Annotated in this window: 191 protein-coding genes, 3 tRNA genes, 1 other RNA gene, 2 pseudogenes, 2 CRISPR repeat arrays and 1 riboswitch (1 of these 200 cut by a window edge); of the genes and pseudogenes, 103 read left to right on the top strand and 94 right to left on the bottom strand. The window is 38.2% G+C overall.

What is annotated here, in order from left to right:
* Both bshC and MWU78_RS05220 read left to right on the top strand, forming a co-directional pair.
* On the top strand, nucleotides 1-22 hold the 3' end of the coding sequence (bshC, locus tag MWU78_RS05225; protein WP_246995657.1) for a bacillithiol biosynthesis cysteine-adding enzyme BshC. Its footprint begins 1,580 nt before the window's first position; 22 of the gene's 1,602 nt are visible here — the last part of the coding sequence; the start codon falls outside the window, past its left edge; its stop codon occupies nucleotides 20-22.
* Between the two features lie 79 nt (nucleotides 23-101).
* Nucleotides 102-1,472 carry an aminotransferase class V-fold PLP-dependent enzyme gene (locus MWU78_RS05220; RefSeq protein WP_246996006.1) on the top strand — a complete coding sequence of 457 codons (1,371 nt, stop codon included), beginning with the start codon at nucleotides 102-104 and terminating at the stop codon, nucleotides 1,470-1,472.
* Here MWU78_RS05220 and MWU78_RS05215 read toward each other — a convergent pair.
* Nucleotides 1,469-2,014: a pyridoxamine 5'-phosphate oxidase family protein gene (locus tag MWU78_RS05215; RefSeq protein ID WP_246995655.1), complete on the bottom strand. Its 546-nt coding sequence runs from the start codon at nucleotides 2,012-2,014 to the stop codon at nucleotides 1,469-1,471. The genes MWU78_RS05220 and MWU78_RS05215 overlap by 4 nt on opposite strands.
* 426 nt (nucleotides 2,015-2,440) lie before the next feature.
* Here MWU78_RS05215 and guaA point away from each other — a divergent pair, with 426 nt between their 5' ends.
* The 4 genes from guaA (at nucleotide 2,441) to MWU78_RS05195 (ending at nucleotide 7,206) form a co-directional block, all read left to right on the top strand.
* Nucleotides 2,441-3,973 carry a glutamine-hydrolyzing GMP synthase gene (gene guaA, locus MWU78_RS05210; RefSeq protein ID WP_246995653.1) on the top strand — a complete coding sequence of 511 codons (1,533 nt, stop codon included), beginning with the start codon at nucleotides 2,441-2,443 and terminating at the stop codon, nucleotides 3,971-3,973.
* Nucleotides 3,974-4,112: 139 nt separating this feature from the next.
* Nucleotides 4,113-6,278 carry a LysM peptidoglycan-binding domain-containing protein gene (locus MWU78_RS05205; protein ID WP_246995651.1) on the top strand — a complete coding sequence of 722 codons (2,166 nt, stop codon included), beginning with the start codon at nucleotides 4,113-4,115 and terminating at the stop codon, nucleotides 6,276-6,278.
* 5 nt (nucleotides 6,279-6,283) lie between these two features.
* Nucleotides 6,284-6,676, top strand: a complete 393-nt coding sequence (locus MWU78_RS05200; RefSeq protein WP_246995649.1) for an OsmC family peroxiredoxin — start codon at nucleotides 6,284-6,286, stop codon at nucleotides 6,674-6,676.
* A 20-nt stretch (nucleotides 6,677-6,696) separates the two neighbouring features.
* Entirely contained in the window at nucleotides 6,697-7,206 is a 510-nt protein-coding gene (locus MWU78_RS05195) for a DUF922 domain-containing protein (RefSeq protein WP_246995647.1), read from the top strand.
* 65 nt (nucleotides 7,207-7,271) lie between these two features.
* On the opposite strand, the gene MWU78_RS05190 is transcribed toward MWU78_RS05195, so the two are convergent.
* On the bottom strand, nucleotides 7,272-8,141 hold the full coding sequence (locus MWU78_RS05190) for a TIM barrel protein (protein ID WP_246995645.1): 870 nt from the start codon (nucleotides 8,139-8,141) through the stop codon (nucleotides 7,272-7,274).
* 304 nt (nucleotides 8,142-8,445) lie between these two features.
* Here MWU78_RS05190 and MWU78_RS05185 point away from each other — a divergent pair, with 304 nt between their 5' ends.
* From MWU78_RS05185 to MWU78_RS05160, 6 genes are all read left to right on the top strand, one after another.
* Entirely contained in the window at nucleotides 8,446-8,682 is a 237-nt protein-coding gene (locus tag MWU78_RS05185; RefSeq protein WP_103474224.1) for a DUF3820 family protein, read from the top strand.
* Between the two features lie 60 nt (nucleotides 8,683-8,742).
* The gene (locus MWU78_RS05180) at nucleotides 8,743-10,368 is read left to right on the top strand and encodes a CTP synthase (protein WP_246995643.1); all 1,626 of its coding nucleotides are present in this window, start codon (nucleotides 8,743-8,745) and stop codon (nucleotides 10,366-10,368) included.
* Nucleotides 10,369-10,488: 120 nt separating this feature from the next.
* Nucleotides 10,489-12,345 (top strand): membrane protein insertase YidC, encoded by a 1,857-nt coding sequence (gene yidC, locus MWU78_RS05175; RefSeq protein WP_246995641.1) that lies wholly within the window; start codon nucleotides 10,489-10,491, stop codon nucleotides 12,343-12,345.
* Between the two features lie 810 nt (nucleotides 12,346-13,155).
* Nucleotides 13,156-14,346 carry a tRNA 2-thiouridine(34) synthase MnmA gene (gene mnmA / locus MWU78_RS05170; protein ID WP_246995639.1) on the top strand — a complete coding sequence of 397 codons (1,191 nt, stop codon included), beginning with the start codon at nucleotides 13,156-13,158 and terminating at the stop codon, nucleotides 14,344-14,346.
* A 49-nt stretch (nucleotides 14,347-14,395) separates the two neighbouring features.
* Nucleotides 14,396-15,970: a S8 family serine peptidase gene (locus tag MWU78_RS05165; protein WP_246995638.1), complete on the top strand. Its 1,575-nt coding sequence runs from the start codon at nucleotides 14,396-14,398 to the stop codon at nucleotides 15,968-15,970.
* Nucleotides 15,970-16,911: a nitronate monooxygenase gene (locus MWU78_RS05160; RefSeq protein ID WP_246995636.1), complete on the top strand. Its 942-nt coding sequence runs from the start codon at nucleotides 15,970-15,972 to the stop codon at nucleotides 16,909-16,911. The genes MWU78_RS05165 and MWU78_RS05160 overlap by 1 nt, the downstream gene beginning before the upstream one ends.
* A 118-nt stretch (nucleotides 16,912-17,029) precedes the next feature.
* Here MWU78_RS05160 and MWU78_RS05155 read toward each other — a convergent pair whose 3' ends face one another.
* Both MWU78_RS05155 and MWU78_RS05150 read right to left on the bottom strand, forming a co-directional pair.
* Nucleotides 17,030-18,760 (bottom strand): hypothetical protein, encoded by a 1,731-nt coding sequence (locus tag MWU78_RS05155; RefSeq protein ID WP_246995634.1) that lies wholly within the window; start codon nucleotides 18,758-18,760, stop codon nucleotides 17,030-17,032.
* Nucleotides 18,761-19,073: 313 nt separating this feature from the next.
* Nucleotides 19,074-19,298, bottom strand: a complete 225-nt coding sequence (locus tag MWU78_RS05150; protein ID WP_246995632.1) for a DUF2007 domain-containing protein — start codon at nucleotides 19,296-19,298, stop codon at nucleotides 19,074-19,076.
* Nucleotides 19,299-19,395: 97 nt separating this feature from the next.
* Here MWU78_RS05150 and MWU78_RS05145 point away from each other — a divergent pair, with 97 nt between their 5' ends.
* Nucleotides 19,396-19,776, top strand: coding sequence for a hypothetical protein (locus tag MWU78_RS05145; RefSeq protein WP_246995630.1), 381 nt, complete (start codon nucleotides 19,396-19,398; stop codon nucleotides 19,774-19,776).
* Nucleotides 19,777-19,826: 50 nt separating this feature from the next.
* On the opposite strand, the gene MWU78_RS05140 is transcribed toward MWU78_RS05145, so the two are convergent.
* The 6 genes from MWU78_RS05140 to MWU78_RS05115 all read right to left on the bottom strand — a co-directional run bounded on the left by MWU78_RS05140 (nucleotide 19,827) and on the right by MWU78_RS05115 (nucleotide 26,080).
* A complete protein-coding gene (locus MWU78_RS05140; protein ID WP_246995628.1) occupies nucleotides 19,827-21,161 on the bottom strand; it encodes a DUF58 domain-containing protein in 1,335 nt (444 codons plus the stop codon).
* Nucleotides 21,162-21,243: 82 nt separating this feature from the next.
* A complete protein-coding gene (locus MWU78_RS05135; RefSeq protein WP_246995626.1) occupies nucleotides 21,244-22,248 on the bottom strand; it encodes a MoxR family ATPase in 1,005 nt (334 codons plus the stop codon).
* A gap of 3 nt (nucleotides 22,249-22,251) precedes the next feature.
* Nucleotides 22,252-23,463 carry a DUF4350 domain-containing protein gene (locus MWU78_RS05130; protein WP_246995624.1) on the bottom strand — a complete coding sequence of 404 codons (1,212 nt, stop codon included), beginning with the start codon at nucleotides 23,461-23,463 and terminating at the stop codon, nucleotides 22,252-22,254.
* Entirely contained in the window at nucleotides 23,456-24,184 is a 729-nt protein-coding gene (locus MWU78_RS05125) for a hypothetical protein (protein WP_246995622.1), read from the bottom strand. Before MWU78_RS05125 ends, MWU78_RS05130 begins: the two co-directional genes overlap by 8 nt.
* Complete coding sequence (locus tag MWU78_RS05120; RefSeq protein ID WP_246995620.1) at nucleotides 24,181-25,131, bottom strand: hypothetical protein; 951 nt, start codon at nucleotides 25,129-25,131, stop codon at nucleotides 24,181-24,183. Before MWU78_RS05120 ends, MWU78_RS05125 begins: the two co-directional genes overlap by 4 nt.
* A complete protein-coding gene (locus MWU78_RS05115; RefSeq protein WP_246995618.1) occupies nucleotides 25,100-26,080 on the bottom strand; it encodes a stage II sporulation protein M in 981 nt (326 codons plus the stop codon). Before MWU78_RS05115 ends, MWU78_RS05120 begins: the two co-directional genes overlap by 32 nt.
* 38 nt (nucleotides 26,081-26,118) lie before the next feature.
* Between MWU78_RS05115 and MWU78_RS05110 the strand changes: the two genes are divergently transcribed.
* Together MWU78_RS05110 and MWU78_RS05105 are read left to right on the top strand one after the other, a co-directional pair.
* A complete protein-coding gene (locus tag MWU78_RS05110) occupies nucleotides 26,119-26,844 on the top strand; it encodes an RDD family protein (RefSeq protein ID WP_246995616.1) in 726 nt (241 codons plus the stop codon).
* Between the two features lie 3 nt (nucleotides 26,845-26,847).
* Nucleotides 26,848-27,462, top strand: a complete 615-nt coding sequence (locus tag MWU78_RS05105; protein WP_246995614.1) for a trimeric intracellular cation channel family protein — start codon at nucleotides 26,848-26,850, stop codon at nucleotides 27,460-27,462.
* Nucleotides 27,463-27,562: 100 nt separating this feature from the next.
* Here the strand turns inward: MWU78_RS05105 and MWU78_RS05100 are convergent, their stop codons facing one another.
* Nucleotides 27,563-28,282 carry a peptidylprolyl isomerase gene (locus MWU78_RS05100; RefSeq protein WP_246995612.1) on the bottom strand — a complete coding sequence of 240 codons (720 nt, stop codon included), beginning with the start codon at nucleotides 28,280-28,282 and terminating at the stop codon, nucleotides 27,563-27,565.
* Between the two features lie 91 nt (nucleotides 28,283-28,373).
* Here MWU78_RS05100 and MWU78_RS05095 point away from each other — a divergent pair, with 91 nt between their 5' ends.
* Nucleotides 28,374-29,015, top strand: coding sequence for a CoA pyrophosphatase (locus tag MWU78_RS05095; RefSeq protein ID WP_246995610.1), 642 nt, complete (start codon nucleotides 28,374-28,376; stop codon nucleotides 29,013-29,015).
* 39 nt (nucleotides 29,016-29,054) lie between these two features.
* Nucleotides 29,055-29,858 (top strand): lysophospholipid acyltransferase family protein, encoded by an 804-nt coding sequence (locus MWU78_RS05090; protein WP_246995608.1) that lies wholly within the window; start codon nucleotides 29,055-29,057, stop codon nucleotides 29,856-29,858.
* On the opposite strand, the gene MWU78_RS05085 is transcribed toward MWU78_RS05090, so the two are convergent.
* Both MWU78_RS05085 and MWU78_RS05080 read right to left on the bottom strand, forming a co-directional pair.
* Nucleotides 29,855-30,499: a hypothetical protein gene (locus tag MWU78_RS05085; protein WP_246995606.1), complete on the bottom strand. Its 645-nt coding sequence runs from the start codon at nucleotides 30,497-30,499 to the stop codon at nucleotides 29,855-29,857. The two genes, MWU78_RS05090 and MWU78_RS05085, sit on opposite strands and share 4 nt — an antisense overlap.
* 5 nt (nucleotides 30,500-30,504) lie before the next feature.
* Nucleotides 30,505-30,999, bottom strand: coding sequence for a sigma-70 family RNA polymerase sigma factor (locus MWU78_RS05080; protein ID WP_187584938.1), 495 nt, complete (start codon nucleotides 30,997-30,999; stop codon nucleotides 30,505-30,507).
* A gap of 274 nt (nucleotides 31,000-31,273) precedes the next feature.
* Here MWU78_RS05080 and MWU78_RS05075 point away from each other — a divergent pair, with 274 nt between their 5' ends.
* Nucleotides 31,274-32,566 (top strand): NAD(P)/FAD-dependent oxidoreductase, encoded by a 1,293-nt coding sequence (locus MWU78_RS05075; RefSeq protein WP_246995604.1) that lies wholly within the window; start codon nucleotides 31,274-31,276, stop codon nucleotides 32,564-32,566.
* Between the two features lie 35 nt (nucleotides 32,567-32,601).
* On the opposite strand, the gene xerD is transcribed toward MWU78_RS05075, so the two are convergent.
* Entirely contained in the window at nucleotides 32,602-33,504 is a 903-nt protein-coding gene (gene xerD / locus MWU78_RS05070) for a site-specific tyrosine recombinase XerD (RefSeq protein ID WP_246995602.1), read from the bottom strand.
* A 265-nt stretch (nucleotides 33,505-33,769) separates the two neighbouring features.
* On the opposite strand from xerD, the gene aroQ reads away from it, so the two are divergent.
* On the top strand, nucleotides 33,770-34,195 hold the full coding sequence (aroQ, locus tag MWU78_RS05065; protein ID WP_246995600.1) for a type II 3-dehydroquinate dehydratase: 426 nt from the start codon (nucleotides 33,770-33,772) through the stop codon (nucleotides 34,193-34,195).
* 106 nt (nucleotides 34,196-34,301) lie between these two features.
* Here the strand turns inward: aroQ and MWU78_RS05060 are convergent, their stop codons facing one another.
* The 4 genes from MWU78_RS05060 to MWU78_RS05045 form a co-directional block, all read right to left on the bottom strand.
* Nucleotides 34,302-34,601, bottom strand: a complete 300-nt coding sequence (locus MWU78_RS05060) for a DUF3817 domain-containing protein (RefSeq protein WP_246995598.1) — start codon at nucleotides 34,599-34,601, stop codon at nucleotides 34,302-34,304.
* A gap of 95 nt (nucleotides 34,602-34,696) precedes the next feature.
* The gene (lpdA, locus tag MWU78_RS05055) at nucleotides 34,697-36,088 is read right to left on the bottom strand and encodes a dihydrolipoyl dehydrogenase (protein WP_246995596.1); all 1,392 of its coding nucleotides are present in this window, start codon (nucleotides 36,086-36,088) and stop codon (nucleotides 34,697-34,699) included.
* Nucleotides 36,089-36,253: 165 nt separating this feature from the next.
* Nucleotides 36,254-36,748: a peptide-methionine (R)-S-oxide reductase MsrB gene (gene msrB / locus MWU78_RS05050; RefSeq protein WP_246995594.1), complete on the bottom strand. Its 495-nt coding sequence runs from the start codon at nucleotides 36,746-36,748 to the stop codon at nucleotides 36,254-36,256.
* A 152-nt stretch (nucleotides 36,749-36,900) separates the two neighbouring features.
* On the bottom strand, nucleotides 36,901-37,476 hold the full coding sequence (locus MWU78_RS05045) for a collagen-like protein (protein WP_246995592.1): 576 nt from the start codon (nucleotides 37,474-37,476) through the stop codon (nucleotides 36,901-36,903).
* A gap of 179 nt (nucleotides 37,477-37,655) precedes the next feature.
* On the opposite strand from MWU78_RS05045, the gene glgB reads away from it, so the two are divergent.
* The 4 genes and pseudogenes from glgB to MWU78_RS05025 all read left to right on the top strand — a co-directional run bounded on the left by glgB (nucleotide 37,656) and on the right by MWU78_RS05025 (nucleotide 44,301).
* Nucleotides 37,656-39,551, top strand: a complete 1,896-nt coding sequence (gene glgB, locus MWU78_RS05040) for a 1,4-alpha-glucan branching protein GlgB (RefSeq protein ID WP_246995590.1) — start codon at nucleotides 37,656-37,658, stop codon at nucleotides 39,549-39,551.
* 99 nt (nucleotides 39,552-39,650) lie between these two features.
* The gene (locus tag MWU78_RS05035) at nucleotides 39,651-42,050 is read left to right on the top strand and encodes a glycoside hydrolase family 31 protein (protein ID WP_246995588.1); all 2,400 of its coding nucleotides are present in this window, start codon (nucleotides 39,651-39,653) and stop codon (nucleotides 42,048-42,050) included.
* A gap of 40 nt (nucleotides 42,051-42,090) precedes the next feature.
* Nucleotides 42,091-42,900, top strand: a complete 810-nt coding sequence (locus tag MWU78_RS05030; protein WP_246995586.1) for a M48 family metallopeptidase — start codon at nucleotides 42,091-42,093, stop codon at nucleotides 42,898-42,900.
* Between the two features lie 73 nt (nucleotides 42,901-42,973).
* A pseudogene (locus tag MWU78_RS05025) lies at nucleotides 42,974-44,301 on the top strand (MFS transporter).
* 93 nt (nucleotides 44,302-44,394) lie between these two features.
* On the opposite strand, the gene MWU78_RS05020 reads toward MWU78_RS05025, so the two are convergent.
* Genes MWU78_RS05020 through MWU78_RS05005 form a run of 4 tightly spaced genes read right to left on the bottom strand, consistent with a single transcriptional unit; the run spans nucleotide 44,395 to nucleotide 47,322 of the window.
* A complete protein-coding gene (locus MWU78_RS05020) occupies nucleotides 44,395-45,120 on the bottom strand; it encodes a head GIN domain-containing protein (RefSeq protein ID WP_246995584.1) in 726 nt (241 codons plus the stop codon).
* 16 nt (nucleotides 45,121-45,136) lie between these two features.
* Nucleotides 45,137-46,228, bottom strand: a complete 1,092-nt coding sequence (locus tag MWU78_RS05015) for a hypothetical protein (protein WP_246995582.1) — start codon at nucleotides 46,226-46,228, stop codon at nucleotides 45,137-45,139.
* On the bottom strand, nucleotides 46,209-46,769 hold the full coding sequence (locus MWU78_RS05010; protein ID WP_246995580.1) for a hypothetical protein: 561 nt from the start codon (nucleotides 46,767-46,769) through the stop codon (nucleotides 46,209-46,211). The genes MWU78_RS05015 and MWU78_RS05010 overlap by 20 nt, the downstream gene beginning before the upstream one ends.
* On the bottom strand, nucleotides 46,759-47,322 hold the full coding sequence (locus MWU78_RS05005; protein ID WP_246995578.1) for an RNA polymerase sigma factor: 564 nt from the start codon (nucleotides 47,320-47,322) through the stop codon (nucleotides 46,759-46,761). The genes MWU78_RS05010 and MWU78_RS05005 overlap by 11 nt, the downstream gene beginning before the upstream one ends.
* A 250-nt stretch (nucleotides 47,323-47,572) precedes the next feature.
* Here MWU78_RS05005 and lon point away from each other — a divergent pair, with 250 nt between their 5' ends.
* Nucleotides 47,573-49,990: an endopeptidase La gene (gene lon / locus MWU78_RS05000; RefSeq protein ID WP_246995576.1), complete on the top strand. Its 2,418-nt coding sequence runs from the start codon at nucleotides 47,573-47,575 to the stop codon at nucleotides 49,988-49,990.
* Between the two features lie 214 nt (nucleotides 49,991-50,204).
* The gene (cmk, locus tag MWU78_RS04995; RefSeq protein ID WP_246995574.1) at nucleotides 50,205-50,897 is read left to right on the top strand and encodes a (d)CMP kinase; all 693 of its coding nucleotides are present in this window, start codon (nucleotides 50,205-50,207) and stop codon (nucleotides 50,895-50,897) included.
* Nucleotides 50,898-50,998: 101 nt separating this feature from the next.
* Here the strand turns inward: cmk and MWU78_RS04990 are convergent, their stop codons facing one another.
* The gene (locus MWU78_RS04990) at nucleotides 50,999-51,376 is read right to left on the bottom strand and encodes a LysM peptidoglycan-binding domain-containing protein (protein WP_246995571.1); all 378 of its coding nucleotides are present in this window, start codon (nucleotides 51,374-51,376) and stop codon (nucleotides 50,999-51,001) included.
* A gap of 263 nt (nucleotides 51,377-51,639) precedes the next feature.
* Here MWU78_RS04990 and rpsA point away from each other — a divergent pair, with 263 nt between their 5' ends.
* The 9 genes from rpsA to MWU78_RS04945 all read left to right on the top strand — a co-directional run bounded on the left by rpsA (nucleotide 51,640) and on the right by MWU78_RS04945 (nucleotide 61,193).
* Nucleotides 51,640-53,481, top strand: coding sequence for a 30S ribosomal protein S1 (gene rpsA, locus MWU78_RS04985; protein ID WP_246995569.1), 1,842 nt, complete (start codon nucleotides 51,640-51,642; stop codon nucleotides 53,479-53,481).
* Nucleotides 53,482-53,763: 282 nt separating this feature from the next.
* Nucleotides 53,764-54,303, top strand: coding sequence for a bifunctional pyr operon transcriptional regulator/uracil phosphoribosyltransferase PyrR (gene pyrR / locus MWU78_RS04980; RefSeq protein WP_187584900.1), 540 nt, complete (start codon nucleotides 53,764-53,766; stop codon nucleotides 54,301-54,303).
* Between the two features lie 3 nt (nucleotides 54,304-54,306).
* A complete protein-coding gene (locus tag MWU78_RS04975) occupies nucleotides 54,307-55,233 on the top strand; it encodes an aspartate carbamoyltransferase catalytic subunit (protein ID WP_246995567.1) in 927 nt (308 codons plus the stop codon).
* A 7-nt stretch (nucleotides 55,234-55,240) separates the two neighbouring features.
* The gene (locus MWU78_RS04970) at nucleotides 55,241-55,573 is read left to right on the top strand and encodes a ribonuclease Z (protein WP_246995565.1); all 333 of its coding nucleotides are present in this window, start codon (nucleotides 55,241-55,243) and stop codon (nucleotides 55,571-55,573) included.
* A gap of 155 nt (nucleotides 55,574-55,728) precedes the next feature.
* Nucleotides 55,729-56,634 carry a ribonuclease Z gene (locus tag MWU78_RS04965; protein WP_246995563.1) on the top strand — a complete coding sequence of 302 codons (906 nt, stop codon included), beginning with the start codon at nucleotides 55,729-55,731 and terminating at the stop codon, nucleotides 56,632-56,634.
* 264 nt (nucleotides 56,635-56,898) lie between these two features.
* Nucleotides 56,899-57,546, top strand: coding sequence for a pyridoxamine 5'-phosphate oxidase (pdxH, locus tag MWU78_RS04960; RefSeq protein ID WP_246995561.1), 648 nt, complete (start codon nucleotides 56,899-56,901; stop codon nucleotides 57,544-57,546).
* 182 nt (nucleotides 57,547-57,728) lie between these two features.
* On the top strand, nucleotides 57,729-58,217 hold the full coding sequence (locus MWU78_RS04955; RefSeq protein WP_246995559.1) for a histidine phosphatase family protein: 489 nt from the start codon (nucleotides 57,729-57,731) through the stop codon (nucleotides 58,215-58,217).
* A complete protein-coding gene (ppk1, locus tag MWU78_RS04950; RefSeq protein ID WP_246995556.1) occupies nucleotides 58,214-60,292 on the top strand; it encodes a polyphosphate kinase 1 in 2,079 nt (692 codons plus the stop codon). The genes MWU78_RS04955 and ppk1 overlap by 4 nt, the downstream gene beginning before the upstream one ends.
* 13 nt (nucleotides 60,293-60,305) lie before the next feature.
* Complete coding sequence (locus MWU78_RS04945; protein ID WP_246995554.1) at nucleotides 60,306-61,193, top strand: rod shape-determining protein; 888 nt, start codon at nucleotides 60,306-60,308, stop codon at nucleotides 61,191-61,193.
* A gap of 41 nt (nucleotides 61,194-61,234) precedes the next feature.
* Here MWU78_RS04945 and MWU78_RS04940 read toward each other — a convergent pair whose 3' ends face one another.
* Nucleotides 61,235-61,816 (bottom strand): tRNA-(ms[2]io[6]A)-hydroxylase, encoded by a 582-nt coding sequence (locus tag MWU78_RS04940; protein ID WP_246995551.1) that lies wholly within the window; start codon nucleotides 61,814-61,816, stop codon nucleotides 61,235-61,237.
* A gap of 176 nt (nucleotides 61,817-61,992) precedes the next feature.
* On the opposite strand from MWU78_RS04940, the gene MWU78_RS04935 reads away from it, so the two are divergent.
* A complete protein-coding gene (locus MWU78_RS04935; RefSeq protein ID WP_246995549.1) occupies nucleotides 61,993-62,850 on the top strand; it encodes an EboA domain-containing protein in 858 nt (285 codons plus the stop codon).
* An 85-nt stretch (nucleotides 62,851-62,935) separates the two neighbouring features.
* On the opposite strand, the gene MWU78_RS04930 is transcribed toward MWU78_RS04935, so the two are convergent.
* Both MWU78_RS04930 and MWU78_RS04925 read right to left on the bottom strand, forming a co-directional pair.
* The gene (locus MWU78_RS04930; RefSeq protein WP_246995547.1) at nucleotides 62,936-64,882 is read right to left on the bottom strand and encodes an auracyanin family protein; all 1,947 of its coding nucleotides are present in this window, start codon (nucleotides 64,880-64,882) and stop codon (nucleotides 62,936-62,938) included.
* A 5-nt stretch (nucleotides 64,883-64,887) separates the two neighbouring features.
* Nucleotides 64,888-66,777, bottom strand: a complete 1,890-nt coding sequence (locus MWU78_RS04925; RefSeq protein WP_246995545.1) for a family 16 glycoside hydrolase — start codon at nucleotides 66,775-66,777, stop codon at nucleotides 64,888-64,890.
* A 440-nt stretch (nucleotides 66,778-67,217) separates the two neighbouring features.
* Here MWU78_RS04925 and MWU78_RS04920 point away from each other — a divergent pair, with 440 nt between their 5' ends.
* The 7 genes from MWU78_RS04920 (at nucleotide 67,218) to MWU78_RS04890 (ending at nucleotide 76,743) form a co-directional block, all read left to right on the top strand.
* On the top strand, nucleotides 67,218-70,568 hold the full coding sequence (locus MWU78_RS04920) for a ThuA domain-containing protein (RefSeq protein WP_246995543.1): 3,351 nt from the start codon (nucleotides 67,218-67,220) through the stop codon (nucleotides 70,566-70,568).
* Nucleotides 70,569-70,781: 213 nt separating this feature from the next.
* A complete protein-coding gene (locus MWU78_RS04915) occupies nucleotides 70,782-71,726 on the top strand; it encodes a TatD family hydrolase (protein WP_246995541.1) in 945 nt (314 codons plus the stop codon).
* Nucleotides 71,726-72,628 (top strand): UbiA-like protein EboC, encoded by a 903-nt coding sequence (gene eboC, locus MWU78_RS04910; RefSeq protein WP_246995539.1) that lies wholly within the window; start codon nucleotides 71,726-71,728, stop codon nucleotides 72,626-72,628. The genes MWU78_RS04915 and eboC overlap by 1 nt, the downstream gene beginning before the upstream one ends.
* Nucleotides 72,629-72,639: 11 nt before the next feature.
* Nucleotides 72,640-73,821, top strand: a complete 1,182-nt coding sequence (locus tag MWU78_RS04905) for a 3-dehydroquinate synthase (RefSeq protein WP_246995538.1) — start codon at nucleotides 72,640-72,642, stop codon at nucleotides 73,819-73,821.
* Nucleotides 73,815-75,008 carry a metabolite traffic protein EboE gene (gene eboE, locus MWU78_RS04900; protein WP_246995536.1) on the top strand — a complete coding sequence of 398 codons (1,194 nt, stop codon included), beginning with the start codon at nucleotides 73,815-73,817 and terminating at the stop codon, nucleotides 75,006-75,008. The genes MWU78_RS04905 and eboE overlap by 7 nt, the downstream gene beginning before the upstream one ends.
* Before the next feature lie 3 nt (nucleotides 75,009-75,011).
* The gene (locus tag MWU78_RS04895; protein ID WP_246995533.1) at nucleotides 75,012-76,388 is read left to right on the top strand and encodes a nucleotide pyrophosphatase/phosphodiesterase family protein; all 1,377 of its coding nucleotides are present in this window, start codon (nucleotides 75,012-75,014) and stop codon (nucleotides 76,386-76,388) included.
* Nucleotide 76,389: 1 nt separating this feature from the next.
* Nucleotides 76,390-76,743, top strand: coding sequence for a transmembrane 220 family protein (locus tag MWU78_RS04890; protein WP_246995531.1), 354 nt, complete (start codon nucleotides 76,390-76,392; stop codon nucleotides 76,741-76,743).
* Here MWU78_RS04890 and MWU78_RS04885 read toward each other — a convergent pair.
* A pseudogene (locus MWU78_RS04885) lies at nucleotides 76,740-78,579 on the bottom strand (DNA polymerase III subunit gamma/tau). The gene MWU78_RS04890 and the pseudogene MWU78_RS04885 sit on opposite strands and share 4 nt — an antisense overlap.
* A 133-nt stretch (nucleotides 78,580-78,712) precedes the next feature.
* On the opposite strand from MWU78_RS04885, the gene rnpB reads away from it, so the two are divergent.
* An RNA gene (rnpB, locus tag MWU78_RS04880) (RNase P RNA component class A) lies at nucleotides 78,713-79,029 on the top strand.
* 366 nt (nucleotides 79,030-79,395) lie between these two features.
* Here rnpB and MWU78_RS04875 read toward each other — a convergent pair.
* Genes MWU78_RS04875 through MWU78_RS04865 form a run of 3 tightly spaced genes read right to left on the bottom strand, consistent with a single transcriptional unit; the run spans nucleotide 79,396 to nucleotide 81,408 of the window.
* Nucleotides 79,396-79,944, bottom strand: coding sequence for an RsmD family RNA methyltransferase (locus tag MWU78_RS04875; RefSeq protein ID WP_246995529.1), 549 nt, complete (start codon nucleotides 79,942-79,944; stop codon nucleotides 79,396-79,398).
* Entirely contained in the window at nucleotides 79,944-80,780 is an 837-nt protein-coding gene (locus tag MWU78_RS04870) for a DUF3822 family protein (RefSeq protein WP_246995527.1), read from the bottom strand. Before MWU78_RS04870 ends, MWU78_RS04875 begins: the two co-directional genes overlap by 1 nt.
* Nucleotides 80,758-81,408, bottom strand: a complete 651-nt coding sequence (locus MWU78_RS04865; RefSeq protein ID WP_246995525.1) for a hypothetical protein — start codon at nucleotides 81,406-81,408, stop codon at nucleotides 80,758-80,760. Before MWU78_RS04865 ends, MWU78_RS04870 begins: the two co-directional genes overlap by 23 nt.
* A gap of 101 nt (nucleotides 81,409-81,509) precedes the next feature.
* Between MWU78_RS04865 and MWU78_RS04860 the strand changes: the two genes are divergently transcribed.
* The 10 genes from MWU78_RS04860 to MWU78_RS04790 all read left to right on the top strand — a co-directional run bounded on the left by MWU78_RS04860 (nucleotide 81,510) and on the right by MWU78_RS04790 (nucleotide 95,510).
* Nucleotides 81,510-82,943, top strand: a complete 1,434-nt coding sequence (locus MWU78_RS04860; RefSeq protein WP_246995523.1) for an ATP-binding domain-containing protein — start codon at nucleotides 81,510-81,512, stop codon at nucleotides 82,941-82,943.
* Nucleotides 82,944-82,976: 33 nt separating this feature from the next.
* Nucleotides 82,977-83,540, top strand: a complete 564-nt coding sequence (locus tag MWU78_RS04855) for a DUF4126 domain-containing protein (RefSeq protein WP_246995521.1) — start codon at nucleotides 82,977-82,979, stop codon at nucleotides 83,538-83,540.
* Nucleotides 83,541-83,655: 115 nt separating this feature from the next.
* Nucleotides 83,656-84,384 (top strand): 3-deoxy-manno-octulosonate cytidylyltransferase, encoded by a 729-nt coding sequence (gene kdsB, locus MWU78_RS04850; RefSeq protein ID WP_246995519.1) that lies wholly within the window; start codon nucleotides 83,656-83,658, stop codon nucleotides 84,382-84,384.
* Nucleotides 84,375-85,076 carry an HAD family hydrolase gene (locus MWU78_RS04845; protein WP_246995517.1) on the top strand — a complete coding sequence of 234 codons (702 nt, stop codon included), beginning with the start codon at nucleotides 84,375-84,377 and terminating at the stop codon, nucleotides 85,074-85,076. The genes kdsB and MWU78_RS04845 overlap by 10 nt, the downstream gene beginning before the upstream one ends.
* 4 nt (nucleotides 85,077-85,080) lie before the next feature.
* Entirely contained in the window at nucleotides 85,081-86,211 is a 1,131-nt protein-coding gene (locus MWU78_RS04840; protein ID WP_246995515.1) for an iron-containing alcohol dehydrogenase family protein, read from the top strand.
* A 139-nt stretch (nucleotides 86,212-86,350) separates the two neighbouring features.
* Nucleotides 86,351-86,890: a 1-acyl-sn-glycerol-3-phosphate acyltransferase gene (locus tag MWU78_RS04835; protein WP_246995513.1), complete on the top strand. Its 540-nt coding sequence runs from the start codon at nucleotides 86,351-86,353 to the stop codon at nucleotides 86,888-86,890.
* 389 nt (nucleotides 86,891-87,279) lie between these two features.
* Nucleotides 87,280-90,141 carry a thrombospondin type 3 repeat-containing protein gene (locus MWU78_RS22375; protein ID WP_281503796.1) on the top strand — a complete coding sequence of 954 codons (2,862 nt, stop codon included), beginning with the start codon at nucleotides 87,280-87,282 and terminating at the stop codon, nucleotides 90,139-90,141.
* Between the two features lie 35 nt (nucleotides 90,142-90,176).
* Nucleotides 90,177-91,064 (top strand): type IX secretion system membrane protein PorP/SprF, encoded by an 888-nt coding sequence (locus MWU78_RS04800; protein ID WP_246995511.1) that lies wholly within the window; start codon nucleotides 90,177-90,179, stop codon nucleotides 91,062-91,064.
* Between the two features lie 420 nt (nucleotides 91,065-91,484).
* Nucleotides 91,485-92,579, top strand: a complete 1,095-nt coding sequence (locus MWU78_RS04795) for a hypothetical protein (protein ID WP_246995510.1) — start codon at nucleotides 91,485-91,487, stop codon at nucleotides 92,577-92,579.
* A gap of 498 nt (nucleotides 92,580-93,077) precedes the next feature.
* Nucleotides 93,078-95,510 carry a MopE-related protein gene (locus tag MWU78_RS04790; protein WP_246995508.1) on the top strand — a complete coding sequence of 811 codons (2,433 nt, stop codon included), beginning with the start codon at nucleotides 93,078-93,080 and terminating at the stop codon, nucleotides 95,508-95,510.
* Nucleotides 95,511-95,587: 77 nt separating this feature from the next.
* On the opposite strand, the gene MWU78_RS04785 is transcribed toward MWU78_RS04790, so the two are convergent.
* The 4 genes from MWU78_RS04785 to gcvT form a co-directional block, all read right to left on the bottom strand.
* Nucleotides 95,588-96,298: a YebC/PmpR family DNA-binding transcriptional regulator gene (locus MWU78_RS04785; protein WP_246995506.1), complete on the bottom strand. Its 711-nt coding sequence runs from the start codon at nucleotides 96,296-96,298 to the stop codon at nucleotides 95,588-95,590.
* Between the two features lie 67 nt (nucleotides 96,299-96,365).
* Nucleotides 96,366-96,653, bottom strand: coding sequence for a 4a-hydroxytetrahydrobiopterin dehydratase (locus MWU78_RS04780; RefSeq protein ID WP_246995504.1), 288 nt, complete (start codon nucleotides 96,651-96,653; stop codon nucleotides 96,366-96,368).
* Nucleotides 96,654-96,701: 48 nt separating this feature from the next.
* On the bottom strand, nucleotides 96,702-97,520 hold the full coding sequence (locus MWU78_RS04775; protein WP_246995502.1) for a sugar nucleotide-binding protein: 819 nt from the start codon (nucleotides 97,518-97,520) through the stop codon (nucleotides 96,702-96,704).
* Nucleotides 97,521-97,559: 39 nt separating this feature from the next.
* Entirely contained in the window at nucleotides 97,560-98,645 is a 1,086-nt protein-coding gene (gene gcvT / locus MWU78_RS04770; protein WP_246995500.1) for a glycine cleavage system aminomethyltransferase GcvT, read from the bottom strand.
* A 237-nt stretch (nucleotides 98,646-98,882) separates the two neighbouring features.
* On the opposite strand from gcvT, the gene MWU78_RS04765 reads away from it, so the two are divergent.
* The gene (locus MWU78_RS04765) at nucleotides 98,883-100,496 is read left to right on the top strand and encodes an aminopeptidase P N-terminal domain-containing protein (RefSeq protein ID WP_246995498.1); all 1,614 of its coding nucleotides are present in this window, start codon (nucleotides 98,883-98,885) and stop codon (nucleotides 100,494-100,496) included.
* A gap of 18 nt (nucleotides 100,497-100,514) precedes the next feature.
* On the opposite strand, the gene MWU78_RS04760 is transcribed toward MWU78_RS04765, so the two are convergent.
* Entirely contained in the window at nucleotides 100,515-101,558 is a 1,044-nt protein-coding gene (locus MWU78_RS04760) for a beta-1,6-galactofuranosyltransferase (protein ID WP_246995496.1), read from the bottom strand.
* Nucleotides 101,559-101,695: 137 nt separating this feature from the next.
* Here MWU78_RS04760 and glf point away from each other — a divergent pair, with 137 nt between their 5' ends.
* A complete protein-coding gene (gene glf / locus MWU78_RS04755; RefSeq protein WP_246995494.1) occupies nucleotides 101,696-102,793 on the top strand; it encodes a UDP-galactopyranose mutase in 1,098 nt (365 codons plus the stop codon).
* An 11-nt stretch (nucleotides 102,794-102,804) separates the two neighbouring features.
* On the opposite strand, the gene thrC is transcribed toward glf, so the two are convergent.
* From thrC to thrA, 3 genes are all read right to left on the bottom strand, one after another.
* Nucleotides 102,805-104,100 carry a threonine synthase gene (gene thrC, locus MWU78_RS04750; protein ID WP_246995492.1) on the bottom strand — a complete coding sequence of 432 codons (1,296 nt, stop codon included), beginning with the start codon at nucleotides 104,098-104,100 and terminating at the stop codon, nucleotides 102,805-102,807.
* A 69-nt stretch (nucleotides 104,101-104,169) separates the two neighbouring features.
* Nucleotides 104,170-105,102, bottom strand: coding sequence for a homoserine kinase (locus tag MWU78_RS04745; protein WP_246995490.1), 933 nt, complete (start codon nucleotides 105,100-105,102; stop codon nucleotides 104,170-104,172).
* A 35-nt stretch (nucleotides 105,103-105,137) separates the two neighbouring features.
* Nucleotides 105,138-107,582, bottom strand: coding sequence for a bifunctional aspartate kinase/homoserine dehydrogenase I (thrA, locus tag MWU78_RS04740; protein WP_246995488.1), 2,445 nt, complete (start codon nucleotides 107,580-107,582; stop codon nucleotides 105,138-105,140).
* Between the two features lie 268 nt (nucleotides 107,583-107,850).
* Between thrA and MWU78_RS04735 the strand changes: the two genes are divergently transcribed.
* A complete protein-coding gene (locus MWU78_RS04735) occupies nucleotides 107,851-109,395 on the top strand; it encodes an NAD(P)H-hydrate dehydratase (protein ID WP_246995486.1) in 1,545 nt (514 codons plus the stop codon).
* A 33-nt stretch (nucleotides 109,396-109,428) separates the two neighbouring features.
* Here MWU78_RS04735 and MWU78_RS04730 read toward each other — a convergent pair whose 3' ends face one another.
* Both MWU78_RS04730 and MWU78_RS04725 read right to left on the bottom strand, forming a co-directional pair.
* Nucleotides 109,429-109,839, bottom strand: coding sequence for an STAS/SEC14 domain-containing protein (locus MWU78_RS04730; RefSeq protein WP_246995484.1), 411 nt, complete (start codon nucleotides 109,837-109,839; stop codon nucleotides 109,429-109,431).
* Between the two features lie 204 nt (nucleotides 109,840-110,043).
* Nucleotides 110,044-112,596: an ATP-dependent Clp protease ATP-binding subunit gene (locus MWU78_RS04725; RefSeq protein ID WP_246995482.1), complete on the bottom strand. Its 2,553-nt coding sequence runs from the start codon at nucleotides 112,594-112,596 to the stop codon at nucleotides 110,044-110,046.
* A gap of 257 nt (nucleotides 112,597-112,853) precedes the next feature.
* On the opposite strand from MWU78_RS04725, the gene gyrA reads away from it, so the two are divergent.
* On the top strand, nucleotides 112,854-115,385 hold the full coding sequence (gene gyrA / locus MWU78_RS04720; protein WP_246995480.1) for a DNA gyrase subunit A: 2,532 nt from the start codon (nucleotides 112,854-112,856) through the stop codon (nucleotides 115,383-115,385).
* A 50-nt stretch (nucleotides 115,386-115,435) separates the two neighbouring features.
* Nucleotides 115,436-116,698 (top strand): tetratricopeptide repeat protein, encoded by a 1,263-nt coding sequence (locus tag MWU78_RS04715; RefSeq protein ID WP_246995478.1) that lies wholly within the window; start codon nucleotides 115,436-115,438, stop codon nucleotides 116,696-116,698.
* A 71-nt stretch (nucleotides 116,699-116,769) separates the two neighbouring features.
* Here MWU78_RS04715 and MWU78_RS04710 read toward each other — a convergent pair whose 3' ends face one another.
* Entirely contained in the window at nucleotides 116,770-117,522 is a 753-nt protein-coding gene (locus MWU78_RS04710) for an NlpC/P60 family protein (RefSeq protein WP_246995476.1), read from the bottom strand.
* 22 nt (nucleotides 117,523-117,544) lie between these two features.
* Nucleotides 117,545-118,720: an acetyl-CoA C-acyltransferase gene (locus MWU78_RS04705; RefSeq protein WP_246995474.1), complete on the bottom strand. Its 1,176-nt coding sequence runs from the start codon at nucleotides 118,718-118,720 to the stop codon at nucleotides 117,545-117,547.
* A gap of 237 nt (nucleotides 118,721-118,957) precedes the next feature.
* Here MWU78_RS04705 and MWU78_RS04700 point away from each other — a divergent pair, with 237 nt between their 5' ends.
* The 9 genes from MWU78_RS04700 (at nucleotide 118,958) to MWU78_RS04660 (ending at nucleotide 135,056) form a co-directional block, all read left to right on the top strand.
* The gene (locus tag MWU78_RS04700) at nucleotides 118,958-121,006 is read left to right on the top strand and encodes an HDIG domain-containing metalloprotein (RefSeq protein ID WP_246995472.1); all 2,049 of its coding nucleotides are present in this window, start codon (nucleotides 118,958-118,960) and stop codon (nucleotides 121,004-121,006) included.
* 155 nt (nucleotides 121,007-121,161) lie between these two features.
* A tRNA-Ser gene (locus tag MWU78_RS04695) sits at nucleotides 121,162-121,245 on the top strand.
* Nucleotides 121,246-121,288: 43 nt separating this feature from the next.
* Nucleotides 121,289-121,366: transfer RNA gene (locus MWU78_RS04690), tRNA-Pro, on the top strand.
* Between the two features lie 1,627 nt (nucleotides 121,367-122,993).
* Complete coding sequence (locus MWU78_RS04685; protein ID WP_246995470.1) at nucleotides 122,994-123,827, top strand: class II fructose-bisphosphate aldolase; 834 nt, start codon at nucleotides 122,994-122,996, stop codon at nucleotides 123,825-123,827.
* A gap of 242 nt (nucleotides 123,828-124,069) precedes the next feature.
* Nucleotides 124,070-124,615 (top strand): hypothetical protein, encoded by a 546-nt coding sequence (locus tag MWU78_RS04680; RefSeq protein WP_246995468.1) that lies wholly within the window; start codon nucleotides 124,070-124,072, stop codon nucleotides 124,613-124,615.
* 278 nt (nucleotides 124,616-124,893) lie between these two features.
* Nucleotides 124,894-128,106 carry a SusC/RagA family TonB-linked outer membrane protein gene (locus MWU78_RS04675; protein ID WP_246995466.1) on the top strand — a complete coding sequence of 1,071 codons (3,213 nt, stop codon included), beginning with the start codon at nucleotides 124,894-124,896 and terminating at the stop codon, nucleotides 128,104-128,106.
* 11 nt (nucleotides 128,107-128,117) lie between these two features.
* Nucleotides 128,118-129,692 (top strand): SusD/RagB family nutrient-binding outer membrane lipoprotein, encoded by a 1,575-nt coding sequence (locus MWU78_RS04670; protein WP_246995464.1) that lies wholly within the window; start codon nucleotides 128,118-128,120, stop codon nucleotides 129,690-129,692.
* A 743-nt stretch (nucleotides 129,693-130,435) separates the two neighbouring features.
* Complete coding sequence (locus MWU78_RS04665; RefSeq protein ID WP_246995462.1) at nucleotides 130,436-133,756, top strand: VCBS repeat-containing protein; 3,321 nt, start codon at nucleotides 130,436-130,438, stop codon at nucleotides 133,754-133,756.
* Nucleotides 133,757-134,000: 244 nt separating this feature from the next.
* Nucleotides 134,001-135,056 (top strand): glycoside hydrolase family 31 protein, encoded by a 1,056-nt coding sequence (locus MWU78_RS04660; protein WP_348647061.1) that lies wholly within the window; start codon nucleotides 134,001-134,003, stop codon nucleotides 135,054-135,056.
* A gap of 255 nt (nucleotides 135,057-135,311) precedes the next feature.
* On the opposite strand, the gene MWU78_RS04655 is transcribed toward MWU78_RS04660, so the two are convergent.
* Both MWU78_RS04655 and MWU78_RS04650 read right to left on the bottom strand, forming a co-directional pair.
* Nucleotides 135,312-135,548, bottom strand: a complete 237-nt coding sequence (locus MWU78_RS04655) for a hypothetical protein (protein WP_246995458.1) — start codon at nucleotides 135,546-135,548, stop codon at nucleotides 135,312-135,314.
* Between the two features lie 5 nt (nucleotides 135,549-135,553).
* Nucleotides 135,554-136,150 carry a methyltransferase domain-containing protein gene (locus tag MWU78_RS04650; RefSeq protein WP_246995456.1) on the bottom strand — a complete coding sequence of 199 codons (597 nt, stop codon included), beginning with the start codon at nucleotides 136,148-136,150 and terminating at the stop codon, nucleotides 135,554-135,556.
* A gap of 514 nt (nucleotides 136,151-136,664) precedes the next feature.
* Here MWU78_RS04650 and MWU78_RS04645 point away from each other — a divergent pair.
* From MWU78_RS04645 to MWU78_RS04630, 4 genes are all read left to right on the top strand, one after another.
* Nucleotides 136,665-137,345, top strand: coding sequence for a Crp/Fnr family transcriptional regulator (locus MWU78_RS04645; protein WP_246995454.1), 681 nt, complete (start codon nucleotides 136,665-136,667; stop codon nucleotides 137,343-137,345).
* 295 nt (nucleotides 137,346-137,640) lie between these two features.
* Nucleotides 137,641-138,510 carry a DMT family transporter gene (locus MWU78_RS04640; protein ID WP_281503795.1) on the top strand — a complete coding sequence of 290 codons (870 nt, stop codon included), beginning with the start codon at nucleotides 137,641-137,643 and terminating at the stop codon, nucleotides 138,508-138,510.
* A gap of 142 nt (nucleotides 138,511-138,652) precedes the next feature.
* Nucleotides 138,653-138,764, top strand: a riboswitch (TPP riboswitch).
* A 61-nt stretch (nucleotides 138,765-138,825) separates the two neighbouring features.
* On the top strand, nucleotides 138,826-139,428 hold the full coding sequence (gene pnuC, locus MWU78_RS04635) for a nicotinamide riboside transporter PnuC (RefSeq protein ID WP_246995452.1): 603 nt from the start codon (nucleotides 138,826-138,828) through the stop codon (nucleotides 139,426-139,428).
* Nucleotides 139,397-140,413 (top strand): acyl-CoA dehydrogenase, encoded by a 1,017-nt coding sequence (locus tag MWU78_RS04630; protein ID WP_246995451.1) that lies wholly within the window; start codon nucleotides 139,397-139,399, stop codon nucleotides 140,411-140,413. The genes pnuC and MWU78_RS04630 overlap by 32 nt, the downstream gene beginning before the upstream one ends.
* Nucleotides 140,414-140,505: 92 nt before the next feature.
* Here MWU78_RS04630 and MWU78_RS04625 read toward each other — a convergent pair whose 3' ends face one another.
* The 11 genes from MWU78_RS04625 to MWU78_RS04575 all read right to left on the bottom strand — a co-directional run bounded on the left by MWU78_RS04625 (nucleotide 140,506) and on the right by MWU78_RS04575 (nucleotide 148,346).
* Nucleotides 140,506-140,676 (bottom strand): Lacal_2735 family protein, encoded by a 171-nt coding sequence (locus MWU78_RS04625; protein WP_246995450.1) that lies wholly within the window; start codon nucleotides 140,674-140,676, stop codon nucleotides 140,506-140,508.
* Between the two features lie 5 nt (nucleotides 140,677-140,681).
* Nucleotides 140,682-141,221 (bottom strand): glutathione peroxidase, encoded by a 540-nt coding sequence (locus MWU78_RS04620; protein WP_246995449.1) that lies wholly within the window; start codon nucleotides 141,219-141,221, stop codon nucleotides 140,682-140,684.
* Between the two features lie 3 nt (nucleotides 141,222-141,224).
* A complete protein-coding gene (locus tag MWU78_RS04615; protein ID WP_246995448.1) occupies nucleotides 141,225-141,908 on the bottom strand; it encodes an SDR family oxidoreductase in 684 nt (227 codons plus the stop codon).
* 11 nt (nucleotides 141,909-141,919) lie between these two features.
* Nucleotides 141,920-142,150 carry a hypothetical protein gene (locus tag MWU78_RS04610; RefSeq protein ID WP_246995447.1) on the bottom strand — a complete coding sequence of 77 codons (231 nt, stop codon included), beginning with the start codon at nucleotides 142,148-142,150 and terminating at the stop codon, nucleotides 141,920-141,922.
* A 4-nt stretch (nucleotides 142,151-142,154) separates the two neighbouring features.
* Entirely contained in the window at nucleotides 142,155-142,853 is a 699-nt protein-coding gene (gene folE, locus MWU78_RS04605; protein WP_246995446.1) for a GTP cyclohydrolase I FolE, read from the bottom strand.
* An 83-nt stretch (nucleotides 142,854-142,936) separates the two neighbouring features.
* Nucleotides 142,937-143,158 (bottom strand): TIGR03643 family protein, encoded by a 222-nt coding sequence (locus tag MWU78_RS04600; protein ID WP_348647060.1) that lies wholly within the window; start codon nucleotides 143,156-143,158, stop codon nucleotides 142,937-142,939.
* Nucleotides 143,159-143,175: 17 nt separating this feature from the next.
* On the bottom strand, nucleotides 143,176-143,607 hold the full coding sequence (locus MWU78_RS04595; RefSeq protein WP_246995444.1) for a hypothetical protein: 432 nt from the start codon (nucleotides 143,605-143,607) through the stop codon (nucleotides 143,176-143,178).
* A gap of 112 nt (nucleotides 143,608-143,719) precedes the next feature.
* Nucleotides 143,720-145,144 carry an SDR family oxidoreductase gene (locus MWU78_RS04590; RefSeq protein WP_246995442.1) on the bottom strand — a complete coding sequence of 475 codons (1,425 nt, stop codon included), beginning with the start codon at nucleotides 145,142-145,144 and terminating at the stop codon, nucleotides 143,720-143,722.
* A 42-nt stretch (nucleotides 145,145-145,186) separates the two neighbouring features.
* On the bottom strand, nucleotides 145,187-146,497 hold the full coding sequence (locus MWU78_RS04585; RefSeq protein ID WP_246995440.1) for an AarF/UbiB family protein: 1,311 nt from the start codon (nucleotides 146,495-146,497) through the stop codon (nucleotides 145,187-145,189).
* Nucleotides 146,498-146,506: 9 nt separating this feature from the next.
* Nucleotides 146,507-147,163, bottom strand: coding sequence for a TetR family transcriptional regulator C-terminal domain-containing protein (locus tag MWU78_RS04580; protein WP_246995438.1), 657 nt, complete (start codon nucleotides 147,161-147,163; stop codon nucleotides 146,507-146,509).
* A 283-nt stretch (nucleotides 147,164-147,446) separates the two neighbouring features.
* The gene (locus MWU78_RS04575; protein WP_246995436.1) at nucleotides 147,447-148,346 is read right to left on the bottom strand and encodes a MerR family transcriptional regulator; all 900 of its coding nucleotides are present in this window, start codon (nucleotides 148,344-148,346) and stop codon (nucleotides 147,447-147,449) included.
* Between the two features lie 200 nt (nucleotides 148,347-148,546).
* Between MWU78_RS04575 and MWU78_RS04570 the strand changes: the two genes are divergently transcribed.
* Together MWU78_RS04570 and nhaA are read left to right on the top strand one after the other, a co-directional pair.
* Nucleotides 148,547-150,781 (top strand): FUSC family membrane protein, encoded by a 2,235-nt coding sequence (locus MWU78_RS04570; RefSeq protein WP_246995435.1) that lies wholly within the window; start codon nucleotides 148,547-148,549, stop codon nucleotides 150,779-150,781.
* A 231-nt stretch (nucleotides 150,782-151,012) separates the two neighbouring features.
* Nucleotides 151,013-152,320, top strand: a complete 1,308-nt coding sequence (nhaA, locus tag MWU78_RS04565) for a Na+/H+ antiporter NhaA (protein WP_246995433.1) — start codon at nucleotides 151,013-151,015, stop codon at nucleotides 152,318-152,320.
* A gap of 46 nt (nucleotides 152,321-152,366) precedes the next feature.
* Here nhaA and MWU78_RS04560 read toward each other — a convergent pair whose 3' ends face one another.
* From MWU78_RS04560 to MWU78_RS04550, 3 genes are all read right to left on the bottom strand, one after another.
* Nucleotides 152,367-153,521: a PepSY-associated TM helix domain-containing protein gene (locus tag MWU78_RS04560; RefSeq protein WP_246995431.1), complete on the bottom strand. Its 1,155-nt coding sequence runs from the start codon at nucleotides 153,519-153,521 to the stop codon at nucleotides 152,367-152,369.
* Nucleotides 153,522-153,541: 20 nt separating this feature from the next.
* Nucleotides 153,542-155,920 (bottom strand): TonB-dependent receptor, encoded by a 2,379-nt coding sequence (locus MWU78_RS04555; RefSeq protein WP_246995429.1) that lies wholly within the window; start codon nucleotides 155,918-155,920, stop codon nucleotides 153,542-153,544.
* Nucleotides 155,921-156,245: 325 nt separating this feature from the next.
* Nucleotides 156,246-157,088: a universal stress protein gene (locus MWU78_RS04550; protein ID WP_246995427.1), complete on the bottom strand. Its 843-nt coding sequence runs from the start codon at nucleotides 157,086-157,088 to the stop codon at nucleotides 156,246-156,248.
* Between the two features lie 156 nt (nucleotides 157,089-157,244).
* On the opposite strand from MWU78_RS04550, the gene MWU78_RS04545 reads away from it, so the two are divergent.
* The 4 genes from MWU78_RS04545 to MWU78_RS04530 all read left to right on the top strand — a co-directional run bounded on the left by MWU78_RS04545 (nucleotide 157,245) and on the right by MWU78_RS04530 (nucleotide 161,369).
* Entirely contained in the window at nucleotides 157,245-157,694 is a 450-nt protein-coding gene (locus MWU78_RS04545; RefSeq protein WP_246995425.1) for a hypothetical protein, read from the top strand.
* 215 nt (nucleotides 157,695-157,909) lie between these two features.
* Nucleotides 157,910-158,992: a DUF6544 family protein gene (locus MWU78_RS04540; RefSeq protein WP_246995423.1), complete on the top strand. Its 1,083-nt coding sequence runs from the start codon at nucleotides 157,910-157,912 to the stop codon at nucleotides 158,990-158,992.
* 133 nt (nucleotides 158,993-159,125) lie between these two features.
* On the top strand, nucleotides 159,126-160,154 hold the full coding sequence (locus MWU78_RS04535; RefSeq protein ID WP_246995421.1) for a zinc-dependent alcohol dehydrogenase family protein: 1,029 nt from the start codon (nucleotides 159,126-159,128) through the stop codon (nucleotides 160,152-160,154).
* Nucleotides 160,155-160,379: 225 nt separating this feature from the next.
* Nucleotides 160,380-161,369: a bile acid:sodium symporter family protein gene (locus tag MWU78_RS04530; RefSeq protein WP_246995419.1), complete on the top strand. Its 990-nt coding sequence runs from the start codon at nucleotides 160,380-160,382 to the stop codon at nucleotides 161,367-161,369.
* 59 nt (nucleotides 161,370-161,428) lie between these two features.
* On the opposite strand, the gene MWU78_RS04525 is transcribed toward MWU78_RS04530, so the two are convergent.
* The 7 genes from MWU78_RS04525 to MWU78_RS04495 form a co-directional block, all read right to left on the bottom strand.
* Nucleotides 161,429-162,850, bottom strand: a complete 1,422-nt coding sequence (locus MWU78_RS04525) for a sulfatase (protein ID WP_246995417.1) — start codon at nucleotides 162,848-162,850, stop codon at nucleotides 161,429-161,431.
* 74 nt (nucleotides 162,851-162,924) lie between these two features.
* The gene (locus tag MWU78_RS04520) at nucleotides 162,925-164,007 is read right to left on the bottom strand and encodes a phosphotransferase family protein (protein ID WP_246995414.1); all 1,083 of its coding nucleotides are present in this window, start codon (nucleotides 164,005-164,007) and stop codon (nucleotides 162,925-162,927) included.
* A gap of 48 nt (nucleotides 164,008-164,055) precedes the next feature.
* The gene (locus MWU78_RS04515) at nucleotides 164,056-165,234 is read right to left on the bottom strand and encodes an acyl-CoA dehydrogenase family protein (protein WP_246995412.1); all 1,179 of its coding nucleotides are present in this window, start codon (nucleotides 165,232-165,234) and stop codon (nucleotides 164,056-164,058) included.
* 85 nt (nucleotides 165,235-165,319) lie between these two features.
* Nucleotides 165,320-166,654 (bottom strand): enoyl-CoA hydratase-related protein, encoded by a 1,335-nt coding sequence (locus MWU78_RS04510; RefSeq protein ID WP_246995410.1) that lies wholly within the window; start codon nucleotides 166,652-166,654, stop codon nucleotides 165,320-165,322.
* Between the two features lie 67 nt (nucleotides 166,655-166,721).
* Nucleotides 166,722-167,510 (bottom strand): glucose 1-dehydrogenase, encoded by a 789-nt coding sequence (locus MWU78_RS04505; RefSeq protein WP_246995408.1) that lies wholly within the window; start codon nucleotides 167,508-167,510, stop codon nucleotides 166,722-166,724.
* 84 nt (nucleotides 167,511-167,594) lie between these two features.
* Entirely contained in the window at nucleotides 167,595-168,338 is a 744-nt protein-coding gene (fabG, locus tag MWU78_RS04500) for a 3-oxoacyl-ACP reductase FabG (RefSeq protein ID WP_246995406.1), read from the bottom strand.
* Between the two features lie 373 nt (nucleotides 168,339-168,711).
* Nucleotides 168,712-169,215, bottom strand: a complete 504-nt coding sequence (locus MWU78_RS04495; protein WP_246995404.1) for a porin family protein — start codon at nucleotides 169,213-169,215, stop codon at nucleotides 168,712-168,714.
* Nucleotides 169,216-169,404: 189 nt separating this feature from the next.
* Here MWU78_RS04495 and MWU78_RS04490 point away from each other — a divergent pair, with 189 nt between their 5' ends.
* From MWU78_RS04490 to MWU78_RS04480, 3 genes are all read left to right on the top strand, one after another.
* A complete protein-coding gene (locus tag MWU78_RS04490) occupies nucleotides 169,405-170,976 on the top strand; it encodes a hypothetical protein (RefSeq protein ID WP_246995401.1) in 1,572 nt (523 codons plus the stop codon).
* An 88-nt stretch (nucleotides 170,977-171,064) separates the two neighbouring features.
* Nucleotides 171,065-171,460: a hypothetical protein gene (locus MWU78_RS04485; protein WP_246995399.1), complete on the top strand. Its 396-nt coding sequence runs from the start codon at nucleotides 171,065-171,067 to the stop codon at nucleotides 171,458-171,460.
* A 145-nt stretch (nucleotides 171,461-171,605) separates the two neighbouring features.
* The gene (locus MWU78_RS04480) at nucleotides 171,606-172,097 is read left to right on the top strand and encodes a DNA starvation/stationary phase protection protein (protein ID WP_246995397.1); all 492 of its coding nucleotides are present in this window, start codon (nucleotides 171,606-171,608) and stop codon (nucleotides 172,095-172,097) included.
* Nucleotides 172,098-172,471: 374 nt separating this feature from the next.
* Here the strand turns inward: MWU78_RS04480 and MWU78_RS04475 are convergent, their stop codons facing one another.
* The 12 genes from MWU78_RS04475 to MWU78_RS04420 form a co-directional block, all read right to left on the bottom strand.
* On the bottom strand, nucleotides 172,472-173,503 hold the full coding sequence (locus MWU78_RS04475; RefSeq protein WP_246995395.1) for an AraC family transcriptional regulator: 1,032 nt from the start codon (nucleotides 173,501-173,503) through the stop codon (nucleotides 172,472-172,474).
* A gap of 25 nt (nucleotides 173,504-173,528) precedes the next feature.
* The gene (locus MWU78_RS04470; protein ID WP_246995393.1) at nucleotides 173,529-173,675 is read right to left on the bottom strand and encodes a DUF5670 family protein; all 147 of its coding nucleotides are present in this window, start codon (nucleotides 173,673-173,675) and stop codon (nucleotides 173,529-173,531) included.
* 56 nt (nucleotides 173,676-173,731) lie between these two features.
* The gene (locus MWU78_RS04465) at nucleotides 173,732-173,872 is read right to left on the bottom strand and encodes a hypothetical protein (protein ID WP_246995391.1); all 141 of its coding nucleotides are present in this window, start codon (nucleotides 173,870-173,872) and stop codon (nucleotides 173,732-173,734) included.
* Between the two features lie 267 nt (nucleotides 173,873-174,139).
* Nucleotides 174,140-176,719 carry an ATP-binding protein gene (locus MWU78_RS04460; RefSeq protein ID WP_246995389.1) on the bottom strand — a complete coding sequence of 860 codons (2,580 nt, stop codon included), beginning with the start codon at nucleotides 176,717-176,719 and terminating at the stop codon, nucleotides 174,140-174,142.
* A 12-nt stretch (nucleotides 176,720-176,731) separates the two neighbouring features.
* The gene (locus MWU78_RS04455; RefSeq protein WP_246995387.1) at nucleotides 176,732-177,178 is read right to left on the bottom strand and encodes a response regulator; all 447 of its coding nucleotides are present in this window, start codon (nucleotides 177,176-177,178) and stop codon (nucleotides 176,732-176,734) included.
* A gap of 12 nt (nucleotides 177,179-177,190) precedes the next feature.
* Nucleotides 177,191-177,754, bottom strand: coding sequence for an AraC family transcriptional regulator (locus MWU78_RS04450; protein ID WP_246995385.1), 564 nt, complete (start codon nucleotides 177,752-177,754; stop codon nucleotides 177,191-177,193).
* Nucleotides 177,755-177,984: 230 nt separating this feature from the next.
* Nucleotides 177,985-178,320 (bottom strand): hypothetical protein, encoded by a 336-nt coding sequence (locus tag MWU78_RS04445; protein ID WP_246995383.1) that lies wholly within the window; start codon nucleotides 178,318-178,320, stop codon nucleotides 177,985-177,987.
* 211 nt (nucleotides 178,321-178,531) lie between these two features.
* Nucleotides 178,532-178,723: a hypothetical protein gene (locus tag MWU78_RS04440; RefSeq protein ID WP_246995381.1), complete on the bottom strand. Its 192-nt coding sequence runs from the start codon at nucleotides 178,721-178,723 to the stop codon at nucleotides 178,532-178,534.
* Between the two features lie 77 nt (nucleotides 178,724-178,800).
* On the bottom strand, nucleotides 178,801-178,962 hold the full coding sequence (locus MWU78_RS04435) for a DUF1328 family protein (RefSeq protein ID WP_031443085.1): 162 nt from the start codon (nucleotides 178,960-178,962) through the stop codon (nucleotides 178,801-178,803).
* Between the two features lie 316 nt (nucleotides 178,963-179,278).
* The gene (locus tag MWU78_RS04430) at nucleotides 179,279-180,016 is read right to left on the bottom strand and encodes an SOS response-associated peptidase family protein (RefSeq protein WP_246995379.1); all 738 of its coding nucleotides are present in this window, start codon (nucleotides 180,014-180,016) and stop codon (nucleotides 179,279-179,281) included.
* A 152-nt stretch (nucleotides 180,017-180,168) separates the two neighbouring features.
* Nucleotides 180,169-180,618 (bottom strand): PA2169 family four-helix-bundle protein, encoded by a 450-nt coding sequence (locus MWU78_RS04425; protein ID WP_246995377.1) that lies wholly within the window; start codon nucleotides 180,616-180,618, stop codon nucleotides 180,169-180,171.
* Nucleotides 180,619-180,971: 353 nt separating this feature from the next.
* Nucleotides 180,972-181,844 (bottom strand): mechanosensitive ion channel family protein, encoded by an 873-nt coding sequence (locus MWU78_RS04420; protein WP_246995375.1) that lies wholly within the window; start codon nucleotides 181,842-181,844, stop codon nucleotides 180,972-180,974.
* Nucleotides 181,845-182,329: 485 nt separating this feature from the next.
* Here MWU78_RS04420 and MWU78_RS04415 point away from each other — a divergent pair, with 485 nt between their 5' ends.
* Nucleotides 182,330-183,613 (top strand): DUF2254 domain-containing protein, encoded by a 1,284-nt coding sequence (locus tag MWU78_RS04415; RefSeq protein ID WP_246995373.1) that lies wholly within the window; start codon nucleotides 182,330-182,332, stop codon nucleotides 183,611-183,613.
* 106 nt (nucleotides 183,614-183,719) lie between these two features.
* On the top strand, nucleotides 183,720-185,081 hold the full coding sequence (locus MWU78_RS04410; protein WP_246995371.1) for an NAD-dependent succinate-semialdehyde dehydrogenase: 1,362 nt from the start codon (nucleotides 183,720-183,722) through the stop codon (nucleotides 185,079-185,081).
* Between the two features lie 865 nt (nucleotides 185,082-185,946).
* Here the strand turns inward: MWU78_RS04410 and MWU78_RS04405 are convergent.
* Complete coding sequence (locus MWU78_RS04405) at nucleotides 185,947-186,639, bottom strand: hypothetical protein (protein ID WP_246995369.1); 693 nt, start codon at nucleotides 186,637-186,639, stop codon at nucleotides 185,947-185,949.
* 235 nt (nucleotides 186,640-186,874) lie between these two features.
* Nucleotides 186,875-188,560, bottom strand: a complete 1,686-nt coding sequence (gene rho / locus MWU78_RS04400; RefSeq protein WP_246995367.1) for a transcription termination factor Rho — start codon at nucleotides 188,558-188,560, stop codon at nucleotides 186,875-186,877.
* 196 nt (nucleotides 188,561-188,756) lie between these two features.
* Between rho and MWU78_RS04395 the strand changes: the two genes are divergently transcribed.
* Nucleotides 188,757-189,167, top strand: a complete 411-nt coding sequence (locus MWU78_RS04395; RefSeq protein WP_187587764.1) for a DUF4293 domain-containing protein — start codon at nucleotides 188,757-188,759, stop codon at nucleotides 189,165-189,167.
* Between the two features lie 183 nt (nucleotides 189,168-189,350).
* Here MWU78_RS04395 and MWU78_RS04390 read toward each other — a convergent pair whose 3' ends face one another.
* A complete protein-coding gene (locus tag MWU78_RS04390) occupies nucleotides 189,351-189,848 on the bottom strand; it encodes a metallophosphoesterase family protein (protein ID WP_246995364.1) in 498 nt (165 codons plus the stop codon).
* 187 nt (nucleotides 189,849-190,035) lie between these two features.
* On the opposite strand from MWU78_RS04390, the gene truA reads away from it, so the two are divergent.
* Together truA and MWU78_RS04380 are read left to right on the top strand one after the other, a co-directional pair.
* Nucleotides 190,036-190,788: a tRNA pseudouridine(38-40) synthase TruA gene (gene truA / locus MWU78_RS04385; RefSeq protein ID WP_246995362.1), complete on the top strand. Its 753-nt coding sequence runs from the start codon at nucleotides 190,036-190,038 to the stop codon at nucleotides 190,786-190,788.
* Nucleotides 190,781-192,547: an ABC transporter ATP-binding protein gene (locus MWU78_RS04380; RefSeq protein WP_246995360.1), complete on the top strand. Its 1,767-nt coding sequence runs from the start codon at nucleotides 190,781-190,783 to the stop codon at nucleotides 192,545-192,547. The genes truA and MWU78_RS04380 overlap by 8 nt, the downstream gene beginning before the upstream one ends.
* Nucleotides 192,548-192,569: 22 nt before the next feature.
* Here MWU78_RS04380 and MWU78_RS04375 read toward each other — a convergent pair whose 3' ends face one another.
* Both MWU78_RS04375 and folP read right to left on the bottom strand, forming a co-directional pair.
* Nucleotides 192,570-193,355 (bottom strand): diadenylate cyclase, encoded by a 786-nt coding sequence (locus MWU78_RS04375; protein WP_246995358.1) that lies wholly within the window; start codon nucleotides 193,353-193,355, stop codon nucleotides 192,570-192,572.
* Between the two features lie 110 nt (nucleotides 193,356-193,465).
* Nucleotides 193,466-194,305 carry a dihydropteroate synthase gene (gene folP, locus MWU78_RS04370; protein ID WP_246995356.1) on the bottom strand — a complete coding sequence of 280 codons (840 nt, stop codon included), beginning with the start codon at nucleotides 194,303-194,305 and terminating at the stop codon, nucleotides 193,466-193,468.
* 108 nt (nucleotides 194,306-194,413) lie between these two features.
* Between folP and MWU78_RS04365 the strand changes: the two genes are divergently transcribed.
* From MWU78_RS04365 to MWU78_RS04345, 5 genes are all read left to right on the top strand, one after another.
* Nucleotides 194,414-194,962 (top strand): DUF1599 domain-containing protein, encoded by a 549-nt coding sequence (locus MWU78_RS04365; RefSeq protein ID WP_246995354.1) that lies wholly within the window; start codon nucleotides 194,414-194,416, stop codon nucleotides 194,960-194,962.
* 118 nt (nucleotides 194,963-195,080) lie between these two features.
* Nucleotides 195,081-196,178: a BT_3928 family protein gene (locus MWU78_RS04360; protein WP_246995352.1), complete on the top strand. Its 1,098-nt coding sequence runs from the start codon at nucleotides 195,081-195,083 to the stop codon at nucleotides 196,176-196,178.
* A gap of 78 nt (nucleotides 196,179-196,256) precedes the next feature.
* A complete protein-coding gene (gene tpiA / locus MWU78_RS04355) occupies nucleotides 196,257-197,006 on the top strand; it encodes a triose-phosphate isomerase (protein ID WP_246995350.1) in 750 nt (249 codons plus the stop codon).
* Nucleotides 197,007-197,149: 143 nt separating this feature from the next.
* Nucleotides 197,150-197,986, top strand: a complete 837-nt coding sequence (gene prmA / locus MWU78_RS04350; protein WP_246995348.1) for a 50S ribosomal protein L11 methyltransferase — start codon at nucleotides 197,150-197,152, stop codon at nucleotides 197,984-197,986.
* 21 nt (nucleotides 197,987-198,007) lie between these two features.
* A complete protein-coding gene (locus MWU78_RS04345) occupies nucleotides 198,008-198,283 on the top strand; it encodes an ATP-dependent Clp protease adaptor ClpS (RefSeq protein WP_246995346.1) in 276 nt (91 codons plus the stop codon).
* 175 nt (nucleotides 198,284-198,458) lie between these two features.
* On the opposite strand, the gene MWU78_RS04340 is transcribed toward MWU78_RS04345, so the two are convergent.
* From MWU78_RS04340 to MWU78_RS04325, 4 genes are all read right to left on the bottom strand, one after another.
* Nucleotides 198,459-198,872 (bottom strand): DUF6691 family protein, encoded by a 414-nt coding sequence (locus MWU78_RS04340; RefSeq protein ID WP_246995344.1) that lies wholly within the window; start codon nucleotides 198,870-198,872, stop codon nucleotides 198,459-198,461.
* 136 nt (nucleotides 198,873-199,008) lie between these two features.
* Complete coding sequence (locus MWU78_RS04335) at nucleotides 199,009-199,572, bottom strand: YeeE/YedE thiosulfate transporter family protein (protein ID WP_246995342.1); 564 nt, start codon at nucleotides 199,570-199,572, stop codon at nucleotides 199,009-199,011.
* Between the two features lie 1,056 nt (nucleotides 199,573-200,628).
* The gene (locus MWU78_RS04330; protein WP_246995340.1) at nucleotides 200,629-201,345 is read right to left on the bottom strand and encodes a response regulator transcription factor; all 717 of its coding nucleotides are present in this window, start codon (nucleotides 201,343-201,345) and stop codon (nucleotides 200,629-200,631) included.
* Complete coding sequence (locus MWU78_RS04325) at nucleotides 201,345-202,427, bottom strand: histidine kinase (RefSeq protein ID WP_246995338.1); 1,083 nt, start codon at nucleotides 202,425-202,427, stop codon at nucleotides 201,345-201,347. The genes MWU78_RS04330 and MWU78_RS04325 overlap by 1 nt, the downstream gene beginning before the upstream one ends.
* Nucleotides 202,428-202,736: 309 nt before the next feature.
* Here MWU78_RS04325 and MWU78_RS04320 point away from each other — a divergent pair, with 309 nt between their 5' ends.
* The 6 genes from MWU78_RS04320 to MWU78_RS04295 all read left to right on the top strand — a co-directional run bounded on the left by MWU78_RS04320 (nucleotide 202,737) and on the right by MWU78_RS04295 (nucleotide 212,530).
* A complete protein-coding gene (locus tag MWU78_RS04320; protein WP_246995336.1) occupies nucleotides 202,737-204,614 on the top strand; it encodes a sodium:solute symporter family protein in 1,878 nt (625 codons plus the stop codon).
* 87 nt (nucleotides 204,615-204,701) lie between these two features.
* A complete protein-coding gene (locus MWU78_RS04315; RefSeq protein WP_246995334.1) occupies nucleotides 204,702-205,667 on the top strand; it encodes a glycoside hydrolase family 130 protein in 966 nt (321 codons plus the stop codon).
* Between the two features lie 56 nt (nucleotides 205,668-205,723).
* Nucleotides 205,724-206,797: a carbohydrate-binding family 9-like protein gene (locus tag MWU78_RS04310; protein ID WP_246995332.1), complete on the top strand. Its 1,074-nt coding sequence runs from the start codon at nucleotides 205,724-205,726 to the stop codon at nucleotides 206,795-206,797.
* Nucleotides 206,798-207,357: 560 nt separating this feature from the next.
* Nucleotides 207,358-207,696, top strand: a complete 339-nt coding sequence (locus tag MWU78_RS04305) for a DUF559 domain-containing protein (protein ID WP_246995330.1) — start codon at nucleotides 207,358-207,360, stop codon at nucleotides 207,694-207,696.
* A gap of 331 nt (nucleotides 207,697-208,027) precedes the next feature.
* On the top strand, nucleotides 208,028-210,268 hold the full coding sequence (locus MWU78_RS04300) for a GH92 family glycosyl hydrolase (protein WP_246995328.1): 2,241 nt from the start codon (nucleotides 208,028-208,030) through the stop codon (nucleotides 210,266-210,268).
* Nucleotides 210,269-210,286: 18 nt separating this feature from the next.
* Nucleotides 210,287-212,530: a DUF4838 domain-containing protein gene (locus tag MWU78_RS04295; RefSeq protein ID WP_246995326.1), complete on the top strand. Its 2,244-nt coding sequence runs from the start codon at nucleotides 210,287-210,289 to the stop codon at nucleotides 212,528-212,530.
* Between the two features lie 54 nt (nucleotides 212,531-212,584).
* On the opposite strand, the gene MWU78_RS04290 is transcribed toward MWU78_RS04295, so the two are convergent.
* The 5 genes from MWU78_RS04290 to MWU78_RS04270 all read right to left on the bottom strand — a co-directional run bounded on the left by MWU78_RS04290 (nucleotide 212,585) and on the right by MWU78_RS04270 (nucleotide 216,052).
* Nucleotides 212,585-212,767, bottom strand: a complete 183-nt coding sequence (locus MWU78_RS04290; RefSeq protein ID WP_246995325.1) for a hypothetical protein — start codon at nucleotides 212,765-212,767, stop codon at nucleotides 212,585-212,587.
* A gap of 66 nt (nucleotides 212,768-212,833) precedes the next feature.
* Nucleotides 212,834-213,022 (bottom strand): hypothetical protein, encoded by a 189-nt coding sequence (locus MWU78_RS04285; protein ID WP_246995323.1) that lies wholly within the window; start codon nucleotides 213,020-213,022, stop codon nucleotides 212,834-212,836.
* 9 nt (nucleotides 213,023-213,031) lie between these two features.
* Nucleotides 213,032-213,343: a hypothetical protein gene (locus MWU78_RS04280; protein ID WP_246995321.1), complete on the bottom strand. Its 312-nt coding sequence runs from the start codon at nucleotides 213,341-213,343 to the stop codon at nucleotides 213,032-213,034.
* A 44-nt stretch (nucleotides 213,344-213,387) separates the two neighbouring features.
* A complete protein-coding gene (locus MWU78_RS04275) occupies nucleotides 213,388-214,026 on the bottom strand; it encodes a DUF1080 domain-containing protein (protein WP_246995319.1) in 639 nt (212 codons plus the stop codon).
* Nucleotides 214,027-214,129: 103 nt separating this feature from the next.
* Nucleotides 214,130-216,052, bottom strand: a complete 1,923-nt coding sequence (locus MWU78_RS04270; protein ID WP_246995317.1) for a VCBS repeat-containing protein — start codon at nucleotides 216,050-216,052, stop codon at nucleotides 214,130-214,132.
* A gap of 257 nt (nucleotides 216,053-216,309) precedes the next feature.
* Between MWU78_RS04270 and MWU78_RS04265 the strand changes: the two genes are divergently transcribed.
* Nucleotides 216,310-216,383 (top strand) — tRNA-Pro (locus tag MWU78_RS04265).
* Between the two features lie 226 nt (nucleotides 216,384-216,609).
* Nucleotides 216,610-217,857 carry a site-specific integrase gene (locus tag MWU78_RS04260; RefSeq protein ID WP_246995315.1) on the top strand — a complete coding sequence of 416 codons (1,248 nt, stop codon included), beginning with the start codon at nucleotides 216,610-216,612 and terminating at the stop codon, nucleotides 217,855-217,857.
* 149 nt (nucleotides 217,858-218,006) lie between these two features.
* Nucleotides 218,007-219,570: a CRISPR direct-repeat array (repeat unit 46 nt; unit sequence GTTGTGAATTGCTTTCAGTTCTGTAATTTTATGGATGATTCACAGG).
* A gap of 30 nt (nucleotides 219,571-219,600) precedes the next feature.
* A CRISPR array of direct repeats spans nucleotides 219,601-220,785; the repeat unit is 46 nt; unit sequence GTTGTGAATTGCTTTCAGTTCTGTAATTTTATGGATGATTCACAGG.
* Nucleotides 220,786-220,892: 107 nt separating this feature from the next.
* Here MWU78_RS04260 and cas2 read toward each other — a convergent pair.
* The 3 genes from cas2 to cas9 form a co-directional block, all read right to left on the bottom strand.
* Nucleotides 220,893-221,243: a CRISPR-associated endonuclease Cas2 gene (gene cas2 / locus MWU78_RS04255; RefSeq protein WP_246995314.1), complete on the bottom strand. Its 351-nt coding sequence runs from the start codon at nucleotides 221,241-221,243 to the stop codon at nucleotides 220,893-220,895.
* A 120-nt stretch (nucleotides 221,244-221,363) separates the two neighbouring features.
* Nucleotides 221,364-222,284 carry a type II CRISPR-associated endonuclease Cas1 gene (gene cas1 / locus MWU78_RS04250; RefSeq protein WP_246995312.1) on the bottom strand — a complete coding sequence of 307 codons (921 nt, stop codon included), beginning with the start codon at nucleotides 222,282-222,284 and terminating at the stop codon, nucleotides 221,364-221,366.
* Nucleotides 222,281-226,903 carry a type II CRISPR RNA-guided endonuclease Cas9 gene (cas9, locus tag MWU78_RS04245; RefSeq protein WP_246995309.1) on the bottom strand — a complete coding sequence of 1,541 codons (4,623 nt, stop codon included), beginning with the start codon at nucleotides 226,901-226,903 and terminating at the stop codon, nucleotides 222,281-222,283. Before cas9 ends, cas1 begins: the two co-directional genes overlap by 4 nt.
* A 574-nt stretch (nucleotides 226,904-227,477) precedes the next feature.
* On the opposite strand from cas9, the gene MWU78_RS04240 reads away from it, so the two are divergent.
* The 5 genes from MWU78_RS04240 (at nucleotide 227,478) to MWU78_RS04220 (ending at nucleotide 230,461) form a co-directional block, all read left to right on the top strand.
* Entirely contained in the window at nucleotides 227,478-228,149 is a 672-nt protein-coding gene (locus MWU78_RS04240) for a hypothetical protein (protein WP_246995307.1), read from the top strand.
* A gap of 118 nt (nucleotides 228,150-228,267) precedes the next feature.
* Nucleotides 228,268-228,558 carry a helix-turn-helix domain-containing protein gene (locus MWU78_RS04235; protein ID WP_246995305.1) on the top strand — a complete coding sequence of 97 codons (291 nt, stop codon included), beginning with the start codon at nucleotides 228,268-228,270 and terminating at the stop codon, nucleotides 228,556-228,558.
* Nucleotides 228,559-228,826: 268 nt separating this feature from the next.
* Nucleotides 228,827-229,123 (top strand): mobilization protein MbpA, encoded by a 297-nt coding sequence (mbpA, locus tag MWU78_RS04230; RefSeq protein ID WP_246995303.1) that lies wholly within the window; start codon nucleotides 228,827-228,829, stop codon nucleotides 229,121-229,123.
* A 5-nt stretch (nucleotides 229,124-229,128) separates the two neighbouring features.
* Nucleotides 229,129-229,989, top strand: coding sequence for a relaxase/mobilization nuclease domain-containing protein (locus MWU78_RS04225; protein WP_348647055.1), 861 nt, complete (start codon nucleotides 229,129-229,131; stop codon nucleotides 229,987-229,989).
* Nucleotides 229,990-229,993: 4 nt separating this feature from the next.
* Nucleotides 229,994-230,461 (top strand): DUF6730 family protein, encoded by a 468-nt coding sequence (locus tag MWU78_RS04220; RefSeq protein ID WP_246995299.1) that lies wholly within the window; start codon nucleotides 229,994-229,996, stop codon nucleotides 230,459-230,461.
* Nucleotides 230,462-230,686 lie beyond the last annotated feature (225 nt).

The following is a 230,686-nucleotide window of genomic DNA, read 5'->3' as shown; positions in this document are numbered from 1 at the left end:
TTCCATTGTAAAAATGGATTGAAAACTATACTTTTTTATTGGTTTCCTTGAAAGATCGTAACAATCCAAAAGGTTATATTTGTTAAAAACAGACTATGTCCATGCACAAGGTAGATTTTGAAATGGTGGAAATGACATTGGATGTCATGAAATACGCTATTGGCCGCATCACCCATCCAGCCCCGGAATTGGGCAAACCCAAGAAAGAAGAAGAATTAAAGGCCTTAGTTGGAGAAACGGTTACTCCTGATGGTATAGGAGGGGAAAGGGCGTTTCAATTATTTAAAGATGTGCTTATTAAAGCTACGGTACCTATAGATCATCCCAGACATTTGGCATTTGTGCCCGCTTCACCTACGCGTGCCGCGGTAATGTTTGATCTGGTTACTTCGGCATCAAGTATCCATGGTGCTTATTGGATGGAAGGTGCAGGTGGAATATTTTGCGAGAACGAGGCTATGAAATGGTTGGTTTCCTTAACTGGATTGCCTTCAGGTTCCTTTGGGGTGTTCACAAGCGGGGGTACCGCCGCCAACTTATCCGCCATGGTTACCGCTAGGGAAAATTGGCGCAAAAATCCTAGTAATACCAATAAAAAAGGATTGATTATAACTTCCTCCGGTGCCCACTCATCGGTTAAATCCATGGCCAAGGTCATAGATTGTGATGTACTTTTGGTTGAAACTGAGGAACAAATGACCGCAGAGGCCCTAAATGAAAAAATTGATACCCTTGACACACAACAAAGGGATAGGTTGTTTGCAGTTGTTGGTACTGGAGGTACCACCAATGCAGGGATTATTGATGATTTGGCAGGTATTGCCACAGTGTGCAATACGGAAAACCTTTGGTTTCATGTAGATGCAGCCTATGGTGGCGGTGCCTTGGCCTCCAAAATAGCAAGGCCGTTGTTCCAAGGAATAGAGCAAGCGGATAGTATAACCATTGATCCGCATAAATGGCTTTTTTCGCCCTATGACTGTGGAGCCATAATTTATAAAAATCCTGAATTGGCCAAGGAAGCCCATTCACAGGAAGGTTCTTATTTGGAAATATTCAAGGATGAAGGTGCCCATGGTTTTAATCCTTCTGACTATCAAATACAACTGACTCGCCGGGTTAGGGGCTTGCCGCTTTGGTTTTCATTGGCTATGCATGGTACGGATAAATATTCGTGGGCAGTTGATCAAGGCATTGAATTGGCCAATATGGCAGGGGAGCTTATACGAAAGCATTCCTTGGTGGAATTGGTTAGGGAACCTAGTCTTTCATGTGTGCTTTTTAGAAGAAAAGGATGGTCTCCCCGAGATTACACCCATTGGACCTATAAAAATCACAGGGAAGGATTTGCCTTGGTAACTCCTACAAAGTATAAGCAACAGGGTGTTTACGAAACTGTGGCGCGCTTTTGTTTTATTAATCCGGATACTACGGAGAAGGATATTTCCATGATATTGGATTCCATGGCTTAGGGGACCAAATACTCACTTTCCCACTGAATACCAACTTTGGAAAAACGGACCCTGATATGGTGGGGTTGACTTAATTTTAGATATTCTATTTTAAAGGGTGTAATTTCCACTAAACAGAAATGATTTTCTTCACTTAAATATTCCAAATTCTGGGGATTAATTAAATTACTGCCAGGAGATCTGCTTGTTGTGTATTGCTTTTTTGCGTACGCATCCAATTTACTCCAGTATTTCTCCTTGGTGGCATCATCATCTTTGTAGGTTGCCGTACCTTCAATCTTTAATTGCAACAATTTGCCTGGGTGGTAAAGGAGCAGGCTAACCCTTTTGTTTTCTTTGATATGGGTTATCTTTTTAGAGCGTCTATCAGTATAAAAAGTTAGTTTTAGGTCCTTGGAAACATCTCTTAGGACGACAGTTCGCAAACGGGCAATTTGATCTAATCCCACGGTTGCAAATGTAAAAAAACGAAAGGGATGGTCCTTTTCCGTGGGTCCCTTTTGGAGCTCTTCCCTTATTTCCTGTAAATAAACGGTGGCCATGAATATCGTTTTTTTTTTTGGTTTATTAAAGATAAAAATAAAAGTTGGAGTAGGGTATTTCTTTTCTCAGTTGTTATAGATATAAATTGCTATGAATTTGAAAATAATTTCGAATGAAATTGTGAGTAGTTATAATTAGTTAATTGGTTTAGGTTGGTTTTGATTAGAAAGCCCGGTTGGTTACCGGGCTTTATTTTTGTCCTATTTTGATAAAAACATAGGAATCTAGGTAAATTTTGAAATACAGCAAGTCGAACATAAAGAACTTGAACCAGAAAAATTTAGTTTGGGGCCATCCGAAGGAATCCCTTTATTTTAGGGGATATTAAGCGAATATGTGTAGGTAAATTTACTCTGTTTATAAGTTTTGTAATTAATATACCTCAAAGATCCTTTTACAAAAATTTCAAATTACTATTTTTGCCCATGCAAAATAACGTCCTAATATTAGATTTTGGTTCCCAATATACGCAGCTCATCGCTAGAAGGGTCAGGGAACTTAATATTTTCTGCGAAATAAAACCGTACAACCATTTGCCTGAGGATTTATCGGAATACAAGGCTGTGATCCTTTCGGGTTCACCGTTTTCGGTAAGGGGAGATGATGCCCCGCATCCAGATTTGACCCAGATTAAAGGCAAAATGCCACTATTGGCCGTTTGCTATGGTGCACAATATTTGGCCCACTTTAACGGTGGCAATGTAGCGCCTTCCAATACCCGTGAATACGGGAGGGCTAAATTGACTTTTATTGATCACAGTGAATCTTTTTTCGAAGGAATTTCGGAAGGCAGCCAGGTTTGGATGAGCCATAGTGATACTATAAAGGAATTACCGGCTGGAGCAATAAAATTGGCCAGTACGCACGATGTGGAGAATGCGGCATATAAATTAAAAGATGAAGAGACCTATGCTATTCAATTTCATCCTGAGGTTTATCATACGACTGATGGGAAAAGGTTATTGGAAAACTTTTTGGTACATATAGCTGGTGTGGCGCAGACTTGGACTCCGGATTCTTTTGTGGAAACTACCGTAGCAGAATTAAAGGCTAAGATTGGTGATGAAAAGGTGATACTTGGACTTTCCGGTGGTGTAGACTCAACAGTGGCGGCAGTTTTGCTGCACAAAGCAATTGGGAAGCATTTACACTGTATATTCGTAAATAACGGGCTTCTTCGTAAAAATGAGTTCCAAGCTGTTTTGGACCAATATGAAGGAATGGGGTTAAATGTTAAGGGAGTGGACGCTTCGGCACGTTTTTTGGATAGCTTGGAAGGAGAAAGTGATCCGGAAAAGAAAAGAAAAGCCATTGGAAAGGTTTTTATAGAAGTCTTTGATGATGAATCGCATTTAGTGGAAGATGCAAAATGGCTAGCTCAGGGAACAATATACCCAGATGTTATTGAATCCGTTTCGGCCACAGGAGGTCCGTCTGCAACCATTAAAAGTCATCATAATGTAGGTGGATTACCGGATTATATGAAATTGAAGGTGGTAGAGCCATTGCGAATGTTGTTTAAGGATGAAGTTAGGCGGGTAGGTGCAAGTTTGGGAATCGATAAGGAACTATTGGGCAGGCATCCCTTTCCTGGACCTGGGTTGGCAATTCGTATTTTAGGAGACATAACTCGCGAGAAAGTGGCTATTTTACAAGAGGTAGATGCTATTTTCATCAACGGATTAAAGGAATGGGGACTTTATGACAAAGTCTGGCAAGCGGGAGCAATGCTCTTGCCTGTTAATAGTGTTGGTGTTATGGGAGATGAAAGGACCTATGAAAAATGTGTAGCTTTAAGGGCAGTTGAAAGTACGGACGGGATGACAGCGGATTGGGTGAATTTGCCCTATGAATTTTTGCAGAAAACCTCCAACGACATCATAAATAAGGTTAGAGGTGTAAATAGGGTGGTATATGATATTAGCTCCAAACCACCTGCAACGATTGAATGGGAATAGATTATTAGCATCTGAGACGGAATTTTAAATTTCTAACTGCGCATTATTTTTTAATTTTTAGTATAACATTGTTGTGTTTGTAGTCGTTCTCAATGTTATACTTGACTTATTATAAATAGAACAATTAAAATCTATACTTGTGAAAATATATAGTAAAGTAATTATTACAACGGTTTTTTTATTGTTGTTTAGCTTCAATGCAATAGCGCAAAAATTCACTACCCATTCTGTTAAAGCTGGAGAAACTTTAGAAGGTATCGCTAAACGATACAACGTTTCCGAGCAGGGGATATTAAATTACAATAAGGAGATAAAAAAAGGTCAGGCATTAAGGGTCAACACTATTTTGGTAATTCCCACGGCAAACGGTGCCGTGGTAAAAAAGGATAGTGTAACCGAGGTAACAGCATTGTTGCAAGCACTAAAAGGAAATGAAGACGGTCCTCAAAACCGGCAGCCTATTGGATATATCTCGCACCGAACCAAAAGAAAAGAAACACTGTTCGGTATATCCAAACGGTATAATATTTCAGAAGATGATATTAAGCGCTACAATAAGGAGTTGTACTCTGTGCAATTGAAAAAGGGGATGATTCTTAAGATTCCTAAATATAAAAGAGTTGATCCAGCCGAAAAGGCATTCATTGAAGATAATTATGTAATTTATACCGTACAGCCTAAAGAGACAAGGTGGAGTATAGCCAATAAGTACGGGATTACCATAGATAGTTTATTGGTGCTCAATCCGAAATTATCGAAAATAACAGATTACTTGTCTTCCGGTCAAGAGTTGTTGCTGCCAAAATTATTGGGCAGTACGATTAAAGATCAAGAAACCCAGTTGTACAATTCATATACCGTTCCGCCCAAGCAAACTTTTTATAGTTTGGAGAAAAAGTTTGGATTAACCTCCAGCGAAATAATAGCCTTGAACCCTGAAATTAAGGAAAGGGGTGGACTAAAGGAAGGCATGGTGTTGAGGATACCTGTTCAAAAGGTAGAGACCGGAGAAGTGAATATTGAGAATTACAATTTTTATGAGGTCAAACCAAAACAGACCGAGTTTTCCCTTACCCGTAAATTTGGGGTGACTTATAAAGAATTATTGGATCTTAATCCAGAATTAAAGGACGGACTAAAGGCGGGGATGGTCTTGAAACTACCTAAAGACCAGACAGGTAATTTTGACGTAAAAAACGCACTGATCTTGGATAAGATCAATTTAAAGGACAGTATCAATAAATTAAACAGGCCTAAGCTAATATTTCTTTTGCCCTTTAGGTTGGATAGGTTGGATTTAAATGACAATGTCGCCACAAAAAATGCCATAGAAAATAGAAAAGATGTTAGATATAGTTTGGGTCTATATTCAGGAGCTATGGTTGCCCTGGATTCAATAGCTAAATTAGGAGTCTCGGTTGATGTGAAAACCTACGATACCCAATTGGACTTGAATCGTACAAAGGGAATATTGCAAAGGGAAAATTTGATAGGGGTCTCTGCTATTTTTGGTCCCTTGGAGCCCCAATCTTTAAAAGAGGTGGCCATGCAGGCCGCTGAATATGGAGTTCCGGTTGTTGCTCCCTTGACCGAAAAAAGTGATTTAAGTTTGAACAACGTGTTTTTTGCGCTTCCTTCTGAAAAAGTCATGGAAGACCATATGATGACCTATGTTGAAGGCATACGGACCAAAGAGAATATTGTTATAATTGCTGACCAAAAGAATAAACCTACGGAATCCGCTTTGATGATGAAATTTCCTGGGGCTAAAATTGTGGCCTTGAAGGAAGATCGGACTGTGGACATTGATAAAATTTCGAAGATATTGTCATTGGAGAACGAAAATTGGGTGTTTTTGGAAACCGATCAGGCCAATGTGGTGTATCACGTGGGGTCGTTGCTCAATTCTTTAATAAACAAAGAAATTAGTATACGACTTTTTACAACGGACAAGAACAAGGCTTTTGATAGTGAGGTAGTTTCTTATTCCCACCTTTCTAATTTGAGATTTACATATCCTTCCGCGTCTAGAGAGGCCGAAGCTAATGGTTTCTTAAAAGCATATAGAAATAAATATGGTTCGAATCCTGATGAGTACGCAGTTCGCGGCTTTGATCTTACAATGGACATGCTTCTAAAACTCGCTTATAAAAACGATTTGGTTATTGCCTCCAAACTTATTGGGGAAACTGAATATATTGGTAACAAGTTCAATTATATCAAGGACATCTCTTCCGGATATTATAATAGAGCCTCCTATATATTGGGTTATGAAAATATGAGGATGATGGAGCTTGAGGATTAATGCTGATGACGTCGAAAGTAACCTATAGCGGTGGACATAAGACAAGATTTGAAAATATTAGATCAGGTAATACTTTAATTACCGATGCCCCATTGGATAACGATCGTTTAGGGCAGTTATTTGCGCACACAGATATTGCTTTTAGCGGTTTGACCAGCTTTTTTTTCTCCGTTATAGGAATGAAGGCGAGAAGTCTGGAATTGGGTCTAGAAAATTCTACGGCTGAAGTATCAAATTATATAAAAAACGAACTCAGGCGGATTTCTAAAATCCACCTTAAATTTTGTTCAGAAGTTAATTACTTGGATAAACATATTAAAATTTGGGATAGCACTGAAGATGCATACTCCATGCATTGTACGCTGCATCCGGATATCTCAATGAATATCTCTTTCTAGTGGAAACTTTAAAAACAATAATGCTCATTGTTGTATGTCTAGCACTCAATTTGGGTTTTGGTCAAGAGGATGAGGTAATTGAATGGCACCCTGGGAAAAAGTTGACCTGGGCCGATTTCAAGGGCAATCCATCGAATATTTCCAATGCAGCTGCGATTACGGCAAGTGGAATAACCTACAGTTTTTCTGCCCAGGGAACTGCTGATAAAATGGAGCTGGATTTCAGGGTGAGCTGTCATTTTTATCCAAACAAATCCTGGTATAAATATAAACTGGCCAACCCTATCGTTTTAGGTCACGAACAATTGCATTTTGATATCACTGAAGTTTATGCCCGTAAAATGCGTCAGGAACTGGCCAAGGCCAAATTTACTAAAAATGCAAAATCAGAGGTAAAGGAGATATATAGAAATATTCTCAGGGAATTAAACGATTTTCAAAATAAATACGATTCGGAAACCAATTTTTCAAGGGATACGGTTCAACAATTAATTTGGAATAAAAAAATCAGGAAGGCTTTAAACAACTAAAAGGAGACCTTTTATGAAGTCTCCTTTTGGATTGATATATTTTAAGGACTTGGTTTTGAATTCTACTATACGTCACAAATAGTAACCCCTTCTTTTAGAGCTGCTATTTTATCCTTCCAAGTGGGTATAAATTCCTGTGCCACATGCCCTTTAAAACCAGTGGCCAAAATAGCCTTCATGATGGCTGGGTAATACAGTTCCTGAGTTTCGTTAATTTCATTTCTTCCTGGGTTTCCACCGGTGTGATAATGTCCAAAAAACTCGTTGTAATCCTGAATGTTTCTAATAATATCACCCTCCATAATCTGCATATGGTAGATATCATAAAGTAGTTTAAAATTGTTTGACCCCAACTTTTTACATAATTCCACACCCCATTCCGTGTGATCGCACATATAATCATCGTGGTCCACCTTGGAATTCAATAACTCCATTTGTATCACTACTCCGTGTTTTTCGGCAAGTGGCATAATCTGCTTTAATCCGTCTACACAGTTTTGCAGACCAACCGCATCATCCATTCCCCTGCGGTTGCCACTAAAGCAGATAAGATTGGTGTACCCTGCTTTGGCAACCTTGGGAATCATTTCTGTATAATTTTTAATCAGAGTTTCATGATATTTGTGGTCGTTCCAGCCTTCAGTAAGGCTAATTTCAGCTCCATTGCACATAGAGGAATTAATATTGTATTTTTTCAGTAACGGCCAGTCTTTGGGACCAATAAGGTCAACACTTTTTACCCCCAAGTCATTTAACGACTTAAGAAAATCTTCTAGTGGAATGCTGCCGTAACACCAATAACAGACGCTATGGTTAATGTTGTTTTTTAGTTTGGTTTCTTTTTCTTTATTTGATTCCATTGCATTTCCATTTTTGCAAGCCAGCAAGCCAACAGATGCGGCCGCTGAGGTTCCTATAAATGTTCTTCTTTTCATCGGTTTAATTGTATATGTTGAAACTTCTATGTTCATTTCTGCTACACATTAGGTCTTGTGTTAACAAGGTAGTGTAGGATAAATCAAAAACCTAGTTACATAAAATACCACTAAAACCGCATTTTATGATTTAATCGATTTTAAATGTAAATAATACGTGTATAAAGATAGGTGATTTGTATTAAAAGTAAGGAATTTAGAAATAGAATGTTCTAAATGCACTAGGTTTAAATTTAAGGGAAGATTTCGGAAAAACATTTTGGAAGCCATTCTGAAGGTGGTATATTTGGATAGATTCTTGAGTATGAACGTAGTTCCGGATAAAAGGCAATTAATAGAATTGGCACATTATAGAATGCCATTTGGGAAGTTTAAGGGAAGGTATTTGGTGGAACTTCCCGAACCATACCTGATTTGGTTTCAACAAAGCGGATTTCCAGAGGGAAAACTAGGAAATTTGTTAAGATCGATGTTGGAAATTAAAATTAACGGATTGGAGGGACTGATTAGAAAGATTCAAAAAGATTTTCCCCAATATTAGCCGTTAATTGTTATAGCAATTCGTATTTTTGCTCGCGTTACGAATTCAACCTAACGCTTCATGTCACAGACTAAATATATTTTTGTAACCGGTGGGGTTACTTCATCCCTAGGAAAGGGGATTATAGCAGCCTCTCTTGCCAAATTATTACAGGCTCGAGGTTATAGAACTACTATCCAAAAATTAGACCCTTATATCAATGTTGATCCGGGAACTTTAAACCCCTATGAACACGGTGAGTGTTATGTTACCGATGATGGTGCTGAGACCGATTTGGATTTGGGACATTACGAGCGCTTCTTAAATGTGAGGACTTCTCAGGCAAATAACGTTACTACCGGAAGAATTTACCAAAGCGTAATAGAAAAGGAAAGAAGAGGAGAGTTTTTGGGGAAAACAGTTCAAGTAGTACCCCATATTACCAATGAAATTAAGGAACGTATCCAATTACTGGGTAAAAGCGGGGATTACGATATTGTAATTACCGAAATTGGTGGTACGGTAGGTGATATTGAGTCATTACCATATATAGAAGCGGTGCGCCAATTGCTATGGGAGTTGGGTGATAATAATGGAATTGTAATTCATTTAACCTTGGTACCCTATCTTTCAGCTGCGGGCGAATTAAAGACGAAACCGACTCAACATTCTGTAAAAACCTTAATGGAAAGTGGAATAAAAGCGGATATTTTGGTCTGTAGGACCGAACACGAAATTCCCGATGATTTAAAGGATAAACTTGCACTTTTTTGCAATGTAAAGAGGGAAGCCGTTATACAATCCATAGATGCATCAACCATTTACGATGTGCCTATTTTAATGCAAGAAGAAGGTTTGGATACCGTAACGCTAAAAAAATTGGCCCTGCCGGACGACATTGTTCCCGATCTTACTAAATGGAATCAATTTTTGCAATGGCACAAGAATCCAAAAAATGAAGTAACTGTAGGACTTATTGGGAAGTATGTGGAATTGCAGGATTCCTATAAATCCATTTTGGAATCTTTTATCCATGCAGGTTCTGTGAACCATGTGAAAGTAAAAGTGAAATCTATTCATTCAGAACATCTTACGGCCAAGAACATGGAAAAGAAGATGCAAGGTTTGGATGGTATTCTTGTAGCACCCGGGTTTGGGGAGAGAGGTATAGAAGGAAAGATTACGGCGGTACAATTCGCCCGTGAAAATGGTATTCCATTTTTAGGCATATGTTTGGGGATGCAAATGGCTGTAATAGAGTATTCTAGAAATGTACTTGGTTTAAAGAAGGCCAGTTCCACAGAGATGGACGAAAACACCCCGCATCCTGTGATCAGTATTATGGAGGAACAGAAAAACATCATAAATAAGGGGGGGACAATGCGATTAGGTGCATGGGCCTGTGATTTAAAAAAGGGTAGTTTGGTGCAAAAAATCTATCATGGGGCTTCCGAAATTTCAGAGCGCCACCGTCACCGTTATGAGTTTAACAACAGCTATAAAAAACAATTGGAAGAAGCTGGTCTACTAGCTTCTGGAGTAAATAAGGAAACTGGATTGGTGGAAATAGTAGAGATTCCTGCACACCCTTGGTTTATTGGGGTGCAATATCATCCTGAATATAAGAGCACGGTAGACAATCCGCATCCTTTATTTGTAGGATTTGTAAAAGCGGCTTTAAAACACCAAAAGGAAGGAAAGCAATAAACTAGTGCCAGTTTGACATGAATAGCCTAATTGGGCATATATTTGCAAGCTGATTTAATCTGTTGGGAACGAAGATATTAATTGAATCCCTGCCGAGAATATTTTTAAATTAAACTTTAGATGGAGGAAAAGAAATTGGATATTAATACCATAATCGGCTTTGTACTGATTTTTGGGATTCTTATTTTTATGTTTTGGCAGAACCAGCCAACACCAGAAGAGCTGGAAGAACAGAAGGCTAAACAAGAACAGGTAGAGGCTGCAGAAATGCAAAAGGCCAACGAGGCCAAGCAAGAAGTTACTCAACCCAAGACTATTGATGTGCAAGATTCAACGGCTGTAGCAAGTTATAAAAGTGCTATTGGCGCATTTGGCTATACAGCTCCTACAGAAGGGACCACAGTTTTGGAAAATGATGTGGTTTATTTGGAAATAAGCAACAAAGGAGGCCAGATTGTAGAGGCAAGAATGAAAGGGTATGTCACCTATGATTCCGTTCCAGTTTATTTAATTAAAGATGGCAATGCCAATTTTGCACTTAATTTTAGTACTTCGGACAATCGGGTACTGAATACCAACGATTTATATTTTGAGCCTACACTTTCCAAATCTGGAGAAAATAAAGTGCTTTCCATGAAGGCCAAAGTGGCTTCCGATAAATTCTTGGAGTATAGATACGAAATGAAACCGGACGAATATCTTATTGGTTTTACCGTGCGTTCCCAAGGTTTAAATGGGGTGCTAAATAGTTCCAAGCCCATTGATTTGGATTGGAAATTAAAGACCATTAGACACTCCAAAAGTATCCAGTATGAAAATAGATATACAAGGGTTACTTATAATCATGATGATGACAAAATAAGTAAGCTTTCAGAGGGCAGTGAAGATGAGGAGACGGAAATGGATGTGAAATGGATATCCTTCAGGCAGCATTTTTTTAGTTCTATTCTTACTTATGCCGATAAATTTGAAACCGCAAAACTCAACTCAATTAACTTGGTGGAGGAGGAAAGCCATACCCAACAATTTACCAAGGAATTTGCATCAGAAGTGCCTTTGAAATTAGAAGGTGGGGAGTTGGCCTATAATTTTAATTGGTACTACGGACCAACAGATGTTAAGGTTTTGGCGCAATACAAGGAATTGGGACTGGAAGATTCCATTCCTTTTGGATGGGGGATTTTTGGATGGATAAATAGGTATATTTTTACCCCTGTATATACCTTCCTAAGTTCTTTTTTACCTTACGGTATTGCTATTGTAGTCATGACCATTTTAGTGAGGCTAATAATGTCTCCGGCCACTTATAAGTCCTATTTGTCACAGGCCAAAATGAAGGTGTTGAAACCTGAAATTACTGAGCTTAATGAGAAGTTTAAGGATAATGCTATGAAAAAGCAGCAGGAAACTATGAAATTGTACAACAAGGCTGGGGTAAGCCCTATGAGTGGTTGTGTACCTGCATTACTGCAGATGCCAATTTTCTATGCCCTGTTTATGTTTTTCCCAACTTCCTTTGCATTGAGACAAAAGCCTTTCTTATGGGCAGATGACCTTTCTTCCTATGATGCCATAGCTCAATTGCCATTCACTATTCCGTTTTACGGGGATCATGTTAGTTTGTTTCCCATATTGGCCTCTGTTGCCATCTTCTTTTATATGATGATGACAACTGGTCAAAATATGCAAACGCAGCCAGGAATGCCCAATATGAAATTTATTATGTACCTGTCTCCTTTAATGATGTTGGTTTTCTTTAATAACTATGCCAGTGGACTTAGTTTATACTATTTTGTATCTAACTTGATTACCATTTTTATTATGCTGGCCATTAAGAATTTTATCTTGGACGAAGACAAGATCCATGCTCAGATTCAAGAAAATAAGAAGAAGCCTAAAAAAGAAAACAAGTTTCAAAAGAAGATGAGGGAGATGATGGAACAGGCAGAGGAACAAAAGAAAATAGGTAAGAAATAAGTCATAGTTTACCTTCTGGATAATTAAAGTGCTTGAATTTTTTCAAGCACTTTTTTTTATGGAGTTCCTTGATTCTTTATTAGTTTTTCAACAAAAATTACATTGCTCTTTTAATAAATTGCCATGGTAAGGTTAAGTGGTGTTTAAACCTTTTTTTCAACAAAAACATAAGTATGAATAATCATTAATATGAAATAGTTGCGCCACCAAAAGGGGCTATTGTCTATGAGCTACCCGGAGATGCCGACGAAATTAATTTGGATGGAATCCATACGCATGAAGTCAATGATGCCGCGAATTAACCTTTCCAAGATGGTTATGAAATTATTGATATCCTTGAAGTGGAAGATTTAAGTATTGGAGGATAATGTGTAAAACAAAAAAACCCGACCATTTAGTCGGGGTTTTTAGCATTGATTTGGTATAGTTTGGTAAGTTTTGGGTCCTCAAATATTGTTATTTTTCAGACTGTATAAAACTAATAGTTGTAAAGGAGCCTTTTTAGTATGCTAAAGTGGCTCCTTTTGTTGTTTAGTGATTTGTATGCATTACCTTATTCCCGTTTTAAGGATGAGGGCTTTTCTATTTATCAGCTAAAAACTCTTGAATAATTAGATCTATTTTTTTATCCTTATCCAAAAATAGGACGATTAATATTGGTTGCAATTAGTGGGGTCTTCCCTTAGTTGTGATTGAGCCATATTTATAAAGCAACCAAATCGCAATTTTGTATTTTTGCATACTAATTGTAAGTCATTATTGGTGAAAGACGACCAAGGGGATACAATAAATAAAAGAAGATTTAAACGTATGAAAAAGGTGGTAGTCGGACTTTCCGGTGGTGTGGATTCCAGTGTAACGGCATATCTCTTAAAGGAACAGGGATATGAGGTTATAGGCCTATTTATGAAAAACTGGCATGACGATTCCGTGACCATTTCCAAGGAATGTCCATGGCTGGAGGATAGCAATGACGCATTGATTGTTGCTGAGAAGTTAGGAATACCTTTTCAGACAGTGGACCTAAGTGCCCAGTATAAGGAACGCATCGTGGACTATATGTTCAGGGAATATGAAAAAGGTAGGACTCCCAATCCCGATGTGCTCTGTAATCGAGAAATTAAGTTCGATGTGTTTATGAAAATAGCCATGCAGCTGGGAGCGGACTACGTGGCCACAGGTCATTACTGTAGAAAGGGGATTATTAAGAATGAAGATGGGTCAGAAACTTATCACTTGCTAGCGGGAGCCGATGGTAATAAGGACCAATCTTATTTTTTATGTCAACTTTCGCAGGAACAGCTTTCCAAAACCTTATTCCCTATTGGGGAATTATTAAAGCCTGAGGTACGTAAAATAGCCGCAGCAAATGATTTGATCACTGCGGATAAAAAGGACTCCCAAGGTCTTTGTTTTATCGGAAAAGTTCGTCTACCCGAATTTTTACAACAGAAACTAAGACCAAAAAAAGGTGTTATTGTTGAGGTACCTGCCGTATTGGAACAGTATGCTCATAATGTTCCCGAGTTTAATTCCAAGTTGGAGGAATTAGCCTTTTTTGCTGAAAAGCCTCATTATAAGCTAACGGACGGGAAGGTAGTGGGTGAGCACCAAGGTGCCCATTATTTTACTAAGGGACAACGCAAAGGTTTGGATGTAGGTGGTACCAAAGAACCATTATTTGTAATTGAGACAGATGTTGATCAAAATGTAATCTACACTGGTCAAGGCAAAAGCCACCCTGGACTATATCGTAGGACCCTTTTTGTAAACAATGATGAATTGCACTGGGTACGTACCGATTTGGCCTTGGAAGTGGATCAGAGCATGGATGTAATGGCCAGGATAAGATATAGACAACCTTTGCAGAAAGCGACCTTATTTAGAGTAGAGGCCGGTTTGTACGTCGATTTTGAAGAAAAACAATCGGCCATTACGGAAGGGCAGTTTGTTGCTTGGTATATTGGGGAAGAATTGGTTGGGTCCGGTGTAATCTCTTAATATGGCAAGGGCTACCCTCTTTCTATGCTTAATATTTTCCCTTTGGGGAATGGCACAGGATCACGCTTGGGTATATTTTAAAGATAAGGACAGTGTAGGGGAGTACCTTGCAGACCCAACAAGTATTTTATCTGAAAGGGCACTACAAAAAAAGAGTAGGCTTAATATAGTCATAGATGAGCGGGATGTTCCAGTCAATGAAGCTTATATTGCCCAGTTAAAACTTCAAGTTGGGATTGCTGTCAAGGCTAAGTCTAAATGGTTCAATTGTGCCCATGTGGTAGGCAGTATTCCAAATATTACCGCTTTAATGGATCTCCCATTCGTAGACCATATTTTCTTTGCCGATAGGAGTATTAGTGCCAAATTAATCTCTGTATCAAAAAATCAGTGGGACAATCATACAAATAAGTTTAAGGAGCAATTGGTCGATTTTGTCTATGGTCAAAGTAATACACAGGTAAATCAGTTACGTGTAGATATATTGCACGAAAAAAACTTTACCGGCGAAGGTATTTTAATTGCTGTTTTGGACAGTGGGTTTCCCAATGTTGATCAAATGAATGCATTTATCCGTTTACGATCCAACAATGATTTATGGGGAGGGTATGATTTTGTGGAACGATCAACAGATATTTATAGGAGCAACGGAGATGATCACGGCACCATGGTATTGTCTGATATGGCGGGCTTTGTGGACGGACAATTTGTAGGAACAGCTCCGGACGCTGGTTATATTCTCTATAGAACGGAAGACGCAGCAACCGAAACTCCCGTGGAGGAAAGTTATTGGGTGGAAGCTGCTGAGCGGGCAGATAGTCTTGGGGTAGATATTATTAATAGTTCCTTAGGATACAGTACTTATGATGATCCCAGATATAGTTATTCCCCTGCAGAGATGGATGGAAATACTGCTTTTATTTCCAAAGGAGCCAATATAGCTGCGGAAAAGGGAATTTTAGTGGTAAATTCAGCAGGGAATTCCGGGGATAGTGCATGGGGAATAATTACAGCCCCTGCGGATGCCAACGTATTTGGTGTTGGAGCAGTTGATAGATATGGCAATTATGCGACTTTTAGTTCAAGGGGGCCAAGCTCGGATGGCAGGGTTAAACCTGATGGGATGGCAATGGGAGAAGCAGCCATAGTAATTGGTCCGGATGATCGACTCGTATCAAACAATGGGACCTCTTTTGCTTCGCCCATAATGGCTGGTGCCATAGCTTCTTTTTGGCAGGCATTCCCACAAAAAACGAACCTTGAGATTATGGCAATGGTACGGGAATCATCTTCCCATTATCAAAATCCAAATTCCCCAATGGGTTATGGTATACCTGATTTTTCCATACCCTTGGCGATATTGGGATTAAATGAATCCGATTCGGATGAGACATTGTGGTACTTATTTCCGAATCCCTCCAAAACCGAGTTTCAAGTTAAACTTCCCTCGACATATGGGACTGCCTTATTATCACTTTTTGACACCTACGGAAAACTAATATTGCAAAAACAAATAACTCCAAACAATCAGGAAATACCTGTGGAAAATTTAAGTAGGGCTTTATATATTGTGCAGGTGAAGGTTGATGGTGTTCGTAAGGAATTTAAATTTATTAAAAACTAATGCAAAATAGAATTACCGAGCTTTTTGGAATTAAATACCCTTTAATACAGGCTGGAATGGTTTGGGCCAGTGGATGGCGTTTGGCTTCGGCTGTTTCCAATGCTGGAGGACTGGGTATAATAGGAGCGGGATCCATGTACCCCGAGGTCCTGCGCGAACATATAGAGAAATGTAAGTTGGCCACCAATAAGCCCTTCGCCGTAAACATACCTATGCTTTATCCGGATATAGATAAGCTAATGGATATTGTTGTAGACCTAGGTGTAAAGATCGTATTTACATCTGCAGGCAATCCAAAAACTTGGACTTCCTTTTTAAAAGATAGGGGAATTACTGTAGTACATGTGGTGAGTAGTGTAAAATTTGCCCAAAAGGCTGAGGAGGCTGGTGTAGATGCTGTTGTGGCCGAAGGTTTTGAGGCTGGTGGACATAATGGAAGGGATGAGACCACAACACTGACATTAATTCCTGCTGTAAAAGAAAAAATAAGCATTCCTTTAATTGCTGCAGGTGGCATTGCAACGGGCAGGGCCATGTTGGCCGTTATGGTTTTGGGTGCAGATGGGGTACAGATAGGTAGTCGTTTTGTAGCCAGCGATGAAGCTTCTTCCCACCCCATGTTTAAGCAAAAGGTGGTAGAGGCCGGTGAGGGGGCAACCCAGTTGACTTTAAAGGAATTGGCTCCGGTAAGATTAATAAAAAATAAGTTCTACAGCGATATACAAAAAGCCTATGCCGCTTGCGCTTCCGTGGAAGAACTAAAAGTGCTTTTGGGCAGAGCGCGGGCAAAAAGAGGTATGTTCGAGGGGGATTTGGAGGAAGGGGAACTGGAAATAGGCCAGGTTGCAGCCATTATCCATGATATTAAACCGGCTGCGCAAATTGTAACCGATTTAATAAAGGAATTTACGATTGCCAAGGCGGAGGTAGAGCAATTGTAAAATTGATATTACTTAGGTATTTTACCAAACCTGGGTTTCATGCGCAATTGGAAAAAGCGGTTTTTCAAAACACATTGGGTTTGATATGTTCCTCCATTTGCAAATTGGCCTTTCAAAGTTATAAAATAGATGTTGTTATCTTTATATCGGCATGTTTCCAAGCCGTATCAAATTCTTGCTTGATCATTTTAGCTTCTTCCAATTTACCTTGCCCTATTAGGCTTTCGTGTAGCCCCATTAAAGACCATCCGTTCTGGCGGAGAACTTCCAGATCTTCTTTATACAATTTTTCAGCTTCCGAAAATTTTTCAGCTTTTACCAAGATGGCCCCCAAGGTCTGCCTCACGGGTATATGCCAGGCAGTAGGTTCGCTGTAGATTAAGTGGTCTTCCAAGTAAATGGCTTTTGAAAGGTGCTCCTGTGCCTTTGGTAAATCGCCTTCAGCCGCAGCAATCTCACCAGAAATAACAGCATGTGCAATTTTAGCAATATTGGAAGAGGGATTGGTGTAATTGGCAATTATAGTTTCTAATTGCGGGTCGTTCTTCATAGCGGTAAGGGCCTCTAATTCTTCTTTGGCTTCTTTAATGTTATTTTTTCTTATAAAGGCAATGCCCCTTGAGTAATGCCAAATAAGTTTTAGGTGTTTATAGTCATCACCCGGATAGGGAATGGTTAAAATTTCATTCCATTTTCCAAACCGTGTATATGCCAAAAGTGGCGTGGATGCAAAATCTTGAAGGAATGGCATCGTTATCATTTCGCCAAGAGGGACTTTTTCTGCGGTTTTTTTGGCGGCATCAATGGCAAGATCACTATTGCCCAAAAGGGTGGAGGCAGACCATAAAAAGTGTAAATTATGAGGGTAGTATCCAAGTGGGTACATGCCCTGTGAGTAGCATTGCGAGATATAATCCTCATCTGCCAAAATTGCCGCCTGATTTACCTTTACAGCATCCTCATACCTACCCACCCTTATATAGATATGGGAGGGCATATGTACAATATGGCCTGCTGCCGGCATTAGGGATCCTAGCTTGTCCGCACTGGGTATGGCAAGGTCCGGTTTAGGAAGTTCCACCATATGGATATAATAATGATGGGCTCCTGGGTGGTCAGGATTCAGGACCATGGCACGTTCCAAGGCAGCTTTTCCCTTGAGTGTATTGGGAGCCGGGTTACCATCATTGTCCCAATAATTCCAGGGCATAGTATTCATAACGGAAGCTGCATATAAGGTTTGAATATCGGCATCGTCAGGAAATTTATTCACCACCTCATCCATGGCATTCATATAGGCGATATTTAAGTCTGGAATATCCTTTGTTAAATCACCACTATACCTATGGGCCAAAGCTTCTATTAACGCCTTTTCTTTAGGAGAACTATTTTGGGCCAAGTTTTTGGCTTTTATAAGTGCTTCATAAGATTTTGTCCTGCGCTCATCATCGGGTATGGGGTCATTTATGTTAGGTCCTAAGGTATATGCCTGGCCCCAATAGGTCATTGCGGCCTTTGGGTCAAGTCGGGATGCCTCCATAAACGAACGGTGGGCTTCAGCATGGTTAAAAGCATAGGTAAGTTTTATGCCCTGGTTAAAATAAGTTTGGGCCTTCTGGTCTTTGGTACTTATGCCGAAATGTAGATTACCTAGATTTTCGAACAGCGGTGCAATTTGTTGTGTAGTGTCCACATTGCTCAAGAGGTATTTGGCAACTGTACATTTCATGGAGTAAAAACTAGCTTCCTGTGTTACTTCCAATACTTGTGGGGTAGGTTCGGGTGTCCAATAGTAAACAAGTGGTAATAGAACTAAGGCTATTATCAAGAGACTTAATTTTGTTTTCATGACGCTGAAATTTTGTGTTTATGTGTTAATTCCTAATTGAATTATAAACCTAACTAGTAAAGTCAAACTATAAATAAATATAGATTGACTAGGTTCTTATTGGTGAAAATCTAAATTACAAGGGGAGAATTAATAAACGCTAATAGAGGGGAGAAAGAAAAACTTATATTTTCTTTATCTAAAAATAGTGAATTCTAGGGAGAAATGCCAGAATCAATTTAGTTTATATTGATAGGCTGACAAGGGAGTCAGGACCAAGACATGGTTACAATTGTTTTCGGAATTGTTAGCAGCCAACCCAATGGCCCGGCTTTTACGCGCCAATAACTCTTTGGACAATACTTTGTGCTTTTGCCAACTCCTCGGCATTAACGAATATTTCTTGATCTCCCTGCATCGGAGAACCAAAACCTGCCAATCTTCCTGATTCTGATTCGTCTTTTATCACCGGTTCCAAACCTATTTCCCTTAATTGATTTAGGATTGTCTGGGACAAAACAAAATTGCCGGAAAATATCTTGGTGTAATTGGAATCCATATTCTTCAGTTTTAATGAGTTGTGTACAAATTACATAATTTATTTTTTGGGTCATAAACTAAAAGTATTCATAAGGGCCTTAGTACCTTTGTGACCCATGAAAAGTATAATTATAGGTATTATCATTTTTTTTTCAACTTTACCAATAAGCGCACAACTGCAGGAGGATAAGGTGAAACATTTTGGGGCAGGTGCCCTAAGCGGTGCTATTGGTGCCGATATAGCTGATCGTATCTCCAATGGTAATCGCTATTGGAGAATAGCAGGTGCCTTCGCATCCAGTTTAATGGCAGGCTTGGCAAAGGAGGCCTATGATGAGCATATTTATAATGGTTGGGACAACAGGGACTTAACGGCTACAGTATTGGGCGGGGTATCTGTTGGGATTACCATAGATATTTTTTCGGAGAAGAAAAATAGAAGGAACAAGGAGATGTTTATTAGCCTATACAAGGGCAAGGCAGTAAGTATTGAATAATGAGCATGAAAAAATCCCGGTATCTTGTGCAATACGGCCACTATAAAGCTCTAAATTAGTCCCCGAGCTTTTATTTCCAAGTATTTGTTGATGGTGTTTATGGTGAGATTCTCGGGTTTCGTTAGGATAGTCTGTATGCCATACTTCCTTAATTCGTTGACGATAAGTTTCTTCTCATAAACGAATTTCTCCGCTATGGTTTTTTCAAATATTTGCTGGATAGTCTCCGCTTTTTCATCCACAAACTTGGTCAATTCGGTGTTTTCAAAGAAAATGACCACTAATAAATGTTGCTTGGCAATAGCTTGTAGATAGGGGAGTTGCCGTTGAAGGGCATCCAAAGTTTCAAAATTACTATAGAGCAATATTAGACTTCTGTGATTAATATTGCGCTTAATATCGGCATACAAACGGCTGTAATCACTTTCTTCAAAATTGGTTTCCAAATTGTAAAGCGTTTCCAATATTAGGTTCATTTGAGAGCTTCGCCTTTCTGCGACTACCCTGTTTTCAATCTTCCTGCTAAAGGCGAACATCCCGGCCTTATCCTGCTTTTTAATGGCAATGTGCGATATGACCAGAGTAGCGTTAATGGCATAATCCAACAAACTAAGTCCATTAAAAGGCATTTTCATCACCCTTCCTTTATCGATTACAGAGTATATGGGTTGTGATTTTTCATCCTGATACTGATTTACCATTAGCTGGCCCTTTTTGGCAGTAGCTTTCCAGTTAATGTTCCTGATATCATCTCCTTGTACATAATCCTTAATTTGCTCAAACTCCATAGTATGGCCAATACGGCGAATTTTCTTAAGGCCATATTCGGACAATCTATTGGTAAAGGCCATTAAATCATATTTCCGCAATTGTAAAAAGGAAGGGTAAACCGAAACCTCCTGTGCATTGCCAAAAGTGTATTTCTTGGAGATTAGGCCAATTGGAGAGTGGGCAAAGACATTTAAATTTCCAAAAGAATATACACCGCGTTCCGTAGGCCTAAGGAAATATTGGAATGTCTTTTCCCTTCCTTTTCCTAGGGTAGTTTCAATACCAAAATCGCGTTTCTGAAATTGGTGGGGAATTTCATCCAAAATCTTCAAACCTACCGGGAACAAATATGAATTACTTAGGTTTATTACAATTTCGTTCCCGTCCCCATTGGATAGTTTTTCGGGAACTATGCGTTCGGCACTTATTCCGCCTATGGAGGCAAGAACCAAAATAATATCAACCAAAAAAATCAAAGAAAAAATATAGAACAGCAATTCTATTACCCCTAAAAGATCTGGGACAATATAGGATACTAAAAAGCCCAATACCATGCAGGATAAAACGATAAAAAATCGCCTTTGCAGATAAATATTTTTAAAGATTCTGTTCATTTATTATTTATGCTATAAATTTCCCCATAGTTGAAATCACCAATCATCGCGCTTGCACAGGATCAAATTACTGATGAACCAATTATCTTGGGATTTGAATGGTCTCCAAAATTTGTTTTATCACCTTATCCGGGGTAAAGCCTTCCATTTCCCTTTCTGGTGTCAATAATACCCTATGCATTAAAATAGGGACCGCAACTTTTTTAATGTCGTCAGGGGTTACAAAATCGCGGCCATTAATGGCGGCCAACGCTTTGGAGGCGTCCATTATGGCTATAGAGGCCCTTGGAGAGGCTCCAAGGTATAGATTGGCATTGCTGCGAGTGTTGTTGACAATACCAGCAATGTACTTCATCAAATTATCCTCTATTATAATTTCCTTTATGGTATCCTGATACTTTGCTATTTGCTTTGCCGTAAGTACCGAAGTTATTAGACTTTCAATGTTTTTGTTTTTCTGACGATGTTTACTTTCCAATATCTGTATCTCCTCTTCCAAAGACGGATAATTCACTTTAATTTTAAATAGGAATCGATCCAATTGAGCTTCGGGAAGTCGGTATGTACCTTCTTGTTCTATAGGGTTTTGGGTTGCGAATACCAAAAAGGGAGGTTCCATTTCATAGGTCAGGCCATCCATGGTAATCTGTCTTTCTGCCATAGCCTCGAAAAGGGCCGCTTGGGTCTTTGCAGGGGCTCGATTTATTTCATCGATCAAAATAATGTTGGAAAATAGAGGACCTTTTTTAAATTCAAATTCAGAGGTCTTTGCATTGAAAATGGAGGTGCCCAAAATGTCGCTTGGCATTAGGTCCGGGGTAAATTGGATTCTGCTAAAGCCAACATCCATAGTTTTTGCCAAGAGTTTTGCGGTAACCGTTTTAGCTACCCCAGGGACTCCTTCGATTAGCGAATGTCCGTTGGCAAGGATAGATATAATTAGCAGTTCGATCATATCCTGTTGACCAATGATCACTCTCCCTAATTCCGACTTTATCTGTGCTACCGAGGTTTGCAACTGACCGAGGTCTATTCTACTTTTAAATTCCAACGGGTTGTTATTGTCCCCTTTCTGAATTTCTTCCATGCCTTATATATTAAATTGATTCAATTTTCTATTCAGATGAATTACATCCTGCTCGCTATGATGTGTTTTGCTTTTAAGATGTATTATTAGATCTAAAATGTCTTGGGTTTCTGAAATTGGTTTGCCCGATTTTGCCGATAGATCTCTAGCTGTTTTTTCGTTTATCGATTCGATATTGAGGTAGTAATGACTTCTGATATGTTCTAGGAAAAAGTTGATTTTTTTAGAGATTAAATCGGTAAAATCCTTGTGCTCGTAGTAAAGGCCCCCAACGGTTTTGGCAAATTCGATCGATGAATTTTGCAAAGGTTCAATGACCGGAATAATACGTTGTTCCCGTTTCGCCTTAAAGATAATAAAGATCAATAAACCAATCATACTTAGATAATAGGCCCATTTTAAGGGTTTTTGGTTAAGTACAAAACGCATTGGCGAGTCTATAACGATACGCCCGGATTTCTTATAATTATCCCAATATACATGCTTGTCTTTTAAATAGGATAAGGTATTGGCAACATAGCCCGCGTTATCCTTTAACATATAGTAATTTGTATATGTCTGTGGTGTGGTATTTAGGTAAAAATTTCCCTTTCCAAATTTTATTCTTACAAAATTAGGGCTTTCGGTTTTTTCGGGAGACGCCGAATTAATTAGCCCTTTTTTAGTGTCGAATGAAATGTATCCCAAAATAGTAGTGTTCAAGGAATCAACCGATGAGAAGTGCGTATTGTAAACACCCCTTGTGAGGGTATAATTTTTTTTTGTAAAGGAATTGTTGGTAAGACGAATTTGCACAGTATCCTCCATTACCGAGTATTGGGTTTCGACCTTTATGTTTAGGGTGTCCGATAAGATGGTGCCAAAACCTGTAGCAGCAATAAAGGAGTCGTTTCCATCACTTACATACTGTAGTAATTGATTGGTTTCCTGTTTATCCAGGTCCAAGAAATCATTTATCAACAAATAATTGGAAGTTTTGGAGGTATCACGATTTGCCAAGATATTGTACAAACTTTCGTTGGATGAATATATTTCCTGTTCCGGGAACAGATTTGGAAGTTCTTCGTACAAAACATAACACCCAAAAGGTATCCTGTCCGATGCCGTATAGGATGGTCTCCAGTTTAGGGGTTTGGGACGTACAATTTCGGTTACCACGATACCTATAAGTACCGCAAGAAATATGGCCAAGATAATTTTAGAACGCTTATCCATCGGCACCCTTATTATTTAGGTTGGTAAACTTCAACTGGGCGATCATATATTTAGGCTCGTCTATCTCCTGTTCCCCGTACCAAATATGGTCGTACAGATAGGACACATCTTTAAAGAGCAACATTGTTTCTGGAACTTTTATTTCTTTTTCATAGTCCCGATTTGTTTTTTCATAGTGCCATTCAATAATTTGTTTTTGTGATAGTGTTTTTAGAACTTTTAAGTATTGATAGCGAATGGCCAATCGGTAATTTTTATGATTTATGGCATCGATTACCAAAACATCCAAATCCAGGCTTTCTATATGTTCCTCGGCCAGGTTTATTTTTGTAAAGGAGGTTGCTTTTTTTCTAAATATGGCTGACGCGTTTTCACCGGTCAAAAATCTTACGAGCAAGTAAATGGCCAGTGCACCCATAAGGAAGTATATAAGGTACTCTAAAATTTGAGTGATTCCCGGGGGAAGGTCTATGCCAAAAACATCCTTCAGTCCGTTCGTTAACCAATTGAGAAAACGTGCCAATAAATTTTGGGATTCCCCGTCCTTAATTTCGTAGTTAAATTCTTTGCCCTGATATTTCTGTGCCAGATTTTGGTCCAAAGAGCGGATTACTAAGTTGCTACCCCTATCTTCATTTATGGCAATGGAATCTTTATTCCCTTGGGCGGACCCAGAGAAAAGTACAAAAAAGCTGCAAATAGTAAATTTTAATTTTATCACTGGTCCTCAAGTCCTATTTGGTCTATTTTGCTTCTCGAATTCAAATTATACGTTTTTTCGTGCAGGGAAAAGTATAAAAGCCCATTTACGAATTGGGACAAACATTGGGTATATACCCCTATTATAAGCAATAGGCAGGTTCCCAAGGTATAAATGATGGTCGGGACTATGGAAGCACCTAGGTCAACACCATTTTGAACCACGTGAAATGTGTAGATTCCGATAAGAATTCCAGGTATCATTATGATTACCATGAACAATAGGCCAATTAAAAATCCAAGGATAAAATTTACCCCAACCGATTTCCAAAAGTTTTTGGTTACCAAATTCCAACCTTCCCCCAAAGCATCGGTAACGCCTCTTTTCTCTTTCAACATAACAAAAAAAGATACACCCACCCAGGCCATGACAAAATATTGAATTACATATTGTGCAAGCATTCCTGCCAATGGGATAAAGGTTAGAACAACAGCTGCGATCATAAGGCCCAAAAAGAGCAGTATCAGCAATAAAATAAAAACAATTATACTTCCCAAATTGCTTTTGACCTCTACCCAAACATCGGTTTTATTAAAGTTTTGGCCTTTATTTTCTTCGTATTTTATCATATAGGAAGTGCTTAGGCTATAATTCAAAACCGCCACCATTAAGAAAATAAAAAAGAATAAAATTCCCCCCACTATAAAATACATTATATAGGCATCACTGCTTGATCCCACGGTTTCCAAGACCGAATTTTGGTTATTGGTGATTAGACCTATTACTCCTGATACCAGCAAATAACTCACAATCAAAAGCCCTATCAGAAAAATGCCGTTATAGCTTAAAAAAACATTCGTAAATTTTTTAAGGTTCTGTTTAAAAAAGTCGAAGTAGGTATTGATGATATCACCAAAGTCCCTATCTACCCTTAGTTCAATAAATTTTTCCTGGTCTTTGGTTTGCATGAGAGTGATTTAACAATATGGGATAAAAGATATAATAAAATAGAATTAATAGTAAAGAACTGCCTATAACTAAAAACGCCAACCAATCGGGCATATTGGAATAGCGGGTAATAAATCCTTCAATAAAACCGGCAATAATAAAAAAAGGTATGGTGCTGACCACTACTTTTAATCCATCCTTGGCACCTTTCATAAAGGATACGCGTCTGGAATATGTTTTGGGGAATAAGATACTATTGCCCATAATTAATCCGGCACATCCTGCGATGATGATTACCGATATTTCTATGGTCCCGTGTAGCCAAATCTGTTTGTTGGCCTGATAAAAAACTTCCTGGGTATAAAAAAATGTTATGAACGCCCCCAGCATTACCCCATTGCTAAACAGGATATATGCCGTACCAATACTGGTAATTACACCAAAGGAAAATGCCATAAATGCTACTTTAATATTATTTATGGTAATCCCCAAAAAAGAACCTATTTCACTGCCGCCTTTGTAAATGGCCGTTGGGTCGCCATTGGTAATATTGTTGAGAGTCTCATTAACATAGGCATCCCCTAAAATTAACCTTACAAATGTGTCATCGTTAATCACAGAAATGCTTCCAATAGCTGAGGAAATAATAAAGATTAGGAAGGCAATTCCAAGTGTCCTGTGATATTGTCTAAAAAAAAGTGGAAATTCGGTTTTCCAGAAATCCAATATCCTATTCCTACCCTCTTTTTTGTTTTTATATATTTTTTGATGTGCCTGGGAGGCTAGGGAATTTAAATACAATAAAGTCTTACTTTCCGCGTAATAGGTTTGTGCGTAGGCCAGATCGTTGGTCAGTTGAATATAGCCATTAGCAAGTTCGTCCGGGTTAAAGTGGGCATTATAGTTGATAGCCTTTTCAAATGCTATCCATTTTTCTTTATTTTGCTTTACAAAAGCTGCCTCACGCATACTGGGATAATCCTTTAAGAAATAAAAATAGTACTAATATGTCCAAACTTCAAATCAATACAACGCAAAATGTTAACCTGGATTATAAAATTGTTGGTATTGGAGGGAGAATCGTGGCCTTTTTGATCGATGGATTTATATTATACCTCTATGCGGTGCTTGTACAATTAATAGGAAGGGCCATAGGATATGTGTTTGACGACAGTTGGACTCAAATAGGATTGGTGAGCCTAATTTTTTTACCGGCCATGTTTTACAGTTTAATAATGCACAGTTTGTTCAATGGACAAACAGTAGGGAAAATGCTTTTAAAAATAAGGGTAGTAAGATTGGATGGTTCGCCGGTACATTGGTCCAATTTATTGGTAAGGTGGATGCTTCGTTTTGTAGATATATGGCTATTCTTTGGTTCAGTGGGATTATTGACCATTTTGTTCACCGATAAAAAACAACGTCTAGGTGATGCGGCTGCGGGTACTGTGGTCATAAGCACAAAAAATAAAGTTAAAATTTCACATACTATTTTGGAAGAGGTGGAGGAAACCTACATTCCCAAATTTGTGAATGTTACCTTATTGACAGATAAAGATGTTCGTCTAATTAAGGAAACCTATAATATTGCCAGGAGAAGTCAAGATTATAAGACTTTGAAGGCTTTGCGCGACAAAGTTGAGAGTCTTTTAAATTCAAATTCCGATCTTTATGACGTTCAATATATAGATACCGTTTTAAAAGATTATAATTTTTATACCCAACAATCATAACCTATGTTTTATTTTGTAATTGATATATTAGGAGTAATTGCTTTTGCTATTTCCGGGGTTTTGGTGGCCATGGATAAGAAACTAGATCTTTTTGGAGTGTTTATAATAGCATTTGTCACTGGAGTCGGAGGTGGTACCTTAAGGGATTTACTGATTGGAAATACCCCCGTTTTATGGATGCGGGAACCCATATATGTTTATGTTGTTATAGTAACCGTCTTTTTAGCAATACTATTTAGGGGCAAACTTAAATACTTAAGGACTTCATTGTTTTTATTTGATACTATAGGAATTGGACTTTATACTATGTTGGGAATAGAAAAGGGACTAAACATTGGATTGTTACCTATAATGTGTATTGCTTTGGGCACCATAACGGCTTGTTTCGGAGGCGTTATTCGGGATATACTCTGTAATGAGATACCTGTTATTTTCAAAACAAAGGAGATATATGCCACTGCCTGTATCTTCGGGGGGGTAAGTTATTTTTTAATTCGGAAGTTGCCTTTTGACAATGCCTATGCCTATGTCGCCGCAATACTCATTATCATCGGGGCCCGAATACTTGCCGTTAAATTTAAGATTGCCCTTCCTAATATTTATCGCACTGATAAGTGATGATATTTATGTTTTAAGGTGAGAATGAAATTTGGTAAATATTCAAGTACAGGAATTGGAAACCCTTTCGGTCAATCTTCACCAAATTATTTATCGTTTTTTAAAACGCTTCTGCTTTTAAAATATATATGTTTTGTGAAGGCCAATCGCCGTTGTCAACGGGTTGGCTGTTAATTTTGTCCACCACATCCATACCTTCAATGACTTTTCCAAAAGCCGTATATCCGCCATCAAGGTGATAGGATCCAGGCTTGGTCACCACTATAAAGAATTCATAAGGTGATGCCAACTTATGGGGGTTGTTTATTTCACTGCTGGGCATAGATACAACTCCCCTATGGTGTTTGTGGCCTTTCCTTGTATCCGGGGGCAATAAATAACGCCCTATCTTTGATCTTTTTTCCGCGGTTTCTACATTGTCGGCATTTCCTCCTTGGATTATAAAATTTTTCACCACCCTGTGAAAATAGGTGTTGTTAAAATACCCCATTTTGCTAAGGTAGATAAAGTTGGCCTTGTGATAGGGGACGTTGTCGAACAACTGAATGGTAATGTTTCCTAAACTAGTGGTTAGTTTTACCTTGTCCTCCTTTAGGGTTTTGCTGTAATTAAAGAAAAATTCAATGGCATTATCCTCATTGAGTTCAAAGGCCTCTTCTTGTTCCTCCTCTTTTGCAAGTGGAGGCTCCTCTGGAATTATACTATCTTTTTTTACATTGTTCTGTGGTATGGTCTTTTCTTTTGGGGTTTGCTGTTCTTTGCAACTCCCTAACAGAAACAAAAACAATATTCCAAAAAGTGTAATCTCTTTAAGTGCCATGTATTATGTAATAGTTTGTTAAATGATAACTATCCCATTTAGGGATGGTTGTTTTTAATTAATTTGCTGAAAAATACAAAAAATAGGATTTGTGAATTTTGACGAATTTTCCAATAGAATATCAAAAATAGAAAATCTAGAACTTCCAGGGACGGCTTCGCATTATAAAATGGCTCCCTTGTTCAGGCTTAAAGAGTTGGAGGCGGGTAAAATCATAAAGAAAAATCCCAAGCGTGCCGCTGTAATGGCGCTTTTTTACCCAAATATCACCTACCAGACCAATCTTCTGCTTATATTAAGAAATACTTATAAGGGTATTCATAGCAACCAAATAGCATTGCCGGGCGGAAAGGTAGAAAAGAGGGATCTAAATCTATTGGAAACTGCTTTGCGTGAAACACACGAGGAAGTGGGTGCCGTTCGGGAGCAAATTAAGGTAATTCGGTCCTTGAGTGAAATCTATATTCCGCCTAGCAATTTTGAAGTCACTCCATACCTGGGCCTATATAAAAAGGAGGAGCCATTTGTAATGCAAGCCAGTGAGGTGGCAGCCATAGTTGAGGTTCCTTTGCAGGATTTTATGGATGACAAGAAAATATTTCATCAAATTTTGAATACCTCATATGCCCAGAATGTGGAGGTACCTGCCTTTAAATTAAATGGTTATACGGTTTGGGGAGCAACGGCAATGATGTTGAGCGAAATTAAGGAATTGTTTAGACAAGTGTTATAAGGCACTTATTTTGTAATTTTGAATGTTAACCAAAAAAATATGGGCTTGTTTAAGAAGAATCCGTTTGGACATAATTTGTTAGTAAAGAAGTGGCTTATACGTTTGTTGGCCGTTATTACCCACAAAAGATATAGGGGATTTAATACTATTGAAATTGAAGGATCTGATATTATTCGAAAACTGCCACCCCAAAATGTACTTTTCGTTAGTAACCATCAGACCTATTTTGCCGATGTAGTGGCAATGTTCCATGTATTCAACGCCAGTTTAAGTGGCCGTGAAGATTCAATAAAAAATTTAGGATATATATGGCAGCCCAAGTTGAATATGTATTATGTGGCCGCGGCGGAAACCATGAAAAAGAGTCTATTGACCAAGATCTTAGCCTATGCCGGTTCTATAAGCGTAGAACGAACCTGGCGGTCCGAGGGTAAGGATGTTAACCGGAAGGTTAAATTTAGCGATATATCCAATATTGGTACGGCCCTTAATGACGGTTGGGTAATTACATTTCCACAGGGGACTACTACACCATGGAAACCCTTGAGAAAAGGAACATCACATATTATTAAAAAATACAAGCCTATTGTGGTTCCTGTGGTCATAGATGGTTTTCGCCGTTCGTTTGATAAAAAGGGTTTACGCATAAAGAAGAAGGGAATCCTTCAATCTATGGTAATTAAAGAGCCATTGGATATCGACTATGAGAATGAATCTTTCGACTCCATTATAGAAAAATTGGAATATGCCATTGAGCAACACCCTTCTTTTCTAAAGGTTATTCCAAAAAGTGAATTAATGGCCTACGAAGAGGAAAACAAAAAAAGGAAATTTAGGGTTTAAATATCCATATCCTTAAGTTCTTTGTAGTTCTTGTTCAGTTTCTTTAGGAGAATTCCATATAGTAAAAAATAGATGCATCCCATCACAAGTGTAACAACTACCCCTAGAACAACTACAGTTGCAATCAAAGTAGTTTTTAATTTTTCTGGAGAAATATTCTCCGGCCTATAGCTGTAACCCATGGCAGTCATAGGGTCTTCGTTCAAATATATTCCTACGGCCATGACCATAAAGGAGGCGAATATCAAGGATAAACAAAAGATAACGTAATGTTTTACCGTCTTTCTGGTTTTTAAGATATTGGACAGTAGTTGTTTAGCGTTGTCCAATGAAGATATTTCCTTGTATCTTTTGTAAAATTGAAAGATAAAAAACAATACCACGGAATATTGAACTACGTTGGAAAACAACAAGAAATTTCCCAGGCCCAAATCTTTCCAAATAGCCAAACTTTTGGACATAGAGGGGAGAAAGTACAATAAATGGGGCAAAGCAAATTCAATAACACTTATGAAGAAAATCCATTTAACTATAGAAGAGGATTTCTTCCATATCATTTTGTAAATTTCATCAAAGGAGATTTGAGGTAATTGTTTGTCCTTTTTTTGCCAATCCCTTTTTAATAATTCCAATTCATCCATTGTATCTAGGGATTTAATATGGTTCTTAATTTATTTTTTATTCGATTCATTTTTACCCTCGCATTTACTTCGGTAATACCCAAGGTTTCTGATATTTCTGCATAATCTTTGTCCTCCAAATAAAGAAAGACCAACGCTTTGTCTATATCCCCCAATTGCTTTACTGCATTGTACATCAATTTAAGCTGTTGCTCCTCGGAAGGGTCATATTCGTCTGCTGTTATTTTAAAAATGACCGACTCATAATCTTGAGTAGGTACACTTTTTTTAGATTTTCTATAAAGCGTTATCGCCGTATTAAGGGCAACCCGGTACATCCAAGTACTAAATTTGGATTCGCCCCTGAACTTGGGATAGGCCTTCCATAATTGAATAGTTATTTCCTGAAATAAATCTTTATGAGAATCCCTGTCATTGGTGTACAGCGTACAAACCTTATGTACAATATTCTGATTGCACTCTAATTCTGTTACGAATTGATGTTCCAAATCTTTGGTCACTCGGTTCTAGTAGTTAGTTGATGATTAGTAGCTATAAATTAAGTTTTGTTACAACAGACAGGCAGAATTTATATGTTTTGACAAGGAATTTTAATTTGTGGAATGACTTATTTCAAGAAACAACTCATTAAGGCAATATAGTTGGGGGTATTGTATTCTTAAAATTAATAAGGATTCATATGAATGGATGTTTTGGGTGCCTAAATATACTGAAAACGAATATTCTTCTTCTTGATTAGTTGGCGAATGTTTAATTTTACCCATATTTACGAGTATGAATATTCCTAAGATTAGTTTTCCAAGAATTGTAATAATAGGTGGTGGTTTTGCAGGTATTTCCATTGCCAAAAAATTAAAAAATAAAGAGGTACAGGTAGTACTTTTGGATAAACATAATTACCATAATTTTCAACCGCTACTATATCAAGTATCCACAGGGGGACTGGAGCCGGATTCCATTGCTTACCCAATACGCAAGGTTTTAAAAGGCTATACAAATTTTTTCTTCAGACTGGCCCAGGTAGAGGAAATAAAAACGGAGGAGAATACTATTGTGACCAATATAGGCACCTTGGAATATGATTATTTGGTGATAGCCACTGGCTCCGAAACAAATTACTACGGGAATAGGGAGATTGAGATAAACAGTATGGCCATGAAAACCATACCGGAGTCCTTAAATCTTCGAAGTTTAATTTTGGAAAATTTTGAGCAGGCATTACTTACCGATGAATATCATGAAAGAGATGCCCTCATGAATTTTGTTATTGTTGGGGCAGGACCAACAGGGGTTGAATTGGCAGGTGCCTTGGCGGAAATTAAGAAAGGAATCCTACCAAAGGATTATCCTGATTTGGATACCAGAAGAGTGCAGATACATCTTATACAGTCCGGTGAAAGAATCCTTAAGGAAATGAGTGAAAAAGCATCGCTAAAAGCAGAAGATTTTTTGGAGAGTCTTGGGGTGCAAATTTGGAAAAACACCAGAGTAACCGGTTATGATGGCAAAACAGTGACCACAGATACAGAAGCTACTTTTGAAACGGCAACATTGGTTTGGGCTGCGGGAGTTAAAGGCGTTGAGATTAAAGGTTTAAATGCCAAAGATCTATTGCTGGGCGGAAGCAGATTGCCAGTGAATCAATATAGCCAAGTTATTGGCCATGACAATATTTTCGCTGCTGGAGATGTAGCGTGTATGCAAACGAAAGAGACTCCAAAAGGACATCCAATGATGGCTCAGCCAGCCATGCAACAGGGAAGGAACTTGGGTGAAAATTTGGTGCGATTACTGGAAAACAAGCCCTTGAAGCCATTTGTATACAAGGATAAGGGTAGTATGGCCACTATTGGCAGGAATAAGGCAGTAGTGGACATGAAAAATATTAGATTTCAAGGAGTTTTTGCCTGGTTCGTCTGGATGTTCGTCCACCTTTTCTTTCTTATTGGCTTTAGAAACAGAATGATCGTTTTTGTGAATTGGGTGTATAACTATATTCGGTTCGATAGGGAGGCGCGATTGATTATTAGGCCCTACAACAGAAATTACAGTGCATTTAAGGATTAAGGAGTACAGTGGTCAAGGTCAATAATTAAGAATATCTAATCCCTTTTTCTGGGATGGTATTTGTTCATTACTTCCGCAAGATGTGTACGATCTACGTGCATATATACCTCGGTAGTGGTAATGCTTTCATGGCCCAACATTTGTTGAATGGCACGCAGATCGGCCCCATTTTGTAATAAGTGGGTTGCGAAAGAATGCCTAAACGTATGTGGACTTATGCTTTTTTGAAGTTCAATATCCAGGGCTAGCTGTTTTATAATGGTAAATATCATGGCGCGTGTTAACTGTCTCCCTCTACGGTTCAAAAACAGAATGTCTTCAAAACCTTTTTTAATCGCCATATGTACGCGTATCTCCTTTTTGTAGATATTTATGTATTTCTTGTTTATTTCACTGATGGGAACAAAACGCTGCTTGTCTCCTTTTCCGGTAACCTTAATAAAGTCTTCCTCAAAATATAGATCTGAAAGCCTTAGGCCAATAAGTTCGGAAACCCGTAGTCCACATCCATAGAGAGTTTCCAAAATGGCCCGGTTGCGTTCCCCTTCGGGTTTGGAAAGGTCAATTGCGCCAATTAAATCATTTATTTCTGCCTCGGAAAGGGTATCGGGGAGTTTGCGGCCAATCTTTGGGGATTCTATTAACTCCATGGGGTTATCCTTGCGATAATCCTCGAAGACTAGATAGTTGAAAAAGCTTTTTAATCCGGATATTATTCTTGATTGTGATCTTGGATTTACGTGCTTGGCCAGTTCGTAAATGAATTGTTGTATGGTGCCTTTGTCTATTTGTAATGGGGTTTCTGCAAGTTGATGATTTTCCAAAAACAATATTAATTTCTCAACGTCTAAAACGTAGTTACTAATGGAATTTTTGGATAAACCTCGTTCCAAGTTTAGATAATGCTGAAAATCATGAAGGGCCTGTTTCCAATTCATGGGTTAAATATAGAGTACTTTTTTGGGTTGAAATAGTATTCATTTGCCATAACTATAACTTTTAGAGGATATTCTGCTTTTGCAATATATTGACCATGGCACATTATGTTGAGCTAATATGCTTGATGCCGACTATTATTTTTGGCTAATTAAAGTGGCGTATTGATTGGGCTGGGCCAATGATTGTTTATCACTAGGAACGAAGTGACAAAAAGTATTATTTGGCCCTCTTTTTTTATGAATTACAATTTCTTACATTTAGCACATGAAAATCATAATTATCAACGGACCAAACCTTAACCTTTTGGGAAAACGCGAGCCGGAAGTTTATGGGAAAACAACTTTTGAGGAGTATTTTTCTAACCTGCAATTCCAGTTTAAAGATTTGCAATTGGAATATTATCAGTCCAATATAGAAGGGGAAATTATTAATAAGTTGCACGATTGTGGTTTTGAAGGGTATCAGGGCATTGTTCTGAATGCCGGTGCCTATACCCATACTTCCATTGGTATCGGCGATGCCATAAAAGGAATAACCACTCCCGTTGTCGAGGTACATATTAGTAATACTTTTGGGCGGGAGGAATTTAGGCACACCTCTTATATTTCCCCGGTAGCCAAAGGTGTTATATTAGGTTTTGGGCTAAAAAGTTACGACTTGGCTATCCATAGCTTTTTAAATAAAGGCTAAGGTTGCGAATTGGGCTAAAAATAACAGTATCCAATTTGAAACCCATAATTAAGTAATAGCAGGGACCTACGGTTTAGCCTACTTTCAACTGAGTACTGTCAACTACCTACTGCCCACTATCAACAGCCAACTGTGGCTTTAGATACTTCTTGTCAACATAAAAAGTACCAAATGGAACAAGCGAGGCAATAAAAAGGATGGCAAACATTTTAAAGTCCCATTTTTTTTCAATACATACCAGAATGGCAAGGACTACATAGGCCATGAATAGAAATCCATGTGCATAACCAATGAAGATATTGGGTTCTGGTATTTGGGCCATATACTTTAAGGGCATCCCAATACCAAAAAGCAGTAAATAGGAAATACCTTCGAGAATTGCGGTTAAACTAAAAATTTTCAACATATGTTATTCGGTGATTATCGTGATCAGAATATTTTTTTAGACCCGTCAGGTTTTATCTGACGGGTCTAAATTTGTAAAGGAATATAGACCTTTGATTATATGTGTATTACTTCTCCGTAGGCATGTGCAACAGCCTCCATTACCGCTTCGCTCATGGTAGGGTGGGGGTGTACTGCTTTCAAGATTTCATGTCCAGTGGTTTCCAATTTACGGGCCACAACAGCTTCGGCAATCATGTCCGTAACTCCTGCACCGATCATATGACATCCCAGCCATTCACCGTATTTGGCGTCGAATATTACTTTAACAAATCCGTCCTTGTTACCGGACGCACTGGCTTTTCCACTTGCCGAAAATGGGAATTTGCCCACTTTTATTTCGTATCCTTTTTCAATGGCCTGCTTTTCGGTCAGTCCAACGGATGCAATTTCAGGAGAACAGTAAGTACATCCAGGGATGTTGCCGTAATCCAACGGCTCCACATGCATATCGGCTATTTTTTCCACACAAAGTATTCCTTCGGCCGAGGCAACATGGGCCAAGGCTTGTCCGGGGGTAACATCACCGATGGCAAAGTATCCGGGAATATTGGTTTGGTAATAATCGTTCACCAAGATTTTGTCCCTATCTGTGGCAATACCAACATTTTCAAGGCCAATATTTTCGATATTGGTTTTGATACCCACGGCAGATAATACGATATCAGCCTCAAGAATTTCTTCGCCTTTGCTAGTTTTAACTGTTGCTTTCACTCCAGTTCCCGAAGTGTCTACCTTTGTTACTTCTGAGGAAGTCATAATCTTGATGCCTGTCTTTTTAAGACTGCGTTCCAATTGTTTTGAAATCTCTTCGTCTTCTACTGGTACAACATTAGGCAAAAACTCCACTACGGTTACATCCGTACCCATGGCATTATAGAAATAGGCAAATTCTATTCCTATGGCACCACTACCTACCACGATCATTTTCTTTGGTTGTTTATCCAAAGACATGGCCTCGCGGTAGCCTATTATTTTTTTACCATCCTGTGGTAGGCTTGGCAATTGGCGGCTGCGGGCACCTGTAGCAATAATGATGTTATTGGCCGAATACTCGGTTTCCGTACCATCATCAGACTTTACACTCACCTTTTTGCCAGGTTTTAAGGTTCCGTAACCATTAATGACTTCAATTTTATTTTTTTTCATCAAAAATTGAACGCCCTTGCTCATGCCTTCCGCTACATTTCTACTTCTTTTAACCACAGCGTTAAAGTCCTTGTCCACACCTTCCGCCTTAAGTCCGTAATCAGCTGCATGAAGCAAATATTCGAAAACCTGAGCGGATTTCAATAATGCTTTGGTAGGGATACATCCCCAATTTAAACAAACGCCACCAAGATTTTCTTTTTCTATAATGGCAGTCTTTAATCCCAATTGAGAGGCTCTGATTGCGGCTACATAACCTCCAGGACCACTACCTAATACAATAATATCGAAATTGCTCATTTATATTTTTTTTGATAAATAAATTATGAAGTGGCAAAGTTACAAAACCATACTGAATTCACATGGATGCCATTTTAAATTAATTGGAATAAATAAGGCTGGCCAACAGGAATGCATTGGCCAGCCTAAATCAATATGTAATTTTAGATAACTTTTGGACAGGCCTTATTTTTCCGGCACAAAGTTTAAGGCCGCCCCGTTTATGCAATGTCTCTCGCCAGTGGTTTTTTTAGGACCATCGTTAAAAACATGACCTAAGTGACCGCCGCAGGTTGCACAGTGTTCTTCTTTTCTGGCATAGCCTAAATCGTAATCCACACTAAAGGCAACATTCCCTTTTATCTCCCGGTCAAAACTAGGCCATCCCGTTCCGGAATCAAACTTGTGTTCGCTTTTAAAAAGCTCCGTTCCACAAGCGGCACAGGTGTAAACACCCTTTTGTTTGTTATTCAATAATTCGCTCGAACCAGGGTTTTCGGTACCTGCCTTGCGCAGTACATAAAACTGCATGTCCGTTAATTGTTTACGCCACTCGGCTTCTGTTTTGGTGACTTTAAACTGCTCCTTTTTTTTGGAATCTATTTTGGATACTTCCTTTTCCTGGGAAGTTCCCTTGCATCCAATGAAAACGACACAAAGTGCAAATATTATTTTTTTCATATAGCTTTTCATTTTTTAATATTTTAGACGGAAATGTTGAAGTTTCCTTGCAGTACTTATATAAGGGAATTTTAAAGTTGAGGTTTCAATATATAAAAATAGCCCTTAATTCCAAATAAGAAATAAGGGCTAAGAAAATTATAGCGCTACCTTTAATTTGACTTAAAGCGCAGTACATCTTTCTCTTCAACGTCAATAGCTTTCATTACCGCATTGATATTTGATTTGTCCAATTTCGATTCTGCAAATTGGCTTGGTAGAATAACTATTCTGAATAATTGATTGTCGGTGAAATCTGGGTTTAAATTGGCTAGGTCAAAATTTCCATCAATAAATATTTCCACATCAATAAAGGTATGGGCATTAGTATACTGAATGGTGCCTTCCGGCAGGAAGAAATTTTGTGGAATTAAACTCCAGGCATCTGCGCTCGTGTTGTCTTGGTAATCAACAGTCCCATCATATCTATAGACCAATACCGCATCCGATTCAAAGACCGCAAAACTGGTAAAATCAGAAAATGTAATAATATAGGAATAGATATCCCCTCCAGCATCGTAGTTGAAATTGACATTATCCACTTCAAATACCTGTCCTTGGATACCATCCTGTCCGTCCAATCCGTCCAATCCGTCAAGGCCATCAAAGCCAGGAGGTCCTGCCGGTCCTTCGCAGGAGATAAAAAATAAAGCTATAAATGCGCCGAGTAATGAGATAACATTTTTCATAATATTTATTTTAGAGTTTTTACGAATTGTATAATTGTTATTGTATTTTTATAGTAGTTTCAAAAAGCGTTCCAATTTTTATTTCTATACTTGCAAAGTTAGGTTTTAGTTAAAACTTAGAGTTCCTGTATCAAAGATAAGGACCAAAGTTGTCTAATATTGCACTAAATAACGTAATCATGACCAAAGTAGTATCCCATAGTTTATTTACAGATTTTGACATTGATCTTTTTAAGGCGGGTAAACATTTCAAATTATATGAAAAGTTGGGATCTCATCTTATAGAAGTGAACGGAATCAAAGGTACTTATTTTGCTGTTTGGGCCCCGTCGGCGCGGTCCGTTTCGGTGGTGGGGGACTTTAATAATTGGTATGAAGCAGATCATCAGCTCAATGTTCGTTGGGACGGTAGTGGCATCTGGGAAGGATTTGTGCCCGAATTGGGTCAAGGGACTTTATATAAATATATTGTTCATTCCACCAATCACGGGGTAGTAACAGAAAAAGCAGACCCCTTTGCCAGAAGTTGTGAGCACCCTCCAATGACAGCGTCAATTGTTTGGGATGCCAAACACGAATGGAAAGATGAAGCATGGATGAAAACCAGAAAGGACAAAAATGCCCTGGATAAACCATACGCGGTGTATGAAGTGCATTTGGCTTCATGGAAGCGAAAATCCAATAATGATTATCTGACCTATTCCGAATTGGCCAAGGATTTAGTGGAATATGTGAAGGAGATGAATTTTACCCATGTGGAGTTTATGCCAATTATGGAGTATCCTTATGATCCGTCTTGGGGATATCAATTAACAGGTTATTTTGCCCCTACATCTAGATTTGGGAAACCTGAGGGGTTTAAATTATTGGTGGATGCATTGCACCAAAATGGAATTGGGGTTATCTTGGATTGGGTGCCGTCCCATTTTCCGGAAGATGCACACGGTTTGGGATTTTTTGACGGTTCCCACCTTTATGAACACCCTGATTATAGAAGGGGGTATCACCCGGATTGGAAAAGTCTGATATTTAATTACGGTAGAAATGAGGTAAGGGCCTTTTTGATCAGTAATGCTATGTTCTGGTTAGATCAATTCCATGCGGATGCCTTGAGGGTAGACGCGGTAGCGTCCATGTTATATTTGGACTATTCAAGGGATGAAGGTCAGTGGGAGCCCAATATATATGGAAATAATGAGAATTTGGAGGCTATTTCGTTTATAAGGGAACTTAATGAAACAGTTTATTCCAATTTTGAGGGAATACAGATGATTGCAGAAGAATCTACCTCTTTTTCAATGGTGTCCAAACCGGTGAGTATGGGAGGACTTGGCTTCGGAATGAAATGGATGATGGGATGGATGCATGATACGCTGGAATATTTTAAAAAGGAACCTATTTACAGGAAACACCATCAAAATGATCTGACATTTAGTGCCACCTATGCATTTACAGAGAATTTTATGCTGCCATTTTCCCATGATGAAGTTGTTTATGGCAAACAGTCCCTGTTATACAGAATGCCGGGCGATGAATGGCAACAATTTGCCAATTTAAGATTGCTTTTTGGGTATATGTACACCCATCCTGGCGCTAACTTAATTTTCATGGGCGCCGAATTCGGTCAATCTTCCGAATGGAATTTTCAAAAAAGTCTGGACTGGCACTTATTGCAATATGATTTTCACATTGGAATCCAAAATTTGATAAAGGACTTGAACAAACTTTATCAAAAGTATCCTGCCCTTTATGAGAAACAATTTAGCCCTGAAGGATTTCAATGGATAGATTATGGAGATCATGCCAATTCGGTCTTGACCTATATTAGAAAAGGGCTTGATCCCAAGGAAAATATATACATAGCTTGTAATTTTACTCCTGTTCCAAGGGAAAAATATAGAATGGGAATTTCCAAAACAGGTCAATTAAAGGAAATTTTCAATAGTGATGATACAAAATATGGTGGTACTGGAATGAAAAATGGTACGTTAAAAATAAGTAAAACTCCGTGGCACGGATATGATAAGTCCGTTGAAATCACTATTCCACCACTCGGAGTAGTCGTTTTTAAATGATTATGAGGTCTTATAGCGCAATTGATTATAAATGCGACGCATATCATTTCGTTAATTCGGGTGAATGTTCTTTTTTTGTATTCGCAAAAATGACAAACCATGATCACCAATACTGAGCTTGAATACAAGGGGAATTTATACCCCAATACTATTGTCGAGTATCGCAGGGATACTGACAAGTTGTATTTTACTACTTCAAATGGGGTTATTTTAGAGATGACAATTTTACGTGATAGTATATTTAGATTTAGATATGCTACCGAAAATATTTTTGAACCTGATTTCTCCTATTCTATCAGTGAAGATGTAAGTATAGGGTTTAATCACCTTGAGGTAAAGGAGAATACAACAGAGTACCTGGTACATACTGCGAAACTTAGGGTATTGGTCGATAAAAAGACATTAAGGATCCAGATATCGGATTTGGATGGCAATATCATTAATGAGGATGAGCTTGGTTTTCATTGGGAGGAGAATTATGAGTTTGGGGGGAATTCGGTAAAAATGAGTAAGATTACTCAAAATGCCGAAAGTTTCTACGGCTTGGGTGATAAGGCCACACATTCCAACCTAAAAGGTAAGCGTGTTAGTAATTGGGTTACTGACCAGTATGCTTATGGTAAAGATCAAGATCCGTTGTACAAAGCAATCCCCTTCTTTATTGGCTTGCATAATAATAAGTCCTACGGTATTTTCTTTGACAATACTTTTAAAACCAATTTCGATTTTGCGCATGAGCGCAGAAACGTAACCAGCTTTTGGGCAGATGGGGGAGAGATGAACTATTATTTTATCTATGGCCCTCAAATGAGCCAAGTGGTTAAGTCATATACAAATTTAACTGGGACGCCAGAATTGCCGCCGATGTGGGCCATGGGCTACCATCAATCCAAATGGAGCTATTACCCCGAAAGCAATGTAAGGGCCCTGGCCAAGACTTTTAGAAAATTGAGAATTCCTTGTGATGCAATTTATTTGGACATAGATTATATGGACGGATTTAAGTGTTTTACTTGGGACAAATCCCGTTTTCCAAATCCTAAAAAAATGATTTCCGATTTGGATGAAAAGGGATTTAAGACGGTGGTTATGATCGATCCCGGAATTAAGATAGACAAGGATTATTGGGTCTATCAGGAGGGCGTAGAGAATGATTATTTCTGCAAAAGGGCAGATGGTGCTTTTATGAAAGGCAAAGTATGGCCAGGAGAATGCAATTTTCCCGATTTTACCAATCCCAAGGTTAGGGAGTGGTGGGCCGAATTATACAAGGAAATGATGTCCGAAATTGGCGTGCATGCCGTTTGGAACGATATGAATGAGCCGGCCGTTATGGAAGTGCCTACCAAGACGGCGCCTTTGGACACCCGTCATGACTTTGATGGCCATCCCTGTTCGCATAGGAAAGCGCATAATGTTTACGGAATGCAGATGGTTCGAGCTACCTATGAGGGAATAAAAAAATACGTTTATCCTAAGAGACCATTTGTAATTACCAGGGCCGCATTTGCTGGAACCCAAAGATTTTCATCTACATGGACCGGCGATAACGTTGCTACATGGGAACACCTATGGATTGCAAATGTACAGGCCCAACGTATGTGTATGAGCGGATATTCGTTTATAGGTTCGGATATTGGCGGTTTTGCAGAACAGCCCAACGGAGAATTGTTTGCTAGATGGATTCAGTTGGGGGTGTTTCATCCTTTCTGTCGGGTTCATTCCAGTGGTGATCACGGGGATCAAGAGCCTTGGTCCTTTGATGATGAAGTAACCAATATAGTGCGTAAATTTATTGAATTGCGGTATCAATTGTTGCCGTATTTGTATACCATGTTCTACAGGTACTCCAAAGAAGGGGTGCCTATGTTAAAGCCATTGGTGCATTTTGACCAAGAAGATCATCAGACCCATTTTAGAACGGATGAATTTATTTTTGGGGAGCAAATTTTAATATGCCCAGTACAGGAACCCAATGCCCAAGGTCGTAGGATGTACATTCCTAGAGGAACCTGGTATAATTATTGGACTAATGAAGCTGTTGTTGGAGGCATGGAGAAATGGGTGGTAGCCGGATTGGATAAAATTCCGATCTTCATCAAGGAAGGGGCCATGATTCCTAAATATCCGGTTCAGCAATATGTTGGGGAACTGGAAATTAAAGAACTGATTCTGGATGTATATTATAAAAAAGGGGTTGAAACTTCAACCGTTTACGAGGATGGCCAGGACGGATATGATTACAAAAAAGGTAGGTACAGCCTTAGAAACTTTAATTTTAAAGGCAAGGAAAAGGAACTGGTGATCCAACAGTTTAAGGACGGCAGTTTTATTACTTCCTATAATACCTTTAAAATGAATCTTCACGGATTACCCTTTAAAATAAAGCAAATACTGGTAGATAATGAGATTGTCGATTTAAAGGAGGTGAAGTTAAATGGAAATAATAATATTCATTTAAGCAAAGATTTTACTGTATTGCACATTATTGGCGCTTAAAATTTTTGTAATTTTCGATGAATAAATACATAATTCTAAGATGAAAAAAATTGTTTTAATACTAATGGTCTTTCTAGGGGTTTCGGCCTGTAAGACCAATCCCTTTACTGGACAAAAGGTTTTAAATTTTTATCCCAATAGTCAGATTTTTCCAACGGCTTTTGCCCAATATGACCAATTTCTTGGCGAGAACAAAGTAATATCTGGGACCGAGGACGCAAGAATGATTACCAGAACAGGCCAGCGTATTTCAGCTGCCGCCGAACGCTGGTTGACAGCCAACGGTTATCCCGGTTATCTGAAGGATTACAAATGGGAATATAATTTGGTAAATGATGAAACTGTAAATGCTTGGTGTATGCCCGGAGGTAAAATTGTTTTTTACACTGGTATTCTGCCTATATGTAAAGGGGAAACTGGGGTTGCTGTTGTAATGGGGCATGAAGTTGCCCACGCCCTCGCCGATCATGGAGCACAGCGCATGAGTGCCGGTACTTTGCAGCAATTGGGAGCAGTAGCAGGTAATGTGGCAATTCAGGATGAACAAAAAAGAAATATTTTTAACCAGGCTTATGGCATTGGATCCCAAGTGGGGGTTATGCTTCCTTTTAGCCGTAGCCATGAAACGGAAGCCGATAGAATTGGTTTACAAATTATGGCCATTGCCGGTTATAATCCAGATGAGGCTGCGGAACTTTGGGTAAGAATGAAGGCTAATAGTGGAGGTGCTGCACCACCGGAGTTTTTAAGTACACATCCCTCAAATGATACCCGGATTGCCAACCTAAAGCAATGGGCGCCTTTGGCTAAACAAGAAGCCGCTAAATTTGGTGTTACCTCCTTTCAATAGTGGTATTTGGAATAAGAATTATAAAGTAATTTCAATAGCGAAGCTGTTCTTATAGGGACAGCTTTTTTTGTATATGGCTAGAACACTTCCGAAAAAGGGCAGTAATAAATTGTTGAATGCCTGGGCATTTTATGATTGGGCCAATTCAGTTTATAGTCTTGTAATTTCTTCGGCAATATTTCCCATTTTTTATGGAGCCCTGTTTCGGGTGGCCGAAATAGAGAAAGTAGTTGTCTTTGGGGGAGAAATAGCAAGGGCACCCTTGATAAGTTATGTAACCTCGGCAGCATTTTTATTCATTGCCATCATAACGCCTGTTTTGTCCGGTATCTCCGACTATTTAGGAAATAAAAGGCTATTTATGAAATTGTTCTGTTACTTGGGGGCATTTTCCTGTATTGGGCTCTATTGGTTTTCTTTGGACAATATTTATTTTAGTCTAATCTGCTATTTTTTTGGATTGGTCGGTTTTTGGGTGAGTTTTGCCTTTAATAACTCCTATTTGCCCGATGTTGCTTTTCCAGGACAACAAGATCGCATAAGTGCAAAAGGGTTTTCACTGGGATATGCCGGCAGTGTTATTTTGCTGTTGTTTAATTTAGCAATGGTAATGAAACCCAATCTATTTGGTATTGAAACGGATGTAACTGGTGTTGCCGAAATAAAGGCCATGCGGTATTCATTTTTATCGGTGGGTATTTGGTGGATAGGTTTCGCACAGTACACTTTCTATTTTCTTCCAAAGGGGTTTAAAAGGGAAGGGGAAAGGAAGCATATAGTACTAAATGGTTTTAGGGAGCTAAAGGGGGTGTGGCATCAATTAGGAGCTCACAAAAACTGAAGCGATATTTGGGTGCATTTTTTGTTTATAGTATGGCAGTGCAGACCGTTATGCTGATTGCGACCTATTTTGGGGAAGAGGAGATTCAATGGCATTCGGGTTCCGAACGCACAACAGGATTAATTATCAGTATTCTTCTTATTCAGCTAGTTGCAATATTAGGGGCTACCCTTACAGCTAGGGCTTCCGAAGCCTTTGGAAATATTAGAACTCTTATCGCGGTTAATATTCTGTGGGTAATAATTTGTATTTATGCTTATTTTGTAATTACACCATTGGATTTTTATATAGCTGCAGGCTTTGTTGGAGTCGTCATGGGAGGGATTCAGGCACTTTCGCGATCAACATATTCCAAGTTTATTCCAGAAACTATAGATACGGCCTCATTCTTTAGTTTTTATGATGTAGCGGAAAAGATAGGAATTGTAATAGGTACATTTTTATATGGTTTTGCAGCACAGTATTCTGGCAGTATGCGATATGCCATTATTTTATTGGGATTGTTTTTTTTAGTTGGTGCTTATCTTTTGACCAGGGTAAACAAGGTACGGGAGCTTTAAAATCCTATGGTTATTTGCCACCACATTCAGGGGTAAGGTTTCATTTTTGGATGTTTCACGTAAACAAAACCGTGCCTTACAAAATTTTATAAATTAATGTTTGGTGATATCTCCCGAACCGGAAACTTTACTATTTATTTTTTCAGGATTCCCTCGATAATCTATATCACCTGATCCCGATACTTTGGCCTCTATTTTTTTGTTGGCGGTAACCTCAATATTCGCCGAACCGGAGACAGATGCAACTACATTATCTGCAATTAGGTCATAGGCATTGATGTCTCCCGATCCTGAAATAAATACTTCAAAATTGGTGGTAATTCCACTTAAGGCCATATCCCCAGATCCAGACATACTGGCTTTTACCGTAGTGGCATCCAAACGTAGTGTGATATCTCCCGAACCGGACATTGAGGTTTCAAAATAATCTGTTTTTATAGTTTTTTTGCCAACAATATTACCTGATCCAGACAAAGTTAGACTGTTAATGTGCTCTACGGGAATGGTAATGGTAACGTCCTTTTTCCAAAAGGAAGGATTTAGGTTGTATCCTTCCTCCACTTTGATTACTAATTTATTATTTCTTACTTCCGTAGTAATATGATCCAATATATTTTCTTCCCCTACCAAGGTTATTTTGCCTTCACTTCCTTCCACCAGTTCAATATCAAAAGAACCAGAAATTGCAATATGATCGTAATCCGATGTGATTCTTTCTATTGTGGTCACATTTCCATTACCGCTAATTCTTTTATTTTTCTGGGCAGTCAATAAGCCCATGAAAAATAATATGACCAGGATAGTTGTTGATTGTTTCATTTCTATGTTATTAGTGTTATTTTCTTATGAACGATATTCCTCCGTATTCACTAGTTATAGACATTAGATTACCACTATTTTGACTTCCGTGATATCCTTGGTAGTAGCTTGTGTTTGATTTTTCCTTGCTTATGTTTATTTCGAAATCATCTTTCCCGCTTACTCCTGCGTATTCGGTTTCAATTTCAAAATTGAAATGATATTCAGGTGAGTATCCTATCTTAATACCAGTATAATCGCTACTTATTTGGAGATTTTTGGCATCGGTTGCCATTCTGTCTATTTTTACGGACCCGTAGCTCGATTTTATATCTACATTACCATGGATTAGTCCCAATCTTACATTTACATAATCGCCATTGCCCTGTATATTTTTGGCCTCTCCAATTTCCAAATTGCCATAATCGCAAACATAGGTCAGGTCTTTCATTGTTTGGACAGTAGCATTTGTATAGTCTGCAACGATATCCAGGTTCCCTGCCCTTTCAATAGTGAATCCTGAATAGTCAGCGTTGATTTTGCCACTGTTTATATAACCAATGGTAGATTTGGATGTATAGTCGAAGGATAATTGGTTGCTTCTGCCATGCAGTTCCCCAATTTCCAACCTGCCATAATCACAATTGATCTTGGCATGCCCATCTATTCTGTCCAAAATTATGCTCCCGTAATCGTTATTGAGGTTAACGCTGTTTTTCACAGGGATTCTGATCGTATAGTTCACCTGCATATTTACGTTGCTGTTGCTGCCCCAGTTCCAGCCCCAACTATTTCTATCCTTGTTAAAGATGGTTGTAGCGGAAACCAAATTGTTGTTGGCCTCAAAATCAACCGTAATTCCATCAAGCTTACGTTGTACCTTATCCTCATTGTCCCCTGTGGTCTTAATATGCACTTCGATAGTAACCCGGTCTTCGTTCCACGAGGTTATATTTAAACTGCCATAGCTATTGGATATCTTTAATAGTGCATCCAAATTAACTTTGTACTCTTTTTTAATGGTTTTTTCCTTGGTATACTTGCCCCTTGGTGTATCGCTGTTGGAAAATGAGAGAAAGGGAATAATCAATAATATGCCGATTATATACCTAAGCTGTAATGTTTTCATTTTTGTAGTTTTTTAAAGTCTTTATTTCTTTTATTTGCTCCAATACTTCATTTAATAGTCCTATTCTAGTCTGGAAATTGGTAATCATGGCGCTTAATATAAGTTTACTGTTTCCGCCATTTAATAAATCCTGTTCCATTTTTTTGTAATCAGCATCCAGTGTCCTTAGCTGGGTCATGGTATCGGCAATCAACTTCTGTGTTTCAGGAGTACTTTTACTTTGCATTATTTTTACTTGTTCCTCAATTAAACTTGCAAAGTAGTATTCGGTGTTGGTGATTTCCGGTGAAATATTCGAAACCTTTTGTCGCAAGCTCGGGGATGGGTTAAAGAAATTAAATCCAATTGAGAAAAGTAAAAGCAAGGTGGCCGCTATGGATAGGGATTTCCACCATATACCAGTTTTTTTTGTTCTTGTGGCCGCAGCTGATGATGCCTCCAATTTTGATAAAAACCGTTGCCTATGTCCATCCATGGGCTCTTCAATATCGAAGGAACCTTTTAATTCCCTGAACAGATTTTCAATGTGGTCATTTTCCATCGTATACCGTATTTAATTTTTGTCTTAGGCTCTCTTTGGCCCTTGATATCATTGTTCTGCAATTGGCATAACTCAAATTCATTATTTCGCTAATTTCTTCGTAATCATATCCTTCAATTAAATGTAAGGTCAAAGAAATTCTGTAATTGTCTTTTAACAGTTTCATGGTTTCAATCACTTTTTGAGCCTTTAGTTCAATCATACCATAATCTGGGACATATCCATCATTGTCTTCGACCTTGTACATTACATTGCCAAGATCAATTTCTTGGCGCTTTAATCGTTTTCTGTATTGATGAATGCTGTTGTTTATGACTATGCGCTTTAACCATGCCCCAAAAGATACTTCTCCTTTAAAGGTATCCAGTTTGGTAAGTGCGCTTAGCAGTGATTCCTGCATAACATCCTCGGCAATGGCGCTATCTTTTACAATCCTGAAGGAAACATTGTACATTCCCTTGTAATAGCGATTGTAAACTTCCATTTGTGCGTTTCGGTCACCAGTTAAACACAATGGTATTAGTTCATCAATATGTTTCTTTTCTAGGCTCAAAAAGGAATTGGTTTGCTTAATAGATGAAGTAATTTAGGGAATGTTACAGTTTATTTATAAAAAGATTTGTCTTGTTGGCATAAGAATTGCCCATTTAGAGTTAAAAGGAAATACCAAGATCCATAACCTCCTTATTTATAAAGGAATGACGGTGTATATAGGATTGAATATAAATTATTTTTCTGTCTTTAAATGACAGAATGACCGATATAAGAATATGGCTAAAACGAAAAACATAAAATTTGACACTATGTCATTGCATGGGATTGATGAGGAATCTGAATTAATACCCCTGATGACACCAGAGGATGAGGAGGAAATTAATAACGAAAATTTGCCTGAAACCTTGCCTATATTGCCATTGCGCAATACGGTATTGTTTCCTGGCGTGGTTATTCCAATTACAGCTGGAAGGGATAAATCCATTAAATTAATTAAGGATGCCAATAACGGCTCCAAGGTAATTGGTGTAGTTTCCCAAAAGGATGAGGAAACTGAAAATCCAGGGGTAAAGGATATTAACACCCTTGGTACCGTAGCCAGAATATTGAGGGTGCTACAAATGCCCGATGGAAACACTACAGTGATCATTCAGGGTAAGAAGCGTTTTGAAGTGGCAGAAGTGCTTACGGAAAAGCCGTATATCACTGCTACGGTTAGGGAAACAAAGGAAGTAAGACCTGAAAGGGACAACAAGGAATTTAGAGCGATCATAGATTCCATAAAAGAACTTTCCCTTCAGATTATCAGGGATAATCCCAATATCCCAAGTGAGGCCTCGTTTGCAATAAAAAATATTCAGAGCGATTCGTTTTTGATCAATTTTGTTTCCTCCAATCTCAACTTAAGTGTAAAAGATAAGCAGGAGCTTTTGGAAATAGGAAGTTTGCAGGATCGGGCATTGGCAACACTTAGGTATATGAACATTGAGCTTCAGAAGCTGGAACTGAAAAATGACATTCAGTCCAAGGTAAGAACCGACATGGATCAGCAGCAAAGGGAATACTATCTTCATCAACAAATGAAGACTATCCAAGAAGAATTGGGTGGTATTTCCTATGAGGAAGAAGTTGATGAGATGCGGACAAAGGCCAAAAAGAAAAAGTGGAGCAAGGAAGTTGCCGAACATTTTGAAAAGGAATTGGCAAAAATGCAACGGATGAACCCACAAGTTGCCGAGTATTCCATTCAGCGCAATTATTTGGATTTGTTTATAGAATTACCTTGGAACGAATATTCGAAGGATAAATTTGACTTGAAAAGGGCTCAGAAAATATTGGATAGGGATCATTATGGATTGGAAGATGTTAAGAGGAGAATCATCGAATATTTGGCGGTCTTAAAACTGCGTAACGATATGAAATCGCCTATCCTATGTTTGTATGGACCTCCAGGAGTTGGAAAAACTTCTTTGGGGAAATCTGTTGCCGAAGCCTTGGGAAGGGAATATGTTCGAATATCACTTGGGGGTCTAAGGGATGAGGCAGAGATACGTGGCCATCGTAAAACATACATAGGAGCAATGCCGGGCCGAATTATTCAAAGTTTGAAAAAGGCGGGCAAATCCAATCCTGTTTTTATTTTGGATGAAATAGACAAGTTATCCAATAGCCATCAAGGAGATCCGTCTTCGGCTATGTTGGAGGTATTGGATCCGGAACAGAACAATGAGTTTCATGATAATTTCTTGGAAATGGGCTACGACCTATCCAAGGTAATGTTTATAGCTACCGCCAATAGTTTAGGTGAAATTCAGCCTGCCCTAAGGGACCGAATGGAAATAATCCACGTAACGGGGTATACCATTGAAGAAAAGGTAGAAATTGCAAGAAAGCATTTGTTGCCAAAGCAATTGAAGGAACATGGTTTGACTCCGAAAGATTTAAAAATTGGCAAGCCACAATTGGAAAAAATTGTTGAAGGTTATACCAGGGAATCGGGTGTTAGGTCCTTGGAAAAACAAATTGCCAAAATGGTGCGACACGCCGCCAAATCCATTGCCATGGAGGAGGAGTATAATCTTAAGGTGTCCTTTGAGGACGTTGAAAAGGTTTTGGGGCCGGCGCGTATGGAAAGGGATAAATATGAGAATAATGATGTAGCTGGCGTAGTTACTGGGTTGGCATGGACCAGTGTTGGTGGTGATATTCTATTTATTGAATCCATCTTGTCCAAGGGGAAGGGTAATTTAACTATTACCGGTAACCTGGGTACGGTGATGAAGGAATCTGCGACTATAGCCATGGAGTATATTAAATCCAATTCGGACAGGTATGGTTTAGATCCAGAGGTTTTCGATAAATACAATGTGCATATCCACGTTCCGGAAGGGGCTACCCCAAAAGACGGACCTAGTGCAGGTATTACGATGCTAACCTCTTTGGTTTCCCTGTTTACGCAGAAAAAGATCAAAAAGAGCTTGGCCATGACAGGGGAAATAACCCTAAGGGGCAAGGTGCTGCCTGTAGGGGGGATAAAGGAGAAGATTTTAGCTGCCAAGCGAGCAAGAATAAAGGAAATAATACTTTGTGAGGATAATAGGAAAGATATTTTGGAAATAAAGGAGGACTATTTGAAGGGGCTTACCTTCCATTATGTGACCGATATGCAGGAGGTGATAGATATTGCCATCACAAATGAATCTGTCAAAAATTCAAAGCAACTTTAAGCAATTTACCTGGAATGAGTTGACAAAAGGTACCTACCGATTTACTCGGTAGGTACCTTTTTTTATTTTGAGAAGTAACTTAAGTGTATAGGCCTGCTTGAAAAGGCGGTTGGAGTTTGCAAAAAAATCAATTTATTAACTTTGAGGAGTTATCTTGTCAATATTACCCTTATACATACTACGGAATTAAGCAATTCTTGTTATTTTTAGACCCATGGGAAAAATTACTATTGCAATTGATGGATTTTCATCAACAGGAAAGAGCACTATAGCAAAACAGCTGGCAAAAGCACTGGATTATGTTTATGTAGATACTGGCGCCATGTATAGGGCGGTAACACTTTTTGCCATGCGGCAAGGTTTTATTGGCGGTGAAACTGAGGATCTGGAAAGTTTGGGAAATGCACTTTCCGGGATAGATCTTAAGTTTGTCTACAATAAATCCCTTGGATTTTCGGAAATGTATTTGAATGGGGAAAATGTGGAGAAGGAAATTAGGACCTTGCCCGTTTCTCAGCAAGTGAGTAAGATTGCTACCATAGAGAAAGTGCGTTTGAAATTGGTGGCGATGCAGCAGGATATGGGGAAGAAAAAAGGTGTTGTAATGGATGGCAGGGATATTGGTACTGTAGTCTTTCCGGATGCTGAATTCAAAATTTTCATGACCGCATCACCTGAGACAAGGGCCTTTAGAAGATATAAGGAACTTTTGGACAGAGGGGAGAAGGTAGCCTACGAAGATGTGCTTAAGAATGTTCAAACCCGCGATTATATAGATTCACACCGTGAATTTTCACCTTTGAGAAAAGCGGAGGATGCTATAGAATTTGATAATAGTGACATGGGTTTAAAAGAACAATTGGAACGCATATATAATTTTGCACTGCGTAAAATTGAGGGGAAATAGTGCTTTCTTGATCCTGTTAACATTAATTTGGGCGGAGTAAGGAAGGTAATTGTCGATTCGGCCTATCTCCAGACTCCGCCCAAAATTAAATTATTCAGCCTTTAGTTTGGTATTACCAAAACTTGATCTGGATGAATCATATCCGGATTTTTTAGGATATTGGTGTTGGCCTCAAAAATTTTCTTGTACTTCATGGGGTCGCCATAGTATTTTTTGGCAATTTTGCTAAGAGATTCTCCACTTTTTACGGTATGCCGATGGTAAACACTCTCATCAGCAACGGTAATATCGGCTTTGATATCAGAAGGGTTTTCTCCGCCCAATTCTTTGATTTTATCCCACAAAAGGTTCTTTTCGTACTGGGTCGCAGCCTGCCCCTTTATTTTTAGAATACCGGACTCCTCAGTTACATCCCCGCCTTTTATTTTTAATTCCTCACCAAGGTTCAATACAGCTTGATACTTTGTTTTAACACTCATAATAGTAATTATTTAACGGTTAATATTTTACAATCCAATATAGGGAATCTTGGCATGTTTTTTATCAATTTGTACAAAATAGTTAAGTAATTGACACTCATCTCATTTTTAGATTTGTAAAACCATTTTTTAGTTGTATTTTTGCACTCCTTTTTTAGCAAAGTATCAAGAGAAAAAAGGAACGAAAAGAAAATCAATATAACTTCTTCTGTGGTAATTGTTAACTCTTGTAACTCCATGGAATACAAATTTATAATCAGCAAATGGCTGAAGAAAAAACAACGGTTGAGGTAGAGGAAACTACCGAAACTACACAAGAAACAAAAGTAGAGACCCCAGCACAAGATCCAAAAGAGTTTTTGGCTAATTTTGATTGGGACAAGTATGAGCAAGGAATTGAGCGCGTTGATGACACCAAATTAAAGGAATTTGAAGAATTGGTAGCTGAGAACTTTGTAGATACTGCAGACGCAGAAGTAGTACAGGGAACAGTAGTTTACCTAACAGAGCGTGAGGCGATTATTGATATAAACGCTAAATCTGAAGGTGTTATTTCTCTGAACGAATTCCGTTACAATCCTGACCTAAAGGTTGGTGATAAGGTAGAAGTGTTGATCGATATCCGTGAGGATAAAAGTGGACAGTTGGTATTATCCCATAGAAAAGCAAGGACTATCATGGCTTGGGATCGCGTTAATGCGGCCCATGACAAAGAAGAAATTGTTAGCGGTTTTGTTAAGTGCAGAACTAAAGGTGGTATGATTGTGGACGTATTTGGAATTGAGGCATTCTTGCCAGGTTCACAAATAGATGTTAAGCCAATCCGTGATTACGATCAATATGTAAACAAAACTATGGAATTCAAAGTGGTGAAAATAAACCACGAATTCAAAAACGTAGTAGTTTCCCATAAAGCGTTGATCGAGGCTGATATTGAAGAGCAGAAAAAAGAAATCATCGGTCAATTGGAAAAAGGACAGGTATTGGAAGGTGTTGTTAAAAACATTACTTCTTACGGTGTCTTTATTGATCTTGGTGGTGTAGATGGATTGGTGCATATTACCGATCTTTCTTGGAGCAGGATCAACCATCCAAATGAAGTGGTGGAATTGGATCAGAAATTGAATGTTGTTATCCTTGACTTTGATGAGAACAAGTCTAGAATTCAATTAGGACTTAAGCAATTGGAGAAACATCCTTGGGATGCTCTTAGCGAAGACATTAAAATTGGAGACAAAGTTAAAGGTAAGGTAGTTGTTATAGCTGACTACGGTGCATTTATCGAAGTTGCCGAAGGTGTTGAAGGATTGATCCATGTTTCTGAAATGTCTTGGTCTACACATTTACGTTCCGCTCAGGATTTCGTAAAAGTTGGTGATCAGGTGGAAGCTGTAGTATTGACCTTGGATAGGGAAGACCGTAAAATGTCTCTTGGAATTAAGCAATTAACTCCAGACCCATGGACTGATATTACTACCAAATATCCTGTTGGATCTAAGCACAAAGGTATTGTACGTAACTTTACTAATTTTGGAGTGTTTGTTGAATTGGAAGAAGGAATTGACGGATTGATCTATATCTCCGACCTTTCTTGGACCAAGAAAATTAAGCATCCATCAGAGTTTGTAACCGTAGGTGATACTTTGGAAGTTGAGGTATTGGAATTGGATGTTGATGGTCGTAAATTGAGTTTAGGACATAAGCAAACTACAGAGAATCCTTGGGATAAGTACGAAACTGAATTTGCTTTGGACACAGTTCACAAAGGAAGTATAGCTGAAATAGTAGATAAAGGAGCCACTATAGATTTTAACGAAGATATCGTTGCCTTTGTACCATCTCGTCATTTGGAAAAAGAAGATGGCAAGAAATTGGTAAAAGGTGAGGAAGCTGAGTTTAAGATCATTGAATTCAACAAAGAATTCAAAAGAGTTGTAGCCAGTCACACTGCTATCTTTAGAGAAGAGGAACAACGTAATGTAAAAGCGGCTGTTAAGAAAGCTGCAGCATCTGCAGATGAAGCTAAGCCTACTTTAGGTGACGCAAACGAAGCTTTGCAAGCGTTGAAAGATAAAATGGAAGCTAACGATAAGAAGAAAAAGTAAGCTTTTGGATTATTGATATTTTAAAGCCCTGGCATTTGTCAGGGCTTTTTTTTTGGAATTAATTGAATAAAACTTCACTGCCCTAACCACCTTCCCATGTGCACAATTTATCTTAGGGCCAGTATTTAGAGTCAAGTTAAGCTACAACTCCTAGGTAGTCAATGGATTGTACGGTAGTACCAATTCCTTGTTAGGGTATTGAAGAGGTCTTTTGTCTTTATAGCGCCAATATTAAATAGAAATCCCTACTTTTGTAATTCAAAAGCATTGGCCAAATCATCTATGAGTCAAAAAGTATTACTTTCTTCCAAAGAAATAAATATTATCCTGCATCGCTTGGCTTGTCAATTATTAGAAAACCATCTGGATTTTAAAAATACGGTTCTAATAGGTATACAACCTAGGGGTATATTTGTAGCCTCGCGCCTAGCCAAGATTCTTCAGGAGGATTATGGGGTAAAGAAGATCGATTTAGGTTTTCTTGACATTACATTTTATCGTGATGATTTTAGAAGAGGGGAGAAGACCTTGGAGGCCAACAAGACCAAAATCGACTTTCTTGTGGAGGATAGGAAAGTAGTTTTTGTAGACGATGTGCTTTATACTGGAAGAAGTATCAGGGCGGCATTAACGGCTATACAATCTTTTGGTAGACCTTTGGAAATTGAGTTATTAACCCTGATCGACCGCAGATTTAGCCGGCATTTGCCCATACAGCCCAATTATAGGGGAAGACAAGTGGATGCCATTAATGGTGAAAAGGTTAAGGTTATGTGGGAGGAAAATGACGGGGAGGATGTAATATATTTAGTAAAGACATAGCTCATGGGCGAATTAAGTGTAAAACACTTGTTGGGAATAAAGTATCTGAAAGAATCGGATATTCAGCTCATTTTTGAAACTGCAGATCATTTTAAAGAGGTAATCAACCGCTCTATCAAAAAAGTGCCTTCACTTCGCGATATTACCATTGCCAATGTATTTTTCGAAAACAGTACCCGTACTCGGCTTTCCTTTGAACTGGCAGAAAAGAGGTTGTCAGCAGACGTTATAAATTTTTCTGCGGCACAGTCATCAGTGAAGAAAGGGGAAACCTTGATCGATACGGTAAATAATATTCTATCTATGAAGGTGGATATGGTGGTAATGCGCCATCCAAATCCAGGAGCTGGTATATTCCTGTCCAAAAATGTTAAGGCTTCTATCGTAAATGCTGGGGATGGTGCTCACGAGCACCCTACACAAGCCTTGTTGGATTCGTATTCCATACGGGAAAAGTTAGGTGATGTAGCTGGGAAAAATGTCGTTATCGTGGGTGATATCCTTCATTCAAGGGTAGCGCTTTCCAATATTTTTGCCTTACAATTGCAGGGGGCTAATGTAAAAGTTTGTGGACCTAAAACCTTGTTGCCCAAACATATAGAATCCTTGGGGGTTACAGTGGAGACCAATTTACGCAAGGCTTTAAATTGGTGCGATGTTGCCAATATGCTCCGTATTCAGAATGAGCGTCTGGATATCAGTTATTTTCCGACGACTAGGGAATATACCCAGCAGTTTGGGGTCAACAGGGCCTTATTGGATAGTTTGGACAAGGAAATAGTAATTATGCACCCTGGGCCCATTAACCGCGGTGTGGAGATTACCAGTGATGTAGCTGATTCAAAGCAATCCATTATATTGAATCAGGTTGAAAATGGGGTAGCCATACGTATGGCAGTGATTTATTTATTAGCGTCAAAAATTAAATAATTGACTTATGATATTGGATAAAGAAGGAAATGTCACCACTGTTCTGCAAGAGAATATTTCACTGAACAAGTTTATTTCCAATTTTAGGGATATATATCCTAAAATAAAAAACGATCATATTATTATAAATCTCTTTTCCTTTGCAAAACTTACTTCCAATGATGTTTTGGAATTTTTGGAGCTTTCGGATACACATCGAAAAAGCAAAAAATCCTTCGTTTTGGTTACCGAAAAAGTATCCTACGATGAAGTTCCTGATAACATCTGCGTTGTTCCTACCCTTCAAGAGGCGAATGATATTATAGAAATGGAGGAGATTGAAAGGGATTTGGACTTTTAGGAATTTAAAATTTAAAGGGAAAACGGAAGAAAGAATGTAGTTGAAGAAATAACTCAAATTATAAGATTGTTGGATTCAGTTTAAAGATCCGCCAAACTAAATAATGAGAGTGTCATTTTCAATTTTCCAATTTCCATTTTCAATATTTCATTTTTATGAAACTAACCATATTGGGTTGTTACGCTGCAACACCAAGATCATTGAACAATCCCACATCCCAAGTACTGGAGATCAAAAATCATTTGTTTTTAATAGATTGTGGAGAGGGAACACAGGTTCAATTGCGAAAAAGTAAGATTAAATTTTCGAGAATCAATCATATTCTAATATCCCATTTACATGGGGATCATTTTTTTGGTTTGCCAGGTTTAATTTCTACGTTTAGGTTATTGGGAAGAACCAAAGAATTGCATATTTATGGCCCCCAGGGAATAAAGGAGGCTATTACCCTATTTTTGAAATTGGGCGATTCATGGACCAATTATCCACTTATTTTTCACGAGTTATCGTCAACAGAATCCGAAAAAATTTATGAGGATAATAAAGTTACCGTCACAACTATACCATTGGATCATAGGATATACACCAATGGGTTTTTGTTTAAAGAGCAGTTGGCGGAACGAAAATTGAATATTGCCGCAGTTGCCAAATACAAAATTGATAAATGTTATTTTCAAAATATAAAGAACGGCAAGGACATTGTTATGGAAGATAACCAGGTAATCCCCAATGCCTTATTGACATTTGATCCACCGGCACCCAAGAGTTATGCCTTTTGTAGCGATACTGCTTATTCGGAGAAGATTATTCCTTTGATCAGAAATGTGGATGTGTTGTATCATGAAGCCACCTTTTTGGAGAGTGAAAGGAAGTTGGCCCCGAAAACAAAACATGCCACGGCCAAGGAGGCTGCAGCCATTGCTAAGGCTGCCAATGTTGGGGTGTTGATTTTGGGTCATTTTTCTACTAGATATGCATCCTTAGATCTTTTTAGGGAAGAAGCCGAAACCATATTTCCCATGGTGGAACTTGCAGATGACGGCAAGGAATTTGACCTTTAATTACAATCACTTACTTAGGAATTAGGGGTCTTTGGCCCTCTATCATAAATGGTCGTTAAGTAAAAGCTATAAAGTACCTGATTATTATTGTCGCTAATTACAAGGTTTTAAGCTGCTTATTATATTCCTTTGAATAATTATTGTTTTATTTGTCATTCTTAGGTTGAAAGCCCTTAAAAAAAATTGGGCTTAGTTTTCGAGTTTCAGTTTGTTTTATGCAATTTTGTATAGTAACTTTCATGATATAATTATCCAAGAGGACACATGCAAAAAGACCTAGGGAATTACAGAAAATCCTATGAGAAAAGCGCGCTTACCGAAGACGTGATTTCAGATAACCCTATGGAATTATTTCAGAAATGGTTTTATGAGGTAGAGGCATCGGAAGGGGTAGATGAACCCAATGCCATGACGGTCTCAACCATCGGTTTGGACGGATTTCCCAAAAATAGGGTAGTCCTACTAAAAAAGTACACATTTGAAGGCTTTATATTTTATACCAATTATGATAGTGAAAAGGGGAGGGCCATAGCCCATAATCCCAATATGTGTATTTCATTTTTCTGGCCCAATATGGAAAGGCAGATTATTATAAAGGGAAAGGCCGAGAAAATAGCTGAAAATTTATCGGATGGCTATTTTGAATCCAGACCGGACGGTAGTAAACTTGGTGCTATAGTATCCAATCAGAGCCAGGTAATTCCAAGTAGGGAGTTTTTGGAGAAAAAATTAAAGGATTTGGAGAGGGAATATGAAAATAAGGAGATAGAACGTCCCAAGTATTGGGGCGGTTTTATTGTGAAGCCTATTTCCATGGAATTTTGGCAGGGAAGGCCCAATAGGTTGCATGATAGGATACGTTATAGTTTACAGGATAATTTTGATTGGAAAATAGAAAGATTGGCGCCATAATACCTTCATGTCCTTGGATTGGTATGGCAGCGGGAAGGCATAAATAGGTAGATATAATCTGATGAAATGAACATTATAAAGTTTTTCTCAAAATGTGATGTTTAAAATTTTTAATGTGAGAGCGAAGGGGTTATCTATGATTTGAATTTTCTTTATTCTTTAAATTAAAAAGACTTAAACGTATGAAAACGGTAATATTGGTTAGACACGGAAAATCGTCTTGGGAATATAATGTTTCGGATAGGGATAGACCACTAATGGAAAGGGGCATCAAGGATGTTAACAAAGTAGCAAAGGCATTTCAATCGGAATTGACCCGTATCGATGCCGCTTATTCAAGTCCCGCCAATAGGGCTATGCACACTGCCATGATTTTCCTAAGAAGCTTAAACTTTTCATTTGCAAATTTTGAATTGTCCAATGAACTATATGATTTTTCCGGTGAGGATGTTCATCAGTTTATATTGGGATTGAACAATGATAAGAATACAGTTATTATTTTTGGACACAATGAGGCCTTTACACATATTGCCAATTCCTTAGGAAACATGTATATTGACAATGTTCCAACAGGTGGATTGGTACAATTAAAATTTGACACTAACGATTGGAGTGCCGTTACAAAAGGGAGTACGGTGCGGACACTTTTTCCAAAACAATTAAAAGAATGATTAAGAGTAAGAATCAATATATAAACAGAGAAATTAGTTGGTTAAGTTTTAATGAGAGAGTTTTACAAGAAAGTGCTGATAAGAATGTTCCTTTAATAGAGCGACTTAGATTTTTAGGAATATTTTCCAATAATTTGGATGAATTTTTTAAGGTCCGGTATGCAACCGTAAAAAGAATAGTGGAAGCAGGCAAAACCGGGAAAAGTGTTTTGGGCGGTGAAAGTGCCAAGGATCTTTTAGAAGAAATTACCGAAATCGTTATTGAACAGCAAACCAAAAGCTTAAAAATACTCAGCGATATTGAAAAGGAGTTGGAAACCCAAAATATATTTTTGATCAATGAATCAAAAATAACTGAGTCCCAGTGTTCGTTTATCAAGAATTATTTCATTGAAAAGGTAAGTCCGGTCTTGATGACAATAATTTTGAATGATTTGGCAAGCTTTCCAATGCTAAAAGATACAGCGGCTTATCTAGCGGTAAAATTGATTTTAAAGAAACTACCTGGAAGCGGCTCAACTGTAAAGGAGAAACGCTATGCCCTTATAGAAATTCCCAAAGGAATAGACCGTTTTGTGGTGCTTCCCAAAGAGGGTGATAAAAATTATATTATCCTCTTGGATGATCTAATCAGGTTTTGCTTGGGAAGTATTTTTAACATGTTCGATTATGAATCCATATCGGCACATATGATCAAGATTACTCGTGATGCGGAGTTGGACATTGATAATGATCTAAGTAAAAGTTTTATAGAAAAAATATCCTCGAGTGTAGAGCATCGCAAAATTAGTGACCCTGTTCGGTTTGTGTATGATAAGAGTATTGGAAAGGATACCCTTAATTTTCTGAAGGAAAAAATGAACATTGAGGACACCGATAGTGTAATTCCAGGTGGAAGGTACCACAACAGACGCGACTATATGGGCTTTCCAAGTTTGGGTCGGAACGATTTAATGTATGAGAAGATTACCGCCTTGCCCGTTAAAGGAATTTCGATGGAGGGCAGTCTTTTTGAAAGGATTTCAGAAAAGGATTTCTTACAATACACACCATACCAGACCTTTTCCTATATCATAAAATTTTTAAGGGAAGCAGCCTTGGATCCCAAGGTGAGAAACATAAAAATTACGGTATATAGATTGGCAGATAACTCACAAGTAGCAGCATCCTTGATAAATGCCGTAAAAAATGGAAAACAAGTAACGGTACAGATAGAATTGCAGGCCAGATTTGACGAACAGGCCAATATTGAATATGCGGAACAGTTACAGGCAGAGGGTGTTAAACTAATATTTGGTGTTCGTGGCCTAAAAGTGCATAGTAAAATATGTTTGGTGGAAAGGGAAGAAGGTTCGCATATTAAGCGATATGGATTTATTAGCACAGGAAATTTTAATGAATCCACGGCCCGTATCTATACAGATTATACCTTGTTTACGGCACATGATGGAATTTTAAAGGAACTGAACAAGGTTTTCGATTTCTTTGAAACAACCTATAAAATCAATAAATATAAACACCTCATAGTTTCTCCACATTACACCAAGAATGTTTTTAAGAAATTGATAGACAAGGAAATTCAAAATGCCAAGGCAGGCAAGGAGGCCTACATTAAAATTAAAATGAACAGCTTTACCTCCTATAAAATGGTGGACAAACTGTATCAAGCGAGTAGGGCAGGTGTAAAAATTCAACTTATTATAAGAGGTATTTGTTGTTTGGTACCCGGAGTTAAAGGTATGAGTGAAAATATAGAAGCCATTAGTATTGTGGATAAATTTTTGGAGCATCCAAGGGTTTTTATCTTTGGTAATGATGGCAATTCCAAAGTGTATATATCCTCGGCGGATTGGATGACAAGAAATTTGGATTATCGGGTAGAAGTTGGAGTGCCAATATATGATACCGATGTTAAACAGGAACTTTTGGATACCTTCGATATCTCTTGGAGAGATAACGTTAAAGCGAGGGTGTTTTCTGAAAAGCATGACAATGCCTATAGAAAGAACAATAACTCAAAGGTGCGATCGCAATTCGCGACTTATGATTACTACCTGAATAAATTGAACTCCTAAAAACATATCCCATTTGAAAGTAAGGAAATATGCCGCAATAGATATCGGTTCCAATGCCATACGTTTGCTTACCCATAACGTAATAGAGGAAGAGGGGAAAGAAACCCTTTTTAGAAAAAGTGCCTTGGTGCGATTACCAATCAGATTGGGGGAAGATGTCTTTAAAAATGGGACCATTTCCAAGCGTAATGAAGAGCGCCTGTTAAGTGCCATGAAGGCATTTCAACTTTTAATGGAAGTACATGGAGTGGAAAAATATATGGCTTGTGCCACTTCGGCCATGAGGGAGGCGGATAATGGACAGATGATTATTGATAATATTTTGGAGGCTTCGGGAGTTGAAATTCAATTGATAGATGGGGAAAAAGAGGCTTCTATCATCGCATCTACAGACCTTAAGAATTTGATAAGGAAAGACGAGACTTATCTTTATATTGATGTTGGGGGAGGGAGCACTGAATTTACAGTCTTTTCTGAAGGGAAAATAAAGATTTCCGAATCCTTCAAGATTGGAACTGTAAGGCTACTAAACGGTATGGTGGATGATGTGAAGTGGACTGAACTGGAACTTTGGTTGAAAAAGCATGTAAAAGGGCTGCCCAATTTATCGATTATTGGTTCTGGGGGTAACATTAATAAATTACATAAAATGTCGGGAAGAAAGGTAGGCGAGTCCCTTTCTTATATTTGGCTAAGGGCACAATATCATTTTTTGTCCAGTTTGACATTTGAGGAAAGGGTCTCTGAATTGGGACTAAATCCGGATAGGGCGGACGTAATAATTCCGGCTACCGAGATTTTTGTTTCTTCTGCCAAATGGATCGGGGCCAAAAAGATTCATGTACCCAAAATAGGGTTGTCCGATGGAATAATTAAAACCCTTTACTACGCCAAAAAATAAGGATTTATAGTCTTGGTATTCCTATGTGGCTATAGTGAATTTTAACCATGGACCGATTCATTCTTGCCTAGGTCCTTCATAATGGAAGCCTCATAAGATAGTAGCTCGTCCCATTTCTTGTCCACTTCTTTTCGGTCTCCATACTTACGGGCAAAATTTAGGAACATAGTATAATGGCCGGCTTCACTTACCATTAATTTATGGTAAAAATCGGCCAACTCTTTATCTTTTAATTCCTCGGAAAGTAACCTGAAGCGTTCACAGCTGCGTGCTTCAATTAATGCGGCATATAATAATCTATGTACCAGTTGGGTTGTTCTACTGCCACCTTTTGGAAAGAATTTTAATAGGGCCAACACATACTCGTCCTTTCTATCCCTTCCAAGTGTTTTTCCCCTAGCTATAATACGATCGTGCACCATTTTAAAATGTCCCATTTCTTCCCGGGATAGCGCTATCATTTCCTGGGTAAGTTCCGTATACTCAGGAAAGCTCACAATTAAGGAAATAGCTGTACTAGCCGCCTTTTGTTCGCAATAGGCGTGATCCGTCAATATTTCATCGATATTTTTTTCAACAATATTGACCCATCTGGGGTCTGTGGGCAGTTTTAAACCTAGCATAGTGTAATTTTCTTTTCAAAAATAGAAAGAATACCATAAACCGCAGTAATTTATGCTGATATAGTTTTATATTTAAGCCTTCTAGGTAAGCAATGGAAGTTAATTTGAATTACCACAATTATCTAAACATAGTCTTATTAAAACATTTGGTTTAACAATAAAAAGAATCTTGTTATATGTTATTTGAAAATATTGGTTCACAGCTTCTAAAAATTTTGGAGGATAATGTGGATAATGAAAATAAACAATGGCTATTCTCCAAAATAGAAAAAATTGTGGAAACGGAGTCAACTAAGGATCTTTATTTGACCTATAGTCTAGTTCCTACCAAAATTAAGACGGAGAAAGATCTCTTGCTTTTGTTGGATGACCAAGAATTAAAGGCATATCTGGAAGTTCAACAAGCGAACCTTCAACAGATTGGAAGAATATATTTGCTTTATAAGGTATTGGAGGCTAAGGAAGATTTCTTTAGGGCCAAGGTGGCAAATATTATTGAAGTGGCCGATAAGAGCGAACTGGAAACCTTTTTAAAATATTTGGTGTTGCTGCCGCATCCCGAAAATTATAAATTTCAGGCGGTAGAGGCACTTCGGACAAATATCTCTACCGTTTTTGATGCCATTGCATTGAACAATCCTTATCCTGCACTTTATTTCAATGAACAGCAATGGAATCAAATGTATCTTAAGGCGGCATTTATGGAACAAAACCTTAATAACATTGTTCAGGTAGATAAAAGGGCAAATAAGGAGCTTGCTAGAATCATTTCCGACTATGCTCACGAACGTTGGGCAGCATCAAGGGAAATAGATCCCAGCTTTTGGAGGCCGGTGAGCAATTTCATAGACGAAAAATTGCTCAAGGATATGAAAAGGCTATTTTCCAGTGATAATCTGGCCGAGAGAAAAGCTGCCAGTCTTTGTTGCTATAATTCCAATTCAAGTGAAGCAAAGGCGTTGTTGGCCGATTTTCCTGGTATCTCAAAAGAAATTGAAAAGGGAATTATTACTTGGGATAATATCAAAGAATAATCTTGTTCTAAAAGTAAAAAGAGCGGTTAATAAAGTACTATATGGAACTTTTTAACCGCTCTTTTTTATTGAGCCTTTTAGAAGTTTACTTCTTTAATGAGTTGATCCACCCTGCAATTTTAAGTGCTTCATCCTCGGGCACATGTGGCATGGGTGCCATTGGGGTAGCGTATTCTGGCCAATTTTTGGGCTGTGGATTGTAAATTAGTTCCACAATTTTTTCATTGCTGTAATTCCGTTTAGAAATTTCGGTAAAAGAAGGCCCAATGACTCTTTTGTCCTTATGATGGCATGCCACACAGGTATTGGTCATTAATAGAGGCTGAACTTCAGTGTCCGTTAAAACCTTACTTTTAACTGTTGCCCTTTTAGGTGGCGATTTCTTAGTAATAACCGCTTTTTTTAATAGACTGGAGCGTTTGGTAGAGAGTTCCGAAACGGGAACCGTAGCACCCTCTGGTATATTGTTCAAGGTGTAATATAAGGTAGGGTGTAAGATAGTATTGCCAGTTTCTTTGGCCTTTAGCCCAGGTAACATTATTTCATGTACATAGTATTGACGAAGATTGTCTATGACCACACGTATTTTCATGCCGTCATCACTTACTTTTACACCTTTGATTTTGATTTCCTCAATATTAGTTTGTGGACTTCCATAGGCCGCATGATATTTGTATATGTAGCTCTTGCCAAAATAGGAATCCAGATCCTCGGCCGAAGCTTTGTCCACTGGTAATGTAAATTCGATTTCAAAACCATCAGACCTTGCGCTTACTGTTTTCATTTCAAATGGTGTGCGCCCTGTCCATGTTAGGTATTCCAGGCCAGAATTGGTGGTACCGGCCGATCCCCAGCCTCTATTGGTTTCTCCAACAAAAAGTCTTCCTTCGTTATCAAAATCCATCCGCATTACTCCAGATTGAAAACCTGTCCTAAAATCGAATGCTACTCCTTGATATTCTCCCTTTATTTTTTCGAGAACTACCCTCATAATTTTACTTTGCCCCATGTCCCCAACAAGTAATTGGCCATCAAATGGCCCAAATTTGCCCTGGGTCTTGTCTACCTTAATTTCAGAATTGGATATGCCTAAAATGCCATGTGGTAAGACAACGGCCGGTAATTTCAATTCAGGAAAAGATTTCTTTATTTCATATGCAAAATCAGGATTTGCTTCATCCCTAATATTTTCCGGTTTCACATACCTGCCATTTACCCTGACTTGTCTTTTGTCTACCTTGCTGTAAAATTCTTCCTCTGTAAGTTTAATTGGAGAATCCGCGTGACTTGTCCATCTTAGTCCTGCAGGGTGTCCTGCAAAAGTACCTTTAGAAAGATGCCAAATAGCTCCGGAGCCTACCCAATCCCCTTGGTTTTCAGTATAAAACAATTCATCGTCAACAAGGCCGTAGCCTGCGGGAGACCTCATACCTGTGGCCCATGGCTCCATCTTTCCATCCTCCGTGATTTTCATGGTCCAGGCCCTCCACGGTACCCTGCTTTCGCCTCTCCACCATTCTTCATCGCCGAAGGCAACATTGGCGGTAACGAAAAAGGTATTATCGGGGGCCAATACCGGTCCAAAGGAATATTCGTGGTAGTGTGTGGAAACAGGCCAAGCATAGATGGTCTTATATTCATCGGCAATATCATCCCCGTTAGTGTCTATTAGCTTAGTTAGCTCGCCTCTTTGTGCGGTGTAAAGTGCTTGGTCATGATAAGCAAGCCCTAAGGGTTCATGTAAACCAGAAGCGAATTTTTTAAATGTTGGCGAAACCCCGTTGGCCATGGACGGATTTTCAATGATCCAAACATCCCCACGTCTTGTACATACCGCAAGATTGCCATTGGGAAGGGACAGAACACCTCCGCCTTCAATTTGGATTCCCTCTGGTGTTGGTACTGTTGTTAACCTATAGTAATCCTCTTCACTGGAAACATTTTGAGCTACCAAAATTGTTGCTGTAAGCATAATCGCCAGGAAGCCGAATGTTTTTATGATTGTATTTGTATTTTTTGTTATGGTTCTCATGTCTCTTACCAAATTATTTCATATTTAATAGTGCTGCCATCCACGGGAATAATTATTTCCGCTTCATCATTTACCTCTCTAATAATAGGTTCTTGTCCAGAAAGTACTTTTACGTAGAATTGATGATCACCAACATCGAATGACCCGTCAGATAATTTCTTGGCTTTTCCGGAAGCAATTTTATAATACCAATTGGGTTTTCCGGTTTGGGAAAAGCTAACTTCATTGATCAGATGAGTGTTTTTGTCATTGGGATAGATTTTGTTCTCTACCTCAACGCCTTTGTAGGTATATTTAAAGATAGGTAGTCCGTTGACCGGGTTCATAGTATATCCGTTGGATTTAAAGTCTGGAGCGCTTCCTGTTTTGGGAAACGGACTTTGTAAGTCCGCTAGTTCGGCCAAAGGTTGATTTAAAAAAGTCCATTGTACGGCTCCATTAGGTTTAAAAGATCCGTTACCTCGACTGTGCCACATTGGGGTGGCGTCAACAAAAGTGCCACGCCACATACCAACAAGATTTTCGGACCCCATGTCATAAACGAAATTTATGCCTTCAGGAGTTCCTAGACCTATGGTGTGGGAAAGACGCTCCTCATTACCTTTAAAACTTACAAAGCCCCTTAACATACGCGGAGTTGCCTCGGCGGTGACCGAAATTGGGGAAACGGAACTTATATGTGGAGGATAGGAATCATAAACATGAAAGTTTTTCGGATTGGAATTAGCAGTTGCAATTGAAAGGCCCAGCCTAGGTGCTCTCCAGCCTGCATTCTTTATGTTGGTCAATGTAAATAGGTGCTCTCCCGCATTTAAAGAAACCGTTTGCTCCAAATTTTCTTGGGCCTCTGAGGAATTGTTGGTGACAATGGTTTTGCCGTCAAGACCAAAATTTATTCCACCTGTATATCCTATGGAAAAGAGGTAGTCATCGGCTTCAGGAATAGTAAATTTACCCGTATAGGTAATGCCATAGCGGTCTTCTGCATGTACAACATTAATGTCTATTAATTCCCCGGATTTCTTTTCCGACACCACTGCATCTTCCAATTCTTCCAAGCCCTTAAAATCGCCCTTATAGGTGATGTAACTTAAATCCGATAAAGTGACTTGCGATTCTTTTAATAGCTGATACTTAATATTCCGAAAAGCCATAGGACCATGGTCTCCTTGAATCATTAGTGGGCCCATAGCGGTTTCTTCTGTAGAAATAGGACCGCCGGTAGGCATTGGAACTTCCACATTGCTGTGGATTAATACACCGTTCAGTGTTACGGAAACAAATTTTGCATTTGCAATTTTTTCTCCGGAATCATTAAATTTTGGAGCCTCAAAGTGAATTTTAATTTTTTGCCATAAACCCGGTGCTTTGGCAGGATTGCTCAATGGAGTAATTCCTAGAAATTTCTTTGACGGCTCTTCTTCCCAATTTCTATGGATGCCACCAAAATCATAGGAAGTAGGATTTAAAATACCCCAGCTGTCCTTTATTTGCAGTTCATATCTGCCTTGTAAATATATTCCTGAATTAGAGCCGTTAGGTATTAGGATTTCCATTTCCAATTTTATATCGCCGTGTTGCCACTGCGACAAAAGATGGTCTTTTTGCGTAAAGGAATAATCGTTGAACAAAACACCCGTTCCTGGTTGAATGTGTATGGGGTGTATTGTTTCTTTTGACTTTTTTTGTCTTCGTTTTTCCTTTTTGGATAAATTAATAGGTTCTGGATCCTGATGCGTGTGAACGGTAATGTTGCGGTCGGCAACTACATCCCCTACTATTTTCCAATTACTGCCCGGGTCTTTAAAATCGTTTAAGTTTTCCAGCGATAATTGTTCTTGGGATAACATGCTAAATCCAGAAAAAAGTAATAGGATTGCCAGTTTGATTTTCATTGTATTAAACTTGATTATTAAAAATTGGATCTAAAGGTATCATTAATCACAGTTTAATGATGAGGTCATCTGGAATTTAACATATGGTGCATATTTGTGTTTTCTTCTTGGAACAATGGATAGGTCGCAATGGTAATCGTAGGTTGCTTTTCGTGTGTACACTAATATTTTTAGTTTTTTTGAATTTTATGATTTAAAATAGAAAGGAGCTGGTAAAGGTTAAATATGAGTGCTGGATCGTATTTTTTACTGGGATTTTGCAAATTTATTCTCAAATGATTTAAATTGCTGCATTATTCATTGAAACAATGGGTAATAGGCAAAAAAAGTATAGGCATAGGCATATATTGTTTTGCGATAGGTAGATTTTAAGGTTGAAATACCAATGCTAAATCAAGGATTGGAGTTCTATAATTCATTAATCAAATTAAATAGGTAACATGGCTAAAATTTCAAAATCATTATTAATACTGATCTTGGTAGGTTTTCTTGGTTCTTGCACATCCAAGGAAATAAAGTTATTGGTGTTTAGTAAAACGGAAGGATTTAGGCATGGTTCCATAGAGGCAGGAGTGGTAGCTATGAAAAAGTTGGGAGAGCAAAATGGTTTTTCTGTTGTTGCCACCGAAGATGCAACCTATTTTACTGAAGAAATACTACAGCAATACTCCGCCGTTGTATTTTTAAATACTACAGGAGATGTTTTAAATGATGTGCAACAGGCCGATTTTGAGAGGTACATTCAAGCGGGCGGAGGATTTTTTGGTATTCATGCCGCCACGGATACCGAATACGGTTGGCCATGGTACAATAAATTAGTTGGTGCCTATTTTAAGAATCATCCCAAAATTCAGGAGGCAAGGTTGAATATAGTGGATAAAAACCACCTGGCTACCAAAACTATGTCCGATACATGGATGAAGACGGACGAATGGTATAATTTTAAGGATATCAATCCAGATATAAAGGTCTTGATAGAAATTGACGAAACCAGTTATGAGGGAGGGGAAAATGGGGAGCATCATCCTATATCTTGGTATCATGACTTTGATGGGGGTAGGTCTTTTTACACGGAAATGGGGCATTCCGATGCTACCTTTGAAAATCCTGATTTTCTAGATCATGTTTTGGGTGGACTTAATTATGTAATCGGGAAAGATAATTTGGACTATAGTAAGTCGAAAACGGAGAGGATTCCAGAGGAAAATAGATATGTTCGCACAGTGCTCGATTTTAACCTAAACGAGCCTATGGAACTCGAAGAACTGCCTGGTAGGGGAATTTTATTCATAGAAAGAAGGGGAGCGTTAAAACTTTATGATTTTAAGGAGGAAAAAACAAAGCAAATAGCCCAGCTTAATTTGTTTTATGGCAATGAGGACGGGTTATTGGGTATTGCAGTTGACCCAAATTATCAGAAGAATAATTGGATTTATTTATTCTATTCCGCACCTGGTGAAATATCGGAACAACGTATTTCAAGATTTACTTTGGTGGGAGATTCGTTGGATTTTGCCTCTGAAAAAAATCTATTGACCATTCCAACAATGCGCAAATGCTGTCATAGTGGAGGGGCCTTGGAATTTGGTCCCGATGGCAATTTGTTTATTGGCTTGGGTGACAACACCAACCCTTTTGAGTCTTCTGGTTATGCACCTATAGACGAAAGGGAGGGTAGAGCTCTGTGGGATGCCCAAAAATCTGCAGCCAATGCCAATGACCTTAGAGGGAAAATTTTGAGAATTAAACCTGAGGATGATGGTACTTATTCCATACCGGACGGCAATCTTTTTCCAGTTGGTATTCCCAATACAAGGCCGGAAATATACGTAATGGGTAGCCGAAATCCATTTAGATTTTCCATAGATAGCGAAACAGGATATGTCTATTGGGGAGATGTTGGTCCGGATGCGGGTAAGGGTAACCCCAATCGTGGACCTCATGGTATGGGGGAATTTGACCAAGCCCGAAAAGCCGGGAATTGGGGATGGCCTTATACCCGAGGAAACAATCAGCCGTACAATGATTATAATTTTGCTACGGAAACGGCAGGCGAAAAATTTGACCCTGCCAAACTAATAAACGATTCACCAAATAATACAGGTATAAAGGAGCTTCCTCCTGCTCAGGAATCAATGATATGGTTTTCATATGGGGCTTCCAAAGAATTCCCATGGTTGGGCTCTGGAGGAGTCAACCCTATGGCGGGTCCTATTTACCATGCTTCCAATTATCCCAATGCCACGAATAATTTTCCAGAATATTTTGAGAATAAGATTCTCTTGTATGAATGGATGAGGGATTGGATCTATGTGGTAACATTGGATGAAGATCACAATTATGTAAAGGCGGATCCTTTTATGCCCAGTGATGAGTTTTCCCATCCAATGGACATGCTTTTTGCTTCTGATGGTAACCTTTATGTTCTTGAATACGGACAAAAGTGGAATTCGCAAAACATGGATGCCCGTTTAAATAGAATTGGTTATGTAAATGGTAATCGGAAACCAGTTTCTAGAATAACGTCGGACAAAATGGTAGGAGCCCAACCCTTTACAGTTCGGTTTTCTGGAAGTTCTTCTGAGGATTTTGATAAGGATCAACTAAAATACGAATGGTACTTTGATTCGGAAGAGGTCCAAGATACTTCAATGGAGCCAAGTTTTACATTCAATGAACCTGGGAATTATACAGTCCGTTTAAAGGTTACCGATGAAGCTGGAAGTACAGATATTTCTAACCAGAAAATATTGGTAGGGAATGATATCCCCGAAATAAAAATTGAATTGGACACCAAGAACAAGACATATTGGGATGGGCGGAAAGTGGCTTACAAGGTTGTGGTGACCGATAAACAGGATGGTAGTACTTTGGATGGTACTATTGATCCTGAAAAGGTGAAAGTTACCTTCGATTATATTCCGGAAGGTGAGGATATGGTTAAGGCTACCATAGGTCACCAACAGAACACCATACCGGAAGGGAAGTTGATTATGGACGATACGGACTGTAAAGCATGTCATGCGGTAAACGTAAAGGTCAATGGACCTACTTACGAGGAAATTGCAGCGCGGTATTCATCGGCGGACAAAAATTACCTGATAGATAAAATTATCAAAGGTGGTTCTGGGGTATGGGGAGAAAGTATGATGTCTGCTCACCCCCAATTAGCGGTTGCTGATGTAGATAAAATAGTGGATTATATTCTTTCTCTGGATTCAAAGATGGGTAAAAATGAAAACTTGCTTCCAGTATCCGGTGAACTTGATTTTAACGACCATATGGCAAAAAGGAGCCAAGGAAAGTACGTCTTAATGGCTTCATATTCGGATAAAGGAAGCGAAGCGCAGCCGGAATCCTCCTTATCGGCTAGGGATCAAATAATATTTAAATTCCCAAAATTCGACGGAGTGAATGCTGATGAGAAAAGTGGTGGATTAAGTAAGTGGGAAGTAGAGGGTGAAGAAGTAGTAGGAGCCATTAAAAATAATTCTTATTTGAAATTTAACGACATAGGATTGGAGGGTCTGAAAAATATAGAACTATCCATGTATTTCGGGGCAGACTATCCATACGAGGGTACCGTTGAAATAAGGGAAAGTAGTCCTACCGGAAACCTTATTGGAGAAAGTTCCTTGAAGTATTTTAATAAGGAGAAAGGTTCCAAAAGAAAATATGATATCCCAGTAAAGCCAACTTCGGATTTTGATGCTATATTTCTGGTGTTTAAGAGTGCCGGGGACAAGGAACAAATTATAGGTAATTTTAACTCCATGATTCTGATATATTAATTCGTGGATCGGAATTGTAGTTAAGGTAATTTTCTTAGTGGGAATTTCAGGTTTGTAATTTGGGATATTGTTAAAACACTTTTAAAATGGAGTTGTTATAAGTGTTAAAACCCATTATTTAATTAACTTTAACGGTTGGAATTGCTTAGAAAAATATGGATTTTTAAGTTTTATATGATTTAGTTCGGTTGGGGCAGTGAAACATTTTGATTTTTGACACGTTTATCAATTAAAGTATACAATATTATTATGGAAGAGAAAATGATGATTATAGACCCGCACGTGCATATGACATCCAGGACTACCGATGATTATGAGGCAATGGCAGCAGCAGGTGTAGTGGCTATTATAGAGCCATCTTTTTGGTTGGGGCAACCACGTACCCAAGTAGGTTCGTTTCAAGACTATTACAGCAGCCTTGTAGGTTGGGAGCCTTTTAGGGCCAGTCAGTTTGGTATACATCATTATTGCACTATAGGATTAAACTCAAAGGAAGCCAATAATGAGGCATTGGCGGAACAAGTAATTGAGTTATTGCCGCTATATGTGCATAAGGAAAATGTAGTGGCCATAGGTGAAATTGGTTATGACGACCAGACTCCCGCTGAGGACAAATATTTTCGAATGCAATTGGAGTTGGCCAAAGAATTAAATATACCTGTACAGATACATACCCCCCATAGGGACAAAAAGTCTGGAACCCTAAAAAGTATGGAGGTTTGTTTGGAACATGGTTTGGATCCAGGGATGGTTGTTATTGATCACAACAATGAAGAAACTGTTAAGGATGTATTGGATCGCGGTTTTTGGGCAGCATTTACAATTTATCCAAAAACTAAAATGGGGAATGAAAGAATGGTAGAGGTAGTTAGAAATTATGGAAGTGATAGAATCATTGTGGATAGTTCTGCCGATTGGGGTGTAAGTGACCCCCTTGCCGTACCTAAAACAGCGTCCCTTATGTTGAAAAGGGGAATAGCAAAATCGGATGTAGTTAAAACCTGTTACCAAAATGCATTGGAAATTTTTGGCAAGAACGGTAAAATGAAGGAATCTGATTGGTTAAATCCACAAGGCATCAATCAGACAAAATTATATAATGACAATAGTGTTTTGCGAGGGCAGGAGCCTAAGGTCGATGCCGATAAAATAGTATAATGAATCCTGTATTCAAAGGATATTTAAGGCTGGCCCGACCGGCAAATTTACCTACTGCGGCTGCCGATATATTGGCAGGGGTGGCTATTTCGGGCTTATTTATGGGCACTTCCCTCAATAATGTCTGGGATACAATTAGACTTGTAGATTTATTATTGCTGATATTTTCTTCCGTGTTCCTATATGCGGCAGGTGTAGTGCTCAACGATGTCTTTGATCATAAGTTGGATAAAATAGAGCGTCCGGAAAGGCCTATCCCTTCGGGATTAATTTCAGTGAAATCTGCTGCTATCTTTGGAGGTGTTTTAATGAATTTGGGGGTGCTAAGTGCATTTTTGGTGAGTTCTGTATGTGGAATAATAGCTTTTTCTTTAGGGCTTGCCATTCTTTTATATGATGCTTTGGGGAAACATCATTCCTTCTTTGGTCCACTTAATATGGGTGTTTGTAGAGGATTGAACTTGTTGCTCGGAATTGCCATTTTGGGCAATTTTAGCAATTGGGGATACTTTGTATTTCCTGTGGTTTACATCGCGGCCATTACACTTATAAGTAGGGGGGAAGTACATGGAAAAAACAAAAGTCATATTCTTTTTGCAGGAGGATTATATTCAAGTGTTATTTTGGGTATTATAGTTCTTTTTTCCATTTCCAATTTGAATCTATTGGAATCCATTCCTTTTTTATTACTGTTTGCTTTTTTAGTGTTTAGACCTTTATTCAGGGCTTACAAGGAAAATTCACCACAAAACATAAAAAAAGCAGTAATGGCCGGAGTAATATCGATCATAGTTTTGGACGCTACCTTGGCAGTAGGATTTTCCTATTGGTGGGTAGGGTTGATTACCTTATTGCTATTGCCCCTGTCAATTTTTTTATCCAAACTGTTTGCAGTTACCTAACTTTTTAGAGTATGTCACATTATAAGCCAATTGAGCAGTCCTTCAAAGTATCTTATGAGTATAAGTTACATTTTACCGAACATGTATTTAGCTCCAAAAATCCTCTGTTCAAAGATATTATTGAAGGGTACAATAAAAAGGGTAAGGTAAAAGTGCTTTTTGTTATAGATAGTGGTGTTCAGGAATGTCATCCAAATTTAAGCTCACAGATATCCTCATATTGCAAGGCCAATAGTTCCGTGATAAATCTTACTGAGCAAATGGAGATTGCTGGAGGCGAACAGTGTAAGAACGACTACCAAAATGTGGAGCGTATCTTGAAAGCCATAAACGACAATAAAATCTGTAGACATTCCTTTGTTGTAGCTATAGGGGGAGGTGCTATAATAGATATGGTAGGTTATGCTGCCGCCATAGCCCACAGGGGAGTGAAACTTATTAGGATACCTACCACAGTACTGTCACAGAATGATTCTGCCGTAGGCGTTAAGAACAGTTTTAATATTTTAGGTAAAAAGAACTTTCTTGGGACTTTTGCTCCTGCCCATGCTATAATAAATGACAATAATTTTTTAACCACTCTACATCAACGTGACTGGATTTCAGGAATAGCTGAAGCTGTAAAAGTGGCTTTGATCAAGGATGAGACCTTCTTTAAGTTTATAGAGGAAAACAGTACGAGACTTCAGGCACGCGAAATGGAATCTATGGAGTACTTGATCTATCGCTGTGCCGAGATGCACATGGAGCATATTGCCCAAGGAGGAGATCCTTTTGAAAGTGGTTCGTCCAGACCTTTGGATTTTGGACATTGGGCCGCTCATAAATTGGAATATATGACCAATTATCAGCTAAGGCACGGTGAGGCTGTAGCCATAGGGATGGCCTTGGACTTGGTCTATGCCAATTTTACAGGCTTAATTGATAAGGATACGCTGGACCGAATATTAATTGTTTTGGAACAAATTGGGTTCAATTTACATATTCCTATTGAAAAAGATAATGAATTGGATGAGTTGCTAAATGGTATTCAGGAATTTAGGGAGCATTTAGGAGGAGAACTTACCATAACATTAATATCTAAAATAGGAGCAAAGCACGATGTGCATGAAATTGATATTGCTACAATGGGAAAAGCAATAATTTGGTTAAAAGAAAAGTACAAACCTCAAGTATCCAAAAGCTTATGTTAGTAGACAATAAATATCATGTTGGTTATTGTTCCAATATACATCCGGGTGAAGATTGGGAGCAGACCTTTAATAGCCTAAAAACCTATCTACCTAAAATTAAAAAGGAGGTTTCGCCGGATTCTGCCTTTGGAATAGGATTGCGTTTGTCCAATATTGCAAGTTTAGGGCTCAATGAAGATGATAATTTAAAAGAATTTAAGGATTGGCTGGACCAAAATCAATTTTATGCCTTTACCATGAATGGTTTCCCATATGGGAACTTTCACAATGAACGGGTAAAGGATATGGTACATGCCCCAGATTGGACCACCAGTGAAAGATTGGACTATACCAAGCGTCTTTTTGATCAATTGGCTTTTTTGATCCCAGAAGGTATTTCAGGGGGTATCTCTACTTCGCCTGTCAGCTACCGACATTGGCATACTTCATCGGAAGCACTACATAAGGCTTTTACGATAGGTGCGGAAAGTATGGCCAAGGTGGTTTTGCAGTTGGCAGATATTGAAAGGACTACGGGTAAAAGTCTTCATTTGGACATTGAACCAGAACCGGATGGTATGATGGAGAATAGCGATGAAGTAATTCACTTCTATGAGGAATATTTGATTCCTATAGCCACCCGTAAATTAATGGACGTCCAGGGCTGTGATCAAGAAAAGGCCAAGGATTTAATTTTAAAGCATATTACCGTATGCTACGACGTTTGTCATTTTTCCTTGGCCTATGAAGAACCAGAGTATACTTTGGAAAAATTTAGAAAGGCAGGTATAAAGGTTGGCAAAATACAAGTTAGTTCGGCCCTTAAAATACTTTTTAAAGATGGTGAAAATGAGGAAATATGGCGTTCCTTGGCTCAGTTCAATGAACCTACATATTTACACCAGGTTACTGAAAAGGTTGGGGGCAAAGTTGTGACATATAAGGATTTAGCTGAGGTTTTGGAGAAACGGCCAAAGGTGCCTGAGCTAAGATCCCACTTTCATGTTCCCATCTTTTTGGAGAAGTATGATAATTTATTTTCCACCCAGGATCAAATAATCAAGGTGTTGGAATATCTTAAGAAGGATCAATTTTCGGATCAATTGGAAATAGAGACCTATACTTGGGACGTATTGCCTAAAAATCTTAAAACTGAACTTTCCAATTCCATTGTACGTGAATTGGAGTGGTTGAAGAACAACATATAAGAAATGAATAAAACCGTAGTACTTAACATAGTTGGATTAACAAAGGGATTGATTGGGGAGCACACTCCCTTCATTAGGTCTTTTTTGGAGAAAGGTACATCGGCAACAGTTACACCCCAATTACCCGCAGTAACATGTAGTGTACAGGCTACTTACTTAACGGGAAAAACACCTGCCGAACACGGAATAGTGGGAAATGGTTGGTATTTTAAGGAGGAACAAGAGGTTAAATTTTGGCGACAATCCAATAGTTTGATCCAATCGGAAAAAATTTGGGACAGACTCAAAAGGCAAGATAAAAATTTTACCTGCGCCAACATGTTTTGGTGGTACAATATGTATTCCAATGTGGATTATAGTGTTACTCCACGACCAAATTATTTGGCCGATGGTAGAAAAATCCCTGATGTGTATTCTTATCCAGCGGAACTTCGCGACCAATTGCAAAGTGAATTGGGTACATTCCCTCTTTTTCATTTTTGGGGTCCAAAAACCTCCATTAAATCCAGTCAGTGGATCGCAGATGCTGCCCTGAAGACCGATTTATTACATGATCCTACCTTGACCTTGGTATATCTGCCACATTTGGATTATAATATGCAACGTTTTGGTACGGATTTTAGTAAAATATCAAAAGATCTAAGGGAGATAGACGATGTGGTTAAGCAGTTGGTGGAGCATTATGAAAGCAAATCTGCCCACGTTATTTTGCTTTCCGAATATGGTATAACCAATGTTAACAATCCCATTCATTTAAATAGAAAGCTTAGGCAAGAGGGATTCCTTGATATTCGTATGGAAAGGGGATTGGAATTATTGGATGCAGGTGCAAGCAAGGCCTTTGCGGTGGCAGATCATCAGATGGCCCATGTTTATGTGAAGAATAAAGAAGATGTGGCTAAGGTTAAGGCAATATTGAAAAATATTAATGGGGTGGAACAAGTGCTTTCGGGCAGTGAAATCCAAAAATTACAATTGGATCATGAACGCTGTGGGGATTTAGTGGTGTTGGCCGATAAGGATTCTTGGTTTACCTACTACTTCTGGTTAGATGATAGTAAGGCACCTGATTATGCCAGAATGGTAGACATTCACAAAAAGCCTGGATACGACCCCGTTGAGATGCTATCAGACCCCAAGGATAAATTATTGATGCCAAAGGTTATTTGGAAGTTGTTAAAGAAGAAATTAGGTTTCAGAACAATAATGGACATTATTCCGTTGGACGCCTCTTTGGTAAAAGGTTCGCACGGTAGAATGCCGGAAGATTCCCAAGATCATCCAATCCTAATTTCCAACAAAAAGGGGGCTGATTTAAAAGAGACTTTGTTGGCGACAGAAGTTTGCGGCATTATAGAAAACCATATTATAAATTCATAGTATGAGACTTTTTTCCAAGATTATTTCGGCCGTATTTACCATACTGTTTATTTGGGCCGCATTTCTTCAGTACAATGATCCCGATGCCATGCTGTGGTATTTTATTTATGGATTGGCGGCCATAGCTTCGTTTTTGTTTTTAATGGAGAAAATGGTCTTAATAGTGCCGGTAATACTATCGTTTGCTTATTTATTAAGTGCTTATATGTTTTGGCCAGAGCACTTTGAAGGGGTTTCCATTGATGGGGGAAATATAAATAATATAGAACATGCACGGGAATCTTTGGGTCTAATAATAAACGCCTTAGTGATGTTGTTTTATGCTTGGAGGATAAAAAAGGTTGGAAAGGCTTAAATATCTAAATCGAACTCCTTGCGCAAAAGGTCGATGGCCGGATTTTTCTCCCGTAATTTTAAATACTTCTCCTCGGGGGTAAAAGCAAATTTTTTGGCGGTAGCTTCGTTGACCGTTATTCGCAATTGTATAAAGTGATTGTTGAGTTTTAATTTTAAGTATTCCATTAAATCATACTTATCCCGCTCAATTTCCTTCTTCATAGTGCCATTTGGTAATTCTATCCAAATGGTAAAATTTTCGGTTAACTTGGGTACATCGGAATGTAGGTTGGATGCTAAAATTTTCCGTCCATCTTTGTCCATTATATCAACAAAATCCGCCCAATGTTTTTGCATTTCCTCTTCCGTAAATATGGCCTTGGGCAGATTGCTTTCATCAATAACATCTTCTTTTTTATTTAGTTGATGTTCTTTTTTTGCCTTTAAGCTGGAAAGTGAAAGACCTGAAACCCTCCTTTCGGTAGATTTTAGATTTATTTTGGCCCTTGGGGTAGGATTTGGATCTTTTTCCAAGGCAACGTCCATGCTGCCCGCCTCCACCTTACGGTGAGCCTGATCTGGAGTATTTGGGTTGGAAGTTTGGTGCTGAATACCCTGTTCTTCCTTTATGGTTTCGGTAGTATGGGCTGTGGTGCCAATTATAACTTCTTCTGTTTTCTTGGCCTTTAATTCCTTGTCCACCACAGTTGGGCGGTTAATTTTATAGAATGATGCTGGAATTATAAAATCTGGTTTGTTACGACCATTCCCTAGGGATTCAGACTTTTTTTTTTTCTCCATCAAAATCGATAGAGGCTAATTTCATTAAGGCTAATTCAACAAGAAGTCGTTGATTTTTACTGGTCTTGTACTTAATGTCGCAATCATTGGCCATGTCAATTGCGGTAAGTAAAAAGGAACTTGAAGTTTTTTTGGATTGTTCGCTATAGTGCTTTTTAGCTTCATCGCCAACTTCTAAGAGTTCAATAGTGGATGGGTGTAGGCATACCATTAAATCTCTAAAGTGTGAAGCCAGACCACTTATAAAATGGTGTCCGTCGAACCCTCTGGCCAAGGTTTCATTAAAAAGAATCAATAGGCCAGGAATATCATGCTTTAGAATAAGATCGGTAGCCGTAAAATAGGTGTCGTAATCCAGAACATTTAAATTCTCCGTTACGGCTTTTCTCGTAAGTTTTTTACCGGAGTAACTCACGACTCTATCAAAGATGGATAGTGCATCGCGCATTGCTCCATCAGCTTTTTGGGCTATAATATGGAGTGCATCGTCCTCGGCATCAATTTCTTGGTTCTCCGCAATATATTTCAGGTATTCCGCGGCATCCTTAACCGTAATACGTTTAAAATCGAATATCTGGCAACGGGACAGGATGGTTGGGATAATCTTATGCTTTTCTGTCGTGGCCAATATAAAAATGGCATGTGCAGGTGGTTCCTCCAGCGTTTTTAAGAAAGCATTAAAGGCAGCCTGGGATAGCATATGTACCTCATCAATAATGTATACCTTATATTTTCCTACTTGGGGAGGTATGCGAACTTGACTGGTAAGCTCCCTTATATCATCCACGGAATTGTTGGACGCAGCATCGAGCTCAAATATATTAAAAGCAAAGTCTTCATCTTCAGGTGCCCTGCCATCTTGGTTGATTTGTTTGGCCAATATTCGGGCACAAGTGGTTTTGCCAACACCTCTTGGACCTGTAAACAATAGGGCCTGTGCCAGGTGATTGTTGTCTATGGCATTGGTCAAAGTATTGGTAATAGCCTGCTGCCCAACAACATCCTTAAATGTTTGGGGCCTGTATTTTCGGGCGGATACTATAAAAGGTTCCAAGGCTATCAACTTAAATTCAGCGCAAAAATACTACGCAAAAGGGTGAAGTACAAATATAAAAATAGCATTGCATTAAAGGGCCTATTTAACTTTCTTTGATATTTTATTTATCAACAATTGAATTACCTTTGCAGTAGCAGGTCGCCTTATCGCTCCCCGCGTTCCGTGGGGGGAGGAAAGTCCGGACACCATAGTGCAGTATAGCGGGTAACGCCCGTCCGTCGTGAGATGAGGACAAGTGCAACAGAAAGTATGTACAGGTTATGCTGTAGTGAAACCAGGTAAACTCTATACGGTGCAACGTCATGTAAATCAGTGTTTGAGGGCTGCACGCTCGAGCTGAAGGGTAGGCGGTTGGAGCCAAAGGGCAACTTTTGGCCTAGATAAATGATAAGGAGGCCATGAAGTAATTCAAGGTCAACAGAATCCGGCTTATGACCTGCTTTTTTTTAATGAGACAGTATTTGCACAGCAAATACGTAGTCGAATTAATGCCGCCGCAGGCGGTATCTTGTTTATTAATGCTGCCATGAGAAGTTTTTTTCAATTAATGCCGCCGCAGGCGATATCTTGTTTATTAATGCTGCCATGAGAAGTTTTTTTTCAATTAATGCCCCCGCAGGCGGTAATAAGTTTATTAATGATAGCAGAGGAGAAATCCCTGCAATCAATGCCTCTTCAAAGAGTTCAATTGTAAATATGAATGGTAGATGTAGCCAAAAAATTATCAGCCTTATTATATAAATAGGCGCAACTAAAAAGTTCCTTAATAGGATTTAAGGTTATTTTTAATGTACTACTGCCTGCTATAAGACTTCAATTACCCTCGGTCCACTCGAAAAAACTAAAGATACTGCCACCATATCTTCTGTGATTGGTGAAATGTTCCAAGTGGGATAAATCGGTATGTTTGGAATGCTCTATGATCAAAACACCATTCTCCAACAATAGCTGTTTTTCAAAAACCAGTTTTGGAATTGCCGAGAATTCTTCCGGTGATAGATCGTAAGGCGGATCGGCAAAGATGATATGGGCCTTTATAGGGTTGGTTTCCAAATATTGAAAAACATCTTTCTTCAGGGCAGTAATTGGAAAGTCCAAGTCTGCGGACGTTTTGGTAATATATTGAATACACCCTAGGTCTGCATCAATAGCAGTTATATTTTCTGAACCTCTGGAAGCAAATTCGTAACTGATATTTCCTGTACCTGCAAAAAGATCTAATACGCTTACATCGTTAAAGTAGTATTGATTGTTAAGGATGTTGAACAAAGCTTCTTTTGCCATATCCGTTGTAGGACGAACTGGGAGTTTTTTAGGGGCGGTAAGCCTTTGGCCTTTGTTTTTGCCGGAAATTATTCGCATTAAAGGGTATTTAGCTGTGTAAAATCTATAGTTTCCTTTTCCGATCCCCCAAAATGACAAAAAGAAGTGTTGGAGGGGATAAAAATGGAAATATCCCTTACGTATTGATGACACATGTTATATAATTCATCACCTTCCTCAATGGATCCGAAAAGTTTAAGTTTAGTGGTTTCCGTATCCAGTTTTAATTGTTCCAAAGTAAATAGAAGATAGTATATAAAATCCTCTTTGGTGTTAAAACTAAAGTTGTTGTATAGGATCAACTTTTTATTGGAAATCACAGTAATGTCCATATGTCCCTCTATAAGGTGTATATAACAAATGGGCTCGCTTAGGTTGCCATGGCTGTTGGTCAAAGTCTGGATCAGGATGGTGCCGTGGTGCAAAAATTCAAATTCGCCAAAAAGGTCATAGATGTAATTGTTTATATTCATAAAGGGAACATAAACGTTAACCATGTCCAAACTTTTAATTTCATCATATTCCAGATGGTCGTTGGCTAAGATCCTGGCATTGAATTTTAAATAATTTGCCAATTCTTCCTTATTGAAAAGGGATTGTGGAACAAGGCTAAAAAGATTGTTCCTGTGTATTACAACAACCTCTGAAAACTTTACGTCCTTTATTCTGTTTTTTTCAAAAAGCTGCTTTATTTCCTTTTGGACGGCATAGGGGGTAAGTTCATTTTCAAATACCAGCCTTTCAGAAGCAAGAATTTTGTTGGAAAGTGTGTCCAAGACACAAAAAGAAAGTCCATTCAAGCTAACTTGAATGGACAATTTATGATATTCCGATTTAGAATTTTCTAAAATGCTATTGGTCGTTTCGTTTGTCATATATAGATGGCCAATTTCCACTGGTACTTACCTCGGTCAAAGATCCAACCTTAATAACGTTTCCATTTACTTCATCAACATTTATCTGGGTATTTTCCCTAGCCAATAAAGTTTTAGGTTGGTCATGCAAAACTACATCCTTACTAACTTTTGCTTCAAAAACAGGAGCTTTGTATCCGCTTTTTTCAAGAATGCTTGATTTCATTTCAAACTTTTCCCCTTTGGCCGCATAAGGCACATTCATCATTGTTTTGAAACGATCGTCTTTTTTGAATAGGGAATCCTTGACGGAAACTCTACCAAGTGTATCTATTATTTTTACCTCTTTTAGCATATCGATGCCAAAATTCTTGTCGTATTCCAAGTAAGAGGAATCTCTCTGTTGGGTGATGGTGTAATATCCGGTATCTACAAAACTAACAAGCGCGTTAAAATCTTTTGCATATCTACCATTTACAGTTTTATAGGCCTCTTGGGAATTCCTGATATCCTTTAAATTGGATATTACTTTGGCAAAGCGTTCCTGCTTAATTTTTTTAAATTCAATTGGGCCGTTCACAGAATTATAAATCATATATCCCAACACGATAGATACTATCCAAAGGAAAATTTGTAATATGGTCTTCATCTTGTAAGTGTTATTTTTTTTAGTGGTTGTCACAAATCTACAATTTTTTTTTAATGGTAAAAGTATTTGACCTTAAAAATACTGATTATCTTTGATGACCTATGACTTCTATAACTGACGCTACTTTTTTTAAACTGCTCAAAGACAAATTTCCGCATGATCCAACTGCCAAGCAGTCAGTGGCTTTGGAGAAACTTGCAAGTTTTGTTTTATCCAAGGAAAAGGATAGTGTTTTCATGTTAAAGGGTTTTGCTGGTACAGGAAAGACAACCATTGTCGGCACCATTGTAACGAATCTCTGGAAAACCACTATGAAGGCCGTTTTAATGGCCCCCACAGGTAGGGCAGCCAAGGTGATGTCCAATTACTCTGGAACACAGGCTTTTACAATTCACAGAAAAATTTATTTCCCAAAAAAACAGAGTGGTGGCGGGGTGCAGTTCGTATTGTCGCCCAACAAGCATAGAAATACAATCTTTATTGTGGATGAGGCCTCAATGATTCCGGATACTCCTGCAGATTCCAAGTCATTTGAGAATGGGTCTCTTTTGGACGATTTATTGATGTTTGTTTATTCAGGACACAATTGTAAGTTGATCTTAATTGGTGATACGGCTCAGCTTCCTCCTGTACATTTAAATATTAGTCCGGCCTTGGACGAGAATCAATTGTCCTTGAATTATAATAAGGAAGTAATAAAGTTGGAGTTGGATGAGGTGGTTAGACAGGCCGAGGATTCTGGAATTTTGGTAAATGCCACTAATTTGCGCGAACAGCTTCAGGGTGAATTTTACGATGATTTTAAATTTTCAGTAAGTCAGTATAGTGATATTGTTCGATTAGTGGATGGGAATGATATACAGGAAGCTATAGACGAGTCCTATTCGCAAAATGGCAAGGAGGAAACCGCCATTATCGTCAGGTCCAACAAGAGGGCGAATTTATATAACGAAAACATTAGGAATAGAATTCTATACCTTGAAAATGAGCTGGCGGTAGGCGATTATATGATGGTGGTGAAGAACAACTATTTTTGGTTGAAGCCTACCTCTGAGGCCGGTTTTATAGCCAATGGGGATATCATTGAAGTGTTGGAGATTTTTTCAATAAAAGAATTGTACGGCTTTAAATTTGCCGAAGTAAAGGTTAAAATGGTTGATTATCCCAACCAAAAACCTTTTGAAACAGTGCTCCTATTGGATACCATAATGGCAGAAACCCCATCCTTATCCTATGATGATGGCAACCGGCTTTATCAGGAAGTTATGAGGGACTATGCCGATGAGAAATCTAAATACAAGAAATTTCTGGCAGTAAAGAACAATAAATTTTTCAATGCACTTCAGGTTAAATTCTCATACGCCATCACCTGTCATAAGTCACAAGGGGGGCAGTGGAATACCGTGTTTGTCGAACAACCTTATTTGCCGAACGGAATAGACAGGGAGTACCTTCGTTGGTTGTATACTGCAGTGACCAGGGCAAAGCATAAATTGTACCTTATAGGCTTTAAGAACGATTTTTTTGTTGATTAGGAATAGTCTAATTTCGCATTATAAAATAGGAATATGGCTTTTGAGACTATTTTAAGCATATTTTTGGGTGTCGGGCTAGCTGCATCTGTGGGATTTAGAATTTTTTTGCCATTGTTTTTTTTAAGTTTGGCCGCTTATTTTAATGTGTGGGAATTGAATGAAAATTGGCAATGGGTCGGAAGTTTCACAGCTCTAATAGTTCTAGGAGTAGCAACCATAGTTGAAATTTTTGCTTACTTTATCCCCTGGCTAGATAATATATTGGATAGTGTTGCCATACCTATGGCCGCTTTGGCAGGAACCGCAGTAATGGTTTCAACTGCATCCAATTTAGATCCCCTAATTACTTGGACCTTGGCTATAATTGCCGGTGGTGGAACAGCAACAGCCATAAAGGGAGCTTCCGCTACTGGTAGATTGGCATCTACTGCTACAACAGGTGGAACGGCTAATCCAGTAATTGGTCTGGTGGAAACGGGTACTGCCGCCGTGGTGGCTACTGCGTCAATTTTCGCACCCATCCTGGCAGCTTTTTTGGTAATTATAATATTCATTGTCATTTTTAGGATATATAAAAAACTTAGACCTAAAACATAATCCAAATTAATCTTAAATAATTTTCGTGTGAAATGAGCATGACCAAAACTGGTCGCAAAATCAATGAAGATATGCGTATTACATATGACAGTTAAAAAATAATAAATATCCACATATGAAAATCATTGCAATGATACCGGCGCGTTACGCTGCCTCAAGATTTCCAGGTAAGCTTATGCAAGACTTACAGGGGAAGCCTGTAATACAAAGAACATATGAGGCAGCCGTAAATACTGGCTTGTTTCAAGAAGTGTATGTAGTTACGGATAGTACCACTATATATGATACTATTAAAAAGGTGGGTGGAAAGGCCATCATGAGTATAAAGCAACATGAATGTGGAAGTGATCGGATTGCCGAGGCTGTGGAGGACATGGATGTTGATATTATTGTTAATGTTCAAGGGGATGAACCTTTTACGGACAGGGAAAGTCTTGCCAGCGTAATAGAAGTTTTTAAAGATGATGTTAATAAAGAAATAGATTTAGCATCTTTAATGACGAGAATCTCAGATTGGGTAGAGATCAATGACCCCAACACGGTAAAGGTGATTGTTGATAATCAGAATTTTGCCCTTTATTTTTCACGTGCCCCAATTCCATACCCTAGGTCAAGGGAATTGGACATTCCTTATTTTAAACATAAAGGAATCTATGCCTTTAGAAAAAGTGCACTCATGGATTTCCAGAGATTGCCCATGCTTATATTGGAAGCTACGGAAAAAATAGAAGCAATTCGTTATCTGGAATACGGAAAAAAAATCAAGATGGTAGAAACCAACGTAAGCGGTATAGAAATAGACACGCCCGAAGATTTGGAAAAAGCTAAAAAGGTATGGAAATAGATTTCAAGAATATTAAGGTGGTTGGTTTTGATGCCGATGATACCCTTTGGGTAAATGAAACGTACTTTAGGAATGCTGAAGAAAAATTTGCCAGCCTTTTGGATAGTTATGAGACCAAAAACCAAATAGATCAGGAACTTTTTAAAACAGAGATTAAGAACCTTGATTTATATGGTTATGGAGTAAAGGGATTTATGTTATCTATGATAGAGTCTGCTTTGGATTTGTCCAACAATAGGATTTCTCAAACAAGGATTACGGATATTTTGAATTTAGGAAAGGAAATGTTATTGCACCCGGTTGAGTTATTGGATGGTGTAGAGGAAGTGCTCGAAAAATTAAAGGATAAATATCGCTTGATAGTATTGACCAAAGGTGATTTGTTGGATCAGGAAAGAAAATTGGAAAAGTCCGGTTTGTCCAAATATTTTCATCATGTGGAAGTGCTTAGTGATAAAAAGGAGGAAAATTATAAGAATCTATTGAATCATTTGGAAATTCCCGTAGAGGAGTTCCTGATGATTGGAAATTCATTAAAATCAGATGTATTGCCAATTATAAATATTGGGGCAAAGGCGGTCCATATTCCATTTCACACGACATGGCAACATGAAGAAGTGAATTTGGAGGAACACAATAATGATCATCTAACCTTGAACACTATCTCGGATTTATTGGAGTATCTTAAATAAGTTTATGAACGTAAAGAGTAAAAATAACAATACAACAGTTAACCACCCTGGATTGATGACGAACTACAAGAATTTTCCTATGGTACCCCGAGTCATTTTTGGCGCCGGATGCTTTGTACAATTGGGGGAGATTTTGATGCCCAAAAGGATTCATTCCGAGGCACCTTTTATCTTTTTGGTCGATGATGTTTTTGAAGGTTCGGAACTAGTTTCTAGAATACCTTTGATATTTAACGATCAGATAATTTTTATATCAGCCGATGAGGAGCCCAAGACAGACCAAGTAGACGTATTGATAAATAAAATCAAAAATGATTTTGCCGAACTGCCTTCTGGAATTATAGGTATTGGTGGTGGTACTTTATTGGACCTGGCAAAAGCTGTGGCAATCATGTTGACCAATAGGGGAAATGCATATGAGTATCAAGGTTGGGATTTGGTAAAAAAACCCTCTATATATCATGTAGGTATTCCAACAATCAGTGGTACGGGAGCAGAGGTTTCCAGAACCACGGTATTATTGGGTCCCGAGAAAAAACTTGGGATTAACTCGGATTATACCACTTTTGACCAAGTCCTTATGGATCCCGATTTAACACAAGGGGTTCCTAAGGAGCAATGGTTTTACACAGGTATGGATTGTTTTATTCATTGCATAGAATCACTAAATGGCACATTTTTAAATGCCTTTAGCCAAAGCTATGGGGAAAAGTCACTGGAATTATGCAAAGAAGTATATTTGGGAGATTTGACCGAAGATGATGCCAGAAATAAATTAATGATGGCTTCCTGGCATGGAGGTATGAGTATAGCGTATTCACAAGTTGGGGTTGCCCATGCCATGAGCTACGGCTTGTCCTATTTATTAGGGGTTAGACATGGTATTGGGAATTGTTTGGTTTTTCAGCATTTAGAAGAATTTTATCCAGAGGGGGTTGAACTTTTTAATGAAATGAAGCAAAAACACAATATCCAACTTCCAAAAGGCATCTGCAGCGGACTGACCAATAACGATTTTGATATTATGATCAATGTAGCTTTAGGCCTTGTTCCCCTATGGGAAAATGCATTGGGAAGTGAATGGCGAAATATTATAACCCCCGAAAAATTGAAATCTATTTATCAAAAAATATAATATTTCCGAACATTCTGAATCTGGTTGTTAATGCCAATTTCGAACTTGATTTCTTTGAGGGTTAGGTTAGAAATGGTAAAATGGTTCTTTTTAAATAAAGGCTATCTGTGGTCTTAACATTTTAAACAATTGATGGTTTATGCATGCACTTGCAAAATTTATATATTTTAAAATTTTGGGATGGAAGCTAATCGGCTCCTTCCCACAATTGGACAAATGCGTTGTTATAGTGGTGCCACATACGAGCTGGGTCGATTTTTTCTTGGGACTTCTGATTCGACGTGTGTTGAACGAGGATATTCATTTTATTGGAAAGAAAGCACTTTTTAAACCGCCATTCGGCTGGTATTTTCGCTGGATGGGTGGAGCCCCCATAGATAGAAGTAAAAATATGGATACCGTTGGTGCCACGGTCAAAATATTTGAGCAGAATAAAAAGTTCAGATTGGCGCTTTCCCCGGAAGGCACAAGAAAAAAAGTTACGGAATGGAAAACGGGTTTCTATTATATAGCCAAAGCGGCCAAGGTTCCCATTGTTTTGGTGGCGTTCGACTTCGGGAAAAAGCAGATCAAAATATCTAAACCACAATATCCTACAGACGACAAGGAACAGGATTTTACAACTTATAAGGCATTCTTTAAAGGAGTGGTGGGCAAGATTTCCGAGAATAGTTTTTAGATCTCCGAAGTTTGATTTCTTACAGATTATTCGATTTAATTTTGTCCCTACACCTTCCTCTATTATCTTATCAAATTTCTTCGCAGAACCTATTTTTACTTAAATTTTAAACGTAATTCTTAGATCAAGGCAATAGTTAAGTACTAAAATAGCCTGATTGTTGGGTAATTGTAGGTGAATAATTTTCCTACATACAATTGCGACTACACTAAAAGGATATTTCACAACATAATTTAATGTTTATACATCATTGGCTCTAATCTCCTATACGTTATATCGGTATAATACTACTTTTGACGTCATTCTTGTCTATCTATTCTATGAGTATTGAATTGTTAATATTTAGGAAATAGACTACATAATTTAAATAGAAATCAACCCTCTCAAATATGAATAACCAAAGCTTTATCAAAATTGTATTTTTCTTACTATTCACTCCTTTAGCGTTGTTTTCACAAAACAGAGCTTACGTTTCTGCATTGAAAGGGGGTAATATTCAAATCATCAATACCGAAACCCATACTTTGTCCGGAACTATAGGCCCAATTTCTGGGGATACAAATTGGCGTAACAACGAAAGAACGATTGGTGTCAGTAATGATAATAAATATCTTTTTCAAGATTGTTATAATTGCGGCGGTGGGACTAAAATTATAGATTTATCAGGTAATTCTATAATAGGAAATATCAGCAATTTTTCTGGTAAAAGTGGTATTGTATCCTCGCCCTCCGGAAACAAGATTTATACGGCAGCCGCATATAGTGTTAATATTTATGATGTTAACTCACAATTGAGTACAAATTTTGTGAGCAGGAATACGGGAACTTGTAATGCTACAAATCCTAATGAAGCATATCAAAGCGTTAGATTAGCAATTAATTCTTCTGGAACGAAACTATATGTGGCAAATTTGGATCCTCGAAAAAAAGGAGTGTCCGTTTATGACACTTCAACAGGAAGCGAAATTAAAATTCATTCGGGTATTTCTGGAGCAACAAGGTTAAATATTAGTTCCGATAATAATTTTGTTTATGTATGTAATACAAGTTGGGGTTATAGTAGTTGTGCAAATGATCCTTCATTGATGACAGATATATATGGGGTAGAAAACTCCAATCATTCATCAGATATAGCAATTATAAATACAGATACCAACTCAGTAATCGATTATATTAATGTTGGAGGAGCTGTTGATGTAGTTTCAAATAATGACGGTTCTAAAATTTATGTAGGAACAGGGGCTGGAGTAAAGGTAATAGAAAGAAATCTTAGTACGAATGCTCACTTACTTTCTACAGATACCTACAGTACTGGTTCTGTAAGCCATATGGAAATTGATCCAACGGGATCATTCTTGTATGTTGTGTCCTCCAATGTTTTAAAACATGTTGATCTAACTTCAGGGAATATAAGTACTATATCTACTTCTTCCAGTGATTTTTTGGGAAATATAGTATTTGAAAAGCCTTTTTTAGATACGGATCAGGACGGTATACATGATTCCCTTGATTTATGTCCAAGTACCCCCAGTGGGGAGTCTGTAGATGCCAACGGATGTTCGGATAGCCAAAAGGACAGTGACAATGATGGTGTCATGGACGATGTAGATACCTGTGCCGATACTCCAAGTGGAGAAACAGTGGATAGCGATGGTTGTTCGGATAGTCAAAAGGATAGCGATAACGACGGTGTTATGGACGATGTAGATACCTGTGCCAATACTCCAAGTGGAGAAACAGTAGATAGTAATGGTTGCTCGGATAGCCAAAAGGACAATGACAATGATGGTGTCATGGACGATGTAGATACCTGTGCCGATACTCCAAGTGGAGAAACAGTGGATAGCGATGGTTGTTCGGATAGTCAAAAGGATAGCGATAACGACGGTGTTATGGACGATGTAGATACCTGTGCCAATACCCCAAGTGGAGAAACAGTGGATAGCGATGGTTGCTCGGATAGTCAAAAGGACAGTGATAACGATGGTGTTATGGACGATGTTGATATCTGTGCCAATACTCCAGGTGGAGAAACAGTAGATAGCAATGGTTGTTCGGATAGTCAAAAGGATAGTGATAACGACGGTGTTATGGACGATGTTGATATCTGTGCCAATACTCCAAGTGGAGAAATAGTAGATAGCAATGGTTGTTCGGATAGTCAAAAGGATAGCGATAACGACGGTGTTATGGACGATGTTGATATCTGTGCCAATACTCCAAGTGGAGAAACTGTAGATAGCAATGGTTGTTCGGATAGTCAAAAAGACAGTGATACCGATGGTATTATGGATGATGCCGATAAATGCGCCGATACACTAAGCGGAGAAACTGTAGATGCCAATGGTTGCTCGGACAGTCAAAAGGACAGTGATAACGATGGTATCATGGACGATGTAGATACGTGTGGGAACACACCAACAGGGGAAACTGTAGATGCCAATGGATGTTCTGATTCTCAAAAGGATGCCGACAACGATGGTGTTATGGATAATGTTGATTCTTGTGCCAATACTCCTTCGGAAGAAATTGCAGATAGTACCGGCTGTTCCGCTTCTCAAAAAGATGCTGACGGTGATGGAGTCAACAATGAGATAGACGATTGTCCCTCCACTCCCGCTGGAGAGTCTGCTGATGCCAATGGATGTTCGGATTCCCAAAAGGATAGTGATTTTGATGGGGTTAACGATGCAGAGGACCAATGTCCCGCTTCCCCAGAAGATGAAGCAGTGGACGCTTATGGCTGTACTCCTTCGCAAAAGGATTCGGACAACGACGGTGTAAATGATGACCAGGACGAATGTCCCAATACCCCATCCGGTGAAAGCGTGGATGCCATAGGCTGTGCAGATTCCCAGAAGGATGCTGATGATGATGGTGTTCAGGATTCATTGGACAACTGCCCGGCAGTGCACAACCCAGGTCAGGAAGACAGGGACAACGATGGTATTGGTGATGTCTGTGATACCGTTGTACTTAATATTTCACAATCCTTTACGCCAAACGGAGACGGGATCAATGATACCTGGATGATCCATAACATAGAGAACCATCCAAATTCCTTGGTAAGGGTGTTCAACTCATGGGGGAAAGAGGTCTTCTCGGCACGGAACTACCAGAATACTTGGGACGGCCGTTACAAAGACATGGGAGCCCAACTTCCGGATGCCGGATCCTACTATTTCCAGATCGATTATGAAGGCGACGGTAAAGTAGACCAGGACGGATGGCTTTATATCACTTCACGTTAACCAAACCATTAATTTCAACTAAAGACATTATTAGCATGCAGATATTCAATAAGATCATTTTAGGCGCACTTTTGTTAGTGGGCGGCACCTTGTTTGCCCAGCAGGAAGGGGTGATCACCAATTATATGTACCATATGAACTCCTATAACCCGGCCTATGTAGGTGTGGACGGGGAAACCATGGTGACCGCCAGTTTCAGGCAACAATGGACGGGTGTCCAGGATGCCCCCAGTGCAGAGGCGGTATCCTTCGGGACCACCCTGGGCAAGAATTTGGGGATAGGGATATCCATTTACAACAGCAATACCTTTGTGGAGAGCCAGACCTTTACGGGCATCGACTTTTCCTATAGGCTGCAGCTGTCCCAAGGAACGGAGCTCTACCTAGGGCTTAAGGCAGGTGGTAACTCCTACAGCGTTAACACCTCCGGCCTGGAGACCTATAACGTAAATTCGGACCCCAGTATCTCCTCCATCTCCCGTTTCAATCCCAATGTGGGGGTGGGGGCTTTATTAAAGAGCGGCAAGTGGTACGCTTCCATGGCAGTGCCAAGGCTATTGTCTACCGAACGTGCGGATAATGACAACGGAGTGGCAACGGCGGCCTTGGCCAAGCCACATGTCTACGCCACGGCTGGGTATGAGCTGATGCTGAATCCGGCCACCAACCTAATGTTGAGGCCATCGGCCATGGGACGTTATGTAAGCGGGGCACCCGTTTCCGTGGATTTCAACGCTATGATTTCCTTTGACAACATTTTTGAATTCGGGGGTAGCTACAGGACAGATGGGGCATTTGCCGGACTGGTGAATATCAGCATTAAAAAAAGGTTGCTATTGGGATATGCCTATGAGGTAAGTACCCGTAGCGAACTGGCCAGTGCCAAGAATACAAATGAATTTTTATTGAGGTTTTTGTTTTAAATAAGAAGTAAACTTCTGGTAAAAGGGCTATTGCACAGACATTAGCCCTTTTTCTTATTCAAAATTATTTTAAATTGGAGGCTTTTTTTTCCATTTCTTGATATGCCTAGGAAGAGTCTACAAAAAAATTATTCCCTAAAATGGTATTCTAGAATAGACTAAAACTATTATTCGGTTTATAGGCCAAAACCTATGTTTGGCATGGAATTGGTAAGAATCAAGAAAATCAAGACTTTACCAATAGCCTAGTTCACAACAATATTTAACACTTTCACATCTTTGGTGTCATAATAAATACTTTACAATAATTGAAATACTAATTTTGATCTCAATACGTTATGAATGAACAAGGTATAAGTCTATTTATAACAATGAAAAGCGATTTGTAAATCAGCAACTATAGTATAAATTCCATCGAGAATGAAAAGAATTCAAATAATATATTTTCTCATTGCAGTCTTCTGTTTATCAGTATCCTATGCACAGGAGGGAATAAGAGTATCTTCCCTTGCTGATGATAATAGTGAAGGAACTTTACGCCATGCAATAATTACCGCCAATGCCGATACCAAAATCAATGAGATTATTTTTGATACTGGGTTAAAAGGTACTATTGGCCTTACTTCCAACCTGCCAAATGTGACTAGCAATATGGTTATTAGGGGGACCGGGGCAGATAACATTACTATTTCTGGTGCAGGAGAGTACCGAATGTTTGTAATTCAATCGGGATTTACATTGGATATTTCTGGAATCACTTTTACTGATTCTGCCAACAATTACAATAACGGGACTATTTTTGATGTTTCCGGTTCATCCGTAACAGCTTCTGAAATAGTGGTTACTGGAATTTCCAATCAAACTGCATTTTGGTCCAAAGGTGACAATTCAACCATTACGATCTCCAATTCAATTTTCAAAAATAATACAGCTACCCTTTTTAGGAGCTATTGGGGGTCTACTCCAAATTTTACTTCAGATAATGAAAGTGATTATACCAACAGAATTACGGTAACCGGGTCAACATTCAGTAATAATAGGGACTTAATCTTTTCAACGGAGCGCTATGTAAAAATAGACAAATGTAACTTCAGTAGGAATTATGGTCAAATTGCCAGTTTTAGGGGCGTAAACCGATACCAGGTTATAAATTCTACCTTTGTAAATAATACAGGCCGTTTATTGTTTACCTTTTCAAGTAAGATTGGCGATACTCCATCTTGGGGCGAGGATACACTTGGGGCTAATAATACCCTTTTTGACGGGAACCTATTTCAGGGAAATACAGGGACCATTCTTAATACTGGTGGAGGTTTTAAACATGATTCCAAAACTACCATTACGAATAATATTTTTGTAAACAATGGAAAGATGTGGTATGGTAATCCTATAGTAGAGACGGGAAACCAACAGAACAATTTTGTTGAATCGGTATCCACCTCGGAAGACGACAGCACGGTGTTTCTTAACTTGAACAAATCACTACAAATAGAGACTGTGGAAGGATTGCACTAAAGTTGGGTATTTCCAAATATTGGAATTGTATTAAAGCAGAAAAAAACTGAACTACATAAATAAAAATGAGGCCCATGATAGGGCCTCTTTTTTATTCATGCCATTATAGGAAATTATTATTCCTGCATGGTGTGATATACATTTTGTACATCATCATCATCTTCTATTTTTTCAGTTATTAGCATTAAATTTAATACAATATGATTTCTAGGATGTAGTTTAGCACTCATATCCTCCTTTAATCTAATTCTTATAGCAATCACAGTGTAATAACCGTATTTTAGCTGTTGTTAAAATTTTTCTCAAAAAAACCCCTTTTAAAACCAATCGGACTGTCAATCTTATTCCTTATTTAAACGACTAGATTTTTCGCTGTTAATCGATTAAACTAACTTGATGGTTGGTAGATTGTGCAACACAATACTATTGTGAACCTGTTTCATTTAGTTATAATCTTAAGGTAAATTGAAATGGCTTTTCGTAACATTGTGATAATCTATGAAGTGCAAATCAAAGTATTTAGTAGCCATTCTTTTTTTTATTGTTTTTTCCAATGCCCATTCTCAAAGTAGCGATGAATGGACTGCAGAGGAAATATGTCAGCGGTTTGAGGATCAAAAAACGCGTAAAGGCTTTACTTCTAGAACAAACAACACTTGTTCCGATCCACAAAGTTACCAAGATAGTGATAATGATGGCCTGCCAAACTACCAGGATCAAGATGACGATAACGACGGCACCCCGGATACATCGGATGCCTTCCCCTTGGATGCAAATGAGGACATGGATACGGACAGCGATGGTGTGGGCAACAATGCCGATACGGATGATGATAACGACGGCACCCCGGATACATCGGATGCCTTCCCCTTGGATGCAAATGAGGACATGGATACGGACAGCGATGGTGTGGGCAACAATGCCGATACGGATGATGATAACGACGGCACCCCGGATACTTTGGACGCCTTCCCCTTGGATGCCGATGAGTATGAGGAGTCGGAAGGTGACGGTAATGGTGTAGACGTACCAAGGGTACTTGCCATTACAAGTTTTACTTTGGTCACTTCAGATGACAACAAAGATGTAATGACCCTTAAAAATGGGGATATTATTGATGTGGCCACCTTACCGTCATTAAATTTGAATATTCGGGCAAATACCACCTCCGACGTGGAGAGCGTTAGTCTGAAACTTAGTGGAGCGTTGAACAATGGTCGTACCGAGAGCGCTACGCCCTATGCGTTCTATGGTGATATTGATGGGAATTATTTGGGACAGCTTTTTCCATTGGGAATTTATAGTCTTGCCGCCACACCCTATTCGGGTGACGGTTTGCAGGGTGATGCCGGTATCCCTGTTACCCTAAAGTTTACCATTACAAATAATCTAAAATGCACTTTCATAAGGGATGAGGATGGAGATGGTTATTGCGCGGATATTGATTGTGATGATACCGACCCCAATGTATTTCCAGGGGCTTTAGAGGTTTGTGATGGTATCGATAATAATTGTGACGACCTTATAGACGCCGAGGACCCGCTGATTGGTGCCTGTGGTATTGGGGCTGCCGCCAATCTTATCGATGCGACATTTTTGCAGGGGTCAAGTAATCCTAGTCCTACAGGTCCTATTTTACGGGCAGAGCAAGGGAATAGGGTGGTTTACCTGAAGTTCGATTTGGGGGCCTTTAAAGGGCCAGTTTCCATTGCAGAATTGAAAATGCAGGTGACAAGTGATCCAGGGTTTGGCGCATTGGAGGTCTTCCTAGGGAGTAATTCTGATTGGACGGAGAGTAGCCTTAATGGCAATAATAAACCTACTGAGGTTGGTAGTGCTTTGGGTTTGGTCAAGGGGTCTCACAACCTGGGCCAAATAAAGATATGGGAACTCGACACTGGCCGGATACCTAGTGGCGGAATAATAACGCTTATCGTTAAACAAGCCTATGGTAATGATGTGGCCTTTTCCTCTGACGAAACCAAGCAAGCCCCACAACTGATAATTAATTCCAATGGTTTCAATAATCCTGTAGATATGGATAACGATACCTTTTTCAGCGATGTGGATTGCGATGATACCAACCCAGATGTATTTCCTGGAGCTCAAGAGATTTGCGATGGTATCGATAATAATTGTGACGGCCTTATAGACGCCGAGGACCCACTGATTGAGGATTGTGATAGTGGGCCTACTGCCTATTTGATAGATGCGACCTTTTTACAGGGATCAAGCAATCCTAGTCCTACTGGTAATATTTTAAGGGCCGAACAAGGGAATAGACTAGTTTATATGAAGTTCGATCTTGGAGCGTTCCGAGGGCCAATTACCAAAGCTCAATTGCAAATGCAGGTGGCAAGCGATCCCGGTTTTGGCACTTTGGAGGTTTTCCTTGGAAGTAGTTCTGACTGGACAGAGAATGGGCTTAACGGCACTAATAAGCCAACAACGGTTGGTACATATCTGAGTGCAATTACGGGAATACATAATTTAGGACAAAAAAAGACCTGGGATCTAGATGTCGTCCGAATACCCGGCAGCGGATTAGTTACCCTTATCGTAAAACACAGCAATGGCAATGATGTGGCTTTTGCGTCTGACGAAACAAATCTGGCACCTCAATTGATGATCACCTACGGCGATTCCAGTGAAATTGAAGTTACCCAAACACTAAAGAGTTATAATGACCTAAGTTTGTTTCCTAACCCTGCAACCAATGCCACTACAGTAAGTTTTAAACTTCCCATAAAGGTCAAGGCTATAATGGTATTCGATATGATCGGAAGGTTGGTACGTACTTATAACGCCGAGGAGGTCCAATTTGGGGAAGGATATGGGCTGGAACTGAATTATTTACAGCCTGGGTCCTATATTGTAAAGACTATTGATGATGAGGGGCATCAGTTTCAGAAACAAATGGTTATTAAGTAATAAAAACAGGTTGATTTAAAACAAAAAATAGGCCCATGATAGGGCCTCTTTTTTATTCATGCCATTATAGGAAACTATTATTCCTGCATGGTGTGATATACATTTTGTACATCATCATCTTCTTCTATTTTTTCCAAGAGTTTTTCCACATCGGCCGCTTCTTCCTCGCTTAGGGCTTTGGTGACCTGCGGAATACGCTCGAAACCGGAGGAAAGAATTTCAATCTCCCTGTTTTCCAATTCTTTCTGAATAGCTCCGAAACTTTCAAAGGGAGCATAAATTAAAATACCATCCTCATCGGCAAAAACTTCTTCGGCTCCGAAGTCGATCATTTCCAATTCCAATTCTTCGGGGTCTATGCCTTCTGCGGGAATCCTAAAGTTACAGGTATGGTCGAACATAAACTCTACCGAACCGGAAGTTCCCAAACTGCCGTTGCATTTGTTGAAGTAACTTCTGATATTCGCTACAGTCCTTGTATTGTTATCTGTGGCCGTTTCCACCAATATGGCAATGCCATGAGGCGCATACCCTTCAAAAAGAACTTCCTTAAAGTCGCCCAAACTCTTGTCTGAGGCTCTTTTAATAGCTCTTTCCACATTATCCTTAGGCATGTTTACAGCCTTGGCATTTTGGATTACTGCCCGTAAGCGCGCATTGGAGCTTGGGTCTGGTCCACCCTCTTTTACCGCCATAACAATGTCTTTGCCTATTCTGGTAAAGGCCTTGGACATTGCGGACCATCTTTTCATTTTACGTGCTTTTCTAAATTCAAAAGCTCTTCCCATTTTTTGATTTTATTATAATAAATATGGACAAATGTAATAATTTTAACTACTGCAGCAAGTGTTCGGCTTAGTTGCTTACAATAATTTCTTCAATACTATGTGCTAATTTAAAATCCCTTTCAGTAACACCCTCCGCATCATGGGTAGATAGCCGTATATTTAGTGAGTTATAGACATTGCTCCAATCTGGGTGATGATTTTGGGATTCACATTCAAAGGCAATTCTCGTCATTACGGAGAAAGTGTCCTTGAAATTTTTAAATTCAAATGAGGTTTCAATGGCACCATTAACATAATCCCATCCATCCAATTCCTCCAATCGTTTTTCTATTTCTACTTCCGATAGTTTTTTCATGTCGCTATTTTTTATAAAGTTAATTAAAACAGTACAATTGCCATTGGCTTATTCGCTAAAGATATGATGGTCAATTATTTCCTGACAATTGAATAATAAGTTCTTTGGGAGTCTATTGGATTTGGGAAGAACGGCCAGATAGCGGTCTTCATTAGTGGTAAAGACACGCTTATAGATAGGACGGTTATTGCCCAATCTGTTCACAATTTCCTTAATAAAATCTTCATGGTGTATTAAGTCAACGCTTCCCAAATGAAAAATCCCAGTTTTATTGTGATTTATGAGGTAATGTATTTGCTGTGTCAGCTTGTCGTCATTGGTGACGTTTATGATCAAATTGGGGAATACTTCTATAGGTTCATAACTGGTCAAGGCATTTTTTAGTTCTTTGATTCGTGGTGAATTATTACCAAAAACCATGGGTACCCTAAGAATAGCCATTTTTGAAGCAGGTATCCTTAGTAGCATATTTTCTATTTTAATTTTGAGTCGACCATAGATACTTTCGGACAAAGTTTTGTCATTTTCATAGGAGGGATACTTACTATAGGCATCAAAAACATTGGCAGAGGATATAAAGTACAATTTACAATCCTTATTTTGAATGTATTCAACCATATGTTGATGTGCCATTACCTGAGCCTGGAAATTTCCTCTTAGGGCAGAGATAATTAGATCGGGTTTTACCTGGTCCAATATATCATGTACATCGTCCTCTTCAAGATCATACCGGAAAAACTGTTGATTGTTTTCAAAGCTCCTTCTTGAAGAATAATAGGTGCCATAGGTGTCAAAATAGGAATGTAATTCCTTGTATATGGCATTGCCTATAAAACCGCTTGCTCCTAAAATGAGTATTTTGTTCATTCTATCACCTTCTTTTGCAAAACTCAACCGTTACACTTGTTAAACCTTATAAAAAGGGAGTTTAACAATGGTAGCAGGAACTATATTTTTCCTAATTTGAATAAAGATTTTACCGCCATTTTTAGATATGGTGGTGGGGACATATCCCAAACCAATACCCTTCCCCATGGACGGCGACATGGTGCCAGAGGTTACTACCCCAATTTTCATTCCTTTTTGATCCACAATATCATAATCGTGCCTCGGAATTCCCTTTTCGTCCAGTTCAAAAGCTACCAGTTTTTTGGTAACCCCTTCTTCCTTTTGTTTTTTTAAAGCTTCGCTGTTCACAAAATCCTTGGTGAATTTGGTTATCCATCCAAGACCGGCTTCTAAAGGCGAGGTTGAATCGTTAATATCGTTACCGTACAAACAGTAGCCCATTTCCAATCTCAAGGTATCCCTAGCTGCAAGTCCAACGGGCTTTATGTTAAAGGAGGCGCCAGCTTCAAAGATCCTGTTCCAGATTTGCTCCACTTCTTCATTCTTACAGTATATTTCAAAACCGCCGGAACCCGTATAACCGGTTGCAGAAATAATTACATGCTCAATACCCGCAAAATCAGCCACCTCAAAGCTGTAGAACTTAATTGCGCTTAAGTCTATTGACGTCAACGCTTGCATGGCTTCAACAGCTTTTGGACCCTGAATGGCCAAAAGGGAATAGCCTTCCGATATATTACGCATTTCAGCACCAAAGTCAGTATTGTATTTACTTATGTGCTCCCAATCCTTATCAATGTTGGAGGCGTTCACCACCAATAAATATTGTTCTTCCTTTATTTTGTAGACTATAAGATCATCTACAATGCCACCATTTTCGTTGGGCAGACAGCTGTATTGTGCCTTTCCTATGGTTAATTTTGAGGCATCATTGGAAGTTACTTTTTGTATGAGGTCCAATGCTTTGGGCCCACTTATTAAAAATTCACCCATATGGGATACATCAAAAACGCCCACCCCTGTGCGGACCGTTTCGTGCTCTATGTTAACACCCTCATAGGAAACTGGCATATTATATCCTGCAAAAGGTACCATTTTAGCACCTAGGGCTTCGTGAATTTTAGTTAGTGCTGTATTTTTCATATGTATTAATTAGAGGGTAAAAATATCGAAAATTAATCGATGTGAAAATCTATATACTTATTGTTTTGCACAAATTAATGTTAAATGGGATTTATATGTTTTGCGAGTGGATCGGTCCGATTGTTGAAATTGGCTTTAGGTTTTCTGTGTTTAGAATTACTTATAGCCTTATTTGTAACGGTGAATTGGTTTGGTATTAAAATTGATTATTTTTAAACTTTAAATTATTGCATGGTCATGAGGAATTTATTTTTGTTTTCTTTTTTTCTTTTTTGTGCTTCTTGGTTTCAGGCCCAAGAGGTTCCCAACGATTTTTTACCTGCAGATTTTCATAAGGGAAGGCGGCAGGAAGTACGTAAGGCCATGCCTCCAAATAGTGTTGCAGTATTTTTTGCTGCTCCGGTAAGGAATAGGGCAAACGATGTGGATTATATATATCATCAGGATCCGGATTTCTATTATCTAACGGGGTATAAGGAGCCTAATGCCCTTTTGCTTATTTATTCCGAAATGCAAAAGGATAATGATGGCAGTGGATATGACGAAGTGCTATATGCCCAAAAACGGGATGAAAAAGCGGAACAATGGAACGGAAAGCGACTTGGGGTTGAAGGGGTAAAAAATAAATTGGGCTTTGAGCGTGCCTTTAATGCCGAACAATTTTTAAGCTCCGATATTAATTTTTCCATGTTTGACAATGTGCTTTTTTTCGATTTTAAGAATGATTTTAGGGATGGCAATGACGCAGCGGATCTTTTCGATTTGATCAGGAGTTTTAAGGAGAAATCCAATTATCCATCTGACTATAATGCAACTAAACAACAGTTGTACAGCATAATCAAATCTACTGAAGTAGAGAACAGTGCAAATGTTGCCCAGACCTTAGGGAGGTACTTGAACTATTATGAGGAATTGAAATCCGATAAATTGTTGGTTGATTTTGTGGATGCCAGAGATGATAAATCCCGAATAGAAATTAAGGAAAAGGTAACCCTACATTTGCAATCCAATAATCTTAACAGCTCCAAATTGGAGGAAATAATGAATACCTTAAGGGAAATTAAAACCAAGGAAGAATTGGTGTTGTTAAAGAAGGCCGTGGAGATTTCCGCAGTGGGTCAATTGGAAGTCATGAAAGCCATGCACCCCAATATGTCCGAAATGGAAATACAAGGAGTACATGAGTTTGTCTATAAGAAGTATGGTGCCGAATACGAAGGCTATCCTTCCATTGTTGGTGGGGGTAACAATGGCTGTATTCTACATTATATTGAAAATAATAAACCTAAGGTTGGAAACGATTTGGTGTTGATGGATTTGGGAGCGGAATATCACGGTTATACCGCTGATGTAACCAGAACCATTCCGGCAAACGGAAAATTTTCCAAGGAACAAAAGCAAATTTATGATATTGTGTTTAACGCTCAAGAGGCAGGAATAAAGGCCAGCGTGGTAGGAGCTGATTTTCAGGCGCCCGGACAGGCTGCCATTGATGTTGTTGCTGAAGGGTTGATGAAGCTTGGGATTATAGACAGCCCTGAAGAGGCCAGAAAATATTTTCCGCACGGCACTTCCCATTATTTGGGACTTGATGTTCACGATAAAGGCACTTACCAGCCCTTTAGGGAAAACACGGTAATTACAGTGGAACCAGGAATCTATATACCGGAGGGCAGTGACTGTGATAAGAAGTGGTGGGGGATTGCAGTAAGAATTGAGGACGATATCCTTATAAGTAAGAATGGTCCTGTTAATTTATCGGAAATGGCTCCTAGGACTACCGAGGCTATTGAGGCGGCAATGAAACTGCCCAGCCCGTTGGATAATTTTAAATTGCCACAACTGGACTAATAAATTTTCTTAAGTAAATTAAGAAAGCTCCAAAAGAGCCTTAGCCATGGCAGCTTTTAAAAATCCACCAGAAATGATTTCTTTCCTAACTTCGGCCACATTTTTCACCATTTGTTGGTAGTCTTCAGGGGACAGGTTTTTTAATTTCCCATCCAACTCCTCCAAGGAGGAAATGCAAATTCCCAAATGACGTTCCTTGATAACGGCGGCAATCGCGGCTTTATCCCAGATAATAATTGGTAAGCCGCAAAGCAAATAAAGTGATGTTTTATGTGGATTATTGTATAATAGGTATTGTCCAAAATGTCCGGCACATTCGTCTATGGAATTCCCGTTCCAAACCAATCCGAAGGAACCTCTTATGTGTTTTGCAACGTCATCCGGGGAAAACATACCCTCGAAACTTATGATGGTGTTGGCGGGGTCCACATCGTTTTTGATAAAACCGCTACCATATAATTTTAAATGGAAGCTATTATTTTTTAAGGCATCCAATTTATAGATGAAGGCACTTTTTGCCATTCCCAAGCCACCCGCGAAAACCACATCGAATAAGCCATTATTGGAAAGTTCCGGAGCAGTATAGCTACTATTGTCGTCCAAATAATCGAACATGTACAAGGGGATCAATTTGGCGGTTGCCCCTTGTTGCTCGAACCATTTTTTCATGTTGTCGTTATGTACGATGATTACATAGGCACATGAGAATTTTTTCATTTCCCGGGCAATATCCTTATTCTTTCCCATGAGGTATTTAACATCATGAATGATCAAAACGATTTTACATTTTTTTATTCCGGCTATGGTAGTGATGTATTTGTAATATTTGCTAAGAGGGTATTGTATGGCCAGGGTAGAATTTCTTGGCAATCGGATAACCCCCTTTGTTATTCCAAAAAAACTTATTATCGCACCTAAGGCGGAACTGGCGTATGTAGTCTGTTTAAAACCTAAATTTTTGAAACCTATCTTGTCCAAGATCCGCTCACAATCTGTTTTCGGCTTGGAGGCTGCACTGTTGGTAGCTTTATAATTTCGAGAGATATAAAATAAATTGGCCATTACGGGTTGGTTCTTTGAGCTCTGCAAATATAACCATGTTATGCCAAAAGGGATTTTTTTTTTGATTTCAATTCGTAAACGTTATAATATACACTAGTTTTACTTTTTTATTCCTATTGGATACTAATCTACCTATAATGAAATACGACTACCTTATTGTGGGAGCTGGACTTTTTGGCGCCGTATTTGCCCATGAGGCCAAGAAGAAGGGAAAAAAATGCCTGGTTATAGATAAACGTCCGCATCTTGGAGGCAATGTTTATTGTGAGGAAGTGGAGGGTATAAATGTTCATAAGTACGGAGCCCATATTTTTCATACCAATGACAAAGCAATTTGGGATTATGTAAATAGTTTTGTGGAATTTAATAGGTATACCAATTCACCAGTGGCCAATTATCAGGGCGAGCTTTATAATCTGCCCTTCAATATGAACACCTTTTATCAGTTATGGAAGGTAAAGACGCCCGAGGAAGCCAAGTCTGTCATTGCGGAACAAGTAAGGGAAGTAGGGGTGAAAAATCCAAAAAATTTGGAAGAACAGGCCTTGTCGCTGGTTGGTAAGGATATTTACGAAAAGTTGATCAAAGGGTATACGGAGAAACAATGGGGGCGAAAAGCCACAGAACTGCCTGCTTTTATTATAAAAAGGTTGCCATTGCGATTTACCTTCGACAATAATTATTTTAATGATAAGTACCAAGGAATACCTATTGGGGGTTACAATAAGCTGATCAATGGTTTATTGGAAGGCATCGAAACACGATTGGAAGTCGATTTTTTTAAAGATAAAACGGAATTGGTAGCAATGGCCGATCAGGTAGTGTTCACTGGAAAAATTGATGAGTTTTATGATTACCGATATGGTAAGCTGGAATATAGGAGTCTGGATTTTAAGCATGAAACCCTGGATATGGAAAATTACCAGGGTAATGCGGTCGTAAACTATACAGCTTCAGACATTCCTTATACCCGTATTCTAGAGCACAAGCATTTTGAATTTGGAACACAGAAAAAGACTGTAATAACAAAAGAATACCCCACCGAATGGTCTGGTAATAAGGAACCTTATTATCCTATTAATGATGAAAGGAACAGTGAAATTTACTCCAAATACAAGGCATTGTCCGAACAGGACGATATTATTTTTGGAGGTAGGCTAGCGGAGTATAAGTATTACGACATGCATCAGGTAATTGCCTCAGCATTGGCCAAATGTAAAAAAATATTCAACTAGGTTCGATTCACCTACTTACCTAATAAAAAATCCTTTAGTTCATCGTATTGGGCTATTTTGATTGCCTTTTTCTTCTTGCCCATAACTTTCAATATGCTATCCGGCAATTCTATGTTTTCACGAATGGTATCTTCTACAACATCCAAAAATTTTACAGGGTGAGCAGTTTCGAGAAAAATACCAAAGGTGTCCGGATGTGTTTCCTGATATTTCTTTAGGCCCAAATAACCAACGGCACCGTGCGGATCTGCAACATAGGTGTAGTCGTTGTATAATTTGCGCATGGCCTCTTTGGTCTCTTTATCGGTAAAGGAATAGGAAGATAGGTTTTTGGATAGCGCTTCAAAATTATCCTTGTACAAATGTCTTATCCTAATAAAGTTACTGGGGTCCCCAACATCCATGGCATTTGATATAGTGGCGATGGAAGCCTTAGGGTCATAGGTAGCTGTTGTCATATAACGCGGAACAACATCGTTCACATTCGTTGAAGCGATAAAATGATTGCAGGGCATTCCCAATCTTTGAGCCATAATACCTGCACAGATATTTCCAAAATTACCGCTAGGTACGGAAAATATGATTTCTTTGCCCTTGGATTTCATCTCTTTGTAGGCAAACAAAAAGTAAAACATTTGTGGAAGCCATCTGGCCACGTTGATACTATTGGCCGAGGTCAATTGCATGTTCTGTATCAATTCTTCGTCCAAGAACGCTGTTTTTACCATATTTTGGCAATCGTCAAAAGTGCCGTCCACTTCCAGCGCTTTAATGTTTTTGCCTAAGGTTGTCAACTGTTTCTCCTGTATGTCGCTTACTTTTCCGCTAGGATATAGAATTACAACCTTAACCCCGTCCACTCCTAAAAATCCATTCGCTACCGCACCTCCCGTATCTCCGGAAGTGGCAACCAATACCGTTACATCCTTGGTGTTTTCGGTTGAAAAATATCCCAGACATCTCGCCATAAATCTAGCGCCTACATCCTTAAAAGCTAGGGTGGGGCCATGAAAGAGTTCCAAAGTGGCCACCCCATTTTCAATTTCTACTATGGGAAAATCAAAATCCAATACATCTGCAAGAATTTCCTTCAAAGCTTCCTCCGGAATATTCTCACCTACAAATTGTTGAATTGCTAAAAATGCAATTTCATGATTGGTGTAATCTTCTATATTATCAAAAAAATCTTTGGGTAAAGCTTGAATTTTTTCAGGGAAATATAACCCGCGATCAGGGGCAATTCCTTTTATAACAGCATCTTTGAAAGATACATTTGGAGCTTGTTTGTTAAGGCTATAAAAGTTCATTAGTAATTGTTGTTAAGGTGAAATATATTTTACAAGTTCCGTTTTTCAATTTCTTGCAAAACTTGTATCTCAATTTTCTATTATTTTAATTCCTTTGGTATTTATTTTTGACACGTGAACGTCATAGTCAACTCCTATTTTTTCGTACACATTTCTCATGGCTTCGCCTACTTTAACGGCAATCTCCTTTCCTTTGCTCAAGGCAAATATTGAGGGGCCCGAGCCAGAGATTCCGCAGCCTAGAGCACCGGCATTTAAAGCGTCTTCCTTGACCTTATCGAACCCTGGAATAAGAATGGATCGGATAGGTTCAACAATATGGTCTACCAGTGACCTCCCGATCAATTCATAATCATTGGTGTACAGTCCAGCGATAAGTCCACCTACGTTCCCCCATTGTTTTATGCCGTCTTCCAAGGAAATTGATGTTTTTAATATCCGCCTGGAGTCCGAGGTCCTTACTTCTATTTGTGGGTGAATGACAGTTGCATATAACTCCGGTGGTGTGGGTATTTTTACAATATCCAAGGGTTGGTAACTGCGCACCAAGGTAAAACCGCCAAATAGGGCAGGGGCAACATTATCGGCATGTGCAACTCCACTGGCCAGTCGTTCGCCCTCCATGGCAAACTTTACCAATTCCGAAGTGCTAAAAGGACTATCCAATAATTGGTTCATAGCCCAAACTGCTCCGGCAGAACTGGCAGCACTACTTCCTATACCACTGCCTGCCTTTATGTTTTTGAAGATTTCGATCTCAAAACCGCCAACATGATCACTTTCCGCCAAAAGGGCCAAACCGGCAACTCCAGCAACATTTTGTAAGGTTTCTGTGGGCAGGTCCTGACCTATGAGCTTGGTTATTTTTATTCCTTTTTCACTGGTTTTCCTCACCACCATCTCATCACCTACAGAGTCCAATGCAAGTCCCAATACGTCAAAGCCACAGGAAACATTTGCTATGGTAGCCGGACAGAAAATTCTTATTTCGTTAGTTTTCATTTAAATCGATATAATATCAGAGTTATGCCGCTTCCTTAAAAATTACCGATGCGTATAATATCGGCGAATATTCCGGATGCCGTAACATCGGCACCTGCTCCGGCTCCTTTAATAATCATGGGTTGGTTGGGATAACGTTCGGTGTAAAACAGTACAATATTATCGCTTCCCTCCAAATTATAAAAATCATGTCCTTTAGGGATGCGCTGCAATCCTACGCTGGCTTTACCGTCTTCGAATTGTGCAACATATTTCAACTTGCTATCTTCGTCTACGGCCTTCTTGTACATCTCTTGAAATGAAGCCTCATGCTTGGTCAACGTCTTGAAGAAATCTTCATTGTTGGTTGTTTCCAAGCTCTCTTTGGGTAGGAAAGGGTTGTTTTGGATATCCTCAATATTCAGGACATATCCACTTTCCCTTGCCAGAATTAATATTTTACGCATAACGTCCACCCCGCTCAAATCTATTTTGGGGTCTGGTTCCGTATAGCCTTCCACCTGTGCTTCCTTTACTATATCATGAAATGTAGTGGTGTCCTTAAAATTGTTGAATACAAAATTTAAACTACCGGACAGCACAGCTTGAATTTTAAGAATTTTATCCCCAGAAGCCACTAGGTGCTTTAAGGTGTCTATAATTGGCAAGCCTGCTCCCACATTCGTTTCGAAAAGAAAAGGTGCATTGTACTGTCTTGCGAGATCTTTTAATTCCTGATAGTTGTCATAAGGCGACGAACAAGCAATTTTATTACAGGTTACAACAGATATACTATTTCTTAGGTAGGAATTATAGGTTTCTGAAACTTCTTGACTGGCGGTATTGTCCACAAAAATGCTATTTCTGTAATTAAGCTTTTTAACCTTGTCAAAAAATAGCTCCCTATTGGCTTCTTCGCCATTATTTAGGAGTTCTTGCCAGTTTTTAAGCGGAATTCCATCTTCATCAAAAATCATTTTCCTGGAATTGGACATTCCAATCACCCTGATGTTAAGTTTTAGCTTTTCCTTTAAATATTTCTTTTGGGATTGTATTTGGTTTAGGAACTTTGCACCTACATTACCTACCCCCATAACAAAGAGGTTCAACTGCTTTACATTTTCTTCAAAAAACTCTTCGTGTAAAGTATTGAGTGCTTTTTTTACATCTTCCTTTAGGATAACCGCCGATATATTCCTTTCGGAGGCACCTTGTGCAATGGCTCTTATATTTACGTTGTTTTTGCCAAGGGTACTGAACATCTTTCCGCTAAGGCCTTGATGGCTTTTCATGTTATCACCGACCAATGCAATTATGGCCAGATCTTTTTCGGCAACCACCGGTTTTATTTTACCGAGTGAAATTTCAATATCAAAAGCATCATTAATAACCTGTACTGCATGGTCAGCGTCCTGATTATCGATTCCTATACAAATGGAATGTTCAGATGAAGCTTGGGTGATCATTACAACACTGATACCCGCAGTCGACAGCACTTCAAAAAAGCGTTTGGAGATACCGGTGATTCCAACCATTCCAGGACCCTCAAGCGATACCAGTGCAATATTTTCCACATGGCTTATGCCGCGTACGGTTTTACCTTGTCCATTTTTGTTCTTGGTAATTAAAGTACCTGGAGCTTCTGGGTCAAAGGTGTTTTTAATAACTATGGAAATACCTTTGGTCAATACTGGTTGTATTGTAGGAGGATATAGGACTTTGGCGCCAAAGTGGGACAGTTCCATAGCTTCTTCATAGGAAATATGAGGAATGGCCATGGCTTGTTTTACTATTTTTGGATTGGCGGTATACATACCACTTACATCGGTCCATATTTCCAAAACTTCAGCATTTATAGCATTGGCTACAATTGCGGCGGTATAGTCGGATCCTCCTCGTCCCAAAGTGGTGGAATCTCCATTTACGGCAGAGGAAATAAAGCCCCCCATTACTATAACACTATTCTTGCTATTCTCTATGAAAGCGGTAATGTTTCGGTTTGTTAGATCGAATTTTACGGCCGCCTTTCCAAAATTGGAATTGGTTTTTATAAGTTGTCTACTATCGGCATGGCCAATGTCTATTCCTTCAACAATAAAATATTCGCTTATAATATAGGAGGAAAGCAGCTCTCCATAACTAACGATTTTGTCAGATAGTTTAGGGGTGATCTCTCCTATTAAATAAGCCCCCTCAAGAAGTGTTTCCAGTGTATTGAGTTCACTTTTTACTTTGCTTAGTACCTTGCTTTGGGAATGTATGGGAATTAGTTCCTTTATTGTCAATAGATGCCTGTCCTCTATTTCCTTAAGAATAGTTTTATAGGTTTGGTCCTGAGAAGAAGCTAAGGCTGCGGTTTTTAATAGCAGGTCTGTGATTCCGCCTAGGGCTGAAACCACTACTACGGTTTTTTCGGACTCAAGGTTGGCGATGATATTTTTTACTAAACTTATATTTTTAGCGTTGGCAACCGAAGTACCACCGAATTTTAGAACTTTCATGGTTCAATAGGATTAAATAATAAAAACTGTATTTTGATATAATTGTGTAACGGACGTATATGTAGTAGCTTACCCCAATGGGGTAGTGGTGCTGATAACAGTAATAGCAATGCAACCATCAATTAATGGTGAATTAGGTAGTCTTATTTCCGTATTGTTAAGTGTCATCATAAGAATAAAGAACCAAATGTAGTATTTTTGATTGCCCAATCAAATGTTTGGAGAGATTTTTGCCAAATCAACAATTTTTACTAAATAATCTTATCGAATGAAGATTTTTAATGCTAAACAGATATACGATGCTGATAAATTCACAATAGATAGGCAGCAGATAAGCAGCAATCAACTCATGGAAAGGGCTGCAATTCAGATTTTTAACTGGATACATTCTCGGTTGCAGGGTGCCCAAACAAAGATTAGTGTGTTTAGTGGTATTGGTAATAATGGGGGTGATGGACTGGTGCTGGCCAGGCATTTACATGAACATGGGTATAATGTTGAGGTTCATGTTGTTAACTATAGCGAACATAGATCAAAAGATTTTCTAATAAATCTTGATAGACTAAAGGAAATAAAGATTTGGCCCAATTTTTTGAGTGAAGAATCGGAGTTGCCCACTATTGGGAGAGAGGATATTGTGGTTGATGCCATTTTTGGAATTGGATTGAATAGGGTTCCTGATCTGTGGGTGATAAACCTGATGCAGCACCTAAATAATTCAAGGGCATTTAAATTGTCTATTGACATGCCGTCCGGACTCTTTATGGAGAGTGGTCCTATTAATACGGATGGGGTAATAAGAGCCAATATTGTGCTTACTTTTCAAGTACCAAAACTTGTATTTTTTCTTCCCGAAACTGGAAAATTATTTGATCATTGGGAGATTTTGGACATAGGTCTTGATCAGGAATTTTTATCTAAATCAGAGGCTGAATATGAGCTGATCGGTAAAAATGAAGTGCTATCCCTGTATATCCCCCGGGAAAAATATTCACATAAGGGCAGTTATGGACATTCTTTAATTATCGGAGGTAGTTATGGCAAAATCGGAGCGGTTATTTTGGCTGCCAAAGGCAGTTTGTGCGCGGGTAGTGGATTGGTCAATGCCTATGTGCCTAAATGTGGCTATGTACCGTTACAAACTGCCCTACCGGAAGCTATGGTCATTACGGATAGTGATGAAAGGGAAATTTCCAATATTGATTTTGGTGTGGCTCCTACCGTAATTGGCATAGGAGTCGGCATTGGTACAAGTGGGGCTACTGTTAAGGCATTTTCTGAATTTTTGCATAAGAATAATGTTCCTTTGGTAATAGATGCGGACGGCCTTAACATCCTTTCCAAGAATCCTGATTTATTTAAAAAAATGCCTTCAAAAACCGTTTTAACACCGCATCCTAAGGAGTTGGAGCGCATAATTGGAAAATGGAAGGATGATTTTGATAAATTGAATAAAACAAAGGTATTCTCTAAAAAATTCGACAGTATCGTCGTTATTAAGGGTGCCAATAGCATCATTATTTATGGGGATAAAGGCTATGTGAATACCACTGGAAATCCGGGAATGGCGACAGGGGGAAGTGGCGATGTGCTGACAGGGATAATTACTGGGCTAATTGCACAGGGATATTCGCCATTGGATGCGGCTATTTTTGGAGTGTATATTCATGGTAAAGCAGCTGATATTGCCGTAGAGAATTGCGGTTTTCAGGCCTTAATTGCAAGTGGGATAATCGATAATATTGGCAAGGCTTATTTGGAGCTCTTTCAAGTACAGGAACCTGAAGGTGTTCAGGGGGAAAGTGAGCAATAGTATGTCATTATCAATTAATGATAATGACATACTTTAGTCAATATTCGCGGTTTTTACACGCCTTTTGATCCATGTAAGGGCGTTATCCTGGTCTATAAAAAATTTCATTGCTTTCTTGTAAAATAGTCTCTCAATATTAAAATTGTGCATGTCTATTTCTTTGATGGAAACTATGGCAAAAGCTTTTAGATTATCTATTTCCCTGATCTGATTGTATACCATTGGGTCAATGGCATAGGAATTCTTTCTTAAGCTTATGTAACCGAAGTTTTTATTTCTGAAATGAATTTCCATAATACCAATAATTTGAAAAACGCGTTCCTTGGTAATAGTACTTCCTTCATCAAAAATAGAAACCATGTAATCGTCAAATACCTGTACTTTTCCAATGTCCAGTTGATATTCTCGTACGATAATAGTCTTCTTGGGTCGTCCGACTTTCATTCTTCGTATTTTATATAGTGTGTCTGCAGCGAATGTAGAATTAAGTGCAACTATTTAAAAAATTATTAGATAAAAGACACTTTAATCGTTTATGTGGAAAGGAAAATGGATTACTGTGTTTTATTTCTTACAAAGCTTGGGGAATAGATAAAAAAAAGGAGTAGCCAATAGCTACTCCTTTTTTCTTTTATATAGAGGTCCAAATTAGGTTTTGGACGACTTTTCTGCTTTTTTGATCTTAATGGTAAGCTCTTCTTTTGCTTCATCCAAATCCATGTGGATAGTATCGCCTTCCTCTAACTTGGAATTTACGATTTCTTCGGCCAAGGCATCTTCAATATATTTTTGAATGGCTCTTTTAAGTGGCCTTGCTCCGTATTGCCTATCGAAACCTTTTTCGGCGATATAGTCTTTGGCCTTATCGGTAAGCTGTAAATCGTATCCTATGTCTTTAATTCTAAGAAATAATTTGTTGAGCTCGATATCGATGATCCTATGAATATCTTCGCGTTCCAGGGCATTGAATACGATAACGTCATCTATTCTGTTCAAGAATTCTGGTGCGAAGGCCTTTTTTAAGGCATTTTCAATAACACTTTTTTGATGGGTGTCGGCTTGGGCCTTTTTTGCTGAAGTGCCAAAACCAACTCCTTGACCAAAATCCTTAAGTTGTCTTGCCCCTATGTTCGAGGTCATTATGATGATCGTATTTCTAAAATCTATTTTTCGGCCAAGACTATCTGTTAAATAACCGTCATCCAGCACTTGTAGAAGCATATTGAATACATCGGGGTGTGCTTTTTCAATTTCATCCAACAGGATAACGGAATAAGGCTTACGGCGCACTTTTTCGGTCAACTGCCCACCTTCTTCGTAACCTACGTATCCTGGAGGTGCACCTACAAGTCTCGATATGGCGAATTTCTCCATATACTCACTCATGTCCACTCTGATCAAAGCGTCTTCGGAATCAAATAGCTCCTTGGCCAATACCTTGGCAAGCTGGGTTTTACCAACTCCTGTCTGTCCTAAAAATATAAAGGATCCAATAGGTTTATTCGGGTCTTTTAGACCGGCCCGGTTACGTTGAATAGCTTTGGCTACCTTGGCAACGGCATCATCCTGCCCAATAACATTGCTCTTGATAAGCTTTGGCAATTCTGCCAATTTGTTGCTTTCTGTTTGGGCAATCCTATTTACGGGAATACCGCTCATCATGGATACCACGTCCGCAACATTATCTTCGGTAACAGTTTCTTTGTGAAGTTTACTGTCTTCTTCCCATCTTTCTTGGGCAATGGCCAGATCTTTTTCTATCCTTTTTTCATCGTCCCTCAGCTTGGCTGCTTCCTCGTATTTCTGTTTTTTTACGACAGTATTCTTTAGCTCACGAACGTCTTCCAATTGTTTTTCTAGTTCCAATATTTGTTTGGGAACATCCATGTTTACAATATGAACACGTGAACCTGCTTCGTCCAGGGCATCAATGGCCTTGTCCGGAAGATATCTATCGGTCATATACCTGTTCGTAAGTTTTACACAGGCAATTATGGCCTCGTCCGTATAAATAACATTATGATGGTCTTCGTACTTACTTTTGATGTTTTTTAAGATTTCAATGGTCTCTATAACGGTTGTAGGTTCAACAATTACCTTTTGAAAACGTCTTTCCAAGGCACCATCCTTTTCTATATATTGTCTGTATTCGTCAAGAGTAGTGGCTCCTATACATTGAATTTCTCCTCTAGCCAAGGCTGGCTTGAACATATTGGAGGCATCTAAACTGCCTGTCGCTCCACCTGCCCCTACAATAGTGTGTATCTCGTCAATGAACAAAATAACGTCATCGTTCTTTTCCAGTTCGTTCATAACCGCCTTCATTCGCTCTTCAAACTGGCCGCGATATTTGGTTCCGGCCACCAAAGAGGCGAGATCTAGGGTTACAACTCTTTTGTTGTAAAGAATTCTAGATACTTTCTTATTGATTATCCTTAGTGCAAGACCTTCGGCTATGGCACTTTTACCAACACCAGGCTCTCCAATCAACAGAGGATTGTTCTTTTTTCTTCTACTAAGGATTTGCGAAACCCTTTCTATCTCCTTTTCGCGGCCCACCACTGGGTCCAATTTGTTTTCCTCGGCCATTTTGGTAAGGTCGCGCCCAAAGTTGTCCAATACAGGGGTTTTGGATTTTTTACTTCCTTTTTGCCCTGTGCTGGAGGAGCCGAAGCCTCCTTCTTTTTCTTCATTGGGTTCATCGGAATCACTTGGGAAGGATTCGGATGTAGGAGAGTCTATATAATCGTCATCACTTGTTATCATTGATTTAAACTGGTCTTTTACTCCATCGTAATCCACTTTTAATTTATGCAATAATTTTGTAGTAGGGTCATTCTCATTGCGCAAAATGCACAGTAATAAATGGGCCGTATTGATAGAGGAACTTTGAAATAATTTTGCTTCTAAAAATGTTGTTTTCAGTGCACGCTCCGCCTGTCTGGTCAAATGCAGGTTCTTTTTGTCCTTTTGTGCACTACCAGCGTTTGGATTGGCAGGACTTAATATCTCCACTTTTCTTCGCAGGTGATCCAAGTCCACATCCAATGCGTCTAAAATGCTTATTGCTTTTCCATTACCGTCGCGCAGTAATCCGAGCATTAAGTGCTCAGTACCAATGAAGTCGTGGCCTAATCTTAAGGCCTCTTCCTTGCTGTAAGCAATTACATCTTTTACTCTAGGGGAAAAATTGTCGTCCATAAAATATCCTTTCAACTTTAAAAATAGTAAATCTATATCAATCTACGGCAAATACTATACCTAATATTCGATAAAGACGGTCTAAGTGACGAAAAAAAGCATGATTTACAAAAAATTTAACAATCAATTTGTTAACCAAAGCCGATATTGAAAGTGTTAATAAATTCTTCACAAAAGTATGCTCTAAATACTTGTATAGTGTCGATTTTACGTATATTGTCGTGCTTTTTTAACTAAAAATAAATAGAAGATTTTAAATGGCAGAAGGAGAAAAATTAATTCCGATCAACATTGAAGATGAAATGAAATCTGCTTACATTGATTATTCAATGTCGGTCATTGTGTCACGTGCCCTGCCAGATGTTAGGGATGGTTTAAAGCCAGTGCATAGAAGGGTTTTGTTCGGAATGCACGAGTTAGGTGTTAGGTCAAATAGTGCACATAAGAAGTCTGCCCGTATCGTCGGGGAGGTTCTGGGTAAGTATCATCCACATGGTGATACCTCTGTTTATGATTCTATGGTCCGTATGGCCCAGGAATGGAGTTTAAGGTATATGTTGGTCGATGGTCAGGGTAACTTTGGTTCCATTGATGGTGATAGTCCGGCGGCAATGCGTTATACGGAGGCCCGTATGCGAAAGATTGCGGATGATATGTTGGCCGATATAGATAAGGATACTGTGGATCATCAACTTAATTTTGATGATTCTTTGCAGGAGCCTACGGTGCTTCCTACCAGAATTCCGAATTTATTGATCAACGGTGCTTCTGGTATTGCTGTAGGTATGGCAACCAATATGCCTCCACATAACCTTGCCGAAGTAGTGGACGGCACTGTGGCTTATATTGACAATAACGATATTGAAATCGATGAACTTATCACCCATATCAAAGCACCCGATTTTCCGACAGGTGGGATTATATATGGCTATGATGGGGTTAAGGAGGCTTTTCATACCGGACGTGGTCGTGTGGTAATGAGGGCGAAGACAAATTTTGAAGAAGTACAGGGGAGGGAGAGTATTATTGTTACCGAAATTCCATATCAGGTTAACAAGGCGGACATGATCAAGAAGACTGCCGATTTGGTCAATGAAAAAAAGATAGAGGGGATTTCTACCATAAGAGATGAATCGGATAGGAACGGTATGCGTATCGTTTATATATTGAAAAGGGATGCTATTCCAAATATCGTCCTAAATACCCTGTATAAATATACATCATTACAGACCTCCTTTAGTGTAAATAATATTGCCTTGGTCAAAGGAAGGCCGCAATTATTGAATGTTAAGGAGATGATCCATTATTTTGTGGAGCACCGTCATGAAGTGGTAGTTAGGCGTACAGAGTTTGAATTGAAAAAGGCTGAGGACAGGGCGCATATCCTGGAAGGTCTTATCATAGCTTCGGACAATATAGACGAGGTTATTGCTATTATCAGAGCTTCTTCCAATGCCGATGAGGCTAGGGAAAAGCTTATGGAACGCTTTAAGCTTAGTGAGATTCAGGCCAAGGCCATTGTTGAAATGCGTTTACGTCAGTTGACGGGTCTGGAGCAGGATAAGTTGAGAACTGAGTACGATGAAATAATCTTGACCATAGCCGATTTGAAGGATATCCTAGCTAAAAAAGAGCGTAGGATGCAAATAATCAAGGACGAGTTACTGGAGGTTAAAGATAAGTACGGGGATAATAGACGTTCGGAAATAAATTTTGCAGGTGGTGATCTTAGTATGGAAGATATGATTCCGGATGAGCAAGTGGTAATTACAATTTCACATGCCGGTTATATTAAAAGAACACCGCTTTCCGAATATAAGACACAAAATAGAGGTGGTGTAGGCCAGAAAGCAACCTCCACAAGGACGGAAGATTTCTTGGAGCACCTATTTGTAGGTACCAACCACCAATATATGTTATTCTTTACTCAAAAAGGTAAGTGTTTCTGGATGCGGGTCTATGAAATCCCGGAGGGAACTAAAACCTCCAAGGGTAGGGCCATCCAAAACCTGATCAACATTGAAAATGATGATATGGTGAAAGCCTTCATCTGTACTCAGGATTTAAAGGATGAGGAATACGTAAACAGTCATTATGTAATAATGGCCACTAAAAAGGGTATTGTTAAAAAAACATCTTTGGAACAATATTCAAGACCGAGACAGAATGGAATTAATGCCATTAGTGTACGTGAGGATGATGAGCTTTTGGAGGCTAAACTTACCACTGGAGCCAGTCAGATATTCTTGGGGCTAAAGTCCGGTAAAGCTATTAGATTCGAAGAGGTTAAAACTAGGCCAATGGGCAGAAATGCCTCTGGAGTTCGCGGTATAACTCTGGCTCATGATAATGATGAGGTAATAGGAATGGTAGCCGTACACAATTTTGAGGAAGAAATATTGGTGGTGTCGGAGAATGGTTACGGTAAACGTTCCAGTATTGAAGATTACAGGATTACCAATAGAGGAGGTAAAGGGGTGAAGACTATTTCCATTACCGATAAAACTGGTGGTTTGGTAGCCATTAAAAATGTTTCTGACTCCGATGATTTAATGATTATCAATAAATCGGGCATCGCTATAAGAATGAGTGTTGAAGATTTAAGGGTAATGGGAAGGGCAACACAGGGTGTTCGACTTATTAATATTAAAGGCAGCGATTCCATTGCGGCGGTAGCTAAGGTAATGAAGGATGAAGATGAGATAGATGATATTACTACCTTGGAGGTAGATGCCAGTGAAGAAGATGGCACGGCTCTTGATAATGATAGTGCGGAAACCAAAGAATAGCAGTTAAACATTAACACGTATAAACACTAACACGTAAATTTAATTTAGAAATGAAGACAAATATTTTAATAATCGCGACTATGTTCTGTTCGGTAGTCGGAATTGCTCAAAAGGATCAGATAAAAACAGCGGATAAAGCATTAAAGTCTGGAGACGCCATGGCTGCGAAAACAGCTTTGGATGGTGCTGCTTCACTAATTAGTGGTGCGGATGAAAAAATGCAGGCTCAATATTACTTCTTAAGGGGGAGTGCTTATGCAGATTTGGCTAAGAAAGGCACCGCTGGTGCTTTTGATGAAGCCATTTCTTCTTATAAAAAGGTAAGTGAAGTGGAAGAGAAAAGTGGAAAGGCCAAATACAGCTCTGATGCCAAGGAAAAGCTTTCCAATATGACTGCCGATCTTATAAATTCTGCAGTAGAAGATAACAACAATAAAAAGTATGAGGAGGCTGCAGGTAAACTATATATGGGTTACCAGTTAAGCCCTCTGGATACTGTTTATCTTTATTATGCTGCCAGTAGTGCAGTAAATGGTGGGCACTATGAAAAAGCACTTAAATACTATAATGAGTTAAAGGATTTAGGTTATGATGGAGGTGGTGTAGTTTACAAAGCTACCAATGTGTCTACCGGTGAGGTCGAGGAGATGGAGAAAACACAGCGAGAGTTGATGGTTAAATCTGGAGCATACAAAGATCCAGTGGATGAAAAAACTCCTTCCAAAACCACGGAAATTGTTAAGAATATTGCTTTGATATATACGCAATTGGGTCAGGATGACAAGGCATTGGATGCTTACAAGGATGCCAGGGCAAAAGATCCCAAGGATGTAAACCTGATTTTGAACGAAGCGAACCTTTATTACAAAATGGGTGATAAGGAAAAATTTAAAGCTTTAATGGCGGAAGCTTCAGAAGTAGCTCCGGATAATCCAGACCTGTTCTATAATGTAGGTGTGATCAATATGGAACAAGGTAATATAGAGGATGCTAGAAAGGCTTATAAAAGAGCTATTGAAATTAATCCTGGATATGTAAATGCACAACTGAATCTTTCTACAACCTATGTTAATGAAGGTAATGGTTTGATAGATGAAATGAATTCACTTGGGAATTCTAAAAAGGATATCGCCAGATATGACGAACTAAAAGAGCAAAAAGATAGTTTGTTCCGCGATGGGGCCATCATCCTGGAAGATGCATTAAAATTGAATCCTGATAACCAAAGTATTCTTTCTCAATTAAAGAATATATATGGAGCCTTAGGGGATAACGAAAACTTCCTACGTCTTAAAAAGCTTACTGGAGAGTAAATATAATATTTAGAGTAAATATAATATTTATAGAAAAGGAAAAGGGCCATCGCAATACGATGGCCCTTTTTTTATATAATTTTTTTGATTACCCTTAGTTTGTGGGTGTAGGTATTGGTTTCTGTATTGAAAATGCCCGTATGGTCTATCCGGTCTATCCTGACCTTACCAAAGGAATGGATAACATAGTTGTTCTCCATGATAATCCCAACATGATCGATAATTCCGTCGTTGTTGTCAAAAAAAGCCAGATCTCCCGGTTCACTTTCCTCTATGAAACTTAAAGCTTCCCCTTGGGTAGATTGCTGTTGGGCACCTCTAAGCAGACGATAGCCATTTGTTTTGTAGACCATTTGGGTGAATCCCGGGCCATCAATTCCAAACGTAGTTTTTCCGCCCCAAAGGTATGGTGCATTTAAATAGAGTAATGCCTTTTGTACCAATTGATTTTTATCCTGCTTACCTATGGAAAATGTGCCATCGAATTTGTGATTCAAAAAGCAATATTGTTGAATGTTCGAGCCGAGAACTATAGGGAGCAGTACGTTGTGTTCGGTTTCTATAAATGAAATAAGGTCCGACGATACTTTTGTGCATTCCGAACCTTCCAATTCCGTAAATCGGTCCTCATCAATTAATGTGAATTGTTGGTTGCTTATCCAGCCCTCAAAATTGTCGAAAGCATTGCGGATCTTGCTCCATTTTTTTCTTTGCTCCAAAACCTTAAAATGTTCACCGTACAAAAGTTGGGATACCATTTCGCTAGTGTCATCTGCAATGGAACGTACTGGAACAATACTAAGGTGGCAAATACCGTATTGCATGGGCTTGCTTTACAAGAACTTATTAATTTTTTTCTATAATTATTGCGGAAGCTCCGCCACCACCGTTGCAAATGGCCGCTGCTCCAATTTTGGCATTGTTTTGTTCAAGTACGCTAAGCAATGTAATTATGATTCTGGCCCCGGAACATCCCAAGGGGTGTCCCAAAGATACGGCTCCGCCATTTACATTTACATTTTTATCCGTAAGTCCGAGTATTTTTATATTGGCCAGGCCAACTACGGCAAAGGCTTCGTTAAACTCAAAATAGTCAACATCCTCAATGCCAATGCCCGCTTTGGTCAAGGCTTTTGGAAGTGCCTTCGCTGGCGCCGTGGTAAACCATTTGGGCTCCTGTGCAGCATCGGCATAGCTTTTTATGGTTGCCAAAGGCTTTAGCCCCAATTCCTTTGCTTTTTCACTACTCATTAATACCAGGGCTGCGGCCCCATCATTAATGGTTGAGGCGTTGGCTGCCGTAACAGTACCATCCTTTGAAAATGCTGGGCGTAATCCGGGGATTTTGTCCAGCTTTACATTTTTAAATTCTTCGTCTTCACTTACCAATATGGGTTCGCCTCTTCTTTGGGGGACTTCCACTGGAACTACTTCATTGGTGAATTTTCCGTTCGCCCAGGCTTCGGCTGATCTTTGGTAAGATTGTATGGCAAAATTATCTTGATCTTCCCTACTAAATTTATATTCAATAGCGCAGGCGTCTGCACAGGTCCCCATGGCCTGCTGATCATAGGCGTCTACCAGTCCATCTTTTTGCATGCCATCAATTAAAGTGGCGGGTCCAAATTTTTGACCGCTTCTTAAATGGATATAATGCGGTATTAGGCTCATGTTTTCCATTCCACCGGCAACAACAATGTTATTGTCTCCCAATGCTATGGACTGGGCGGCCATCATAACCGATTTCATTCCTGAAGCACAAACTTTATTAACAGTGGTGCAGGGAACTGTGTTGGGTATTCCTGCATAAATAGCAGCCTGCCTGGCCGGAGCTTGACCAGTTCCCGCTTGAACCACATTCCCCATAATGACTTCCTCCACTTTAGAGGGGTCCAATTTTATTTTATTCAATGCACCTTTAATTGCAATAGCACCAAGTTCAGTGGCCGTAATAGTGGACAATGACCCCATAAAGCTACCTATAGGTGTCCTTGCGGCAGAAACGATTACAACATCTTTCATCAAGTTCATTTTTATTATTTGCGAATTTAATAAATTAATGTGCAATGAGGGTTGCAACGGTGTAATATTCCATGTTTTTTATGATTTTAGCGGGTAATTATGGTAGCGATAATTTGGGGGTCAAAACAGCCCGATACATTTAAAATAATATATGTTGCTTGCCAAAAGTTGTGTTATTTATGTAAAGTGTCATTTTAAGTTTATATTTTTCTATTTTTGACTATATATACTTTCCGTATGCGCACTTTTTTGGACAGCCTTTATAAAAATCACTCTCTGGTTTATAAGTACTTTTTATATTTCTTGGCTGTTTTCTTTATTGTATTTTTTTTTCCTAGAGGAGGAAAATTTAAGTATGAATACCAAAAAGGCAAACCTTGGCAATACAATAATTTTTATGCTCCTTTCGATTTTTCAGTAAACAAGGGTGAGGAGGAAATTACTAAGGAAAGAGGGAAAATAGAAAGCGACCATATAGATTACTATAATTATGATGCCAATATTGTGGCAGAAGTAGATAGCACCATTCAAAAGGAATTGACAAAGGTCTTTAATGCCTCTGAATTTGATAGGAACGAACTGGATGGGATAAAGGATGTGGCCAAAGACGTTTTGGATGATCTCTATGCAAATGGTATTCTATCCAAAATAGAACGCAGGAGTAACAAGAATAGCCTTTATTTGGTTAGGAATAATGAAGCTGTAAAGCTGAAATTTGATGAAGTTTATAGCTTATCGGATGTAGAGGGAGTTGTAAGAAGAAAATTAGCCCAAAGTCGATTATCTATATATGAACCTTCCTTACAGGAATTGTTCTTTAATTTTATTAAACCCAATGTTAGTTTCGACGATGATTTGTCTAACAAAGAATTGGAATCGGAGTATTCCAAGATTTCTTATACTTTGGGCAATGTTGACGAGGGCAAACTAATTATTGCCAAGGGAGAGGTGGTGGAGGAAGGGGATCTTAGGGTTTTGGATTCACTTAAAAGCGAGTTTGAGTCCGAATTATGGGAAGAAAATAATCAATATTTAATACTGTTTGGGTACACCTTATTGGTGGCAATGGTGTTAATGATGTTCTTTTTATTTCTCAAAAAATATCGACCGGAAATCTTTAAGGACAATACAAAGGTTACCTTTATTATAGTCAATATTCTGATTATGGTATTTATGACCACGATGGTGGTTAAATACAATGTAGAGTATGTTTTTGTGGTTCCTTTGTGTATTCTGCCTTTGGTGCTCAAAACCTTTTTTGATGCCAGATTAGGGCTTTTTGTCCATGTTCTTACTGTTTTAATTCTGGGTTTTGTGGTTCCCAACAGTTTCGAATATATATTTCTACAGACCTTGGCAGGTATTGTTACCATCTTGTCGGTTTCGGAACTGTATAAAAGGGCGAATTTATTTATATCCGTGGGTCAAATCACCCTGATTTATATTATTGGGTATTTTGCCTTTCATATGATCCACGAGGGCAACTTGGATGATATACAATGGATGGCTTTTGGATATTTTTTTCTCAATGGTATGATAACTCTGTTTGTTCAGCCATTGATTTATATTCATGAGAAAATATTTGGTTTGGTTTCCGATGTATCCCTCTTGGAATTGTCCGATACCAATTCTAAATTATTAAAGGAATTATCCAATAAGGCTCCGGGAACCTTTCACCATTCCCTTCAGGTGGCAAATTTGGCCGAAGCAGCCGCCAATGAAATTGGTGCTAATGCCATGTTGGTTAGGGTTGGAGCACTTTACCATGATATTGGTAAAATGAACAACCCCACCTATTTTACGGAAAACCAAATCACCAATGTAAACCCACATGACGATTTGGAGCCTATGGATGCTGCGGCCATAATTATCAACCACGTTATTGAAGGAATAGAAATTGCACGTAAAAACAAGGTACCAGACCGAGTAATAGACTTTATTAGGACCCATCATGGTACTTCATTGGTCTTTTATTTTTACAAAAAGCAAGAGGCTTTGGAAGGAGAAGTAAATGAAGAGGATTTTAGATATCCAGGCCCTATTCCTTTTTCAAAGGAAACCGCTATTTTAATGATGGCAGATTCCGTGGAAGCCGCTTCCAAGAGTTTAAAGAATCCAACCTTTTTGATAATCGATGAATTTGTGGAAAGGATTATTGAAGGCCAGATAAAGGCAGGTCAATTTTTAAATGCCAATATTACCTTTAAGGAAATTGAGGCGATCAAGAAGATATTAAAGCAGAAATTGGTCAATATTTACCATTTACGGGTGGAATATCCTGACTAGTTGAATTTATGAATTGTTTGAGGGTTAATGAGATAGGGCCAATAAACGCTAAATAAGTCATAAGAAGTGAAAAAATATTAAAAAAATGTTGCGTTCTTGTGAATGAAAAAGTACATTTGCAACCGCATTTTTAATGCGAGATCTTTAAAATTATTGGAGAGGTGCCGGAGTGGTAACGGAGCAGATTGCTAATCTGTCGACGGGTAACTGTCGCCAGGGTTCGAGTCCCTGTCTCTCCGCTTTTTTTTTTAAAGTAGTATTGTAGAGATGGTATTACCATTTCGGGGTGTAGCGTAGCCCGGTTATCGCGCCGCGTTTGGGACGCGGAGGTCGCAGGTTCGAATCCTGCCACCCCGACCAAGAAAATCCGATCACATATGTGATCGGATTTTTTATTTTGCACTGCGTAGCACCGATGGGTGCTTAAGCAGTGGAAAATAAAAAAGATGGACAGGCGCCAGCCTGTGCTCGATTTTCATGAGCATCGACCCCACTACAGGTTCACCGAACGCAGTGAGGTAATCCTGGATCAAGTACAATTTCTGGGTATTTGAATATTTACGCATATAGTTGAGTTAATCTAAATAGGAAGATTTCTGTATTTCTAACGCCCCTGAACCGTGCCCTAAATGCCTTTTTTGCTTTCCAATGAAACGGACGTAGGAGGTTCGTGAATACCTTATTCCAAAATAAACATGCAATGAATAAAACGAAACAAACCCGTCTTGCCGTCGAGGCAGGAGAAAAGACCCTTTTTCGCTAGGTGTCCCTAAAATCTCGAGATTTTAAGGGCCGGTGACATGGCCTAAATTATTTCCAAGGCTTTAATAATTCTTTATGGCCATGATATCTTTAATACGGAAGAAGATCGGCCTGTCCATCTATTTTGAGAATTATGTTCAAGGGTATTCAGTAGCGGTCGATTATATATAGATACCAATGGTTTGCGGAATAGGGAAACGGCCTATTTCTTATTTCGTTTTAAATCAAGTGGTTTTCACATTGGGCAACACGACTGTATATGAGGGTAGCCATTACGGTAGCTGGCACCTCCATCCAAAGTTAAACTTCGCCTTTGTATTTCTGCCCTGATCGCTTTTTTGGGCGATGCAAAAAAATGAACAGAACACTAACTCTGGGGTGGTCTGTTCTATCTTTTTTCAATTCACGCACAACTTTTGCGATTGATCCAATATTTTTCATACGTGTTAAATGAGGAAAGTTTTTGAAATTGCATAATTCATAAAAGAAAGGTTGTATAACTTTATTTAATGTTAATTGGAGCATTTGTTAATTCATTGATTTTAGGGCTTTAAAATCAAAATATGTTATTTAATATTGGTAAAAAATGTTTATTTATATAGGTATATACCAGTTTTAATGAGTGCACACCCATTTTAGTCGCATTTAAGTAAAAACAAGGATGGCCTTTTGTAATAGTTAAAATTATGAAAGTTTATGAAATCAAAATATTTTAAAAAGAAAGTTTGTATAAGTTAATATATTTTTTTTATGTTTGTGTAATTCTTAATAGGAATAATTTTTGTTCAAAATATTTCGGAAGCTAGATTATTAATGTAGATACTATTTTATAATAGTTATATAGATAATAGATGAATGAGGTCCGGTCAAGATTAAATGCTTGTGTAATGGAAATGTCGCTAACAGCGTGTGTTTTGGGTGAAAAATAAGGAATTGGTAGGAAGAGCTGGTCAAGGTTGGGTGGTATTGTCTTTCAACCTTAATCCCATAGCAATAATTATTGCGGAATTGATTTCTGCAAAGGAATATAAATGCTTATAAATTTTGCAGCAACAGTTGATTAAACGGAAGAAATTTACAAGGGTTAAAAATATCCAAGACTAATATTTCTATATGTTCAACCTAGTCAACTTTGGGGATTTTTTAATGAATAATAAAGTGCTTATGTTGATTTGGAAGCAATAAAAGAAATAGCCAAAAGGAAATTCTCATTCAATTTTAATTCATGAAATTAAAGGAAAAACTACATTACAACAAGAAGAACGGAAAAGCCTTATTGGCTACGAATTTTTACAATTTCGAAACTTTATCCGCCGTATTGGCCGCTGCTCAGAACACTGGTTCTGAACTAATATTGCAGCTTTCAGAAAGTTCAATAAAGTATATGGGGCTCAAAGTAGCGACCGCTCTTGCTAAAAGTGCCATAGATCAATATGGGGTAAAAGCCTGGTTGCATTTGGATCATGGGCAGGATGTTGTCTTGGTCAAAAAATGTATAGATGCCGGGTTCGATTCGGTAATGATAGATGCGAGTGAAAAGCCCTTTGAAGAAAATGTCAGGATAACCCGCGGGATTGTTGAATATGCGGAAAATTATAAAATCAATGTGGAGGCGGAGCTTGGTTATATCTCGAAATTGGGCCAAGATCAGAAAATGGTTTATACGCGGCCGGAAGAAGCAAGGTATTTTGTTGAGGCTACCGGTGTCAATGCCTTGGCGATTGCCGTTGGTTCGGCTCATGGATTTTACAAGGAAACCCCTAATCTACAGCTGGATCTCATAAAAGAAATCAATAGTGTTACTACGGCTGCGTTGGTATTGCACGGAAGTTCCGGTATCCCGAATGAACAATTACAGGCTGCTATTGAGAACGGGATAACAAAAATAAATTTAGCTACCGAAATTAAAAATATATTCATGAAGAGCCTACAGAACGAATTAAGAAATACGGGCAATATTGATCTACGCGAAGTTTTTCCTGTGGCTACATATAAGGCTACTGAGTTGGTAGAAGATAAATTGAGAACCATAAACTTCGAAAAAAATGAAAAAGTATAGAGGTTTTTTAGCGTAAATGGTCATGTCCTTTTTAGGGGATAGGTCATTTAGTATGGATGTTCTTAAGTTGACCAAGAGGATATTCCACTCTAGGATAATGATTTGATATATAAATATAAAATCCCAATATAAATAGTTTGAATTGTAAATAGGGACAATTTTGCCCTATTGTCATGTTGTTTCTGGTCAACAGGTCAAAAACTTCAAGTAACCCCCGATTGATGAAATTACGACTTGCTTGTATGAATGAAAAACATATAATAGAATTTAAGGATGGGAATACTCTGGACTTCAGGTATTTCTTTAAAAAATACTCTCATCGAATTTATGGGTTTACTAAAGATTTCATCGAGGAAGGTGATTTTAAAGTGGTAACCCAGAAGACTTTTATTAATTATTGGAACTTCCGGAATTACTTATTGGAAGAAAGTACGGTACAATCCTATTGGTTTCGCACAGGAAGAAATGCATGTTTTAATCTTAATAGATATAAAGGAGTACATGCAAAATACGCTTCACATGATATACAAGGAAGGGAAATACATATCAATTCAGATATCCTAAATTCAATTGAGTCCAATAAATTATCATTTAGTGAATTACCTGACCTATATAAAAATTTTATTTCTGAATTAGCTAATAGATGCACAGAAGTATTTATCAAAATGCGATTTGAAAACATGAGGAATGAACAAATGGCGAATCAATTGGCGATAACAAAAAAAGCCGTAGAATCAAATATGACCAGGGCAAATAAAATTTTGAGTTTTAGACTTGTTGGCTATTAGGCAGTTTTATCAATGGCTTATATAGGTGCAGCTGAAGGGCTAAATCAATATAAGGGGCTATTGCCATTATGTTGTCCTGTCATTGACGCGTTAACCATAAATGTTCAATTGTAAAGGGTGATATAATCAGTATAAAATATATCGATATAGGAACTAAAGGAGGATAATTTAAAATAAACCAAGCAATGCAAAAATGAAATCAGAAAAAGTCGGAAGTATTTCCTGTTGTAAGACGGTGATTAAAATTAAAGTAATAACCAATTAACTCAGTTAAATTTATGAAAAACGATAATGAAAAAAGAATTCGTAATATGTCATTACGGAAATTCAATTTGAATAAGAAGCTAGCTCTCTTCTTACTATTTACCACATTTTTACAAATTCGTGCGAACTCCTATTCTGACAAGGGAGAGATTTCTCTGGATATAGAAAGATCAAGTACGGATGATAAGCAATCGGCCGTTCCTAAATTGATTTTTCAACAAATAATCTCAGGTGTTGTAATCGATGATATTGGAGCTCCACTTCCGGGTGCTTCCATTGTGCTCAAAGGCACCTCCAATGGTACCGTTACAGATTTTGATGGGAATTTCAGTATTAGTGTAGAGGCTGAAAATGCTGTTTTAGTGGTGTCGTATTTAGGGTTTTTAACCCAAGAAGTGGTAGTTGGTGACAGTCAGGAACTTACCATTCAAATGCAGCCCGATGCCAATGGTTTAGATGAGGTTGTGGTGACGGCTTTAGGGATAAAGAGACAGCGGAAATCTTTAACATATTCTTCCCAAAATGTTGATTTGGAAACATTGGATGAAGTTAGACCTGCTCAAAATCTTGTCAACAGTCTTCAGGGTAAGGTTGCCGGATTATCAATTGTCAAAACAGGAAATGGTGTTTCAGGTAGTTCAAGGGTTAATTTAAGGGGCAATAGGTCCATAGATGGTAGTAGTCAACCTTTGTATGTTATAGACGGTGTTCCAATAGGAGGGGACATTTCAGATATTAGCCCAGATGATATCGCCTCCATAAACGTTTTAAAAGGTGGTAATGCTGCGGCACTTTACGGGTCTAGGGCCAACAATGGAGCTATTATCATTACGACCAAGTCGGGAGGAGCAGACCGTTTAAGCATCGATTTTGGTGTTACCACGACCATGGAAACTGGCAAGATATTTTTCGATTTCCAAGATCAATACGGTCAAGGAGTTGGAGGGTCATACTTCGCTCTGGATGGGTCGCCATTAAGTGGGTCAATGGAATCATGGGGTCAGGCTTTGGATGAATCATTATTAGTCCCACATTGGTCTCCAGATCCTAGCAAACAGGGAATTTTGCTTCCATATGGCAGTAACCCTAACAGGCACGATGATTTTTTACAAACAGGTGCTACCACGGTTTACTCTTTATCAGCTAGGGCAGGTAATGAGAAATCGCAATTGTATTTCGGATATACGAATGACAGTAGAAAGGGAATTACGCCAGGTAATGAAATGACAAGGCATAATGTTAGCATAAAGCTTAATCAAAAACTCATTAATGATAAATTAGTTTTGGATGCTAAAATGAACTACATCCGGACCGATTTGGATAATGAATTGTCTACCGGAAATGACAAAAGCAACCCCTATAAAAACGTATATCTTATTCCTAATAATATTAGAAATGAAGACCTAAGGGAATTTGAATATACTTGGGAAGATGGAAATGTACTTCAAAACTATTGGCTTCCCGGAGCTAATGGGGGGGCTAACGCATATTGGGTGGCCAATAGAAATCTAAATGAGCAGTTCACAAATAGAATCCTGAGCTATGCTTCTTTAACCTATAATTTTACTGACAAACTTAGTTTAATGGGACGTAGTGCATTTGAAACTTCTTCTAACTATATGGAGACCCGTTGGTCCAACGATACCTATATTATTGCCCAGAATGGAGCGTATACAACAATGAATTCGCAATACTACGACTGGAACACCGACTTTTTGTTATCCTATAACGATCAATTTTCAGAGGATATAAAATATAGCCTCAACGTGGGTGGTAACAATCGACAGGTAAATGGTCGTTCAGTGAGCACGAACAACAATGGATTGAGCGTTCCTAATATTTTTGCATTGTCCAATGCCTTACAAGCTACTTTCTCTGAGACCATAAACAGAAAGGAAGTACAATCCCTTTATGCTTTTGGACAAACCTCCTTCAAGAATTTGGTTTTTCTGGACCTTACATATCGTAACGATTGGAGTTCCAGTCTACCTGAGGCAAACCGCAGTTTTGGATATTATTCTGCTGGTTTAAGTGCAGTAGTTTCAGATATGTTCGATTTTGGAAATGGATTTAGCTATTTGAAATTAAGAGGTTCTTTTGCTGAAGTAGGTAATGATACCGATCCATTTAAATTAAGTCGTGCAGCCGAATTACGGTCAGGGGGGCTTATCTACCTTTCAACTATCTTACCTAATGAAGACTTAAAGTCAGAGAAAACACTCTCAAAAGAAATAGGCTTTGATGCTGGATTTTTTAATGGCAGGTTAGGGCTTGATTTTACTTACTACAAAACGAATAGTACGGATCAATTGTTTGCACAGGATGTGCCTCTTGGGTCTGGAGTGGCACAAAAGTTTTTAAATGGTGCTGACATTGAGAATAGGGGGGTTGAAGTTATACTTACGGGAAATCCTGTTCATACGGATGATTTTGACTGGGATGTTACTTTAAATTTTTCCAAAAACACCAGTGAGGTCAAGAAATTGGCAGAGGGTCTTGATCGTTTGTCAATTGGGACTACTCATGGGATTAGACTTATGCAATTAACTGTTGGCTCGGAATGGGGCGATTATTACGCTAGAGGTTATGAGAGGGATTCAGAGGGAAGAATAATAGTCGACGCTAGTGGATTACCTGAAACTACATCGGGCAAAAGTGTGAAAGTTGCGAATTATAACCCTGATTGGTTGGGTGGAGTTCGTAATACTTTTAAGTACAAAGGATTTGATATGAGCTTCTTGATCGATATTAGACAGGGTGGAACCGTAATTTCAGGTACCCTTGCCGCTTTGGCTGCCGGAGGATTTTCGGAAATTACAGCGGCCGGAAGAGATGGGTCATTAGTAGTTGGTCAAAACATATTAGGTACTGGAGGCGCCGTAAAGGCTGATGGTACTCCAAATGACATTCAAGTAAATGCAGAGGATTTGTGGAAATCGTTGGGCAAATCCGAAGAACCTGTGGGTGAGGCATTTGTTGAAGATGCTTCCAATATTCGCCTAAGAGAATTTTCGTTAGGATATAACATCCAAAAAGATGTATTAAATAAAATTGGTCTTAAGCATGCTAAAATTAGTTTGGTAGGAAGTAATTTGTTTTTCTTTTCTAGAAAGGCGCAGTTCGATCCAGAGATTACCATTGGAACAGGAACGGAGGAAGAGGGTTATGAATTCAATTCTACGCCTTTCACAAGAAGTATGGGATTAAATGTAAAATTTGGATTTTAAAAAATTGAATTATGAAAAAAAATAAATTAATTATGAAGTGTATTTATTTCCTCTTTGTTGCTCTTGTCCTCAACAGTTGCACGGAAGACTTCACAGAAATCAATACAAACGAAAAAGAACTTACAACTGATGCTATAGCTGATGATGTCCTATTGCTAGGACAAGTCTTTGCGCAAGCGCAATACGGGAGCATGTTTCAATCTGCATACTATTTCCAATATGCTCAGAATTGGAATGCAGATTTATATGTTCAGTATTTTGCCATGACTACACCTGATGCAGAAGCGGACAGAAATGATTTTGCAGACTTTTGGTCGGCTGCGGCATGGTCGTCTTTTTATTCTGATTGTGCGGCACATGTAAAAGCTGTAGAGGATATCAGTCTTGAAAATGGGAACAGTGTAGGAAATGCAATGGCAAAAATCTTGAAAGTTCTTTCTTACTCAAGAATGACCGATCATTACGGGCCTATTATGTATTCGCAGTTTGGCAACGGTGAATCTGCAGTAGCCTATGATACCCAAGAGTCTATGTATACCGATTTTTTTGTACAACTTGATGAAGCAGTATCCGTTTTGAAGGCCAACCCAGGGGCTGAAATGTTTTCATCCAGTGATAGAATGTTTGGGGGTAGCGCAGATAAATGGTTGAAATTCGCCAATAGTCTACGTTTGCGTTTGGCAATACATATCCACTATGCGGATTCGGCGAAAGCCAAGTTGGAAGCTGAAAAAGCCATTGCAGATGGTGTATTTACAGATAGTTCGGAAGATGCATTTGTTTCCTTCAGTGATACAAATAGATCACCATACCCAAAAATTACGCCATGGGGCGAATTTAGGATGAGTGCTGCGATGGAAAGCGTATTAAAAGGGTATGAAGATCCACGGATACCTACATATTTTTCAGAGGCTGTTTTAGGAGATTCAGATGGGGATGGGCTTGCATTTGAAGGTTTATTAAATGGTCAGAGTCAATCTGCCTTGAGCTCCCCTCCAAATGATGACTATTCCAATATGTCCTTACCTTATTTACCTCTCGAAGTTGGTGGTACCAACGGTGATTATGAAGTAATGACTGCTGCAGAGGTCTATTTTTTAAGAGCTGAAGGGGCTCTTCAAGGTTGGAATATGGGCGGTACATCTGAACAGATGTATGAAAATGGCATCCGTGCTTCTCTTACTGCCAAATCCGATGTAGATGAGACATTTATTAGTGCGTATATTAATAGTTCCAATACTCCTGTCCCCTATGAGGCAGGTACTTTGGCACTTACCGATATTCCTGTAGCATTTTCTTCAGATCCTGAAACTCAGTTGGAGCAAATTATGACTCAAAAGTGGATATCCCTATATCCTAACGGCTGGGAAGCATGGGTTGATCTTAGAAGGACAGGGTATCCTAAAATGTACGATCGTCTTTTTTCGGACAATCCAGACGTGGGAACCGATGAAATTATGAGAAGGATAAAATATCCAGGTTTGGAAGCGGATACCAATCCCGAAGGTTTGTCAGGTGCTCTAGCATTGCCAGAAATGCAAGGAGGTGATAAAAATAGTACCAAGGTATGGTGGGATAAAAAGTAATAATATCAATAACCTAAAATATTTAGGATCATTACGGTTTTAATATCGGAGAAGGGCTTATAAACCAGAGAGATATTATTAGGTAATTAGGCGCTGTTGCCAAAGCTGGTTAAATTATTAATGAGTGAAACTGTTGCTGATAATAGATTCAGAGTGATTTTGCTCTTGATTATTCGATCGGTGTGGGGTCATCATCAACAGCTGTGGGACCTTAATATTTTATTGAATTCTAACAAAAGACCGGAGGTGCTAAGTTATTTAGCTACTTCCGGTTATTTTGTTCAATATAAAGTACTCCTTTTTGGAATTGGCCAACCCGTAAGGGAAAGATACTAGGTGGAATGTGGCATGGTATTGGCCAGATGCGCTGTTGGTCCTTAACACATGACTGCCGCATGCGTTACAGATGACCATACGGGAATTAAATCGGAAAGTAAGCTGCACGATTATTGCATATGCCTAGCTTGATAGTTCCTCCGTGGAAATCACGGAATTGGTATATAATAAAGTTTAATTGTAATACGATTCAATATTTGAATTTGGATAATCTAGAAATACATATTGGTAGATTTTTCGGTATAACATAATGGAGTATAATACATTAAAATTGAACATTACCTATGTGCAACTGGGCGAAAGTTATTGTATTAAAGATAAGTTTTAAAGTGCGAAATAGGACTGCAATGGAGTTAGTAGCAGTGTGAATCATTTTGAAAGGAATAGTAAAAAAAAACAAGGAATATATGATAGGCCGTATTAAAATGATTCCAATATTTTTGATTTTTATTTTGCATATTTCATGCAATGTTGATGATAGGAGTAAAAGGTTTAGTTTGCTCCAATCCGATAGAACAGGAGTTAATTTTCAAAACTTGGTAAAGGAAACTGAACGGTTCAATGTATTTGATTACGGCTATATGTACAATGGAGGTGGCGTCTCTGTCGGGGATTTTAACAATGACTCCCTTCCGGATATCTACTTTACGGGAAACATGGTGGGTAGCCATTTATATATAAATCAGGGTGATTTTAAATTTAAGGAAATTGCCAAGGAGGCAGGGGTATTTGCAGAAGGCTTGTGGAATACAGGTACAACCATGGCAGATGTCAACGGCGATGGGTTTCTTGATATCTATGTCTGCCGTTCAGCTGCAAAAGACCCTAAAAAGAGAAGAAATTTACTCTTTATCAATAATGGAGATTTAACGTTTACGGAAAAAGCGGAAGAGTATGGTATTAACGATTCAGGATACTCCACTCAAGCCGCATTTTTCGATTATGATAGGGATGGTGATCTTGATTTGTATGTACTTAATCATTCTACACAGGAATATGCCGGTTTTAGCCAAATTACGGCTTCTCTAAAGAAAAAATATAATAAAGCCTTTTCCGATAAAATGTTCAGAAATGACAATGGGAAATTTACTGATGTATCTGATCGGTCAGGACTTATTTCTAATGTTTTGGGGTTTGGCCTTGGGGTGTCCGTTTCAGATCTTAATAACGACGGGTGGTTAGACCTGTATATATCAAATGATTACAATGAGCAAGATTATTTATATATAAATAGTCAAAATGGAACATTTAAGGAAAGTTTGGAAGAATATGTAGGGCATACCTCTATGTTCTCTATGGGGTCTGACATTGCCGACATCAACAATGATGGATTTATGGACATTATGACATTGGATATGTTGCCAGAAGGAAACTACCGACAAAAAATGGTTTTTGGTCCCGATAATTATGATAAATATAACCTGTTGGTAACTTCTGGATTCTATAATCAATCTATGCGGAATATGTTACAATTGAACAATCAAGGACAATCGTTTTCTGAAATTGGGCAGTTTTCAGGTATTTCAAATACTGACTGGAGTTGGGCGCCATTGTTTGCAGACTTCGATCTGGACGGCAACAAAGATCTTTTTATAACTAACGGTTACAAGCGGGATTATACGAATATGGATTTCATGAACTATGCAGTTCAGGAAAAGCTGAATGAAAACAAAACGGGAAAAAAAACAGCCATCTTGGACCTCTTAGGAGAAATACCTTCAACTATTGAAGAAAACTATACCTACCACAACAATGGTGATTTGACATTTAGCAAAGTAAATGAATCTTGGGGCCTAGACCAAAAATCACTATCCAATGGTGCGGCTTATGCTGATTTTGACAATGATGGGGATCTGGATTTGGTGGTCAACAATATAGATGAAGCTGCCTTTATCTATCGAAATAATACAGAACTTTTTGATGAAAACAATTATTTAAAGGTACGGCTAAACGGAAATGGAAAAAATACTTTTGGCATAGGAGCGAAGATAAAGTTGAGAATAGGTGATGAAATTATGGTTCAAGAAATGATTCCCACCAGAGGTTATCAATCTTCCGTAGACCTAAGTATGGTATTTGGATTGGGAAAAAGCACAGCCGTAGATGAACTTGCCGTGTTATGGCCCGATGGTCAAACGCAAAAACTTTATAATTTAGAAGTAAATAAGACGCTGACCTTAAAGCAAGAGGATAGCCATAAGGAGGTATTAATTAACTATGTGGATACAAACGACACCTATTTTTCTGATATTTCAAAAGACAGTATGGCGACCTTCAGACATAGGGAGAACAATTATGTAGACTTCAATAGGGAAAAGCTGCTTCCTCACAAGCTTTCGACCCAAGGACCTAGAATGGCAAAGGGCGATGTTAATAACGATGGCTTGGAAGATTTTTATATTGGAGGGGCCAAGGGAAGTTCAGGAAAGCTTTTTTTGCAACAGAAATCAGGAGAATTCAGATTGGAAAGCAAAAATGTCTTTCTTGACGATAAAAACTCGGAGGATTTGGAGGCCTTGTTTTTTGATGCAGATTTGGATGGAGATTTGGATCTTTATGCGGTAAGTGGGGGCAATGAGTATGATATAAATTCACCAGAACTGCAGGATAGATTATACTTCAATGATGGCGACGGAAATTTCAGACAAAACAAGGGGTCACTTCCTGAAATGTTAACAAGCAGCTCCTGTGTTGCAGCGATGGACTATGATAATGATGGGGATGTGGATCTTTTTGTGGGGGGAGGTGCCGTACCGGGAAGATATCCTTTTGCAGAAAGAAGTTATTTGTTAGAGAACAATGGATATGGAAAATTTGTAGATATCACGAGTGAGGTAAATACAAAATTAATTAATCCAGGAATGGTCAAGGGTGCACTTTGGAGTGATTTTAATGGCGATGGCAACCCTGATTTACTAATTGTTGGGGAATTCATGAAAATTCTAGCCTTTAAAAATTTAGATGGTAAGCTTTCTGAGCTGACAAGTCTTTCCGGACTATCCGAAACGGAAGGTTGGTGGAACACTATCCGTGAAGGCGACTTTGATGGGGATGGTGATATGGATTATATACTCGGAAATCTTGGATTTAATTCGCAATTGAAAGCATCTGTCAGGGAGCCGGTTGAAATGTACGCTAAAGACTTCGACAATAACGGCTCAATAGACCCTATACTCTGTTCTTATATAAATGGGCATAGTTATCCGGTATTTTCAAAAGATGACCTTTTGGGGCAGTTGAGTATTCTAAAGAGTAGATATATAAAATATTCGGAATATGCCAATGAGCAAATAACTGATATTTTTTCAGAAGATGATTTGAAAGGTGTTACAAAATTTAAGGCGGTGAACTTTGCTTCAAGCTATGTTGAAAATTTGGGAAATAGTCAATTTGTATTGAAGGCCTTACCGTCCGAGGCCCAATTTTCACCAATATATGCCGTTGAAACTGGGGATTTCAATGCGGACGGTTATCCTGATCTAATTTTGGCTGGTAATTTTTTTGGGAATCGTGTGAAGTTTGGGAGAAGTGACGCCAACAATGGGCTACTACTTTTAGGAAATGGAAGTGGTGAATTCCGAGCAGTCGATAATAAAACAAGTGGACTTAACGTACATGGAGAGGTAAGGGATATAATAACTTTGCCATTAATGCATGAAAGCAAAATTGTGGTATTTGCTAAAAACGATTTGGAAATTCAAATTTTTAAGGTCAATGCCCAGCAATAATTGTAGTGATTCTTATGTCATAACCGACAAATGGAGAGGATGCACCCACATGAAAGGGGGGGCAAAGGACTATATTTGGCTATCCAACAGATCAAGTCTTGGGAAAGGACGATTACGGTCAAGGTATAAAAAATATGCCGTAAAGTACCTTGATAAGTTATGTTCCGATTGAACCGCTCTCAATTCAAAAAGTATATTTTTTATGAGACTAATAAAACAAAGGTTAAATGAAATCTTTGTGTAAATATTAAATCAAAGTAAACTTAAGAGTAACCGTAAGACTCAAAAATTACATAATTGGGGATTTAAAGTCATGTTGTGGGTTTGTCCTTTTGTTAGTGCTGATTCTGAGGTTTGTCGGAATCTTACAAAAAACGGAATGCTTCTTCTTGACTCTGAAGAGAAACAAGATATATTATGGGCTAATAGTGAAAATAAACCAGCTATTATCCGTTGGTGGAATGGAGCAAGCGCATGTCTGAATTTAAGTAATTCAAAGTCAAAGGAATGGTTTAAGGGCAAATTGGATTATTTAGTGAAGGAGTATGGAGTGGATGGGTTTAAATTTGATGCCGGTGATGCTAATTTTTATACTAATGGAATTGTATCATACCAACAGGCTACACCAAACGAACATACTCAGTTTTTTGAGGAAATAGGATTGGATTATCCGTTAAACGAGTACCGTGCATCATGGAAAATGGCGGGACTACCATTAGCTCAACAGCTAAGGGATAAGGGACATGACTGGACAGATTTACAAAAGCTTATTCCTGACCTGATGTCGCAGAGCTTAATGGGGTATGCTTATACCTGTCCTGACATGATTGGCGGCGGTGAGCATCTGTCTTTTCTGAATTCTGCTAAAATTGATCAAGAATTGGTGGTCAGATCCGCACAACTACATGCTTTTATGCCCATGATGCAGTTCTCCGTTGCCCCTTGGAGAGTATTATCAAATGAAAACGCTGGCCTCTGTTATGAAGCAGCCTTACTGCATATGAAAATGGGAGATGAAATACTAAAACTAGCCAAAACGGCTTCAAAAACCGGAGAGCCTATTGTGAAGCCAATGGCCTTGGCTTTTCCTGATGGCGGATATGAAGGTGTAAGGGATCAATTTATCCTTGGGAACAAAATCTTGGTAGCACCTGTCGTAGAAAAAGTTGCTCGTAAACGTAAGGTGATATTACCTAAGGGCAGATGGAAAGGAGACGACGGCATAATAGTTAAAGGGAATAGAACTATTGAGATAGATACACCTATTGATAGAATTACATTTTATACGAAGGTAGACTGATCGGAATTAGATACTATTGCTTAATAGGCAACTAAGTATTAAAACAATAGCCTGTTAATTCAATAAATAGTGTAAACAATGTCTCATTTACCTAACAATTGCTAGTAAGGTCCACCTCGGGCCTGACTTGCCGGTAAACTAACTCTGAACCGTTTTTTAGCGGTTCAGGTTGGGGTGAAATATAATTCCGTAAGTTTTTGGGATATATTTTGGACCCTTCGTTTAAAAAGTTCCTGATGAAGGCTTCCTCCTTTTTTAATTCTCACGTCGTTTGGTAATAAATGATTTCAGTTCTTTTATAGCAATAATCTCATTATCGTTTTTCGGATCTGAAATTTTTTTTAAATAAGTTGAGAAGTAGAGAATATAAATTTCCTCGGTCAAAATATTATGTACGGTAACATTGGTAAAACCAATGATTTTAAGCTTTTCGACACCTTGTATCAAAAGGTCTTCCTTAGTTTTTTGAATGTGATCTAAATCTTTATTCATAGCTGTCAAAATTTCTTTTCCCAAAAGTTCAGCTTCCCATTGTAGGCCGTAAATTCTAAATCAAAACCCTCTGGAATCTCTACCCACATACTCCAATACGTAACAATACGAGTTCCAACAGGCGTTTTTTTTAATTGATTTTCTACATATTCTGAATAGGTAAAATATAATTTTTCGTCTAAAACGATTTTGTTGTCTATTAACAGGGAGTTATCAATGTTTTCATAAAAAGGGTTATAAAAATAGAACGCATCATAATCAGAAAAGGAAATTTCTGTAATATTGGAGTGAAAAAATTCTACATTATTTATATGATGTGTTTTTGCTATGCTTTGACATAAGGTGACAAGTTCCTTTCGTTGTTCAACACCATAAAATCGGCCCTTTGTTGAAGCTGCTCCTATTAAACAAAACTTCCCTGCTCCCGATCCAATATCCAAAACTTTGCATTTTGGTTTATCCACTAAATAATCGGCCGCCAATTTAGCTACTTCTACAGGAGTCCAATGGCGCTCAGAAAGCTTTTTGATACGCATGGGATAGAGTGAATTAAAAAGATGGTCTTCAATGTCAATATTTAATTGTAGATTTTTAAAAATCATAGTGTACAGACTTGATTAGCTAATAAGGCAACAGTAGCTATTTAGTTGTTAAAATTGCAAACCAGTATTTATGCGTAAACATTTACTGGAATTTTTATTTGTTCTTCTTTGTTTTCATTTGTGCTTTTGGACATATTTCATCACTATATGTACAATAAACACAACAGTCATTTGTATCCCTTATCCCAAAAAGAGTATGACAAAACACACACCTACTATTAATATGCTTGCCGATCTGGGGCATTTTTTCTTTGTATTTAGAACCGCAGATAGGACAGCTCATTGTTGCGTAAGTAATTAATTTTGTCAAGCGAAATAGTTTTAATTTTTTAGATGAAATGGAATTCAATAAGAGATTTCATCGTTATTTTGTTCATTAACAAATAATTGTAAACAATGGATGTAAAATTACCATGTCTAATAATAAATGTGCTTGATGGGAGTCTTGGAAAAGTTTGATTTAAATCAAGTTTTAAATTAAAAAATAAATAAGACGTAACTTTAGGGCTCAAATATGATTACAAAATTTATATTCAATAGCCAGTATATTTTAAAGGAATTACCTCCAGCTGATAAAGATTTGCTTGAGGAATTAATGATCGATAAAAAGTATCGCAAAAACCAACCTATATTTACGGAAGGCACCTTACCATCGGGTATTTTTTATTTGCAAAGCGGTAAAGTAAAAAAATACAAAATAGACAATGATGGGCGAGAACAAATTATTTATATCTACAATGAAGGTGAATTTTTTGGCTATTCATCGGTTTTAAGTGAAAATACTTACGGAGATACAGCAGTCGCCATAGAGAATGCAATAATCTCATTTATAACTATTAATGATTTTAATAGGATACTCAACAATTCTTCATCATTTTCTCGTTTGCTATTGAAAAGTCTAAGCCACGAATTTAGTGTTTTGGCAAATCTTATAGCGGTATTATCTCAACGCACAGTAAGGGAACGAGTGGCTCTTAATTTATTGATTTTACATGATAAATATAAGGTTGATGCTATTGCAATTACGTATATTAAACTTTCTCGATCAGATTTGGCCAATATGGCTGGGACAGTAGTTGAAACCTTGGCACGTGTACTTCATGATTTTAAACATGATAAACTTATTGCTACGGATGGTCGTAAAATTCAATTGTTAAATATTGAACGTCTCATACATATTGCGAATTTTTATTGATCCAATTTATTTCTTGTCAACCTCACTTGGTACTTAATGAGTGGAAACAAAAAAGGCGACATGCGTTAGCTTGTGTTCAATTTTCTTGAGCACCGACTCTAAAATCAGGTTCACCGAACGCAGTGAGGATAATTTGCCACCTTGTGGAAGATGAAATACTTTGAACATGGTGGAACACTAAAAAGTACTTAATAATAGAATTTATATGGTTATAAGCGTAAGTAAAGGCGAGGTATTCATACCTTAGCAGCTTTAGGTCGATGGATATTACCGTTGGAGAAACAACAGCACTATTTTGTTAGATATTAAATGGAGTAAATCTTCCGGATTGGATTTTAAAAAAGCTCTGCTTTTTATGACTATCAGCACCTTTTCATTTGCTTTGATGAATGTTTCCGTAAAATATCTAGACCGAATCCCAACTTTTCAAATTGTATTTTTTAGATGTTTTGGTTCCTTGGTACTGGCAACTGCCTATATTTTGCTCAAAGGGATCCCAATATTTGGTATTAAGAGAAGACTTATGTTGTTGAGGGCTATCTTGGGCTTAACGGCTATGAGCCTGTTCTTTTTTTCCTTAAAATACTTGAATGTTGGTACGGCAGTTTCATTAAGGTATATTGCTCCTATTTTTGCAGCGGTTTTTGCGGTTTTCTTTTTAAGGGAGAAGTTGAAAAAAATTCAATGGCTTTTCTTTCTAACGGCATTTGCTGGGGTATTGGTTTTAAAGGGATTTGATGGTAATATTAATACCGTTGGCCTGGCCCTCATCTTAACAGCCTCCGTTTTTAGTGGAATGGTATATGTGGTTATTAGAAAAATAGGGGTGTCTGACCATCCTGCGGTTGTAGTAAATTATTTTATGTTCGTAGGGACTGTAATTGGTGGACTTTTGGCTATTGCCGTTTGGGTACAGCCAATTGGTTACGAATGGGCATTTTTAATTATCTTGGGAATTTTTGGTTTTATGGGGCAAATATATATGACCAAGGCATTTCAAATTGCAAAAACAAATCTTGTAGCTCCCTTAAAATATATTGAGGTAATTTTTACTATTTCCATTGGCGTTTTTTGGTTCAATGAAGCCTACTCTATTTTTAGCTTCATTGGGCTATTTATGATTATCTCTGCCTTGGTATTGAATACTTTGGTGAAAAAAGATTAAAACCAAAGAATCTTTACTTTGCTATTACCTGCACATAGCAACTTCCAAAGCTGTTTTTTAAAGGTTGATTAGCCTAAAATGGCATTCTTTTTTTAATAATTGTACAAAAATGAATACCAAATCATTATTTAGTTTTAGCTTTGTTTTCGAAATGGGGTGCTTGCCATAAATTGCAGGCTGAGATGATACCCAGGAGTTTTTGCTCTGAACCTGATCCGGATAATGCCGGCGTAGGGATTTTAAGCTTGATGTAGCATATTAGCACATCCGTACTTTCGTCATCTTTCCATTTCATTAATTTAAGTTTGGGAATCGATGGACAATTTTTTCACACATATTACCGTGTTGCAATCCGTGGGAACTGCTTTTGGCGTTACTCAGGTGCTTTTGGCACGAAATAACAATATTCACAATTATTTATTTGGCATTGCATCAATTCTAATCGGTATCTGGGTGCTTTATCAGTCAAAACTGTATGCTGATATTATACTCCACCTTTATTATCTGGTTATGAGTATCTATGGCTGGTTCTATTGGAAATTCGGTATACAAAAAGAAGAAACTCCAATTTCTTATGCCAACACGTCGGAACGTATAACCGCAATTGGCATCGTACTGATTTGTTTCGCACTTATGTGTTTTTGGCTGGTATTTTACACCAATACAGATGTTCCCATCTGGGATGCTGCGGTAAGTGCTTTTGCATGGGCCGGAATGTGGCTCATGGCCAAGAGAAAGATGGAAAATTGGATCTATCTTAATATTAGCAATATTATCGCTATCCCACTTCTCTTCTATAAAGAACTTTACATATACGCCGGACTTACCATTTTCTTATTTGTTGTGGGGACTTCTGGATATTTTAAATGGAGAAAAATAATTACACATGATACAGGTAGACAAACTGCAAGAGCTTAGGGAACTTTGTTCAGGAGTAGAAATTTTTCCTAAGGAAGTTTTGGATTGGATAGAGGAGGAAAACCTTTGGAGTATATGGGTCCCTAAAACTTATGGTGGATTGGAGCTGTCCCTAACAGACGGACTTCATAAATTGAAGGCATTGGCTCGGATCGATGCAAGCCTTGGTTGGACGGTTACACTTTGCAGTGGAGCCAACTATTTTGTTGGAAACTTAGAAGAGTGTAAAGCCCGTGATATTTTTCTTAATTCCAAGGTTCCTGTTTGCTTTGGCGGAAGCGGAGGTGTGTCTGGAACTGCCTTGATATGTGATGATCACTATAACATATCGGGTAAATGGCACTATGCCACCGGAGCCCCTTATCTTACACATTTTACCCTAAATGCGGAAATTTTGGAGAATGGGGTCCAATTAAGAAATGATGACGGGTCACCAAGGGTTCGGTCATTTGTAATTCCGAAAAGTGCCGTGCAGGTAATAGAAGACTGGAATACTATGGGCCTTAAAGCTACCGCCACCCATTCTTTTGCTGTCAAAGATTATTTGGCGCATAAGAGCAGTAGTTTCAGTTATAATGATTGCTATCTGCCTCACCCTATTTTTAAAATCCCATTTGCCCTTTTTGCAGATTTAACGCTATGGATAAATTATATTGGTATAGCCGAACAACTATTGGAAGAGGCTGGTGCTGTTATAGTGAAAGAGAGGTTGGGCGCTTTGGGAATTACAATACTAGAGTCCGTTCGTAAGATATTTCTATACGCCAGTGAGATTGAGAAAAGAATCGAGGAAAACAGGGCTTTTGAGCCGGATTATATGGAGGAAATACATAATGAGGCCGTTCAGTCCGTGAAAAGTATTTCTAGGACTATGATAGAAATCTACCCAAGTTTGGGTGTGAAGGCGAGTACAAAGGACCACAAGTTAAACCAAATTTTCCGTGATTATTTTACAGCCACTCAGCATCATATTTTTACAAAGTAGTTAATCTAGCAATACTGAATATTTTCACTTTAAGGATTCTGTTTGATTTTTATTTTGGAACTAAAGCGACACGAGGAATATAATTGTTTTGCTTAATTCTTTTGTAGGGCCATCAGTTCTTCCAAAACTTCCTGTGCTTCCACATATTTTTTGTCGCTTTCCAATCTGTTGATACTGGAAAGTGTGTGCCACTCCTTCATTAACGCGTTGTACTTTTCTTGAAGTTTTTCTTCTTTGGATTTCTTTTTAAATATTCCGAACATGACTATTATTTTAGGTGTTTTGTGATTTTGGAACTCATGGGATTTGTGTTTGAGAAGAAATAATCTACCAATTTTCCTTTGTCGTCCACAAGATATTTTTGAAAATTCCATTTTACAGTGGAAGTTTTAACTCCGTTTATAGCTTTGTTTGTAAGCCATCTATACAAGGAATGTTGGTTTTTGCCTTTTACATCAATCTTTTCGGTTATTAGGAATTTCACCCCATAATTTATTTCACAAAATGTTTCAATGTCTTTGGCCTTTCCCGGTTCTTGGCCTCCAAATTGATTGCATGGTAATCCAATGACCACCAATTTATTTTTATAGGCTTCATGAAGCTTCTGTAGTTCCGTATATTGGGGAGTAAAGCCGCATTTTGAAGCCACATTTACAAATAAAATATGCTTTCCTTCAAAGTCCTTAAGGTTTATGGGTTTTTGGCTTATGCTATTAATACTAATGTCATATATGGTTTGCAAATCTACCTTTTCTTCAGGTTTTGAACCCGAGAATAGAGTTGCCGCAAATATTTTGAACGGGTTCATACATTAAATTTTAAATGTTACTATTCCGCAGTCCATTTCAAAAATTTGACCCGAGATAGAGGAGGCTTTGTCCGATAATAAAAATTCCGCCATATCTGCCACTTCCTTGGGGTTGAGGAATTTCTTTAGCGGATGCCGATCTTTTATGTTTTCTATCATCTTATCGTTACGCAGAAGCTTGGAAGCCAATTGCGTATCTGTAACCGTGGGTGCAATGGCATTTATGCGTAAAGTTGGTGCCAATTCCGCACCCAAGGATTTTACCAATCCTTCTACACCGGATTTGGCGGTGGCAATACTTGCGTGGTAAGGCATACCTAATTTGGAAGCTACGGTGCTAAAGAGTAAAACCGAGGGTCGTTCGCTTTTTTTTAAAACGTTCAGATACTTTTGAATAGCCTTTACGGCTCCAACAACATTTATTTCAAAATCATCCCTAAAGTCCTCCAAGCTTAATCTTGCAATGGGTTTTAAATTGATGCTTCCTGGACAATATACCAAGGCATCCATCGCTGAAATTTCAGGTAACTCGTCACTTAGTATGTCACAATTAAAATGTGTTAAATTGGAGTGGGTTTGTTCTGGGACAGACCTACTAATGTTGATTACTTTATGGGAATCAACCAAAGTTTCAACAATAGCATTTCCTATGCCTTTGCTGCCTCCAATTATAACTATTGTTTTCATTTTATGTATGTCTATAGGTTGCTGATCAACTGCCTGCCCTTTAATCTTTTTTCTACTTTTCGTTTTATTGCTGTTAAGCGCTTCATGATATCCATGATCTTTTCATCCTTTTGGCTCTTGTAAATTTCGTTCAAGCCCAATATTAAAGCTTTTGCTTTTCGTGAAATTTCAATCCTGTCGCTAGTTGAAAGCGATTTTAGTTTTCTTTGTTCAAATTCTAATGCTTCGTTAATGATATCCATAATATTAATTTTTGAGATAATTTTGTAATTCTGCTATTTTTGATGAGGTATTAAATTTCCCTCCATAATAGGAGGTTACGGTTGCGGACGTTTCATCTTTAATGCCCCTTGAGGAAACACATAAATGTTTGGCATCAATTATGACCGCAACATTGTCCGTACCTAAAATACTTTTCAAATCCTCTGCGATTTGATTGGTAAGGCGTTCTTGTACCTGTGGACGCTTTGCATAATATTGTACAATTCTGTTCAATTTGGACAATCCTATTACTTTTCCAGAAGAGATATAAGCTACATGCGCTTTTCCGATGATGGGAACAAAATGATGTTCACAGTTGGAATAGAAGGTAATGTTCTTCTCCACCAACATCTGGTTGTATTGATACTTATTGTCGAACAATGCAATTTTTGGTTTGTTTTCAGGATTTAATCCAGAGAAAATCTCATCAATATACATCTTGGCTACACGTTCCGGTGTTCCTTTTAAGGAATCATCTGTTAAGTCTAAACCCATAACATCCATAATTTCCTCAAACAACAAGGCAATACGTTGTTTTTTCTCTCTGTCATTTAGTTTAAAGGCGTCCAATTTCATTGGTGTTTCCAAACCGGTATACAAATGATCGTCACCAATATCCGTATGGGTAAATCCATTTAATTTTTGGCTATTTCTATTGTTTAAGGTCAATGATTCTCTATTCATGTTATCTTTTTTAAGTGCTGTACTCATGAACTTATCCATAAGGCAAAGCAACGTTATCGTTTTGAAATTGAGTTGTTTGTAATTTATTTTTGTCTTGAACATTTAAAGCGCCCATGGCCAAACGTTCTTAATTGTTGGTGTTTGGTAGCCCGACCTTTAACCCGTGAACGCCACATTTTAAAACTACTTGGATTTATTTCCCGGCGAATCAGTTTTATTACTTCCGGTTCAGAAATCGATAACTGATATTCAATAGCTTCAAAAGGCGTTCTATCTTCCCAGGCCATTTCAATAATTCGGTCTATATCCCTTTAGCTTTTGATCATTTGAATTTTAGAAAACCATATTTGGCCTTATACTTCTCTTTTAAAATAAAAAGTTTGTCAAAGAAATGTTTATTTTCTTTAAAGTTCTTGTCTAGTCTAAACCGAATAAAACGTCCTTGGGAATATATATGGTTGCTGTTGCTTTTGTAAATATCCAATTGATAATATGGAATTACCCAGGTAAAATTGCTCAGGCCTTTTATAATTCTTATAAGTATTCCCAAGGGGCGTAATTCTATATTGGCCAAGGTAGGATCAAAGGCCCGGTTTAAATAGGCTTTCAAATTTGGGCTCGAATCCTCGATGATCATTCTTTTAGAAATGCTCCCTTTCATTTTTATGGTTTTTATAAAACTGAAAGGCCTCCCTACAACATCATTGATAAGCAAGGAAATATCTTTGTTTTTATGTGAAGTTTCTAAAATCATCTTGAATTCTGTTATCAAAGCTACAAAATGTTTAATAGTTTTTAAAATTAGTTAAACAAAAATGGATTCTATTTATTTATGGCGGTATAGGATATAACTATATAAAAAGGTTTTAATTGGCAACAAGTTTATTAATCAACCCACTGAAAATTAAACCGTGGAACGGATATACGCTATACCAATACAAACGGCCAGCAAGTCCACGTGGCCTAAAGGTTGCTGTTTGTTTTAAAAGACCTTCTTCAATTTTGAATTCCAGCCAAGCCTCTCCCGGTAGCTTCATTTCAGCATATAACAAAAGTTTTTTTTCTTTTTTATCGCTGAAAATCACACGCCAAAAATCTAAGGCGTCCCCTGCATCCAATTCGGAAATATGGGTTCTACCACGACGTAATCCAATACCGCCTGCAAATTGGTCCAGATAACCCCTTATTTTCCAGAGAAAGTTTCCATAGTACCAACCTGTTGTTCCGCCTATAGACCAGATTTTATTAATGGTGTCCTCCTCATTTTTGACTTCACGTTCTTTGTAGTCTTTAAAACAGCCGTATTGGGGAACATTAATATATTTGTGAAGGCTATTCTTTAAGCGGCCACTGCTTACCATGGAATCTTTCCAACTGGATACAATACTGTTTTGTTCAATTTTTTCAAAAGCCAGTTCCACAGCTTCTTTGTAGGTAATGGGATCCACCTTCAGAAGTTGATTTATATTGCTGGGTTTCCCAACAATTTGGACTCCCATACTATCTACGAGTGCTGTTGCCAATTTGTAGGAGGTTGAGGTAACAAAATACAGCCAATAGGAAGAAAGTTTTGGTGTCATTACCGGAACTGTTAGGATATAGCGCTTTAGCCCCCTTATCTCAGCAAACTCCAAGAGCATTTGTTTGTAGGTCAATATTTCGGGTCCGAAAATATCATAGGAAGTGTTGAAAAGCTCTTTTTTTCCTTTTGCCCTTGATAGAAACGCTAATACATCCCTTACCGCCAATGGTTGTGTTTTGGTATTAAGCCATTTGGGAGCTATCATAACAGGTAATTTTTCTACTAAGTCTCTAATTATCTCAAAGGATGAACTTCCTGATCCCACAATAATACCGGCCTTTAAGACGGTAAGCCCGTATGAATCCGAAGCCAAAATGTCCTCAACATTTTTTCTTGATCGTAAGTGTTTGGATAGTTGATCATCGTTGGTAATGCCACTTAAATAAATGACCTGTTCTAGTTGGGAAGATGAAAAATATGATTTGAAATTAGCCGCACAAGCGGCCTCCAGGCGTTCAAAATTGTTGGAAGAGTTAGACATGGAGTGGATTAAGTAATAGGCCACATCAATATCTTTAGGGATATTTTTGAGTGTTTCCGGTTTTAAAAAATCTGCCTCAACTATGGTGATGTGTTCATCCTTAAGATAATTTTTGTCGGCTCTTAATTTATCCCTTACGGCACAGACCACCTGATGCCCTTCATTGATCAAAATGGGAATCAATCGTTTTCCGATATAACCGGTGGATCCTGTTACGAGAATTTTCATCTGTTGCTTTAATTGGATAAATCATTCAATGGTAATACTACATTACAAGCCAATAAAATTATTGATCTTAATATTGTTGGCCTTTAAATCGAACATGAGATTATATAAGCCAAAAAAGGTCCTGTTGATATAAATAAAATGTTTGGAACCTCTATTTCCATTCATTTTTCGCAATTCCGTACTCTTGGAATAACGTTGCCCCAATTCGGTGATTTTTCCAAAGAATTCACCATCCGAAAAGTCAAAGGTTTCTACATGAAACGGTTGGGTGAAAAGACTCAACAGCTCATGGAACATATCAGTGAAGAATTCCGTTTCTTCCTTGGAATCGTCTTCACGCAAAATTTCCAATTCGTATAATTTGGAAACAAAAAATTTGTGATTACTAATATTTTCCAGTATTGCAAGTTCAAAATAGGGGATATAGAATTCATTGGGGATAATTTTCATACAGCCAAAATCCAAGGCAATTAATTGACCTTCTTCGGACACCAGGAAATTACCTGGATGTGGGTCGGCATGTACTTTTCTGAGTTTATGTATCTGAAACATATAAAAATCCCATAGTGCTTGACCTAATTTGTTGGCTTTTGCTTGATCGGAATTGTAGGCCGCAAACTCCGAAAGGTGTTCGCCTTTCATATAGTCCATGGTAATAATGCGATCAGAGGATAATTCTTCATAATATTGAGGAAACAAAAGGTTGGGAATAAATGAGCAGGCCTTAGCAATTTCCTTGCTCTGTTTCATTTCCAACACATAATTTGTTTCCTCAACGAGTTTTCCTTCAACTTCTTTAAAATACTTGTCCGAGTCTTTTCCTTTTATATTGAACATTTTAATAGCGATGGGTTTAACCAAGGCTAAATCGGAGGCTATACTCTCGGCAACTCCAGGATATTGGATTTTCACAGCAAGTTTTTTCCCATCTTTTACTGCCTCATGGACTTGTCCTATACTGGCGGCGTTTACTGAAGTTGTGTTGAAGAAATCAAATAATTCACTCGGCAATTTGCCAAAATAATTTTTAAAGGTTTTAAGTACCAAAGGAGGGGACAAGGGTGGTACGGAAAACTGGGCCAAGGAAAATTTTTCTACATAGGCCTGGGGCATTATACTTTTTTCCATGCTCAACATTTGAGCTACTTTAAGCGCACTTCCTTTGAGCTGTTTAAGGCTGTCATAGATATCCTCCGCGTTGTTTTCGTTGAGTCGCGACCTTGCCTCAATTTCCGTTTTAGTAAGTTTATCCCCGTAGTATTTGAGGTAATTAACCCCAACGCGAGCGCCCGTAGAAACCAATTTTGAAGCACGATGTATTTTTGAAACAGGAATATTGTCTATTGTTTTCATCTACGGAATTTAGTTTGTGTGCATTCTTTCCTTGAAAATGAATTTTCCAAAGTCGAGCACACTTTTAAGAGGCGCAATATTTAAAACATCAAAACTGGTGTTGACCGATTTTTCAATAAAAATGTCGGTCTTTTCAAAAGAGGCAGAGGTGTCGTCCATCCAGAATTTTATGGTCAAGAGCAATTGCAGCCAGGCCGATTCCTGTAGCGCGCGTTGCTGAATTTTATCTATTTGTTCCTGCTTTATGTCAAGAGTCTCTATATTCAGGCCCTCAATGTACGTGGTAAAACTCTTTTTTAGCTCAGATAATAATGTTAGACTCTTGAGGCCATTTTTATGGCGATCTAGTGCATAAACTACATAACTTCTATTGGCAGTCAAATTTTCAAAAAAAGTGAAGTAGAAACTCAATAGTTTATTACGGGCATCGAAAGATTTGTAGTCTTCGCTTTTTTCCAAAACAGAAAGAGTATTGTCGAAAAAGGCTTTGAAAACGTGTTTTTCAATGGCCTCAAAAGAACCAAAAAATTCATAAAATTTTGATTCTTCAAAGTTGTTCGCTTTAGCAAAAGCGTAGACCGATTTGGGGTTTTCGTTATTTTCTAGGACAAAATCCATATAGGATGAAATAATGTCGTTTTCTGAAATTGTTTTCTTTTTAGCCATTACTATAGTTTGTAAGGTACAAGATACAAAATGTTTAACCTTTTTGTTTAAATATTAAACAAAATTTAACTTGGTTTTAGAATATGGTGGTTTATTATAATCTTTGAAGGCCTAAAGTTCTTGCCCTAAGAGTGGATAAAGTATAAAGTAAAATAGTTGGTTCGGGTTAAATCCCTTGATTAAAATCTGTAGAGCACGGATCTCTTAAAAGTGGTGTTAAAACCAATAATTGGGGGTAGCAAATTTTTGACTGTGCTACTATTTTGCTATGGAATTAAGCAGATTAAAGTTTTTGGACCAATTCATCTATTTGGGAAAATGGAACAATGGCTTTGGGCAGATCTCTTTGATTTATTTTCTGGAGCATTTTACCCAGTATCCATAGCTCGGAGGTATTGTCTGTTAATAGCAAATCATGAAAATCTCTGAGATATGCCATAATATTGTCCTTATCCGGTTGAACGGTAAAATAGGAAACAAATACAATATTGTTAAATAAGGGTTTTAAATCCTTTAAACTAAATATTGGGATACTCTGCCCAAGAAAAATGGTTTGGTAGCCTTTAGACAGGATTTCATAATTAAGAAACATCAGGCCCAACTCATGAATTTCATTATCGGGAAGGTACAGCACAAAGGTTTTGGAAGTTTTGGTAGGGGTGTTAAATTGTAACTTTTCAGTATTCACCAAAATCTTTTGCTTGATCAAGGCGCAAATAAAATGTTCGTGGGAGGGTGTTATGGTGTCTGTCTGCCAGAGTAGTCCCAATTCATGTAAAAAGGGGATAAAATCTTCATAAAAGATATTCCTAAAAGATTTTTCTTTTAATAGCTTGTTATAAGTTTTGAAGAATAGAGCTTGGTCAAAATTCATCATGGACATTTTTAGGGAATTTAAAACATGTCCGTTGTAACTTTGCTCAGAAATCAAATCTCTCACAACGTTGGGAATTAATTCCTCTCCGAGTTCCGATATCTTTGAAATCTTATAACCGTTATTATATAGAAACGTTACGTTCAGTAGTTTTTGTAGGTTCTCTATGTTGTAACATCTTATGTTGGTATCCGTTCTGTTTGGTTGAAAAAGATTGTAGCGCTTTTCCCATATTCTAATAGTATGGGCCTTTATGCCAGAAAGATTTTCAAGGTCCTTGATGCTAAAGTTACTTTTAACGTTGTTCATTTTTTTTCAGAAAAAGTTAAACAAAAATATCGTTTTTATAGTTTATTTCAAAGTTTCAACAAACGTTTCATTTATAGGTCCGTTCATTTGATTCCTTTATGTGCCAGTTATTTTTCCAGGGAATATTTCCCGAAAACAGAATATCCCAATATTTGCCATAGCCATGGCAAATCGTATCTTTATGGCTGAACAATTATGTATTGAAAACATACAGCCAGATCATTTTCAATAGTTTCAGGGAACTGCTGCACTTCTTGAAAAGTACCAATTTCTCTAAGGCCATTTTGATTGCCATAGCAGTTACAGTACCAATTTTACTTTCCATTAGATGGGGACATATAGAAATTGGACTAGCGCTATGCTTTGGGGCCTTTTGGAGTTCGCCCAGTGATGTGAGTGGCAATTTTCGCCACAAGAAGTATGGAATATTGTTTTCTGCGGGCTTGGTAATGTTGGTAAGTTTTATTGGAGGGTATTTGAAGTTCGAAACTTGGCTATTGATTCCTGTTTTGGGACTTCTAACTTTTGCTATCGCCTTTATTTCGGTCTATGGGTTTCGAGCTTCCCTAATTAGTTTTTCCGGCTTGTTGGCCCTGGTATTGAGTTTCGCCCATGAATCGAAGGATTTGGAAATTTATGAATATGCACTTTTAATAGGTGCTGGTGGACTCTGGTATTTGCTCTTGGCAGTACTTTGGTACCGAATAAACCCCAAAGCGCAAACCGAGGAACTCTTTTGGGAGACCTATAGGCTCACGGCCGAATTTTTGGAAACTCGGGGTAAACTGGTAGGCCCGAAGAAGGATCGATTGGAATTACAATCCCAATTATATGAAATACAAAGCAAGCTGATTGAGCATCATGAAACCTTGAGGGAAATTTTACTTCTCTCAAGGAAGAGCTCGGGAAGATCCAGTTATCAGGCCAAGAGACTGTTGATCTTTGTTGAATTGATAGATATGCTTGAGACCGCTATAGCCAATCCGGTCAATTATGACAAAATGGATGCTCTTTTTGGGGACCACCCCGAGTTTATAGAAAGCTTTCAGAATCTAATATTCGAAATGGCCGATCAATTAAGGATAATCGCCGAAGTGGGAACCGACCAAAGCAAATTTCCCAAAAATTCCAAAATGGGCCAATGTTTTGAAAAGGTTGAACGGGAAATAGCCAATTTTAGGAAGGAGACGGGTACTGAAGACTATGAAGGATTCCTCATGCTTCAAAACCTATTGCAATATCTGGAAAAACAATTTGAAAAACTCAAAAAGATCAAGTGGCTTTTGGGGAATCCGGATTTGGGTTCGGTAGATTTGGTAGATCAGACTTCGGCCAAACGTTTTATAGTGGCCCAGGATTATGATCCCAAATTATTGCTGAGCAATTTTAGTTTCAGGTCTACCATATTTAGACATTCGTTAAGGTTGTCTGTAACCGTAATGATAGGGTATGCCCTAGGTAACTTCTTCGATTTTCAAAACCCATATTGGATACTCTTGACTATTATCGTAATAATGCGGCCCAGTTATGGTCTTACTAAATCCCGTACAAAAGATAGAATTATAGGAACCCTTTTAGGTGGAGCCATTGCAACTGGTTTTGTTTTTTTGATACAGAATCCCTATGTATTTGGGGCCTTGGGAGTGGTGTCTTTGGTTATTGCGTTTTCAATGGTCCAGAAAAATTATAGGGCAGGGGCAACATTCATAACACTTACCGTAGTATTTGTTTATGCCATTATCCGTCCAGATATTATAACTGTTATACAGTATCGAGTATTGGATACCCTTATTGGAGCTGGACTGTCCTTTGTGGCCATGTTGTGGATTTTGCCTGCTTGGGGATTTATGGAGATAAGGGAGCAAATAGAAAATAGCGTCAAGGCCAATAAGGAGTTTCTTGCCCAAATAGCCAGGTATTACGAACAAAAGGGAAAGGTGACAACGACCTATAAGGTGTCGCGTAAAGAGGCTTTCGTGGAAACTTCCAATCTCAGTTCGGCCTTTCAAAGAATGGCACAAGAACCCGTATCCAAACAAAAAAATCTGGATAAAATATATGAACTGGTAGTGCTTAATCATACCTTTCTTTCGTCCTTGGCATCATTTAGTACTTATATCCAGAACAATCCTACCACTGAGGCTTCGTTAAAATTTAAAAATTTTATTTCTGAAATTGATAAAAACCTGGAACAAGTACTTCTTGCATTGGCGGGATCAAATTACGACCAGGCACCTTTAGACCTTCATAGCGATCAATTCTCCAAGGAACAGCTTCCCACCTTTGTGCCGAAAAATATTGAACTTTCTTTTAAGGTAGATGAAAAATTGGACCGCCAACTTCAGGAAGCCCATTTGGTCACTGAACAATTACACTGGCTATTTTCCTTAAGTGGGAAAATGTTAAGGTTGGTCTCAAAAATTGAGTTTGAATAGAGGATTAAAAGTAGACTTTAGGCTGTTGTTTGTTGAATGTATGCCCGAAATTGGAGAGAAATTGCTCAATACTTTCTGCTGATCGGCATATTATGGAATTGACTTTTAATAGTTGAGGTCACAAATTTCATTAATTAACAAGAACTAGGAACAATTACTTGTCCTGCTCAATTCGATGCATTTCTGTATTTTTACATTAATGGCATTTCCGTATACTCACTTTTAAATTATATGATTAAAAGAATTATTCTAACCCCGTTTCAAAAATTTGTAAAAATCGAGAGTTTAAGTGGTATCCTCTTGTTTGGTGCCACACTCATAGCTCTGTTTTGGGCTAATTCTGGGTTTAGTGAGTCTTACAATTCCCTTTGGCAATATAAAATTGGTATCAGCTCTGACGCTTTTCAGCTTACGAAACCACTTTCTCTTTGGATCAACGATGGCCTCATGGCCTTATTTTTCTTCTTGATCGGATTGGAAATAAAAAGAGAACTTCTGATAGGTGAGCTTAATGAACTTCGTAAAGCTATTTTTCCATTGTTTGCGGCATTGGGGGGAATGCTCTTTCCCCTGGCTTTATTTCTTTTTTTAAACAATCAGCCCCAAACGGCTCCGGGATGGGGAATTCCCATGGCAACGGATATTGCCTTTTCATTGGCAATCCTTCAGCTCTTAGGGAAAAGGGTTCCCTTAAGTTTAAAAATATTCCTAACTGCTTTTGCCATAGTGGACGATTTGGGCGCTGTTCTGGTAATTGCTATTTTTTATAGCGGTGGGGTTGATTGGCTTTTAATTTTATATTCTTTAATTCCCTTACTAGTACTTTCTTATCTCGGTTTTAAAGGTATATATTCCAAATATTTGACTGTAATTCTGGGATTTGTTATTTGGTTGTTATTTTTAAAATCGGGTATACATCCTACAATAGCCGGCGTGCTAGTGGCCTTTACCGTACCTATTCGGCAAAAGATCGATATGAATTATTTTAAGGAGAACCTATCCAAAATAATCGAAGGTATTTCCCGATCTAATATCGAGAAGGTTCCTGTCCTGTCCAAAGAACAAATAGAACATTTGGACGACCTGGAAGATTTGACAGACAAATTTACATCGCCACTTCAACGGTTGGAACATCGCCTTCATGGTTGGGTAGCTTATTTTATTATGCCGGTTTTTGCCTTGGCCAATGCAGGAGTGGTTTTCAGTGCCAATGTAGATTTTGATACCTCTTTGATGATAAATATTGCTATAGCTTTATTTCTTGGTAAATTGATTGGGATTACATTGATGTCTTGGTTGGGTGTTAAACTCAAGTTGGCACTATTGCCAGATGATATAAACTTTATTCAGGTTGCCGGAATAGCTATTTTAGCCGGAGTAGGCTTTACCATGTCCATTTTTATTGCCAACCTCGCCTTTTCAGATAATGTAATACTCATAGACTCTGCCAAGGTGGGTATCTTGATAGGCTCAGTTATTTCCGGTTTGGTGGGGTATCTTGTATTGCGTTGGAGTGGCGGAAAAGAAAAGGGCCAATAAAGGCCCTATCATTACTTAAATATGTTGAAACCTCAAGGAATTAGGTTTAGACAAATGCAGGTTGTTTCCTTTTCGACTTTTTTATTTTTAGTTTGTTGATCCAGATAATGGTTCCCGTAATGGGTAAACTAGTAGCGATCAAGCAAGCGAAAAAGTAAATAATCTTTGAAAAGCTGCCGTAAATAGTACCTATGTGTATAGGTTTGATCAAAGAGGCTATCTGAACGTTCAAGGGCTTATCGGCAAAGAGATCCTTATGCAGTAGGGTGCCATCCCTATCCCACACAAGTTTATCGGTTATTACGGGTGAAAATCTGGAATTGTTGTTTTTGGTTATGGTATAGACCTCATTGTCCGTAGCTGGTATTGTAATTGTGGTCTCACCTTCAAAGGCCAACTCCGCTGACGTAAGCTGTAGTATCTCTTCAAAGGTTTTTTCTGTCGTACCTGGCTTTAGTGCCGATTCAAACTTTGGCCCACCACCGCGATTGCCGAAAACCTTGGTGCCCAATGCCATGCTCCCTGCATCACGATACCATTCAAAGGACCAGAATAACCCGGTGAGCGACATGATGACCAAAAAAATACAGGCGTAAAATCCAAGTGTGTTATGTAGGTCGTGGTTGATCCGTTTCCAATTGGCTTTAAACTTTATTTTAAAGCCTGGTTTAAAGCTCTTCCATTTCAATTTTTTAGGAAACCATAATACAATACCACTGATTGCCAGCAAGAGAAATATTATGGTGGCCACACCTACGATTGGTCTACCAATTTCGATATCCATTAATAACCACCTATGCATTTTGAACATGGTTAAAAAGAATCCGTCCAATGAAGATTTTTGTTCTTTTTGGTATTCCCCTGAAAATGGATCTACAAAGTAGGTAGTACCCCTTCTCTCCTGTGGTGAAGTTTTTACGCTGAACTTTAGTGCTTCATCCCTAACTGCCGGTATGGTGACATTGCTTACAATCCCTTCCTTGGACAAGGTCTCCTTTAGTTCCATAAGGGAAAGAGGGCTTCCAGAAGCATCTGCAACAACGAAATCTTTGACAAAGAGATCTTTAATTTCCTCTTCAAAAGTCAATACAGTACCACTTAAACAGACAAGGAATAAAATAATCCCACTGCCTATCCCCAGCCAGAGATGCGCATCGTTTATAAACTTTCTAAAAGTATATTTCTTAACTTTTTTGGTCATAATTCAAGAATTGTAAATTGTTAAAGTGTATATCGTAATATCCCCGCAAATGATCTGGGATCGGTCTGGTTAATATAGCTGGTACGATAGGCATTGTATCCTATTTGATCAAAAATATTGTTCGCCATTAGCCTAACATCCCAATGATTATTGAACCTATATCCTGCCTGAAGGTTGGTCAAGGTATAAGCTTCAACATTGAAGGGCTTTTCATTGGGTACTATACCTTCGTGGGTTACAGCCCCTGACGACCAATCGTTTATAGGTCTTTCTCCTGTGTAGTATACGCCACCGCCCAAGGAAAGTCCTTCTAGCATGCCTTCAAATTTATAGTCCAAATAAACATTTGCGGTGTGTTTAGGGGTATTCAACGGTGCAGAACCATATACATAAGAGGTGTGTTCCTTGTACTGTGCGTCAATGTAGGAATAGCCTGCAACCGCAGTTAAGTTTTCCAGGATACGTCCTGTGAGTTCCACTTCCAGTCCCTGCCTTTGATCGTTACCACCCTTTTGGTAAAAACCTGTTGCTACCCAGTTTTCGTCATACACCGGTAAATTAATGTTCTTGTTGTTGATTTTAAAAAGGGTAAGATTAAACCTTAGTCGGTCTGTAAACCAGCTGGTTTTTACACCTGCTTCCAATTGGTCAAAACGTTCATTCCCCAAAGCTTCGCCATCTACACCTAGGCGAGCGGCCGTTCTTGGATAGGCACTATTCGTATAGGAGGCAAAAACGTTAATGTTCTTATAGGGATTAACAATAATACCGCCAAGGGGACTAAAGGCATCACTTTTGTTATTTTCTAAATCGGTGATGGTTTCTGTAGTACTATATCTAATTCCCAAAAAAGTCTTGAACCAATCTGTCCATGAAACCACGTCCTGTGCCACAAGGCCAAAGGATTTGCTTTCCGCCGCTGCCGGATCGCCACTGGTAAGTGCTACATTGGGTAGAGTATTTGAATTGTTCTCAAAAACATTGATGGTATCTATTGCGCTTAGAGACTGACTCGTAGTGCTATACTTGGAAGTACGATAGTCGAACCCCACCTGAAAGGTATGTTTTATGTTTCCGGTTTTAAAATCATCACCTATAAGATCCACTTGTAAAACGCCGTTATCATCAGATCGGGTAGAGGTAGAGTATCCTCTGGCTCGCAGATTGTATTGCTCCACATCGTCTATAGTAACTACACTTCCAAGGCTGGCTCCTTTGTCGTTCAGTTTTAGATGGGATTTATAAAAAGCAGTCTTTAGGGTAAGTTTATCGTTGAGTTGTCTATCGAACCGAAGGGAATAAGTGGTGTTTTTGGTAAGGGAGCGGTCGTTTTCATATCCTAGAAATTGATCTCTGGGAAGATCGTAAATGGCATTGACCTCGTTGGCGGCTAGATTTACGGTACCTACATCTGGGGTTCTACTGTCATCAAAATAGTCGAACTCCATGGTAATTTTGGTTCTATCGTCTATTTTCCATTGTAATGAAGGATTAATATATATACGTTCTGAGCTGATTCCGTCACGGAAGCTATCTGCACGTTCCAAGGCACCGTTGATACGGAAGGCCACAGACTGATTGTCATCTATTGGGCCATAAATATCGAAGGTAGGCCTTACCTGCCCAAAACTACCAAAGCGTTGGGTAACCGCACCTCCAAATTGGTATATAGGGGTTTTGGTTACGATATTGATAACCCCTCCCGGACTTCCTAAATCTGTTGCTACTCCTTGTGTAATTGAAGCTGCCCCTTTCAATACCTGAATATTATCTACCCCCTGCATATCGGTTAATATTCCCACGCCCCTAAAATCGGAATGTACCCTTACCCCGTTTTTTAGGATGGGTATTCCTCTAAAACCACGTGACGACATGCTCTCGCGCTTGTTGCCATAGGTGGCGAAGGTATATACGCCTGGGACATTTTTGGTAGCTTCCGAAATGGTGAGCGCTCCTTGGTTGCTAATCAATTTTTCAGAAATTACGGAAATGCTCTGTATCTGTTCGTAAGGTTCCAATGGCAGGCGGGTAAGGGCTTCAATCTTGTCTGGGTGCGACATTCGTCTTCCAAATACCTCTACTTCGCTGAGGGCATTGTCCATATTCAGTTTAATAACCAGATTGCTGATTTGGGAAGAGGACAGGTTCAAAGCAAATTTTATAGTTCTAAATCCAACCGAACTAACTTTAATCTGCCATTCGCCATAGGGTATTTCGGTTAAGGTATATTGGCCAAACTCATCGGCCATACCGCCTTTTTTCAGGTTTTCTATGAATACATTGGCAAAAGAAACAGGATTGTTTTCACTATCAACTATAGTACCGCTTACAGTGCCATAGTTCTGTGCGCAAATGGCAGTTGTGACCAACAAATGGCAAAATAAGAGAATTTTTTTCATTCTATTTTAATTTAGACTGGCTATAAATAAAGCGCTAAAATAGAATGGATAATTATATTGACCAAAATTATTTAGAATTATTTTAAATAACTAGAGGTGGGATTTGGTGGGGCTTTATTTAATGGGTGATGACAGTAGATAAGAATTTAAAAAAAAACTACAGATATAGTTATTTAGGATGATTTTTTAGGGAAATTATTAAGGGACACCCTAGGAAAGACCGTCTAAAAGGTAATAGAACAAGAAACTGGCCCCAAGTCCATGCAAGGATAATGAAACTTCTACTCTTAACCATGCCTTGGAGCAAAGGGGTTGACATTACAGATTATAAGCCGGCAGCGTTGAAACTTAGGAGGGGTATGGTAATATTCGATACCATTTTTTTTACCAAATCTTTTTTCAGGTATCTTTGAACAAAGGAGTTGTCCTTTCTTTCCAGCATGGCAAATAGGTTGGTTTCCGTTTTATCCAAGTACCTGTTTAATTCCTCAAAAATTTGATCGGAGAATATTAAATCGAAAGTTATTTTCTCATACTTCACTTTTTGAAGAAGCATGTCTTTAAACCATTCCATCTGTTGATCTCCTGCATATTCCTCTTTCGAGGAAATATGTACGATCCTTAAATCAGCGTTGAAAATATTGGCGATTTTCACAAATTTATTGATGGCAAAAATATCGGCCTGTTCAAAATCTGTGGCATAGACCATGGTTTTAAAGATTTCCAGTTCAGAAGTTTCGGGTACCGCCAAAACGGCGCAAGGTGCCTTTTTGACCAAGGCGGTGGTAGCACTTCCTAGGATAAATTCCTTTAGGGCGCTAGTCCCTTTAGTCCCTACAACTATAAGGTCGGCATCGAGGTGTAGTGCTTTTTCCAATATTCCATTCGGCACGGAAGCGTTTTCTTCTGCCGCAAAAGTAATATTGCAGCCTTCCCAAGTGTCTCCGAGATGTTCAGTACAGAAGTTTTTCAACCTGGTATAGTTTTCGGTAAGTAACCTCTTTTCTTTTTTCAAATGACTTACTGAGACTGTGCTCAGGGGTATTGGGATATCAAAAACGTGCATTACCATCAAATTGGCATCGAATTTCTTTGTCATAAGATGGGCCAACTTTAAGGCAGCGACCGAATTAAGGGAATAGTCTGTAGCGTAAAGAATGGTTTTCATTTTATAATGATTTGAATTGCGCTCTTGAAACTAAATCAATATTCCCACGTTGCCAATGACCATTGTCATACTGATCAAAATTCCAAATGATTTAAATCATTTTCAAAGACCTATATACTACCTAATTTTAGAGATGTAATCCTTAAAATAATCATCATGCAAAACACGGAAAACAATAAGGAAGCTCAATTTATTAAGGAAGGGCCATGGTATGAGCTATATGTGCTGACCGAACACTGGAAATCGGATCTGGAGTTCTACCGTGATGATCTTCGTTTTTTACATCATTTAATAGATAAATATTTTATGTGGATTACCAAGCCTGAGAATTTGGATATGGTAAAAGAACTAAAAGCTGGATTGTTCGATTTAAAGAAAAAAAACAGGGATTTACTGGAGAAGGTTGGAAGACATAAGAATACATTGGGCCATATGGTTGAAAATCATAATAAAGCAGATGCCGGCATAATTAGGACCGAGCATGAACATCTGGAAGAGGAGGTCGAGAATTTCGTAAAAAAGTTTCGCAGTAATAGGAAAGAGGTCTTTGCCATTACAGAATTTATAATCGATAGTGAATCCCTTGCAAATTTGATGGGCTCTTGATATGAAGAGCAATATACTCCCATCTGATTACCGTACCCATTTGTTTGTAGTAGTTCTTTCTAGGGTCACTTTTGGAAATTGTAAATGATTGGACCTAATGATTTTGGCCTTCAGGATGTAGGATTATAAACATTTAGGCCAATGCCAAGTATTTCCAGCTAATAGAAGTGAAACCTGAAGCAATTTATTTACTATTAAATTAAATGGTGTAGTATATGCGTATTGCGTTGGCATTGTTAATGATTGTTCACGGCCTCATTCATATTGTGGGTTTTACAAAGGCTTACCAATTTGGAAGCATATCGCAGTTTACTAAAGAAATTTCCAGGCCAATGGGAATACTATGGTTCGTGTCGGCTTTACTTTTTATTGCTACAACACTAGGATTTGTTTTAAAAAAAGACTGGTGGTCTTTACTTGGTATTGTCTCGGTGGTTATTTCCCAAAGCTTAATTGTTACTGGCTGGGCCGATGCCAAATATGGGACTATTGCGAACGCCATTATTTTGATTGCGGTCATTGTAAGTCAATGTAATTTGGCATTTGAAGGGAGTTATACAAAGGATGTTGATGCTGCCCTGAAGGCAGTGGTTCCAATTCAAGAAATTCTCAATGAGAAAGATTTGGAACCTTTGCCGATGTGTGTTCAAAAATATCTGGCGTATGTGGGAGCTGTAGGAAAGCCTAAGGTTTACAATATGAAAATTGTGTTTAAAGGGGAAATGCGGGACAAGGGCAAGGATTGGTTTTTTTTTACATCGGAACAGTACAATTTTATGCCTTCTCCTATGCGCTTGTTTTTTATGAAGGCCAGGGTAATGGGCCTGCCCACCTTTGGCTATCACAAGTATACTAACGAAATGGCGAATATGCGAATAAAACTCCTTTCACTTTTTTCAGTGGTGGACTTGGAGGAACCGGAATTATACCCTACCGAAACAGTTACCTTTTTTAACGATCTATGTTTATTTGCCCCGGCAGCCTTAATAGATCATAGAATAACATGGGAAACCTTGGATGCCCAAAGCGCAAGGGCCACTTTTGATAATAATGGAACTTCTATATCGGCCATTTTATATTTTAATGAAAAGGGGCAGCTGGTAAATTTTGTTTCCAATGACCGCTATTCTGTTTCGGAAATGAAAGCTTTTCCGTTTTCCACTCCTGTAAGTGCCTATAAAAATGTAAACGGCTACTTATTACCTACCTATGGTGAAGGTATATGGCATTACCCTGAAGGAGAATTTGTCTATGGGAAGTTTAGGGTTGTGGATATAGCTTATAATGTTTCCGAATAAAATCTGTAAATCATGAAAATAAACAGGGGTGTAATTTGAATAACCTTAGGAAATGTAAGTACAGGACCGTTATTCCTGTAGAACTAAATTCTGAAATTGAGAAAAGGGATTTTAATAATAATGATCGGTTAGGATGAAAGCAATGATTTTGAATGGTATAAAGGATTTAAGGGATATTAGGTTTCCTTTGGATTTGGTAAATATTCCAATGCCCGAACCTCAAGAAAATCAAATACGGATCAAGGTTTCGGTTTGTGGAGTTTGCCATACCGAGCTGGACGAAATAGAGGGTAGAATATCCCCAATAACTTTCCCTGTGGTTCCGGGGCATCAGGTGGTGGGGATTGTAGATAAATTGGGACTAGAGGTAACCAAATTTAAGAATGGTGATCGAGTAGGGGTTGCCTGGATCTATTCTGCCTGCGGCTTTTGTGAATTTTGTATGGAGGGTAGGGAAAACCTATGTGATCGTTTTATAGCCACGGGAAAGGATGTTAATGGGGGTTATGCCGAGTATATGACTGTAGATGAAAAATATGCACATCGTATCCCCGATTTTTTTTCGGATAGCGAGGCAGCACCTCTTCTATGTGCTGGAGCCATAGGATATAGGTCCGTACAGCTTGCTCAAATAAAGGATGGTGACCATGTGGGTCTTACAGGATTTGGGGCTTCCGCACACCTCGTCCTTAAAATGCTTAGGTACTCCTATCCCAATACCAAAATATATGTTTTTGCAAGGAAATTGGAAGAAAGGTCCTTTGCTATGGAGTTGGGGGCATTCTGGGCCGGGGATACAGCAAATGCCTCCCCAGAGAAACTGGACAGTATCATTGATACCACCCCGGCCTGGAAACCAGTATTAGAGGCACTTACTAACCTTAAGAAGGGAGGTAGGTTGGTAATCAATGCTATTCGCAAAGAGGAAAAAGATAAGAGCTACCTCCAAAACCTAAATTATCAAGATCAGTTGTGGATGGAAAAGGAAATTAAGTCGGTTGCCAATCTAACAGTTAAGGATGTCGAGAATTTTCTAATACTTGCCGCAAAAGCTTCCATCACACCAGAAGTTCAGCTATATTCTTTGGAGGAAGCCAATAAGGCACTCTTTGAAATGAAGGAACACCATATAAGGGGGGCCAAGGTTTTGAAAATTCATTGATTGTCACTTCAGGACCATTCCGTATTTAGGATCTATGGCATTATTAAATTTATACTAGCAGATCTTTTTATAAAGTCTTAAATTATATCTTAATTTTGCTGCCTTAATGGTTGCCGGTTTGAAGGCAGAGTTGTATAAATTCGGATTTAGAGTGATGGTAGGTCATTTATATAATATTATTTCTTCAACTGTCGTTTTGGACTATGGGCAAAAAACAGATTTATTATGAACTTTAAGATCGATGGGTTTGTCCTGTCCATTATAGCGGTAATTGGGATAGCTTATTTTTTTCCGGAATGGGGCGCATCAGATAGTGTTATTCCAATCGATACGATTAGTGCTATGGGCATTTTCTTGATTTTCTTTTTTTACGGACTTAAATTGAGTCCTTCCAAAATAAAATCGGGTCTTAAAAATTGGAAATTGCATCTGTTGGTACAGGCTACAACCTTTATTGTTTTTCCCCTTATTGTTTTGGCTTTTCATCCAGTTTTGCAAAATGAAGAGCAGGAGATACTTTGGTTGGCCTTCTTTTTTTTGGCAGCCTTGCCGTCTACCGTTTCTTCCTCAGTGGTTATGGTCTCTATGGCCAATGGTAATATCCCAGCCGCAATTTTCAATGCCAGTATTTCAGGTATTATAGGAATCGCCGTAACTCCACTTTGGATGGGACTCTTTGTGCAGACGGGACAGGCAGATTTTGATTTTACGGAAATCTATACAAAACTAATGGTGCAAATAATTTTACCGGTAGTATTGGGAATTCTTCTTCAGCGTTTCTTAGGAGAATTTGCACAAAGATATAATAAGCGGTTAACCCTGTTTGATAAATCCATTATTTTGCTAATCATTTATAAAAGTTTTGCGGGATCCTTCGAGGGAAATATATTTGGTTCAATATCTATAATGGATCTATTGATTCTCTTTTTTGCAGTGTTGGTATTGTTTTATATGGTATTTTATTTAACCGGTTTTGTAGCCAACAAAATGAAATTTAATACGGAGGACCAGATTACCGCCCAATTTTGTGGCACAAAAAAATCTTTGGTGCACGGTACCGTATTTTCCAAAATTCTATTCGGCAATATGGCTTCCGTAGGCATTATTCTGCTGCCGCTTATGATATTTCATGCTACACAGATTCTGATTTTAAGTATAATAGCTGGTAAGCGGACCAGTAGACCAGAGGAGCTGGAATCTATCGTAGAGGCTTAGCCTAAAAATACCATAGACCAAGTTTCCATTACACTATAGGGTTGTTTCCTTATAATTATTTATTCTATATCCACCAGTTGGTCCTTGCCTTTTACTAAATTGGATTGGTGCTCCATGACCATAAGATCAATTTCGGCAATAATTTCTGGGTGACTAGCCCCCAAATCAAAGTTTTCGGATGGATCCACACTCAAATTGTATAGGATTGGTGGATTATGTATTTCCTTTTTACCAAATTGCCCATAGGAACCTTCGGTAATATAATGCGCTTTGTAATCTCCAAGTCGGGCAGCATATAATTGTGTTCCCCTATAATAGAAAACACCTTTTCTTTGAGTTGGTTCGTTTTTTAATAAGGTGCCACTAATGTCAAAGCCATCCATAATCCTGTCCTTGGGCATGGGTACACCGGCCAAGGCACTAAAGGTAGAGAAAAGGTCCATGGTGGTGCCCAATTCGGATATCACAGCTGGCTTAATGTTGGTAGGTGACCAAAATATGCAGGGTTCCCGCATGCCACCTTCCCAGGTCATACCTTTTCCGGCCTTTAATAAGCCTGCACTACCGCCATTAACCCCATAGGAAAGCCAAGGGCCATTATCCGAGGTAAATACCACAATCGTATTCTTGTCCAATCCCTCTTCTTTTAGGGTAGCAATAATTTTGCCTATGCCATGATCAATTTCCTCCAATACATCTCCATAAATACCCCTTTTACTTTTGCCTAAAAAGTCTTCTGAGGCAAATAGGGGTATGTGGGGTAGATTGTGCGCCAAGTAAACAAAGAAAGGATTGTCCTTATTTTTTTTGATGAAAGAAATAGTTTCCTCGGCATATCTTTTGGTGATGGTATTTTGATTGGCGGGCCTTTCTATTATTTCCGTATTCCGCATCAAGGGAACATTAAAATTTTCTGTGGGTAAATTTCCTCTGGCCTCCTTAAATTTTGTTCGGTCGCCTACAAAATCCATGTCGTTGGAGTAGGGGATGCCAAAATAATAATCAAAACCATTTTTGGTAGGCAGGTATTCCTCCTTATGGCCTAAATGCCACTTGCCAACACAAGCCGTACTATAGCCAACTTTTTTTAATTGTTCTGCCAGGGTTATTTCCGAGCTTGGTAAACCATATTTAGAGTTTGGGAACAACACCCTTTTTGTATCACTTGCCATTCCGCTTCTTACGGGTAACCGACCGGTTAATAAGGCTGCCCTACTAGGGGTACATACACTGGCCCCCACATAGAAATTGGTCCATTTTTGGCCTTCGGCCGCCATTTTATCCAAATGCGGTGTTTTAATGGTGGGATGACCATAAACACCCAGGTCGCCATAACCCAGATCGTCCGCAAAAATGATGATGAAATTGGGGGTTTTGCCTAAATTTTCCTGGCTGTAGCTATTGCTGTAAAAAGAGGCAATGAACATAAGGGTCATTAGAATTCTAAGAAATTGATTTCCTGCGTGTTTGGATTTGGTCATGGAAGGGTCTAAAGTTTATATGGGTTGGAAGATAATAAAAAAAGATTTTAGGTATTAATGAAACCTGTTTTAGTTCAAAATAGATTGTCCAAACGTTTTTTGGCTATGGCCATATGCGATATTTCCCCAAGTAGGGTTACCCCATCTATAAGTTTTGCAAAGCGCTGGTCCTGAGTAAATCCTTTTTTATAGCGAAAGAATATTTGTTGGATGATTACGGCTATTTTGAATAGTCCATAGACATAATAAAATATAACATCGTTTACTGCTTGCCCACTTTTTTGACTGTATAGATGCACCACCTCTTCTCTGGAAAGATTACCTGGCAGATGGGTTGGGGTTAGGTTTAAGGCCTTCATGAAGTCTGGGTCATTAGGGTTTACCCAATATCCCAAAGTGGTTCCCAGATCCATCAACGGATTTCCGATGGTAGCCATTTCCCAATCCAGTACTGCATTTACTTTGGTCCAATCCTGGGGATCCAGTACCAAATTGTCGTATTTAAAATCGTTGTGGATCAGGGAATAGGTTTTGGATTTCTTAGGCATATTCTGGCCCAACCATTTGGCCGTAGCTTCAATTCTTGGTATTTCATCCGTTTTGGATTTGTAATAACGTTTGGTCCAACCTTCAATCTGACGTTGCATATACCCTTCTGGTTTGCCAAAATCATCCAATCCAATTTCCCTAACGTCCAGCTTGTGTAGGTCTACCAAGGTATCCACAAAACTTTTTGAGATGCCTAGCATTAGGTTTGGGTCCGGAATCATATCAATAGGCATATCTGCTCTCAATATAACACCTTTCATACGCTCCATCAGGTAGAAAGGACAACCTAAAATAGATTCATCATCACAATAAAGAATAGGGGCTGGTACTTTGCCGTAATTTGGTTTTAAGGCCGTTAATATGTCGTACTCCCGCTTCATATCGTGACCAGATTTTACATTGGCACCAATAGGAGGTCTTCTAAGGACATATTCCGTATTTCCTATTTGCAACAGATATGTTAGGTTGGAATAGCCACTTGGAAATTGGGATGTCTCTATGTCACCATCAAGGGATAGGAATTGGTTTAAATAGGATTTCAAATTATCTATGGGTAATTCCTCCCCTTTACGGACCGTTGCTGATTTATCGTTCCAAGTGTTCACCATGCTTATTGGATTTTCTGGACCAAGCAGGTTATTAAAACCTATTGGTTCTTATGTTCTATAATCTTTCAAAATTTGTCTAGCCAAACTGCTTTTGTGTACCTCGTCCGCACCATCATAAATTCGGGCGGCCCGCTCATGCCTGTAATAGAAAGCCAAAATGGTATCGTCCGTAAGTCCCAAGGCACCATGGACCTGAATGGCCCGATCAACTACTCTTTGTAGCACGTTGGCGCAATAAAACTTTATTGTTGATATCTCCTTTCTTGTTTTGTAAGCTCCTTGTGCATCTATCTTTTTTGCAGCATCCTGAATCAATAATCGGGCGGCATTAATTTCTGCTCTGGATTCGGCAATCCAGTTTTGAACGGTCTGTTTATCTGCCAATGTTTTGCCATGGGCCAATTCCCTAGAAACGGCACGTTTACACATTAGATCAAAAGATCGCTCGCAAATACCCATCCATCGCATGCAATGATGAATGCGGCCTGGCCCCAATCGGTTTTGGGCGATGGAAAATCCCCCACCTTCAGCACCCAGTAGATTGGTCTGTGGTACTATTACATCTTGGAATTTAATTTCGGAATGACTCTCCCAACCACTGCCGGAATGGCCCATAACGGGAATGTTTCTAATGAAATCGATACCAGTGGTATTGGTGGGGACAATAATTTGACTAGCCTTTTTATGCGGTTCCGAAGCTTCTGGATTGGTTACCAACATTACAATGGCAAAGGTGGCCCCATCAAAACCTGTTGTAAACCATTTATGACCGTTTATTATATAATTGCCATCCTTTTTAAACGCCATTGTCCCCATATTAACGGGATTGGAGCCAGCAAAATCCGGTTCGGTCATGGCGAAACAACTTCTAATATCGCCGGCGAGAAGAGGGTAGAGGTATGCCTCTTTTTGATCCTTGGTTCCGAATTCGATCAATATTTCCATGTTGCCTGCGTCAGGGGCCTGACAATTAAAACAATAATGTCCGTAGGGACTGGCACCTAAAATTTCGCTGATTTCCCCGTGCTGGGTATTGGACAGCCCTAAACCCCCGTATTCCTTTGGAATCTGAGGTAGCCAAAGTCCGCGGTCCTTTACTTTTTGACGGAGTTCATTGAGTTTTGGAAGTTTTTCATCCCAGCTACAATTTAAAATCCAGGGTTCCAATGGAAAAAGTTCCTCCTTAACAAAGGCATTGATCTTACTTTTTATTAGTTCGAATTGCATCTATTTCTTTTTTTGAAAAATTCCACTCCCTATTAAATACCACCTTGGTTTATTTATCTTGATACCTACCCATATTCTGAATTTGCTATTTGCCAATAAATTTAGTGGGACGTTTTTCCAAAAAGGCACTTACACCTTCTGCAAAATCGTAACTACCAAAAGTGGTGACTTGTTTGTCGGCCTCGAAAGCAATGGTTTCATATAAATCATGACCCATAGCATAGAACATATCTTCTTTAGTGATACCCACCGCCAGAGTAGGGCGTTTGGCCAATTCGTGGGCCCAGGCTTTAGTGGTTGAAAGTAAATCGGCATCATCCTCTACCAATTTATTCGCGAGGCCAAGACTTAAACATTCCTGAGCCCCGACTTTCTTACCCTCTACTGCTATTTGCAGGGCTTTACTATACCCCACTTGTCTGGCCAAAAGCCAGCTACCACCACCGTCGGGCCCCAAGCCAATATTGATAAAGGCATACAACAAAGCACTGTTTTGGGACATTACCCTAAAATCGCAGGCTAATGCAATAGAAGCCCCTACACCGGCAGCAGTTCCGTTTATTGCCCCGATAATTGGCTTGCGAAGTGTAAAAAGAGTACGCATTAGGGGTAGGTAGGTTTTGGTGATATAAGCACGGCCTTCCTCAGGTGTAATTTGACCGAAGACAGCCATATCCGCACCGGCACAAAATCCTTTTCCCGCACCAGAAATTACAACTGCGCGAATGTCATCATCTTTGCGAATTTTGTTGATGGCATTGGTAATTCCGTTTACAACATCGTCTGTAACTGCATTGTATCTTTCGGGTCTATTGAGAGTAATAATTCCGATGTCACCCTCTTTTTCAAAAAGTACAGTATTGTTTTCGGTTTTTTGGAGGCTCTGGGCAGTTTTATTGTTGGTAACAGCATCTTCTTGCTTTTTATTGGGGTCGGAATACGCCTGTGCAATAAATTCTGCAACGCAGGCCGGTTTCTCTTCTCCTTTTAGCTCAAATACAAGCTTTAATTTGTATTTGCCGCCACCTTCAAAAGGATCAAATTCCATTAGGGAAACACGAGCCCTCAGTAGGGAGCCCACTCGTGTGGCATTCATGAACCGCACTTTATCCAATCCATAATTTATTCCCATCGCAATATCCATGATTTTGAGAGTTTCAAAGCAGAACTTAGAGGCTAGGGATAGGACCAGGAATCCATGAGCCACCGTTTTTTTGTAGGGTGAATATTTTGCTGACTTTTCAGGATTGACATGAATCCATTGGTTGTCGTCCGTGGTTCTGGCGAAACCGTCGATTATTTCCTGGGTTATGGTCATCCAATTGGATAATCCTAACTCTCTGCCTATATAATGAGACAAATCTGATAGATTTGGAATTTCTGTGGAATAGGCCTTATTGGTTACTTTTTCATCTGCCATTTTGATCGTATTATGTCTATAGCTATATTATTTTGTTAGCTGGGATGTACAAAGCTTTTTATATGTTTCAACTGAATCCACCAGCAATCATATGACCTCCATCAGCCGTAAATACCGATCCGGTGGAGTAACTGGAAGCATCGGACGCCAAAAAACAGGCGAGTCCAGCCATTTCATCGGGAACAGCCATTCTCCCTGAGGGCAGATGACGGGTTACCTGGTCCAATACTTTATCATTTTGCCAAAGGGCAGCGCTAAATTTAGTCTTGATAAGACCTGGACAAATTGCATTGGAACGGATACCGAATTTACCCCATTCAACTGCTTGCGTTTTGGTCAGCATAATTACCGCTGCCTTGCTCATACTGTATAATGCCAATCCTGAGGTAGGTTTCATTCCCTCTACCGAGGCAATGTTGATGATACTTCCGCCTCCTCTTTTTTTCATGATGGGATAACATTTATTGGCTAAAAGAAAGGGAGCCTTAACATTTATGTCCATTATTTTGTCAAATAGGGCATTCTCCATAGTGTCCAGGGGACCATAAAATGGATTGGTGGCAGCATTGTTTACTAGGATGTCCACTCCACCATAGGCATTTACAGTTTCATCAACCAATTTTTTTAATTGGGCTTCATCACCAACATGGCAGGCTATCCCTATGGCATCGTACCCTTCTTCTTTAAAACTATTCGCCACTTGGTCAACAGCTTCTTGGTTTCGGGAACTAACAACGACTTTGGCACCATACTCTGCAAGACCCCTGGCAATTGATTCGCCAATGCCCTTACTTGCTCCGGTAACTATGGCTACTTTATCCTTTAGATCAAATTTCTGTTTTATTCTTGTTGTCATGATGGTTTTTCTTGGAAGGCCATACGAGTATGAATTTGTTATGGTATCTTAAATTTCGTTTTTACAGAATCTTAATTATTTCTATTACACTGGCATGGCACCCCCGTTGGCGTGTAAGGTATGCCCGCTAATAAAACCGGCTTCCTTGGAGGCCAGAAAGAGATAGGCATGCCCCATATCTTCAGGAGTGCCTATTCGGCCCACAGGTATCGTAGAAATACCCGCCTGAATTACATCCTCTGGCATGGAATCCGTCATTTCGGTTTTAATAAATCCAGGGGCAACTGCATTTACGGTGATATTGTATTTGCCAACTTCCCTGCATAGAGAATGAGTAAAGCCAACTATGGCAGCTTTACTGGCGCTATAGTTAGTTTGCCCGAAGGCGCCTTGGAAGGCATTAACGGAAGATGCGGAAATTATTCGCCCATAATTGGCCTCCTTCATATGAGGTATTACCGCTTTTGCGGTAATGTATAGGGAATCTATATTGACCCGCATTACCTGATCCCACTCCTCACGACTCATTTTTAGGATAGAACGGTCACGTATAATTCCTGCGTTGTTGATCAGTACCTCTATTTTTCCGTGGTTGGATATAATCTTGGCAACGGCCTGGTCAACGGATTCCTGGTTAGTGACATCTACCTTTTGAAAGAATATTTTACCTCCATTTTTGGTAATTTTATTGGCCGTTTGTTGGCCATCCTGCAAAACATCCCACAAGGCTACAGTGGCGCCCTCGTCACAAAAGACCTTGCAGATTCCTTCACCAATTCCTCTTGCTCCACCAGTAACGATTACGAGCTGTCCTTCCAGTTTTTTCATTTTTATAAAAGTTTAACTGATTTTACTTCAGTAATTTAAAAAACTTTAAAGACAAACTCTAATGATCAAACAAGTATTATTAATAAAGGCATTAGCTATTGCCTTTTGGTGCTATTGGGAAATTTCCTATACCAGAAAATAAATTTAAGAAGAGATTGAAATATTACGGAGGGTGTATTGTCTTGGTTTACTAAACCTGCGAAGGTCTAACAGGAGAGCACTAATAATTGGAAATGAGGAATAAAATCAACTATTGCGGCCGCCAGCCATACAATATTTGAAAAAGGGATTATTCCTATTTAAGTTTTGAGATAAAGCGGTGTGATTAAAAAAATCCTGGAATCAAATATTTTGATTCCAGGATTCATATGATTTAAAATTGATATCTTAATCCAAGGGCAATATCCAAACCTAAATCGTTGTTGTTATAACGTTCATCACCAAAAGCTATTTCCGGCCTAAAGTCTAAAGAAATCAATAAAGGAATATCAAAGTTGTATTCAATACCTATATCTCCTGCGCCAAAAACAAAAGTATCGGTATAGTCATTACCGTCATTAAAGTTTTTATTGTCATTAAAACTAAAAGATCCAATACCACCGCCAAGACCAACATACCAATTAAAGCCATTTTCAATATTCCATACCCATTGGTGCAAGCCGGCAAGTTTAAATCCGTCATAATTTTTGCCATCTCTCCAGCCTAAGTCTAGTTCCAATCTATGGGTATTGCTTAAGCGTGCTTGATAGGAAATTTCTCCACCAAAACCGTCATTGTCGCCTAATCTTAACCCTAGGGCATTTTTGGAAATTGATTGGGCGTTTGCCGCAACCATTGTTATTGCTACAACTGCTAATACACTAAATATTTTTTTCATTTTTATATCTTTAATTCGATCGCAAGATTAGTGAAAAATTTGGATCAAAAAGGGTGCCATCAAAGCAAATATTAACGCAATAGCTAATCGTTGGTCTTATTCTTCAATTCAGTTAATTTTAAATTTTGTTGGACCAATAAACTAGGTTTTAAGTCCGATTTTTGTGTTTGATGGTTTTTACTCCAATACATGGCAATCCAAATTATAAAAAATAGATTATTCAGAACCATCGCTATTGGGGCGGCAATAATTTTTACGATAATCCTCATTCTGCAATTTGGAGTCAAAAAATATATTATCAATTTCCTTGATCAAAAAATACCTGATCACATTCACTTGGTACATGGCCAAATAGAAGTAAACCTGCTAACGGGCTTTGTTCAATTACAGGATATTACCTTGGAATTAAGAGATAGGGATTCCGGGGTTAAACTTGCAGAATTGCACATGAAAGCTTTTAACTTGGAAGGCTTTGGATATTTCAACTATTTTTTTAGGAACAATATTGGCGCCAAGAATATAAAGTTGCTTAACCCTAAAATTGGATATTATAGTGGTATTGATTCCGGGAAAATTAATTTCGATTTACCACAGCAGGCGAAAACAGGGAAATCTTTTACATTGGCCCGTCTGGAGATTGTGGACGGTGAACTTGTGGATATTCAAAAAGAAACCGATACAATAAAGTTTATGGTGGAAAAATTGAATTTGTCCGTTGAAAATTTAAAAACGGATAAAATACTCATTGAAAAGAAAATACCATTTTCTTATGGAGCCTACACCTTGAGTACGGGAAAAATATTTGTGGATCTGGGCCCTTATGAAGCTTTAACCGTGAGGGATGCAAGCATAAAAAATGAGGAGGTGGAACTAAATAATGTATCCTTGAAGTCCAAGTATACCAAAGTGACTCTTTCCGAGATATTGGAAAAAGAACGTGACCATATTGATTTGAAGATGCCAGTGGTTAAATTGTCCAAAATGGAATATGGATTTAATGCGGACCGATTTTTTCTAAAGACCAATTCAGTACATATTCAAAACCCCATTTGCGAAATATATCGTGATAAGCTGATTCAGGATGATTGGGTGCAAAAAAAATTATACAGCCGGAAATTACGGGAGATGCCCATGGATTTGGATATTTCCGAGGTCATTATTAATAAAGGCCATTTGTCATACGCCGAATTGGTAAATGTGGGGACTTTGCCGGGAGAACTGGTGTTTTCGGATTTGGAGGCAAGATTGAACAACGTTTCAAATACCTATGAAAATGGTGAGACGACCATGATAGAGGCTAGGGCCCTTCTTATGGGGAATGCCCCAATTCAGCTCCAGTGGAATTTTGACTCCAGCAAGGAAAACGATGCTTTTTATGTATCTGGAATGGTGAAGGATTTTGAATCAGAAAGTATCAACCAGTTTCTAAAATCCAATCTTAGGACGAAAGCAGAAGGAGATATAAATGAGCTTTATTTCACTGTTAGTGGAGATGCCATAAGTTCTAGGGGAGATATGAAAATGAAGTATCGGGATTTTCGTTTTATGGTCCTAAAAAAAGATAGATTGGGGGTCAATAAATTTTTGACCTTTATAGGTAATATGATCACCAATGACGGTTCCAAAACAGATGATAGGGGCTATAGATATGGAGTGATATATGCTGAGAGGGATACTACCAAATCTTTCTTTAATTATTTGTGGAACAATGTTATGGATGGTATTTTGAATACCCTTACCGGGGACGGCAAAAAAGAATAGATTTTTTTGAATTGCAATAGCATCAATCTTAAAATTGAATGCAACATCCCAATTTAAGGTTTTCATATAACTTTTGACAAAAAGTTATATGGGAATCATTTCAAAAGACACAAGAAAAATTACATTGTATTACCACTCTGCCACCTCCCTTGGGAAGCAAACCTATGCCTATGTAATATCATCCAAAAAGCATGTTCTGGCTATTGATATTGCAAAAACCGTGGTTACGGGCACTCAGTGGGTGGAATTGGCGGATGGTTTGGGCATGGAGATAGCTGATCTTGTAAATAAGGACCATTCGGATTTTAAAACAAAATTTGGAAAAGGAAACTTGAAATTGGGAGAGGATGATTGGCTAAAAATACTTAAAAACAATTCTGAATTGCTGATTTGCCCCATAGTAATTATAGGGGGCAAATTTATCCCAATAAAAACACCTTCACGATTTGTTGGATTGCCGGAATTGGATAGTTCAGGTATTTGAAAGGGGTAGTTGCACCTGAGAAAATTTCCTAGTCTGGATTATTCTTGGGCTTCAATGCAATAGAGCAAAACAAAAAATTGTTCCGATCAAGGTTTCGAAAGTGGGAACCTTAACTTGTCAGTATTAACGAAAAATAAAAATTATTATGGAAACAACACAAACCGATATCGGAATTAAGAAAGATAATAGAAAGGCCGTGGTAGAAATGCTTCGTAAACTTTTGGCGGACGAATATCTGCTATATACCAAACTGAGAAATGCGCACTGGAATGTGGAGGGAATTGACTTCCATACCAAGCATGTGTTTTTTGAGGAGGAATACAATAAAATTGAAAAGATTGTAGACGAGGTCGCCGAGCGAATTCGCATGTTGGGATTTTATTCTCCCGGAACCTTAAATGAGTTTTTAGATCTATCACATCTAAAGGATGAAAGTCCAAAAAAGAACGATAGTTATAGCTTTATGGAGGCCCTTTTAAAAGATCATACAACCATTATACAGTTTATAAGAAAGAGTATTGGCGAAAATGCAGAGGAACATAACGACGAGGGAACGGCCGATTTTATAACCGGGATTATGCAATTACATGAGCAGATGTCCTGGATGCTTAGGGCGTCCCTAAAGACGTTTAAGTAGTAGATGTACTATACTCAACTTTCGCGAACGGCAAGAATAATTTTCTTGCCGTTTTTTTTATTATTGGTGGGCAAGTTCTTGTGGCTGGCCATACCAATAATCAATGGTCCCAAACGATTTTGTTTTGCACAACTTGCTTGTCCTGTAGAGAACTACTTTGTGAGCTCGTCCTATATGCCCATTTTCCTTTGGGGATTGGGAATATACCTTTTTTGGGTGCTCATGTAATTCTCGTTTAAAACAGGGATCCAACCCAATGGACCATGAATTATATAATTAATAGCATTTGTGGAAATAGGTTGAAATTACAGTATGGAAACAAAAAAACCAGTCGAGAAGACTGGTTATTGAGAAGCGAATCAAACTAATATATATTAAGCTGTTGCAGCTATCGGATTTTGGTGATCCTGATAGTATTTAGGACTACAATTATATTTTTCCTTAAATATCTTGGAGAAATAACTTCTACTGGTCAATCCCACGCTATATACAATTTCCGAAATGTTGAGGTCTGTAGTTTTAATAAGATGTTCAGCAGTTTCAACCCTTATGTTCCTTATATAATCGGTTACTGTCCTATCAAATAACAATTTAAACCCTTCCTGTAGCTTTGCTGGCGAAAGGCCAGTTTTTTTACTCAGGTATTTCAGGCTATATTGAATTTCAGGATAATTTTTTATAAAATTGGCCATTTCTTTTATATCCTCTATCTCTTCCCTGCTCAATGAACCAAAATTGTTTTTTGCATTTTTCTTATCTTCCTTATGCTGTTGTATTTCCATGGCAAGAATAAGATGGACAATACCTTTGGTCAATAAGTTTCTCACCAATCCTTTTTGGGTAATAGCTTCCAATTGTTGCATTTTATCGGCTATTTGTAAGTTATAGGATCCGGTATAGGCAAAAGTTTCATTATTGTTTTTAGGCATAAAGGTCTTTAATAATTGTTTTTGTAACAGGTCACTTCCTTCATCACCCGAAGTTACCTTATGGGTGTCCACCATAATGTTGGAAAACTTAATGTTCACATTTCCTTCAAAAAACAAAGTAGTATCCTTGCTAGGGTCGCAAGAAAAAATTCCGGTTTGAAATTGATTCAGGAGTCTTTTCTCACCCTTTATTCCAAAACTATGGGATACTTTTCCTTGAGCACAGTACATAAAATGAATGGGATTGGAAACCGGCATATTATTTATGATAAGGGTATCTTCACTAAAAATAACGTCAAATTCCATAAAGGCAATATTGTTCTTAAATGAGATTCCCCTAATTTCACCACGAACATAATTGTTGTCCAGTTGCAGATTATATTCCTGTGCACTAGTTACTAAACTACCCCCTAAATCTTGCTTTAGCTGACTAAATATGTTTTCTATGTTATTCGATTTTAGATATACTATTTTCATGGTTCCTTGTTTTAAGTTAATTGCTTTATTTCTCTCTTATCACCTTTGTAATAAAAAGTCCTACAGCCACCAATAGGAAAAAATGTATTTTAATGCCCACGTCGAACATAAAAAGTCCAATGGCCCAGATAATGAGCATAATTAAGGCTGCAATAATCAACATTTTGGACATTACTTCAATTTGGCAAATAAATGACCTGCCAGGTCATTGTGTTGTAGATTTAAATCCTAATCGGATTCAATTTTTTGATTGGTCATCCCCATAATAAAATTCTCAGGCAGACCACTAATTTGATTGGAGTTGGAATCCAACGTCCAACTTTTTCCGACTTTCGAATTCAATGGAATTTGATTTACTGTCTTTTTCATGGTTGTTGTCTTTAAATGTTAATTTTTGTGTTGTACAAATTTCGATATAGGGGGAGCCTTTTATGTTATACAATTTTTATATTCTGTTATATAATTCAACGAAAATGAGCTGTTTTGACCAAAAACGGCAGTAATTTAATGGCTTGAGCCATTGTTTTTGGATAGTAAATATTATAATGGGAGTGTTGTTGCGCTATTCCACAAGGGGATTCCTCGCCGAAATAGTGCGAAAACTTTAGGTAGCTAAATAGCGCGAGCTAGAGTAATTTAGGCAGGTAGATAAATGTAAAAGGTAGCTCCTTTATTAAGTTCACCTTGAGCCACAATATGTCCTTTATGCTTTTCAACTATTTTCTTGCAGATAGCCAGTCCAATACCTGATCCAGAATATTCACTTTTATAGTGCAGACGTTGGAAGAGTTCAAATATTTTCTCGGAGTCTTTCTGGTCAAAGCCAATGCCGTTGTCTTCTATGGAAATACAGTAATATTGTTTGGCTTTTTTTCGAAAGTTGTGTTGAATTTCGTTGCGTTCCAATTTTCTGCAGTCGATTTTGATTTTTGGTATCTGTTGGGTACTGTGATATTTAACCGAGTTTGAAACGAGGTTAGTGAAGAGTTGTTCCAATTGGAAGGGTACCCCTCTTACTTCGGGAAGATCCCCAATTAGGATTTTCATACCGGTTTCTTTGATGGGTGCTTCTAGATCTTCCTGAACCTTTTCCATAACAAGGTTCAAATCAACCATTAAATAATCCCTTTTATTAATATTTAGCCGTGAATAGGAGAGGAGATATTTTATAAGAGTCTGCATCCTATCGGCTGACGACGCTATTTTATTAAAATATTCCTCTTGCTTTTTGGAAAACTTATCCGACCCGGCATCGTTTATTCGGGATATAAATAACTGTATTTTTCTGAGTGGCTCCTGTAGGTCATGACTGGCAACGCGGTTAAAGGATTCCAATTCACTGTTGGAACGTTTTAACTCTAGGTTTTTTTCCTTTAATTTTTGTTCGTTTTGTAACTCTTTGGTGATATCCCTTACTACGCCAATAAATTCATTTTGAAGGTAATGTCCAGTATTCTGTAAATATTTGACCTTTCCAGATTTGGTAATGATACGATATCTAAAATTGCTGATGATCTTATCCTCTAGGGCCAATTTTACTTTCTCGTCATAAATTGTGAGATCTTTTGGATGCACATATGGTCTATAGCTTTCAGCGCTAAGTTTAAATTCATTGGGTTCACATTCCAATATCCGGTAAAAATTATCGGACATGTGCGACTCCATATCTGTAATTTTTAATCGGTAACTACCAATATTAGCTTCCGCTTCGGCATCGTTCAAAATGGAATTCTGAATCGTCAATTGTTCATTTAGCTCTAAAAGGCGCTGTTTTGAAGTTACAATTTGGGTTATGTCATATGAAGTAAGGGTAATGCCGTTGTCCAATTTGTTTAGGGTAGTATGTATCCAAAGAGGAACTCCTTTCAAGGTGTATAGGGCTTCATGGGTTACCATAACCCCTTTGTCAGCGCATTTAACCATTAAATCAAACAATCCCGTCTCATGTACAGACGGATAGATTTTAGAGATGGAATTACCTATGACCTCAGTTGTCTGTTTTCCAGTAAGCCTTTCGCTTTCCTTATTTGTAAACAAATATTTAAAATCGGTTACCTTCCCATCTTGATCCCTTTCCGTACTTAAATGGCTGATGGTGTTACTAGTACTTTCAAGGATATTATTCAGGAATGCCTTGGTTTCCTCAAGTTGTTTGTTTTGTATTTCCAACTTCTCGTTCAAAATCTTCAGGTTCTGGGTGTGCTGCCGCTCTGCGGTGGAATCTGTGGAAGTGGTTAGTACCCCTTTCTCCATTTTCACGGCAGTGGTCTTAAACCAAAAAGAATTGCCGTTATAATTAAAGAATTTTTCAAATTTGCTGGGAGTCCCTGCATTCATTACAGTTGCCAATTCTTCAAAAATGCCATTCTGAAAATTTATGGGAACAAGCTCCGACATTTTTTTATGCGCAATATTCTTGGATTTTTCTCCCAGCACTTCCTCTATTTTTTCATTGGTAAACTCAATGATGAAATCACTTATTTCTCCAGAATCATTATATATGGGTAAAAAATAGCTGATAATGTTGTCTGTACTGGCGAGAATGTTTTGCAAGAATTTTTCTGCAGTAACAGTTTTTTTACGTTGGGCATTAATCTGCAAATAGGAGATTACGAATATGAACAAGGCAAACGTTCCCAACAACAGGGTCATTATAGGGGTAAAAAAGATCTGGGATTTATATTCTTCAGTTCGTTTTGCGAGTTGCAAGTGCATTTCACGCTGCATTTGGTTTTCCAGGAGGTTTAATTGGGTAACAGCGCTGGCAACATCAGCTATTTTATTTTGATCACCTTCGGAATAAGTTGATTTTTGATAAGGAATTTGTGACATGGCACTAAGGGCCTGGTAGAGACTATCCTGCCATTGGCTTACCTTAAGAAGAGTTTTTTGCTGTGCAGGATTATGACCCGTGAGTTCCTTTAATTTTTTAAAAGACGCCAATACCTCCGACTGGTAAACTTTAAATGAGGATATTCCAATGGTGTCCCGTAGCAATACGTTTTTGAATTCCGTAGATTGCATTTGGTCATAGTAAGAAAAGAGTTGGTTTATTTCCTTATTTATCTGCAAAGTATGGGAAACCCAATCTGCCGATTCACCTAACCGTACAACCTGTTTATAACTAACGCTCCCAATAAACATTAAGAGGGCAATGGCCAAGATAAGCAGGACCGTGAAAAATTTTGATGAAGAAGCCAACTTTTTAAATGTCATACTTTTAGACCATTATATACGTAACAAAAAATTATCCCGGTTTAAAGCGGAGGTATGGTATTGCCAATTTAGCTGTAACACCTTGTCTATGGCATTTTTAAGACCTCCAAAACTATTTGGTTTATTTATATAGATATTGGCCCCGTTTATAAAAGTCTCTTCAATATCCGCTTCCGAGGAAGAGGTGGAATATATGGCAACCATTAATTCTTTTAGGCAGGGGTTTGTTCTAATTTCATTGAGACATTGCATTCCATTTTTGATGGGCATGTTCAAATCCAAAAAAATAATTTGTGGTAATACTACCTTGGGCAATATCAAGTAATCCATTAATTCTTGACCATTCTTGAATAATGATAGATTGGTCTTAATCTTAATTTCTTCTATGGCCTCCTTAAACAACATTCTGTCGTCCTCATCATCATCTGCCAAGGCAATATTCATGGTATGTAAAGGCATAATCTTGTTTGGTTATTCTTGGGTTAAAGCTCTTTCTTTTCGTTTTTGAATTATCTTCAAAAATGTAGAGGGAGTAAGACCTGTAGTTTTTTTGAATTGGGCCGATAGATGGGCTACACTGCTATAATTAAGTTTGTATGCTATTTCCGTTAGAGTTGAATCATTTTGACTTATGAGATTTTTAGCAATATCTATTTTTTTTAAAATCACAAAATTCTCTATAGAGGAATAGGTGGTTTCCGAAAAGATTGATGACAAATAGGTATAGGTGTAATCCAGTTTTTCCGAAAGATAAGTGGAGAAGTTAAAACGTTTTGGATTCTCTTCATCATGTATCCATTCCGTGACTGTATCTTTTATGCGCTGCACTAAAGCTACTTGCTGATTATCCATAATTTCTATGCCATAATTGCCCAACATATTGCCCATTTTTTGTTCTTCGATATTTGTGGGCTGTCTGTTAAATTCAATTTCTCCAACACCGTGAATCGTATAATCAATACCCAACATATCCAATTGTTCCCGTAAAACTGTTTTGCAGATGGTATTAAAATCGAACTTTAAATAGACTCTCATCAATTGTTTACTATTATGGGTTATAAAGGCCTTTGTGATTCTATTAAAATATGAAGAATTGGCCGTATAAACAAAGATGATGATTTTTTAATTTGGAAGATAATTCCTCAAACATTTTTTTATCCTATAGATTCCATGTTCCATCCCTTCTACTAAATGCTATTTTACGTTCTCTATAGACGTGTGTTGTAATTGGAACTTGAAAAAGATGAAGGTAAAATCTGTTGGCTCTAATGCGCCTTGGTATTATCTTTTAAATAGTTCTCCTTGGGAATTTGTTTAAAAAATTCGGCAGTTTCAAGATTACTGGATGGGCTGTAATTTGCTAAAACAGTTCCCTTGCTGCCATCACTGGTCTCCAATACATATAATATGGACATATCGGAAGGATTGCTCATACCCTCGAATCGGTGTTCGGCCACAATTTTTACATTTTGTGGTAGATAGTTAATTTTGGTATCCAAATCCAATAAGCTATTTTGGTCAACCTTATAATTACCAGTGTAACCCTTCGCTTGATATTTGTCAATTATTTCCCTTTCATGTTTTGCGAACTCATTTTTCATGTCCTTAGATTTAAGTTAAATGTACAGTCCTTGATATTTGGACCTTTAGTAATTTATTATACTAGATTTTGTAGATATCCGATTTTTACGGACTCCAATATTTTTTAGAGCTGTGGTGTAAGAGATACTTATTTATTAATTAAAAAACGGACAAGGTCCCGGTAGGAAAATGTCCGTTGAGTATAAATATAAACCAGGCAATAAAGAAGTTCTAGTTATCGTCCGTGGCATCATCTATTTCATCCCCAATTTCTTCTACGCCTTCTTCAATGCCATCGCCTACATTTTCCACTCCATCTTTAATTTTTTCTCCTGCAGATTTGTCTTCCCTGCAGCTATTCAAAGCTGAAAGAGAAACGGTGAATAATAGTGCGTATACAAAATATAATAACGATTTTCTCATAACTATTTAGATTTAAGATTAGTTAAAATGTACTAGGTTAAATACCATAAGTTCAATTATGGTTAAAAGGTCTGTATTTAAATTTTGCTCCTTCCCGTAAACAATGAGATTACGAAAAGAATCAAGAAAATAAAAAATAAGATTTTAGCAATGCTGGCAGCTCCTGCCGCTATTCCACCGAATCCGAAAATTGCGGCTATTATTGCCAATATTACAAATGTGACTGTCCAACGTAACATAGTGTGTGTTTTTAAGGTTAATATTATGGGCCAATATTCGTTGCCCTTTATACAAATGTCCAAGTATTTTTCCATATTACTTTGCGGTATCCAGATAATGTTTAACTCAGATAGATGTAACTATGTAATTTGTAATGTTTTAATATTTAAGCACTTGTAGTTTTAGGTGAGCGTATTTAGCTGGACTTATAGGTTTGGATAATGTTATTTCCTATCCTACTTGTGGTTTATTTTAGTTCAGGTTATTTACCTTCTATTGCGATAGGATATTTTAATCCCTAGAGCGGTTTAAAAGGTGGTTAGTAGGTACTCCTAATTATAAGGAAAGTAATTCCACGCCATGTTTAAGAATCATCCCAGTTGGAGCTGCCTCATAATATACCGGCTCTAACATAGAAGTGTATGAAATATTGTTTTTAAAGAATTCCTTTGAAATAGGATGCGCTATTAGCCTGAAGTTAGGGGTCGCATTTAAAAGATTTTGGATGTCGTTTTCATTTAAATCTTGATTTAGCCATGTATTGTACTGATCCTTTGAGAGCATCATGGGAACGGTACCATCTATATTCTGAATCGCCTTTAAATTGTGATTGGTATGGGTAGTGATTATGGAGCAGGTAAGGAAACCATCGTCCAGTTTGTTGTAAATACCCGTTAAGCAAAATGGTAAACCCGATCTTCTGCGAAAATAATAAGGATAGAGGATGCCATCAATTAGGTACGATGTAAAAAATCCGGTGACCGGTATAAGGCACCTTCTTTGCAATAGGGCATTGGAATACCAAGAGGGGTTGCTCAAGGAGTGGATATTAAGGTTTAGTGAATTGAAGATATCCTGGAATACACTCCATTCATCTTTGTAGCCTTCCGGTAACAGTCCCCATATGGCCGGAACCATTAGATCTGCTTCCTCCATGGGTATAATTGGTATTGTAACTTCGTCTATACCGTTGATCAACACCTGTTTTTGAAATAGATTAGGGTATTTAAAGCGCCTATTGAATTCCTTTTCCAATGTTGTCCTACTAGCTGTATTGGATAGTTTATGGTACATAATATTAATTTAGTGAAATCTATAATTCTAGGGAGCTTTTGTTTTACAAAAATAATTAATTGACAGTTTAATTAAATCCTATTATATTATTGAAATCAACACTAAAAGAGGATGCTAGGCATCCTCTTCACCCGTGTAATTATTAATGCAAGTTAACTTAGGTCTTCCAACCGCTTTACCTGATTCAAATCTGCTTGAATTTGGTTCATTTGTTGGGTTAAAATGGTAGCTGTGCTATGGGGTAAACTTGTATCCGAAAGTACATCCCTATATTCTTCCACAGATGCTTTTTCACCTCTAATGGCCTCTTCCAGCATTGCTTCGTCATCATCCGCAGAAAAGAGCGACTTAACATCCATCCATGTTCGGTGCAAGGCTCCTGTTACACTTCCATCTTTTTCCCATTTTTGTCCAAAATTGGTAATCTCACTTTTAAGCTCTTGTCCATAAGTATGCCTTTCCGCGCTCTTTTTATCAAAGAAGGATTTTAAATAGGGATTGTCCGTATTGTCGGAGGCCTTTTTGTATCCCTTTTCGGCATCGTAGGTTTTTTCCAAAAGATCATTTAACTTTTCACTTATCGTTTCAGTGTATGTGCTCATTTTATTTTGGGTTTTATAGTTATCATGGAGTTTTTTTAAAGATGCCTCCCGAATAACATCATGTAGGGCGAAGTTAATATGTTAATAAGTAGTGTTTTAACGCTAAAAAATATAATTTTTGCGCCATCGCTTTAATTGCAATTTGGAGGTGGGGCTTTTTCGTTCCGATATTGGTACCAAAAGCAGAACCGAGGAGTATGGAAAAGAAATATTTCCTATACTAAAGTAGGGGTATTTCGAATGTGTAATTTGTAAAGGGTCTTCCTTTTTGTACTGCCCCATATCTTATTGGAGGCCTTTCCAATAAGATATGGAATATCCTAGGAAATAAAATCTTTATTCTTTGGTTAATATTAAGTTGACTTCATGAAATCTTTAGGCAAATCCAATGTACGAATAGGAAAAGGAATGTTGATATTGTTTTGGTCAAAAGCCTTTTTAATGGCGATCATGGCAGTTGTTTTTGCTTTTAATAATTCTATGGCGGAAGTGGACTGAATCCAAAATCGGGTTTCAAAATTAATGGAACTATCACCGAATTCTGTATAAAGAAAGATCACTTCCTTGGTATTTTCTATATTTTCGAAATGGGATTTGATCGTTTTGCATACCAAATCACGTACAAATTCCAAATCGGACGAATAACCCACGCCACATTTTAGAATTACACGGGATTGCGCGGTGGTGGAGAAGTTTCGTAACGGATTTTCCAACACCAATTTATTTGGAATATAGACTAAATTATTATCCGATTGTTTAATGGTCACTGCCCTCAGATCTATGTCGATTACCTCGCCTTCATAATTGTTGCTTTCGATCCAGTCTCCAAATTTAATATGTTTAATATAAGAAAGGACAATTCCGGAGAAAGTATTGGCCAAGGCCCCTTGTAATGCAAGGCCAACAGCAAGACCGGCTACTCCCGCACCTGCTAATATAGTGTTTAGGGTCTTGCTTAAATCCAATATTCCAAGAACCAAAAATAGCCCCGTTAAAATTACCATAATGGAAAGCAACTTGGCAATAACGCTTTTCATAGATCTCTGTAGGCTACTTTTTTCCAGTAGTTTCCAGGTGATTTTGGAGACATATTTAGAAAGTATGATAACAATGGTGAATACGACCAACGCAAGAATGATGTTTGGCAGGTTCACTATTAAACTATCTACCCAGGAAGACAGTCTATTGATCATTTCTTCCCAGGCCTCGTCAATATTAAAAATCATAGTTGTATTTTTTAGTCATAGGTTGAGAAGTTAAGAAGATTTTGTGATTCACCCTAAAAATTAATTATTATACCCAATTAAATTAAAGGAAAGCCTATTCCACAAAAAATGGTTCCGACCTAATCAAATGCCGGAACCATTAATTAACAACCAACCTAACCATCTTAGTTTGAATTACATTTGTAGTTCTTAGTAATTCAAAACAGAATACTTTTAATCCTAAATGTCCCCTGAAATTTAGGCTTTTCCAATTGCCAAATTGAAGTAGGCAATTGTCTTTCATCTTTTGTTATGACAAATTTATCCAAGAGGTTTAGAACATAGGTGCTGTATTGTAATTATTATTAACTCTTTTAAAAAGCGGATTTTATTTTTAGTATCGCTCTTTTTTTGTGCGCAATCGTTTGTGATACTATTTCAAGGTATTGGGCTATTGCAAAAATGGGAATTCACTACCTTTAAATAACTTTAAAATTGGGGATACTATGTTTAAATCGGCTATAAAAATATTGAAGAACCTTTATAGTAGGGTGTTGCAGAGTATTGCCTTTTATCCTGTTCTCATTTCCATTGGGTTTTTTATATTGGCCTTTATAATGCTGGAATTGGAAAGTTTGGAGTTGGCTAAAACTTTAAAACAACGTATACCTTATTTTTTTATTGAGGATTATGAAACAGCTAGAGCCATATTAACAACCTTAATTGGCGGTATCCTTTCTTTGACGGTATTTAGTTTTACAATGGTTATGGTAGTACTCAGTCAAGCCTCCTCCAATTTTTCACCAAGATTGTTGCCTAGTTTGGTTTCCAATAAAAGGCATCAATTAATTTTGGGCGTATATATAGGCACGCTCCTATACTGTATCATAATTCTGATTTTTCTTGGTGGCCATGGAATGGATGCCCATTCTGTTGGGTTTTCAACTATGTTCGCCGCAATTTCAGGAGTGCTTTGTATTGGACTGTTTGTCTATTTTATTCATAGCATTTCTACATCCATTCAAATTCAAAATATAATCAACAATATATTTCGCTCTAGCTCAAGATATTTGGATGAGGAATATAAGGATTTCAGTTCATTGAAAGTGGGACTACAAGAACTGAGGATGCATAATTTTGAAACTATTTATTCACATAAATCTGGTTATTTTAGGGGGTTTGATGCCTCATTATTAAGTGATTCCCTGTTTGATCAAGGCCACCATATAGAAGTGCTACCTTTTGTGGGTCAACATATTTGGGAAGGAATGCCGCTAATGCGGGTTCAGAAAATGATTGAAGGTAAGGATTTGGATGACTTATTGTTATGTGTAGATATGTCCAATAATCGTACAGATGAAAACAATGGTATTGGTGGATTTATTAAATTAATGGAAATTGCGGTCAAGGCTATGTCCCCGGGAATAAATGATCCCGGAACTGCCATTAATGCTATTAATAAATTGGCACCATTGCTAATGAAGACAATGAGGTTCCCTAATAAAGTATCCAAGTCGCTAAGGGAGGGAAAAATGATTTTAGTCACTAATAACCTCAGAGCTAAAGAATTAATGCAAATAATAATTCAGCCTATCAGATTGTATGCAAAAAAGGATAGCTCAGTGGTTCTCGCTCTTATGGGAGCTTTAAAGTATATATCCCAGGATCCCAATATATCAAAGGAAAGTATGGAAGAAGTTCATAGGGAATTAGTAGCGTTAAAAATGGACGTGGAGTGTAATATTGAGAATAAATTTGATCGCGAAAAAATTTTGGCACGGTTTGAATAGATCAACAAGTATAAAAAAACAATACAATTTGCAGTTCCTAGTATTGAGTTAAACAATATATACAATCCTTTTAATTTGCATTTTTTTAATACAAAAATCACAACAAATGGAATACATAGAGTCAGTAAACCCATATGATGGAGAACCATTGGAAAAGTATAGAATGTTTTCGGATGGGGATATAAGGACAGTTTTGGAAAAGGCCGATCTTACCTTTAAAAGTTGGAAAAATGAACCTGTGGAATATAGGTCCGGACTATTAAAAAAATTAGCCAAGGCTTTATTGAAAAATAAAAAAAAATATGCCCAATTAATGTCAAAGGAAATGGGTAAACCCCTTAGCCAAGGAGTTGCTGAAATTGAAAAATGTGCATGGGCATGCGATTTTTATGCTAAAAATGCGGCCGAATTTCTTGCGGATGATCTTATAGATACAGAGGCTAAGGAAAGTTTTATTAGTTACGATCCCATTGGTTGCGTATTGGCCATTATGCCTTGGAACTTCCCTTTTTGGCAGGTTATTCGTTTTGCCGCACCTACTCTCGCTGCCGGTAATACGGTAATATTAAAACATGCCAGTAATGTTCCCGGTTGTGGGTTGGCACTTCAGGAGCTGTTTAAATTGGCAGGTTATCCGGAAGGTAGCTTTCAATTTATACTCGCGGACCATAAACAGTTGGAGTCTATAATAGGCAATCCTGTTGTTCAGGGCGTTACCCTTACCGGTAGTGAGAAAGCGGGTAGGGCAATAGCGGCACAAGCGGGAAAACATTTGAAAAAGTCCGTCATGGAACTTGGGGGCAATAATGCCTGTATTGTATGGGAAGATGCCAAATTGGACAGCTATATGGATACTATGGTAATGGCTAGAATGCAGAATACCGGGCAAAGTTGTATTGCGGCTAAAAGATTTATTGTGTTGGAGGAGATTTATGACGAGTTCCTAATGAAATTTCTGAATAAGGTCCAGACCCTGAAATTTGGAGATCCATTGGACAAACAAACAGATATAGGTGTAATGGCAAGAGAGGACTTAGCTAAAACCCTGGCCCAACAAGTAAAAGAATCGGTAGATAAGGGTGCCAAAGTGCTATATGGCAATAACCGGCGAGGTGCCTATTATGAACCTACTGTGCTTACAGGAGTGGTCCCTGGGATGCCGGCTTTTGATGAGGAGCTTTTTGGGCCTGTGGCGGCCATCGTAAAAGCAAAAGATAGAGAGGAATCCATTGCCCTGGCCGCAAACTCTAAATTTGGTTTGGGCTCTATGTTGTTCACAGAGGACATACGATCTGCAAGAAAAATAATTGGAGACATACCCGATGGGGCTTTTTTTATAAATGAAATGGTAAAGTCGGACCCCAGATTGCCTTTTGGGGGTACTAAAGCATCAGGATATGGGAGGGAATTGTCTATGGAAGGTGTGTTGGAGTTTGTAAACAAAAAGACGGTCTATATTAAGAAATAGGCTTGAAAAGAAGTTTTTCTTCAACCTATTTTGGATGACATAGCTGTCATTTTCAAAGGTGTTTATTTTGTTTGGAAGAAGGGGTGATTGTTTTTTGAAAAATCAATCGCTTTAATATAAAGGTGTTGAAAATACCCTGACCGCATCAAATCCAAAACTTGCGTTTCATTCTGAGGAAACCTACCATAAAACAGATATACATTAAAATAATCAGCGTTAGGTGGATTCTTCTAAAATGCACGTATTCATTTAATTGGTTTAAATAATTATAAAATCGGGATGCTTTAATTGGGACATAACCCATATAAAAAACCAAGAGACCAAGGCTTATCCACTTAATTCCTGTAAACCTATAATCCAATCTTTTGGATGAATTACGGTGATCCCGGAAAAATAGAATTATGCATATCAAAATAATAAATGCTCCTGCCAAATAACTATATATCTGGGATTCCAGTTTAAAGTTTTGAAGAAAAAGATTTATAAAGGAGACGGTCAGATAAAATATTCCACCGTACAATATGTAGTTTTTATACTTTTTATTTTCTATGTAACTCCAATACACGTAAAAAAAATAGAGAAAGAATACTAGATTGTAAATATTATAAATAAAGACATTGTGATTAACGATAGAAGTAAAAATGGAAATGTGGAACACTTCGTAGTTCTTTGTAAAATAACCCAATAATTCTGTTAAGAAGGTATACATTAACAGAATGGGAAAATACTTTAATGGACTACTATAATATTTTGGGTATTTTATTAAGGCTACCAATAAGGTTAAAGCATAGAGAGGCTCAGTGGCATTCTCTAAAATAGCATCCAATACTTCCATTTTTGCTTCGATAGGAGTTTTTCTGTATTATTAATTGTCGTGGTAAGGTGGTGGCACCATATTGGCCTCATTTAAAACAAGACTTTTATCTTTGATATAAAATGGAGCAGGAGGGGTTGTAGGCATAAATGAGGCCTCGGATTTAGCTTCTCCCGACTGTTGTCTGTCCATATCTCCATCTTTTTTTTGTTCCAAATTATCGGTAAGCAATACGGGAATGTTTTTTCCGTCGTCCTCTTCCCTAATATAAAATCCGTATTCACGATCGTTCTCGCCCTTTATGGCCGGAATGATAAAAAATGAATTTTGTTTAGGATGTTTTATTTCCCGACCATCGTCAAAAGTTTTTTTATCTGGATAATTGGAAAAATAAAAACGCAGGGAGGAAATCTCAACATTGGCCTTTTTGGCTTCCTGTTCAATGTAGTTCATGTATTCTTTAATGGTGTTGTAATCATAGTATCCAAAACGGGCCACGTCAAATTTTTTCTCTGGTTCAAGGTCATTTTCGTATTTTTCAATTAGGGCTACTCTGCGCTCGCCATAAGAGTCATACATAGTTTTGGCTTGTTCCACGGAAACTATCTGCTCAGGGGCCTTAATATCTCTAATTTCGGGTTCCTGCACGGGCGATTTTTCCTTTTTTTGCTCACAGGACATGAAACCGAAAACAATTAGGGTTCCAAAACATAATTTTGTAACAATTCTTTTTAGATTTTTCATAAGTTAAATTTTTACAGTTAGTGTTAATAAAAGTGAAATTTTAGAGATAAGCGTTGGGGGAAAACACCTGTTAAAGTAAGTGTTAAATTACTGATTATTGTACATCTAAAAAAATGACTTAAAAAAATAAGTACATTTTTATGTCAAGAATTGAAACAAAAAAAATCCCATTTGGCTTTTTGACCAAATGGGACTTTAAAGCTTTCCCCATTTTTGGGAAAAGTGAAATTATAGATTATTGATTCATGGTCAACAAGAACTCTTCGTTGTTCTTTGTTTGCCTAAATCGTTGTTCAATAAACTCCATGGCTTCCACCGGATTCATGTCTGCCAAATACTTTCTCATAATCCACATTCTCTGAATGGTGTTTTCATCCAACAAAAGATCATCACGTCTTGTACTCGAAGAAGTAAGGTCGATTGCAGGGAATATTCTACGATTGGATATTTTTCTATCCAATTGCAGTTCCATGTTACCAGTTCCCTTGAATTCCTCAAAGATTACTTCATCCATTTTAGAACCGGTTTCGGTAAGTGCAGTTGCAATAATGGTTAAGGAACCTCCTCCTTCAATATTACGTGCAGCACCAAAGAAACGTTTCGGTTTATGAAGTGCATTGGCATCCACACCACCACTTAAAACCTTTCCGGAAGGTGGTTGTACCGTATTATAGGCACGCGCCAGTCGCGTAATGGAATCCAATAGGATAACCACATCGTGTCCGCATTCTACCAGACGTTTTGCTTTTTCCAAAACAATATTGGCAACCCGAACATGTTCTGTAGCCTCTTTGTCAAAAGTAGAAGCAACAACCTCACCGCGAACATTACGCTGCATGTCCGTAACTTCCTCAGGACGTTCATCTATTAAAAGAATAATTTGGTAAACTTCAGGATGATTGGCGGCAATACCATTGGCAATATCCTTCAAGAGCATAGTCTTACCAGTTTTAGGCTGGGAAACGATCATACCCCTTTGTCCTTTTCCAATAGGTGAGAATAAATCTATTATTCTAGTGGAAATGGTACTCTGCCTTTCTGCAAGGTTAAATTTTTCCTGAGGGAATAATGGGGTCAAGTGTTCAAAAGACACCCTATCCCTAACTATCTGGGGGTCTATCCCGTTTATCTTATTAACTTTTATAAGGGGGAAATATTTTTCACCTTCTTTCGGTGGGCGCACATTGCCAAGTACCGTATCTCCAGTTTTAAGTCCAAATAACCTTATTTGGGACTGGGAAACATAAATATCATCAGGTGAAGAAAGATAGTTGTAATCCGAAGATCTCAAAAATCCGTAGCCATCCTGCATAATATCCAGCACCCCTTCACTTTCAATAATACTGTCGAACTCAAATTCCGGTTCTTTGTATTTGTTTTTTAGGTCCTTGTCAAAATTACTGTTGTTTTTGTCAACGTTACCTTTCTGATGGTGAGGATTTTTTTTATGTTGTGGTTTGTTGGCTTGCGGAGTGTTCTGTTGTACTGCGTTTGGTTGAGGTGCAGTTTTTTGAAATTCCTTTTTCGCCTGAACCGGCTTATTGTGCTGGCGAGGTTTTCTTTCTGGTTTGATGTCCTCTTTCTTATCCTCGACTGCCGGGGGTATTACTTCCTGCGCGGTAGTTTCTTCAATTGTTTCAGCCGATTTGGTCTCTGATTTCTTGGCAATAGGAGACTTGGTGACAGCCGACTTAGTCTTGTCACTAGCTATTCTGGATCGTTTAGGCTTGGGAGCACTGCTTTCCTCCTTAGTAGTTTCCACTCTTTCTTGAACAATTTTGGGGTTGGATGCTTGTACATCCAAAATTTGATATACCAAATCCAGCTTTTTTAAAGTTTTAAACTTGGCAACATTAAGTCCCTGGGCTATTTCCTGAAGCTCAGGAAGCTTTTTTGATTTTAAATCTGAAATCTCAAACATTAAGTTTTGAATAAATTATACTTATTACGAAAATATGAAGTGTATGTTGTTCTTGTTATGGGTAATAAAGGGAATGAAATCCCCTGTTGGTAAGTAATTTGACTTATAACGTAGCAATATTACAAATTATTTTCAATATTTAGGTGATAAATTTTAAAAAGACGCTTATTTTTGCTTTTCAATTGTATTAAAAAGCATGATTCAAAGAATTCAGACACTTTATTTAATCGTAGTTATACTATTAGGGGCGGTTGTACCGTTTTTTGTAAATCTATGGTCTGATGCCGCCGGAAATGAAATATTCGCAGAAAATGAAGTATTCCTTTCCGTTGCTTTTTATGTTGTGGCAGTCCTTGGGCTGTTGGCTATAGTTTTATATAAGAATAGACAAAATCAATTTGTAGTAAACAGATTGAATATGATATTGAATCTTTTTTTACTAGGATTTTTCGTTTACCGATCACTAAACTTATCCGGAGAAACTATTGTTTCTGAGAAGGGTATTGGGATGCTGATTCCTGTATTTTCTATCGTTTTTTTAGTCCTGGCCAACAGGGCAATAAAAAAGGATGAAGATCTTGTAAAATCTGTCGATCGTTTGCGTTAAGCCTAACATCTTAGTAGTATTAGTGCGTGAACCCGGGGTAGTGCCCGGGTTTTTTATTGGTGAAACTCTGTTTTAAAAAGTAGCTTGCAACGAATTTAAAACTGTTAGTTGAACTAATCCCGCTTTTTATAAGGGAATTTAGTGGTTTAATATTTAGGTAAGTACCATGGAGGCCCTTAAGAATTATCCCCTTTGTCCAAGCTCTATAATCTCCAAATCCTTAATGTTCTCTTTGTCTATAACAAACCGTAGCATAGTTCGTATTTGATGAAAGCCATGTATGCCACAGGCCCCAGGGTTCATATGTAGTAAGTTCAATTTTTTATCCCACATTACCTTAAGGATATGGGAGTGTCCGGAGATAAAAAGTTTAGGGGGATTAATTTTGATTTCTTCCCTTATCCGTACATTGTATTTATTGGGGTATCCTCCAATATGGGTCATCCAGACATCTACGTCCTCACATTTAAACCGATTGTCCAGTGGATACTCCAATTGAATCCTATGTTCATCTATATTTCCGTAGACACCCTTAACGGGCTTTATTTTTTCCAAGGTATCCATTACCTCTAAATTGCCAATATCTCCTGCGTGCCAAATTTCATCTGCAACCCTAGCGTATTTTAGGATTTTTTCGTCCATATGGCCATGGGTATCGGAGAGCAAGAGTATTTTTTTCATAGGGTGCTATAGAGAATTAAGGTTTGCCGGCTGCTAGGATCAAAGATTCCCATTATTCTGCCCTTCAAGCCAAAAAAAATAATTAATTGAGCGCAAAACTACATTTTCATCTTAGTAAAACAAGTCCATTATCCGTTTTCTCCATAAGAACAAGTATCTTTGCCAACTACAAAACTAAATCATTCAATTGAGATATTTCGTCCAATTTTCTTACAAAGGTAAGGCGTATCACGGTTGGCAAAAACAACCCAATGCAATAACGGTGCAGGAAGTTTTGGAAAAGGCTTTCTCTATGATGTTGCGGGAAACCGTTTCCTTGACAGGGGCGGGGCGGACGGACTCGGGGGTGCATGCAAAGGTAATGTACGCGCATTTTGATTCTGAGGTGCTTTTCCTTTGCACTGAACTGATTTACCGTTTAAACGCTTTTCTACCTGATGATATCGCAGTAAGTGAAATTTATGAAGTTCCTGTGGAATCACATGCCCGCTTTGATGCTTTGGAACGTATATACGAATATTGGATAGTACAGGAAAAGAATCCGTTTTTGACCGATGCCGCCTATTATGTGAAATATCCGTTAAATATAGAGCTGATGAACAAAGCGGCTACTATTTTAGTGGAACATAAGGATTTTGAATGTTTTTCAAAGTCCAATACCGATGTAAAAACCTACCTCTGCGATGTTAGAAAGGCTATATGGACCAATGATGGTGATAAGTTGGTTTTTACAATAAGCGCAGATCGATTTTTGCGTAATATGGTACGTGCTATTGTTGGGACCCTTGTTGATGTTGGTCTGGGCAAATCTTCATTGACGGACATAGAGTCCATTTTGGAAAGTAAGGATAGGAGCAATGCCGGGGTATCCGTGCCCGCAAAAGGATTATATTTGACAACAATAAAATATCCAAAAAATATTATTGATTACAATGGATAAGGATACAGGAAAAGCATTTGATTATAGATTGTTTAAGCGCCTGCTTAGGCATGTTAGGCCATATAAATTAACCTTTTACGGTGTTGCCATAGCGGCAATACTATTATCAGGTTTTGCCGTACTTACCCCTATTTTGGTTGGTGAGATCGTGGATAACGCCATTACCAATAAGGATAGTCAAAAATTATTGTATTTGACCTTGGGCATGGTTGGTGTTTTGTTAGGGGAAGTTCTAAGTCAGCTGTATTTTAATTATTACGCCAACTGGCTGGGAGAATCCGTTATAAAGGATATTCGGATAAAGCTATTTAATCATCTTATGGGCTTTAAGATGAAATATTATGACAATTCTTCAATTGGGCTACTAGTTACCCGAGCGGTAACCGATATGCAAAGGATTGGTGAGATTTTTAGCGAAGGTTTCTTTGTCATAGTTTCCGACCTCCTAAAAATGTTGGTGGTGGCCGTAGTTATGCTTGTTGCCAATTGGAAACTGTCTTTAATTGTGTTCGCTGTGTTACCCATTATCTTGTACGCTACAAGGCTTTTTCAAAAGGCTATGAAGGTGGCGTTTATTGAGGTTAGGGCACAGGTATCCAACCTAAATTCATTTGTTCAGGAACGTATCACGGGTATGAAGATAGTACAGCTATTCACCAGGGAGGAAATAGAGAAGGAGAAGTTTAGGGAAATCAATGAGAAACACCAAAATGCATGGTTAAAAACAGTTTGGTATAACTCTATCTTTTTTCCGGTCGCCGAAATTGTTTCATCCATTACGGTAGGTTTGATCGTGTGGTACGGCGGTTTGCAGAATGTAGCCAATATTAGCCAAGAGGAATACGGTACCATTTTCATGTTTATATTGCTGTCCAGCATGTTGTTCCGCCCTTTACGGCAAATAGCGGATAAATTCAATACCCTTCAAATGGGAATGGTGGCAGCCAATAGGGTGTTTAAAATATTGGATACCGACAGTAATATTCAAGATATAGGAACAATAGATAAGGAAAGTGTTAAGGGCGATATTGAATTTAACAATGTGCGCTTCGGTTATTTGGAAAATGAGGAAGTACTGCATGGAATATCCTTTAAAGTTAAGGCGGGAGAGACGATTGCCATAGTAGGGGCAACAGGTGCCGGGAAATCCACCATTATTAATTTGCTAAATCGTTTCTACGAGATTAATTCTGGCGCTATTTTGATTGATGGAATTAATATTAAGGACTATAAATTAAACTCTTTAAGGTCTAAAATTGCTGTGGTATTGCAGGATGTATTTCTCTTTGCGGATACCATAGCCAATAATATTTCATTAAAGAATAGTAATACTACTCTAGAGCTTATGGAACAGGCTGCAAAGCAGATCGGGGTCCACGAGTTTATTTCCAGTCTTCCTGGTGGTTATACCTACAACATAAAGGAAAGGGGGACCATGCTTTCCAGTGGTCAGCGACAGTTGATAGCTTTCTTAAGGGCATATGTCAGTAACCCCAGTATTCTGGTTTTGGATGAGGCTACTTCGTCCGTAGATACCTATTCGGAACAGTTGATACAGCGTGCCACAGAAAAAATTACGGAGGGTCGTACTTCAATTATAATCGCCCATCGTTTGGCAACGATTAAAAAGGCCGATAAAATATTGGTGATGCAGGACGGATTGATTGTAGAGACCGGAACCCATGAAGAACTATTGAAGCAAAAAGGATACTATCAAAATCTTTATGAAGCTCAATTCCTGGCGGAGGAGGTAGCCTAAGGGCTTATCAATGTTATTGGAATCAGCGCAGATCGGATTTTATTAAACTTGCCAGTTCTTCCGTATCCTTAAACAGTACAAATTCACCATTTTTTATATAGGATATAAGGCCGGTTTCCTCGCTTACAATTATGGCAAGGGAATCGGTTTTTTCAGTAATGCCAACAGCTGCCCTATGTCTTAATCCAAAACGCAATGGAATTGTGCGTTCATTGGAGACTGGAAGAATTACCCTGGTAGCTACTATATAATTATCTTCAATGACTACTGCGCCATCATGTAAGGGACTATTCTTATAAAAAATACTTTCCAGGATAGGTTGGGTAATTTCTATATACATTTTATCACCGGTAGACTTTACAAAATCCAAAGAATTATTTCGGGCTATTACTATAAGTGCACCTGTTTTTGTGTTTCCCATTTTTTCGCAAGCCGAAATAATAGCGTCTACATTTGTTCCAATGGTTAGTCCGTCTTCTTTTAAGAATTTAAAATGTTTAAAAAAGTTGCGTTTGGAAGCAAAATTGGTAGAACCTACCATTAAAAGAAACTTTCTAATTTCCTGTTGGAAAACTATAATAAGGGCAATTAGGCCCACTTGCATAAAACCTCCTACCATGCTACTGATCATTTTCATATCCAGGACTTCTGTCAATTTCCAAAAAGCCCAAACAATAACAATACCAATAAAAATATTAATGGCTACGGTTCCCCGGACCAATTGGTATATATAATACATGAGCACAGCCACCAAAAAGATGTCTATTATGTCTGTAACGCTAAAATCTAAGAAGTTTAAAAAATCCAATCCTGTGGTTTTGGTAAAAATAGGAAATAAGCTATAACCGAATATTAAATTCCGAAAAATGTTTTGGTCCTTTTTTAAACAATTTCATCAATGGTACTAATCTAATTAGGTTATTGTAGATTACCGGAATCATTGATGGCTTTGAATAATTGGATGCATTCCATAGTCTCCTTAACATCATGTACCCTCAAAATTTGTGAGCCTTTGGTCAGCGCATACATATGTAGTGCCGTACTGCCATTTAGAGCTTCGGCCGGAGAGCTGTCAAGTAATTTGTAAATCATGGATTTTCTGCTTATACCCGTTAAAATTGGTAGTCCCAGACTATGTAATAAATTAAATTTTTTCAAAATTTCATAATTCTGCGCCATAGTCTTTGCAAAACCAAAGCCTGGGTCTATAATAATGTCGTTAATACCCATGCTCCTGGCCAGGGCTACTTTTTCCGAAAAGTAATAGAGTATTTCGCCTAGTAGATTTTCATAATTTGTCTTGCCCTGCATAGTATTGGGCGTACCTATCATATGCATCATAATATAGGGTACGCGGTGTTTACCTACTATTGATAACATTTCCGGATCTAAATTACCAGCGGATATATCGTTGATTAAGGCAGCTCCAAGGTCTAGGCATTCATCGGCAACGCTACTTCTAAAGGTGTCAATGGACAATAGGATGTCCGGGAAAGTATTGAGCAATAGTTTAATAATTGGAATAATTCGTGCCAACTCCTCTTTCTCATCTACGTGTGCCGCACCAGGTCGTGAACTATACGCCCCAACATCTATAAAGGTGGCGCCACTGGCCAGCATGCTTTTTACTTGGAAAATAATATCGGCTTCGTTCTTGTATTTACCCCCATCATAGAATGAATCTGGAGTTATGTTGAGTATGCCCATTACTCTTGGTGTACTTAAGTCCAATAAATTTCCTTTGCAGTTAATGGTCATGTTTTTTATAAGATAAAAGGCTTTAAAACTTTGGGTAGTTAAGTTTAAACCTCGATTTTTGATTAGTTTAAAATTTTAAGCGAAATTTACACAAATTAGAAAGATTAAATGCATAATACTTCCGAGCAATACAATGCCGTTATTAATGTTTGTAGGGAACTTTTCCTGAAAAAAATGCAAGATTACGGCAGTGCATGGCGAATTTTAAGGCTTTCATCACTTACAGATCAAATATATATCAAGGCACAGCGCATTAGAAGTTTGCAGGAAAATGAAGTGCGCAAGGTAGATGAGGGTGAGGTTTCCGAATTTATCGGAATTATTAATTATTCCATAATGGCCTTAATTCAAATTGAAAAAGGAATTGTTGATCAACCAGATCTGTCCCCTTCCGAAGCGGTTGCATTGTTTGACAAGCATATTTCCATCACCAAAACATTAATGGAAAATAAGAACCATGACTATGGTGAAGCTTGGCGGGAGATGAGGGTAAGTTCCCTGACAGATTTGATCTTGCAAAAGTTGTTGCGTGTTAAGCAGATAGAGGATAATAAAGGCAAAACATTGGTGAGCGAAGGTATAGACGCCAACTATCAGGATATAATCAACTATGCCGTATTTGCAATGATACACCTGGGAAAAGTAACCAAATCCTAAAATTCCATTTTTAAATACTGGATATTGAATGATGTATTATTGTGATATTGAGTTAATTGGGAAAACGAAGAAAAATCAAATCGGATTTGGATTTATAAATAGAGAATTGAATTAGAATATGAAATATATAGTGGCATTGTGCCGTATTATTGTCGGCGTTTTATTTATTATCAGTGGATTTATTAAGCTAAATGACCCTGTTGGGTTTTCTTTTAAATTGGAGGAATATTTTAGTCCAGGAGTACTGGATTTAGATTTTCTGATGCCCTATGCCCTGGGGATTTCAATATTTGTGGTAATTCTGGAGGTTTTGCTGGGTGTCATGTTATTAATAGGTTTTCGAATTAAAATTACACTGTGGAGCCTACTGTTGATGATTGTATTCTTCACCTTCCTTACCTTTTACTCTGCTTATTTTAATAAGGTTACCGATTGTGGCTGTTTTGGAGATGCCATAAAATTAACGCCTTGGGAATCCTTTACCAAGGATGTAATATTATTGGTGCTTATCGTTATTCTTTTTTTAGGGATTAAACATATCAAATCACCATTAGGGAATAGAAGTCAAAGACTTCTTGTAGGTCTTAGTTTGTTGGTAAGTGCTATCTTTGCCAATTATGTGCTCAACCACTTACCGGCAATAGATTTTAGACCTTATAAAATTGGAGCTAACATAGAGGAAGGCATGGGCATTCCAGAGAATGCACCGGTTGCTATTTTTGATTATAGTTGGAAATTTAATGTGGACGGAGGAGAAAAAGTGGTGGTGACCAATGGGGATTATCCCTCGGTAGAAGGAGAATTTATTGGTGTGGAAACCAAGGAAATTCAGAAAGGATATGAACCCCCGATACATGATTTTACCATTGAGCAGGGTGGTGAAGATTTTTCGGCCTCCCTGTTACAGGAACCGAAATTGGTAATGGTAATCGCTTATGATCTGGCAAAGAGCCGCTACAATGTCTTTAATGATATTAAGGAGGTTACGGATAAGGCCATAAAGAACGGTTATAAGGTTATTGGAATGTCCGCTTCCGGTCCGGATTATACTCAAAAAATGATAAAGGAATATAAATTGAGTTTTGATTTTTATTTCACGGATGAAACTACTTTAAAAACAATTGTACGGTCCAATCCAGGTGTCTTGGTTTTGGAGCATGGCACTATTATCCAAAAAGTTCATTACAACGACTTGGAGGATTTAAAGTTTGAATAGTAATTGTTGACATTTGCTGAATCAGAAAGAAAAAAATACCTTTAATTACAAAAGAGAACAATATAAATTAGAATCGAAATGAGAAGTAAAATAGTTGCAGGAAATTGGAAAATGAACAAGAATTTAGTGGAAACGGAAACGTTGTTGGCTGAACTTACCGCTAAAATTCCGGATACTAAAGCAGAAGTTATGGTGGCACCAACTTTTGTGAATTTGGCAGCAGCGGTGGACAAATTGAAATCGTCTACCATTGAGGTTATTGCACAGAATATGCATTTTGCGGAAAGTGGGGCTTATACCGGGGAAATTTCTGCCAATATGCTTTTAGGTATTGGTATAGATACCGTCATTATTGGACATTCGGAAAGAAGAGCCTATTTTGGGGAGACCGATGAGATTTTATCAAAAAAGGTAGCGGCCGCATTGGCTAATAACATGAGGGTAATGTTTTGTTTTGGAGAGGAATTGGAAGACCGTAAGTCTGAAAATCATTTTAAAGTGGTGGAAAGTCAACTGAAAAATGCTTTATTTTCTTTGGACGCCTCAAGCTGGAGCAAAATTATCTTGGCATATGAGCCTGTTTGGGCAATTGGAACGGGAGAAACGGCATCGCCGGAACAAGCACAGGAAATGCACGCGTTTATTCGTAATACAATTACCAACGCTTACGATTCTGGCATAGCGAATAATGTTTCCATACTTTACGGAGGTAGTGTAAAACCTAACAATGCCGTTGAGATTTTTTCTAAACCAGATGTGGACGGAGGTTTAATAGGAGGGGCTGCATTGGTAGCGGATGATTTTATCGCGATAATTAAAGCAATATAATAAAGAATAATACGAAATTCAATGCCTGTTGAAAATCACCTTTTTCAGTGGTTTGGATATAATATAATATTTATAAAGGCCCGTTGTAGCATCAACGGGTTCTTTTTCTCCAATAGGGTGGTCAATTAGCAAATTTTAATAAAATGTCGCATTCCATATATATCGAGTATAATTTTAAGGTAGATCCTGTTCAACCAACTTCTGACATCCTCATAGCTGAATTGGGCGAGGTTCAATTCGAAAGTTTTGTGGAAAAAGAAGATGGGGTACAAGCTTATATAAAAAAAGAAGATTGGAATCCCAATATTTTGGATGATTTACAGATTCTTGAAAATCCATTGTTTAAAATTGAGTATGAATATGAGGAGATAGAGCAGGAGAATTGGAACGCTACATGGGAAAGTAATTTTAACCCCATTCAAGTGGGTGAACAGTGCGTGGTTAGAGCACCTTTTCATGATAAGCCCAAAGTGGATTATGATATTATTATTGAACCTAAGATGAGTTTCGGTACCGGGCATCATGAAACTACCCATATGATGTTACAGCATATTTTAGATCACGACTTTAATGGTAAATCGGTCTTGGATATGGGGAGTGGAACTGGGGTTTTAGCTATTTTGGCGGCAATGAAAGGGGCCAAGAACATTGATGCCATTGATATTGATAACTGGTGCTACCTTAATGCCCAAGAAAATGTTGAGCGCAACAATTGCAACCATATTAATGTTTATGAAGGAACTGCCGATTTATTGGTAGATCAGCAATACGACACTATTATAGCTAATATAAATAGAAACATTTTGTTGGAAGATATTCCAACCTATGTGAAATGCCTAAAAAAAGGCGGTATATTATTTGTAAGTGGTTTTTATAAGGAGGATATTCCACAGATTTCGGAAAGATGTAAGGAAGTAGGGTTAAAATTTGAAAAAAATCTGGAAAAGAATAATTGGGTTGCCGTAAAATATGTATTTTAGAAGGTATTAAAATTGAATTCTATGAGTACAAAGGAAAAAGTCTCGGAAGAATTGCTTTTGGAAGAGGAGACGCTAAAACAAAATGAGATTGTTTTGTTCAATGATGAGGTTAATACTTTTGATTATGTCATTGAAACATTAATAATGGCCTGTGACCATACTCGGGAACAGGCGGAGCAATGCTCCTTAATTGTTCATTACAATGGTAAATGTACTGTCAAAACAGGGGAGTATAACGATTTAAAGCCTAGATGTAGTAAGCTTTTGAATGCAGGATTAAGTGCTGAAATCGTTTAAGCAGGCAATAGTTCCCAATAGCCTTTCATATTTATTTAAAACAACCAACAGCCTTGTTAAGGTAAGGTGTAGATATGTTCAATACCGCTCTCCCATGATTTAATTTGCCCATACTTGGGAAATTCACTAAAGTTGAAATTCTGCCAGGATACTGGTTTATAAGGAAGATTTTGTCTTAATGAGGCAATTTTTTCTGCAGTAGGCCGTATGTAAATGTTCCCAATAGTGCGGCTGCAATTACAATAAACATACTAAAAACACCAGTGCCTACTAAAATGTACATAGGTCCTGGGCAAGCACCTGCCAAAGCCCATCCAAATCCAAAGATGGTGCCCCCAAGAATATATCTTGCCGCTCCTTTATCTTTTGGAGCCAAATCTATGTCTCTGCCTTCAATACTTTTTACCTTGTATTTTTTAATGATCCAAATAAATAGTATGCCGAGAAATACTGCAGAGCCGATAATTCCGTACATATGAAAGGATTGAAACTTGAACATTTCATAGATACGATACCAGGATACTGCTTCCGATTTTACAAGAACAATACCAAAGAAGATACCTACCAACAAGAATTTTAAGAATTTCATTTTGTTTATGTTGTATACTTTTTGCTGAAAACAATTTTTCCAGGCTTAAGCTTATTAATAATTGATTGCTCTTTTTATAACTTCCTCATTGAAAATTTTGTCCATCACAATGACGGTGTAAATCCCAAGCCTGGTTTTATGTCCCAAAAATAAGGGGTATAATAAAGAAGGTCATTATAAGTCCGCCTATGAAAAACCCTATTACCGCTATTAGCGAGGGCAATTGTAGGTTGCTTAAGCCTGTAATGGCATGGCCGGAAGTACATCCTCCTGCATACCTGGTTCCAAAGCCCACCAAAAATCCGGCAATTACCAGGATCGATAGCCCTTTTACACTCAGTACATTTTCCCAACTATAAATTTCGGGAGGTAAGAGAGATTGCCCAACCTCATTAAATCCCAAATTATTTAACTCTGAAATGGTTTCACTGCTCAGTTCAATTGCTGAACCATCTGATAAAAATTGTGCTGCTAAAAAGCCTCCAATAATAGCACCTAGAACAACGGTCAGATTCCAGCGCTGTGCCTTCCAGTCGAACCTGAAATAGTCTGAATATTTCCCGGCACCACCAATACTGCAAAGTGTTTGTAAGTTGGACGACATGCCGAATGTTTTTCCAAAATACACCAACATTAGCATCGTAAAGGCAATCAAGGGCCCGGAAACATACCATGGCCATGGTTGAAGTATATATTCCATATTATTAATTTAATCTGCAAAGATAAAGGTATCTAAAAATCTATATGTAATAATTGTTACACAAGACTTTTTGAGGGCAATATGGATCAATTTTAGTTAAGTATTATCTCATCTACAAATAACCAACTCTTGCCTCCTGGGTTGGGATGCCAGGAAGGATTTTTAAATTGATTCATTACTTCTGCCTTTACGTAATTGGAGTTCATCGGTGGTATGTTAAGGTCGAAAAATTGAAAATTGGTATCTGAATTAGGTCGTTCAGCCTTTATTTTTTCGTAGGCTGAATGCGAATCGTTTTTCTTGAAAGCTTCAATTTAAAATACCCAGTACAATAACTTCTCTTTGTAGGTTTTTTCATTGGGTATCAATTTGGATAAAACAAATTGGTTAATTTTATTTTGAACCCAAATAGTGTTATTTGTCTCCCGCATTTGGGGTGTCTCAGGAGCATTAAACGCCCAATGGGTTTTAAATTCAGCGCCTTGGTCTAACCATTTTTTTAGAATCTCCTCTTCATATTCATTGAGTGTTAGATTGGATTCCGGTGGTGGCTTCATCTAAGATTAGTCCCTGGTGTATATGCGATTTACCGATTCGCTTTTTTTTTATCACAGGCTACAATGACCTAATGGTCTTTGTTTTTAACCAGTACGGTATAAGCATCTTCGGCAGTGTTCACAGAAAGTCCACCCTTAATGGCATTTTTATTCGGTCCAAGGCATTTGAAGCATCGGTCAGATAAAATTGGTCTTACAAGAAAAGTAAAGTCGATTTTGTCGGGAACCTTCCCATAAATTTCACCACTTTTGGTGGTTCCAATGGTTTGTACTCCCGTATTGCAGCCTAAGGTATCTTAGCGAGAATAATGCCAATAGTACACAATACACAGTTAGGGACCTTGTATAAGTATATTTTAGAGGTTTGATAGACATTTGACTATGGGTAAAATAATTCCTTTAAAATTTCTGTGTTTTTTTAGCAGTAAATTTCGACAAATGACTAATTAGGGAAGTTAAATGCTGCCAGAAAAATAAATCGAAGTCTAGTTGAGACGGGTTAGTCTAGATTATTATTAAGAATTTTGGCTTTAACGTCGTTTAGATAACTGCGGCCTATAGTGTATCTAATACCCTGTACTTCCACGCTGTTTCCTTCAATAGCTTCTATTTTATCAATTGCGATGGTATAAGATCTATGAATTCTAATGAATTTATCCGATGGGAGTTCTTCAGTAAAACTGCTTAACGTTCTATGTATAATGAATTTGTTGGCTTTTGTCTTTATCCTGATGTAGTCCTTTAAACTTTCAATTACGATTATGTCATCCAAATAGATTTTCTGTAATTTTTTCTTATCAACCTTTACAAAAATGCTGTGATTTTCATTGGTGTTCTGAACTTCTTTTTTAGAAAACCCCTCTCTTAAGTTTATTATTCTGTGAACTGTTTTTAAAAATCTGTGAAATGGTATTGGTTTCACCAAATAATCTATGGCTTCCAATTCAAAACTTTTAAGGGCATAATCCTCATGGGCAGTGGTCATTACTACCATGGCTTTTGAATTTATACTGCCTAGGAGGTCCAGACCGTTCATGATGGGCATATTGATATCCAAGAATATAATGTCTACCTCATTTCTCTGTAAAAAGGTGGAAGCATCAATGGCATTGGTAAAGGTCTGAACTAGTGTCAATTCTTTAATTTGCTCAACGTAGTTATTTAATATATTGATAGCTAGGGGTTCATCGTCGATTATTATTACCTTAAAACTCATTACACCTTTAATTTAAGAATAACATTAAACATTTTATCTTTTTCAAATATAGAAAGATTATAATCTTCTGGTTCATACCCCAATTGCAGTCGTTTTCTTACATTGGAAAGTCCAATTCCACAATCCGTTTCATTTAATATATTTCGCATTGACTTTGGTGGTAAGGTATTGCTCACTTCAAAATTTAAAATATCCCCTATAACCTCCAAGCGCATTTTTATGTACATTACTCCTATATTTTTACCGGCGCCATGTTTAAAACAATTTTCAATAAAGGGCATTAAAAGCATAGGGGCAATTTTTTTTTCTTCAATATCTCCTGAAATATTCACATCAATTTTTAACGAATTGTCGAATCGAATACGTTCCAAATCGATATAATTTTGGATGCATTCAATTTCTTTGGTCAATTCTTGATAGGGCTTGTCTGTACCATATAACAAGTAGCGCATTAATTCGGACAACCTTAATACAATTTCTGGAGCTCGGTCCGATTTTTCTAAAGTTAATGAATATATATTATTCAGGGTATTAAAGAAAAAATGTGGGGATACTTGAGATCTAAGGAATTTCAATTCGGTTGTTAATTGTCTTTTTTCCAGTTCATGTAATTTGCTACTTTTATTGAGCCAATCCACCGTAATTTTTATAGCAGTTACAAATGACATCACATAAAGTTCTCCCAACATTGTGACCATGGCGTAATTTAATGTGAGGCTTTCAACGTCCCCTGCCTCTGGCATTACATTATTGCTGACCAAATAATAGGTTAGGTTGAATTTCACAAAAAGGCCAACAAGCAATGTGGCAAGCAATAGAACGGTGTAAGTGAAATATTTTTTGGCGTAAACAAATTTCGGCATTAAGAAATAAATATTGAAGTATGCCAAGGCTATATGTATGGGGAATCCCAGTAGATTGGTTTTTATTGAATAGGCAAAATCGTGATGTAAATTTCCCCAACGAAAAATATTGAAAAGGATATAGACGGCCCAAAAGATGATATGGTGCTTGTAGGTAATATTGAAATCACCGGAACTATTTCTGCTAAGTAATTTATGATTCCACTTTTTAATTGGCATAGGTCTAGATTACAGACATTATTTCTAAAATAGGGCGTTTGGCTTTACCGGTAGGTTATTGGTCTAAATTTATGCTCCTTCCTCGAAAAAAAATTAAATATTTAATTCTGATTAGAAATAATGGCTAATATTTTTTATTTAATCTAAGAAAGCCTGATGCATTCCAGGAAAATTTGGGGAATTTATAAAAAAAATAAGAGTAGTTGTCTTTTATGGCGAAAAATCAATTGGCTGTGGCCATTTTTTAACCTTTAACGACTGGAAATCCTGATTGGCGGACTATTTTCTATAACACTTAAATAAATTTTAATGAACGTAATTGATATTGTAATTATCATAGCTTATATAGTACTTACACTTTTTGTTGGTATTTGGGTTTCAAAAAAAGCATCCATGGGACTCAAATCTTACTTTCTAGGAGGCAACAATATAAAATGGTATTTTCTGGGACTCAGTAATGGATCGGGTATGTTTGATGTTTCAGGTACTGCCTGGATGGTTGGAATCCTGTTTTTGTACGGAGTAAAAAGCTTTATGTTCATGTGGCTCTGGCCTATTTGGAACCAGATTTTCGTAATGATGTTTTTGGCCGTTTGGATACGTAGGTCAAATATTATGACCGGTTCGGAATGGATCTTAACCCGCTTTGGGGATGATAGGTCCGGGAGGGCCTCGCATAGCATAGTTGCTGTATTTGCCATTGTTGCAGCAGTGGGATTTATTGCGTATTTCTTTGAAGGTGTGGGTAAATTTTTGACTATTATCCTGCCTTGGGATCTGGCCCTACATTTAGGTGAAATTGTTTTGCTTACTTCCGAACAGTCATATGCCATGGTCATCATATTTTTGACCACCATTTATACGATAAAGGGAGGAATGTTCTCGGTGGTAGCCACAGAGGTTTTACAATATATCATCATGGTAATCGCGGGTATTCTAGTGGCAGGATATGCCTTTTTCGCTTTTACTGATGTGGAAATCAATTCTGTTATTAGTACGGAGTGGAAGAATGTGTTTTTTGGTTGGGAATTGGGAACCCATTGGGGCAAGGATTTTGAAGCATTTAATAATTTGATCGATTCCGAAGGATATAAGATGTTCGGAGCCCTGATAGGTATGACACTTTTTAAAGGTTTCTTTGCCAGTATAGCAGGACCAACACCCAGTTATGACCTTCAAAGAATCTTGTCTACCCGAACAGTTAAAGAAGCTGCTTATATGAGTGGGTTTACTAATTTGGTGCTGTTTATTCCAAGGTATTTGTTAATAACTGGTATTGTTGTCATTGCCTTGGTGGTACTAACGCCGGAAATGATTGCCAATCCTAAACTTACAGGTGCAGAGTTGGAGATTTTACTACCCAAAGTAATCAACTTTCATGTGCCGGTAGGGATAAAGGGCTTGCTGTTGGCCGGTTTGCTTGCGGCTTTTATGTCCACCTTCTCAGCTTTTGTAAATGCCGGTCCAGCTTATTTGGTCAATGATATCTATAAAAAATATTTTAAGCCGGAAGCATCACACAAGCATTATATAAAGGTGAGTCATATAGCTTCATTCTTGGTGGTAATTTTAGGTGTTTTTATGGGATTCTTTGCAGATTCCATCAATTCACTTACACTTTGGATAACAAGTGCCCTGTTCGGGGGGTATGTTGCAGCTAATTTTTTAAAATGGATATGGTGGCGATTTAATGGTTGGGGCTATTTTTGGGGTATGTTGTCTGGATTAATTATTGCTTCATTACAATTTGTTCTGGATAACAACAAGGCTAATTTTGCGGAGGGTGGCTTTTTGTACGAGCTTTCACATGTCCATGCTATTTACCTATTTCCTATTATTTTTGGCGTCTCCATATTGGGTTCGTTTTTGGGAACCTATTTTAGCCCTGCGACGGACAAGGAAGTATTAAAATCCTTCTACAAAAATGTGAAACCATGGGGTTGGTGGAATCCGATATATAAAGAATTGAAGTCGGAAGATCCTACATTTGAAAAGAACAATGAATTTTGGTGGGATATGATGAACTGTGCGGTGGGCATAATTTGGCAGTCCAGTATGATCGTACTGCCCATATACTTTATGATCAGGGATTATCCTAAGGCTGTTATTGCATTAGTGGTATTTGGTGTTACCTCGGCAATTTTAAAGTTTACCTGGTTGGATAAAGTTCGAAAAATACCGAATTAGAAAAAATTGAAAAGTTCCTGGAACTAAGTTTTAGATACATTACATTAGAGAGAAACAAGTTTAGTTATAATATTAAATCAAAATAACGTGAGTAACATTCCATGGCAAGAAAGGCCTGCAAAAAGTGCAGATGTAGTTTGGCGGTATACAGAGAATCCTGTGGTAAAAAGAGATGCAATCCCTTCTTCCAACAGTATTTTTAATAGTGCGGTAGTACCATTTCAAGATGGGTTTGCCGGGGTATTCCGCTGTGATAATAAGGCGGTACAAATGAATATTTTTGCCGGTTTTAGCAAAAATGGCATAGATTGGGATATAAACCATAACCCCATTCAATTCCAGGCCGGTAATACTGATATGATCGAATCCGATTATAAATACGATCCCAGGGTGGTCTTTATAGAGGATAGATATTGGATTACTTGGTGTAATGGGTATAATGGTCCAACTATTGGAATAGGATATACCTTTGATTTCAAGGAATTTTTTCAATGTGAAAATGCTTTTTTGCCCTTTAATAGAAATGGGGTGTTGTTCCCGGAAAAAATTGGCGGGAAATATGCTATGCTGAGCAGGCCAAGTGACAACGGTCATACGCCATTTGGTGATATCTACATTAGCTATAGTCCGGATATGAAGTACTGGGGAGAACATAGATGTGTTATGAAGGTTACTCCATTTGTAGATAGTGCATGGCAGTGTACCAAAATTGGAGCAGGACCTATACCTATTCTTACAGATGAGGGTTGGTTAACATTTTATCATGGGGTAATAAATACCTGCAACGGATTTAGATATTCCATGGGAGCGGCTATTTTGGATAAAGAGCGCCCAGATCAAGTGTTATTTAGGACGAAGCCTTATTTATTGGCGCCACAGACCAATTATGAATGTGTAGGCGATGTTCCAAATGTGGTATTTCCATGTGCTGCATTGCATTCCATTGAAGAGGACAAGGTTGCCATTTATTATGGGGCGGCGGACACGGTTACCGGCTTGGCATTTGGACGTATTTCTGAAATTGTAAAATTCACAAAGGAGAATAGTTTATAGCTCGGGCTTTTCAGTGGGATCGTGGGCTATTGAAAAGGAACAACAAAAATTAAAATATGAGGCAAACTAATTTCAACAAAACCAGAACGTTGTTAATAGCATTTTTGTTTTTGTTTATTGGCATTGCCGGGATAAGCGGCCAAGAACTAATCCCAAGGAATTATATTGCCTTTAAGGCGAATGAAGCCTTGGTTATAGATGGAAAAGGAGACGATGCTTCTTGGCAAATAGCAACCTGGTCCCAAGATTATATTGATATCGAAGGAAAAATGACGCCTAAATATAGGACTAGGATGAAAATGTTATGGGATAACGATTACCTCTATGTTATGGCAGAAATGGATGAACCACATGTGTGGGCCACTTTAAAGCAGAGGGATACCGTTATTTTTTATAACAATGATTTTGAAATTTTTATAGACCCAGATGGCGACACTCATAATTATTACGAATATGAGATGAATGCCCATAATACATTGTGGGACCTATTTCTGACCAAGCCGTATAGAAATCATGGCAAAGTGATCGACAGTTGGGATATTCAAGGTGTAAAATCAGCGGTAAGTATTGATGGTACCCTAAATGATTCATCGGATACGGATAAAGGTTGGACTGTTGAAATAGCTATTCCATGGAAGGTGATCACGGAGGCAAGCAATGGGAGTAATGTGCCGGAGAACGATTTTTGGAGGATTAATTTTTCTAGGGTCAACTGGAATTTCGATTTAACGGACGGCAGGTATACCAGGAAAAAGGATGATAAGGGTAAGTTCCTTCCCGAATATAATTGGGTGTGGTCGCCACAAGGAGTTATTAATATGCATGAGCCGGAGCATTGGGGATATGTTTATTTTTCTTCAGAAGAAGCGGGAGGAAAGGACAGTTTTTCAATTCCGCAGGACGATTACATAAAATGGCATTTATATTCCCTCTACAGAGGAGTTTTACAAGGTAAAAAGGGTGCCGAAAAGCAAGTGGCAACACCTAAAAACATTTTGGGAAAGTCTATAAAATCTAATTTGGACAAGCACCGATTTGGATATAATATTTGGGTCAAAAGTCCATTTACCGGAAAAATATTGAAGATAAGTGAGGATGGGAGATTCCGAAGTGTTGATGACAATAAGTAATGGTGCCGCATAAACTTTTGGGATGAGCAATGATATAGCTGAGGTTTTAGAAGGATTGTAGCAAAAATTTCCCAGGACTAGATGGACAAAGATGTTTTTTGATAAAGTGATAGAAGAATAATTTGAGGACTTGGTAAAACACACCCCTAACCCCTCTCAAGAGGGGAATGATTGCCGTTTATTTTAATATGGGTTGTCCCTCAAGAGGCATAAAAATTTTGGAGTGGGAGAATTATTGCTAGATGTAAGTTTTCTTTGAAATAATTGTAAAATGGCCGTTTTATTGATAGGATAAACTTAATGATGAAGTGGTAGTGGAATAATGTGAGTGTCTGGAAAACACACCCCTAACACCTCTCATTATGGGAATTGTAACGGTTATTATAATAGTAATTGTATTCAATTAGGAGTAGAATTTGGGTGGTAGAGATTTATTTATTGATTCAATATTTCTTTGAAAATAATTTTTGGGAATGTTTTATTGAGAGGATAAACTTTATCAGTAGGGCACAGAGAACTCCCCCCTTGAGAGGGGCTGGGGGTGTGTAAAAAGATAAACAATGAAAACAAGAAAAATCATTCCTTATAACCCTAAATTGAAAGAATTGGCTCGTGATTTGCGTAATAATAGTACGAAAGCAGAAGTAATACTATGGTTAAAGTTGAAATCAAAACAGATGTATGGCTATGATTTTCATCGTCAGAAACCAATAGACAACTATATTTTGGATTTCTTTTGCCAGGAACTTATGTTGGGTATTGAAGTTGACGGTTATTCACACGGTATAGTTGAAGTTTATGATAAGGATGCAGTAAAGGAGGAGAAGATGAATAACTTGGGTATTGGGATTTTACGTTTTACCGATGACCAAATATTAAGGGATATGGACAATGTGTAGAGGGTAATTGAAGCATATATCCAGGATTATGAAGAAAAAGCATAAAAACACCTAGTCCCTCTGCCGAAAAAGTGTGGCAGTCTCTCTCGAGAGGGGAACGGAAACGGATATTATAATATGAATAGTGTTCAATCAGGAGTGGAATTTTGGCAGTAGAGATTTATTTCTTGGTTCAATATTTCTTTGAGAAATAATTGGCAGAAGGATGTTTTATTGTGAGGATAAATTTTATTATTAGGGCACAGAGAACTCCCCTATAGAGAGGGACTTGGGGCGTGTAAATTTAGGATGGAAGCACACTCAATGCAAACATAAATAGTAAAGAACAACTATGAGCTTAAAACATACAAGTCTATTATTATTGGCAGTCTTTTCCCTAGGAGCTTTTGCCCAAAAACAACCCGTAGAATATGTGAATCCCTTTATTGGGACCTCTAATTTTGGAACAACCAATCCAGGACCTATTGCCGTTAGGGGAATGGTGAGTGTATCTCCTTTTAACGTGGCAGGGGCTAAAAATTTGCCATTGGAAAAGGACAGTCGATGGTTATCCACTCCATATGTACAAGAAAACACTTTCCTGACCGGATTTAGTCACGTTAATTTAAGCGGTGTAGGTTGCCCGGAGTTAGGAGTAATTTTGGCCATGCCCACCACAGGCGATTTGGAAGTTGAGCACCTTGAATATGGAACCACTTATTCCAATGAGGTTTCAAAAGTTGGGTATTACTCCAATACTTTGGATAACTATGATATAAAGGTAGAGGCCACAGCAACTACTAGGGTAGGGGTTAGCAAATATTTATTTCCAAGAGGGGATGCAAATATCTTGATCAATCTTGGTTTAGGATTGACCAATGAACAAGGTGCTTCTGTTAGGGTAGTTTCTCCAACGGAATTGGAAGGTGTGCGAAGTGTAGGTTCATTTTGCTATTACAAACCAGAAGAAGCATATCCTGTGTATTTTGTAGTACAATTTTCCCAGCCAGCCGTTGAGTTTGGAGTTTGGAAAAAACCTACTACTTACAAAGGGGCAGAGGCGGAATGGATGGGTTACAATGGTACATCGCGTATAATGCCTGGCTACACAAAAGAAGTTGTAGGGGATAGTATTGGGGGTTATATGCGTTACAGATTTAAGGAGCCTACAGTTGTAGAAATGAAAGTAGGAGTTTCTTATGTGAGCATTGAAAACGCCCGTGAAAATTTGGAAAAGGAAACGGCAACACGCAGTTTCGACCAAATCTTGGCGGAAGCCAAAGAAAACTGGAACAAATATCTATCTAAAATTGAGGTTGAGGGCGGTCAGGAAGAGGATAAGGTCAAGTTTTACACAGCCTTGTACCATACCCTTATACACCCTAGTACCCTGAACGATTTTAATGGGGACTATCCAAAAATGAAAACTAGGGAAACCTTAAAAACCAAAGATACCCGCTATACCGTTTTTTCGCTTTGGGATACCTATCGAAATTTACACCAACTAATGAGCTTGGTTTATCCTCGTCAGCAATCGGACATGGTGAAAAGTATGCTCCAGATCTATGATGAGAGTGGTTGGTTACCAAAATGGGAACTAAATGCAACGGAAACCACTACTATGGTCGGCGATCCGGCGGGAATTGCAATTGCCGATACTTATTTGAAGGGTATACGGGATTTTGATGTAGAAAAGGCGTATTCGGCCATGGTTAAAAGTGCAGACCAGATAGATGGTAATCCTCTGCGTCCTGGACTTAAGGATTATTTGGAAAAAGGATATCTCACCACAAAAACAACCAACAGCGGTTCGGTATCTACCACCCAGGAATACAATATTTCGGATTATGCAATTGCCCAATTAGCCAAAGCCTTGGACAAAAAAGAGGATTTTAAACGCTTCTCCAAAAGATCGATTTCTTACCGAAACCTTTTTGATAAAGAATTTAACTTGCTAAGACCCAAAAATGATGATGGTAGTTGGTTAACGCCTTACAATCCAGAATCAGGAGCTAATTTTGAGAAGAATTTGGGCTTTATTGAAGGGAATGCCTGGCAGTATTCCTTTATGGTTACCCACGATACGAAAGGTCTAATAAGACTTATGGGGGGGGCAAAGACTTTTATCAGTCGTCTTCAGGATGTTTTTGACAAGGGTCAATATGATATGGCCAATGAACCGGATATCGCCTACCCGTATTTGTTCAATTATGTAAAAGGGGAAGAAAGGCGAACTCAAAAAATGGTTTCGGATTTGCTTAACGAATATTACAAGAATGCCCCAGACGGACTCCCTGGAAACGATGATACGGGTACCATGTCTGCTTGGGCAGTCTTTTCTATGATGGGAATATATCCCATTAGTCCCGCGAATCCGTTATACACTTTGACAACACCAAAATTCAATAAAATAACCATTCATTTGGATACCGATTATTATCAGCAGGAAAAATTGATTATAACCTCCAATATTTCGGAAGAAAATCAGTTCATTGACAATATCAGCATTCAAGGAAAGCCCCAGAAAGGATACTTTATAAGCCATGAAGAATTAGTGAACAGTAAATTTTTGGAGTTTAAATTGAACAATTAGATCTAAATCAAATTGAGAATGAAAATAGTAAAGTCAAAATTCAGATTTCTAGGTCTCTTACTAATATTATTGGCCATTTCATCCTGTAACTTGGATGGGATAGAACTGATTCATGAGGGCAAGTCGGACTATGAAATAGTACTTATGGGAAGGGCTACTACAAGTCTAAATAAATCTGCGGAGGTATTACAAAGTTATCTTTATAAAATAAGTGGTACAAAATTGGATGTCGTTAATGAAACGTCCCAAAATGCAGAAAAGAAAAAGATTTATCTGGGCATCGATTACGAAAGAAATCTTGAGGCACATGGTATATCCATAAGAACAAAAAGTAATAACCTGCTAATTTCAGGAGGTTCGGATAAGGCAACAAAATATGCAGTTTACGAATTTTTGGAGCGCTACTTGGGTTGTAGATGGTATGCGCCCGGAGTAGAGAAAATACCAACTTCCGAAACAATTGACCTTCCAGGGATAGATTTTGAGTATACGCCATCCATCACCACAAGAACGGTGCATTCAAAATTATTTTATGATAATGCCGATTTCGCCGATAAGCAAAAGGTGACGCATGAATCGTTTCCTACCTATGTGCCCAGTGCCAGGGTGCATACCTTCCATAAATTTCTTCCTGAGGAACAATTTTATGAAACCAATCCCGAATATTATGCATTGAGGGGCGATCAACGGTTGCCTACCCAATTGTGTCTAACCAATCCTGATGTCTTGGCAATAGTAAAGGATTCTGTTGCTTCCTTGTTTCAACAATATCCCAAGGCCAGGGTATTGTCCGTGAGTCAGGATGATAACCAGCAAAATTGCCAGTGCGACAATTGTAGCAAAATAGATAAAGAAGAAGGAAGTCCGTCCAGTACCATGATAAGATTTGTAAATGAGGTGGCAGCTACCTTCCCGGACAAGATGATCTCAACTTTGGCCTATCAATATACCCGGAAGCCATGTAAGTCGAAACCTTTGGATAATGTATTGATTACACTTTGTTCTATAGAGTGCGATAGAAGTGCGCCTATTTCTGAGAAATGCACCGATTTTGCAAACGATTTAGAGGGATGGGGCAAGTTGACCAACAACATAAGGATTTGGGATTATACTACACAGTTCACTAATTTTTTGGCTCCCTTTCCCAATATCCAAACCCTGCAGCCAAATATTAAATTGTTTAGGGATAACAACGCCAAATGGGTTTTTGAACAACACAGTAACAATCCCAGCGAACTTTTTGAACTTAGATCCTATATTACTGCAAAACTACTCTGGAATCCGGATCAAAACCTGGATGCCCTGTTAACGGATTTTACCAGTGGTTATTACGAAGAGGCAGGCATTTATATAAAAGAGTACATAGATGAAATTCATGCGAAGTTAAAGGAGGACATGGATTTTTTTCTATTCCTCTACGGTGATCCGTCAGAGGCATTTTCGTCCTATTTAAGTCCGGACTTACTTTCTAAATATTCCCAATTATTTGATGATGCGGAAAAGGCAGTGGCCAAAAAACCAGAAATCTTGGCACGCGTAAAAATGGCGCGCTTGGGGGTAGATTACGCGGTCTTGGAAGCATGTAGAAAAAGATTAACGGATGATTACAGACTTTTGATTCCCACTGGCGATGGTAAAAAGAATATAAACCCATTAGTAACCACCTTATTGGACAATTTTACGGCTACCTGTGCGAAGAATAACGTGGTGTTGATGAATGAAATGGGTTTTACGGTAACTGAATATCTGGCAAATTATTTGTCTGCTCTGGAAGTTGCTAGGATGCCAAACAAGGCAATGGGTAAAACTGTGGTCACCAACACCCATCCAAAAAAATATGCCAAAGAGGATCCAAAGGTCCTTACTGATGGGGCACTTGGCGGAAGTAGCTTTTATGCCAATTGGTTGGGGTATGAGGGCATTGATATGGAAGTAGTTGTGGATTTGGGTGAACCGATGAAAATAAGTACAATTTCCTTGGCCTTTTTGCAGGTTACTAATCATATTGTGTTTTTTCCATCAAAGGTGGCCTATTCGGGATCTCTCGATAATGAGCATTACTTCAATTTAGGAACCCTTAATAATCCAACGCCCTTAACAAAGGAAAGTAAGGTGAACGACATCCAATTTTTTAAGTTGGATTTTGATGAAAAAAGATGCCGTTATATAAAAGTGAAGGCTTTAAATACAAAAACACCCTATTGGCATCACGCGGCAGGTCTTCCTTCTTGGCTATTTGCTGATGAAATTATAATTAATTAATCCCGAACAGCATAAAAATAACAGGAAACAAATTTATAATGATGGCATTCGCCACTACCTTGGTTTGTCAAGAATTATTGTAAAAGATATGCTCCTTAAAATAGGGACGTTTTCGGGGGTAGGTTCAATATAAATCGGGATTGGGGTAGCGCTTTCGCCTGCATTATTGTCATCATGGGCCAAGAACCGTTTTCCTGTAATTAATTCCTTTTTACCATCATCATTAATGTCGGCCATTATCGTGGAATGAGTTTGGGCCGTAGTATTACTAATTAAATGGGTATTAAAGTTTTGATCCTGTTGCTATTCATGCCACCAAACTCCAAGGCCATGTGCCGAGGAACTTAACACATCGTTTTTACCATCGTTATTTACATCGATCACTTGCATGTGGGAGCCGGGCTCATCTAGGTTAGCTGTGTGAAATTTCCAATTCCCTTTTTTATTGTCTTTTCCTTCAAACCACCCTTCCGAAATAACCAAATCATCCATGCATCGGCATCATGCACTGGGGAAGGATCTTTGTCGTATAGCGGTGATTTTAAAAGCGTCTCCAATGGCTGTCCAATCCTGTAAAGAACCGGATTCAAAGCCTAGGTTCAGAGGTTTTCCATTTTTTGTGGGTATAACTCCTGCTATGGATGGACCCGATAATTCTCCCTCCACGACCTCAAATTTTCCCAGCATAATCGCCGCACGATGTCCGGGAACCGTACAGAAATAAGTGTCGTTTTCCATAGCCTTGAAGGTGATACTGGTACTCGATCTCTTTTTCAATAGGTCCCCATTTCTCCATGCAATATCATGGGTCATGATTATTGTTGGTGTGGTTGATTATATTTAGAGCTATAATTTTTTTACTTTATTTCTTCAATAAAAATATCTTTAAAAGCAACCAGTGCCTTTCCGTCTCCATGTATCTGTAGTGCTATTAAGCCCGACTGTGGTATGGTCATATCCTCCTCGGTATAGTCCACCGTTTTATGACCATTGATATAAAGACGTATTCTTCGATCTTCGGCCCGAATTTCATAATCGTTCCAGTCGTTTATATTAATCCAATCAAGAACTTCCAAAGAGTCTGGGGCCATCAACGTTTTATTTCTTCGGGATTCATCATAGAGGCTTGCCCAATAGTTTTCGCCCCAATCTGCTTGGTAGCCTGTCATTTCATAAGGCGGGTCTATTAATCTTTTACTTCTAAACTGGATGCCTGAATTTATAAATCCCTCGTTACCGGTTAATTTAATCTTTAGTTTCAGAATAAAATTGGCATAGGAACGCTTAGTGCACAGGAAATCATTATGAGGAACAGTTTTATCCAAGGAGCCTCCAATGATAGTTCCATTATTAATTCGCCAAGTAAATATGGTATCCCCCTCCCAACCAGAAAATGTTTTCCCGTTAAAAAGAGAGTTGGCCCCTGTAGCCGTCTTGTTTTTACATGCCATCAATATAAAAAGCAGTATAAAAGAGAATAGTAGTAAACGTTTCATCAGGCTTTAGTTTACGATTGGATTAACTAGTGATGACTATAAATTAAGCTAAAGAATTAAGAAAACCTACAGACCCCACATTCCCATGTGATTTAAAATAACGTTAATCCTTTAAATAGTAAAAATGTCCGTCTTCTGCCCCGATCAATAAATTCGGTTTGCCATCCTTATCCCAGTCAACCACGGTTGGGCTTGTGGTGTGCCCTGCAAGCTTGGTTTTGAACAGATTCCCTTTTTTCTTGAAAACAGTGTTTCCGTTGGATTCTCCTAAATTTTCGTACCATTCAATATTTTCACTGTTGGCCAATAGGTCAAGGTCCCCATCGCCATCCCAATCGGTAAATTCTATTTTCCTTCGACCACTACCACCTGCTTCACGCTCGTTTAAACGAAGAAGATCTTTGCCTGCTTCTCCATCGGCATTTTTAAAAATTCGTTGTCCTGGTTTTAGATAGAGTTTTCCTCGTTTTTTAAATCTTTCGAAAAACGCCAAATAGCCTTCGTGGTCTAACATTACTAAATCCATTAGACCATCTTTGTTCCAGTCTATAGCATAGGGTGTGGTTCTCCATTGGGTGGCCAATTCGTCTTTTTCCGGATTCCACCAGTTCCATTTTGGTTTTGGAACCTTGTTTTTCTCCCAAGCCACCTGGACACCTCCCATTTTAGTTAGTTTTGGAGCTCCCTTGATACCTGTATTTTTATACCATTCCACTTTTCCAAAAATAGAATTCAACAGAATATCTTTTAGGCCATCACCATCCCAATCAGCAACAGTTAATGTGGTATAGCCCCATTTGCTTTCGGCAGGCCCTTGAATAGATCCATTGTAGCCTGCCATAATTCGCATTACTTCACCATCGGCTTCCAGGTAGATGGGTTCTTTCCATTCAGGAGAATCACCTCCATCCAAATTTTCTATAAAACCAATATACCCGGCTGAATTGCCACAGATCAAATCTTCGTCTCCATCATCGTCCCAGTCAACACTATATGGGGTAACCAAAGCACCAAATTTTAGATTTTGACTTCTCTGTTGGATGTATATGGGCGATTTAAAAACTGGCATTTTGTTACTTACCATTCCTGTATTTTCAATAAAAACAACCCTTCCGTCCTCATCACCTACAACAAGGTCGATTTTGGCATCGTCGTTCCAGTCCAGGGCGACCGGCCTCATCATTTCCAGATCCATTTTTAGGATTCCATTATTATTTTCAAGAAATCTACCTTTGGCATAAATTGGGTTTTCACGAGTTCCTGTGTTTTCGAAGTAGCTAAAGCGATCAATGAATTCTCCGCAAATAATATCAAGATCACCATCACTATCAAAATCGGCTATGTTGGGGGTAGTATTGCCAAAAACATCAATAGGTTTGTCACCGGCTATAATTCTACCATCATTTCTATATTTTCCGTTGTCGTTGGTCAATAAATAAAGGTATCCACGAAGATCTCCGTTGGTCCATTCCCCTTTGTCGTTAAAGGCATTGTCCCAACCATACTCACTCCAATCATCTATTCCTACGATGAGGTCCATATCCCCATCATTGTCATAATCAACATATTTCCAATCGCTAAAACGTTCTTTATAAAGATCAAGTAGTTCGGATGCCTGGTACATGCCTTCTGGTCGAGTATATCCATATCTTCTAAAGTTGTCGTATTCCAAACCAACTCCCAAAACCCTAGGTTCTCCTTCCACATAGGAGATGGAAACATTCCGCATACCGTCACCAATTTTGACGGGAGCATCAAATATTGGGTTCCCTTGTTGGTCTTTGTTTGAGTTTTTGAACAAAAATGTGCCATTAAAAGGAACGTCGGTACAGGAGATAACTAAATCCAGATCTCCATCCTGATCGTAATCCATGGGTAAGGGATTGGCCCAGAGTCCAACTGCCAGATCCTTGGTGGAGGTAGTATCCTTGTATTGTAATCTAATAAGGTTGTCATCCTGGGTCTGACCAAAAGAAACGGCAGTATTAGTTAGGAAAAAGCAAATGATTAATCGTTTAAGCTTCATAGGTAGATTTTTCTATGTTTTTTATGATGGTTGCTGAATTAAAACTTTCAAATTAGTATTTATTTTTCAATTGACCAATCTTTTGTTTCTTGAGCTGAGTTGAATGATTTCATATTTTGATGGGTGTTGGATTAGGGAAAAAGGGAATAGTAATAATAAAGAACTGAAATTTAAGGGGTAAGTAAAAAAGATTCATTTTTTTGCCAAAAGATTAGGGTTAAATTGTTTGATCTTTCCTATTTTTGCAATCTCATTTTCGGGATGTGGCGCAGTCCGGTAGCGTACACGGCTGGGGGCCGTGTGGTCGCAGGTTCAAATCCTGTCATCCCGACTTGACTAGTTTCTTCTAGTCGCATGACGTTGCAAATCACCTGATTTGCAACGTTTTATGTTTTTAGGGGTATCAGATGAAACCTCTTGAAACTACCTGAAAACACCCCTCTGGTGTCCATAAAGGGATTTTGAAACCACAGTATTTTTTGTACATTGAAGTAGCTTTTGTAGGTATTTAACCTTGTGTTTTTACCATTTTATTTACTAATTTAAAGCTATATAACATGTTAGAAAACAGTAGATTATCAGTCGTATTTGTCGTTAGGAAGCTCACTTCCAAAATTGACACCATTAAGATTTACGCCCGCGTGACAGTAGATGGAAAAAGAGCCGAATTTAATCTAAATCGCGAATTGCCAGTGTCCCTTTGGGACGAAAAACGGAAAAGAGGGAAAGGATTTTCCAAGTACGTTATCTCGCTAAACAAGTATATGGACCAAGTTTTTACGGGATTGCACGAGGCACATCGGCAACTTTTGCAGGAGGAAGTTGATATAACTTCTGCCGGAATAAAGGCTCGATATTTAGGAGAAGATGAAAGAGGTAAGACATTACTAGATTTGATTAGCTACCACAATACATCCATGCTCACCGTCCTTAGGAAAGGAACTATGAAGAACTACTACAGTACGGAACGTTGTATCAAGGAATTTTTAAATGAAAAAATAGGCGTTGAGGATATACTTCTTAAAAAACTGAATTATGGTTTTATTGTAGATTTTGAACAATATTTAAGAAAGTATAAACCGGCAACACGAATGGGTTGTGCCAATAACGGTGCCATGAAACACATGGAGCGCTTAAAGAAGATGTCCAGGCTTGCCGTAAAACTGGAATGGTTGGAAAAAGATCCCTTTATCAATTTCAAACTGCGACTTGAAAAAACAGAGCGCCAATTTCTGACTGAACGGGAGTTACAGCTCATTGAAGAAACCACGTTTAATATACCAAGTACCCAACGCATAAAAGACTTGTTCATTTTTGCCTGTTATACAGGTTTATCTTTTATTGATGTTAGCGAGCTAAAAATTGACCATTTGGTAAAAGGAATGGATGGTAACGATTGGTTATATACCAAAAGAACAAAAACGGATGAACCCTTGAAGATTCCATTACTACCCAAGGCCATGGAAATCATTGATAAATATAAAAGCAATGCTAATCTGCTTGAAAATGGAAGATTATTACCTATTTACAGCAACCAAATGATTAACCGTACATTAAGAGATATTGCAAACGCCTGCGGTATTCGTAAAAAGATAACCTTTCATGTAGCCCGGCATACATTTGCCACCGCGATTACCCTTTCAAATGGGGTGCCTATTGAAACGGTTTCCAAGTTATTGGGGCATACCAAATTATCTACTACTCAAATTTATGCTAGGGTCGTGGAAAAAAAGGTTGGGGAGGTTATGCAGAATTTGATGGCTACGATGAAGCTAAAGAAAGTTAGGGCAGATGAAGCGTCTTAGGTTGTGTTCTATTAAAGTACAAGGTCTGAATATAGCAACTTAATTTTTGAATGAAATTTATAGAGCTGAGTTCTGCTTAAATTGCTTTCAGTTCTGTAATTTTATGGATGATTCACAGGAAGAGATTAGAAACGAAGTTAAACTGTTATGTTGTGAATTGCTTTCAGTTCTGTAATTTTATGGATGATTCACAGGTTACACCCACCGAACAACGCGCGGCCATGTGTTGTGAATTGCTTTCAGTTCTGTAATTTTATGGATGATTCACAGGTGAAATATGCATTTGAACAAGCCGATTTTAGTTGTGAATTGCTTTCAGTTCTGTAATTTTATGGATGATTCACAGGAACATACCAACATAAAAAAAGGCCTTATTTGTTGTGAATTGCTTTCAGTTCTGTAATTTTATGGATGATTCACAGGCCATTATAGATAAGATTGCCCTAAAGATTGTTGTGAATTGCTTTCAGTTCTGTAATTTTATGGATGATTCACAGGGAAAAATTAATAAAGTATTTTGGTGGTTATGTTGTGAATTGCTTTCAGTTCTGTAATTTTATGGATGATTCACAGGAACAGCTAAATCTATTGCATGGTGTATGGTGTTGTGAATTGCTTTCAGTTCTGTAATTTTATGGATGATTCACAGGAATCTTCTTTTTATTACCTGTGTAATACGTGTTGTGAATTGCTTTCAGTTCTGTAATTTTATGGATGATTCACAGGATGCTATTTTAGCGTAAAGTATTAGTTATCGTTGTGAATTGCTTTCAGTTCTGTAATTTTATGGATGATTCACAGGAAAGACTATGATACTCACATTAGAAACACAGTTGTGAATTGCTTTCAGTTCTGTAATTTTATGGATGATTCACAGGACTATCCTGCAAAGCCTTTCCCATTCCTGCGTTGTGAATTGCTTTCAGTTCTGTAATTTTATGGATGATTCACAGGAACCCCTTTTTCAAACTTATCCACAATAGTGTTGTGAATTGCTTTCAGTTCTGTAATTTTATGGATGATTCACAGGCCCAACCCTTTACAATCTACCTATGAATGGGTTGTGAATTGCTTTCAGTTCTGTAATTTTATGGATGATTCACAGGTATCCTTTGCAAAACTTTTCAATAGTTCCTGTTGTGAATTGCTTTCAGTTCTGTAATTTTATGGATGATTCACAGGAAATTATCAACAGATTTATCCCTTTCAATGTTGTGAATTGCTTTCAGTTCTGTAATTTTATGGATGATTCACAGGAATTTCTTTTATACCAATACCAAAAGCAGCGTTGTGAATTGCTTTCAGTTCTGTAATTTTATGGATGATTCACAGGCGGAGACCCCGTTAAGTCCGGTCTGGTGTAGTTGTGAATTGCTTTCAGTTCTGTAATTTTATGGATGATTCACAGGTATGAAATGTTGCACCCAGTAAAGGGCGCGGTTGTGAATTGCTTTCAGTTCTGTAATTTTATGGATGATTCACAGGTATTTTGATTGAGTTTTGTTTACCCTTTGTGTTGTGAATTGCTTTCAGTTCTGTAATTTTATGGATGATTCACAGGCTACCCAATAACATTGCTTCGGAAGGCTCAGTTGTGAATTGCTTTCAGTTCTGTAATTTTATGGATGATTCACAGGCTGAATCAGTTGCATAAGCTTTGATTCTTAGTTGTGAATTGCTTTCAGTTCTGTAATTTTATGGATGATTCACAGGACATTAGCCATTACTTTTGTAGGCACATCCGTTGTGAATTGCTTTCAGTTCTGTAATTTTATGGATGATTCACAGGATACAAAATAAACTACCATTCCAAGCACAGGTTGTGAATTGCTTTCAGTTCTGTAATTTTATGGATGATTCACAGGTATATCACTTATAAATACATTGGTATATGAGTTGTGAATTGCTTTCAGTTCTGTAATTTTATGGATGATTCACAGGAAAAATCAGGAACAATGAAATTGATATTCAGTTGTGAATTGCTTTCAGTTCTGTAATTTTATGGATGATTCACAGGTGATTAACTTGATTATTGTCCGTAGGATCCGTTGTGAATTGCTTTCAGTTCTGTAATTTTATGGATGATTCACAGGGTAGTTTGTCTTTTAATTCCGGGAACGGGTGTTGTGAATTGCTTTCAGTTCTGTAATTTTATGGATGATTCACAGGAAATTAAATCAATTCTTGATGGAACAATCAGTTGTGAATTGCTTTCAGTTCTGTAATTTTATGGATGATTCACAGGTTAAAAGTCTTTGGGCTGCCGAAGGGTGGTGTTGTGAATTGCTTTCAGTTCTGTAATTTTATGGATGATTCACAGGGCTCTGTTACCTAATACTATCATAGCTAAGGTTGTGAATTGCTTTCAGTTCTGTAATTTTATGGATGATTCACAGGGTAAAATAAAAATTAAAAATTATGAAAGAAGTTGTGAATTGCTTTCAGTTCTGTAATTTTATGGATGATTCACAGGTCAGTAGTGAAAAATACAATAGTGGGTATGTTGTGAATTGCTTTCAGTTCTGTAATTTTATGGATGATTCACAGGGAGATTGCCGAGATCTTTTCGGAAACCTGTGTTGTGAATTGCTTTCAGTTCTGTAATTTTATGGATGATTCACAGGGCAACTAAATCCCAATAGGTATGGGTACCTGTTGTGAATTGCTTTCAGTTCTGTAATTTTATGGATGATTCACAGGATGCATAACCACTTCTTCATGGAATTGTATGTTGTGAATTGCTTTCAGTTCTGTAATTTTATGGATGATTCACAGGTTATTGCCCAAAATAGATATACAGCAGCATGTTGTGAATTGCTTTCAGTTCTGTAATTTTATGGATGATTCACAGGTAATAGGATATCTGGTGTGTAATAGCAGTCGTTGTGAATTGCTTTCAGTTCTGTAATTTTATGGATGATTCACAGGATACCCGATGTAACAATCTGGTATCCTGTTTATTATGATACCTTGTAGAATTACAAAAAGTTAACTCCTATCTGCAGCCTAGAGCCGTATTGTCACTGTTTTTTCTATTAAAACAATTCCAATTGTTGGCTCGGGGTTTCGGGAACCGTCTCTTTTTGGCCGTGGAACAGTTCTATCATTCCAAATTGCTTGTCCGTAATCTGCATAATACAGACCTTGCCCTGTTTGGGTAGCCTGCTTTTGGTGCGTTTAATATGTACGGCCGCATTTTCCCTACTGGCACAAAAACGAAGATAAATACTAAATTGGAACATACTAAACCCGTCATCCAATAGGTTCTTCCGGAATAAGATCGCCGCCTTCCGGTCTTTTCGGGTTTCGGTCGGCAAGTCAAAAAATACGAGTACCCACATGCTTCGGTATTGGTTTAGCCGTGAAAAATGGTCCTGGTTAATCATAATGTCCAATATAGGATATGCACCAAGTACATACCATATTACCTTAAACCTTCTTGAATAAGGTGTAATTGAGGGAACCGTATTACTTAACCAACGCTAAAAAGCCTAATTTCTTGTGTCTTATAAAGAAGGTGACCATTTTTTTTGAAATTCAGGGTTCAATATTTTCCGGCCTGACCCCAAAAAACAATCATATAGACTGTTGGTGGTACGGCTCATGGCATTCATTAAGGGGCTCCATTTCCCGTCTATGTTTACGTCCATAGCAGGAATGGTCAATAGCTGGGATTTTAAAGAGGTGCTAAGCTCACTGATATGTCCCCCAGCTTCTACCATTTCATACACTATTGCATCCACATAAGGCCTGTAGGGCTCCATAATATCGTCGGCCAAGCAAAAGGCATTGTATTTGTTCCTATGATATATGCCTACAGAGGGCAATAGACCACTACTTACCAAAGCTCTTGCTGTTACCGCCCTTAGAATGGCGTAACCATAATTGAGTAGATTATTGGGCGGTACCCCTTTTTGATTCCGACTAAAGCCTTCCACTTCCACAAACAGGGTTTGAAAATAATAAGCTGCTGCAATAGCCTCGTAGTTTTGGGTATCTCCGCTTTTCACCTCCTTGGCCCACCGTTTTAGTTTTAGGGCATTTTTTTCTCTAAGTATCAAATGATTGGCCTGATTGTCTATTTTGGACTGCACCGTCTGCTGCCACAAACTCTTCTTTAGGGGCACACTGGCATTGAGTTGGTGCCGCATCCGTTCGGTTTGTTCCGAATGGCCTACCAAAGGCTGTAATAGAGAGCAGGGCATATGCTGTTGGTCGCAAGTAATGATGGCAGTCTTATTCTGTACCAATTTTCGGATAAGGCCATTGGTAATGGTAATCTGCGGGTCTTCCAACACTATATACCCCAAATCCTCTATGGGAATGGTGGCTTCCTTTTTACCTTCCTCCGGAAAGTTGACCACCAATTGTTCGTTTTTGGTGCTGAGATAGGCAGGGTTGCCAAAAAAGAGGGTGCGTTTAATCATTTGATAACACTTATAATATTTCCTAATTTATCAACTTGAAGTTTCCAACATCTATCAACTATTTTCAAATTCTGTTGATCCATAGTAGTTTGAAGCTTATTTTGACTACCGAGTTCTCCAAATTTTTCTTTTGCTTTATATGGGTAAATAAGATTAGCAATATCGAATTTTGTAAAATAGCATTCCTTTTCAGACGATTTATCCATTTTATAAATCATTTCAATTTGTTTGCGATCTAAATTAGAAAAATCGACTAAGCTATTATCTTCAATTTCCTCATCACTAGGAACAAAAACGAGATCATTAGGCGAAATAGAAAACAAAAATTGCCCCTTAGTAGGGTCTATGGGAACTCTTGTCCGTTGTTCTTTTGGTAAAGAAGCTTCTTCTTTTTGCCAAGCAATTACACGCTCTAATGGAATAGTTTCATAATTCCTTTTTTGTTTTTCTTCATCCCAATAAATGGCAAAAAAGAGATTTGTTCCCTTTGCAGCTTCAACATATTTTGAACTTTTGGCACCTTCTTCACCAACACTAAATTTATTGCCAACTTCATAAACACGAACTTTTTTAATTGGTTGATGTGGTTTGCCGTTATTTAGACTCTTTATGTTTTTATTCATTTCTTCAATGCCCGCATCATTAAATGCAAGATCAAACCGCTCCTTTCCTTTATCATCTAAATAGTTTTTAATGTGATTTTCAAGGATTTTTTGGATGCCCGTATCTGTGATACTTTCTAATTGTTTTCGGGTAAATTTTTCGGTCAGTGCAATCCGCGTTGCATAGGCCTCGATATTTTCATCAATAGCTATCTTACTTAAAATCCCGTTCTCATTTTCTAAGGGATTTGTTTTAAAATACTTTTTCGTTTTTGCTAAATCGCCATTGAATGTTTCAATTTTTTCCCTGATTATATTCTTTAGCGTTTTATCTACTATCATTTCCCAAGAATCGATTGCCGTATTAATTGTAACAGCACCTTTTTCTCTTTTCAATACTACTTTTCCAGCTACGGTATCTTTGTGCAAAGATTTACGTATTGCCCAATTTTGACCTTTGGTCTGTTTTATCAATTCTTTTTTCAGCATTCCATTTTTCTTGATCCATTGTTGGGTTTTGTTATTTGTCTTATTGATGACCCGCAGGTTTTGTTTGAAACTTACAACTATGTGCTCAAGGGTTTCTTGGGCTTCAGAAGTAAAGCCTGCCCAAGGTTGATGATAGGCTTTAGCAACCTTAATTGTTTTGTAATTGCCTGTTTTTCCATCTTTAATTTGCTTCTCTTTTGTAGCTCTTAATTTTGAAACCAAGGCGTAGTTTTTTCTTGAGGTATTTAGGGATGATATATAGTTAATATGATCTTTTGTAGTGCAGGCAACAACCAAAGCATCCAATGCGTGATGGCGATGGTCTATTCTTTTTTTGCTAAAACCTTTAGCCAAATCATCTGGAACTAGTACCCTAAAGGCATTGATGTCTTTATCCCAAAAACCAAAATCCTGTGAGTTGGTCATTTCATTTAAACGCATAAAACGGGGCGCAATAATTTCGTTCCATTTATCATTAAGGCCCCAATCTTGTTTAAGTTTTGAAGTTATCGAACCATTAACCGGGATAAGGTATTTTGAAGTCGCCTCTTGCTCGCCGTCTTCACGCACCACATTACTTAATAGGCCTTTGATTAGCTTACTAATGTAACGACTATCATTGAGCTGACGGTTTATAAAACCCTCAGGAATATTCTCACTCAATAACTTGGTAAGTTTTGATTTGTTGTTTTTAAAATAATGTTTGCAGTGATTTTCATAATTTTCCAATGAGAATAGGGAGACGGAGTTTCCTTGCCCCAAATCGATAAGTTCTCCACCCCTATTTTTAAGAAAGGAGTAAGCTGTTTCGTTTCCTTTTTCATCATTTACGGCACTTTCACAAATAATCTTGTTACTAAATGAATTGTCAAAATACCTTGATTGTGGGATGATGTGCTCAATCTGATATTCGGTTGAAAACAATTTGGTCAGCGGAATAAGTTTTCCCGTATATGGCGAAATATAACCTTGTCCCAACCAAAGCTTGTACCGTGTGATTTCTGATTTGGTTGGGGAAGTGTTTTTTCTTATTTTTTCGATTTCATCAGAAGAAACCGTGTCATATCCTGTATTTGGATTTTCATAAACACCCTCCTCATATAACTTCAAAATCTCTTGGTGGCTTGGGGAAAAAGGGCGTACATCTTCGTATACTTCTGGGTCGTCCTTAATTTCCTTTAAAAGTGCTTTTATACGTTCGTTTGTGTTTTCTTTTTCTAATATGGCTTTTGAAATTCGCTCCCGTGTTTTTTGGTCGTTTTTCATTTCACGACCCAATTCAACGTGTATTTCATCAAAAAGCGGATCATAGATTTTGATACCGTTAATTTCTTTGAATGTTCCGTAATGCTCCCATATGTCGCGCACTACTCTCAACGTTTCCAAGGTAATTTGTTCAACAATGGGATTGCGCAGTCCGTGTTGTTTAAATTCGTTTAAGTATGTGGTAATATCGTTGGGTTGTTTCCACTTTTTAATGTCGCCAACCTCAGAATGCCTGTTATAAACGGCATAGCAGGCTTGATAAGTGTTTAGGCCACTTAAAGAATTGGATTTTGATTTGATAAAAGATTTTAAAAGTCTTTTGGGAATGTCATCGTCTTGAATACTGTCGAGTTTTTCTATGTCAAAGTCTATAATTTCCAAACGTTCCATTATAGAAGCAACCCTATTTTTTACCTCACTATCTATTGATGTTTCATCCCAATATTGACCGATTCGCATTAAGTAAAGTAGCTTCTTGATGGCTTTTTCAGAATAGGCACCATAACTGCTTTCAAATGGTGGAAATTTCTTGAAATTTTCAACAAAGCTACCTTTGTCTAAATCATTCTTTGAAGCGAAAGTCCCTAGGGCTTTTTCAAACTCATTTTTATCTGTAACCGAATAGATTAAATGCCATAGGGATTGTACAAAATCTGGTTTCAAAGTAGCATCTATATCAGCTCCCTCAACTTTGGAAAGTCTAGACTTAATTTGGCTTTTGGTTTCGTTACAGGGATATTTTTTGTCAGGCACATAATTCCAGCGGTGTGTTTTTTCTGAAAGTTTGAAGTGTTTAAGGAGAATTTTTTGCTCGATGTCCTGCCGTTCATTTAAGAATTGAAAAAGTGACACCCAAGCTAGTTTGTTATTTAGATAGTTTAATGTTACATCAATATCGCCTGCCCCATTCAATTCATAGATTTTCAGGTTCTGTAGAAATTGCCACAATCTGAATTCCTGAAAAAATGGATTGGATTTTGGAATAGCCTTGAGAGGCTTTTTCACAAATTCCCCTTTTTCGTTTTTATAAATACGATTTTCATAGGGACAATCGGCAATACTGGATTTTTTGCTTTTTAATGGTCTTTGGTAAAATATAATATCCTCAACAAATAGATATTTAAAATCCCGTTTTTCAATGTTCTGTTGATGCGCTTCGTTTCTAGGATAAAGTTCTTCGATGCATTTTTTATAAAGTCCGCTTTCAGTTTGTAATTCTGGATGAAATGTAATTTGTTTTTCGAGGATAGCATTGAGTTCTTCACGGTAAAATTTTCGCTCTATGGTCTTAACTAACTTGCCTCTAATTTTTTGTTTTGGATTTGTTAGTAATGTTTCGTAGATATATTGACCAACAGTTTTTTGGGAATCAAGAATATCGTTTTCTGTTTTCTTCTTAATTGCAATCCAATCTTTTTCAGAATCCACAGCTCTAAAACTTCTTTTCTCATTCCCGTATTTGTCTGTTTTGACTGTTCCGTCCTTTTCTAAGGTAGTGGTAACTATGAATTCTTTGGTTGTATCTTTCCAATCATATAGTGGTTCTTTGCTTTGGCGACGGTAAATCCATCCATTTACTAAGATTACATTATACCATGTCCCTTTTGCATTGACATCTTCTGTTGCTTGAACTTCAGCGACTTTTAGTGCGTAGAACTCTTCTATTTTATCTTTTGATATTTCTTCTTCCTCCCCTCTCAATTGATAATAACCTCGTTTTTGATTAAAATTGAGAAGTATCCAAGCAAGTTCATCTTTCAAAACTTTATTTGAAAGCGCTTTTTTTCTTAAATAATAAATAGTCCAATCGTATGGAATTTTGATGTCTTGACCATTAGCTTTAAATTCATCTACCATTTCATTGAAAGATTCTTGAAATATAAAATGGTGGTTTTCCTCTTCATCACTTTTATAAACGAGTTTCGGTTCAGTTCCTCTTTTAAATTGACCTAAATACTTTTCAAAATCAATTTGACCCGCATAATGTGGTGGTAAAAAACCTAAAACATTTAGTACACGATGTAATCTATCCCTCCTCAAATTATCTCGTTGATATAAACGCCTTATACCTCTATGATTGGTTCGTTCCGCCGTTTGGGATATAGAAACTCCTGCATCAAATTTTCCTAGAATATCCTGCCCCATCGGTATTATGCGTGTCCCCATACCTTTTATGGCACCTTCCTTTTTTTCAAAATTAGAGTTTATCAATGCCCACCCGATTGAGTTAGTCCCCAAATCCAATCCTAAAATTCTTTTCATCTAAAACTATTTTTTTCAATTTAATTTAAAGCTATCTATTTGCATTACGGAAAACCGTAATTGTTTAGTTTAATTATTTTATTACATTTACGGTACTGAAAGCAATTCACAATAAGGATTATTCCGTTGTGAAAACATTCAAAGCGGCCTTAACGGGTCGCTTTTTTTTTGGTAATATTGGGGGAGGATCTCCTAAGAGAACTTCTAATATAATAATAACTCTTTTAATTATCCTATAGAGAAATGTATTTGCCATAAAACAAAGAATTATAAAGTGATACCTTGCAACCCCAAGCCTGCGGAAGTAGAAAAAACCTTCCACTCCAATCCTCCCCTGGCGGAAACGCTTCTCCGGTCCGCTAGGTAAGTCCTTCCGTTCGGGCCTGCCTGCCGCCATAGGCAGGTTTTCCGACCCCCTCGGCCGCACGAAAGCACAAGCGGCGAAGGGCCGCTTGACCTTTCTTCTCCCTAGCCACAAAATCTGGCAAATCCTTGTCCATTTTTTGAATCATAACGTCGAAAATTAAAATGGGTATTGATTCTTTTAACTATCTTGAAATCAGCTTTTTGTAAAATGAAAAAAATAATCGAAAATATCGCTAATTGGTTGGTCGTCTTGAAAGGGAGAAAGGACAGAATCCACCAGAACGTTAATACCTTTATGAGAAGAGGTAATAATGGACTGATTTTTGGGCTTATTCTTTTTGGAATATTTGTGGTCTACTTTTCGTTCGATCTTTATGAAACCTACGAAATCCTTTGGTTGGCATTGCTTCCGATATGGTTTTCCGTTATTTTAATCTTTGTAATTTTGGTATCGGATGCTTATGAAAAGAAAGTGAAGTATCAAAACAGAAGTTCACGAATGAAACTGGTCGGTTTCAATATGGATTTCAATGAGCGTGTTCTTAGAAGGATCTATGGTTCCTTGACCCAATATGAATATCTGGACGAGAACTTAACAAGTTTCTCCAATTTTTATGAAGTTATGGTTCTGGATTTTAGCGACCACGATTCGGTGCTGCATTTTAACTGTACCCAACCTCAATTAAAATATATTCTGGATAAGTTCAAACAACTTAAGAAGGGGATTAGCTTAAAATCCTTTGAGAGATCCCAAAAAATTTACCACAAAGGAAACTTGATGTCTGCCGAGATACTTTCAAAAAAGTACAATGAGTTTCCTCCCAATCATGAATTTGAACGACGGATAGATTCATTCTTCGATTTCTTGGGGGATATTTAAATATTCTTAGGGGTAGATTTACCCTTTTTCTTCTTTTCACCCGCTTGCATCTCCTTTCTTTGCTTCGAACATTTGTAACACAGGTAGACCGCATTGCGGCTATTTTAAAGCGAGAATTATGGAAATAGAAAACGACATGGTAGATCTCTTAAGGGATATCAAGGGACTTCTTTCACATCAAAAGAAAGTGATGAACGTAGATGATCTTGTGGCCTATACGGGACTCTCCAAAAGCAAGATTTACAAACTGACCCAGTTAAGATTAATCCCAATGGGAGGTAACAAACACATCCGTCAGAAATTTTTTGACAAGGATATTATAGATAATTGGTTATTGGGCGAACCTAATTTATCAGATGATTATTTGGAGCGAGAATTCAATAAGCAATTACCACGGAAGAAAAAGTAGTATTTCAATAAACACAAGCTAATTAGTAGTAGTACTAATAATAAGAAGTATGTGGATAGAGAGAAAAAGATGAAACGGAATGTAGACGTAAAAAATCCGATTGAGTGAGAATTCAAGATGTGTCATTGTCATGACAAATCTTGCTTTTGCTCCCGATGGGTCGCAAAAGAATAGGAACCAATAACTTGATTTTCGATATAGGAATATAGATGGAGCTTCAATGGATATTTTTTAAATGGTTGCAGGGTAAAGGTTCAGAAATGCTAAAATGAAGAAGGAGTTTGTACAGTTTAGGTGTTCTATTTATGAGAAGAAACTACTAAGGGTCAAGGCTGATAGGAGTGGACTTTCCATAAGTGAATATTGTCGCCGAGCGGCTTTTGATGATCGAATAATAGAACGTTTGACCCAAGAACAAATAGAGATGTACAAGATGCTGACGAGGTATGAAACAAATTTTAAGCTTATTGGGAATATGTTCCGAAAACGCAATCCAAAATTGGCAGATGAAGTAGTGCAATTGGCTAGTGAGATACGTGGACATCTTTTATCCTTTAGGAAATGATAGGCATGGGAAAATCTATATCGCATACCGGAGCATCCATGGGTTATGGTTGGAACGGGGAGAAGGAGGCAGAAGTCGTCTACCGCGAACATTTGTCGGGAGACAATCCTAGGGAGATCACTCAAGAGTTCAAGGTCATCCAGCAGCAGAACCATCTTTGCCAAAAGAATACCTTGAGTTTTGTACTCAGCCCAACGATAGAAGATGGGCAGGGACTGACGAACAAAGACCTCAATGAAATCGTTGAAAGGTTCCTTAAGGAAATGAGGCTACTGGAGCGCCAGGCCATAGGCTTTGTGCATAGGGATAAGGAACACACCCATGTCCACGTATATGTAAACCGTATCGATTTCAACGGCAATGCCTATAAGGATAGTTTTATAGGAAAACGGAGCCAACAGGCGGCGGAAAATGTGGCAAAAGAAATGGGCCTGACTACGGTAAAAGAAGTGCAGCAGGAAAAACTGAACCAGATTCAAAATACAAGAGGGGAAATAAAACAGATACACGATAAGGTCATGGAAAAGGACAAGCCAAATAACTTTGACAAGTATATCAACGATATGGCGAAGAACGGTGTAGAGGTGATTCCCAGTATCAATAAGCAAAACCAACTCCAAGGTTTCCGATTTGAATATAAGGGGCATAATTTAAAGGGCAGCGAAGTACACCGCTCCATGTCTATGGGAAACATAGCGGGAAATATGGGATGGGATAAAAATGTAGCCCAAAGGATGGCTAGAGAAAATAAGGTAAAATTACTGGGCAAGCCCGTTGGGCTATCGCCCAACCTGGCGGCAACTATTGCCAAGAAGATGGTCACTATTGCTATTAAGAAATCAATTGGACTTGGAATAGAAATATAATATCATGGCAAAACTGGATGAAATTATGGAAGTGCTTACCCAAGAAATATCCGGGTTTAACAATTCTATTGGTAAACTGGAAGAACTTTCCACAAAATTTGACGACCTAAAAATAACAGCGGACACCTCTCATTTGGAGTTTCAACTAAAAGATTTTTTAAGGCTGCAAAAGATCAACTTGGAATTTTATAATAAGCGGATGGATAATGTCTTGGAAAATATAGAAAAATCTAGATGGACCCCAAAATGGGAGATGTTGATGCTATACATCTTCATTTGCATAAACACTATGGCATTTGGCTATATGGGCTATTATTTTATCAACTATGAACAGGAAAAAAAGGCTGAGGTTTTAAAAGTAAAAAAGGAAAGCTTGGGTAGGGCAAGGAGCTATTTTGAAGACCATCCGGTCATCTTTAAGGATTTTGAAAAGTGGGTCCAAAAGCAAGATAGTATTCCAAATCGGGAGTAGGGTTGCGCCCTAATGGATTTCTTCTTTACGCTTATCTTCCCAAACGCTAAAGAAATCCAATAGGATCCATGCGCAATTAAGTTATGGTAAGTATTCTATGGACTTTCCAAATAAAATTTCATTATTTTTTTAATTGGTCGATTATTTCCCCCTCAATACACCCCATCCTTTTTCTGGGGGGCGATATTGAGGGGGAAATAATTTTTAAGAGGCGTATTTCCAAAG

Source organism: Arenibacter sp. F26102 (assembly GCF_023015865.1).
Taxonomy (GTDB): Bacteria; Bacteroidota; Bacteroidia; order Flavobacteriales; family Flavobacteriaceae; genus Arenibacter.
Note: the sequence above shows the minus strand (reverse complement) of the source record. Positions and strands in the feature narration are given on the sequence as shown.

Bases quoted from the DNA above. Each gene is read 5' to 3' on its own strand.
- glgB (WP_246995590.1), top strand. From the start codon at position 37,656: ATGACCAAAGTAGTATCCCATAGTTTATTTACAGATTTTGACATTGAT.
- MWU78_RS22375 (WP_281503796.1), top strand. From the start codon at position 87,280: ATGAATAACCAAAGCTTTATCAAAATTGTATTTTTCTTACTATTCACT.
- MWU78_RS05180 (WP_246995643.1), top strand. From the start codon at position 8,743: ATGTCACAGACTAAATATATTTTTGTAACCGGTGGGGTTACTTCATCC.
- pnuC (WP_246995452.1), top strand. From the start codon at position 138,826: ATGGACAATTTTTTCACACATATTACCGTGTTGCAATCCGTGGGAACT.
- prmA (WP_246995348.1), top strand. From the start codon at position 197,150: ATGTCGCATTCCATATATATCGAGTATAATTTTAAGGTAGATCCTGTT.
- MWU78_RS05045 (WP_246995592.1), bottom strand. From the start codon at position 37,476: ATGAAAAATGTTATCTCATTACTCGGCGCATTTATAGCTTTATTTTTT.
- MWU78_RS04530 (WP_246995419.1), top strand. From the start codon at position 160,380: ATGAACTTTAAGATCGATGGGTTTGTCCTGTCCATTATAGCGGTAATT.
- MWU78_RS04620 (WP_246995449.1), bottom strand. From the start codon at position 141,221: ATGAACCCGTTCAAAATATTTGCGGCAACTCTATTCTCGGGTTCAAAA.
- MWU78_RS04240 (WP_246995307.1), top strand. From the start codon at position 227,478: ATGAAAAAAATAATCGAAAATATCGCTAATTGGTTGGTCGTCTTGAAA.
- gcvT (WP_246995500.1), bottom strand. From the start codon at position 98,645: ATGAAAAATACAGCACTAACTAAAATTCACGAAGCCCTAGGTGCTAAA.
- MWU78_RS05150 (WP_246995632.1), bottom strand. From the start codon at position 19,298: ATGGATTCCAATTACACCAAGATATTTTCCGGCAATTTTGTTTTGTCC.
- MWU78_RS04575 (WP_246995436.1), bottom strand. From the start codon at position 148,346: ATGAACAACGTTAAAAGTAACTTTAGCATCAAGGACCTTGAAAATCTT.
- MWU78_RS04730 (WP_246995484.1), bottom strand. From the start codon at position 109,839: ATGAAAGTCGGACGACCCAAGAAGACTATTATCGTACGAGAATATCAA.
- MWU78_RS04560 (WP_246995431.1), bottom strand. From the start codon at position 153,521: ATGACCAAAAAAGTTAAGAAATATACTTTTAGAAAGTTTATAAACGAT.
- MWU78_RS05030 (WP_246995586.1), top strand. From the start codon at position 42,091: ATGAAAAAAATTGTTTTAATACTAATGGTCTTTCTAGGGGTTTCGGCC.
- MWU78_RS04345 (WP_246995346.1), top strand. From the start codon at position 198,008: ATGAGTACAAAGGAAAAAGTCTCGGAAGAATTGCTTTTGGAAGAGGAG.
- MWU78_RS04705 (WP_246995474.1), bottom strand. From the start codon at position 118,720: ATGAAAGATGTTGTAATCGTTTCTGCCGCAAGGACACCTATAGGTAGC.
- nhaA (WP_246995433.1), top strand. From the start codon at position 151,013: ATGATTAAAAGAATTATTCTAACCCCGTTTCAAAAATTTGTAAAAATC.
- MWU78_RS04545 (WP_246995425.1), top strand. From the start codon at position 157,245: ATGCAAAACACGGAAAACAATAAGGAAGCTCAATTTATTAAGGAAGGG.
- MWU78_RS04765 (WP_246995498.1), top strand. From the start codon at position 98,883: ATGAGGAATTTATTTTTGTTTTCTTTTTTTCTTTTTTGTGCTTCTTGG.
- MWU78_RS04780 (WP_246995504.1), bottom strand. From the start codon at position 96,653: ATGAAAAAACTATCGGAAGTAGAAATAGAAAAACGATTGGAGGAATTG.
- MWU78_RS04645 (WP_246995454.1), top strand. From the start codon at position 136,665: ATGATTACAAAATTTATATTCAATAGCCAGTATATTTTAAAGGAATTA.
- MWU78_RS04930 (WP_246995547.1), bottom strand. From the start codon at position 64,882: ATGAGAACCATAACAAAAAATACAAATACAATCATAAAAACATTCGGC.
- MWU78_RS04465 (WP_246995391.1), bottom strand. From the start codon at position 173,872: ATGAAAAAGACAGTAAATCAAATTCCATTGAATTCGAAAGTCGGAAAA.
- MWU78_RS04300 (WP_246995328.1), top strand. From the start codon at position 208,028: ATGAGCTTAAAACATACAAGTCTATTATTATTGGCAGTCTTTTCCCTA.
- MWU78_RS04715 (WP_246995478.1), top strand. From the start codon at position 115,436: ATGAAGACAAATATTTTAATAATCGCGACTATGTTCTGTTCGGTAGTC.
- MWU78_RS04855 (WP_246995521.1), top strand. From the start codon at position 82,977: ATGGCTTTTGAGACTATTTTAAGCATATTTTTGGGTGTCGGGCTAGCT.
- MWU78_RS04480 (WP_246995397.1), top strand. From the start codon at position 171,606: ATGGAAACAACACAAACCGATATCGGAATTAAGAAAGATAATAGAAAG.
- MWU78_RS04505 (WP_246995408.1), bottom strand. From the start codon at position 167,510: ATGACAACAAGAATAAAACAGAAATTTGATCTAAAGGATAAAGTAGCC.
- guaA (WP_246995653.1), top strand. From the start codon at position 2,441: ATGCAAAATAACGTCCTAATATTAGATTTTGGTTCCCAATATACGCAG.
- MWU78_RS05075 (WP_246995604.1), top strand. From the start codon at position 31,274: ATGAATATTCCTAAGATTAGTTTTCCAAGAATTGTAATAATAGGTGGT.
- MWU78_RS04280 (WP_246995321.1), bottom strand. From the start codon at position 213,343: ATGACCCATGATATTGCATGGAGAAATGGGGACCTATTGAAAAAGAGA.
- MWU78_RS04655 (WP_246995458.1), bottom strand. From the start codon at position 135,548: ATGAATAAAGATTTAGATCACATTCAAAAAACTAAGGAAGACCTTTTG.
- MWU78_RS04325 (WP_246995338.1), bottom strand. From the start codon at position 202,427: ATGCCAATTAAAAAGTGGAATCATAAATTACTTAGCAGAAATAGTTCC.
- MWU78_RS04395 (WP_187587764.1), top strand. From the start codon at position 188,757: ATGATTCAAAGAATTCAGACACTTTATTTAATCGTAGTTATACTATTA.
- MWU78_RS04905 (WP_246995538.1), top strand. From the start codon at position 72,640: ATGTCACATTATAAGCCAATTGAGCAGTCCTTCAAAGTATCTTATGAG.
- MWU78_RS04580 (WP_246995438.1), bottom strand. From the start codon at position 147,163: ATGGCTAAAAAGAAAACAATTTCAGAAAACGACATTATTTCATCCTAT.
- MWU78_RS04890 (WP_246995531.1), top strand. From the start codon at position 76,390: ATGAGACTTTTTTCCAAGATTATTTCGGCCGTATTTACCATACTGTTT.
- MWU78_RS04275 (WP_246995319.1), bottom strand. From the start codon at position 214,026: ATGAAACGTTTACTACTATTCTCTTTTATACTGCTTTTTATATTGATG.
- MWU78_RS04310 (WP_246995332.1), top strand. From the start codon at position 205,724: ATGAGGCAAACTAATTTCAACAAAACCAGAACGTTGTTAATAGCATTT.
- kdsB (WP_246995519.1), top strand. From the start codon at position 83,656: ATGAAAATCATTGCAATGATACCGGCGCGTTACGCTGCCTCAAGATTT.
- MWU78_RS05165 (WP_246995638.1), top strand. From the start codon at position 14,396: ATGGCACAGGATCACGCTTGGGTATATTTTAAAGATAAGGACAGTGTA.
- MWU78_RS05155 (WP_246995634.1), bottom strand. From the start codon at position 18,760: ATGAAAACAAAATTAAGTCTCTTGATAATAGCCTTAGTTCTATTACCA.
- MWU78_RS04225 (WP_348647055.1), top strand. From the start codon at position 229,129: ATGGGAAAATCTATATCGCATACCGGAGCATCCATGGGTTATGGTTGG.
- MWU78_RS04415 (WP_246995373.1), top strand. From the start codon at position 182,330: ATGTTTAAATCGGCTATAAAAATATTGAAGAACCTTTATAGTAGGGTG.
- MWU78_RS04235 (WP_246995305.1), top strand. From the start codon at position 228,268: ATGGAAATAGAAAACGACATGGTAGATCTCTTAAGGGATATCAAGGGA.
- MWU78_RS04425 (WP_246995377.1), bottom strand. From the start codon at position 180,618: ATGAGCACATACACTGAAACGATAAGTGAAAAGTTAAATGATCTTTTG.
- aroQ (WP_246995600.1), top strand. From the start codon at position 33,770: ATGAAAATCATAATTATCAACGGACCAAACCTTAACCTTTTGGGAAAA.
- MWU78_RS04290 (WP_246995325.1), bottom strand. From the start codon at position 212,767: ATGGCCGACATTAATGATGATGGTAAAAAGGAATTAATTACAGGAAAA.
- MWU78_RS04955 (WP_246995559.1), top strand. From the start codon at position 57,729: ATGAAAACGGTAATATTGGTTAGACACGGAAAATCGTCTTGGGAATAT.
- MWU78_RS04445 (WP_246995383.1), bottom strand. From the start codon at position 178,320: ATGAAAAATGAGTTCGCAAAACATGAAAGGGAAATAATTGACAAATAT.
- MWU78_RS04360 (WP_246995352.1), top strand. From the start codon at position 195,081: ATGAAATATATAGTGGCATTGTGCCGTATTATTGTCGGCGTTTTATTT.
- MWU78_RS05135 (WP_246995626.1), bottom strand. From the start codon at position 22,248: ATGGAAGAAATTCAGAAAGGGGACAATAACAACCCGTTGGAATTTAAA.
- MWU78_RS04835 (WP_246995513.1), top strand. From the start codon at position 86,351: ATGCATGCACTTGCAAAATTTATATATTTTAAAATTTTGGGATGGAAG.
- MWU78_RS04845 (WP_246995517.1), top strand. From the start codon at position 84,375: ATGGAAATAGATTTCAAGAATATTAAGGTGGTTGGTTTTGATGCCGAT.
- MWU78_RS04895 (WP_246995533.1), top strand. From the start codon at position 75,012: ATGAATAAAACCGTAGTACTTAACATAGTTGGATTAACAAAGGGATTG.
- cas9 (WP_246995309.1), bottom strand. From the start codon at position 226,903: ATGAAAAGAATTTTAGGATTGGATTTGGGGACTAACTCAATCGGGTGG.
- MWU78_RS04735 (WP_246995486.1), top strand. From the start codon at position 107,851: ATGAAGATTTTTAATGCTAAACAGATATACGATGCTGATAAATTCACA.
- MWU78_RS04865 (WP_246995525.1), bottom strand. From the start codon at position 81,408: ATGAAGACCATATTACAAATTTTCCTTTGGATAGTATCTATCGTGTTG.
- MWU78_RS05120 (WP_246995620.1), bottom strand. From the start codon at position 25,131: ATGCAAACCAAAGACCAGGAAAAATTTATTGAACTAAGGGTAGATAGG.
- xerD (WP_246995602.1), bottom strand. From the start codon at position 33,504: ATGAATTGGAAACAGGCCCTTCATGATTTTCAGCATTATCTAAACTTG.
- MWU78_RS04475 (WP_246995395.1), bottom strand. From the start codon at position 173,503: ATGAAAATAGTATATCTAAAATCGAATAACATAGAAAACATATTTAGT.
- MWU78_RS04585 (WP_246995440.1), bottom strand. From the start codon at position 146,497: ATGAAAACAATAGACAATATTCCTGTTTCAAAAATACATCGTGCTTCA.
- MWU78_RS04975 (WP_246995567.1), top strand. From the start codon at position 54,307: ATGGGCGAATTAAGTGTAAAACACTTGTTGGGAATAAAGTATCTGAAA.
- MWU78_RS04790 (WP_246995508.1), top strand. From the start codon at position 93,078: ATGAAGTGCAAATCAAAGTATTTAGTAGCCATTCTTTTTTTTATTGTT.
- MWU78_RS05115 (WP_246995618.1), bottom strand. From the start codon at position 26,080: ATGCGTGAGGCAGCTTTTGTAAAGCAAAATAAAGAAAAATGGATAGCA.
- MWU78_RS05010 (WP_246995580.1), bottom strand. From the start codon at position 46,769: ATGGAAAATGACCACATTGAAAATCTGTTCAGGGAATTAAAAGGTTCC.
- MWU78_RS04965 (WP_246995563.1), top strand. From the start codon at position 55,729: ATGAAACTAACCATATTGGGTTGTTACGCTGCAACACCAAGATCATTG.
- MWU78_RS04515 (WP_246995412.1), bottom strand. From the start codon at position 165,234: ATGCAATTCGAACTAATAAAAAGTAAGATCAATGCCTTTGTTAAGGAG.
- MWU78_RS04940 (WP_246995551.1), bottom strand. From the start codon at position 61,816: ATGCTAGGTTTAAAACTGCCCACAGACCCCAGATGGGTCAATATTGTT.
- MWU78_RS04935 (WP_246995549.1), top strand. From the start codon at position 61,993: ATGTTATTTGAAAATATTGGTTCACAGCTTCTAAAAATTTTGGAGGAT.
- MWU78_RS05190 (WP_246995645.1), bottom strand. From the start codon at position 8,141: ATGAAAAGAAGAACATTTATAGGAACCTCAGCGGCCGCATCTGTTGGC.
- MWU78_RS04625 (WP_246995450.1), bottom strand. From the start codon at position 140,676: ATGTTCGGAATATTTAAAAAGAAATCCAAAGAAGAAAAACTTCAAGAA.
- MWU78_RS05200 (WP_246995649.1), top strand. From the start codon at position 6,284: ATGACGTCGAAAGTAACCTATAGCGGTGGACATAAGACAAGATTTGAA.
- MWU78_RS04460 (WP_246995389.1), bottom strand. From the start codon at position 176,719: ATGACATTTAAAAAGTTGGCTTCTTCATCAAAATTTTTCACGGTCCTG.
- MWU78_RS04615 (WP_246995448.1), bottom strand. From the start codon at position 141,908: ATGAAAACAATAGTTATAATTGGAGGCAGCAAAGGCATAGGAAATGCT.
- glf (WP_246995494.1), top strand. From the start codon at position 101,696: ATGAAATACGACTACCTTATTGTGGGAGCTGGACTTTTTGGCGCCGTA.
- MWU78_RS04405 (WP_246995369.1), bottom strand. From the start codon at position 186,639: ATGAAAAATCTAAAAAGAATTGTTACAAAATTATGTTTTGGAACCCTA.
- ppk1 (WP_246995556.1), top strand. From the start codon at position 58,214: ATGATTAAGAGTAAGAATCAATATATAAACAGAGAAATTAGTTGGTTA.
- cas1 (WP_246995312.1), bottom strand. From the start codon at position 222,284: ATGATTAAACGCACCCTCTTTTTTGGCAACCCTGCCTATCTCAGCACC.
- MWU78_RS04665 (WP_246995462.1), top strand. From the start codon at position 130,436: ATGATAGGCCGTATTAAAATGATTCCAATATTTTTGATTTTTATTTTG.
- MWU78_RS04745 (WP_246995490.1), bottom strand. From the start codon at position 105,102: ATGAAAACTAACGAAATAAGAATTTTCTGTCCGGCTACCATAGCAAAT.
- MWU78_RS04490 (WP_246995401.1), top strand. From the start codon at position 169,405: ATGGCAATCCAAATTATAAAAAATAGATTATTCAGAACCATCGCTATT.
- MWU78_RS04700 (WP_246995472.1), top strand. From the start codon at position 118,958: ATGCGCACTTTTTTGGACAGCCTTTATAAAAATCACTCTCTGGTTTAT.
- MWU78_RS04305 (WP_246995330.1), top strand. From the start codon at position 207,358: ATGAAAACAAGAAAAATCATTCCTTATAACCCTAAATTGAAAGAATTG.
- MWU78_RS04710 (WP_246995476.1), bottom strand. From the start codon at position 117,522: ATGCAATACGGTATTTGCCACCTTAGTATTGTTCCAGTACGTTCCATT.
- MWU78_RS05145 (WP_246995630.1), top strand. From the start codon at position 19,396: ATGAAAAGTATAATTATAGGTATTATCATTTTTTTTTCAACTTTACCA.
- eboE (WP_246995536.1), top strand. From the start codon at position 73,815: ATGTTAGTAGACAATAAATATCATGTTGGTTATTGTTCCAATATACAT.
- msrB (WP_246995594.1), bottom strand. From the start codon at position 36,748: ATGAAAAAAATAATATTTGCACTTTGTGTCGTTTTCATTGGATGCAAG.
- MWU78_RS04875 (WP_246995529.1), bottom strand. From the start codon at position 79,944: ATGCGAATAATTTCCGGCAAAAACAAAGGCCAAAGGCTTACCGCCCCT.
- MWU78_RS04795 (WP_246995510.1), top strand. From the start codon at position 91,485: ATGAAAAGAATTCAAATAATATATTTTCTCATTGCAGTCTTCTGTTTA.
- MWU78_RS04785 (WP_246995506.1), bottom strand. From the start codon at position 96,298: ATGGGAAGAGCTTTTGAATTTAGAAAAGCACGTAAAATGAAAAGATGG.
- MWU78_RS05020 (WP_246995584.1), bottom strand. From the start codon at position 45,120: ATGAAACAATCAACAACTATCCTGGTCATATTATTTTTCATGGGCTTA.
- MWU78_RS04390 (WP_246995364.1), bottom strand. From the start codon at position 189,848: ATGAAAAAAATACTCTTGCTCTCCGATACCCATGGCCATATGGACGAA.
- MWU78_RS05100 (WP_246995612.1), bottom strand. From the start codon at position 28,282: ATGGCACTTAAAGAGATTACACTTTTTGGAATATTGTTTTTGTTTCTG.
- MWU78_RS04440 (WP_246995381.1), bottom strand. From the start codon at position 178,723: ATGAGAAAATCGTTATTATATTTTGTATACGCACTATTATTCACCGTT.
- MWU78_RS04970 (WP_246995565.1), top strand. From the start codon at position 55,241: ATGATATTGGATAAAGAAGGAAATGTCACCACTGTTCTGCAAGAGAAT.
- MWU78_RS04920 (WP_246995543.1), top strand. From the start codon at position 67,218: ATGGCTAAAATTTCAAAATCATTATTAATACTGATCTTGGTAGGTTTT.
- MWU78_RS04495 (WP_246995404.1), bottom strand. From the start codon at position 169,215: ATGAAAAAAATATTTAGTGTATTAGCAGTTGTAGCAATAACAATGGTT.
- MWU78_RS04590 (WP_246995442.1), bottom strand. From the start codon at position 145,144: ATGAAAATTCTCGTAACAGGATCCACCGGTTATATCGGAAAACGATTG.
- MWU78_RS04680 (WP_246995468.1), top strand. From the start codon at position 124,070: ATGAATGAAAAACATATAATAGAATTTAAGGATGGGAATACTCTGGAC.
- MWU78_RS04365 (WP_246995354.1), top strand. From the start codon at position 194,414: ATGCATAATACTTCCGAGCAATACAATGCCGTTATTAATGTTTGTAGG.
- MWU78_RS05085 (WP_246995606.1), bottom strand. From the start codon at position 30,499: ATGGATGAATTGGAATTATTAAAAAGGGATTGGCAAAAAAAGGACAAA.
- MWU78_RS05220 (WP_246996006.1), top strand. From the start codon at position 102: ATGCACAAGGTAGATTTTGAAATGGTGGAAATGACATTGGATGTCATG.
- MWU78_RS04540 (WP_246995423.1), top strand. From the start codon at position 157,910: ATGCGTATTGCGTTGGCATTGTTAATGATTGTTCACGGCCTCATTCAT.
- fabG (WP_246995406.1), bottom strand. From the start codon at position 168,338: ATGAAAAAACTGGAAGGACAGCTCGTAATCGTTACTGGTGGAGCAAGA.
- lon (WP_246995576.1), top strand. From the start codon at position 47,573: ATGTCATTGCATGGGATTGATGAGGAATCTGAATTAATACCCCTGATG.
- pdxH (WP_246995561.1), top strand. From the start codon at position 56,899: ATGCAAAAAGACCTAGGGAATTACAGAAAATCCTATGAGAAAAGCGCG.
- gyrA (WP_246995480.1), top strand. From the start codon at position 112,854: ATGGCAGAAGGAGAAAAATTAATTCCGATCAACATTGAAGATGAAATG.
- MWU78_RS04675 (WP_246995466.1), top strand. From the start codon at position 124,894: ATGAAAAACGATAATGAAAAAAGAATTCGTAATATGTCATTACGGAAA.
- cmk (WP_246995574.1), top strand. From the start codon at position 50,205: ATGGGAAAAATTACTATTGCAATTGATGGATTTTCATCAACAGGAAAG.
- eboC (WP_246995539.1), top strand. From the start codon at position 71,726: ATGAATCCTGTATTCAAAGGATATTTAAGGCTGGCCCGACCGGCAAAT.
- MWU78_RS04510 (WP_246995410.1), bottom strand. From the start codon at position 166,654: ATGGCAGATGAAAAAGTAACCAATAAGGCCTATTCCACAGAAATTCCA.
- MWU78_RS04800 (WP_246995511.1), top strand. From the start codon at position 90,177: ATGCAGATATTCAATAAGATCATTTTAGGCGCACTTTTGTTAGTGGGC.
- MWU78_RS04670 (WP_246995464.1), top strand. From the start codon at position 128,118: ATGAAAAAAAATAAATTAATTATGAAGTGTATTTATTTCCTCTTTGTT.
- MWU78_RS05035 (WP_246995588.1), top strand. From the start codon at position 39,651: ATGATCACCAATACTGAGCTTGAATACAAGGGGAATTTATACCCCAAT.
- MWU78_RS04860 (WP_246995523.1), top strand. From the start codon at position 81,510: ATGACTTCTATAACTGACGCTACTTTTTTTAAACTGCTCAAAGACAAA.
- MWU78_RS04535 (WP_246995421.1), top strand. From the start codon at position 159,126: ATGAAAGCAATGATTTTGAATGGTATAAAGGATTTAAGGGATATTAGG.
- MWU78_RS04455 (WP_246995387.1), bottom strand. From the start codon at position 177,178: ATGCCTTTACATACCATGAATATTGCCTTGGCAGATGATGATGAGGAC.
- MWU78_RS04330 (WP_246995340.1), bottom strand. From the start codon at position 201,345: ATGAGTTTTAAGGTAATAATAATCGACGATGAACCCCTAGCTATCAAT.
- MWU78_RS05060 (WP_246995598.1), bottom strand. From the start codon at position 34,601: ATGTTGAAAATTTTTAGTTTAACCGCAATTCTCGAAGGTATTTCCTAT.
- MWU78_RS05015 (WP_246995582.1), bottom strand. From the start codon at position 46,228: ATGAAAACATTACAGCTTAGGTATATAATCGGCATATTATTGATTATT.
- MWU78_RS04610 (WP_246995447.1), bottom strand. From the start codon at position 142,150: ATGGATATCATTAACGAAGCATTAGAATTTGAACAAAGAAAACTAAAA.
- rho (WP_246995367.1), bottom strand. From the start codon at position 188,560: ATGTTTGAGATTTCAGATTTAAAATCAAAAAAGCTTCCTGAGCTTCAG.
- MWU78_RS04925 (WP_246995545.1), bottom strand. From the start codon at position 66,777: ATGAAAATCAAACTGGCAATCCTATTACTTTTTTCTGGATTTAGCATG.
- MWU78_RS04340 (WP_246995344.1), bottom strand. From the start codon at position 198,872: ATGAAATTCTTAAAATTCTTGTTGGTAGGTATCTTCTTTGGTATTGTT.
- MWU78_RS04450 (WP_246995385.1), bottom strand. From the start codon at position 177,754: ATGAGAGTCTATTTAAAGTTCGATTTTAATACCATCTGCAAAACAGTT.
- MWU78_RS04775 (WP_246995502.1), bottom strand. From the start codon at position 97,520: ATGAACAAAATACTCATTTTAGGAGCAAGCGGTTTTATAGGCAATGCC.
- MWU78_RS04840 (WP_246995515.1), top strand. From the start codon at position 85,081: ATGAACGTAAAGAGTAAAAATAACAATACAACAGTTAACCACCCTGGA.
- MWU78_RS04285 (WP_246995323.1), bottom strand. From the start codon at position 213,022: ATGGATGATTTGGTTATTTCGGAAGGGTGGTTTGAAGGAAAAGACAAT.
- thrA (WP_246995488.1), bottom strand. From the start codon at position 107,582: ATGAAAGTTCTAAAATTCGGTGGTACTTCGGTTGCCAACGCTAAAAAT.
- MWU78_RS05140 (WP_246995628.1), bottom strand. From the start codon at position 21,161: ATGAACAGAATCTTTAAAAATATTTATCTGCAAAGGCGATTTTTTATC.
- MWU78_RS04550 (WP_246995427.1), bottom strand. From the start codon at position 157,088: ATGAAAACCATTCTTTACGCTACAGACTATTCCCTTAATTCGGTCGCT.
- pyrR (WP_187584900.1), top strand. From the start codon at position 53,764: ATGAGTCAAAAAGTATTACTTTCTTCCAAAGAAATAAATATTATCCTG.
- mnmA (WP_246995639.1), top strand. From the start codon at position 13,156: ATGAAAAAGGTGGTAGTCGGACTTTCCGGTGGTGTGGATTCCAGTGTA.
- MWU78_RS04685 (WP_246995470.1), top strand. From the start codon at position 122,994: ATGAAATTAAAGGAAAAACTACATTACAACAAGAAGAACGGAAAAGCC.
- MWU78_RS04295 (WP_246995326.1), top strand. From the start codon at position 210,287: ATGAAAATAGTAAAGTCAAAATTCAGATTTCTAGGTCTCTTACTAATA.
- tpiA (WP_246995350.1), top strand. From the start codon at position 196,257: ATGAGAAGTAAAATAGTTGCAGGAAATTGGAAAATGAACAAGAATTTA.
- cas2 (WP_246995314.1), bottom strand. From the start codon at position 221,243: ATGATTAACCAGGACCATTTTTCACGGCTAAACCAATACCGAAGCATG.
- MWU78_RS04410 (WP_246995371.1), top strand. From the start codon at position 183,720: ATGGAATACATAGAGTCAGTAAACCCATATGATGGAGAACCATTGGAA.
- rpsA (WP_246995569.1), top strand. From the start codon at position 51,640: ATGGCTGAAGAAAAAACAACGGTTGAGGTAGAGGAAACTACCGAAACT.
- MWU78_RS04870 (WP_246995527.1), bottom strand. From the start codon at position 80,780: ATGACAAACGAAACGACCAATAGCATTTTAGAAAATTCTAAATCGGAA.
- yidC (WP_246995641.1), top strand. From the start codon at position 10,489: ATGGAGGAAAAGAAATTGGATATTAATACCATAATCGGCTTTGTACTG.
- MWU78_RS04430 (WP_246995379.1), bottom strand. From the start codon at position 180,016: ATGTACCATAAACTATCCAATACAGCTAGTAGGACAACATTGGAAAAG.
- MWU78_RS04630 (WP_246995451.1), top strand. From the start codon at position 139,397: ATGATACAGGTAGACAAACTGCAAGAGCTTAGGGAACTTTGTTCAGGA.
- MWU78_RS05090 (WP_246995608.1), top strand. From the start codon at position 29,055: ATGGGCTTGTTTAAGAAGAATCCGTTTGGACATAATTTGTTAGTAAAG.
- MWU78_RS04650 (WP_246995456.1), bottom strand. From the start codon at position 136,150: ATGATTTTTAAAAATCTACAATTAAATATTGACATTGAAGACCATCTT.
- lpdA (WP_246995596.1), bottom strand. From the start codon at position 36,088: ATGAGCAATTTCGATATTATTGTATTAGGTAGTGGTCCTGGAGGTTAT.
- MWU78_RS04420 (WP_246995375.1), bottom strand. From the start codon at position 181,844: ATGATTTTTAATATTGACGAGGCCTGGGAAGAAATGATCAATAGACTG.
- MWU78_RS05185 (WP_103474224.1), top strand. From the start codon at position 8,446: ATGAACGTAGTTCCGGATAAAAGGCAATTAATAGAATTGGCACATTAT.
- MWU78_RS04470 (WP_246995393.1), bottom strand. From the start codon at position 173,675: ATGTCCAAAATGTTGATTATTGCAGCCTTAATTATGCTCATTATCTGG.
- folP (WP_246995356.1), bottom strand. From the start codon at position 194,305: ATGACCATTAACTGCAAAGGAAATTTATTGGACTTAAGTACACCAAGA.
- MWU78_RS04435 (WP_031443085.1), bottom strand. From the start codon at position 178,962: ATGTTACGTTGGACAGTCACATTTGTAATATTGGCAATAATAGCCGCA.
- MWU78_RS04595 (WP_246995444.1), bottom strand. From the start codon at position 143,607: ATGATTTTAGAAACTTCACATAAAAACAAAGATATTTCCTTGCTTATC.
- MWU78_RS05215 (WP_246995655.1), bottom strand. From the start codon at position 2,014: ATGGCCACCGTTTATTTACAGGAAATAAGGGAAGAGCTCCAAAAGGGA.
- MWU78_RS04525 (WP_246995417.1), bottom strand. From the start codon at position 162,850: ATGACCAAATCCAAACACGCAGGAAATCAATTTCTTAGAATTCTAATG.
- folE (WP_246995446.1), bottom strand. From the start codon at position 142,853: ATGAATAGAGAATCATTGACCTTAAACAATAGAAATAGCCAAAAATTA.
- MWU78_RS05195 (WP_246995647.1), top strand. From the start codon at position 6,697: ATGCTCATTGTTGTATGTCTAGCACTCAATTTGGGTTTTGGTCAAGAG.
- MWU78_RS04320 (WP_246995336.1), top strand. From the start codon at position 202,737: ATGAACGTAATTGATATTGTAATTATCATAGCTTATATAGTACTTACA.
- MWU78_RS04270 (WP_246995317.1), bottom strand. From the start codon at position 216,052: ATGAAGCTTAAACGATTAATCATTTGCTTTTTCCTAACTAATACTGCC.
- MWU78_RS04220 (WP_246995299.1), top strand. From the start codon at position 229,994: ATGGCAAAACTGGATGAAATTATGGAAGTGCTTACCCAAGAAATATCC.
- thrC (WP_246995492.1), bottom strand. From the start codon at position 104,100: ATGAACTTTTATAGCCTTAACAAACAAGCTCCAAATGTATCTTTCAAA.
- MWU78_RS04725 (WP_246995482.1), bottom strand. From the start codon at position 112,596: ATGGACGACAATTTTTCCCCTAGAGTAAAAGATGTAATTGCTTACAGC.
- MWU78_RS05130 (WP_246995624.1), bottom strand. From the start codon at position 23,463: ATGGATAAGCGTTCTAAAATTATCTTGGCCATATTTCTTGCGGTACTT.
- MWU78_RS04520 (WP_246995414.1), bottom strand. From the start codon at position 164,007: ATGGTGAACACTTGGAACGATAAATCAGCAACGGTCCGTAAAGGGGAG.
- MWU78_RS05110 (WP_246995616.1), top strand. From the start codon at position 26,119: ATGTCCAAACTTCAAATCAATACAACGCAAAATGTTAACCTGGATTAT.
- MWU78_RS04380 (WP_246995360.1), top strand. From the start codon at position 190,781: ATGGATAAGGATACAGGAAAAGCATTTGATTATAGATTGTTTAAGCGC.
- MWU78_RS04335 (WP_246995342.1), bottom strand. From the start codon at position 199,572: ATGGAATATATACTTCAACCATGGCCATGGTATGTTTCCGGGCCCTTG.
- MWU78_RS04260 (WP_246995315.1), top strand. From the start codon at position 216,610: ATGTTAGAAAACAGTAGATTATCAGTCGTATTTGTCGTTAGGAAGCTC.
- MWU78_RS04555 (WP_246995429.1), bottom strand. From the start codon at position 155,920: ATGAAAAAAATTCTCTTATTTTGCCATTTGTTGGTCACAACTGCCATT.
- MWU78_RS04990 (WP_246995571.1), bottom strand. From the start codon at position 51,376: ATGAGTGTTAAAACAAAGTATCAAGCTGTATTGAACCTTGGTGAGGAA.
- MWU78_RS04485 (WP_246995399.1), top strand. From the start codon at position 171,065: ATGGGAATCATTTCAAAAGACACAAGAAAAATTACATTGTATTACCAC.
- MWU78_RS05160 (WP_246995636.1), top strand. From the start codon at position 15,970: ATGCAAAATAGAATTACCGAGCTTTTTGGAATTAAATACCCTTTAATA.
- mbpA (WP_246995303.1), top strand. From the start codon at position 228,827: ATGAAGAAGGAGTTTGTACAGTTTAGGTGTTCTATTTATGAGAAGAAA.
- MWU78_RS05105 (WP_246995614.1), top strand. From the start codon at position 26,848: ATGTTTTATTTTGTAATTGATATATTAGGAGTAATTGCTTTTGCTATT.
- MWU78_RS04760 (WP_246995496.1), bottom strand. From the start codon at position 101,558: ATGGCCAATTTATTTTATATCTCTCGAAATTATAAAGCTACCAACAGT.